Origin of the sequence: Sphingomonas sp. PR090111-T3T-6A (assembly GCF_000383095.1) — a bacterium.
Lineage (GTDB): Bacteria > Pseudomonadota > Alphaproteobacteria > Sphingomonadales > Sphingomonadaceae > Solisphingomonas.
The window spans coordinates 565,086-788,198 of record NZ_AORL01000021.1 but is presented as its reverse complement, the minus strand read 5'-3'; the positions used below and the strand labels follow the sequence as shown (position 1 = coordinate 788,198).

At 66.9% G+C, this 223,113-nt stretch carries 203 protein-coding genes and 7 tRNA genes (2 of these 210 running past the window's edge); 121 read left to right on the top strand and 89 right to left on the bottom strand.

All coding sequences use genetic code 11. From position 1 onward, the window contains the following. Positions 1-731: the 3' portion of a DUF5694 domain-containing protein gene (locus ST3T6A_RS0113845; RefSeq protein ID WP_328285290.1), read on the top strand. Its footprint begins 7 nt before the window's first position; 731 of the gene's 738 nt are visible here — the last part of the coding sequence; its start codon lies off the left edge, out of view; the stop codon is at positions 729-731. 75 nt (positions 732-806) lie between these two features. Continuing rightward, positions 807-1,745, top strand: coding sequence for an SDR family oxidoreductase (locus ST3T6A_RS0113840; RefSeq protein ID WP_235785800.1), 939 nt, complete (start codon positions 807-809; stop codon positions 1,743-1,745). A 279-nt stretch (positions 1,746-2,024) separates the two neighbouring features. On the opposite strand, the gene ST3T6A_RS0113835 is transcribed toward ST3T6A_RS0113840, so the two are convergent. The 3 genes from ST3T6A_RS0113835 to folE form a co-directional block, all read right to left on the bottom strand. Next, on the bottom strand, positions 2,025-2,240 hold the full coding sequence (locus tag ST3T6A_RS0113835; RefSeq protein ID WP_019833533.1) for a DUF2945 domain-containing protein: 216 nt from the start codon (positions 2,238-2,240) through the stop codon (positions 2,025-2,027). 83 nt (positions 2,241-2,323) lie between these two features. After that, positions 2,324-3,016 (bottom strand): RNA polymerase sigma factor, encoded by a 693-nt coding sequence (locus tag ST3T6A_RS0113830; protein WP_019833532.1) that lies wholly within the window; start codon positions 3,014-3,016, stop codon positions 2,324-2,326. Positions 3,017-3,025: 9 nt separating this feature from the next. Then, the gene (folE, locus tag ST3T6A_RS0113825; RefSeq protein WP_019833531.1) at positions 3,026-3,676 is read right to left on the bottom strand and encodes a GTP cyclohydrolase I FolE; all 651 of its coding nucleotides are present in this window, start codon (positions 3,674-3,676) and stop codon (positions 3,026-3,028) included. 34 nt (positions 3,677-3,710) lie between these two features. Between folE and ST3T6A_RS0113820 the strand changes: the two genes are divergently transcribed. Both ST3T6A_RS0113820 and ST3T6A_RS0113815 read left to right on the top strand, forming a co-directional pair. Further along, on the top strand, positions 3,711-4,349 hold the full coding sequence (locus ST3T6A_RS0113820; RefSeq protein WP_235785799.1) for a DUF4142 domain-containing protein: 639 nt from the start codon (positions 3,711-3,713) through the stop codon (positions 4,347-4,349). After that, positions 4,349-4,690 (top strand): hypothetical protein, encoded by a 342-nt coding sequence (locus ST3T6A_RS0113815; RefSeq protein WP_026359711.1) that lies wholly within the window; start codon positions 4,349-4,351, stop codon positions 4,688-4,690. Before ST3T6A_RS0113820 ends, ST3T6A_RS0113815 begins: the two co-directional genes overlap by 1 nt. Positions 4,691-4,695: 5 nt before the next feature. On the opposite strand, the gene ST3T6A_RS0113810 is transcribed toward ST3T6A_RS0113815, so the two are convergent. Next, on the bottom strand, positions 4,696-5,535 hold the full coding sequence (locus ST3T6A_RS0113810; RefSeq protein WP_026359710.1) for a hydroxypyruvate isomerase family protein: 840 nt from the start codon (positions 5,533-5,535) through the stop codon (positions 4,696-4,698). A 116-nt stretch (positions 5,536-5,651) separates the two neighbouring features. On the opposite strand from ST3T6A_RS0113810, the gene ST3T6A_RS0113805 reads away from it, so the two are divergent. After that, the gene (locus ST3T6A_RS0113805) at positions 5,652-6,572 is read left to right on the top strand and encodes a bifunctional helix-turn-helix transcriptional regulator/GNAT family N-acetyltransferase (RefSeq protein WP_019833527.1); all 921 of its coding nucleotides are present in this window, start codon (positions 5,652-5,654) and stop codon (positions 6,570-6,572) included. A 33-nt stretch (positions 6,573-6,605) separates the two neighbouring features. Here ST3T6A_RS0113805 and ST3T6A_RS0113800 read toward each other — a convergent pair whose 3' ends face one another. The 6 genes from ST3T6A_RS0113800 to ST3T6A_RS0113775 all read right to left on the bottom strand — a co-directional run bounded on the left by ST3T6A_RS0113800 (position 6,606) and on the right by ST3T6A_RS0113775 (position 12,367). Then, the gene (locus ST3T6A_RS0113800; RefSeq protein ID WP_019833526.1) at positions 6,606-7,877 is read right to left on the bottom strand and encodes a Xaa-Pro dipeptidase; all 1,272 of its coding nucleotides are present in this window, start codon (positions 7,875-7,877) and stop codon (positions 6,606-6,608) included. Positions 7,878-7,967: 90 nt separating this feature from the next. After that, on the bottom strand, positions 7,968-9,041 hold the full coding sequence (locus ST3T6A_RS0113795; protein WP_019833525.1) for an NAD(P)/FAD-dependent oxidoreductase: 1,074 nt from the start codon (positions 9,039-9,041) through the stop codon (positions 7,968-7,970). A 140-nt stretch (positions 9,042-9,181) separates the two neighbouring features. Beyond that, positions 9,182-9,859, bottom strand: a complete 678-nt coding sequence (locus ST3T6A_RS0113790; protein WP_019833524.1) for a TorF family putative porin — start codon at positions 9,857-9,859, stop codon at positions 9,182-9,184. Between the two features lie 22 nt (positions 9,860-9,881). Further along, positions 9,882-11,135 carry a S8 family peptidase gene (locus ST3T6A_RS0113785; protein WP_019833523.1) on the bottom strand — a complete coding sequence of 418 codons (1,254 nt, stop codon included), beginning with the start codon at positions 11,133-11,135 and terminating at the stop codon, positions 9,882-9,884. Then, positions 11,132-11,779 carry a zf-HC2 domain-containing protein gene (locus tag ST3T6A_RS20215; protein WP_019833522.1) on the bottom strand — a complete coding sequence of 216 codons (648 nt, stop codon included), beginning with the start codon at positions 11,777-11,779 and terminating at the stop codon, positions 11,132-11,134. Before ST3T6A_RS20215 ends, ST3T6A_RS0113785 begins: the two co-directional genes overlap by 4 nt. 9 nt (positions 11,780-11,788) lie before the next feature. Continuing rightward, positions 11,789-12,367, bottom strand: a complete 579-nt coding sequence (locus ST3T6A_RS0113775; RefSeq protein ID WP_019833521.1) for an RNA polymerase sigma factor — start codon at positions 12,365-12,367, stop codon at positions 11,789-11,791. Between the two features lie 259 nt (positions 12,368-12,626). Here ST3T6A_RS0113775 and ST3T6A_RS0113770 point away from each other — a divergent pair, with 259 nt between their 5' ends. Continuing rightward, on the top strand, positions 12,627-13,028 hold the full coding sequence (locus tag ST3T6A_RS0113770) for a cupredoxin domain-containing protein (protein ID WP_019833520.1): 402 nt from the start codon (positions 12,627-12,629) through the stop codon (positions 13,026-13,028). Here ST3T6A_RS0113770 and ST3T6A_RS0113765 read toward each other — a convergent pair whose 3' ends face one another. Both ST3T6A_RS0113765 and ST3T6A_RS0113760 read right to left on the bottom strand, forming a co-directional pair. Beyond that, the gene (locus tag ST3T6A_RS0113765; protein WP_019833519.1) at positions 13,029-14,207 is read right to left on the bottom strand and encodes a hypothetical protein; all 1,179 of its coding nucleotides are present in this window, start codon (positions 14,205-14,207) and stop codon (positions 13,029-13,031) included. It abuts the gene before it with no gap. After that, positions 14,207-15,040: a methyltransferase domain-containing protein gene (locus tag ST3T6A_RS0113760; protein ID WP_019833518.1), complete on the bottom strand. Its 834-nt coding sequence runs from the start codon at positions 15,038-15,040 to the stop codon at positions 14,207-14,209. The genes ST3T6A_RS0113765 and ST3T6A_RS0113760 overlap by 1 nt, the downstream gene beginning before the upstream one ends. Positions 15,041-15,080: 40 nt before the next feature. On the opposite strand from ST3T6A_RS0113760, the gene ST3T6A_RS0113755 reads away from it, so the two are divergent. Beyond that, the gene (locus ST3T6A_RS0113755) at positions 15,081-15,776 is read left to right on the top strand and encodes a methyltransferase domain-containing protein (RefSeq protein ID WP_026359707.1); all 696 of its coding nucleotides are present in this window, start codon (positions 15,081-15,083) and stop codon (positions 15,774-15,776) included. A gap of 14 nt (positions 15,777-15,790) precedes the next feature. On the opposite strand, the gene ST3T6A_RS0113750 is transcribed toward ST3T6A_RS0113755, so the two are convergent. Further along, positions 15,791-16,861, bottom strand: a complete 1,071-nt coding sequence (locus ST3T6A_RS0113750; protein ID WP_443024278.1) for a type III polyketide synthase — start codon at positions 16,859-16,861, stop codon at positions 15,791-15,793. Between the two features lie 213 nt (positions 16,862-17,074). On the opposite strand from ST3T6A_RS0113750, the gene ST3T6A_RS0113745 reads away from it, so the two are divergent. From ST3T6A_RS0113745 to ST3T6A_RS0113730, 4 genes are read left to right on the top strand one after another with little or no spacing between them, the layout of a single operon-like run. Next, positions 17,075-17,851, top strand: coding sequence for a hypothetical protein (locus tag ST3T6A_RS0113745; RefSeq protein ID WP_019833515.1), 777 nt, complete (start codon positions 17,075-17,077; stop codon positions 17,849-17,851). Next, positions 17,848-19,617: a carbamoyltransferase family protein gene (locus tag ST3T6A_RS0113740; protein WP_019833514.1), complete on the top strand. Its 1,770-nt coding sequence runs from the start codon at positions 17,848-17,850 to the stop codon at positions 19,615-19,617. The genes ST3T6A_RS0113745 and ST3T6A_RS0113740 overlap by 4 nt, the downstream gene beginning before the upstream one ends. Then, positions 19,614-19,826 carry a DUF5989 family protein gene (locus ST3T6A_RS0113735; RefSeq protein ID WP_037538438.1) on the top strand — a complete coding sequence of 71 codons (213 nt, stop codon included), beginning with the start codon at positions 19,614-19,616 and terminating at the stop codon, positions 19,824-19,826. Before ST3T6A_RS0113740 ends, ST3T6A_RS0113735 begins: the two co-directional genes overlap by 4 nt. Beyond that, positions 19,827-20,816, top strand: a complete 990-nt coding sequence (locus tag ST3T6A_RS0113730) for a methyltransferase domain-containing protein (protein WP_019833512.1) — start codon at positions 19,827-19,829, stop codon at positions 20,814-20,816. A gap of 24 nt (positions 20,817-20,840) precedes the next feature. Here ST3T6A_RS0113730 and ST3T6A_RS0113725 read toward each other — a convergent pair whose 3' ends face one another. The 4 genes from ST3T6A_RS0113725 to ST3T6A_RS0113710 all read right to left on the bottom strand — a co-directional run bounded on the left by ST3T6A_RS0113725 (position 20,841) and on the right by ST3T6A_RS0113710 (position 25,441). Beyond that, positions 20,841-22,436 (bottom strand): winged helix-turn-helix domain-containing protein, encoded by a 1,596-nt coding sequence (locus ST3T6A_RS0113725; protein ID WP_019833511.1) that lies wholly within the window; start codon positions 22,434-22,436, stop codon positions 20,841-20,843. Positions 22,437-22,516: 80 nt separating this feature from the next. After that, positions 22,517-23,041 (bottom strand): hypothetical protein, encoded by a 525-nt coding sequence (locus ST3T6A_RS20210; RefSeq protein ID WP_019833510.1) that lies wholly within the window; start codon positions 23,039-23,041, stop codon positions 22,517-22,519. A 67-nt stretch (positions 23,042-23,108) separates the two neighbouring features. Beyond that, complete coding sequence (locus ST3T6A_RS0113715) at positions 23,109-24,131, bottom strand: acetamidase/formamidase family protein (protein ID WP_019833509.1); 1,023 nt, start codon at positions 24,129-24,131, stop codon at positions 23,109-23,111. Further along, the gene (locus ST3T6A_RS0113710) at positions 24,128-25,441 is read right to left on the bottom strand and encodes a M20/M25/M40 family metallo-hydrolase (RefSeq protein WP_019833508.1); all 1,314 of its coding nucleotides are present in this window, start codon (positions 25,439-25,441) and stop codon (positions 24,128-24,130) included. Before ST3T6A_RS0113710 ends, ST3T6A_RS0113715 begins: the two co-directional genes overlap by 4 nt. Before the next feature lie 141 nt (positions 25,442-25,582). On the opposite strand from ST3T6A_RS0113710, the gene ST3T6A_RS0113705 reads away from it, so the two are divergent. After that, positions 25,583-26,794, top strand: a complete 1,212-nt coding sequence (locus tag ST3T6A_RS0113705) for an FAD-dependent oxidoreductase (protein WP_019833507.1) — start codon at positions 25,583-25,585, stop codon at positions 26,792-26,794. Positions 26,795-27,248: 454 nt separating this feature from the next. On the opposite strand, the gene ST3T6A_RS0113700 is transcribed toward ST3T6A_RS0113705, so the two are convergent. Then, positions 27,249-27,665 (bottom strand): CBS domain-containing protein, encoded by a 417-nt coding sequence (locus tag ST3T6A_RS0113700; RefSeq protein WP_202804594.1) that lies wholly within the window; start codon positions 27,663-27,665, stop codon positions 27,249-27,251. Between the two features lie 285 nt (positions 27,666-27,950). On the opposite strand from ST3T6A_RS0113700, the gene ST3T6A_RS0113695 reads away from it, so the two are divergent. From ST3T6A_RS0113695 to ST3T6A_RS0113670, 6 genes are all read left to right on the top strand, one after another. After that, a complete protein-coding gene (locus ST3T6A_RS0113695) occupies positions 27,951-28,562 on the top strand; it encodes a DUF4142 domain-containing protein (protein WP_202804593.1) in 612 nt (203 codons plus the stop codon). A 604-nt stretch (positions 28,563-29,166) separates the two neighbouring features. Next, positions 29,167-31,191 carry a RiPP maturation radical SAM C-methyltransferase gene (locus ST3T6A_RS20205; RefSeq protein ID WP_328285288.1) on the top strand — a complete coding sequence of 675 codons (2,025 nt, stop codon included), beginning with the start codon at positions 29,167-29,169 and terminating at the stop codon, positions 31,189-31,191. Between the two features lie 75 nt (positions 31,192-31,266). Next, positions 31,267-31,608, top strand: coding sequence for a hypothetical protein (locus ST3T6A_RS0113685; protein WP_019833503.1), 342 nt, complete (start codon positions 31,267-31,269; stop codon positions 31,606-31,608). A gap of 48 nt (positions 31,609-31,656) precedes the next feature. Beyond that, positions 31,657-31,905 carry a hypothetical protein gene (locus ST3T6A_RS0113680; protein WP_019833502.1) on the top strand — a complete coding sequence of 83 codons (249 nt, stop codon included), beginning with the start codon at positions 31,657-31,659 and terminating at the stop codon, positions 31,903-31,905. A 21-nt stretch (positions 31,906-31,926) separates the two neighbouring features. Beyond that, positions 31,927-32,463: a DUF6817 domain-containing protein gene (locus ST3T6A_RS21720; protein ID WP_019833501.1), complete on the top strand. Its 537-nt coding sequence runs from the start codon at positions 31,927-31,929 to the stop codon at positions 32,461-32,463. Next, entirely contained in the window at positions 32,460-33,524 is a 1,065-nt protein-coding gene (locus tag ST3T6A_RS0113670; RefSeq protein WP_019833500.1) for an HEXXH motif-containing putative peptide modification protein, read from the top strand. Before ST3T6A_RS21720 ends, ST3T6A_RS0113670 begins: the two co-directional genes overlap by 4 nt. A 130-nt stretch (positions 33,525-33,654) precedes the next feature. On the opposite strand, the gene ST3T6A_RS0113665 is transcribed toward ST3T6A_RS0113670, so the two are convergent. The 6 genes from ST3T6A_RS0113665 to ST3T6A_RS0113640 all read right to left on the bottom strand — a co-directional run bounded on the left by ST3T6A_RS0113665 (position 33,655) and on the right by ST3T6A_RS0113640 (position 39,413). Continuing rightward, positions 33,655-33,730, bottom strand: a tRNA-Glu gene (locus ST3T6A_RS0113665). A gap of 63 nt (positions 33,731-33,793) precedes the next feature. Continuing rightward, a complete protein-coding gene (locus ST3T6A_RS0113660; RefSeq protein WP_019833499.1) occupies positions 33,794-35,167 on the bottom strand; it encodes a class II 3-deoxy-7-phosphoheptulonate synthase in 1,374 nt (457 codons plus the stop codon). 2 nt (positions 35,168-35,169) lie between these two features. After that, positions 35,170-36,360, bottom strand: coding sequence for a non-hydrolyzing UDP-N-acetylglucosamine 2-epimerase (wecB, locus tag ST3T6A_RS0113655; protein ID WP_037538435.1), 1,191 nt, complete (start codon positions 36,358-36,360; stop codon positions 35,170-35,172). A gap of 65 nt (positions 36,361-36,425) precedes the next feature. Beyond that, positions 36,426-37,958, bottom strand: a complete 1,533-nt coding sequence (gene cysS, locus ST3T6A_RS0113650) for a cysteine--tRNA ligase (protein ID WP_235785797.1) — start codon at positions 37,956-37,958, stop codon at positions 36,426-36,428. A gap of 50 nt (positions 37,959-38,008) precedes the next feature. Next, entirely contained in the window at positions 38,009-38,926 is a 918-nt protein-coding gene (locus ST3T6A_RS0113645) for an XdhC family protein (protein ID WP_026359706.1), read from the bottom strand. Between the two features lie 40 nt (positions 38,927-38,966). Then, positions 38,967-39,413 carry a hypothetical protein gene (locus tag ST3T6A_RS0113640; protein ID WP_019833495.1) on the bottom strand — a complete coding sequence of 149 codons (447 nt, stop codon included), beginning with the start codon at positions 39,411-39,413 and terminating at the stop codon, positions 38,967-38,969. 206 nt (positions 39,414-39,619) lie between these two features. Between ST3T6A_RS0113640 and ST3T6A_RS0113635 the strand changes: the two genes are divergently transcribed. Together ST3T6A_RS0113635 and ST3T6A_RS0113630 are read left to right on the top strand one after the other, a co-directional pair. Then, positions 39,620-40,264, top strand: a complete 645-nt coding sequence (locus ST3T6A_RS0113635) for an RBBP9/YdeN family alpha/beta hydrolase (RefSeq protein ID WP_019833494.1) — start codon at positions 39,620-39,622, stop codon at positions 40,262-40,264. Between the two features lie 79 nt (positions 40,265-40,343). Continuing rightward, the gene (locus tag ST3T6A_RS0113630; protein WP_019833493.1) at positions 40,344-41,153 is read left to right on the top strand and encodes a transporter; all 810 of its coding nucleotides are present in this window, start codon (positions 40,344-40,346) and stop codon (positions 41,151-41,153) included. A gap of 74 nt (positions 41,154-41,227) precedes the next feature. Here ST3T6A_RS0113630 and ST3T6A_RS0113625 read toward each other — a convergent pair. After that, a tRNA-Cys gene (locus tag ST3T6A_RS0113625) sits at positions 41,228-41,301 on the bottom strand. Between the two features lie 212 nt (positions 41,302-41,513). On the opposite strand from ST3T6A_RS0113625, the gene ST3T6A_RS0113620 reads away from it, so the two are divergent. From ST3T6A_RS0113620 to ST3T6A_RS0113580, 9 genes are all read left to right on the top strand, one after another. After that, positions 41,514-42,167, top strand: a complete 654-nt coding sequence (locus tag ST3T6A_RS0113620; protein WP_019833492.1) for a protein-L-isoaspartate O-methyltransferase family protein — start codon at positions 41,514-41,516, stop codon at positions 42,165-42,167. Positions 42,168-42,187: 20 nt separating this feature from the next. After that, positions 42,188-43,657, top strand: coding sequence for a TolC family outer membrane protein (locus tag ST3T6A_RS0113615; protein ID WP_019833491.1), 1,470 nt, complete (start codon positions 42,188-42,190; stop codon positions 43,655-43,657). A 43-nt stretch (positions 43,658-43,700) separates the two neighbouring features. Next, entirely contained in the window at positions 43,701-44,264 is a 564-nt protein-coding gene (locus ST3T6A_RS0113610) for a DUF2497 domain-containing protein (RefSeq protein ID WP_019833490.1), read from the top strand. Between the two features lie 43 nt (positions 44,265-44,307). Then, positions 44,308-46,932 (top strand): valine--tRNA ligase, encoded by a 2,625-nt coding sequence (locus ST3T6A_RS0113605; RefSeq protein ID WP_019833489.1) that lies wholly within the window; start codon positions 44,308-44,310, stop codon positions 46,930-46,932. Next, positions 46,929-47,336 (top strand): GNAT family acetyltransferase, encoded by a 408-nt coding sequence (locus ST3T6A_RS0113600; RefSeq protein WP_019833488.1) that lies wholly within the window; start codon positions 46,929-46,931, stop codon positions 47,334-47,336. The genes ST3T6A_RS0113605 and ST3T6A_RS0113600 overlap by 4 nt, the downstream gene beginning before the upstream one ends. Positions 47,337-47,490: 154 nt before the next feature. Further along, a complete protein-coding gene (locus ST3T6A_RS0113595) occupies positions 47,491-48,954 on the top strand; it encodes an MATE family efflux transporter (RefSeq protein ID WP_019833487.1) in 1,464 nt (487 codons plus the stop codon). Positions 48,955-48,959: 5 nt separating this feature from the next. Then, positions 48,960-49,751: a formate dehydrogenase accessory sulfurtransferase FdhD gene (gene fdhD, locus ST3T6A_RS0113590; protein WP_019833486.1), complete on the top strand. Its 792-nt coding sequence runs from the start codon at positions 48,960-48,962 to the stop codon at positions 49,749-49,751. Between the two features lie 9 nt (positions 49,752-49,760). Next, a complete protein-coding gene (gene hemB / locus ST3T6A_RS0113585) occupies positions 49,761-50,753 on the top strand; it encodes a porphobilinogen synthase (protein WP_026359704.1) in 993 nt (330 codons plus the stop codon). Continuing rightward, the gene (locus tag ST3T6A_RS0113580; RefSeq protein ID WP_019833484.1) at positions 50,750-51,280 is read left to right on the top strand and encodes a GNAT family N-acetyltransferase; all 531 of its coding nucleotides are present in this window, start codon (positions 50,750-50,752) and stop codon (positions 51,278-51,280) included. The genes hemB and ST3T6A_RS0113580 overlap by 4 nt, the downstream gene beginning before the upstream one ends. On the opposite strand, the gene ST3T6A_RS0113575 is transcribed toward ST3T6A_RS0113580, so the two are convergent. From ST3T6A_RS0113575 to ST3T6A_RS0113555, 5 genes are all read right to left on the bottom strand, one after another. Further along, positions 51,277-51,696, bottom strand: a complete 420-nt coding sequence (locus tag ST3T6A_RS0113575) for a secondary thiamine-phosphate synthase enzyme YjbQ (protein ID WP_019833483.1) — start codon at positions 51,694-51,696, stop codon at positions 51,277-51,279. The two genes, ST3T6A_RS0113580 and ST3T6A_RS0113575, sit on opposite strands and share 4 nt — an antisense overlap. After that, positions 51,693-53,552 (bottom strand): DUF885 domain-containing protein, encoded by a 1,860-nt coding sequence (locus ST3T6A_RS0113570; RefSeq protein ID WP_019833482.1) that lies wholly within the window; start codon positions 53,550-53,552, stop codon positions 51,693-51,695. Before ST3T6A_RS0113570 ends, ST3T6A_RS0113575 begins: the two co-directional genes overlap by 4 nt. Positions 53,553-53,578: 26 nt before the next feature. Further along, positions 53,579-55,396, bottom strand: coding sequence for a DUF885 domain-containing protein (locus ST3T6A_RS0113565; protein WP_019833481.1), 1,818 nt, complete (start codon positions 55,394-55,396; stop codon positions 53,579-53,581). A 582-nt stretch (positions 55,397-55,978) separates the two neighbouring features. Then, positions 55,979-56,055 (bottom strand) — tRNA-Pro (locus ST3T6A_RS0113560). A gap of 135 nt (positions 56,056-56,190) precedes the next feature. Beyond that, entirely contained in the window at positions 56,191-56,469 is a 279-nt protein-coding gene (locus tag ST3T6A_RS0113555; RefSeq protein WP_019833480.1) for a hypothetical protein, read from the bottom strand. Between the two features lie 262 nt (positions 56,470-56,731). Here ST3T6A_RS0113555 and ST3T6A_RS0113550 point away from each other — a divergent pair, with 262 nt between their 5' ends. The 3 genes from ST3T6A_RS0113550 to ettA all read left to right on the top strand — a co-directional run bounded on the left by ST3T6A_RS0113550 (position 56,732) and on the right by ettA (position 62,097). Then, entirely contained in the window at positions 56,732-59,005 is a 2,274-nt protein-coding gene (locus ST3T6A_RS0113550) for a glycosyltransferase family 4 protein (protein ID WP_026359702.1), read from the top strand. Between the two features lie 30 nt (positions 59,006-59,035). Next, the gene (locus tag ST3T6A_RS0113545) at positions 59,036-60,313 is read left to right on the top strand and encodes a hypothetical protein (RefSeq protein ID WP_019833478.1); all 1,278 of its coding nucleotides are present in this window, start codon (positions 59,036-59,038) and stop codon (positions 60,311-60,313) included. A gap of 104 nt (positions 60,314-60,417) precedes the next feature. Further along, a complete protein-coding gene (gene ettA, locus ST3T6A_RS0113540; protein ID WP_019833477.1) occupies positions 60,418-62,097 on the top strand; it encodes an energy-dependent translational throttle protein EttA in 1,680 nt (559 codons plus the stop codon). A gap of 39 nt (positions 62,098-62,136) precedes the next feature. On the opposite strand, the gene ST3T6A_RS20890 is transcribed toward ettA, so the two are convergent. Beyond that, entirely contained in the window at positions 62,137-62,586 is a 450-nt protein-coding gene (locus ST3T6A_RS20890; RefSeq protein ID WP_157602845.1) for a hypothetical protein, read from the bottom strand. A gap of 87 nt (positions 62,587-62,673) precedes the next feature. Further along, positions 62,674-62,982, bottom strand: a complete 309-nt coding sequence (locus ST3T6A_RS0113530; RefSeq protein ID WP_019833475.1) for a zinc ribbon domain-containing protein YjdM — start codon at positions 62,980-62,982, stop codon at positions 62,674-62,676. 195 nt (positions 62,983-63,177) lie between these two features. Here ST3T6A_RS0113530 and ST3T6A_RS0113525 point away from each other — a divergent pair, with 195 nt between their 5' ends. Continuing rightward, entirely contained in the window at positions 63,178-63,495 is a 318-nt protein-coding gene (locus ST3T6A_RS0113525; RefSeq protein WP_019833474.1) for a glycine zipper 2TM domain-containing protein, read from the top strand. A 94-nt stretch (positions 63,496-63,589) separates the two neighbouring features. Here ST3T6A_RS0113525 and ST3T6A_RS0113520 read toward each other — a convergent pair whose 3' ends face one another. From ST3T6A_RS0113520 to miaA, 7 genes are all read right to left on the bottom strand, one after another. Further along, on the bottom strand, positions 63,590-65,128 hold the full coding sequence (locus tag ST3T6A_RS0113520; RefSeq protein ID WP_019833473.1) for a 2-isopropylmalate synthase: 1,539 nt from the start codon (positions 65,126-65,128) through the stop codon (positions 63,590-63,592). Between the two features lie 284 nt (positions 65,129-65,412). Continuing rightward, positions 65,413-66,039, bottom strand: coding sequence for a YceI family protein (locus ST3T6A_RS0113515; protein WP_019833472.1), 627 nt, complete (start codon positions 66,037-66,039; stop codon positions 65,413-65,415). An 80-nt stretch (positions 66,040-66,119) separates the two neighbouring features. Next, positions 66,120-67,139: a ketol-acid reductoisomerase gene (gene ilvC, locus ST3T6A_RS0113510; protein WP_019833471.1), complete on the bottom strand. Its 1,020-nt coding sequence runs from the start codon at positions 67,137-67,139 to the stop codon at positions 66,120-66,122. 112 nt (positions 67,140-67,251) lie between these two features. Further along, on the bottom strand, positions 67,252-67,767 hold the full coding sequence (gene ilvN, locus ST3T6A_RS0113505; protein ID WP_019833470.1) for an acetolactate synthase small subunit: 516 nt from the start codon (positions 67,765-67,767) through the stop codon (positions 67,252-67,254). A gap of 5 nt (positions 67,768-67,772) precedes the next feature. After that, complete coding sequence (locus tag ST3T6A_RS20190; RefSeq protein WP_019833469.1) at positions 67,773-68,108, bottom strand: hypothetical protein; 336 nt, start codon at positions 68,106-68,108, stop codon at positions 67,773-67,775. Next, positions 68,108-69,859, bottom strand: a complete 1,752-nt coding sequence (locus ST3T6A_RS0113495; RefSeq protein WP_019833468.1) for an acetolactate synthase 3 large subunit — start codon at positions 69,857-69,859, stop codon at positions 68,108-68,110. The genes ST3T6A_RS20190 and ST3T6A_RS0113495 overlap by 1 nt, the downstream gene beginning before the upstream one ends. A gap of 66 nt (positions 69,860-69,925) precedes the next feature. Beyond that, positions 69,926-70,867 (bottom strand): tRNA (adenosine(37)-N6)-dimethylallyltransferase MiaA, encoded by a 942-nt coding sequence (gene miaA / locus ST3T6A_RS0113490; RefSeq protein WP_019833467.1) that lies wholly within the window; start codon positions 70,865-70,867, stop codon positions 69,926-69,928. Between miaA and serB the strand changes: the two genes are divergently transcribed. Continuing rightward, positions 70,866-71,741, top strand: coding sequence for a phosphoserine phosphatase SerB (serB, locus tag ST3T6A_RS0113485; protein WP_019833466.1), 876 nt, complete (start codon positions 70,866-70,868; stop codon positions 71,739-71,741). The genes miaA and serB overlap by 2 nt on opposite strands. Here the strand turns inward: serB and ST3T6A_RS0113480 are convergent. Further along, on the bottom strand, positions 71,738-72,709 hold the full coding sequence (locus ST3T6A_RS0113480; protein WP_019833465.1) for an SPOR domain-containing protein: 972 nt from the start codon (positions 72,707-72,709) through the stop codon (positions 71,738-71,740). The genes serB and ST3T6A_RS0113480 overlap by 4 nt on opposite strands. A gap of 150 nt (positions 72,710-72,859) precedes the next feature. Between ST3T6A_RS0113480 and ST3T6A_RS0113475 the strand changes: the two genes are divergently transcribed. From ST3T6A_RS0113475 to ST3T6A_RS0113465, 3 genes are read left to right on the top strand one after another with little or no spacing between them, the layout of a single operon-like run. Beyond that, a complete protein-coding gene (locus ST3T6A_RS0113475) occupies positions 72,860-73,576 on the top strand; it encodes a ParA family protein (RefSeq protein ID WP_019833464.1) in 717 nt (238 codons plus the stop codon). 11 nt (positions 73,577-73,587) lie between these two features. Next, on the top strand, positions 73,588-74,154 hold the full coding sequence (locus ST3T6A_RS0113470; RefSeq protein WP_019833463.1) for a hypothetical protein: 567 nt from the start codon (positions 73,588-73,590) through the stop codon (positions 74,152-74,154). 15 nt (positions 74,155-74,169) lie between these two features. Beyond that, positions 74,170-75,549, top strand: coding sequence for an SPOR domain-containing protein (locus tag ST3T6A_RS0113465; RefSeq protein WP_019833462.1), 1,380 nt, complete (start codon positions 74,170-74,172; stop codon positions 75,547-75,549). Between the two features lie 25 nt (positions 75,550-75,574). Here ST3T6A_RS0113465 and ST3T6A_RS0113460 read toward each other — a convergent pair whose 3' ends face one another. The 3 genes from ST3T6A_RS0113460 to ruvX are packed head-to-tail and all read right to left on the bottom strand — an operon-like array spanning position 75,575 to position 78,308. Then, entirely contained in the window at positions 75,575-76,825 is a 1,251-nt protein-coding gene (locus ST3T6A_RS0113460; RefSeq protein WP_019833461.1) for a dihydroorotase, read from the bottom strand. Continuing rightward, positions 76,822-77,814, bottom strand: a complete 993-nt coding sequence (locus tag ST3T6A_RS0113455) for an aspartate carbamoyltransferase catalytic subunit (RefSeq protein ID WP_019833460.1) — start codon at positions 77,812-77,814, stop codon at positions 76,822-76,824. Before ST3T6A_RS0113455 ends, ST3T6A_RS0113460 begins: the two co-directional genes overlap by 4 nt. A 32-nt stretch (positions 77,815-77,846) precedes the next feature. Then, positions 77,847-78,308, bottom strand: a complete 462-nt coding sequence (gene ruvX / locus ST3T6A_RS0113450; protein WP_019833459.1) for a Holliday junction resolvase RuvX — start codon at positions 78,306-78,308, stop codon at positions 77,847-77,849. A gap of 122 nt (positions 78,309-78,430) precedes the next feature. On the opposite strand from ruvX, the gene gatC reads away from it, so the two are divergent. From gatC to gatB, 3 genes are read left to right on the top strand one after another with little or no spacing between them, the layout of a single operon-like run. Beyond that, positions 78,431-78,718: an Asp-tRNA(Asn)/Glu-tRNA(Gln) amidotransferase subunit GatC gene (gene gatC, locus ST3T6A_RS0113445; RefSeq protein ID WP_019833458.1), complete on the top strand. Its 288-nt coding sequence runs from the start codon at positions 78,431-78,433 to the stop codon at positions 78,716-78,718. Continuing rightward, the gene (gene gatA / locus ST3T6A_RS0113440; protein ID WP_019833457.1) at positions 78,718-80,199 is read left to right on the top strand and encodes an Asp-tRNA(Asn)/Glu-tRNA(Gln) amidotransferase subunit GatA; all 1,482 of its coding nucleotides are present in this window, start codon (positions 78,718-78,720) and stop codon (positions 80,197-80,199) included. The genes gatC and gatA overlap by 1 nt, the downstream gene beginning before the upstream one ends. A 1-nt stretch (position 80,200) precedes the next feature. Then, positions 80,201-81,661, top strand: a complete 1,461-nt coding sequence (gene gatB / locus ST3T6A_RS0113435; protein ID WP_019833456.1) for an Asp-tRNA(Asn)/Glu-tRNA(Gln) amidotransferase subunit GatB — start codon at positions 80,201-80,203, stop codon at positions 81,659-81,661. 46 nt (positions 81,662-81,707) lie between these two features. Here the strand turns inward: gatB and ST3T6A_RS0113430 are convergent, their stop codons facing one another. Beyond that, complete coding sequence (locus tag ST3T6A_RS0113430) at positions 81,708-82,604, bottom strand: aldose 1-epimerase family protein (RefSeq protein WP_019833455.1); 897 nt, start codon at positions 82,602-82,604, stop codon at positions 81,708-81,710. Positions 82,605-82,743: 139 nt separating this feature from the next. Here ST3T6A_RS0113430 and ST3T6A_RS0113425 point away from each other — a divergent pair. From ST3T6A_RS0113425 to ST3T6A_RS0113345, 17 genes are all read left to right on the top strand, one after another. After that, positions 82,744-82,828, top strand: a tRNA-Leu gene (locus ST3T6A_RS0113425). A gap of 56 nt (positions 82,829-82,884) precedes the next feature. After that, positions 82,885-84,531, top strand: a complete 1,647-nt coding sequence (gene tig, locus ST3T6A_RS0113420; RefSeq protein ID WP_019833454.1) for a trigger factor — start codon at positions 82,885-82,887, stop codon at positions 84,529-84,531. Positions 84,532-84,744: 213 nt separating this feature from the next. Then, positions 84,745-85,686 (top strand): glycosyltransferase family 2 protein, encoded by a 942-nt coding sequence (locus ST3T6A_RS0113415; protein WP_019833453.1) that lies wholly within the window; start codon positions 84,745-84,747, stop codon positions 85,684-85,686. A 71-nt stretch (positions 85,687-85,757) separates the two neighbouring features. Beyond that, complete coding sequence (locus tag ST3T6A_RS0113410; protein WP_019833452.1) at positions 85,758-86,414, top strand: ATP-dependent Clp protease proteolytic subunit; 657 nt, start codon at positions 85,758-85,760, stop codon at positions 86,412-86,414. 108 nt (positions 86,415-86,522) lie between these two features. Then, entirely contained in the window at positions 86,523-87,791 is a 1,269-nt protein-coding gene (clpX, locus tag ST3T6A_RS0113405) for an ATP-dependent Clp protease ATP-binding subunit ClpX (RefSeq protein ID WP_019833451.1), read from the top strand. Positions 87,792-87,997: 206 nt separating this feature from the next. Next, complete coding sequence (lon, locus tag ST3T6A_RS0113400; RefSeq protein WP_019833450.1) at positions 87,998-90,406, top strand: endopeptidase La; 2,409 nt, start codon at positions 87,998-88,000, stop codon at positions 90,404-90,406. Between the two features lie 153 nt (positions 90,407-90,559). Next, positions 90,560-90,832 carry an HU family DNA-binding protein gene (locus ST3T6A_RS0113395; protein ID WP_019833449.1) on the top strand — a complete coding sequence of 91 codons (273 nt, stop codon included), beginning with the start codon at positions 90,560-90,562 and terminating at the stop codon, positions 90,830-90,832. A 190-nt stretch (positions 90,833-91,022) separates the two neighbouring features. Then, positions 91,023-91,097: transfer RNA gene (locus tag ST3T6A_RS0113390), tRNA-Val, on the top strand. 239 nt (positions 91,098-91,336) lie between these two features. Continuing rightward, a tRNA-His gene (locus ST3T6A_RS0113385) sits at positions 91,337-91,413 on the top strand. 91 nt (positions 91,414-91,504) lie between these two features. Beyond that, positions 91,505-92,554, top strand: coding sequence for a Glu/Leu/Phe/Val family dehydrogenase (locus ST3T6A_RS0113380; RefSeq protein ID WP_019833448.1), 1,050 nt, complete (start codon positions 91,505-91,507; stop codon positions 92,552-92,554). A gap of 66 nt (positions 92,555-92,620) precedes the next feature. Continuing rightward, positions 92,621-93,340 (top strand): heme ABC transporter permease CcmC, encoded by a 720-nt coding sequence (gene ccmC / locus ST3T6A_RS0113375; protein WP_019833447.1) that lies wholly within the window; start codon positions 92,621-92,623, stop codon positions 93,338-93,340. Beyond that, a complete protein-coding gene (locus ST3T6A_RS22155) occupies positions 93,337-93,465 on the top strand; it encodes a hypothetical protein (RefSeq protein WP_019833446.1) in 129 nt (42 codons plus the stop codon). The genes ccmC and ST3T6A_RS22155 overlap by 4 nt, the downstream gene beginning before the upstream one ends. After that, the gene (gene ccmE, locus ST3T6A_RS0113365) at positions 93,462-93,896 is read left to right on the top strand and encodes a cytochrome c maturation protein CcmE (protein WP_019833445.1); all 435 of its coding nucleotides are present in this window, start codon (positions 93,462-93,464) and stop codon (positions 93,894-93,896) included. Before ST3T6A_RS22155 ends, ccmE begins: the two co-directional genes overlap by 4 nt. Continuing rightward, on the top strand, positions 93,893-95,830 hold the full coding sequence (locus ST3T6A_RS0113360) for a heme lyase CcmF/NrfE family subunit (protein WP_019833444.1): 1,938 nt from the start codon (positions 93,893-93,895) through the stop codon (positions 95,828-95,830). The genes ccmE and ST3T6A_RS0113360 overlap by 4 nt, the downstream gene beginning before the upstream one ends. After that, complete coding sequence (locus tag ST3T6A_RS0113355; RefSeq protein ID WP_019833443.1) at positions 95,830-96,363, top strand: redoxin family protein; 534 nt, start codon at positions 95,830-95,832, stop codon at positions 96,361-96,363. The genes ST3T6A_RS0113360 and ST3T6A_RS0113355 overlap by 1 nt, the downstream gene beginning before the upstream one ends. After that, positions 96,360-96,773 (top strand): cytochrome c-type biogenesis protein, encoded by a 414-nt coding sequence (locus ST3T6A_RS0113350; protein WP_019833442.1) that lies wholly within the window; start codon positions 96,360-96,362, stop codon positions 96,771-96,773. The genes ST3T6A_RS0113355 and ST3T6A_RS0113350 overlap by 4 nt, the downstream gene beginning before the upstream one ends. Continuing rightward, entirely contained in the window at positions 96,770-97,417 is a 648-nt protein-coding gene (locus ST3T6A_RS0113345; protein ID WP_019833441.1) for a tetratricopeptide repeat protein, read from the top strand. Before ST3T6A_RS0113350 ends, ST3T6A_RS0113345 begins: the two co-directional genes overlap by 4 nt. A gap of 41 nt (positions 97,418-97,458) precedes the next feature. Here the strand turns inward: ST3T6A_RS0113345 and ald are convergent, their stop codons facing one another. Next, a complete protein-coding gene (ald, locus tag ST3T6A_RS0113340; RefSeq protein WP_019833440.1) occupies positions 97,459-98,553 on the bottom strand; it encodes an alanine dehydrogenase in 1,095 nt (364 codons plus the stop codon). Positions 98,554-98,690: 137 nt separating this feature from the next. Between ald and ST3T6A_RS0113335 the strand changes: the two genes are divergently transcribed. From ST3T6A_RS0113335 to ST3T6A_RS0113320, 4 genes are all read left to right on the top strand, one after another. Continuing rightward, the gene (locus tag ST3T6A_RS0113335; RefSeq protein WP_019833439.1) at positions 98,691-99,134 is read left to right on the top strand and encodes an Lrp/AsnC family transcriptional regulator; all 444 of its coding nucleotides are present in this window, start codon (positions 98,691-98,693) and stop codon (positions 99,132-99,134) included. Between the two features lie 195 nt (positions 99,135-99,329). Next, on the top strand, positions 99,330-101,288 hold the full coding sequence (locus tag ST3T6A_RS0113330; RefSeq protein WP_019833438.1) for a potassium transporter Kup: 1,959 nt from the start codon (positions 99,330-99,332) through the stop codon (positions 101,286-101,288). A 7-nt stretch (positions 101,289-101,295) separates the two neighbouring features. Next, on the top strand, positions 101,296-101,877 hold the full coding sequence (locus ST3T6A_RS20185; RefSeq protein WP_019833437.1) for a nucleotidyltransferase family protein: 582 nt from the start codon (positions 101,296-101,298) through the stop codon (positions 101,875-101,877). Further along, a complete protein-coding gene (locus ST3T6A_RS0113320; RefSeq protein ID WP_019833436.1) occupies positions 101,877-102,392 on the top strand; it encodes a 2'-5' RNA ligase family protein in 516 nt (171 codons plus the stop codon). The genes ST3T6A_RS20185 and ST3T6A_RS0113320 overlap by 1 nt, the downstream gene beginning before the upstream one ends. A gap of 4 nt (positions 102,393-102,396) precedes the next feature. On the opposite strand, the gene ST3T6A_RS0113315 is transcribed toward ST3T6A_RS0113320, so the two are convergent. After that, positions 102,397-102,807, bottom strand: coding sequence for a DUF3775 domain-containing protein (locus tag ST3T6A_RS0113315; RefSeq protein WP_019833435.1), 411 nt, complete (start codon positions 102,805-102,807; stop codon positions 102,397-102,399). A 148-nt stretch (positions 102,808-102,955) separates the two neighbouring features. Here ST3T6A_RS0113315 and ST3T6A_RS0113310 point away from each other — a divergent pair. The 3 genes from ST3T6A_RS0113310 (at position 102,956) to ST3T6A_RS0113295 (ending at position 106,780) form a co-directional block, all read left to right on the top strand. After that, positions 102,956-103,032: transfer RNA gene (locus ST3T6A_RS0113310), tRNA-Met, on the top strand. A 137-nt stretch (positions 103,033-103,169) separates the two neighbouring features. Next, positions 103,170-104,057, top strand: a complete 888-nt coding sequence (locus ST3T6A_RS20180; protein ID WP_202804592.1) for a phytanoyl-CoA dioxygenase family protein — start codon at positions 103,170-103,172, stop codon at positions 104,055-104,057. 74 nt (positions 104,058-104,131) lie between these two features. Further along, positions 104,132-106,780: a glycosyl hydrolase 115 family protein gene (locus ST3T6A_RS0113295; protein ID WP_019833432.1), complete on the top strand. Its 2,649-nt coding sequence runs from the start codon at positions 104,132-104,134 to the stop codon at positions 106,778-106,780. A 6-nt stretch (positions 106,781-106,786) separates the two neighbouring features. Here the strand turns inward: ST3T6A_RS0113295 and ST3T6A_RS0113290 are convergent, their stop codons facing one another. After that, the gene (locus ST3T6A_RS0113290) at positions 106,787-108,262 is read right to left on the bottom strand and encodes an MFS transporter (RefSeq protein ID WP_019833431.1); all 1,476 of its coding nucleotides are present in this window, start codon (positions 108,260-108,262) and stop codon (positions 106,787-106,789) included. Beyond that, entirely contained in the window at positions 108,263-109,288 is a 1,026-nt protein-coding gene (locus tag ST3T6A_RS0113285) for a LacI family DNA-binding transcriptional regulator (protein WP_019833430.1), read from the bottom strand. A 225-nt stretch (positions 109,289-109,513) separates the two neighbouring features. Here ST3T6A_RS0113285 and ST3T6A_RS0113280 point away from each other — a divergent pair, with 225 nt between their 5' ends. From ST3T6A_RS0113280 to ST3T6A_RS0113245, 8 genes are all read left to right on the top strand, one after another. Next, a complete protein-coding gene (locus ST3T6A_RS0113280; protein ID WP_019833429.1) occupies positions 109,514-112,381 on the top strand; it encodes a TonB-dependent receptor in 2,868 nt (955 codons plus the stop codon). Between the two features lie 103 nt (positions 112,382-112,484). Next, positions 112,485-114,284, top strand: a complete 1,800-nt coding sequence (locus ST3T6A_RS0113275; protein WP_019833428.1) for an alpha-amylase family glycosyl hydrolase — start codon at positions 112,485-112,487, stop codon at positions 114,282-114,284. Then, complete coding sequence (locus tag ST3T6A_RS0113270) at positions 114,284-115,921, top strand: alpha-glucosidase (RefSeq protein ID WP_019833427.1); 1,638 nt, start codon at positions 114,284-114,286, stop codon at positions 115,919-115,921. Before ST3T6A_RS0113275 ends, ST3T6A_RS0113270 begins: the two co-directional genes overlap by 1 nt. Before the next feature lie 68 nt (positions 115,922-115,989). Next, positions 115,990-117,720 carry a glycoside hydrolase family 13 protein gene (locus ST3T6A_RS0113265; protein ID WP_026359697.1) on the top strand — a complete coding sequence of 577 codons (1,731 nt, stop codon included), beginning with the start codon at positions 115,990-115,992 and terminating at the stop codon, positions 117,718-117,720. A gap of 115 nt (positions 117,721-117,835) precedes the next feature. Next, a complete protein-coding gene (locus ST3T6A_RS0113260) occupies positions 117,836-118,300 on the top strand; it encodes a helix-turn-helix domain-containing protein (protein ID WP_202804591.1) in 465 nt (154 codons plus the stop codon). Further along, entirely contained in the window at positions 118,297-118,701 is a 405-nt protein-coding gene (locus ST3T6A_RS0113255) for a VOC family protein (RefSeq protein ID WP_019833424.1), read from the top strand. The genes ST3T6A_RS0113260 and ST3T6A_RS0113255 overlap by 4 nt, the downstream gene beginning before the upstream one ends. 51 nt (positions 118,702-118,752) lie before the next feature. Next, complete coding sequence (locus ST3T6A_RS0113250) at positions 118,753-118,959, top strand: hypothetical protein (protein WP_019833423.1); 207 nt, start codon at positions 118,753-118,755, stop codon at positions 118,957-118,959. A gap of 103 nt (positions 118,960-119,062) precedes the next feature. Continuing rightward, on the top strand, positions 119,063-120,463 hold the full coding sequence (locus tag ST3T6A_RS0113245) for a sugar porter family MFS transporter (protein WP_019833422.1): 1,401 nt from the start codon (positions 119,063-119,065) through the stop codon (positions 120,461-120,463). A gap of 7 nt (positions 120,464-120,470) precedes the next feature. Here the strand turns inward: ST3T6A_RS0113245 and ST3T6A_RS0113240 are convergent, their stop codons facing one another. Genes ST3T6A_RS0113240 through ST3T6A_RS0113230 form a run of 3 tightly spaced genes read right to left on the bottom strand, consistent with a single transcriptional unit; the run spans position 120,471 to position 123,321 of the window. After that, positions 120,471-121,214 carry a dienelactone hydrolase family protein gene (locus ST3T6A_RS0113240; protein ID WP_019833421.1) on the bottom strand — a complete coding sequence of 248 codons (744 nt, stop codon included), beginning with the start codon at positions 121,212-121,214 and terminating at the stop codon, positions 120,471-120,473. Between the two features lie 19 nt (positions 121,215-121,233). Beyond that, positions 121,234-122,526: an MFS transporter gene (locus ST3T6A_RS0113235; protein WP_019833420.1), complete on the bottom strand. Its 1,293-nt coding sequence runs from the start codon at positions 122,524-122,526 to the stop codon at positions 121,234-121,236. Positions 122,527-122,586: 60 nt separating this feature from the next. Beyond that, the gene (locus tag ST3T6A_RS0113230) at positions 122,587-123,321 is read right to left on the bottom strand and encodes a copper homeostasis protein CutC (RefSeq protein ID WP_019833419.1); all 735 of its coding nucleotides are present in this window, start codon (positions 123,319-123,321) and stop codon (positions 122,587-122,589) included. Positions 123,322-123,494: 173 nt separating this feature from the next. Between ST3T6A_RS0113230 and ST3T6A_RS0113225 the strand changes: the two genes are divergently transcribed. The 3 genes from ST3T6A_RS0113225 to epsC all read left to right on the top strand — a co-directional run bounded on the left by ST3T6A_RS0113225 (position 123,495) and on the right by epsC (position 127,855). Next, positions 123,495-125,630, top strand: coding sequence for a hypothetical protein (locus ST3T6A_RS0113225; RefSeq protein ID WP_019833418.1), 2,136 nt, complete (start codon positions 123,495-123,497; stop codon positions 125,628-125,630). A gap of 160 nt (positions 125,631-125,790) precedes the next feature. Then, entirely contained in the window at positions 125,791-126,741 is a 951-nt protein-coding gene (locus ST3T6A_RS0113220) for a cation diffusion facilitator family transporter (protein ID WP_019833417.1), read from the top strand. A 133-nt stretch (positions 126,742-126,874) separates the two neighbouring features. Next, complete coding sequence (epsC, locus tag ST3T6A_RS0113215) at positions 126,875-127,855, top strand: serine O-acetyltransferase EpsC (protein WP_019833416.1); 981 nt, start codon at positions 126,875-126,877, stop codon at positions 127,853-127,855. 321 nt (positions 127,856-128,176) lie between these two features. Here the strand turns inward: epsC and ST3T6A_RS20175 are convergent, their stop codons facing one another. Beyond that, a complete protein-coding gene (locus ST3T6A_RS20175) occupies positions 128,177-128,842 on the bottom strand; it encodes an RBBP9/YdeN family alpha/beta hydrolase (RefSeq protein WP_019833414.1) in 666 nt (221 codons plus the stop codon). Positions 128,843-128,974: 132 nt separating this feature from the next. After that, a complete protein-coding gene (locus ST3T6A_RS0113200) occupies positions 128,975-129,253 on the bottom strand; it encodes a hypothetical protein (RefSeq protein WP_019833413.1) in 279 nt (92 codons plus the stop codon). Positions 129,254-129,538: 285 nt separating this feature from the next. Between ST3T6A_RS0113200 and ST3T6A_RS20170 the strand changes: the two genes are divergently transcribed. After that, positions 129,539-132,274, top strand: a complete 2,736-nt coding sequence (locus tag ST3T6A_RS20170) for a TonB-dependent receptor plug domain-containing protein (protein WP_162140538.1) — start codon at positions 129,539-129,541, stop codon at positions 132,272-132,274. 72 nt (positions 132,275-132,346) lie between these two features. On the opposite strand, the gene ST3T6A_RS0113185 is transcribed toward ST3T6A_RS20170, so the two are convergent. From ST3T6A_RS0113185 to ST3T6A_RS0113160, 6 genes are all read right to left on the bottom strand, one after another. Beyond that, complete coding sequence (locus ST3T6A_RS0113185) at positions 132,347-134,704, bottom strand: GH92 family glycosyl hydrolase (RefSeq protein WP_202804590.1); 2,358 nt, start codon at positions 134,702-134,704, stop codon at positions 132,347-132,349. A 41-nt stretch (positions 134,705-134,745) separates the two neighbouring features. Continuing rightward, a complete protein-coding gene (locus ST3T6A_RS0113180) occupies positions 134,746-137,070 on the bottom strand; it encodes a GH92 family glycosyl hydrolase (protein ID WP_019833410.1) in 2,325 nt (774 codons plus the stop codon). A 20-nt stretch (positions 137,071-137,090) separates the two neighbouring features. Continuing rightward, positions 137,091-138,524 (bottom strand): glycoside hydrolase family 125 protein, encoded by a 1,434-nt coding sequence (locus ST3T6A_RS0113175; RefSeq protein WP_037538688.1) that lies wholly within the window; start codon positions 138,522-138,524, stop codon positions 137,091-137,093. Continuing rightward, complete coding sequence (locus tag ST3T6A_RS0113170) at positions 138,521-140,803, bottom strand: GH92 family glycosyl hydrolase (protein ID WP_019833408.1); 2,283 nt, start codon at positions 140,801-140,803, stop codon at positions 138,521-138,523. Before ST3T6A_RS0113170 ends, ST3T6A_RS0113175 begins: the two co-directional genes overlap by 4 nt. A gap of 59 nt (positions 140,804-140,862) precedes the next feature. Next, positions 140,863-141,945 (bottom strand): glycoside hydrolase family 43 protein, encoded by a 1,083-nt coding sequence (locus ST3T6A_RS20165; RefSeq protein ID WP_019833407.1) that lies wholly within the window; start codon positions 141,943-141,945, stop codon positions 140,863-140,865. A gap of 108 nt (positions 141,946-142,053) precedes the next feature. Beyond that, entirely contained in the window at positions 142,054-145,086 is a 3,033-nt protein-coding gene (locus tag ST3T6A_RS0113160) for a TonB-dependent receptor (RefSeq protein WP_051103455.1), read from the bottom strand. A gap of 342 nt (positions 145,087-145,428) precedes the next feature. On the opposite strand from ST3T6A_RS0113160, the gene ST3T6A_RS21550 reads away from it, so the two are divergent. After that, on the top strand, positions 145,429-145,749 hold the full coding sequence (locus ST3T6A_RS21550) for a hypothetical protein (protein ID WP_157602837.1): 321 nt from the start codon (positions 145,429-145,431) through the stop codon (positions 145,747-145,749). After that, positions 145,746-146,978 (top strand): ROK family transcriptional regulator, encoded by a 1,233-nt coding sequence (locus ST3T6A_RS0113150; protein WP_019833404.1) that lies wholly within the window; start codon positions 145,746-145,748, stop codon positions 146,976-146,978. The genes ST3T6A_RS21550 and ST3T6A_RS0113150 overlap by 4 nt, the downstream gene beginning before the upstream one ends. Positions 146,979-146,987: 9 nt before the next feature. On the opposite strand, the gene ST3T6A_RS0113145 is transcribed toward ST3T6A_RS0113150, so the two are convergent. Further along, positions 146,988-148,127 (bottom strand): Gfo/Idh/MocA family protein, encoded by a 1,140-nt coding sequence (locus ST3T6A_RS0113145; RefSeq protein ID WP_019833403.1) that lies wholly within the window; start codon positions 148,125-148,127, stop codon positions 146,988-146,990. On the opposite strand from ST3T6A_RS0113145, the gene ST3T6A_RS22040 reads away from it, so the two are divergent. The 9 genes from ST3T6A_RS22040 (at position 148,053) to trxB (ending at position 157,614) form a co-directional block, all read left to right on the top strand. Beyond that, the gene (locus tag ST3T6A_RS22040) at positions 148,053-148,640 is read left to right on the top strand and encodes a c-type cytochrome (RefSeq protein ID WP_235785796.1); all 588 of its coding nucleotides are present in this window, start codon (positions 148,053-148,055) and stop codon (positions 148,638-148,640) included. The two genes, ST3T6A_RS0113145 and ST3T6A_RS22040, sit on opposite strands and share 75 nt — an antisense overlap. Positions 148,641-148,651: 11 nt before the next feature. Further along, positions 148,652-149,701 (top strand): TIM barrel protein, encoded by a 1,050-nt coding sequence (locus ST3T6A_RS0113135; protein ID WP_019833401.1) that lies wholly within the window; start codon positions 148,652-148,654, stop codon positions 149,699-149,701. A 26-nt stretch (positions 149,702-149,727) separates the two neighbouring features. Then, a complete protein-coding gene (locus ST3T6A_RS0113130) occupies positions 149,728-151,032 on the top strand; it encodes an MFS transporter (protein ID WP_019833400.1) in 1,305 nt (434 codons plus the stop codon). A gap of 109 nt (positions 151,033-151,141) precedes the next feature. Next, the gene (locus ST3T6A_RS0113120; RefSeq protein WP_019833398.1) at positions 151,142-151,729 is read left to right on the top strand and encodes a gluconate 2-dehydrogenase subunit 3 family protein; all 588 of its coding nucleotides are present in this window, start codon (positions 151,142-151,144) and stop codon (positions 151,727-151,729) included. Further along, a complete protein-coding gene (locus tag ST3T6A_RS0113115) occupies positions 151,726-152,559 on the top strand; it encodes a sugar phosphate isomerase/epimerase family protein (RefSeq protein ID WP_019833397.1) in 834 nt (277 codons plus the stop codon). Before ST3T6A_RS0113120 ends, ST3T6A_RS0113115 begins: the two co-directional genes overlap by 4 nt. A gap of 8 nt (positions 152,560-152,567) precedes the next feature. Beyond that, entirely contained in the window at positions 152,568-154,253 is a 1,686-nt protein-coding gene (locus ST3T6A_RS0113110) for a GMC oxidoreductase (RefSeq protein WP_019833396.1), read from the top strand. Then, positions 154,253-155,671, top strand: coding sequence for a Gfo/Idh/MocA family protein (locus ST3T6A_RS0113105; protein WP_019833395.1), 1,419 nt, complete (start codon positions 154,253-154,255; stop codon positions 155,669-155,671). Before ST3T6A_RS0113110 ends, ST3T6A_RS0113105 begins: the two co-directional genes overlap by 1 nt. Next, the gene (locus tag ST3T6A_RS0113100) at positions 155,671-156,426 is read left to right on the top strand and encodes a 3-keto-disaccharide hydrolase (protein WP_019833394.1); all 756 of its coding nucleotides are present in this window, start codon (positions 155,671-155,673) and stop codon (positions 156,424-156,426) included. Before ST3T6A_RS0113105 ends, ST3T6A_RS0113100 begins: the two co-directional genes overlap by 1 nt. A gap of 240 nt (positions 156,427-156,666) precedes the next feature. Next, positions 156,667-157,614 (top strand): thioredoxin-disulfide reductase, encoded by a 948-nt coding sequence (trxB, locus tag ST3T6A_RS0113095; protein ID WP_019833393.1) that lies wholly within the window; start codon positions 156,667-156,669, stop codon positions 157,612-157,614. On the opposite strand, the gene ST3T6A_RS21210 is transcribed toward trxB, so the two are convergent. From ST3T6A_RS21210 to ST3T6A_RS20160, 4 genes are read right to left on the bottom strand one after another with little or no spacing between them, the layout of a single operon-like run. After that, positions 157,598-158,395, bottom strand: coding sequence for a hydrolase 1, exosortase A system-associated (locus tag ST3T6A_RS21210; RefSeq protein ID WP_162140537.1), 798 nt, complete (start codon positions 158,393-158,395; stop codon positions 157,598-157,600). The two genes, trxB and ST3T6A_RS21210, sit on opposite strands and share 17 nt — an antisense overlap. Continuing rightward, positions 158,380-159,051, bottom strand: coding sequence for a hypothetical protein (locus ST3T6A_RS21545; RefSeq protein WP_157602831.1), 672 nt, complete (start codon positions 159,049-159,051; stop codon positions 158,380-158,382). Before ST3T6A_RS21545 ends, ST3T6A_RS21210 begins: the two co-directional genes overlap by 16 nt. Next, on the bottom strand, positions 159,048-159,317 hold the full coding sequence (locus tag ST3T6A_RS0113085; protein ID WP_019833390.1) for an acyl carrier protein: 270 nt from the start codon (positions 159,315-159,317) through the stop codon (positions 159,048-159,050). The genes ST3T6A_RS21545 and ST3T6A_RS0113085 overlap by 4 nt, the downstream gene beginning before the upstream one ends. A 24-nt stretch (positions 159,318-159,341) precedes the next feature. Continuing rightward, positions 159,342-160,349 carry a GNAT family N-acetyltransferase gene (locus ST3T6A_RS20160; protein ID WP_019833389.1) on the bottom strand — a complete coding sequence of 336 codons (1,008 nt, stop codon included), beginning with the start codon at positions 160,347-160,349 and terminating at the stop codon, positions 159,342-159,344. Between the two features lie 55 nt (positions 160,350-160,404). On the opposite strand from ST3T6A_RS20160, the gene ST3T6A_RS0113075 reads away from it, so the two are divergent. From ST3T6A_RS0113075 to ST3T6A_RS0113020, 12 genes are all read left to right on the top strand, one after another. After that, on the top strand, positions 160,405-161,922 hold the full coding sequence (locus ST3T6A_RS0113075) for an acyl-CoA ligase (AMP-forming), exosortase A system-associated (RefSeq protein ID WP_019833388.1): 1,518 nt from the start codon (positions 160,405-160,407) through the stop codon (positions 161,920-161,922). Then, complete coding sequence (locus ST3T6A_RS0113070) at positions 161,919-163,160, top strand: pyridoxal-dependent decarboxylase, exosortase A system-associated (protein ID WP_019833387.1); 1,242 nt, start codon at positions 161,919-161,921, stop codon at positions 163,158-163,160. Before ST3T6A_RS0113075 ends, ST3T6A_RS0113070 begins: the two co-directional genes overlap by 4 nt. A 93-nt stretch (positions 163,161-163,253) precedes the next feature. Then, positions 163,254-163,898: an XrtA/PEP-CTERM system exopolysaccharide export protein gene (locus ST3T6A_RS0113065; RefSeq protein WP_019833386.1), complete on the top strand. Its 645-nt coding sequence runs from the start codon at positions 163,254-163,256 to the stop codon at positions 163,896-163,898. A gap of 32 nt (positions 163,899-163,930) precedes the next feature. After that, complete coding sequence (locus ST3T6A_RS0113060; protein ID WP_019833385.1) at positions 163,931-165,466, top strand: XrtA system polysaccharide chain length determinant; 1,536 nt, start codon at positions 163,931-163,933, stop codon at positions 165,464-165,466. Between the two features lie 10 nt (positions 165,467-165,476). After that, positions 165,477-166,406 (top strand): AAA family ATPase, encoded by a 930-nt coding sequence (locus ST3T6A_RS0113055; RefSeq protein WP_019833384.1) that lies wholly within the window; start codon positions 165,477-165,479, stop codon positions 166,404-166,406. Further along, entirely contained in the window at positions 166,403-168,022 is a 1,620-nt protein-coding gene (locus ST3T6A_RS0113050) for a hypothetical protein (RefSeq protein WP_019833383.1), read from the top strand. Before ST3T6A_RS0113055 ends, ST3T6A_RS0113050 begins: the two co-directional genes overlap by 4 nt. Positions 168,023-168,063: 41 nt before the next feature. Beyond that, positions 168,064-169,125, top strand: coding sequence for an XrtA/PEP-CTERM system-associated ATPase (locus ST3T6A_RS0113045; RefSeq protein ID WP_019833382.1), 1,062 nt, complete (start codon positions 168,064-168,066; stop codon positions 169,123-169,125). Positions 169,126-169,138: 13 nt separating this feature from the next. Beyond that, positions 169,139-169,978, top strand: coding sequence for an XrtA system polysaccharide deacetylase (locus tag ST3T6A_RS0113040; protein ID WP_019833381.1), 840 nt, complete (start codon positions 169,139-169,141; stop codon positions 169,976-169,978). Beyond that, entirely contained in the window at positions 169,975-171,036 is a 1,062-nt protein-coding gene (locus ST3T6A_RS0113035; protein ID WP_019833380.1) for a FemAB family XrtA/PEP-CTERM system-associated protein, read from the top strand. The genes ST3T6A_RS0113040 and ST3T6A_RS0113035 overlap by 4 nt, the downstream gene beginning before the upstream one ends. 3 nt (positions 171,037-171,039) lie before the next feature. Then, positions 171,040-172,218, top strand: a complete 1,179-nt coding sequence (locus ST3T6A_RS0113030) for a TIGR03087 family PEP-CTERM/XrtA system glycosyltransferase (protein ID WP_019833379.1) — start codon at positions 171,040-171,042, stop codon at positions 172,216-172,218. 2 nt (positions 172,219-172,220) lie between these two features. Beyond that, a complete protein-coding gene (gene xrtA / locus ST3T6A_RS0113025) occupies positions 172,221-173,750 on the top strand; it encodes an exosortase A (RefSeq protein ID WP_037538419.1) in 1,530 nt (509 codons plus the stop codon). A 6-nt stretch (positions 173,751-173,756) separates the two neighbouring features. Next, positions 173,757-175,652 (top strand): XrtA/PEP-CTERM system amidotransferase, encoded by a 1,896-nt coding sequence (locus ST3T6A_RS0113020; protein WP_019833377.1) that lies wholly within the window; start codon positions 173,757-173,759, stop codon positions 175,650-175,652. On the opposite strand, the gene ST3T6A_RS0113015 is transcribed toward ST3T6A_RS0113020, so the two are convergent. From ST3T6A_RS0113015 to fmt, 3 genes are read right to left on the bottom strand one after another with little or no spacing between them, the layout of a single operon-like run. Continuing rightward, the gene (locus ST3T6A_RS0113015) at positions 175,649-176,131 is read right to left on the bottom strand and encodes a DoxX family protein (RefSeq protein ID WP_019833376.1); all 483 of its coding nucleotides are present in this window, start codon (positions 176,129-176,131) and stop codon (positions 175,649-175,651) included. The genes ST3T6A_RS0113020 and ST3T6A_RS0113015 overlap by 4 nt on opposite strands. Before the next feature lie 44 nt (positions 176,132-176,175). Next, positions 176,176-176,916: a tRNA pseudouridine(38-40) synthase TruA gene (gene truA, locus ST3T6A_RS0113010; RefSeq protein ID WP_019833375.1), complete on the bottom strand. Its 741-nt coding sequence runs from the start codon at positions 176,914-176,916 to the stop codon at positions 176,176-176,178. Continuing rightward, positions 176,913-177,818, bottom strand: a complete 906-nt coding sequence (fmt, locus tag ST3T6A_RS0113005) for a methionyl-tRNA formyltransferase (protein ID WP_019833374.1) — start codon at positions 177,816-177,818, stop codon at positions 176,913-176,915. The genes truA and fmt overlap by 4 nt, the downstream gene beginning before the upstream one ends. Before the next feature lie 54 nt (positions 177,819-177,872). Between fmt and recR the strand changes: the two genes are divergently transcribed. The 3 genes from recR (at position 177,873) to ST3T6A_RS0112990 (ending at position 180,528) form a co-directional block, all read left to right on the top strand. Then, positions 177,873-178,469 (top strand): recombination mediator RecR, encoded by a 597-nt coding sequence (recR, locus tag ST3T6A_RS0113000; protein WP_026359685.1) that lies wholly within the window; start codon positions 177,873-177,875, stop codon positions 178,467-178,469. Between the two features lie 54 nt (positions 178,470-178,523). Continuing rightward, a complete protein-coding gene (gene def / locus ST3T6A_RS0112995) occupies positions 178,524-179,045 on the top strand; it encodes a peptide deformylase (protein WP_019833372.1) in 522 nt (173 codons plus the stop codon). A gap of 106 nt (positions 179,046-179,151) precedes the next feature. Beyond that, positions 179,152-180,528: a DNA recombination protein RmuC gene (locus tag ST3T6A_RS0112990; RefSeq protein WP_037538415.1), complete on the top strand. Its 1,377-nt coding sequence runs from the start codon at positions 179,152-179,154 to the stop codon at positions 180,526-180,528. Positions 180,529-180,901: 373 nt separating this feature from the next. Here ST3T6A_RS0112990 and ST3T6A_RS0112985 read toward each other — a convergent pair whose 3' ends face one another. The 7 genes from ST3T6A_RS0112985 to ST3T6A_RS0112955 all read right to left on the bottom strand — a co-directional run bounded on the left by ST3T6A_RS0112985 (position 180,902) and on the right by ST3T6A_RS0112955 (position 186,058). Further along, positions 180,902-181,699, bottom strand: coding sequence for a TrmH family RNA methyltransferase (locus tag ST3T6A_RS0112985; RefSeq protein ID WP_019833370.1), 798 nt, complete (start codon positions 181,697-181,699; stop codon positions 180,902-180,904). Positions 181,700-181,759: 60 nt separating this feature from the next. Then, the gene (locus ST3T6A_RS0112980) at positions 181,760-182,032 is read right to left on the bottom strand and encodes an HPr family phosphocarrier protein (RefSeq protein ID WP_019833369.1); all 273 of its coding nucleotides are present in this window, start codon (positions 182,030-182,032) and stop codon (positions 181,760-181,762) included. Then, complete coding sequence (locus tag ST3T6A_RS0112975) at positions 182,029-182,436, bottom strand: PTS sugar transporter subunit IIA (protein WP_019833368.1); 408 nt, start codon at positions 182,434-182,436, stop codon at positions 182,029-182,031. Before ST3T6A_RS0112975 ends, ST3T6A_RS0112980 begins: the two co-directional genes overlap by 4 nt. A gap of 65 nt (positions 182,437-182,501) precedes the next feature. Next, positions 182,502-183,383 carry an RNase adapter RapZ gene (rapZ, locus tag ST3T6A_RS0112970; RefSeq protein WP_019833367.1) on the bottom strand — a complete coding sequence of 294 codons (882 nt, stop codon included), beginning with the start codon at positions 183,381-183,383 and terminating at the stop codon, positions 182,502-182,504. Beyond that, the gene (locus ST3T6A_RS0112965; RefSeq protein ID WP_019833366.1) at positions 183,380-183,799 is read right to left on the bottom strand and encodes an HPr kinase/phosphorylase; all 420 of its coding nucleotides are present in this window, start codon (positions 183,797-183,799) and stop codon (positions 183,380-183,382) included. The genes rapZ and ST3T6A_RS0112965 overlap by 4 nt, the downstream gene beginning before the upstream one ends. After that, positions 183,796-185,364 (bottom strand): HAMP domain-containing histidine kinase, encoded by a 1,569-nt coding sequence (locus ST3T6A_RS0112960; RefSeq protein ID WP_019833365.1) that lies wholly within the window; start codon positions 185,362-185,364, stop codon positions 183,796-183,798. Before ST3T6A_RS0112960 ends, ST3T6A_RS0112965 begins: the two co-directional genes overlap by 4 nt. Continuing rightward, on the bottom strand, positions 185,354-186,058 hold the full coding sequence (locus ST3T6A_RS0112955) for a response regulator transcription factor (protein ID WP_019833364.1): 705 nt from the start codon (positions 186,056-186,058) through the stop codon (positions 185,354-185,356). Before ST3T6A_RS0112955 ends, ST3T6A_RS0112960 begins: the two co-directional genes overlap by 11 nt. Positions 186,059-186,174: 116 nt before the next feature. Between ST3T6A_RS0112955 and ST3T6A_RS0112950 the strand changes: the two genes are divergently transcribed. Further along, the gene (locus ST3T6A_RS0112950; protein WP_019833363.1) at positions 186,175-186,534 is read left to right on the top strand and encodes a hypothetical protein; all 360 of its coding nucleotides are present in this window, start codon (positions 186,175-186,177) and stop codon (positions 186,532-186,534) included. Positions 186,535-186,551: 17 nt separating this feature from the next. Here ST3T6A_RS0112950 and ST3T6A_RS0112945 read toward each other — a convergent pair whose 3' ends face one another. Further along, entirely contained in the window at positions 186,552-187,544 is a 993-nt protein-coding gene (locus ST3T6A_RS0112945; RefSeq protein WP_019833362.1) for an alpha/beta hydrolase, read from the bottom strand. A gap of 195 nt (positions 187,545-187,739) precedes the next feature. Between ST3T6A_RS0112945 and guaB the strand changes: the two genes are divergently transcribed. The 3 genes from guaB to ST3T6A_RS0112930 are packed head-to-tail and all read left to right on the top strand — an operon-like array spanning position 187,740 to position 190,933. Further along, positions 187,740-189,197 (top strand): IMP dehydrogenase, encoded by a 1,458-nt coding sequence (gene guaB / locus ST3T6A_RS0112940; RefSeq protein ID WP_019833361.1) that lies wholly within the window; start codon positions 187,740-187,742, stop codon positions 189,195-189,197. Between the two features lie 6 nt (positions 189,198-189,203). Beyond that, on the top strand, positions 189,204-190,361 hold the full coding sequence (locus ST3T6A_RS0112935) for an RsmB/NOP family class I SAM-dependent RNA methyltransferase (protein WP_019833360.1): 1,158 nt from the start codon (positions 189,204-189,206) through the stop codon (positions 190,359-190,361). A gap of 32 nt (positions 190,362-190,393) precedes the next feature. After that, complete coding sequence (locus tag ST3T6A_RS0112930) at positions 190,394-190,933, top strand: tetratricopeptide repeat protein (RefSeq protein ID WP_019833359.1); 540 nt, start codon at positions 190,394-190,396, stop codon at positions 190,931-190,933. A gap of 40 nt (positions 190,934-190,973) precedes the next feature. Here ST3T6A_RS0112930 and rsmA read toward each other — a convergent pair whose 3' ends face one another. From rsmA to ST3T6A_RS0112910, 4 genes are all read right to left on the bottom strand, one after another. After that, positions 190,974-191,801, bottom strand: a complete 828-nt coding sequence (gene rsmA, locus ST3T6A_RS0112925; protein ID WP_019833358.1) for a 16S rRNA (adenine(1518)-N(6)/adenine(1519)-N(6))-dimethyltransferase RsmA — start codon at positions 191,799-191,801, stop codon at positions 190,974-190,976. Then, positions 191,798-192,799, bottom strand: a complete 1,002-nt coding sequence (gene pdxA / locus ST3T6A_RS0112920; protein WP_019833357.1) for a 4-hydroxythreonine-4-phosphate dehydrogenase PdxA — start codon at positions 192,797-192,799, stop codon at positions 191,798-191,800. The genes rsmA and pdxA overlap by 4 nt, the downstream gene beginning before the upstream one ends. Continuing rightward, complete coding sequence (locus ST3T6A_RS0112915; RefSeq protein WP_019833356.1) at positions 192,796-194,148, bottom strand: peptidylprolyl isomerase; 1,353 nt, start codon at positions 194,146-194,148, stop codon at positions 192,796-192,798. Before ST3T6A_RS0112915 ends, pdxA begins: the two co-directional genes overlap by 4 nt. Before the next feature lie 113 nt (positions 194,149-194,261). Beyond that, complete coding sequence (locus ST3T6A_RS0112910; RefSeq protein WP_019833355.1) at positions 194,262-196,652, bottom strand: LPS assembly protein LptD; 2,391 nt, start codon at positions 196,650-196,652, stop codon at positions 194,262-194,264. 179 nt (positions 196,653-196,831) lie between these two features. On the opposite strand from ST3T6A_RS0112910, the gene ST3T6A_RS0112905 reads away from it, so the two are divergent. Next, positions 196,832-198,298, top strand: a complete 1,467-nt coding sequence (locus tag ST3T6A_RS0112905; protein WP_019833354.1) for a leucyl aminopeptidase — start codon at positions 196,832-196,834, stop codon at positions 198,296-198,298. A gap of 19 nt (positions 198,299-198,317) precedes the next feature. Further along, complete coding sequence (locus ST3T6A_RS0112900) at positions 198,318-198,746, top strand: DNA polymerase III subunit chi (RefSeq protein WP_019833353.1); 429 nt, start codon at positions 198,318-198,320, stop codon at positions 198,744-198,746. Here the strand turns inward: ST3T6A_RS0112900 and ST3T6A_RS0112895 are convergent. Continuing rightward, a complete protein-coding gene (locus tag ST3T6A_RS0112895) occupies positions 198,743-199,063 on the bottom strand; it encodes a hypothetical protein (protein ID WP_019833352.1) in 321 nt (106 codons plus the stop codon). The two genes, ST3T6A_RS0112900 and ST3T6A_RS0112895, sit on opposite strands and share 4 nt — an antisense overlap. An 84-nt stretch (positions 199,064-199,147) precedes the next feature. Beyond that, positions 199,148-200,317 carry an aspartyl protease family protein gene (locus ST3T6A_RS0112890; RefSeq protein WP_083937493.1) on the bottom strand — a complete coding sequence of 390 codons (1,170 nt, stop codon included), beginning with the start codon at positions 200,315-200,317 and terminating at the stop codon, positions 199,148-199,150. Positions 200,318-200,461: 144 nt separating this feature from the next. Between ST3T6A_RS0112890 and ndk the strand changes: the two genes are divergently transcribed. Further along, positions 200,462-200,884 (top strand): nucleoside-diphosphate kinase, encoded by a 423-nt coding sequence (gene ndk, locus ST3T6A_RS0112885; protein WP_019833350.1) that lies wholly within the window; start codon positions 200,462-200,464, stop codon positions 200,882-200,884. Between the two features lie 40 nt (positions 200,885-200,924). Here ndk and ST3T6A_RS0112880 read toward each other — a convergent pair whose 3' ends face one another. From ST3T6A_RS0112880 to purM, 4 genes are read right to left on the bottom strand one after another with little or no spacing between them, the layout of a single operon-like run. Then, positions 200,925-201,548, bottom strand: a complete 624-nt coding sequence (locus ST3T6A_RS0112880; protein ID WP_019833349.1) for a hypothetical protein — start codon at positions 201,546-201,548, stop codon at positions 200,925-200,927. Next, the gene (locus ST3T6A_RS22035) at positions 201,545-201,922 is read right to left on the bottom strand and encodes an MmcQ/YjbR family DNA-binding protein (RefSeq protein WP_019833348.1); all 378 of its coding nucleotides are present in this window, start codon (positions 201,920-201,922) and stop codon (positions 201,545-201,547) included. Before ST3T6A_RS22035 ends, ST3T6A_RS0112880 begins: the two co-directional genes overlap by 4 nt. After that, positions 201,919-202,494 (bottom strand): phosphoribosylglycinamide formyltransferase, encoded by a 576-nt coding sequence (gene purN / locus ST3T6A_RS22030; protein ID WP_019833347.1) that lies wholly within the window; start codon positions 202,492-202,494, stop codon positions 201,919-201,921. Before purN ends, ST3T6A_RS22035 begins: the two co-directional genes overlap by 4 nt. Then, entirely contained in the window at positions 202,487-203,593 is a 1,107-nt protein-coding gene (gene purM / locus ST3T6A_RS0112865; RefSeq protein ID WP_019833346.1) for a phosphoribosylformylglycinamidine cyclo-ligase, read from the bottom strand. Before purM ends, purN begins: the two co-directional genes overlap by 8 nt. 61 nt (positions 203,594-203,654) lie before the next feature. Between purM and ST3T6A_RS0112860 the strand changes: the two genes are divergently transcribed. From ST3T6A_RS0112860 to ST3T6A_RS0112845, 4 genes are all read left to right on the top strand, one after another. Next, positions 203,655-204,947 (top strand): hypothetical protein, encoded by a 1,293-nt coding sequence (locus ST3T6A_RS0112860; RefSeq protein WP_019833345.1) that lies wholly within the window; start codon positions 203,655-203,657, stop codon positions 204,945-204,947. Beyond that, the gene (locus tag ST3T6A_RS0112855; RefSeq protein ID WP_019833344.1) at positions 204,944-205,552 is read left to right on the top strand and encodes an HdaA/DnaA family protein; all 609 of its coding nucleotides are present in this window, start codon (positions 204,944-204,946) and stop codon (positions 205,550-205,552) included. The genes ST3T6A_RS0112860 and ST3T6A_RS0112855 overlap by 4 nt, the downstream gene beginning before the upstream one ends. A 22-nt stretch (positions 205,553-205,574) precedes the next feature. Next, the gene (locus ST3T6A_RS0112850; RefSeq protein ID WP_019833343.1) at positions 205,575-207,827 is read left to right on the top strand and encodes an RNA degradosome polyphosphate kinase; all 2,253 of its coding nucleotides are present in this window, start codon (positions 205,575-205,577) and stop codon (positions 207,825-207,827) included. A gap of 87 nt (positions 207,828-207,914) precedes the next feature. After that, positions 207,915-209,420, top strand: coding sequence for a Ppx/GppA family phosphatase (locus ST3T6A_RS0112845; protein ID WP_019833342.1), 1,506 nt, complete (start codon positions 207,915-207,917; stop codon positions 209,418-209,420). A 6-nt stretch (positions 209,421-209,426) separates the two neighbouring features. Here the strand turns inward: ST3T6A_RS0112845 and ST3T6A_RS0112840 are convergent, their stop codons facing one another. Together ST3T6A_RS0112840 and rnd are read right to left on the bottom strand one after the other, a co-directional pair. Beyond that, positions 209,427-209,726, bottom strand: coding sequence for an I78 family peptidase inhibitor (locus tag ST3T6A_RS0112840; protein WP_019833341.1), 300 nt, complete (start codon positions 209,724-209,726; stop codon positions 209,427-209,429). Next, entirely contained in the window at positions 209,716-210,891 is a 1,176-nt protein-coding gene (gene rnd, locus ST3T6A_RS0112835; protein WP_019833340.1) for a ribonuclease D, read from the bottom strand. Before rnd ends, ST3T6A_RS0112840 begins: the two co-directional genes overlap by 11 nt. A 99-nt stretch (positions 210,892-210,990) precedes the next feature. Between rnd and aspS the strand changes: the two genes are divergently transcribed. Further along, on the top strand, positions 210,991-212,772 hold the full coding sequence (gene aspS, locus ST3T6A_RS0112830) for an aspartate--tRNA ligase (protein ID WP_019833339.1): 1,782 nt from the start codon (positions 210,991-210,993) through the stop codon (positions 212,770-212,772). Positions 212,773-212,854: 82 nt separating this feature from the next. Continuing rightward, entirely contained in the window at positions 212,855-213,742 is an 888-nt protein-coding gene (locus ST3T6A_RS0112825) for a polyphosphate kinase 2 family protein (protein ID WP_019833338.1), read from the top strand. On the opposite strand, the gene greB is transcribed toward ST3T6A_RS0112825, so the two are convergent. Next, positions 213,743-214,225 (bottom strand): transcription elongation factor GreB, encoded by a 483-nt coding sequence (gene greB, locus ST3T6A_RS0112820; protein WP_019833337.1) that lies wholly within the window; start codon positions 214,223-214,225, stop codon positions 213,743-213,745. Positions 214,226-214,230: 5 nt separating this feature from the next. After that, entirely contained in the window at positions 214,231-216,279 is a 2,049-nt protein-coding gene (locus ST3T6A_RS0112815) for a lytic transglycosylase domain-containing protein (RefSeq protein WP_235785795.1), read from the bottom strand. 124 nt (positions 216,280-216,403) lie between these two features. Here ST3T6A_RS0112815 and dapA point away from each other — a divergent pair, with 124 nt between their 5' ends. The 6 genes from dapA to recA form a co-directional block, all read left to right on the top strand. Then, entirely contained in the window at positions 216,404-217,279 is an 876-nt protein-coding gene (gene dapA / locus ST3T6A_RS0112810; protein WP_019833335.1) for a 4-hydroxy-tetrahydrodipicolinate synthase, read from the top strand. Next, on the top strand, positions 217,279-217,761 hold the full coding sequence (gene smpB / locus ST3T6A_RS0112805; RefSeq protein WP_019833334.1) for an SsrA-binding protein SmpB: 483 nt from the start codon (positions 217,279-217,281) through the stop codon (positions 217,759-217,761). Before dapA ends, smpB begins: the two co-directional genes overlap by 1 nt. Before the next feature lie 83 nt (positions 217,762-217,844). Then, on the top strand, positions 217,845-219,905 hold the full coding sequence (locus ST3T6A_RS0112800) for a M13 family metallopeptidase (protein ID WP_037538407.1): 2,061 nt from the start codon (positions 217,845-217,847) through the stop codon (positions 219,903-219,905). A gap of 42 nt (positions 219,906-219,947) precedes the next feature. Continuing rightward, positions 219,948-222,428, top strand: a complete 2,481-nt coding sequence (locus ST3T6A_RS0112795) for an ATP-binding protein (protein WP_019833332.1) — start codon at positions 219,948-219,950, stop codon at positions 222,426-222,428. Between the two features lie 39 nt (positions 222,429-222,467). Then, on the top strand, positions 222,468-222,827 hold the full coding sequence (locus tag ST3T6A_RS0112790) for a response regulator (RefSeq protein ID WP_019833331.1): 360 nt from the start codon (positions 222,468-222,470) through the stop codon (positions 222,825-222,827). 105 nt (positions 222,828-222,932) lie between these two features. Next, positions 222,933-223,113: the 5' portion of a recombinase RecA gene (gene recA / locus ST3T6A_RS0112785; protein ID WP_019833330.1), read on the top strand. 905 nt of this gene lie beyond the right edge of the window; the window shows 181 of its 1,086 coding nt (coding positions 1-181); it begins with the start codon at positions 222,933-222,935; its stop codon lies off the right edge, out of view.

The following is a 223,113-nucleotide window of genomic DNA, read 5'->3' as shown; positions in this document are numbered from 1 at the left end:
TGCTGGCCGCCAATGCCGAAGCCGATCGGCTGCTCGCCACGTGGCCGGTCTCGCCGACGCCCGGGCAGCGGCGGCACCTGGCGGCGATTTTCATGGCGGCTGGAGAGCGCGGCTCTGCATTGGTGCAATGGCTCAGGCTCCCGCCGGATCAACGGCGAGCGGGCGACGGCCTGAACGACGAGCTCGCGGCCGCGCTCGAAAAGTTCAAGAACCGGCGCAACGAGACCTGCCTCGTGTCGGCCGTGCTGGCCGCGCGGCTGGGGCTGGAACGTCTCTGGAGCATGGACGATCATTCGGCGGACACGCCCGACAGCAGCGATCCAGCCGAGCGCAAGGCCGCTGCCGATGCGATCGCGCGCGCATGGGACAATCCGGCGACGCATGCCCGGCAGGCCGAGGATGCGAGATTGCAGAAAGGCCTGTCGGAGCCTGGCGGCATTCTGGAGATGTACCGCGCGGAAAATGCTCCGGGCGTACCCGATCTGACATATCGCTCAGACTTCGGTGCGGCGCTTGTCGAGCCGTCCCCGCAACAATTCGGGCGGGGTTATGTTGGCTATTGGGAAACGCGCAATCTGCGCATGGCGGCGAATATCCGCGACGTGCTCGGCCGCTATCCCGGCATGCGGATGCTGGTGATCGTGGGCTCTTCCCACAAAGGATATCTCGAAGCGTATCTCAACCAGATGCATGATGTCCGGCTGGTGGATGCCAAGCGGGTGCTTCGTTAAAGAGGCCGCCTGCAGCGCTCTGTCGAGCCCTCTCGACATTGGCCGCAAGGATCGCTCGGGGGCTACGGCGCGGCGTTGCTTGCGGCCGACTTGCCGAAGATTTATAAGTCTCGGGACACGCATATTCACCGTGTCCAGGGCCATGCTCTCGTACCAGTCGGCGTTCATCGGGGCTTGGCGGCCCGGTCATCGCGGGTGGATTTTTCGCATCCTTCCACCGTCTGCGGTGTGCCGGCACGAACGAGGCGAGGTCGCGCTATGAAGATCGTGGTGATCGGTGGCACCGGCTTGATCGGATCGAAGACTGTCCCCCTCCTGCGCCAAAGCGGCCACGACGTGGTCGTCGGTTCGCCCAGCAGCGGCGTCAACAGCCTGACCGGTGAAGGTCTCGACGACGCCCTGGCGGGAGCGAAGGTGGTGATCGATCTCACCAACTCGCCATCATTCGAAGATAATGCGGTCCTGAATTTCTTCGAGACATCGGGCCGAAACCTTCTGGCGGCGGAGAAGGCGGCGGGGGTGGGGCATCATGTGGCGCTGTCGATCGTCGGCACCGACCGGACGCCCGAAAACGGCTATTTCCGCGCCAAGGTGGCGCAGGAAAAGCTGATCGAAGCCTCGGGCGTTCCCTACACCATCATCCGCGCCACCCAGTTTCTGGAGTTCCTCGGCGGCATCGCGGATTCCAGCATGGGTGGAGACAAGGTCCGGCTCTCGCCCGGATTGTTCCAGCCGATCGCGGCAGACGACGTCGCGGCGGTTGTCGCCGACGTGGCGCAGGCGGAGCCGCGGTGCGGCATCGTCGAGATCGCGGGGCCGGAACGTGCCCCGTTCGATACCTTCATCGCGCGCTATCTGAAGGCTGTCGGCGATCCGCGGGACGTGGTGAGCGATCCCGAGGCCCTATATTTCGGAGGCCGGGTCGAGGAACTTTCGCTCGTGCCGCTGGGCGAAGCGCGGCTTGGCCGGATCGGCCTCGACGAATGGATTGCCCGCCCGCGCATGGGCAACTGATCCCGCGCGTCGATCACGGGAGGGAGAGCATGAAGCGCATCCTCTGCCCGCCGCTTCTTGCGGCCTTGCCGCTCGGCGGCGTGCTTGCGGACGCCCAAATCAACAACGGACCGGCAACGTCCACACTGCCGGCCAGAGCTTCTCCGAGATGCCCGGCGACCGTCATGGGGTGAGCACCAACGCCAGCACCTACTGGCGGTGTTCGTCGTCGATACCAATGAGAAGGAGCTGACAATCTCCTTCGCCAAATGAGGCGATGCTGCTTCGGGAGGCGGACCATCAGCCGTCGATGAGCCGCAACGCCGATCCCTTGTGCAAGGCGACATGGTCGGTCTTGTCGCTCTTGATCTCATATTGCGGCTCATCGGGGCTCGCGTGGTGCGTATAGCCCTTGTAGTTCGTGTCCTGCGTATGGACTCCGATGATCCGGCCGCTGACCTGCCCGGCCTCGGAGTTCCAGCCGACATGGTCGCCGACCTTGAAATGCGTGCTCATCGATCACTCTCCCGGAAAGGCGGTGCTCGACTTACCAACGATCCGGAACATCGATCGTTTGCGCGGCGATGCGGGGCCGTCCGTCAACCTGACTGTTCGCCGCACAAGGCGTGCACGACGCGCTCCGTCAGCGCCGCGCAGTCGACACCGGCGAAGGGGAAGACGCCGATCAGGCTCGCCTGAAACTCGGGGGCCAGAGCCTCGCGCAGCCGCCGGCGGGCGCGAAGCAGCCTGGTTTTCACCGTGGCGGGCAATATCCCCAGCGCCTCGGCGACTTCCTCGACCGAGAGCCCCTCGATCTCGCGCATCACGAACACCAGCCGGAATTCGGATGGCAGGGTCACGATCGCCTTTTCGAGCATCATGCGCATTTGTTTTCGTGCCAGTGCTGCTTCGGCCCCCTGTTCGATCGATCCCCGCATCAGCTTGTCCCGATAATCATCCAGATCGGTCACCGATTCCGCGTCGAGCCGGGCGCGGCGGCGGCTGGCCGCGCGTCCCCGTCCGAGCGCTTCGTTGATGACGATCCGAGTCAGCCAGGTCGACAGGGACGACCGGCCGGCAAAACTGTGGATCGCCGCGAACGCCTGGCAATAGGCGCTCTGCACGGCATCCTCCGCCTCGCTACGGTCGCCGAGGATGCTCCACGCCGCGCGGAACAGCCGCTGGTTGTTGCGTTCGGTCATCAATCGCACGGCGGCAGGGTCGCGCTGGCCGATCCGGCGCGCCAGCGCGATGTCGTCGATCCCGGTGATATCCTCGGCGTGCAGCCCCATGATGACGTCCTAGCGCTCGCGCCGCGCGAGCGGCAACGTATCGAGCAGTTCACGGCGCAGCATCGGATCGTCACGGAAATCACCGAGCCAGCATTGCGTGACCATCGACACGCCATGCTGGTTGACTCCGCGCGTCGTCATGCAGCCATGGCTGGCCTCGATCACCACGGCCACGCCCCGCGGTTCGAGAGCGCTGTTCAGCGTTTCGGCGATCTGGTTGGTCAGCCGTTCCTGCAATTGCAGGCGCCGCGCATAGGCATCGACCAGACGCGACAGCTTGGAGATGCCGACGACACGATCCCGCGGCCGGTAGGCGACGTGCGCAACGCCGGTGATCCGCGCCAGATGATGCTCGCAGGTCGATATGACCGGGATCGAGCGGAGCACGATCGTGTCCTGATAGCCATCGGCCTCGCCAAAGGTTCGCGTCAGCAGCATGGCCGGGTCGATGGCATAGCCGGCGAACCATTCCCGCCAGGCACGCGCCACGCGGGCCGGTGTGTCGGCGAGGCCTTCACGGTCGGGATCTTCGCCGATCGCGGCGATCAGCGTCCGAACGGCCTCGGCGACCGCCATCTCTCCCGGCCGATCGATGCGCGCGGCGAGTCCGCCTTCATGGCCGCCATGCTGATCGGCGATATCGCCTTCGTAGAAATCCACCCGGCACCTCTCCTGAACCGATGACGCCGATTGGATGCTGGCGACGCAGCAAGGTTCCCGGGTTTCGATCCTGCGACGGGAACCTCCCCGACAGGCTGGCATCCAATGGCGCGACAGGCCGGCATCCCGTCGGCCGAATGGGGAGAAGATGATGTTCCGGAAAATCGCATTGGCAGCGACGGCCGGGCTTCTGGCCTGGAGCGGATTGGCCGCGCAGGCCGACGCAATCAACGACGCGCAGATCGCGCACATCGCCTACACCGCAGGATCGATCGACGTCGCGGCGGGCAAGCAGGCGCTGGCCAAGTCGACGAACAAGGATGTGCGCGCGTTCGCGGAAGAGATGGTCCGCGATCATGCCTCGGTGAACGATCAGGCGCTGGCTCTGGTCAAGAAACTGGGCGTCGCTCCGCAGGACAATCCCACCAGCGTGGCCCTGAGCAAAGGTGCTGCGGACGAGCTGAAGAAGCTGGCGCAGCTCAACGGTGCGGCATTCGACCGGGCGTATGTCGCGAACGAGGTTGCCTATCACCGCACGGTGAATGGGGCGTTGAAGGACACCTTGATCCCGAGCGCGCAGAATCCCGAACTGAAGGCGCTGCTGGAAACCGGTCTTCGGCTGTTCAGCGAGCACCAGACCCATGCCGAGCATCTTGCGATGAAGATCGGCTGATGGCGAAGCCCGGCCTTTCATGGTTGGCCGCTGGTATGATCGTTCTGGGCTCGGTCGCCGCGACGGAGGCCGACGCCCGGCAACGCTCTCCCGCGACCTATACGATCGTTATCGACAAGATGGCGTTCGGCGCCCCGCCGTCCGGTCTCCATGTGGGGGACACGATCCTCTGGGTGAATCGCGATCTGTTCCGGCATACCGCAACGGCTGCCGATCACAGTTTCAACGTCGATCTTGCTCCCGGCAAAAGCGCGCCGGTCACGCTGACGCGCGCGGGGAGGGTGGCGTTCACCTGCACCTTCCATCCCGGCATGAAGGGCGTGCTGAACATCTCGCCCTGAGCGGCTCAGACGGTGCAGATGCGCACCGCCCGCTCCAGCGCCGGCAGGGGATCGCCCCGCGGTACGAATTCGTGGGCCAGATAGCCCTGAAAGCCCAGATCGGCGATCCCGCTGGCGACGGCGTGCCAGTTGACCTCCTGCGTGTCGTCAAGCTCGTGGCGGCCGGGCACGCCGCCGGTATGGAAGTGGCCGATCCACCGGATATTCTTGCCGATCGTGTCGATCAGATCGCCTTCCATGATCTGCATATGGTAGATGTCGTACAGCAGCTTGACCCTCGGCGAGTTGACCTCCTCCATCACCCGCGCGCCCCAGGCGGTATGGTCCGCCATATAATCGGGATGGTCGATCCTGCTGTTGAGCAGCTCCACGCAGATGGTGACGCCATTGTCCTCGGCGATGCGCTTGACGCGGTTGAGGCCGGCGACGGTGTTGGCCACGCCCTCCTCGTCGGACATGCCGCGACGATTGCCCGAGAAGGCGATCACGTTGGGCACGTCCGATCGGGCGGCCTGCGGGATGCCTGTGCGGAAGGCCTGTTCGATGGCGGCGTGGTTCTCCCGCCGGTTCAGCCCGTTCGCGATCGTCATATTGTCGGCCGCATAGCCCATCGTGCAGCGCAGCCCATGCCGGCGAGGCGCCTCGTAATCGGCCGGGTGCAGCAGGTCGATGCCCTGCAAGCCGATCTTCGCAGCGAAGGCGCAAAGATCGTCGAGCGGGATTTTCTCGTAGCACCAGCGGCTTACCGACTGTTTGAGCCGGCCGGCCGCCACCGGTGGCGCGGCAAACGCCGTCGTAGCAGCCAAGGAGAGGGAGGAGCCGATGAACTGACGCCGTGTGAACATGCCTCGATGATATCGGAGACGTTGGCTGGAGCAAGGCACTCCGTGACTCCGGATATTATGTTGACAGAATCAACATAATATTGTTGCCTTAATCAATATGGAAGCTGGGATCGGACATGGATCAGGACGAGCTGGATATCGCGACGCTGCGCGCCTTCAACCGCGCCTATACCATCAGGCTGGGGTTGCTGAACGCCCGGCTCGACAAGAGCCCTTTCACCCTCAGCGAGGCGCGGGTCCTTTATGAACTCGCGCATCGAACCGATCCGACGGCCGCGGAACTCGGGCGCGCGCTTCATCTGGACAGGGCTCAGGTCAGCCGGACGCTGAAGCGGTTTTCGGATCGCGGGCTGCTGGACAGCCGCAACGATCCCTCCCACGGGCGCAACCAGCTTCTGTCGCTTACGGCGGAGGGCAGGGAGGCGTTCGATGGCCTCGACGGCAACACCCGCGCCGCGATCGGAAGCCTGCTGGACGAACTGCCGCCTCTTCGGCGCCACCGCCTGCTCTCGGCGGCCGGGGCGATCACCCGTATCTTCACCGACGAAGGCGCGCCGACGGTGTCACTGCGCGGTCTGAGGCCCGGCGATCTCGGCCTCGTCGCCGCCCGGCAGGGCATCCTCTACGCGGACGAATATGGCTGGAACTCGGACTACGAGGCTCTGGTCGCCCGCATCCTCGCCGATATTCATCAATCGTTCGATCCGGCGAAGGACGCGGCCTGGATCGCCGAGATGGACGATCGCATGGTCGGTTCGATCTTCCTCGTGCATGGCGATGCACCCGAGGTCGCGAAGCTCCGCCTGCTCTATGTCGAGCCGGATGCGCGAGGCGCGGGCGTAGGCAAGAGGCTGGTCGCAACCTGCATCGAGCGAGCGCGGACGGTCGGTTACAAGCGCCTCGACCTGTGGACGACGAACATGCAGGCCGTCGCCCGATCGATCTACAAGCGCGCGGGCTTCGTGCTGATGGAGGAAAGGCCGGGCCGCATGTTCGGGCATGACCTGATCGGCCAGACCTGGTCGCTTGCCCTCTAGTGGCTCAGCGACCCGGCATTCCGCGCTGTTCGCCTAAGGCCTTTTGACGACATCGCCGCCCTTCATGACGAAGGAAGGATGTTCGAGCAGGCGGACGTCGCGCAGCGGATCGCCGTCCACCGCCACGATATCGCCATACCGGCCGACAGCAATCGCGCCGACATCGGCGGTCTTGTCGAGCGCCTCGGCCGCGCTCTTCGTGGACGCCTGGATCGCTTCGAGAGGCGTCATTCCCCACTCGACCATCTTGGCGAACTGCCTGGCGTTGTCGCCGTTCGGATAGACGCCCCCATCGGTCCCGAACAGCATCTTCACGCCTGCCGCATGGGCCGCGCGAAACGTCTGGCGCTGCTTGAGGCCGACCATCTTTTCCTTGGCGAGGCTTTCCGCGAACATGCCGTTCTTGGCGCCCTCGGCGAGGATGTAATCGTCGTTGTAGATGTCCATGTCGAACCAGGCGCCATGCGATTTCGCGAGTTTGAAGCTCTCCTCGTCGGCGAGACTGGCATGTTCGACCGTATCCACGCCGGCGCGCAGCGCATCGTTGATGCCGGCCGTGCCATGGGCATGAACCGCGACCCGGAGGCCAAGCATATGCGCCTCGTCGACGATGGCCTTGATCTCCTCATAGGAGAGCTGCTGGGCGCCGACGGAATCCCCCTTCGAGAGCACGCCGCCGGTCATGCAGACCTTGATGACCTCGGCGCCATATTTGTGGACCTTGCGGACGAGCGCCCGGTATTCGTCGGGCGAATTGGCGATGTTGACCGTCGAGGTCGTGATCGAGGGCGGGAACTCGGTCGCGTCGCAATGCCCGCCGGTCGAGCCGAGCGCGTAGGTCGCGGGCACGATCCGTGGGCCAGCGATATACCCGCGCTCGATACCCTGCTTGAGAGCTACATCGTCATAGTTGGCCGAGCCGACGTTGCGCACCGTGGTGAACCCGGCTTCCAGCGTGCGTTTCGCATTCGCGACGCCCACCACCGTCCAGAAATTGTCGGTGAATTCGAGGCCGGTATAGCCGCTGAAATGCGGATCGCCGGTCAGGTGGACGTGCATGTCGATGAGACCGGGCAGCATGGTGCGCTCGCCAAGATCGATGCGCTTCGCCCCTTCGGGTATCGCGTCCCCCTGATGGCCGACCGCGGTGATCCGGCCATTGACGATCGTTATCTGGGGCTTGGCGACCTCCCGGCCGGCCAGGACGTCGACCATTTGCGCGGCCGTGACCACCACCGTCTCGGCACCGGAAGGCGATGCCAGCATGACGCACGCGGCCAAGGCGGCCGTCCACTTCAGATTCATGATTGTTCCAACCCCTAGCCCCTGTCCCCCATCTGCCCTTCTCACTGTGCCCGATGGGTGGCGTCAATGCTGATTATCGTACCGGCAGGATCAGGCTTGCCGCACCCGAGCCAGCCGTGCGGCGAGGTTGGGGATCGCTGGCGACAGGTTGGCGAGGGCGACGATCATCCGCGCACCGTCGGGCCGGCAGGCGAGGTCCGTAACGGCTCCGGCGACGCGAAAAGGGCGGCGAAGGCGATGAGCGAGGTCGGGCTGGAAGGCATCGGTCGCTCGGCCTTGCAATATGGCCCGCGCGGCGAGCCCGCCGCTCACCAGCGCGATCGCGAGCCCTTCGCCCGCCAGTGATGGAATGACGCCCGCCTGATCGCCGACCCGATAGACATGGGGCAGGCTCGATCGCGCCCGCCATCCATAGGGCATGTTGGCGATCGCCTGCCGCTCACCCAGGCCGGAGCAAGCCGACAATCGCGCCTCCAGCGCCGGGCATTCGCGCGACAATGCCAGCAAAAGGGCTTCGGCGGAGCTTTCCTCGGCGAGCCGGTGCCGGCTGACGGCAAGGCAGAGATTGGCGGTTTCCTCCTGCATCACCAGACCCGCATAGCCGCCGCGGAAACAATGTATCTCGATGGTATTGGCCAATATCTCGTGCAACCGACGCGACGCTCCCAGCCGCCAGCGCAGCCCCACCATCCGCTCGCCTTCGGGAGCAGGGCGGGCGAGGCCGCGCAGTTCGTGCTTCCCGGTGGCCAGCACCATCGTATCAAACCGCAGCGCGGCGCCGTCGGTCGTGGCGATTTCCCCGTCGTCGAAATGGGACGCGGCCACGCCCCGCTCCACGGCGGCCCCTTCCAGCTCCGCGCGAGCGAGCAGGCTGGCATCGAGCCGTCGCCGTGAGATGCCCACCGCCGGGGCGGGCAGGCGTGCGCTTGCCGAGCGGTTGCCGGCAAACATCTTCATCCGATCGATGCGATGGCCACCCAGATCGTCCACATGCACGCCCAGCCGCTCCAGCGCGGCGATCGTCGTCCAGCTCAGAAATCCCCCGCAGAGCGGATCGGCGCCCTCACGTTGCCGTTCGAGGATCAGTGGCGAGCGCCCGCCTCGGGCCAGCCCGATCGCGGCGGCAGCGCCGGCCGGCCCGCCGCCGACGATCAGCGTATCCATGTGACGCACAGGCCGAACGGAAGGGCTCGATATTGGGGGATGATGCAATCCCCTTCTCCTTCGGGGCTGGTGTTCATTCGTCCGGCGACCTTGGCGGATGATTGGTTGGTTCCCCGTTCCGTCCGGATCGTTCAACGGCTCTAGAATGCGTAGCTCATGCCGAAGACCAGGGTTCCTCTATGACGGGGTTCTCCCGCATAATAATCCGGCCCTGGCGAGCCGTCCGTCCATGCGAGTTGCAGGTCGAGCGGGCCGAGCCGGCGGCCGGCCCCCAGCTTCCAGTCATAATGGGTGTGCGGCTCGCCGGGCGCGCGCGGGCCGTCGAGCTGCGTCAGCACACCGAAATGACCGGTCAGCCGCCAGAAGGGGAAGGGGCGCAGCACGCCATCCGTGTCGACATAGAGCGTCGAGACGCCGCCCCGGAAATAGTGCGGCGAGTAGTGGACGTGCGCCGCGAGGTGATCGGTGATGAGCCCCGCATAGACTTCGCGATAGTCCGCCGTGGTGCCGCCGCTGTAATATTCTTCATAGTTGGTGTTGGTGAAGCCGACGTCGATCACCGGACCGGTGCCGATCTTGCGCGCGAAGCCGATATTCTCGCTGAAACCAAGCAGCTTCACGCCGGAATGTCGCGTTGCGACACCGGTCGCGGCGCCTGCCAGATAGAGGCCGGAGGCATCGTCATAGGCAAGATCGAGCGTCGCGACCGGCCGCCCCTCGCTCAGCGAATAACCGCGGAAATAATCGTCGGTCTGGAAGGAGATGGTCCCGCCGAGCTGCGCGGCGGCCGGCGTTGCGGCGCCTGCGGCCAGCAGCATGCCGAGGAGGAGGCGGATCGACCTAGCGGTGGGCGTCCGCCGCGAGTTCCGCTGCGGCCGGGCAGGCGCAGTCACAGGGCCGCGCGGCACGCAGCAGAGAAGCGCAGGCATCGATGACACCGCCGCCCGGCTTCGCCGACACCAGCGTCGCCATGCTGCCGGCGGCCATGTGCTTCTCGCGAAGCAGCGCAGCCAGCCCGCTGACATGCGCCGCCGCGTAGGAACTGCCGTTTACCAGATACCATCGGTCCCCCGGCTGCGTGGTCGGGATATCGCGCCCGGGTGCAAGATAGCCCTTCGCCGGAGGCGGAACCATGCTTTCCTCCGCCACGGCGACGACGCCCGGATGGGAAGCGGGAAAGCCGCCATCGGGCTGGTTCGGGTCGATCGCGGCGACCAGCGTCGCGCCGCGCGCAAGGCCCACGTCGATCAGGCGACCGAGCAGCGGATCGGGCGGCCCGCTCAGGCTCATGTTGATGATCTGTGCGCGATGATCGATCGCGAAGTGCAGCGCCTTGGCGAGGCTGAGGCTGTTGCACAGCGTATCCGGGGCGGCAGGCGTCTTCCCGGCCGTCTGCCAGCAGGCGCGCAGGCCCATCAACTTCGCGCGGGGCGCCACGCCCGCGATGCCGATGCCGTTGCCCGCGATGGCGGCGATGATCCCGGCGACGCCGGTGCCGTGCTGCTCGGGCGCGGCGTTGCCGTCCCCGACAAAATCCTGCTGGACCGAAACCTGTCCCACGAGGTCGGGATGGTTGCTCTCGATCCGGCTGTCGATCACCGCGACGGTGACGCCGCGGCCCGTGGCGATCTTGTGGAGATCGGCCAGCCGCCATTCGTGCGCGGCGGGCTCGGCGCGGAACAGCGGGTCGTCTTTCCACGCGGCATTTCCCTGCGCGCGATAGACATGCATCGGCTCGGACCAGGCGACGCCGGCATCATGCGACACTTCGGCAGCGGCGGCGTCGGTCGACTGCCCCTCGGGCACGGCCATGATGTAACAGTCGAGGCCGAGCAGCGGCATGGGCCAGTCGGTCACGAGCGTCAGGCCATGGGCCTTGGCGATGTGCCGGGCGAGGCGGTCCCGCGCGCCGCTGGCGGGCGAACTGCCATAGCTGCCGCCATAATCGCTGCCCGGCCGGTAATGCTCGGGCGCGAGGCGCAGCAGAACGAGGATCTGTTGTCCGGACGAAGGCGTATCGGCGCTCCAGGCCGGCGAGGCGATGCCGATGAGTCCGGCCAGCAGCAGCCCAATCCCCCAGACGAGACGGTTCATGGTGTCGCGCCCGCATTGATCGGCTCCGCGAGCACGATGTCGTGGTCGGCGCGCAGCCGGGCGATCACGGCGTCGCGGCGTTCGGCGGGCAGGTGGAGCACATAGGCGTCGGCCGCTGTCGGTCCGTCCACCAGCCGCGCGCCATTGGCATTGAGCGTCTCGCGGAGAGCCTGTTCGCTGGTGTCGGGCCGGAAGATCACGATGGCGTTGCCGTTGGCGGGCGTCGGCGCGGCGCCGAGGGCGTGATAGGGGGCGGGGGCCGGGCGGAGGACCGGTACGATCAGCACCGCCAATGCCGCGATGAAGGCTGCCTGAGCCGAAAGGAACCAGCCGGTCCGTCCCGGCCGGGCCAGTGCGCGTCGGATCATCGGAAGGACCCTGCCTTCAGGCGCGGCCGGCGGCGGCGCGGGATCGAGGTGGCGGCTGAACGCCTCCCAATCGAGCCCGGCCCCGATCGGAAGCCGGGCGACCTCGCCGCCGAGCTTGCGCTCCAGCATCAGCTCGGCGCGGCATTCCTCGCATTCCGCGAGATGCGCCTCGACCTGGAGGCGGTCTTCCGGATCAAGCTGCCCGGTGACGTACCACGGGAGGAGCCGCTCGGTTTCCAGATGCGGGTTGCCGTTGAAGCGAAGGATGTTGCCCATCGTCTGCTCCTACAGCCAGTCCGCGAACTCGCCGGCGAGCATCCGCTTGAGATGGCGGCGCGCGTGGAACATGCGCGTCTTCACCGTATCGACCGGGCAATCCATGATCTCGGCGATCTCCCGATAGCCGGCGCCGTGGAAATAGGTGAGGTCCACCACCGCGCGATGGTTGGGCGAGAGCTGGCCGATCGCGCGGAGCAAGGCCTGCTGCACGCGGAGCTGGCCGACCTGCTGGTCGGGCCCGGCATCGGGGCTGACGCGCTCATGCGCGTGGGCATCCTCGATCGGCTCGTCTTCCCGCCGGCTCGCCTTCAGCGCCTTGCGGTAGGCGATGGCGAAGATCCAGGTGGAGAGCTTGCTGGCGCCGTTGAAGCTGTCCGGTCGGTTCCAGACGACCATCATCGTGTCGTTGAACACCTCCTCGATCAGTTGCGGCCGGCGCAGCAGGTGCGTGAGGAAGCGGGCGAGGCGCGGGCGGTAGCGGCGATAGAGTTCCTCGAAGGCGGAGAGATCATGCACGCGGATCCGCGCCATCAGGCGGGCTTCGTCCTGCGGCATCGCAGGCTCCCGCTGCTTCTCATTCGCCATGCCGTATCCAGACAAGACCCCAGCTCCCTTGCGCCACGGCCGTCAGTGGCTGGCAGCGCGGGAAAGGTTCAAATCCTTATCCTCCCGCAGGTGCGTGGCTGTCGAGGGCGAAACGGCGCTCTTCGCTTTGTCGATAAAAAGCAACGTTTCGTCGTCGTTTCATGAACCGATACGCGCTTCCGCCGAACAGAATAAAGCCATTAGCTAATGGCCCGGCCCCTTTCCCCCTCGGGGCCGGTTATCAACACTGGAGGAACAGATGCGCCGTTTGATGGCTCCGGCCTTGCTTGCCGTTGCTCTGCTGGCTCCGATGAGCAATGCCCAGCCGCCCGAATGGACCGGCGCGCAGACCGTCTCGGTGGAGCTTTCCAACTTCAAGTTCACCCCGGCGACGCTGACGCTGCAACATGGTGTGGTCTATCGCCTCCGCTTGTCCAACACCTCGTCCGGCGGGCATGATTTCGTCGCCAAGGAGTTCTTCGCCGGGGCCAGCATCGCACCGGAGGATCGCGCCAAGATCAGGAATGGCGGGATCGACGTGGATGGGAAGGAGACGGTCGAGGTGCGGCTCGTGGCCGGGCAGCCGGGCACCTACAAGAGCCACTGCTCCCACTTCATGCACAGCAGCTTCGGCATGACCGGAACGATCGTCGTCCGGTAATCAGCGCCGGAACAGGTCGGGTCGCTGCTCGGCGAGCCCGGCCATCACCGCGCGCGCCATCGCGAGATCGGCGCGCGCGTCGGGGTGTCCATCGTCGGCAATCCGCCATGCTGGATCAATCCGCACGCGGACATAGGGAATCCCCGCTTCATCCAGCACGCGATGGGTGATGGCGCGTTCGGCCGGCAGCTCCGGTCCGAAGCCCGGCACGAGGATCAGCGCGGCCGCCCCGCGCATCCGCGCTGCCCGCACCGTCGCTTCCAGTACCGCGCGCGTCATGGCGATGCCGTCGTCGATGCGCTGCGTGGCGTGATAGAGCACGACATTCTTCGCGAGCCGCTGCAAGCGCCACGTATGTTGTGCCGGGTGCCAGCGGAGCGCGGCATCGAGATGCGGGCGATCTTCATCGAGATTGCGCTCCATCAGCGTCGGCGCGAACAGCGCGACCACGGCTCTGGGCTGCTGGAAGCGCGGCAACTCCCGTGCGAGCTTGAGATAGGATTGATCGCTGCCATAGCCGTTGACGGCGAGATTGGCGCTCTGGAAGCCGGTGGCGGCCTCGATCCGTCCGGCGAGCGTTTCGTCCCAGTTCAGCCGGAAGCCGAGCATGATCGACTCGCCGGTGAAGAGGATCGTCGGCCGCGCTGGATCGAGCCGCCGGTCCGGCGCGGCGATCCGGCGGCCATCGGCATCGACGGCATAGGCGATGCGTTGTCCGTTGAACGGATCGATCCCCACGCGGCCCGGCATATTGTCCCAGCCGAGGCGGGCATCGGCGACGCGCCGGGGCTCCTCGGTGGCGGCCCAGCGGTCGATGCCCTGCCATGCGGCGGTCCGCAGCGCCGCTTCGCACGCAAGGCCGCTCAGCAGGATCGCGATCAGGACCAGTATGGACCGGATCGCGAGTTCCCGTCCGAAGCCGCGCCGTATCCGGCTGGCCGCCCACGGCCGGGCGATCAGGATCAATGCGACACCGAGCAGCAGCGCGCCGATGCGCTCCACCCGCCACCACAGGAGCTGCTGGCCCTGCGACAGGAACATGTGGGGCAGCACATGGCGATCCAGCCAGTGCCGGTCGGTCCGTGCGGCGATCAGGATCACGCCGAGCCCGGCGGATGTCAGCAAGGCTTCGGCGATCCGCGCGCCGGGATGGGCTGATTGCTGTTGCAGCCCGCGCATCACTGCGCGACGAAGGTGAAGACGCCGTAGCGCATCGCTCCCGTCCGATAGGCGAGGATCAGGCGCGGCAGGCTCAGGGCGAAGCGGCGGTTGCGGGCACGCACCACCTGTGACCGGATCGCGGGATCGGCCAGCAGCGCGCGCAGGAAACGGGCGGCGCAGATCGTCCATGTGCGGGCCACCGCTGCACTGATGTCACGATAATCAGCGCAGAGGAATCCGGCCTGTCCGGCCATCGCGCGATAGTCGCTTGCGCGGCCGAGCGAGGGCAGGCGGCCTTCCTCGCAGATGGGCTCCAGAAGATGGCGGATTTCCCAGCGGCGCGGCGCTTCGGTGGCGAGCCACGCGCAGACGACGAGCCGCGTGCCGGGCTTCAGCACGCGACGCGCCTCGGCGAAGAAGCGCTGCTTGTCGGCCATGTGTTCCGAACTCTCGATGGCATAGGCGCCGTCGAAGGCCGCATCGGGCAGGCCGTTCGCCATCCAGTCGCGGCGGAGCAGCGTGACGTTTGCAGCCGGGGACGCAGCCACGATCTGCGCGGCGGAAAGGGTGAGGCCCGTCACCGTCGCGCCACGCTTCGCGAAATGCCGCGCGGTCGCGCCATAGCCGCAGCCGATGTCGACAAGGCGATCGCCCGCCCCGAAACCCAGCCGCTCGCCCACGAGATCGCTCAGCGCCACCACCGCTTCGGCGGGGCTTTCGCGGCTCGTTGCCCAGTAGCCGTGATGGACGTGCTCGCCCCACAGCGCGCTATAGATCAGGTCCAGTTCGTCATAATGATCGGCCACGGCGGCGGGCGTCTGAGGCTCGGGGGGCCGGATCAGGCCGCGCATTCCCCTTTCCATGTCCCTAGAAGAAACGTCAGGAGGAGCCATGACCACGCTCGCAATTCGATGCCGCACGGAAGAGCAGATGGACGCGCTGGATCTCGATCCCGAGACCTATGCCGAGGTTCTGCGCGACCTGTCGCGCGTCAATCGCTGGACATTCACCGCCCATCCGACGCTCGCCTATCTCGAACGGGCGACGAAGGGGTTAACCCGCTTCCGCCTGCTGGACGTGGGCTTCGGCGCGGGCGACATGCTGCGTGCGATCGCCGGTTGGGCGAAGAAGCGCGGCATCGTGGCCGATCTGGTGGGCGTCGATCTCAATCCGCGCAGCGAAGGGATCGCCCGTGCCGCGACGCCTGCCGATCTCGCCATCGACTACCGGACGGGTGATTATCACGACGTCGAAGGACCGATCGACTTCATCATCAGCAGCCAGGTCACGCATCACATGACCGACGCGCAGCTCCATGAATTCATCCGCCATATGGAGGCACGGTCGGCTCGCGGCTGGCTGATCTCCGATCTGCACCGCCACTGGTTCGCCCATGGCGGCTTTCCCCTGCTGGCGCGGCTGATGCGGGTTCACCGGATCGTCCGCGAGGATGGCACGCTTTCCATCGCGCGGAGCTTCCGTCCGGACGAGTGGCGGTCGATCCTCGAAGAGGTGGGCGTCTCGCCGAGCTGGGTGACGATTGCACGGCGTTTCCCGTTCCGCCTCACCGTCGAGCGCATTCGCTGAGGCGGCGGGGCGCATCACGCCCCCCGGAAAGCGAAACCTTCGGCGGCCAGGCCGGGGCCGAAGGCCAGCGCCACGCCGTCCGAGGGCGCGGGGCGTTCCATCAGGTCGGCCAGCACGAACATCAGCGTCGCCGAAGACATGTTGCCGAAGCGCCGAAGCACCGAGCGCGAAGGCGCCAGCGCATCCTCGGGGAGCCCGAGTGCCGTCTCCACCGCATCGAGGATCGACCGGCCACCGGCATGGACCGCCCATGTCAGCTCGTCGGCGCGCCGGCCATCGAGGATACGCTGGCGGGTGTCCGGATCGTGGAGAGCGCCGGCGATCCGGCCGGGGACTTCGCCGGACAGGTGCATCTCGAAACCCTCGTCGCCGATCGTCCAGCGGATGAGGTCGCGGCTGTCGGGCAGGGCGACGGCGAAGAAGCGCTCGATGGCAAGCGCCGAGGGCTCCGCGCTGACGATCGCGGCGGCTGCGCCGTCGGCGAACTGGAGCATGGCCAGCAGCGGCTCAATCTCGCCCGTTTCGATCAGGTGGAGCGTCGACAGCTCGACGGTGACGACCAGCACGCGCGCCCGCGGTTCGGATCGCGCGATATGATGCGCCACGCGCAGCGCCGAGACCGCCGCGTAGCAGCCCATGAAGCCCACCAGCGTCCGCTCGATACCGGGATCGAGGCCGAGCCTGTCCGTGATGATCTGGTCGACGCCGGGGGCGACGAAGCCGGTGCAACTCGCCACCACAAGGTGAGTGACGCCCTCGATCGACACCTTCTCCTTCAGCGCCTCGACGGCATCGAGCGCCAGCGCCGGTGCAGCCTCGGCGTAGAAGGCCATGCGCCGTCCCGTGGAGGGCAGGCGGTTGCCCGCGTAGAAGCCGCCCGGCTCCACGGGCGAGCCTCCACCCGACGCACGCGGCAGGACGGACCAGCGATGCTCGATGCCGGACCGCGCCGCCATTCGCCGGAACAGCGCCTGTCCGCGCGGGTCCGCGATCCTGGATGATGCCCATGCGATGAAGGGCGCATGGACGTCATGCGTGGGCACGGCGGTGCCGATGGCGTGGATGTGGGCGGTGGGTTGCACGATACTCTACCTCACGCGTTGCGGGCCGTTCCGGTCATAAGATGCGCGCAACGCCCTGCCAGCCCGCGCGCATATTCTTTGTTACCGGCGGAAGGTTTTTGGTTCATTCCGCCGGCTGTCAGCTTGCTGGACGGCGCATTGAACCTCCACGCGGCCACCCGCCACTAAGGGGATAACGCCCTGAAGCGGCGTCCGATGCGGTGGGGTAAGGCGTTGATGTCGTCCACGCGATCATATGGCGAGCAGCATGGCGTTGGCGGACTGAATCTGTCCGCCCTGCTTCGTCCCCTTTACTGGGCCGTCTGGCTCGACCCCCGGCGCCGGGCGCGCAAGCTGCTCCAGTTCGCCCGGGTGGAAGGCGACGGCGGCCGCGATCTGGTGCGCGCGGCGGAATTGACGGGCGACCCCATGCTCCGTCGCAAGCTCTTCGCCCATGCCCGCGACGAGGCTCGCCACGCTGCGCTGTTTCGCGCGCGGGGGCTGGCCTTGCGGAAGACCGTCGCTGGTGGCGCTGGCGATCCGGGCATGGCCGACTGGATGGCGCCCGGCGAGCGCGGCCTCGACGATCTGCGCGTGGATCGGGAGAGCGATGCTTCGCTGCTCGCCTTCATCCACCTGTCGGAAGCCACCGCTGCGCGGGACTTCGCACATTATCGCAGCGTGCTCGGCCATGACCCGGCGACCCGCGCGCTGTTCGACCGTATCCTGCGCGACGAGGAATCCCACATGCGCTATTCGCTCGCGGAGCTGGACCGTGTGGCGCCGGGGCAGCGCCGGTGGCTGCTGTGGAAGGCACGGCTCAGGCGGTTGTGGAAGGCCTATCTCCGGCTGGCGACGGCGATTGCGGGCGTGATGGCGGCGATCATCCTCACCGCGCAATATTTCCTGCTGTTACCGCCCTTCGCGCTCCTCGCCCGCCGCGCCGCCCGTCGTGAGGCGCCGGGTTGGATCATGCGTGGCCCCGCTCCCGCAAAAGAGGCAGGCCAGCGATGAATATCCTCGGCATTTCGGCCCATTATCATGACTCGGCAGCCGCGCTGCTGATCGGCGGCCAGCCGGTCGCCGCGGTGCAGGAGGAGCGGCTCTCCCGCCGCAAGAATGACGCGGCCTTTCCGATCGGCGCGATTGAATGGTGCCTCGATCATGCCGGTCTGGAGCCCGACGACCTCGACGCCGTGATCTTCTACGAGCGGCCGACGCTCAAGTTCGATCGCATCCTGACGACCATGCTGCGCAGCTTCCCCCATTCGTGGCGGGCCTTTCCCAAGGCGATGAAGAACATGCTCGGCGAAAAGCTCTGGGTGCGCGGATTGATCGCCTCGGAACTGGGCGTGCCGGTACGGAAGGTGCAGTGCATCGAGCATCACCAGTCCCACGCCGCCGCCGCCTTCCTCACAGCGCCGACGCGCGAGGCGGCGATCCTGACGGCCGATGGCGTCGGCGAATGGGCGACGCTGACCGTGGGGCGGGGCGTGAAGAATGGCGACGGATCGGCCTCCATCTCCCTGCTGCGCGAGCTGCGTTTTCCCCATTCGCTGGGGCTGCTCTATTCGGCCTTCACTGCCTTCCTCGGCTTCGCGGTGAACGAGGGCGAGTATAAGGTGATGGGGCTGGCCTCCTACGGCACGCCCAGCCGCGTCGACGACGTACGGCGCGTGATCCGGCGAACGGCGGACGGCGCGTTCGCGCTCGATCTCGATTATTTCGAATTTCACAGCAGCGTCGAAAGCGCCTTCTCGCGCCGCTTCGTCGATCTTTTCGGCCCTCCGCGCAGCCCTTACGACCCGATCGACCTCTCCAGCGCCGAAGGCCGCCGTTTCGCGGACATCGCCGCCAGCGTGCAACGCGTGCTGGAGGACATACTCGTCGATATCGCCCGTGCGCTCCATCGCGAGACGGGGTTGCCGGACCTCTGTCTCGGGGGAGGCGTGGCGTTGAACGGCGTGGCAAACGCACGCCTCCTTCGGGACTCCGGGTTCGAGCGTCTGTTCGTGCCCCCTGCGCCGGGGGATGCCGGCTGCGCGCTCGGTGCCGCGCTCTATGCCGATCGCATCCTGTTCGGGCGGCCGCATCGCGAGATCCCGGATCATCCCTATTGGGGCCCCGCTGTCGATCCGGCCACACTGGCCAGACTGGCGCGCGAGGACGGTTTCCCGGTGGAGACCGTCGGCGGCGGGCAGATGCTGAAGGATGTCGCCGACGAGATCGTGGAGGGCGCCGTCGTCGGCTGGATGGACGGCGCGATGGAGTTCGGGCCGCGGGCGCTCGGCAACCGCAGCATCCTGGCCGCGCCGCATGACGGGCGGATGCGTGACCGGCTGAACCGCGACATCAAGTTCCGCGAGGAATTCCGCCCCTTCGCGCCGGTGGTGACGGTGGAGGAGGCCGATCGCTTCTTCATCCTGCCGCCCGGCGGGGTGCGGCTGGCGCGCTTCATGTCGGGGGTCTTCCCGGTGCGGCCCGAATGGCGCGATCGGCTTGCGGCGGTGACGCATGTCGACGGGACGGCGCGGGTGCAGGCGGTCGATATCGGCATGGCGCCCCGGCTCCACGCCCTGCTCCAGGCTTATGGCCGGCGGAGCGGCATGCCCGTGCTGCTCAACACCTCGTTCAACCTCGCAGGCGAGCCGATCGTGAACAGCGCGGCCGAGGGCTATTCCACCTTCCGCCGCAGTCGCATCGATCTGCTCGTGGCCGGGGATGTTCGTGTCCGCAAGCAACGGCAATCGCAGGATATGAGCCTGGAGGAGGTCGCATGATCAGGAAAAGTGGCCGTATCAGGCGGCAGTTGATCGTCTTCGGCAGCAGCTTCGGCACCACTGCCGATCTCGCGCAGGGGCTGTGGCGAGGCGGGAGCGGCCGGCGCTGGATGATCCCGCTGGTCGTCTTTCTCTGCCTGACCGGCGTCGTGCTGACATTGGCCGCGAGTGTCGAGGCGCTGGCTCCCTTCGTCTATTCGATCTTCTAAATGGACGATCGATTCCGGGCGCTGCTCGCATGCCCGGTCTGCGGCGGGCCATTGTCGGCTGGCTGGCGTTGCGGGCGCTGCGGCGCGGCCTTCGATGCGCCCAACGGGGTGCCGGCGCTCCGCCTTCCGGGAGACGCGCGGACGGAGGCTGTCCGCCAATTCTATGCGGAGGCGCCTTTCCCCGGTTATCCGCCGCATGCCACGCTCGACTGGTTAAGGGCGCGGGCCAGCCGGAGCCCGTTCGCGCGGATGCTCGATGCCGCCATCCCCGGCGATGCGCGCATCGTCGAAGTCGGCTGCGGGACGGGGCAGATGAGCCTCTATCTCGCCCGGGCCGACCGCGTCGTGATCGGTGCCGATCTCACCCGTGCCTCGCTGCTGCTGGGCGCGGATGCGGCGCGGCGCTTCGGGATCGAGGACGTGCTGTTCGTCGAGAGCGATCTAGTGCGGCCGGGCTTGAGAGAAGAGGCATTCGACGTCGTCTATTGCTCGGGCGTGCTCCACCATACGCGGGACCCGCGCGGTGCCTTCTCACGCGTGGCGCGGCTGGCACGGCCGGGCGGGATGATCGTGATCGGCCTCTACAATGCCGCCGCGCGCCTGCCGTTGCGCCTACGCCGCGTCGTCGCCCGGCTGAGCCGAGAGCGCTGGATACCAGGCGATCCGGTGCTGGCCGATCGCGCCGCCGAACCCGAGCGGCGCGAGGCATGGCTGCGCGATCAATATCGCCACCCGGAGGAGCACCGTCATACGCTCGGAGAGGTGCGGCGCTGGTTCCGCGCCAATGCGGTCGAATATGTCCGCGCCTTTCCCAGCGCATTGTTGCACGAGGACGAGGAAGACGGCCTCTTCTCGTCCCAGCCCGGCGGCTGGTGGCTGGAAGAATGGCTGGTGCAGATCGGCTGGGCGCGTGTTCTTGCAGGAGAAGGGGGGCTGTTTCTCGTCATCGGGCGCCGCTCGGAAAACGGGGTATCGCCGCAAGGGGAATGATCGATCCGGCCGTCGGCGAGCGGATCAGGTCGCGGTGAAGCCGGCGATCGGGAAATCGGGCCGGTTGCCCGATTTGCGCCAATAATCGGTCAGCCCGATTTCCCGGATGATCGATGCCGTCCGCGGATCGGCGCGCAGGCCAGCCATGGACGGCAACCAGAGCATCCAGGTGGGCCGGTTACGCCGTTCCGAATAGAGGCCCTGCTCCTTGCCGAAGGATCGATTCCCCACATCGAATCCGCGGTTGAAATAGAGCGCGTTCAAAATCGCCAGTGCATCATCCAGCCGCCCCACCGCCGAGAAGAAACGGACGGCGTTCTCCGCTACGCCCACCGCCTGGTGCGCCCAGTTCCAATAGAGCGCGGCCGCAGCATCGATATCCGCTTTCGACCGCGTCATGAGCGCGCGGGCCTCGGCGGCAGACAGATTGAAGTCCCAGTCCGGCAGGCCGGTCGGCCGATGCTCCTCGTCCTCCACCATCGCGAGCGCGGCGGCTGCGCGGCCCGAATAGGTTAGCAGGAGCAGCCGCGTGAACCATGTGCCGACATGGCGCGGCCATTGCTGGAAGGCGTAATCGCTGGCGGCATCGGCGTCATCAAGCCGGCCGAGGCACAAGTTGCTGCACACGAGGCAGCTATAGAGCCAGGGCCAGGACCGGTCTCTGCTCACCAGCCGCCGGGTGACGGCGTTAAGCTCATGGATGCGGCCGACGTTCGACATCAGATCGATATGGAGCAGGCCGATGCCCACCTGATCGGGATGGCGCGCGAAGACGGTTTTGCTGGCAGCGTCATAAGCCAGCCAGTTGCGGAACTGGGGTTGCAGCGTCGCCAGCGTGGCCTGAGCGTCGCCATTGTCGGGATCAAGGCGAAGCGCTTTCCCGGCGGCATCCCGCGCGCGCTGGGCATTGAGGCTGGCCTCCTGCCCATGGGTGAACCAGTAAAGCCAGCGATAGGCCAGCGCGAGGCTGCCCCAGGGCCCGGCTGCACGAGGCGCCAGTTCGGTCGCCTGATGGAAGGCGGCGACCGCGGTGCTGAGATCGTCAAGCGTCAGGAGCCTGAACGCATGCATGCCGCGCTCCATCGCTTCGCGGGCGGAGGCGGGGAGGGGCCATCGGCCATAGCCCCACCACGCGCCGCCCGCGAGCATCAGGCTGCCAGCGGCCGCGCCCGCCAGCACGGCCCGGCGTGTCGGACGGGCGATCGAGATCGCTTCGTCTCTACCGAAGCGCGGTCCCGTCAGCCCGAGGATCGAGCGTCTGGTGGCCGTCTCCTCGATGGTAGGCCCCAGTTCGACAAGCCGGTAGCCGATCCGCGTGATCGTCTCGATCCGGAAGGAGCCTCGGCCGATACCCTCGGCCACCCGCCGCAGCCGGGAAAGCACGCGATTGATCGCGTCCTCGCCGACTATCCGGCCTTCCCAGCAACATTCGGTGAGGTCCTCACGGCGAACGATCTCTCCGCGTGCGTCGGCCAGCGCCAGCAGTACCTGCATCACGCGCGGCTCGATCACCTCCTGCGCGCCGTCGTCCCGCCGGATGGCGCGCGTGGCCGGGGTCAGGGTCAACCCGCCGAGACGGATTGACGGAGCCAGCCCAAGATCGATGCGCGTCGCGGCCATGCGATCCCCCGTGGAAGGACGCTTCTTACCATAGTCGCCATCGGCCGAGTATCAGGTGATTATATTCTCTCCGCCCGCGCCTAGTCCTGACCGCCGGAAGGCAGAGCGGCCCCAACGCCGCGCAAGGCACGAGACATGATGAGCGCGATGGGCAGGCCGACGAGAATGCAGTGCGAGAACAGCGCGTTGCCGATGCCATAGGCCGTGTGCGGGAGCGGCATGTCCGGCCAGCGGAGCGGCCTCACGATCCAGTACATCACGATCCACAGGAGGACGCCGTAGCCGAGGCCCGCGAACACTGGGTGACGCACGAGCACAGGCGCTCGCCGCGCGTACATCGCATAGGCGGTCACCATGCACGCCATGATCGCATAGTGGACGGCTATCCCCATGATGGCCCAGCCACCGCCCTGGAGCGCCTTGTCGCCGAAGGGGCCGCTTGCGACGAAATGCAGGACGGCGAGCGGACCCATGCCCGCCAGGCCTGCGAACCCGAAGGCCGAGAGGATATCCAGCGTGCCGGCCGCGATCGTGGCTTCCACGATCGCGTTGCGGAGCGAACCGCGTCGCGGCGCGGGCCGCGTGGCTTCGGATGTCGGACCCATACCTCCTCCTCCTCCTCGATGGCTCAAACCGAAGCCTCGCACGACGCTGTGCGAGGCTTGCCGGATGTCATGGGCGGCGCGTGAAGAGATTTTTCGCGAGCATCACATGCACGCCCTTGTTGCGATCGACCAGCTCGGTGACTTCGACATCGCCCGCCACGCTGATCAGCATATAGGCGTCGTCGCGGGTCATGCCCTTGGTGGCGACGAGGAAGTCGATCATGTTCCGCAGCGCCTTGCGGGTGGCGTTGCTGAGATCGTCGTCGAAGCCCATCGCGATATAGTGGGTGGGCGTCTCCGCGCGCGGATAGGTCGATTTTTCGCCCTTGTGCAGGATGAACTGGAAGGTCCCGGTCAGCGAGGTTTCGAGCGCGGTGATGTCCACTTCGCCATTGCCCTGGCCGGCATGGCCGTCGCCGACCTGGAACAGCGCACCCGGCGCATGGACGGGCAGGAACAGGGTCGTTCCGGCGACGAGCGCCTTGTCGTCCATGTTGCCGCCGTTGATCGTGGGCGGGGCGCTGTCGTAGCGGCCGAAGGCGGCGGGCGGGGCGACGCCCATGCTGCCGAAGAAGGGGTGGAGCGGTATGTCGATGCCCGGCCCGAACCGCGCCATCATCGCCTGCCGGTCGAGCGGTATGATCTTCATCCGCGCATAGGGAAAATCGTCGGTCAGGAAGCCCGCGCCGTAGCGGAAGGCATTGTAGGCATAGGGGATCGCCAGATCGATCTTGAGGATGCGGACCTCCAGCGTATCCCCGATCTCGGCGCCCTCGATCGCGATCGGGCCGGTGAGGATATGGCCGCCCGGTCCGCGCTCCGATTGCGGCACGCCGTCGAACACGGCCTTGAGCGCAGGCTCGATGTCGGAGGGGGCCACGCCCGCCTTGGCGAGCCCGGCCGGGCTGTTGGTGAGCAGCGTGTGGACCACCACCGTGTCGCCGGACCTGACGGTGAGCACCGGCTTCGAGCTGGCGTCATAATGCCCCCAGGCGACCGTCTGCGGCGTCGGGGCCAGCTCATAGGTCGCGGCGGTCGCCGGCATCGGCGCGAGCGCGAGGAGGGCCGTTGCCAGAAGGGCTTTCTTCATTTGCTGCTCCCCGGCGCCGGGCGCGGAGGCACGCCGGCGAAGGTGACGAGACTCTCCGTGCCGGTCACGCCGAGCGCCGACACGCCGAAGAAGTGATCGTCGATATTGACGTGCGCGAGATCGAGCGACGTGGCGGAGGCCGGCACGTCGCGCTGGTCGGTCCAGGCGAAGCCGTCCGCGCGCCGCCAGCGCACTCTATAGCCGGCGGCGCCGGGCACGGGGCGCCAGTTGACATGGGTATCATCGCTGAGCGCGCCTGCGATCGACACGCCGGCCGGGGCAGCCGGCGCGCTGGCCAGCTCGCGGATGACCGCGACATTGAGCGCCGTCACGCGCGCCAGATAGGGGAAGTCGACGAACTCGATCGTATCGCCATAGCGGCGACCATTCTCGGTGCGGATCGTCTGGTGCTGCCGGTCATAATCCTCGGTCGCTTCGCTGAAGCGCACCGCCGGATAGCCAGCCTCCAGGAAGGGGATATGATCGCCGCCGCGCTGGAAACGATCGGGGCGGCGCACGGCCACCACGTCGAGCCCGATGGCCTTGTTCGCGCCGGCGACGCGCACGATCGCCTTCGCCAGCGCGCGGGAAGGCGAGTCATCCTCGCCGCCGATCGCCCGTTGCTGCTTCACGCCCGCGGCATCCGCGGCCGTCTCGATGCCCTCGCTGAACACGCGCACCCGATCGTCGACATGCTCGCCGCCGATGCCATGGGTGTTGCCGACGATGTCGTTGTTGAGCACCGCCGCGACCTTCCAGCCGCGCGCCTTGGCGGTATCCGCCAGCAGCTTGCCGCCCCAGAGACCCTGCTCTTCGCCCGAAAGCGCGGCGTAGACGATCGTCGCGGGGAATTTCTCGCGGGAGAGCAGCCGGGCGGCCTCCATCACCAGCGCCACACCGGAGGCGTCGTCATTCGCGCCGGGCGCATCGGTGGTGGCGTCCATCACGTCGTTGACGCGGCTGTCGATATGGCCCTGCACGATGATGACCCGATCCGGATCGCCCGTGCCTTTCTGTATCGCGATCACATCTTCCACGCGGACGCCGTTGGGTGCGCGGGGTCCGGAGGTGGTCGTGCCGATGGTCTCGACCGCGAGGCAATCGCCGCAGGTGCGGCCGATTTCCGTGAACCGTCCCGCAGCCCAGCGGCGGGCTGCGCCGATTCCCCGTGCCGGGTCCGTCGTCGTGGAGAGCGTATGGCGCGTGCCGAAGCTCACCAGCTTGGCGATCGTGGCGTGGAGAGCCGCGGGGTCCGGCGCGGGGGCAGGCGCGGCGGCGACGAGGAGCAGGGCGAGCAGGGGCTGTTTCATTACGCTTGTGTGTTTCACGCGCGCCGTATCCGCAACCCCATCGGCTTATGATTTGGGAACGGGCCGTGTCGCGCGATTTCCGCTAATATGGCTCGAACCGGTAAGCCGCGACGTTGTCATATGGCAGCGAAGGGGAGCGCAATGAGCGACACGAACACCGACGTGGTCATCATCGGCGGAGGACCGGCCGGCATGATGGCAGGCCTGCTGTTCGCGCGGGCTGGCGTGCGGACGACGGTTCTGGAGAAACATGCCGACTTTCTCCGCGACTTCCGGGGAGACACGGTGCATCCGTCGACGCTGACCGTCTTCCATGAACTCGGGCTGCTCGAAGGCCTGCTCGCCCGTCCTCATCAGCGGATCGATGAACTGGGCGGGCGGATATTCGGACGTGACATCAGGATCGCCGACTTCCGGCACCTGCCTGTCCCCGCGCCCTTCATCGCGTTGATGCCGCAATGGGATTTTCTCGACTTCGTGGCGGATGCGGCGCGGCGTCATCCCACGTTCACGCTGCGCCAGTCATGCGCCGGGCGAGAACTGGTCGAGGAGGACGGGCGCGTCGTCGGCGTCAGGACCAGCGACGGAGCAGGCATCCGTGCACGGCTCGTCATCGCCGCCGACGGCCGGGATTCGACACATCGCACGAACCTCCCTGCGACTGAGATCGGCGCTCCCATGGATGTGTTCTGGTTCCGCATCGCGAAGGCGCGGGGAGAGGCCAATCACAGCATGGGCGTATTCGATCGGGGGCGCATCTGCGTGTTGATCGATCGGGGCGATTACTATCAGGTGGGGTTCGTGTTCCCAAAGGGACGGGGAGCGCAAATCCAGGCCGAAGGGCTCGACCGCTTCCTCGAGCGAGTCCGGGCCGTCGGGCCCGAGACGCAGCGCGTTGCCGATAGCGTTGGAAGCTGGGACGACGTGAAGCTCCTCACGGTCACGGTGGACCGGCTTGAACGGTGGCATCGGCCGGGGCTTCTCGTGATCGGCGATGCCGCCCATGCGATGTCGCCGATCGGTGGCGTGGGCATCAACCTCGCCATCCAGGATGCCGTCGCGGCCGCCAATCTGCTCGCCGGGCCGATGGCGAAAGGCGAGGACGTCGAACCGTTGCTCCATCTCGTGCGCGATCGCCGTGCGTGGGCCGTGCGCTTCACTCAGGCGATGCAGAAATTCGCGCAGGATCATATCATCGAGCCGACGCTTCGGCGTCAGGATGGCAACGGCGAGCCGCCGCTTGCGCTCCGGGCCTTCGACCGCATCGAACTCCTCCGCCGGATTCCCGCCCGGGTCATCGGTCTGGGTGTGCGGCCTGAGCATGTGCGATCCCCCTCGGCCGATCCCGCCTGAAACCTCGTGGAGTGAGCCGAACGGCGGTCGTTTCCTGCGCGTTCGGGGGACAATCCGTCATTTCTTATCCATTTGCACTTTTAGATAGAACGATTTCATCAGGAGCGATTCCATGTTTGGTTAGTATTCTGGATATGAGCATGTCTTCTTGCTGGTAACAGCGAATGGTGTGGAGATTTATTGCGCGAGGGGTAACGGATTCGTCTGATATGGTCGAGCCGAATGCCGTCCGGCTTGTTCCGGCCTGAGGAGGGGGCCGCTTTCAAGGCTCGGCGGATGCCATGCGCTCGCCCGACCGACGACATGATCGCCCTGCGGTTCGATCAGGGCCGCGGTGGCTTCGTCGCGCCACGCCGTGGAGCGGGAGTTTTCCATAAATCCTAAGGATTTTCAGATGATTAGGGCGAAGGGCGATGGCGTCCTTCCACATGGTCAACTCCTCATTCGGCGGGCGCTATACGGATTGAGAGTGATATTCGCTCGGCCGGGCGATCTGTGTGAGGGCCTCGCCCGCGAGCGAGCTTTCGCCGTTGGTGGCAAGATCCGTGATCGACACGATACCCACCAGCCGCTTGTCCCGATCGACGACGGGCAGGCGCCGCACCTGAAGGTCGGCCATGTTGTAGAGGATGTCGACGCAGCTATCGTCGGCGTAGCAATAACGGACGTCGGGGCTCATCACCTCGCGGACGGTGGTATCCGAGGCCCGGCCATTGGCGACGCCTCGTATGACGATGTCGCGGTCGGTGATGACACCGATCAGCCGGTCGCCCTCGCCCACGGGCAGAAAGCCCGCGTCCAGCTCGGCCATCGCCCGTGCTGCTTCCTGTAGCGTCTCGGCCGGATCGGCGATCCGGACGTCCCTCGTCATGCATGCACTGATCTTCATGGCATCCTCCAAAGTCTGGAGGCCTTCTTGCGGGCCTTCGGAATTCCGTCCCGGTGCTTCGCCATGGCCGAAGCGCGGCAGATGCGCCGGGGTTCCTGCGGATGGGATCAGCGGACGGCTTTATCGGTCTGATCGTTCGGGCGTGCTTTGGGACGAGCCGCCGCGCTGATGTGATGGAGCGAGGGACACGCCGCCCGATCGAGACGTTCCCCCCGCAAGGATTGCGCGGACGCCGGAAGGCTCGGCCAAATTCAACGGGAGAATGTGATGCGTGGAACCATGGCGACGGTGGCCCTTGCGGCGCTTGCGTGCACGCTGGCCGGATGCGGCCCCAAGGCGAACGAGCAGGCGTCGGCAGCCGGCAATAGCGTGACGAACGTCTCGGAGGCGACCGGAAGCATGATCGCCAACGCCGCCGGCAGCGTGAAGGAAACGGTGACACCTGCGCCCAGCGGGCAGGAGTTCGCGGACAAGGCGGCGAAGAGCGACGCGTTCGAGATTGCCTCGGCGAAGCTCGCGCGGAGCAGGGCCACCTCCACCGATCTCAAGAGCTTCGCTTCGATGATGATCGAGGATCACACAGCCTCAACGGCGAAGATCAAGAAAGCCGCCGCAGAGGCGCAGCCGGCGATCACGCCGGACCCGACACTGACCGACGATCAGGCCGGGAAACTCGACGATCTTCGCAAGAAGGCGGGCGCGGATTTCGACAAGGAATATACGAGCCAGCAGGTGGACGCGCATGAGAAGGCGCTGTCGCTGATGACGCTCTACGCGGACAAGGGGGACGTGGCCTCGCTGAAGACCGCTGCCGCCGAGATCAAGCCGAAGGTGCAGGCCCATCTGGACCGGATCAAGGCTATCGAGAGCCAGCAATAGCACGGCCCGCCTATCCGATGGACGCATCGCCTGAAGAGTCGCATGTCGCATAACTGACATCGCGCTCTCTATCCGGACCGCTCGTTCACTGGCTGCTGCCACCAATCCGGTTGACGACTTTGATCTCGTTTTCCGTTTTTGAGCCAGTCCATCGCCACCCGCTAGGCGTGCTGACGTGAACTTCCTTGCGATCGTCCGACTTGCTTCAAATGCGACCGCGGCACCGCACTTGCGATTTTGCAGTCTGCTCCCCGGATCGTCCGCATCATGATTGCTATGTGACGATAATGGGTCGAAATGTATGAAATTACCGAAATAAATATCGATCAATGGGGAGGTTTTATCGATCGAGATAATTCGACCTTTGTCTAGTAAAATTGTCGGTGGAATAATGTCATCAATACTATCGACTATATGAATCTTTCGACTCGACTCAAATCCTATCGATTAGTTTGATTTAAATATCTAATATCGAAAGGATTTTTCTCATGTCTGATTTTTACAAATATTTTGGTTTCGTGGATTTGGGCGGCGGGCTGAATGCGGCGTCCCTCCATCGGAACCGATACCCGGCACAGGGAACCGCGCAGCAGTAGAGGCGCCCGTGCCGGCCGCGACACAATTTTCACATGCTCACCCATCGTCGGGCGGCGAGTCCAGCCGGGTTGCCGGTGTCGGCGATATCGCGCTGGTGAGCATGCCGTTCGGTCCCCTCTTCACTCCCTCGATCGCGCTCGGCCTGCTCGCCGGCGAATTGCGCCGCGCGGGCCATGAGCCGCGGACCCATTATTGCACCATCGCTTTTGCCGAGCGCATCGGCATGCATCTCTATGAGCGCATCTCCACGGGTTCGCCCGAAGGAACGCTGCTGCTCGGCGACTGGCTGTTCCGTGACGCCCTGCACGGGCCCGCCGATCCGGCGCGCGACGCTGCCTATCTCGCGTTGGTCGATATTTCGCTTCAGCGTCGCGCAAAGGCCCAGGAGGTGGGGGATTCCCCCTGGCGGACGCTCGCCGACGTCGAGGCCGATATCGCTCGTGTCCGCCCGGTGATCGACCCGTTCCTCGATGCCTGCGTCGATCGCGTGCTAGCGGGCGATCCGGCACTGGTCGGCTTCACGACTGTCTTCCAGCAGAATGCGGCCTCGCTTGCTCTGGCGAAGCGGATAAAGGCCCGGCGTCCTGCGGTGCAGATCGCCTTCGGCGGCGCGAACTGCGAATCCGTGATGGGGCAGCAGCTCCTCGAATCCTTCCCCTTCGTGGATCATGTCGTCTCCGGCGAGGGTGAGCGTGCCATCCTTGATATCGCTGCGCTCGCCTGTGCCGGGGCGGCTCCCGCTGCCCGCAAGGTGCGGATCGCCTCGGCGCCGGTCGACCTCAACAGCCTCGCCTATCCCGACTATTCCGCCTATTTCGAGCAGGTACGCGCCATGCCCGATGTCGAGCGGCGCGCCCGGCTGCTCTTCGAGACGTCGCGCGGGTGCTGGTGGGGCGAGCGCAGCCATTGCACCTTCTGCGGCCTGAATGGCACGGCCATGGCGTTCCGCAGCAAGCAGGCGGATCGCGCGCTCGACGAACTCGACTGGCTCATCACCCGTTTTCCAGGTCATGCGGTTTCGGTCGTCGACAACATCCTGGACCTCAAATATTTCGACAGCTTCGTTCCCAGGCTCCAGGCGAGCGGGATCGACGAGAAGCTGTTCTACGAGGTCAAGGCAAACCTGAAGAAGCAGCAGCTTCGGGAACTCCGCGCCGCCAACATTACGATGATCCAGCCGGGCATCGAGAGCTTGCATGACGGCGTGCTGCACCTGATGCGCAAGGGCGTCAGTGCGATCCAGAATATTCAGTTGCTCAAATGGTCGGCGGAACTCGGGATCAAGGTGCTGTGGAATTTCCTCTGGGGTTTCCCGGGCGAGCAGCCCGAATGGTATGCCAAGATGGCCGGGATCATTCCGCTCATCCGCCATCTCGAGGCGCCCGACGGCGGGGCGGGCATCCGGCTCGACCGCTTCAGCCCATTGTTCAATGAAGCCGCGCTCGGCGCGCGCAACGTGAAGCCCTATCCGGCCTATGACTTCGTCTATGCCGAGCAGCCCGGCGCGGCGCGTGCCAACCTCGCCTACCACTTCACCTTCGACTATCCCGACGAGCGCGACGTGCCGGCCTATACCGCCGATCTCCACGCCGCGATCCTCGACTGGAACGCGCATTCCGCAAAATGCGCCTTCTTCTCCATCCCGCTCGGCGACCAGTTGCTGCTGTGTGACCTGCGGGACCCGGTGAAGGTGGAACTGTCGGTGCTGTCTCCGCTCGACGCCCGGCTCCATGCGATCTGCGACGAGGCGAGCACGCTCGGCATCATCCACCAGGCACTCGCTGACCAGGCCGTATCGCGTGAGCAATGCGCGAAACGTCTCGACGCGCTCGTCAGGAGCGGCGCGATCCTGGAGATCAACGGCAAATATCTGAGCCTCGCCAGCCCGATGGGTGCCGAGGTGCCGAGTCTGGCCGCGCTGCAACGCTTCCACGTCCATCTGCGCGACATCGACATCTCGATCGACCCTCAGGTCGTGCGCGTGCCGGTCATGACGATCCCTGATGACGAGGGAGCGGCGGTCTATGCCTGAGCGGAAGATTCCGATGTCGGGCCTGCGGGCATGCCGGGGCGCTACGGCCTCGATCCGGCTTGTCCGACACCCTCCATGACGGGGGCCATCATCGAAACGCTGCGCTCGCTCAAGGGAGCGCTCACGCTGAACCACCTGAGGAAAGGACTGGTTATCATGCCTGATCTCACCACGACGAAAGTCGCCGCGACGGCGCTGAAGCGCCTCAATACCCGTTCGGAGAGCGGCACCGTCGAACTCGCCGCGAGCGACCTCACCAAGCCGGGCGCCGTATCCGTCAAGGGCGGCGTTCTGTCGATCCAGAACGAGAAGCTCGCGAACCTCATCCACACCAAGCTGGCGGATGCCTCGCGGCTCGTGCCCGGCGGGCTCGCCGCAGCCGATGTCGACGTCAGTGTCGGCGTCAAGGTGAAGTGACACGCGCTGCGTTTTGCAGTGCCGGACCACAATTGAGGAAGAACCGACATGCCTGACAAACTCGATCTGGCGAAAACCGCCTTCCGAACCCATGCAGAAACCAGCAGCGTCGCGATGGAACCGTCCGCGGTGCTCAAGGCCGACGCCGTCTCCGTGCATGGCGGCGTGCTGACCGTGAAGAACGAGGAGCTTGCGCATCTTATCCAATCCAAGCTGGCGGCTGCTTCACAACTCGCTGCCGGCCGGGCTGCCGCCGCCGACACCGATGTGAGCGTTGGCGTGAAGGTCCACTTCTGACGCATGGCCAAGCCGTAAATCATGCCATCGTTCGATCCGCTTGACGGGCCGGACCCCGGGGAGGCGATCCTGCGCTATCTGATCGAACTTCCCGGGGCTTTCGCGTCGCATTCCGGTACGACATTGTTCCACCATCTGCTCGGCACCTATCGGCTCCTCCGGGCCTGGGGCTGCGGCGAGACGGTTGGCGTTGTCGGGCTGTACCACTCGGTCTACGGCACCCCGGCATTCAAGACCGGCCCGCTCGATGCGCGCAGCCGGGACGCGGTGGCGGCGGTGATCGGCTCGGAGACCGAGGCGCTCGTCCACGCCTTCTCGCTGCTCGACTGGCGTGAGGCGCTGGCGGCCGATGAACCATGGTTCGCGGCGATTCCAGCCGAACTCAAGCTGGTCGCAGCCGCCAATTTCGTGGAGCAGCGGGAGCGTGTCTTCGGTCGGGGGCCTTTGCCGGAGGTCACGATGGCAGCGTATCGCCGGCTGCTTCCATATCTGTCGCCGCCGGCGGACACGCAGCTCGCCGCCGCACTCGACGGCCGGATGGACGCGGACGCTGCATGAAGGACCTGTTCCGCCTCGTCTTCGGCCGGGTCTCCCGCTTTTCCTATGGCGAATATCACACGGACTTCGCGGTCAACGCGCCCTTCTGGCTGCTCGACGCGGCCGCGCGGGCGCATGCCGATCTGAGCGGGGTTCCGGGCTTTGCCGATCTTCACGCCTATCTGCGTGATCGTTCAGAGGCTCATTGGAACGACCCCGAACTCTACCCCCATCTCCATGCGCTGCTCGCCGCACGCACCGCCGGAAGCGATCCCGAGCGCCATGTCCGCTGCCTGCGCGGACGGCTCGGCCTGTCTCCGGTCGAGCCCGCCATGCTCGTCCACCGCTATTTCCGCACCCATGGTGCCAAGCCGGCGACCTGGGAGATGTCGGAGGACAGCGTCCGCCCGGTTGAGGGTGCGATCCTCGATTGCGTGACCGGCGGCCCGATCGTCTATCGCCCGCTACCCGGCCTGTTCGACGACGTCGTCCATGACGGGATGCGTTACAACGGCGCCCGGCTCCCCGTTTCGGAGGCCGGGATGCGCGATGCGATCCTCGCCGGCCTGGTCACGGTACGGCGTTACGCAGCCGACCTGCACGAAGGCATCCTCGATGCAATCGGGGTGATCGCGATCACCGGCGACTGGAGTCCGGGCGACCGGAGCAGCTACAGCATGGGTGCGCACTATACCGGCGGCATCTTCACCTCGCTTTGCCCTGGCAGCCCGGAGTTGCAGGCGGAAAGCCTGATCCACGAATATTATCACCAGAGGCTCTGGCTCTGGTGGCTGATAGAGGGACCTGCGGATTTGCCCGACCGCGAGGTCAAGATGATCTCCCCGGTGAGCGGGCTCGAACGGCCGGTCGTGGTGATGATGCAGGCGTTGCTCATCTATGCGAGCCTCGCCGATTATTATCGCTGGCTGCTTCATGGCGACATATCGGGAGCGGATTGGATCGAGCGGCGCTGGCAGGCGCTTGACCGCGGTCGCGACACGCTCGCGGACATATTGCGCGACCGGCTGGAGGAACGGCCGCAAAGCCGGCACTTCGTCGATGCGGTGATGCTTGCCGCCTGATCTGCTCAAGCAATCGGTGTGCGATACCGCATGGAGCAGCAACCTGGCTAGGCCAGATGGCGTCCGTCGGAGAGGACAGCTTGGGAAGCGGTCGCTGGACCTGCGGCTTCTGCTAAGCCGTTGAAATCACTGGTGACCCCTACGGGACTCGAACCCGTGTTTTCGCCGTGAGAGGGCGACGTCCTAGACCGCTAGACGAAGGGGCCGTTCAGCAGAGGCCGGTCCTCTATGGGGAGGCCGGCCTCGCGTCAACAGGTAAATTACATTTTTTAGGCTGCGTGCCGTTCCCGCTCGCGCAGCTCCTGATTCACCATGTCGGCGAGCAGGAAAGCAAGCTCCAGCGACTGGCCCGCATTGAGGCGCGGATCGCAGTGCGTGTGGTAGCGGGCGGCCAGACCTTCGTCGGTGATCGCCACGGCGCCGCCGGTGCATTCGGTGACGTTCTGGCCGGTCATCTCGATGTGGATGCCGCCGCCATGCGTGCCTTCCGCGCGGTGCACCGCGAAGAAGCCGCGCACTTCGCCGAGGATGCGCTCGAACGGACGCGTCTTGTAGCCGTTGGCGGCCTTCACGACGTTGCCGTGCATCGGATCGCACGACCACACCACCGGACGCCCCTCGCGCTTCACGGCGCGGACGAGGGCGGGCAGGCCCTTCTCGATCTTGTCGTGCCCATAGCGCGTGATGAGCGTCACCCGGCCCGGCGTGCGCTTCGGATCGAGCGTGTCGAGCAGGCGCAGCAGCACGTCCGGCTCGAGGCTCGGGCCGCACTTGATGCCGATCGGGTTGTTGATGCCGCGCAGGAACTCGACATGCGCCGAGCCCTCGAAGCGGGTCCGGTCGCCGATCCAGATCATGTGGGCCGACGTGTCGTACCATTCGCCGGTGAGCGAATCCTGGCGCGTCATCGCCTGCTCGTAGGGGAGCAGGAGGCCCTCATGACTGGTGTAGAAATGCGTGCCCTGGAGTTGGGGAACCGTCTCCGGGTTGACGCCGCACGCCGCCATGAAGTCGAGCGCGTCGCCGATGCGATCGGCCAGCGCCTGATAACGATCGGCCCACGGACTACGGCCCATGAACTCGAGCGTCCAGCGGTGGACCTGCAACAGGTTCGCATAGCCACCCTGCGCGAAGGCGCGCAGCAGGTTCAGCGTCGAGGCCGACTGGTTGTAGCCGCGGATCATCCGCTCCGGATCGGGGCGACGCGATTCCGGCGTGAAGGCGATGTCGTTGACGTTATCGCCGCGATAGCTCGGCAGCGAGACGCCGTCGATCTCCTCCATCGGGGCGGAGCGCGGCTTGGCGAACTGGCCCGCCATGCGGCCGACCTTCACCACCGGCATCTTCGACGCGAAGGTGAGCACCACCGCCATCTGGAGAAGCACGCGGAAGGTGTCGCGGATGTTGTTCGGATGGAACTCCGCAAAGCTCTCCGCGCAATCGCCGCCCTGAAGCAGAAAAGCCTTGCCGGCGGCCACTTCGGCCAGCTCAGCCGTCAGCGCGCGCGCCTCGCCGGCAAAGACGAGCGGCGGAAAGCGCGAGATCTGATCTTCGGCGGCCGCGAGCGCGGCAGGATCGGGATAGTCGGGCAACTGTCGCGCTTCGAATTCGCGCCAGCTTTCGGGGGCCCATGCGGTGGCCATTTTCATGCTCCTTTCGGGCCGCCGTCCTTGGTCCAAACGGGGCTGAAAGGCAATGGATGTTCGTGACCGGAGCTGGACGAGAAATATTGTTCAACCCTATCGAGTATCTTCTCCGCCGCATCCCCCTGGCCGAAAGGGAAGGCGGGACGGGCCATTGCGGCATGGGCGGCAGGGTCGTCGAGAAGACGCGCGGCGGTCTCCACAATCTGGTCCGGATCGGTGCCGACCAGCGCGAGATTGCCGGTGGCGAGGCCCTCCGGCCGCTCGGTGACGTCGCGTAGCACCAGGGTAGGGATGCCGAGTGCAGGAGCCTCTTCCTGAATGCCGCCGCTGTCGGTGAGGATCAGCCGCGCCGCGCTCATCGCGGCCACCGTGTCGCGATAGGGAAGGGCGCCCAGCAGGCGGATGGCGGGATGCCCGCCCAGCCGCGCGCGGATCGTGCCGCCCACCGCCGGATTGGGGTGGACGGGGCAGAGGACGATGACGTCGCCCCGCGCCGCGAGGCGGAGCACGGCATCGCAGATGCGCTCCATCCCTTCGCCGATGCTCTCCCGCCGGTGGCAGGTGAGCAGGATCAGCGAAGGCAGGCTGGGCGATGGCGCGGTGTGGCGGCCGATGCCGGCGCGGGTGAGGAGGAGCGCGTCGATACCGGTGTTGCCCGTGACATGGATGGCGCCCATGACATCGGGATCGGCTTCGAGATTGGCGGCCGCCTGTCGGGTCGGCGCGAAGAGCAGGGTGGCCATGCGGTCGATCCGCACGCGGTTGCGTTCTTCCGGCCAGGGATGTTGCAGATCGAACGATCGCAACCCTGCCTCGACATGCCCCACGGGAATGCCGAGCCCCTGCGCGGCCACGGCACCGGCGAGGGCGCTGTTGGTATCGCCCTGCACGAGAACGAGATCAGGCGAGGCCGCGCGGAGAACGGGCTCGATCGCGCCGGAGAGGCGCTCGACCACGACATCCGGATCGCTGTCCCGGAGGAGCGGGCCGAGGCGCAGGTCGGGCGCGAGGTGAAAGCCGGCCAGCGCTTCGTCGAACAGCACATCGTGCTGCCCGGTGGCGAGGATGCGATGCCGGAGCTGCCGGCGCCGACAGGCCGCGAGCGCGACGGGAGCGATCTTGATCGCTTCCGGGCGCGTGCCCACGATGCTCAACAGGTGAACGCTGCGCTCGCCCCCGAACGAAACCATCGCCACTGCCCCCCAGCATGCGCCGGGGGACAGAGTGATTCATTCCGATGACGAAACAAGAGGGATCAGGCGTCTTCGAGCAGCGGGCGCCATTCCCAGCGCAATGCATCGCCGTCCATGATATCGACGCCGGCAGCCTTGAGGCGGTCGCGGGCGGCGTCGGCAGCGGCGAAGTTCTTGGCGGCGCGGGCCTGCTGGCGCTCATCGAGCAGGGCGTCTACCTCCGCGTCGGTCAGCGTCGCGTCTTCCGGGCGTACCGAGAGCGCGCGGCGGTCGAGATCGAGCAGGCCGAGGCCGAGCGCGAGATCGAAGTCCGCGATCAGGCGGAGCTTCTCGTCGGCCGGAAGGGTGGAGGCGATCACAGCGTCCAACACGGGGAGCGCCTGCGGGGTCATGAGGTCCGCCGACAGCGCCTCGTCGAAACGAGCGACGAAGGTGAGGGCCTCGTCGCTCAGGCCGCTCTCCAGCGTGCGCCGCTGCCAGTCGAACGGTGCGCCCTTGCCGTAGCCGGCCTCCTGCGATGGTCGCAGCGCGGCCGGATCGAGCGTCGCCTCGGCCTTGAGCGCGGCGATGGCGATGGCGAGGCGCTTGAGGCGGGTCAGCGCGGCGGAGATCGCTTCGAGGGAGAATTCCAGCTCCGAGCGATAATGCGCGCCGAGGCAGAGCAGGCGATAGGCGAGCGGATGCACGCCCCGCGCGGTGAGCGCCCCCAGCGTCGCGACGCCGCCCTTGGACTTCGACATCTTCCCCGTCCTGTCGACGAGGAAATTGTTGTGCATCCAGATGTTGGCGCCCGTCTTTGCGGTGCCGTTATAGGCCTGGTTCTGCGCGATCTCGTTGCAGTGATGGATCTCGCGATGATCGATGCCGCCCGTATGGATGTCGAACTGCTCGCCGAGATATTTGAGGCTCATCACCGAGCATTCGAGATGCCAGCCCGGCGCGCCCGGACCCCAGGGGGAGAGCCACTCCATCTGCCGCTGCTCGCCCTCCGGCGACCGGCGCCAGATCGCGAAGTCGGCCGGGTGGCGCTTGCCTTCCACCGCGTCGATGCGCGCGACCTCGGGCCCGTCCATCGCGCTCCGGGCGAGGCGGCCATAGTCGGGCACCTTGGTCACGTCGAAATAGAGACCGCCGTCGATCTCATAGGCCGCGCCCTGCTTTTCCAGTGCGTCGGCGAAGGCGATCATGTCCTGGATATGATCGGTCGCCACGCTCCAGATCGATGGATCGAGAATGCCGAGCGCCTTGAGATCGGCCTTGAAGAGCCGGGTGTAACGTGCCGCGATATCCCAGATCGTCGTACCGGCCTTCTGGGCTGCCAGCTCCATCTTGTCGTCGCCGGCATCGGCGTCCGAAGTCAGGTGTCCGACGTCGGTGATGTTGATGACGTGCGTGGTGGCGTAGCCCTTCCAGTTCAGCGTGCGGCGCAGCGTGTCGGTGAAGACATAGGCGCGCAGATTGCCGAGATGCGCGGTCGAATAGACCGTCGGGCCGCAGGAATAGAGCCGCACCATCTTCGGGTCGATCGGCTGGAACGGCTCGATCGCGCGGCTGAGGCTGTTGAACAGGGTGAGGGGAGCGCCGGCTGTCGTCATGCTCGCGGCCATAATGCGATTTCGGGGCCGAGGGAAACCTCCCGCGTGGATCAGCCCTGCTCCGAGAAGGCACGGACGGCGCCTGCCGCGATCGAGAGGGCGATCTCGGCCGGGCCGATGCCGCCGATGTCGATGCCGGCAGGGCCGTCGATACGGGCCAGCGCCGCTTCGTCGAAACCCATCGTCGCGAGCCTCTCCAGCCGCCGGGCGTGGCTGCGGCGCGAGCCGAGCGCGGCGATGTAACCCGCCGGAGACCGGAGCGCGGCGGCCAGCGCCGGGTCGTCGATCTTGATGTCGTGCGAGAGGGTGACGATCGCCGTCGCCCGATCCGGCTTCGCGGCGGCAACCGCCTCGTCGGGCCAGCGATCGTCGAGGATCGTGTCGGGGAAGCGATCTTGGGTGAGGAAGCGCTCGCGGGGGTCGATCACCGTGACGGCCATGCCGAGTTCCCGCGCCAGGCGGACGAGCGACTGGCCGATCTGCACCGCCCCGACGATGAGCATGCGCCGAGGAGGGCCATAACTGTTGAGAAATGCCCCATCATGAGCCTGCTCGCTCGTCCGACCCGTATCGAGGTCGGTCGCGAGCAGCAGGGTGTCGCCGGCAAGGCGGGCCGTGGCGATCCTGTCGAAAAGATGCGCGGGGAAGCCGGTTTCGGAAACGGGCTGCACGAGCAACTCTATCTCTCCGCCGCAGGGGAGGCCGGTCTCCCACGCGGTCGGGTCGGTCACCCCATATCGCAGGCGTCGCGGGCTTCCCTGGGCGATGACGTCCGCCCCGGCGACGAGAACTTCCCCTTCGACGCAGCCCCCGGACACCGATCCCTCGAAGCGGCCGTCCGCCGCGATCAGCATATGGCTCCCGCGGGGCCGTGGAGCGGAACCCCAGGTCGAAACGACCGTCGCCAGGGCCAGAGGCAGGCCCCTCCATTCGAGGGCACGCGCGAGAAGCTGGTCGATATCCGCCACGCAGCAGATTTAAGCACGCACATTGGCGCGCGCAAATGTGTCAGTGGCGGGGAACGGCCGGATCGGTCGAGAGGCTGATATGTCCGAGCCCGCCATCATTCAGCCGCGCGACGCCCGACAGGAGCGCGCTGAAGCCGGAGCCGACCGCCTCCTCCTCCAGAAGCAGCGCCAGCGTAGCGCGGGCGCGCGGCGGGTCCTCGCCGGCGTCGCGGCAGAGTTGGAGCAGCACGGCCTCGTCGTCGCCGATCCTGTCATGGGCGAGCGGAGAGAAGGATATCTTCCGAGTCGCGCGACGGTTCAGCTCGGCCAGAAAGGTGTGGAGGTGGGGGAGCGCCGGCAACACGCCATGTCGCGCAAAGGCCGGCGCGATCGCACCCGGCGGGCATTGGCCGCCCGTGGCCGCGTGGATCCAGCCCCGCATCGCCCAGAGGAGGAAGCGTCCGCCCGCACCCAGCCGGGATACCGGGCGATCGACGAAATCATACATCGGACACTCTCCTTTTGAGAATTGATCTCAATAAACCTCAGCTTGCTCACCGGGTCAAGATTATTGAGATCGGTTCTCAATACGCTTCGGCGCATCCGTCGCGGGCTTGGTCGCAGAATCGGTCGAACCTTGCGCTCAGATGAATAACCTACAATTGCACTAGGGAATTATCGGCGGCATATTCGATCGGAATAGGAGAGCCCGCCATGTTCCAGGATCGCCTGAGCCGGACGCCGCTTTGCCTGACCCTGCCGGGTCTCGACGGCAGCGGGCCGAATCATTGGCAGACGCTGTGGGAAGAGCAGCGGCCCAATGTCGAGCGGGTGGATCTCGGCTGCTGGTCGCGGCCTTCGCGCAATCTGTGGATCGCCCGTCTGGAACGCAGGATCGCCGAGGCACGGGGGCCTGTGGTGCTGGTGGCGCACAGCCTCTCCTGCCATCTGGTGGCATGGTGGGCGGCGTTGGCAGGCGAAGGCGCGTCGCGGCCCGTCGTGGGGGCGATGCTGGTCGCGCCGCCTGATCTCGATCGGGTGAGCGTCGATCCCCGCATCGCGGAGTTCGCGCCGTCTCCGCGCTCCGTGCTGCCGTTCCCGACGGTGGTCGTCGCGAGCCAGGACGATCCCTGGTGCACGGCCGCCCGTGCACGGGAAATGGCCGGAAACTGGCTGGCGGCCTTTTGCGACATGGGCGAGGCAGGGCACATCAACGATCTGTCCGGCCTTGCCCACTGGCCGGCCGGGCAGCGCGTGCTGGATCATCTGCTGGATCATGTCTGCGCCCGCGGCGCGCGGCGGATTGACGATGAGACAGTGCGTTTCCAGCCGGAGCAGATCGTCCCCGTTCCGGCCTGAGGCCACGCATCGCCGCGAATATCCGCTTCCTCCCCGTCTTGCCGCTACAATAGAAGCGAAGGCGAAGGGGATTTGCGTGATGAGGCGGCGTTGGGGGCTGGCGGTGCTGGCCATGTGCGGAGCGGCGGGCTTCGCGGGGCAGGCGAGGGCGGACGAGCGGGATTTCTGCGCCGACCGGCCGGGCAAGGCGACGCCGAGTTGCACGCTCGATCCCGGCCGCTTCCAGATCGAGGCAGGGCTGTTCGATTATGCACACAGTCGCGACCGTGACACGATCGAGGACGACGAATCGACCGGCGATCTGCTCCTGCGCTACGGTGTGGACGATCATACGGAAGCGCGCATCGGCTGGGACGGCTATGGCTGGACCCGCAGCCGGGACCGGATGACCGGTCTGGTCGAACATGGCCGGGGCGCGGGCGATCTCACCCTCTCGCTCCGGCGCAATCTCCGGCATCCCGATGACAGCGGCACGGCCTTCGCGGTCATGCCGAGCGTGACGCTGCCGGTCGGGCGCAATCCCGTCGGCGCCGGAACGTGGAGCGCAGGCATCGTCACGCCTTTCGGCGCGGATCTGGCGAAGAACTGGCGCCTCACGCTCGATCCGGAGGTGGATGCCGCGGCCGATGCGGATCGGCACGGGCGGCATCTCGCTTATGCCATGGCGGCGGCGGTGACCCGCTCCGTCGGAGAGGACTGGCAGTTCACCATGGAAGGCTGGGCGATGCGGGACGATGATCCGTCGGGCCATGTCACGCAGTCGTCGGTGGATTTCAGCACCGCGTGGCAGCGCACCAAAAACCAGCAGGTCGATCTGTCCGCTTATGTGGGAACATCGCGGGCCACGCCGCGGATAGAGCTGGTGCTCGGCGTATCGGAGCGCTTCTAGCGCGACGGCTGACAATGAGCACGGCCGACGAGGGGCCGCGTCATCGATATGCCATTGATTTTCAGGAAGAAGAGTGGAGGCCCGAGCCGGAATCGAACCGGCGTGCAAGGATTTGCAGTCCTCTGCGTAACCACTCCGCCATCGGGCCGAGAGCGGCGCAGATGCTCGGGTTTCGCTTCTGCGTCAAGACCGGGTTCGCACTAATTTCCGAAGAGCCCACGAGCGCTGCCTGCTCCGGGACGAACGGGATAGTCCGCCTTCGGCTTGCATCCCGTTGCGGCCAGAGCGGTGAACGCCTAGAGATCGCTCGCGTGAGATAGTGTATTGTCAAGCTAATACAGTTGTGCGAGGTCAGGACTCATGAGCGAACGGGATTTCGATCAGCTTCGGCGTGCGATGGTGTCGAACCAGCTGCGCACCAACAAGGTGACCGACGCGGCGGTGCTGGCGGCGTTCGGCGCCGTGGCGCGCGAGAATTTTGTGGCTGAGGATCAGGGCGGCCTCGCCTATCGCGATACGATCGTGTCGCTGGGCGAAGGGCGCGGCCTCAATCCGCCGATCGCAACCGGTCGATTGCTGGACGCCGCGGCGCCCCAGCCGGACGAGCGTGCGCTCGTGGTCGGCGCGGGCACGGGCTATGTCGCGGCGCTGCTCGCGTCGATGGGCTGCTCGGTGACGGCTCTGGAACAGTCGGCGATGCTGGCTGCACGTGCGCGCAGCTCGCTGGCGGGCGTGACCGGCGTGACGCTGGTCGAGGGTTTGCTGACGGAGGGCTGGCTTGCCGGTGCTCCCTATGATCTCGTCTATGTCGATGGCGGGGTAGAGCAGCTGCCCGAGCCGCTCGTCGCGCAGGTGGCGGAAGGCGGCCGGCTGGTCGGCGCGCTCGTGGAGCGTGGCGTGAGCCGGCTGATCATGGGTCGCCGCACGGGCGGGACCTTCGCTTACAAGGCATTCGCGGATGTCGAGACGGCGCCGCTGCCCGGCTTCGCACCGGCACCGGCCTTCACTTTTTAGGAAGAGGCAGAGGGGGGAACATGAAGAGGGTGGGTGTGGTGAAGACGGGCGCGGCGCTGACGGCGCTCGCGGCCGTGCTGGCTGGTGAGGGCGGAGCGCAGGCGACGACCCTCACCGACGCCTTGCTTGCCACTTATGCCAGCAATCCTACCCTGACCGAGCAACGCGCTCAGTTGCAGGCGACCGACGAGCAGGCGGCGATCGCCCGTGCCGGCGGTCGGCCGACGCTGGGCGGGCGGGTCGATTATACGCATGGCATCCGGGGCCTCAGGGTGCTCCAGGGCTTGAATGAATCGGTGACGGCGAGCGCGCAGGTGAGTGTACCGCTCTATCAGGGCGGCCGTGTGCGCAACGCGGTCCACGCGGCCGACAGCCGGGTCGATGCGGGGCGCCAGACGCTCAGGGCAACCGAGGGCGACGTGCTGGTCCAGGCGGTCTCGGCCTATATGGACGTGGTGCGCGACCGCGCGATCGTCGAGCTGAACACCAACAATGTGAAGGTGCTCCAGACCAATCTGGATGCCACCAACGATCGCTTTCAGGCGGGCGACCTGACCCGCACCGACGTCGCCCAGTCACAGGCGCGTCTGGAGGACGGCCGCAGCCAGCTGACCACGGCGCGCAGCAATCTGACCAGCAGCGAAGAGAATTACCGGCGCGTGATCGGGCAGGCTGCCGCGTCGCTCGACCAGCCGCCGCCGCTTCCGACGCTTCCCGATACCGGAGACAAGGCCGAGGATACGGCGGTCAACAACAATCCCGACATCGCCGCCTCCAAGGAATCCGTGAAGGCAGCGCGCTATGATGTTTCCACGGCCAGAGCGAGCCGGATGCCGAGCATCTCGGCATCAGCGAGCAACCAATATTATCGCTATTCGGGTTTCGCAGGAAACGGCCTTGGCGTTCCGACTGGCAACATTTCCGGCAATGCCTCGCAGGCGGGTGTGACGCTGACCCTCCCGCTCTATCAGGGCGGCTTGCCGAGCGCGCAGATCCGTCAGGCGCAGGCGTTCGAATCGGCCGCGCTGGAGCATGAGGTTGCCACCGAGCGGCAGGTGATCGCGAATGCGCGCTCCGCCTTCTCCACCTATCAGGCGGCTCTGGAGGTGATCCGGTCGAGTCAGGAGGCGCTCAAGGCCAACACGCTGGCGCTGGAGGGCGTGCGCGCCGAACAGGGCGTCGGCGAGCGGCAGGTGCTCGACGTGCTGAACGCGGAGCAGGAACTGCTGGGCAGCCAGGTGACGCTCGTGTCGGCGCAACGAGACGCCTATGTCGCGGGCTTCGCGCTGCTCAATTCGATGGGCCTCGTCGACTACAAGCATCTGGGGCTTCAGGGCGGCGCGCTCTATGATCCGACCGTCAATTATCGCCATGCCGTGCACGTCGTGGGCGATTGGTCCGAAAATCCGACGCCGCAGCCGATCGCGAAGGTGAGCTACGGCCCGCAGGTCGTCCCTGAAAATCCCCCCGTGACTCCGCCCTCAAACTAGGAATAGACTAGGGTTTATGGGGCAGATTAACCATGAACCGTCGATGGAGGACATCCTTGCCTCCATCAAGCGAATCATCGCCGAGGACAGCGAGGCTGCCGGGGCGAGGCCGCCACGGCTTCGCCGCGAGGCCATGGAAGCGGTTTCGGCGAGCCCCGTGCTCGCGACCAAGCGCCCCAAATCCGCGCTGCCGGTGAGCGAGGTGACGGAGGAGCCGGTCGAGCCGGCGGCCGAAGTCGAGGCCGCGCCTGCCGAGCCGGAAGGCGAGTCCGCCGAAGTTTCCGACGCCGGCGAGGCGTCCAACGACATATTGGAGCTGACCAGCCCCATGCCCGAAGCTGCCGCCGAACCCGCTCCGTCCGCTTCGGCCTCCAAGCCCGGCGTCGACGGGCTGACGTCCACGACGGCCGCCGTCGCCAGCCGCAACGCCTTCGCCGCGCTCAGCCAGCTTCAGGTGCGCGCCGAGACGGGGCAGGAGAACACGCTGGAAGGCCTTGTGACGGATATGCTCCGCCCGATGCTGCGCGAATGGCTGGACCGCGAGTTGCCCACGCTGGTCGAGCGTCTGGTGTCGGCGGAGGTCGCGCGTCTCAGCGGGCGCGGCTGAACGCTTGGCAGGGGGCGCGCACGCCTGCTAGGCGGGGCGCGCCATGACCGAACTTTCCAAGACCTTCGATCCCGCCGCCATCGAATCCCGCTGGTATCCCCATTGGGAGGAGCAGGGCCGCTTCCGCCCCGAGCGCCCGGACGCCGAGCCCTTCACGATCGTGATCCCGCCGCCGAACGTGACGGGTTCGCTCCATATCGGGCACGCGCTCGACAACACGTTGCAGGACATCCTCGTCCGTCACGCGCGCCTGAAGGGCAAGGATTCGCTCTGGGTGGTCGGCACCGATCATGCCGGTATCGCGACCCAGATGGTCGTCGAGCGCCAGATGAACGCCAAGGGCGAGAAGCGCACCGATTTCTCGCGTGACGCCTTCATTGAGAAGGTCTGGGAGTGGAAGGCCGAGAGCGGCGGCACGATCACCCGCCAGCTCCGCCGTCTGGGCGCGTCCTGCGACTGGGTGAACGAGCGCTTCACCATGGACGAGGGTTTCTCCAAGGCCGTCGTCCATGTCTTCGTGAAGCTCTATGAGCAGGGCCTGCTCTATCGCGACAAGCGGCTGGTGAACTGGGACCCCGGCCTCAAGACCGCGATCTCGGACCTTGAGGTCGAGACGAAGGAAGTCGCCGGCAAATTCTGGCACCTGCGCTATCCGCTCGAGGACGGCTCGGGCTTCATCTCTGTCGCGACCACGCGCCCCGAGACTATGCTCGCCGACATGGCCGTGGCGGTGAACGCCGAGGACGAGCGTTATAAGGCGCTGATCGGGAAGAGGGTCCGCCTGCCGATCACCGGCCGCCTGATCCCGATCGTCGCCGATGAGCATGCCGATCCGGAGTTGGGCTCGGGCGCGGTGAAGATCACACCGGGCCATGACTTCAACGACTTCGAGGTGGGCAAGCGCGCCGGCATCGTGCCGTCCGAGATGCTCAACATGCTCGACGCCGAGGCGCGCGTCATCCAGACGAGCGACGGGCTGATCCCGGCCGAGCTGCTCGGTCTCGACCGCTTCGAAGCGCGCCGCGTCATCGTCGAGCGGCTGGAGGCGGACGGCACGCTCACCAACGTCGAGGACCGCACGATCCAGACGCCGTTCGGCGATCGCTCGGGCGCGGTGATCGAGCCGTGGCTGACCGATCAGTGGTATGTCGACGCCCACACGCTTGCCCAGCCCGCGATCCAGGCGGTGCGCGACGGCCGCATCAAGATCGTCCCCGAGACCTGGGCGAAGACCTGGTTCAACTGGCTGGAGAACATCCAGCCCTGGTGCGTCTCGCGTCAGCTCTGGTGGGGCCATCGCATCCCGGCCTGGTATGATGAGGACGGCAATGTCTTCGTCGCCGCGACCGAGGAAGAGGCCGCGATCAAGGCCGGCCCCGGCCGCTCGCTCACCCGCGACGAGGATGTGCTGGATACGTGGTTCTCGTCCGCGCTCTGGCCGTTCGGCACGCTCGGCTGGCCGGACGTCGATCCGCGCGAGCTGAAGCGCTATCCGAACGATGTCCTCATCTCCGGCTTCGACATCCTGTTCTTCTGGGATGCGCGCATGGCGATGCAGGGGATGCATTTCCTCAACGACGTGCCGTTCCGCACGCTCTACCTGCACGGCCTCGTCCGCGACGCGACCGGCGCGAAGATGTCGAAGTCGAAGGGCAACACGGTCGATCCGCTGGGCCTGATCGAGAAGTACGGCGCCGACGCGCTGCGCTTCACGCTCGCCGCGATGGAGAGCCAGGGCCGCGACATCAAGCTCAACGAGAGCCGCGTCGAGGGCTATCGCAACTTCGCGACGAAGCTGTGGAACGCCGCGCGCTTCCTCCAGGCGAACGGCGTGGGCGCTTCGAAGACGCTGGACGCACCGGAGGCGACGCTTCCGGTCAACCGCTGGATCATCGCCGAGACGGTCGCGACCATGCAGGCGCTCGACCTCGCGTTGGCGGACCTGCGCTTCGACGAGGCGGCGAACACCATCTACCAGTTCGTCTGGTCGCGCTTCTGCGACTGGTACATCGAGCTGACCAAGGGGCAGGTGGACGAGGAGACCAAGGCGGTCGCCGGCTGGGCGTTCGACCAGATCCTGGTGATGCTGCACCCGTTCATGCCCTTCATCACCGAAGAGCTTTGGCACGCGATGGGCGAGCGCTCGGGCGATCTGATCGTCGCGCGCTGGCCGCAGGCGGACGCCCGGGCGCTCGACCCGGAGGCGGCGAAGGAGATCGACTGGCTGATCCGCCTCGTCAGCGAGATCCGCGCCGCCCGCGCTGAACTCAACGTGCCGCCGGGCGCGCGCCTGCCGCTCCACGTCCGCGATGCGGGGGAGGCGACGGGGGCGCGTCTGGTCCGTCAGCAGCCGGTGATCGCGCGTCTGGCGCGCGTCGATACGGCTGAGGGCGATGCGCCTGCGGGCGCGGCCGCGCAGATCGTCGTCGACGAGGCGACCTTCGTGCTCCCGCTCGAAGGCGTGATCGACATCGAGGCCGAGCGTTCGCGTCTCGCCAAGGGCAAGGCCGCGGCCGAGAAGGAGCGGGACGGGCTTGCGGGCCGTCTCTCCAACCCGAGCTTCGTCGAGCGCGCCAAGCCGGAGGCGGTCGAGAAGGCCCGCGCCGACCATGCCGAGAAGGCGGCCGAAGCCGAGCGTCTCGGCGCGGCGCTGGCGCGTCTCGGGTGATCGAGCGGCTCCGCGAGGAGGAGATCCCCGCCGCCATCTCCCTGTGGGAGGCGGCGGGGCTCGCCCATCCGTGGAACGATTCCACGCGCGACATCCGTCTCGCGCTGGATTGCCCGACGGCTACCATCCTCGCCGCGCATGACGAGGCGGGGGTGCTGGTCGGCACGGTGATGGCCGGGTTCGACGGCCATCGCGGCTGGCTCTATTCGCTGGCGGTGGCGGACAGCCAGCGCGGCAAGGGCATCGGCGGCAAGCTGGTCGCGGCGGCGGAGGATTTCCTGCGCGCGCAGGGTGCTCCGGTGATCCGCCTGATGGTCCGCGCCGACAATGAAGCGGTGAGCGCGTTCTACGAATCGGCCGGCTATGAGCGGGGCGAGTTCCTCGTGTTCGGCAAGCGTTTCTGACGGCACCGCCGGCCGCCCTTCATATGTTGGATTTCCTGTGTCATGACCCCCATCCGGCAGCAGGGGACTGACTGGGGAATGTGACGGAAACCGGGCGGGCGCGAAACGCTCCGCTCGTGTCAATTCCGTGGCGGATCGGGGAGGAAACGAGCTTATGGCCGACAGCGAAACGCAGGCCATGCCGGCCGAGCCGCCAGCCGGAGGCGCGGCGCGTCGTCCCCATGGCGGGCGCGACCTGACCAAGGGTGCGATCGCCTCGACCCTGCTGATCTTCGCGCTACCGACGCTCGGCACCAACATCCTCCAGTCGCTGAATGGATCGATCAACGCGATCTGGGTGGGGCGCTTCCTCGGCGAGAATGCGTTGGCGGCGACCTCCAACGCCAATCTCGTGCTGTTCCTGATGCTGGCGGCGGTGTTCGGCTTCGGCCTCGCCGCCACGATCATGATCGGCCAGAATATGGGCCGGCGCGATATCGAGGCCGCGCGCCGGGCGATGGGCACAGCGGTAGGGCTGTTCGCCATCGCATCCATCGTCATTTCGATCGCCGGCTACTGGGCTTCGCCTGCGATCCTCCACCTGCTCGCCACGCCCGCCGACGCGGCGGCGCTGGCGCAGGCCTATCTGCGGGTGATCTTCATCGCGCTGCCGCCGCTGTTCGTGATGACCGTCATCACCATGGGGATGCGCGGCACCGGCGATTCGATGACGCCCTTCCTCATCATGATCCTCAACGTGCTGCTGGATAGCGGGCTGAATCCCGTCTTTATCCGAGGCCTGGCAGGCGCACCCCGGCTCGGCATCGGCGGCGCCGCCACCGCGACCGCCATCGCCGCCTATGTCAGCCTCTTCGTGCTGATCGTGGTGATCTATGCACGCGACCTCACCGTCCGCCTGCGTGGGCGGGAGCTGCGCTGGCTGATCCCCGATCCGGCGCTGCTCAAGGTGATCCTCGTCAAGGGCATCCCCATCGGGCTGCAGATGTTCGTGATCTCCTTCGCGGGCCTCGCGCTGATGGGCCTCATCAACCATGCCGGCGTGGACGTGGTGGCGGCCTATGGCGTTACGCTCCAGCTCTGGACCTATATCCAGATGCCGGCGCTCGCGATCGGGGCGGCGGTGTCGGCGATGGCGGCGCAGAATATCGGCGCGCAGCTCTGGGATCGGGTGGACGCCGTCACGCGCTGGGGAATCATCGTCAACCTGCTCATCACCGCCGCGCTGATCCTGCTGGTGACGCTGGTGGATCGGCCGGTGCTGGCGCTCTTCCTTGGCGGGGACAGCCTTGCCCTGCCGATCGCACGGCATATCCATCTGGTGGCGAGCTGGTCCTTCCTGATGTTCGGCATCACGATGGTGATCTTCGGCACGGTGCGCGCCAACGGATCGGTGATCGCGCCGCTGGTGATCCTGTTCATCGCCATGTTCCCGGTGCGGCTGGGCGCGGTGTTCGCTCTCCGGCCCTTCATCGGCACCGAAGCCTTCTGGTGGACGATGCCGCTGAGTTCGCTCGCCTCCATGCTCATGTCGCTCGGCTATTATCGCGCGGGCGGCTGGCGGACGCTTCATATGCGGACGGTGAGCCCCCGCGAGGCAGCGAAGCAGGCCGCGGCCTGAACGCCATGGAGGCCGTCCGCCCCGCCGCATTCCTGCGTCGCACGCCGGAGGGCGGGGCGCAGCCGATCGAACGCCCGCTGGCCGTGGAGAGGCCCGTCGCCATCGAGATCGACGGCGTCGGCTATGCCGTGATGATGGCGACGCCCGAGGCGCTCGACGATTTCGCAACCGGCTTCTGCCTCTCCGAACGCCTGATCGATCGGGCGGATCAACTTCTTGCCATCGAGCCGCACGAGGCGGAGCGCGGCGTACTGCTGCGCCTCGCATTGGCGAAGGGCGTGCGCGAGCGGGTGTTCGAGCGCGTGCGCCATCGCGTGTCCGAATCCTCCTGCGGCCTGTGCGGCATCGAGAATCTGGAGCAGGCGCTTCGGCCTCTGCCGCGCGTCACGCCACCGGCCGAGCCGGTCGCGTCTGAGGCCATCTTCCGCGCGCTCGGTGCGATCCGCGAGCATCAGCCCATCGGCCGGGAGACGGGCGCGGTTCATGCCGCCGCCTTCTGTGATGCGAGCGGCGCGATCCGGCTGGCTCGCGAGGACATCGGCCGCCACAACGCCTTCGACAAGCTGGTCGGAGCGATGGCGCGGGCTGGCGAAGGCTGGGGCGAGGGCTTCGCGCTTACCACCGCGCGGCTTTCCTATGAGCTGGTCGAGAAGGCGGCGCTCAGCCTTTGCCACACGCTCGTCGCCATCTCCGCGCCGACCAGCCTCGCGGTGGAGCGGGCGGCGGAGGCGGGCGTTCGCATCATTGCGCTCGCAAGGCCCGATGCGGCTCTGGAAGCGCTCACACCAAGCGACTAGATGGGGGCCATGACCGCTTCCTACCCCGCGCTCCGCCTGCGCCGCACCCGCGTCGCCCCCTGGTCCCGCCGCATGGTCGCCGAGAATGTGCTGACCCCGGCCGATCTGATCTGGCCGCTCTTCATCACCGAGGGGCAGGGTGTCGAGGAACCGATTTCGACGCTGCCGGGCGTGTCGCGCTGGTCGCTGGACGGGATCGCCGCGCGGGCGCGCGAGGCGCGCGATCTGGGCATCCCCTGCATCGCGCTCTTCCCCAACACGCCGCAGCATCTGCGCACGCCGGATGGGCGCGAGGCGCTCAACCCGGACAACCTGATCTGCCGCGCGGTGAAGGCGATCAAGGATGCCGCGCCCGAAGTCGGCGTGCTGACCGACGTCGCGCTCGATCCCTATACCGAGCATGGCCATGACGGTCTGGTCGACGAGCGCGGCTATGTCCTGAACGACGCGACGAGCGAGTTGCTCGTCCAGCAGGCGCTGGTGCAGGCCGAGGCGGGCGCGGACATCATCGCGCCGTCCGACATGATGGACGGCCGCGTCGGCGCGATCCGCACGGCGTTGGAGGCGACCGGCCATCACAACGTCCAGATCATGGCCTATGCCGCCAAATATGCCTCCGCCTTCTACGGCCCGTTCCGCGATGCGGTCGGCTCGCGCGGGCGGCTCAAGGGCGACAAGCGCGGCTATCAGATGGATCATGCCAATGCCGAGGAGGCGCTGCGCGAGGTGGCGCTCGATCTCGCCGAGGGCGCGGATACGGTGATGGTGAAGCCGGGCCTGCCCTATCTCGACATCATCCGCCGCGTGAAGGAGCGGTTCGAGGTGCCGGTGTTCGCCTATCAGGTGTCCGGCGAATATGCGATGATCGAGGCGGCCGCGGCGGCCGGCATGGGCGATCGCGATGCTCTGGTGATGGAAACGCTGCTTTCCTTCAAGCGGGCGGGCTGTTCGGGCGTGCTCACCTATCATGCGGCCCATGCGGCGCGGCTGATGGGCGCATGATCGAGACCGAACGCCTGATCCTGAGGGATTGGCGGGACGAGGATCGCGATCCGTTCCTGGCCATGGGGCAGTCGCCGAACGTCATGAAGCATCTCGGCGGCCTCCAGTCGCCGGAGCAGGTGGACGAGGCGATCGCGCGCGTCCGGGCTTGTCAGGCGGCGCATGGCCATTGCTTCTGGGCGGTGGAACGCAAGGGCGATGGGGCGTTCCTCGGCTTCTGCGGGCTGAAGGTCGGCAATGTCGGGCCGATCGACGGTGAGATCGAGATCGGCTGGCGGCTGCGCGAGGATGCGTGGGGTCAGGGCTTCGCCAAGGAAGCGGCACTCGCCAGCCTCGCCTGGGGCTGGGCGAACCTCGATGCCACGCGGATCGTGGCGATCACCGTGCCGGGGAACACATCGAGCTGGGGGCTGATGGAGCGGCTGGGCATGACGCGGCGGCCGGACATGGATTTCGGCCATCCCCATTTCGCGGAAGACCACCCGCTTCACCGGCACATCACCTATGTGATGGAGCGCCCCGCCTAATCGCCCAGCAGATGGGCCGCCACCTCGCGGCGGTGGGGCACGCGACGGTGCTCGAACAGGTAGATTCCCTGCCATGTGCCGAGGGAGAGCCTGCCGTCGATCAGGGGCACGCCGAGCTGCACCTGCGTCAGCGCGGCGCGCAGATGGGCGGGCATGTCGTCCGGCCCTTCGTCGTCATGGCGATAGCGCGTCGGGTCCTCGGGCGCGATCGTGGCGAAGAAGTCCTGCAGGTCCGCGCGCACCTCGCGCGCCGCATTCTCCTGGATGAGAAGCGACGCGGAGGTGTGCCGGCAGAACAGGGTGAGCAGCCCCTCGCGCATCTCCTGCGCCTCCACCCACTGGACGACCTTGTCGGTGAACTCGACGAGGCCTTGCCCGTGGGTGGCGATGCGGAAGATGTGCGAGGCCTGTCTCATGCCTTCTTCGCGGTCTCGATATAGCGGTCGATCACGCCGGGCAGCAGTTCGAGCGGCACGCCGCCCGTCTTCACCACGGTATCGTTATAACCGGCGAGGTCGAACTTCGGCCCCAGCGCCTGCTTGGCATGGTCGCGCAGGCGGGTGATCTCATTATGCCCGGTCTTGTAGCCGCAGGCCTGCCCCGGCGAGGCGCAATAGCGATCGGTCTCGCTGGTCATCGCGTCGGCGCCCTTGCCGCTCTCGCCGGAAAGGAAGGCGACCGTCTTCTCGCGGCTCCAGCCCATGGAATGGAGGCCGGTGTCCGCAACGAGGCGGCAGGCGCGGAACTGCTGCGCCTGAAGATAGCCGATCCGGCTCCAGGGATCGTCGTCATAGAGGCCGCTCTCGTCGATGAGCTGCTCGGCATAGAGCGCCCAGCCCTCGACGAAGGCGTTGAAGCCCATCAGCGAGCTGATTGTCGGGATCTCGTTGTGATGCTCGGCGAGATAGGCGCCCTGCCATGTGTGGCCGGGGATGCCCTCATGCGCGGTCAGCGTCGAAAGCTGGTAGCGCGGCCAGAGCGACGTCGACTTCAGGTTGACGTAGTAGATCGCCGGGCGCGACCCATCGAGCGAGGCGAAGTTCATATAGCCGAGCGCCGCGCCATCCTGAATGTCCGGCGGCACGCGCTTCACGATCACGTCGGCCTTGAGGCCGAGATGGCTGAGCTTCGGCATCAGCGGGCGCACCGCCGCGATGCGGCCGTTGAGATAGGCGATGAGCTGCGCGCGGCCCTCGTCGGTATCCGGATAGAGGAAGCGCGGGTCCTTGTTGAGCGCCGTCACACGCTCGCCGACGGTGCCCTGCGTCATGCCCTGCGCCTTGAGCAGCGTGTCCATCCGCGCCTTGATCTCCTCGTTCTGGGCGAGGCCGATGCGGTGGACTTCCTCCGGCGACTGGGTGGTCGTGGTGCCGAGACGCAGCGCCCAGCGATAATAGGCCTCGCCATCGGGCAGGCGCTGGACGCCGGCGGTGGAGGGCGCGTTGGCGGTCACCTTGGCGAAGGTCTCGATCTGGCGGTCGAGCGCCAGATAGATCGCGGTCTGGACGAGCTTCGCCGCCTGCTGCTCGTAAGAGGCAGGCAGGCCGAGCGCCCTGGCGCGCTCCGCGAGATTGGTGACCAGACGCTGCTTGTCGGGCGCGATGGCGCGGAAATCCTTGAGGATGCCGATCGCGTTGCTGGCGATGAAGCTCGGCGGAACGACGCCGATCGCCGCATCGGCGCGGATGCGGGCCGTCTCCTCGTTGATCTGGCGCGCGAAGGCGGCGACACGGGCGACATAGGCCTCGGCATCCGCCTTGGTGTCGATCTTGTGCTGCGAGACGAGGAATTCGGGGACGCCGGTGACGGCGCCGCTCTGCTGGGTCACCACATAGGGGCCCGTGCCGCCCGCGAAGCCGGACGCCGCGCCGCCGCCATAGCGGAAGGCGGTGCCGTCGATGCCGCGCTCCGTGGCGTAACGGACGGTGTCGTAGTGGATCTGCCCCATCGGCGAGAGCGAGGCGCGGTTGAGCTTGAGCAGGCGCGTATGCATCGAGCGGATGGCCGCATCCGACTTGGCGATGCCCGCCGCCGACAGGTCCGAGAGCTGGCCCCGCAGCGCCGCATGTGCGCCCTTGTCGAGGCCGAGCGAGGTGGCGGTCTCGGGCGAGAGCATCAGCAGCTCGTCCGCGAAGCCCGCCAGCAGCGTCGACAGCGGATCGCCGGCCTTCGCCGCGGCCCATGCCGCACCCGGCAGCGCCGCGAACGTGCCTCCCAGAGCCGCCGCGCCCAACAGGTCGCGCCGATGGAGGCGTTGCAGATCGAACATCATGATCCCCTTCTTCTTGTCGTTATCGTTCAGGCGAGCGTCGCGACCCAGCGGTCGCCGATCTGCTGGAGGATTTCGAGCGGCACGCGGCCATGCGCCAGCACGGCGTCATGATAGGCCTTGATGTCGAAGCGGTTGCCGAGCTTCGCCTTCGCCTTCTCGCGGATGCCGACGAAGGTGGAGTGGCCGATCTTGTAGCTCGCCGCCTGTCCGGGCGTGGCGCAATAGCGCTCCACCTCGCGCGTGGCGAAGCCGGGGGCCTCGCCGTCCTGCTCGACGAAATAGGCGATCGCCTGCTCGCGGCCCCAGCGCAGATGATGGATGCCGGTGTCCACCACGCAGCGATTGGCGCGGAAGAGCTGGAACTTCAGATAGCCCAGACGCCCGAGCGGATCGTCGTCATACATGCCGATCTCGTCGGCGAGCTGCTCGGCATAGAGCGCCCAGCCTTCGCCATAGCCCGAAAAGCCGCCCGTCTTGCGGATCAGGGGCAGCGCCTTGTTCGAGAGGGCGAGCCCGCCCTCCATCTGATGCCCCGGCAGGCCCTCATGATAGACGGTCGTGGCGAGGCAAAATTTCGGCCACTCGGCGCTGTCGTGCAGGTTGAAATAGACGAGGCCGGGGCGCGATCCGTCGATGGCGGGCGCCTGCGAGAAGGCCGAGGCCGCGCCGGCTTCGGTCTGCGGCGGCACGCGGCGTACCTCGAAGCTGTAGGCGGGCAGGCGGCTGAACACGCCCGGCAGCCTGGTGCGGATCGCATCGAGGCGGGCGTTGCAATAGGCGATCGCCTGCACCTTGCCCTCGTCGGTGTTCGGATAGAGCTGGCGCGGGTCCTTGTAGAGCGCGGCCATGCGCTCGCCGATCGTGCCCTTGGTGAAGCCTTGCGCCTTCAGCAGCCCGTCCAGCCGCGAGGAGATTGCCTTGGCCTGATCGAGGCCGAAGCGGTGCACCTCGTCGGGGCTCATCGCGGCCGTCGTCGTGGTGCGGAGCGCGGTGGCGTAATAGGCCTCGCCGTCGCGGAACTTCCAGACACCGGCGTCGTGGGTCGCCTTCGCGCGCATCTCCCGGGCAAGCGCGATCTGGCGATCCAGCGCGGGGCCGACCTTCTCGTCGTAGATCGCGGCAGCCTTCTTGCCATAGCCGTCGCCCAGCCCCTTGGCGGCGGCGCGGCGGGCGATCGAGGTGACCACCAGCGCTTCCGACGCCGGCACGCGGGTGCGCGTCATCTGGGTGAGCGTGGTGTCGAGCAGGAAGTCCGGCGCGACCACGCCGAGCCCGGCGTCGTGACGCATCCGGGCGCTGTTGTCGTCGAGCTGGCCGGCAAAGGCCTCGAGGCGCGACAGATAGGCGTCGGCGTCCTCGCGGGTCTCGATCTTGTGCTTGGTGTCGAGGAAATCGGGCACCGACTGATAGGCGCCGGTGAGCTGGCTGACGGCGTAAGGCGAGGGGCCGAAGGAGGAACCGCCGAAATCGAAGGCCTGCACAGCCGCCGCCGACTTCCGGGTGTAGAGCACGGTGTCATAGTCGATCTGGTCGGCTTCGGAGAGGGAGGCTCGGTCAATCCGCGCAAGCGCGGCCAGATCGGCCTGCGTCGCGGCACGGGCGGCGGCGCGGCCGGCATCGCCCTCGTCGGAGAGCTTGGCGCGCAGGTCCGCATCCGCGCCCTTGTCGAGGCCGAGCTGGGTCGCAGCCTCAGGGCGAAGGCGCAGATTGTCGTGGAACATGCGATCGAACAGCGTGCGAAGCTCGGGCGACGGCGAGCTGCCCGCGGCCTTCGCCCAGTCGGGCAGGCTGACGGTCGCGCCAAGAGCTGTCGCGGAAAGTATGAATGCACGACGATCGAGCATGATGGTCCCCTGTCTCCCCCCGGGGGGACATGCACGCTAGGCCGGACCCGCATTCAGGAGCAAGGGCTTTGACCGTGCCGATGAGGAAAGGGGGCGGTCGCCCCCCGCGGGCTTGGGGGCGGGGGCAGGGGGCGACCAGTGGGCCGGCGGGGCGGGGGAGGAGCGGTGCCGGCCACAAACGATGGGATACGCGATGGCTGAGACTCTATCTTGAATATTTCGGGATTCAATTGTTCAAAAAGGAGAAGATGCCGTCCGGCGGGAGATTATTCCGCAATTTATGCGGAGATCGGGAAGTCCTCGATCGGCGCCGGAACTATGATCTACGGGCACGGATTCTATCGCGTCCGATCGTAACGCTTTGGAATGGCAGATTCTTATTCGGAAGAGGTTTGTAATTCTCGAAACCGCTGAAAGGTGATTGCCGAAGCCCCTAGTCCGAAAGGATTAGCGATCCCGTGCCGCAGGGAAAAAGGCGTAGGCGGGATGACGGCGCTCTGGCTGTGCGACCGGACACCCGTGAGCCATGGCTCACGATCCGCTGCAAATTGCGTCAGGCGCAATCCTGGAATTGTCGAAAGGTGGTCGGGGAGACAGGATTCGAACCTGCGACCCTCTGCTCCCAAAGCAGATGCGCTACCAGGCTGCGCTACTCCCCGACGGGGTCGCCTTATCCCGGTCGGCGGGGCGAATGCAACGATACTCTATGAATGCCCATGCAAAAACGGACGCTCCCCCCGGGAACGTCCGCTCTTGTCCATCCGATGCGCGCCTCCGAAGAGGCGCTGGACGAATTACTTGGCCGCGTTGTTGAGCGCGTCGGCCTTGTTGTCGGCCATCGACGAGACGTTGTCGGCGGCGTTGTGAGCGGCGTCGGCCGCGTTGTCGAGCGAGTTCGCAACCGCAGTGTTCGACGCGTTATCGGCAGCCGCCGAAAGCATGTCGCCCTGGTTGTCGAGCGCGGCGGAGGCGTTCTCGCCGGCATTTTCCACCGCAGCGGCCTGATCGGTCTTGTGGCATGCAGCGACGCTCATCAGTCCGGCGGCGGCAAGGACAAAGGCAAGCTTCTTCATTCGGGCTGCTCCCCAAAATACAGATAGATAACACATCTCGCGGGCCCGGCCGCTGCCGTCCCCGGCATGACGGCATAACGCGCCCATATCTCCGGTCAACGGTAAAAATAGATTTGCGCGTTCCAGTCGTCGCATATCTTCGCGTTTGCACAAAGGGTTACGCAACTTTGGCAAGCGTCGTGCATTGGTAAGGCTGACGGGGTTTCTGCGCGCGTTACCGTCTCGCCTTATTTGGCCATTACGCGCGGTTGGGGTGCTTGCGATGCGCACAGGACAAGGTCTTAAAAGAGTTGCTTTGATTGGTAATTGCCCACCCCGACTTTGTGGCATCGCAACATTTACGGCGGATGTTCACGCCGGCCTCAGGGCGACATTTCCGGATATCGACGTCGGCATCTACGCCATGAACGATGGCGGCAAGCGTTATGATTATCCGCCCAAGGTGGTCTTCTCCATCGATCAGGACGACCTCAGGGACTATGGACGCGCCGCCCACCGCATCAACGCCAGCGGCGCCGACGTGGTCTGCGTCCAGCATGAATATGGCATCTATGGCGGAGCGGCCGGAACCTACCTGCTGAAGCTGCTCGATCGCGTGAAGGCGCCTGTCGTGGTGACGCTGCATACCGTGCTGGAGCAGCCGTCGCCCGAACAGCGCAGCGTGATCGAAGGTCTCGTCCGGCGGGCGTCCAGGCTGGTGGTGATGGCCGAGAAGGGGCGCCAGATCCTGCGTGATGTCCATGGCGTGTCGGACGATCGCATCGCCGTGGTGCTGCACGGCGTTCCCGACCGGCCGCTGGGCGATGGGGCGGCGGAGAAGGCGCAATTCGGGCTTTCGGGCCATCGCGTCCTGCTGACCTTCGGGCTGCTCTCGCCGAACAAGGGCATCGAGACGATGATCCGTGCGATGCCGGCGATCGTCGCGGCGCATCCGGACACGCTCTATGTCGTGCTGGGCGCGACCCATCCGCATCTCGTCGCGCGGGAGGGCGAGGCCTATCGCGAGCGGCTGATGGCGCTGGCCGAGGAACTGGACGTCAGCGATCATGTCCGTTTCGTCGACGGCTTCGTCGAGCAGGAGCGGCTGCTCGATTATATTGCGGCGGCCGATATCTATGTGACGCCCTATCTGAACGAGGCGCAGATCGTCTCGGGGACGCTGAGCTATGCCGTCGCGCTGGGGCGGCCGGTGGTGTCGACGCCCTATTGGCACGCCGTGGAACTGCTGGCCGAGGGTCGCGGCCTGCTTGTCGGCTTCGGCGACAGCGCGGGGTTCGCGGAGCGGATCACCGGCCTGCTCGACGATCCGGAGGCGCGCGAGGCCATGTCGCGCCGCTGCTGGGCCAAGGGGCGGACGATGGTCTGGTCCGAATTCGCCCGCGCCTATGTGGCGATCTTCGAGGAGGCCGTCCGGAGCGGTTCTCCGCTGCTGTTCCGTGGCGGTGAGCGCAGCATGGAGCCGGTTCCCCCGCAACTCGGCGCGATCGAGCGGTTGAGCGACGCCTGCGGCATCGTGCAGCATTCGATCTTCTCCGTGCCCGATCGCTCGCACGGCTATTGCGTGGACGACAATTGCCGCGCGCTCATGCTGATGCACCGGTTCGACGGCGAGGACGCTGCGAGGGCCGACAGGCTGGCGCGCATCTACGCGGCCTTCGTGCAACATGCGTGGAATGGCGGCCTGGGGCGGTTCCGCAACTTCATGTCCTTCGATCGGAGCTGGCTGGAGGAGGAGGGGTCCGAGGACAGTTTCGGCCGCACGCTCTGGTCGCTGGGCGTGACCGCCTCCATCGCACGCGGGCACGAGCTGAGGCTGTGGGCGGCGCGGCTGTTCGATCAGGTCGCGCCCCATGCCCGTGCGTTGGGCAGCCCGCGTGCCTGGGCCTTCTCGATGCTGGCGGCGGATGCGATGCTGGAGGCGCATTCCGGCCACGAACTGGCGCTGTCCCTGCTGCGCGATCTGGGGAAGCGGTTGCAAGCATTGCTCGCAACCTATCGGCGGCCGGGCTGGGACTGGTTCGAGCCGGTGCTCGCCTATGACAATGCCCGCGTGCCCGAGGCGCTGATGCGCGCCGGCCGGCGGCTCGGCGACGAGGGGATGAAGGGCGACGGCCTCACCACCCTGGCATGGCTCGACCATATCCAGACCAGCGAGGAAGGGCGGTTCCGCGCGGTCGGCACGGACAGCTTCGGCCGCCGCTACGCATTGCCGCTGATGTTCGACCAGCAGCCTCTCGAAGCCTGGGCGACGATCGACGCGGCGCGGGTCGCGGCCGAGCTTAGCGGGTTCGATCGCTGGCTGGAGACCGCGCGGCGGGCCTATGCCTGGTATCTCGGCGCGAACGATCTGGGTTTGCCGCTCGGGTCAAGTGTCGACGGCGGATGTTTCGACGGACTGATGAGTGATCGCGTCAACCTGAACCAGGGCGCGGAATCCGTCCTGTCCTTTCAATTTGCCTGTTGCGCGATGCGTGAAATGACGGAAAAGGCCGAGCAGGACGGATCTACCTTGAGGACCGGCACCGTGGCTTCCTGATCGGGCAGTCGCCGCCGGGTGGGAGGCAGTTTGCTCGATTTCGTCATGCACTGGCCGTTGCGTCTTCAGGCAGATGCGTCGCGTGTGGTGGTTCGTCCCTTCCACATCCCGATCGACTCCAAGCGCGGCCAGATCAGCCGCCCGAGGCGCATCGCGGAAGGGGTGCTGGCCATGGACGAGGCCTGCGCCGCGCGCGAGCTTGCCACGGTCTTCAAGGATTTCGAGGCGCGGCACTGGCAGACCCGCAACGTCTTCCTGACGCGCTACGCGCAGATGGCCGGCGCCCTGCAACTGGACGACGACGCCATCCCCGAGGTGAAGCGGCAGCTCATCGGGGCCTTCTTCTGCCACGAATACAGCTATGCTGCAGCGGCGATCATGAACCCGTCGATCGTGCGCCACCCGGATCAGAGCGGCCTGTCGCCCGGATCGTCGCGGATCATCATGTCGCTGCGCACGGTGGGCGAGGGGCATATCAGCTCGATCGCCTTCCGCGAGGGCATCCTCTCGCCCGGCACGCGTTTCGAGCTGGCGCCGGAGCCGCCCTTCGCCACCGCCGCCGACAGCGCGCTGGAGCTGGAGAATGGCGCGATCGAGGTGCACCGGCACAAGGATTCGACGCTCTCGGGGACGGTGATCTTCCCGATGACGGCGGCGCAGTCCAAGGGGCTGGAAGATCTCCGCCTCGTCGAGTTCACCCATGAGGACGGCTCGACCGAATGGCTCGGCACCTACACCGCCTATAACGGCGAGAGCATCCGTTCCGAGCTTATCCGCACCCGCGACTTCCGCACCTTCCAGCTCAGCCCCATGGGCGGCCCCGCCGCGCGCAACAAGGGCATGGCGCTATTCCCCCGCAAGATCGGCGGCTGGTACGTCATGGCCGGGCGGCAGGATGGCGAGAATCTCTATCTCATCCGCTCGCGCTCGCTCACCCACTGGGGCGAGGGGGAACTGTTGATGGCGCCGAAATTTCCTTGGGAGATGGTGCAGATCGGCAATTGCGGTTCGCCGATCGAGCTGGACGAAGGCTGGCTGCTGCTCACCCATGGCGTCGGCGCGATGCGGAAATATTCGCTGGGCGCGGTGCTGCTCGACAAGGAGAACCCGCAGAAGATCATCGGCCGCACACCCGAGCCGCTGATCTCCGCCGCCGCCGAGGATCGCGAGGGCTATGTGCCCAATGTGGTCTACACCTGCGGGGCGCTGCGCCATGGCGATCTGCTCTTCATGCCCTATGGCGTGGCGGACAGCGCGGTGGGCTTCGCCTTCGTGCCGATCAGGGAACTGGTCGCCGCGATGGTGTGAGGCATGGGCGCGCCGCCCGACCGTTGCTTTTCGGGCATACGACGTTAGATAAGCCCGGCAAATTCCGAACACTTTGAACCCCCCTCAGACGAGCGAGCATCCGCATGGCCGGCCAGTACGCCTATGTCATGAAGAACATGACGAAGTCCTTCCCCGGCGCCGCGAAGCCGGTGCTGAGCAACATCAACCTGCAATTCTACCACGGCGCCAAGATCGGCATCGTCGGCCCCAACGGCGCCGGCAAGTCGACGCTCATCAAGATCATGGCCGGCATCGACACCGAATTTTCGGGCGAGGCCTGGCCGGGTGAGAATGTCACGGTCGGCTATCTCGCGCAGGAGCCGCAGCTCGATCCTTCGAAGAACGTGCTCGAGAACGTCAAGGACGGCGCGCGCGACGTTGCCGACATGATCGATCGCTTCAACGCGATCTCGGCCGAGATGGGCGATCCCAAGGACGACACCGATTTCGACGCGCTGATGGAGGAGATGGGCCACCTCCAGGAGAAGATCGACGCGGTCGATGGCTGGACGCTCGACAACCAGCTCGAGATCGCCATGGAGGCGCTGTGCTGCCCGCCGGGTGACTGGTCGGTGGAGAGCCTTTCGGGCGGTGAGAAGCGCCGCATCGCGCTCACCCGCCTGCTGATCCAGAAGCCGTCCATCCTGCTGCTCGACGAGCCTACCAACCACCTCGACGCCGAGAGCGTCCAGTGGCTGGAAAACCACCTCAAGGAATATGCGGGCGCGGTGCTGATGATCACCCACGACCGCTATTTCCTCGATAACGTGGTCGACTGGATCCTCGAGCTCGATCGCGGCAAGTATTTCCCGTACGAGGGCAATTACTCCACCTATCTCGACAAGAAGGCCAAGCGCCTCGAGCAGGAGGATCGCGAGGAGAGCGGTCGCCAGAAGGCGATCAAGGACGAGCTCGAATGGATCCGTCAGGGTCCGAAGGGCCGCCAGACCAAGTCGAAGGCGCGTATCGCCAAGTTCGACCAGCTCGTTGAGGCGCAGCAGAACCGCGCGCCCGGCAAGGCCCAGATCGTTATCCAGGTGCCCGAGCGTCTCGGCGGCAAGGTGATCGAGGTCGCCGGCATCTCGAAGAGCTTCGGCGAGAAGAAGCTGTTCGAGGACCTGACCTTCACGCTCCCGGCCGGCGGCATCGTCGGCGTGATCGGCCCCAACGGCGCCGGCAAGTCGACCCTGTTCAAGATCATCACCGGTCAGGAAACGCCCGACACCGGCACGATCGAGATGGGCTCGACCGTCCGCCTCGGCTATGTCGACCAGAGCCGCGATCATCTCGATCCCAAGCACAATGTCTGGGAGGAAATCTCGGACGGGCTCGATTATGTGAAGGTCAACGGCCACGACATGTCGACGCGCGCTTATGTCGGCGCGTTTAACTTCAAGGGCCAGGACCAGCAGAAGAATGTCGGCAAGCTCTCGGGCGGTGAACGCAATCGCGTCCACATGGCCAAGATGCTGAAGCGCGGCGGCAACGTCCTGCTGCTCGACGAGCCGACCAACGACCTCGACGTCGAAACGCTCGGCGCACTCGAAGAGGCGATCGAGAATTTCGCGGGCTGCGCCGTGGTCATCAGCCACGATCGCTTCTTCCTCGATCGTCTCGCGACCCACATCCTCGCTTTCGAGGGCGAGGGCCATGTGGAGTGGTTCGAGGGCAACTTCGAGAGCTACGAGGAAGACAAGCGCCGCCGCCTCGGCGATGCGGCCGATCGTCCGGGCGCGGGCGCCTACAAGAAGCTCACCCGCTGATTGTATGAGGGGCGGCCCGGCGCCGCCCCTCCGCCATCCTTAGTAATAATCGGCCGGATCGGGCGCGGGCGCCTTGCAGGCCTTGGTCTTGCCGCGACGGCAGGCCGCATCCTGGATGCGCCAGGCCTCCATCGCATCGGCATAAGCGCGCTGCTGGTGCGCATAATGCGCATCCTGACGCGCGACCGCGCGGCCATGCGCCCGCATCGCGGCGTCATAGGCGTTCATATCGGCATCATAAGCCGCCCGGTTCGCGGCATTCTGGGCATGGACCGACTGGATGCTGGCGTTGACGCCGGCATTGGCCGTGGTGGTGCCGGGATCGACCCCCGGTGCGACGGAGCCCGGCGGCACCGTCTGCGAGGCAGCGGCGGAGCCGTCATTGGCCGGCTGGTGAGGATCGGTCTGGGCGAGGGCAGGAGCCATCAGGCTCGCCGCGGCAGCGAACAGCGCGCCGCCGGAGAGCAATGCAAGTGGAACGCGGGTCATCGGATCATCTCCGCTATGGCAGGGCCTCAAGGGCCACGTCCGCCTATCGAACGAAATGCACCCGGCCGCGTTCCATTCCAGTGAAGCTCAGCGTTTGCGGACAAATTCCGCGCGCAGCACCAGACCCTTGATCCCCTCGAAGCGGCAATCGATTTCCTGCTCGTCGCCGGTCAGCCGGATCGACTTGATGAGCGTGCCCCGCTTCAGCGTCTGGCTCGTGCCCTTGACCTTGAGATCCTTGATGAGCGTCACCTGATCGCCGTCGGCGAGCAGATTGCCCACCGCGTCGCGAACCTCGACACCTTCCGGCGCCGTGGAAGTCGCCATTTCGGCGCGGCTGACCCATTCGCCGCTGGCCTCGTCGTAGATATAGTCGTCGTCACCCTGATCGGTCATCGAAAGATCCCGGAATTGGAGGAATGGTCTGTCCCGGCGCTATAGGCGCTCGCGGCCGGTGGCGCCACGAGATACCGAATCCTTGCCACGATCCTTCCTCGCCGCGACCCTGAACCGGGGCTGACGGATCGGTTCAGGATCATGCCAAGCAGGAGCCGCCATAGGACGGCTCGTCCAGATACAAGGGAGGTTCCGATGTTCAGGAAGTCCGTACTCGCCGTCGCGCTCGCGGCCGTCGGCGCCATCGCCGCGATGCCGGCGGACGCGCATTATCACGATCATGGCCGCTACGATCATCGTGGCTATGGCCGCCACGGCCATCATGGCGGTTATTATGATCGCCGTTGCCGCAACGACGGCACGGGCGGCGCGATCATCGGCGGCGTCGCGGGTGGCCTGCTGGGCAATGCCGTCGCCGGCCGTGGCGACAAGACGCTGGGCACCGTGCTGGGCGCCGGTGGCGGCGCGCTGGTCGGCAATTCGATCGCGCGCAACGGCTCGCATCGCTGCTGAGCGTGCGGGGAGATTGCGGCCACTCCTCCGGCCGCGATCTTCCTGAGCGGGGAGACGCCGGCGTCGCCCAGGAGGCGGCGCCGGCGTTTTCACATCAGCCGGCGACGGCGTCCGGCGCGTGCTTGCCGCGCTTCACCATCAGCTTGTTGAGCGCGTTCACATAGGCGCGCACGCTCGCCACCATCGTGTCGTGATGCGCGCCGGTGCCGCGCGTGGTGCGGCCATCCTCCGCGAGCACGACCGAGACTTCGGCCTGCGCGTCCGTACCTCCGGTGACGGCGTGGACCTCATAGCGGTCCATCACCGACTTCTCATGCGGCACCAGTTCGCGGATCGCGTTGAAGAGCGCGTCGACCGGGCCGTTGCCGCGGGTCGCGGCGGTCCTGTCGATGCCGTCGATCTCCAGCGTGATGATCGCGCGCGCCGGGCCGGTGCCGCAATGGATCTCCACATCCTTCACCTGGATATGGTCGTGCCCGCGCAGCACCTCGTCGTCGACGAGCGCGATGATGTCCTCGTCGAACACCGCCTTCTTGGCATCGGCCAGCGCCTTGAAGCGGATGAAGGCGTCCTGGAAGCCGTTGTCGCCCAGTTCATAGCCGAGCTGCTCCAGCTTCGAGCGGAACGCCGCGCGGCCGGAGTGCTTGCCCATCACGAGGTTGGACGTCGCGACGCCGACACTCTCCGGCGTCATGATCTCGTAGGTGGACGAATCCTTCAGCATCCCGTCCTGATGGATGCCGCTCTCGTGCGCGAAGGCGTTGGCGCCGACGATCGCCTTGTTGGGCTGGACCTGAAAGCCCGTCACCGCCGAGACAAGGCGGCTCGACCGGGTGATCTCAGTCGAGACGACGTTGGTGCGGAAGGGCATCACGTCGTGGCGGACCTTGATGGCCATCGCGATCTCTTCGACCGCGGCGTTGCCGGCGCGCTCGCCGATGCCGTTGATGGTCGATTCCACCTGACGCGCGCCGCCCATCACCGCCGCCAGCGTGTTGGCGACGGCGAGGCCGAGATCGTTGTGGCAGTGCGTCGAGAAGATCGCCTTGTCCGCGTTCGGCACGCGCTCGATCATGTCGCGGAACATCGCGCCGTACGTCTCGGGCGTGGCGTAACCCACCGTGTCGGGCAGGTTGATCGTGGTGGCGCCGGCCTTGATCGCGATCTCGATGGCGTGGGCCAGAAAGTCCGGGTCGGAGCGGGTGGCGTCCTCCGCCGACCATTCGACATCCTCGCAGAGATTGCGCGCGCGGCTGACCGAACGCTCGATCGCGGCGAGCACTTCCTCGGGCGACTTGTTGAGCTTCACCTTCATGTGCAGCGGCGAGGTCGCGATGAAGGTGTGGATGCGCGGGCGGCGGGCGTGCCGCACGGCCTCGCCGGCGCGATCGATGTCGGCGTCCGCCGCGCGGGCGAGGCTGGCGATCACGGCGCGGTCGGCGTGCTTGGCGACCTCGCGGACGGCCTCGAAATCGCCTTCCGAGGCGATGGCGAAGCCGGCCTCGATGATGTCGACGCCCATCGCTTCGAGCTGGGATGCTACCTTCAGCTTCTCTTCGAGGTTCATCGAGCAGCCGGGCGATTGTTCGCCGTCGCGCAGGGTGGTGTCGAAAATCAGGATCGTATCGGTCATGTCTGCCACTCCGGACGCCTCGCTGGAGGCGTTGCCTTCTTCGTCTGCCCGTTCTGCCGGGCGGCGATGATCCCCTTAGGCGGCGGCGCGGGCAGCTTCGGCCCACGCGGAAACGACGCGCCTAAGGGCGCGTAAGTCGAAGCAGAAGGAGGCGGGTGGCCGCGATCATGCGCCCCAACTGACCTATGAGGCCGGGGCTGTCCAGCAATTTCTCGGTGGAAATGTCGACCGATCGGCTTTTTCCTGTCGCGATGGCGCGCCACCGCGACAGGAAATAACATCTGTTACTGCTGCTCGAAGGCGGCGGCGATGGTCAGCTCGACATGATCGGACACCAGCGGCACGCCCTTGCCCAGCCCGTAGGAGCTGCGGCTGAGCGCAAGGCGGCCGTCGAAGCCGATCGCCGTGCCCTTGCCCATCATGCTCTTGCCGGCCCCATGGAAGCGCGCCTGGATGGTGGCGGGGTGGGTCTGTCCGTGGAGCGTGAGGTTGCCATCGATCAGCGCCATGTTGTTCGGGCCGGGCGTGATCTTGGTCGAGACGAAGGTGGCGGTCGGGAACTGCGCGGCGTCGAACCAGTCGGGTTCGACGAGTTCCTTGTTGAGCGCCGGGCTGGTCGTGAAGATCGAGGCGATCGGCACGGTGACGGAGAGCTTGGCGTCGGTCACCCGCGCGGGATTGAGGCTGAGCGTCCCCGAGACGCCCGAGAAGAAGCCCCGGAACACCGAGAAGCCGAGGTGATCGAGTGCGAACATCACCTGCGTGTGGTTCGGTTCGATCGCATAATTGCCCGCGACGATGCGGGCGGTATCGGGCGAGCCCGGAGGTGCCTTGGGCATCTGGGCGGGGGCTTGGGCTGCGGCCGGTGCGGCGGCGATCAGCAGGGAGAGGAGAACGGGCGAGACACGCATGATGCAACTCCGAAAGACGGAACGGGCGCGACGCTGGCGCGCCGGCCCGTTCCTGTCAAACCGGAGGCGGGAAAGGGGGCTTAGTTGCGCTCCTTGTCCACCAGCTTGCCCGCGCCGATCCACGGCATCATCGCGCGCAGCTTGGTGCCGACCTGCTCGATCGGATGCTCGGCGGCGAGCTTGCGGCTGGCCTTCAGCTCCGGCTGGCCGGCGCGGTTGTCGAGCACGAAGTTCTTCACGAAGCGGCCGCCCTGGATGTCGGCGAGGACGCGCTTCATCTCGGCCTTGGTCTCATCGGTGATGATGCGCGGGCCAGTGGTGATGTCGCCATATTCGGCGGTGTTGCTGATCGAATAGCGCATGTTGGCGATGCCGCCCTCATACATCAGGTCGACGATCAGCTTCACCTCGTGAAGACACTCGAAATAGGCCATTTCCGGCGCGTAGCCGGCCTCGACCAGCGTCTCGAAGCCGGCCTGGATCAGATGGGTCAGGCCGCCGCAGAGCACCGCCTGCTCGCCGAACAGATCGGTTTCGCACTCTTCCTTGAAGGTCGTCTCGATGATGCCCGAGCGACCGCCGCCGACCGCGCTCGCATAGGAGAGCGCGACGTCATGCGCGTTGCCCGACGCGTCCTGCGCCACCGCGATGAGGCAGGGAACGCCGCCGCCGCGCACATATTCGGAGCGCACGGTGTGGCCGGGGCCCTTGGGCGCGATCATGAACACGTCGATGCCGGGCTTGGCCTCGATCAGGTTGAAGTGGATGTTGAGGCCGTGCGCGAAGGCGAGCGCGGCGCCGTCGCGGATATGATCCTTGATGTCGGCGTCCCAGATCGCGGCCTGATGCTCGTCGGGGGCGAGGATCATGACGATGTCGGCCCAGGCGGCGGCATCCTTGGTCGCCATCACGCGGAAGCCCGCACCTTCCGCCTTCTTGGCCGAGGCCGAGCCGGGACGAAGCGCGATCACGACTTCGCCGACGCCCGAATCCCGGAGGTTCTGGGCATGGGCATGGCCCTGGCTGCCATAGCCGACGATGGCGACCTTCTTGGTCTTGATCAGGCCGGTGTCAGCATCGGAATCGTAATAGACGCGCATCAATCTTCCCTTTCGTGATCAGGGCCATGGCAGCGTTTGCTGACATCCGGTGAGGCATCCGATGCCTTCACCAAATCCCGGTCCGGGATGGCGAAATAGGTGGCTTAAGCTGTCAGGCGGCCTCTCGTCCGCGGGCGATGGCGGCGACGCCGGTGCGGGCTACCTCTACGAGGCCCACTTCCCGCATCAGCTCGCAGAATTTGTCGATTTTATCCGGGTTTCCCGTGACTTCGAAGACGAAGCTCGAAATCGTCGAGTCTACCACGCGGGCGCGATAGACCTCGGCCAGCCGCAGCGCCTCGATGCGATGATCCCCCGTGCCGGCGACCTTCACCAGCGCCAGCTCGCGCTCGACATGGGGGCCGAGATCGGTGAGGTCGGTCACGCGGTGGACGGGCACAAGGCGGTCGAGCTGCGCCATGATCTGGTCGATCACCTCCGGAGGACCGTAAGTGACGATCGTGATCCGGCTGACCTTATGGTCCTCGGTGATGTCCGCGACGGTGAGGCTGGCGATGTTGTAGCCGCGCGCGGTGAACATGCCCGCGATCCGCGCGAGGATGCCCGCCTCATTGTCGACGACGATCGACAGCGTGTGCCGCTCGGCGGCTTCTTCCTTGATATGCATGGAATTCACTGTCCTTCGGGGGCCAGCAGGACGTTGCCCACCATGCCGAAATGCCAATAGGTCCGCCCATCCTCGTCGCGACGCGGGTAGCAGATGTTGATCGCGGTGAATCCGAACCCTTCCAGCAGCTTGGAGACGGTTTCTCCGGCGTAGCGGGAGGATATCTTCACCTTGTCGAACTCCTCCTCGCCGACCACGGCGGGGCGATCGAGATGGACCACCCAGTCCGAGAAGGCCGGGCTCGCCTGTGCGGTCCATCCGAGCAGGTCGCTCCCGCCGCCGTTCAGGCGCGCGAAGTCGAAGGGCTCGGCGACATGGATCATCAGGCGCGTGCGCGGCATCAGACGAGGGCCTTCGCCTCGTCGCTCGCTTCGCCGGTCACTTCCTCCGAATGGAGGAGCATGTCGGTATGTGCTGCGCCGCTCGGGATCATCGGGAAGCAGTTCACCAATTGCGCCACGCGGCAGTCGACCATCACGGGGCCGTTGGTGTCAAGCATCCGGGCGATGCCGTCATCCAGGTCGCCGGGCTTCTCGATGCGCAGGCCCGTCCAGCCATAGGCTTCGGCCAGCTTCACGAAATCGGGCAGCGCCTCCGAATAGCTCTCCGAATAGCGGGACGAGTAGGTCAGCTCCTGCCACTGGCGGACCATGCCCATATACTGGTTGTTGAGGATGAAGATCTTGACCGGCAGGCGATACTGCGCCGCCGTCGACATCTCCTGGATGTTCATCAGGATCGAGGCTTCGCCCGCGATGTCGATCACCAGCCGGTCCGGCGCGCCGAGTTGCGCCCCGATCGCGGCGGGCAGACCGTAGCCCATCGTGCCGAGGCCACCCGAGGTCAGCCAGCGGTTCGGCCGCTCGAAGTGGAAATGCTGGGCTGCCCACATCTGATGCTGGCCGACTTCGGTGGTGATGATCGGGTCGCGATGGTGCGACAGCTCCCACAGGCGGCGGATCGCCTGTTGCGGCATGATCTCATGGTCGGATGCCGGGAAGGCCAGCGACTTGCGCGCGCGCCAGCCGTCGATCCGCGACCACCATTCGGTGAGATCGACGCGCTGATGGCCGCGGGCGTTCCACACCGCGATCATGTCGGCCATGGCCTGGCCGACGTCGCCCACGATCGGGAGGTCGACCCGGACATTCTTGTTGATCGACGAGCGATCGATATCGACGTGGATTTTCTTGGATTCAGGCGAGAAGGCATCCAGCCGCCCGGTGACGCGATCGTCGAAGCGGGCGCCGAGGCAGACGATCAGGTCGGCCTTGTTCATCGCCATATTGGCTTCGTAGGTGCCGTGCATGCCCAGCATCCCAAGCCACGCCCCGTCGCTTGCCGGGAAGGCGCCGAGGCCCATCAGCGTCGAGGTGACGGGCGCGCCGGTCATCGCCTGCAAGGTGCGCAGCGCTTGGGAGGCCTCCGGGCCGGCATTGATGATGCCGCCGCCGGTGTAGAGGATCGGCCGCTCGGCCGCCGCCAGCATCTCGACCGCCGTTTCGATCGCCGTCGGCTCGGGCTTCACCTGCGGACGATAGGTCTGGTGCTGGAGCGGGGCGGTCGGCGCCGTGTAGGTCGCGCTGGCGATCTGGACGTCCTTGGGGAGGTCGATCACGACCGGGCCGGGGCGGCCCGAGGTCGCGATATGGAACGCCTCATGGACGACCGCGCCGAGCTTGGCCGGGTCCTTCACCAGATAATTATGCTTGGTGCAGTGGCGCGTGATGCCGACCGTGTCCGCTTCCTGGAAGGCGTCCGTGCCGATCAGATGCGTCGGGACCTGTCCGGTGATGACGACGATCGGGATCGAATCCAGCAGCGCATCGGCCAGCCCGGTGACCACGTTGGTCGCGCCCGGACCGGACGTGACCAGAACGACGCCCGGCTTGCCGGTGGAGCGGGCATAGCCCTCCGCCGCATGCGCTGCGCCGCCTTCCTGACGGACGAGCACATGGCGAATCTTCTTCTGCTTGAAGATCGCGTCATAGATCGGAAGCACCGCGCCGCCCGGATAGCCGAACACGACCTCGACCCCGAGGTCGGTCAGTGCCTCAACCAGGATGTCCGCGCCGCTCTTCTCACTCGCCATCACACTAGCCCTTCAACGTCCCATGCTCTGAGGGTGGCCGGGAGCGGCGGAGCTAAAGGTAACAAACTAGCGTGTCAACCCATCAACAAGAAATGATGTTGCTATATTGATGCCTGAAGAGTCATAAAATTGTCGTTCTCGCTTCCATTCTGCCGGAGGCTGGTGCCGGAACCAGGTGCGCTGGCGCTTGGCATACTGGCGGCTGGCGGCCTGCGCGCGGCCGATCATGGCGTTCCGGTCCATTCCGCCTGCCAGCCATGCGGCGATCTCGGGCACGCCGATGGCGCGCATCGCGGGGAGGGCGGGATCGAGATGGCGGGCGATGAGCGCCTCCACTTCCTCGACCGCGCCGTCCTCCAGCATCGCGACGAAGCGCGCGTTGATGCGGGCGGCGAGCCAGTCGCTGTCCGGCACGAGGAGCAGGGGCGAGAGACGGACCGTATCGCCGATGCCGCCGCTCTTCTCCTGCTGCCAGTCGGCGAGCGGCCGGCCGGTCGAACGCACCACCTCCAGCGCGCGGGCGACGCGGGTGGTGTCGCTGGGGCGCAGGCGTTCGGCGGCGGATGCGTCCTCGCGGGAGAGGGCGACATGGGCGTCGGCCACGTCGAGCGCGCGAACCTCGGCGCGGACGGTCGGATCGATGTCGGGCACCGGTGCGATGCCGTCGAGCAGCGTGCGGATGTAGAGCCCCGTTCCGCCGACGAGGATCGGCGTGCCCCCGCTGGCATGGACTTCCGCGATGGCGGCCTTCGCTTCCTCGGCCCAGAGCGCGACATTGTGGGCCACGCCCGCATCGACATGGCCGAACAGGCGGTGCGGCGCACGGGCTTCCTCCTCGGCGGGGGGGCGGGCGGTGACGACGCGCAGGTCGCGATAGACCTGGCTGGCGTCGGCGTTGACGATGGTGCCGCCGATCCGTTCGGCGAGCGCGAGCGCGAGCGCGCTCTTGCCGCTCGCGGTCGGCCCTGCGATGAGCGCCAGCGGCGGCAGGTCAGAAGGAGACTTCATGTTCACGGCGACGCTGATAGCAGCGGGCGCGCTTCAGCGCGGCGATATTTCGAAGGCGCGTGATGCGCTGGACGGCGCAGGCGTCGTTCCGGGCGACTGGGCATGGCTCGACGAGGGCGACGCGGCGGACATCGCCTTCACCGGTGATCCGGTCGCGGCGCGGGCGGCGCTGGAGGGGCTCGGCCCCGACGTCGTGGTCCAGCCGAGCCAGGCGCGCGCCAAGAAGCTGCTCGTCGCCGACATGGATTCGACGATGATCACCATCGAGTGCATCGACGAACTGGCCGACTATGCCGGCATCAAGGCCGAGATCGCGGCCGTCACCGAAGCGGCGATGCGGGGCGAGCTGGACTTCGGCGAGGCACTCGACGCCCGCGTGGCGCTACTCAAGAATCTCGACGCAGCGGCGATCGATCGCTGTCGTCTGGAGCGGGTGAAGATCATGCCGGGCGCTGTGGCGCTCATCCGCACGATGAAGGCGCATGGCGCGCGCAGCGTGCTCGTCTCGGGCGGCTTCACGGTGTTCGCGGAGCCGGTGGCGGCGGAGATCGGCTTCGACGTGGCGATCGCCAACCGGCTGGGCATCCTCGACGGCCGGCTGGATGGACTCGTCGCGCGCCCGATCGTCGATGCGGCGACCAAGCTCGCCACGATCGAGGCGGAGCGCGCGGCGCTCGGCCTCGATGTCGCCGCGACCATGGCGGTGGGCGATGGCGCGAACGACATTCCCATGATCCGGGCGGCAGGCCTCGGCGTCGCCTATCATGCCAAGCCGAAGACAGCCGCCGCCGCCGCCGCGCGGATCGACAAGGGAGACCTGACGGCGCTGCTCTGGGCGCAAGGCTATCCCCGCGCCCGCTGGGTGGAAGCCTAGGGAGCGATCGCGAAGCAGGCGGCTCCGGCGGCGCGCGCGGCGGCGCACGCCTGCTCGGTGGCCGCGCGATCGGCCAGCGGGCCGACGCGGAGGCGCGTGAGGGCGCCTGCCTTCTCGTAGCTGGGAGAAAGCCTGCGCAGGCTGGCCGCCTTGTCGTGAAGGCCGGCCCATGCCGCTTTCGCGCCGGCTTCCGAACCATAAGCGCCGAGTTGCACCTGCCAGCGGCCCCCGATGGATGCGGGCAGTGCCGGAACGGCGGGTCTCGGCGCGGGATGCGGCGGTGGACTCGGCCGGGCAAGCGTCGGTGTGGAGCGCGCTACGAGAGCGGGCGTCGGCGGCGTGTCGAGGCTCGAAGAGGCCAGCCCTTGTGTCGGCAGGCTCGTGATGAGGCTCCGATTGATCGGCGGGAGCGGCAGGCTGGCGATCTGCTGCGCCATGCCGATGCCCTTGCGGCGCTCGTCCTCGCTGATCGTCTCGTCGATGATGGCGAGGTTGGTGGTCGCCTGCGGGAGCCCGGCCGCCGCCGCGCGGGACATCAGCGCATAGGCCTTGGGCCAGTTGCGCGGCACGAAGTCGCCGTTGAAGAGCGCGGTCGCGTAGACATATTGCGCGCGCGGATCGCCCGCCTCGCTGGCCTGCATGATCCACGGCATGGCGGCGGCGCACTGGTTGTTCTGGAAGAGGAGCAGCCCGTAATTGGCCGCGCTCTCGGCATGGCCCGCCTTCGCACCCTGCCGGAACAGCTCCCGCGCCTTGGCCAGATCGGCCGGCACGCCGCGCCCGAGCTTATAGGCCTGCCCGAGGTCGAATGCCGCATCCGCGTCTCCGGCCTTCGCCAGCGGCTGCCAGACCGCCACGGCATCGGTGAACCGCCCATGCTGCCAGGCGTCCACGCCGTCCTTGACGCTCGCTGCTGCTGCCGGCGTGCCGATCGAGAGGGCCAGCATCACGGCCGCCGGGGTTCGCATGATCTTCGGTCTCCAGCCGGTCTGCCTTGCCCCAACGCTGTGGATCACGGGGCGTTAAGGATGGGTATGCGGCCTCATACCGGGCGTTAACCCCTTTTTAGCAGCCGGCGTGGGACTTTAGAGCATTATCCCATCGTCGAAGGGCTGAGCATGCGCGTTCTCGCATTGGCATCGCAAAAGGGCGGATCGGGCAAGACCACGCTCTCCGGCCATCTCGCCGTCCAGGCGCAGCTTGCCGGCGCCGGCCCCGTCGTCCTCATCGACATCGATCCGCAGGGTTCGCTCGCCGACTGGTGGAACGAGCGAGAAGCCGAGATGCCCGCCTTCGCCCAGACGACGGTGGCGCGCCTCTCGGCCGATCTCGAAGTGCTGCGCCAGCAGGGCTTCAAGCTCGCGATCATCGATACGCCCCCCGCGATCACCATGGCGATCCAGAGCGTCATCCAGGTCGCCGAGCTGATCGTCATCCCCACGCGCCCCAGCCCGCACGATCTGCGTGCCGTCGGCGCCACGGTCGATCTCTGCGAGCGTTCGGGCAAGCCGCTCCTGTTCATCGTCAACGCCGCCACGCCCAAGGCGCGGATCACGCAGGAGGCCGCGATCGCGCTCTCCCAGCATGGCACTGTCGCACCGATCACCGTGCACCACCGCACCGATTTCGCCGCTTCGATGATCGACGGCCGCACCGTGATGGAGGTCGACCCCAAGGGGCGTTCGGCCGCCGAGATCGTGCAGCTCTGGGCCTATGTCTCCGATCGTCTCGAAAAGAATTTCCGTCGGACGGTGTTCGCCACGCCCGGCGTCGGCATGGCCGCTGTCGCGCCGCGTTCCACCGGTGGCTTCGGCCGCCGCGTGATTGGCCAGTAAGGATTATCGGGATGCGCGAGAACAAAGCTTTCGCTTCGCTCACTTCGGGCCTTCTGGCGCGCAAGGGGCAGGCTCGCCCGGCGATGCGCCCGCAGGGCTTCGGTCAGGGTGTCTCGACCGAGGATCTCGGCTGGAACGACATGGGCTATGATGCGCCGCGCAACACTGGCCCGCGTCTGCCGGTGAGCCTCTCAGGCCCGTCGGCTACGCCGCGCGCGGCCAATGTCGAGGTGCCCGAGGTGGTTCGCCAGCAGGAGGAGATCGCGCGCGAGTTCGCCGAGCCCGCTCCGGAGCCGCTGGCGAAGACGCCGCCGGCCCGCCGCGCGCCGCGTGCCGTCAAGATGGCTCCCGTTGCGAAGATCGATCGGGCGACCGGTCGCAAGGCGGCTTTCACGTTGCGTCTCGATGCCGAACGTCATCTCCGGCTGCGTCTTGCCTGCGCGGTCGAGAACCGGTCGGCGCAGCAGCTCGTCACCGCCGCGCTGGATCGGCTGCTCGACGATCTGCCGGAGGTCGCGCGGATGGCGGCGAGCCTTCCCCACACCGGCGCTGACGCCACCGCGGCGCGACAGGACTGAGCGGACGAGGATTTGATGAACCGCAAGATGCTCAGCCGGATCGCGGCGACGTCGCTGATGCTCGGCATCGCCACCGTCGGCTGCGCGCCGACCGCGCAGATGGCCCACCCGACCGCGCTGGCTGATGCCGGCGGGGCGGACACTGCCTCGCGCGCGGCGGCGAAGGCGCGTGCCGCGCTGGCCGCGCATAAGGGGTCGGCCGCCGTCGATGCCGCCGAGAAGGCCGTGGCCGCACAGCCCGGCGATGCGTCTTACCGGATGCTGCTCGGCCAGTCCTATCTGGCGGCTGGCCGCTTCGCCTCGGCGGCGACGAGCTTCCGCGATTCGCTCTCGCTGTCGCCCGATCAGCCCAAGGCGCGCTTCGATCTCGCGCTGGCGATGATCGCGCAGGGCAATGGTCCGGAGGCGCTCGCCATGCTGCGCGGGCTCGATGGCGGTGTGTCGGGCACCGATCTTGGCCTCGCGCTCGCCATGGCCGGAGATCGGGAGAGCGGCATCCGCGTGCTGACCGACGTGGTGCGCGGCGGCAAGTCCGACGCGCGGACGCGGCAGAACCTCGCGCTGGCGCTGGCGCTGGCCGGGCGCTGGGCGGAATCGCGCGCCATGGCGATGCAGGATACCTCGCCCGATCGCCTCAGCGCGCAGATCGCCGGCTGGGCGGAGCTGGCGAAGCCGCAGACCGGCGCGCCGCAGCAGGTCGCCGCGATGCTGGGCGTCGAGCCCGCGTCGGACCCCGGCCTGCCGACCGAGCTGGCGCTCGCCACGCCCGCGCCGGCCGAGAAGCCCGTCGCGCTGGCGGTCGCCGCACCCGCTCCGGAGGCCGCGCCGGCGCCGACCCCCGTGGCCATGGCGGGTTCCGCCGGGATCACGATGCCGGCCGTTTCCCATCTCGCGCCGAATCCGGTGACGGTGCCGTTTGTCGACCTGACCCCGGCCAATCTCCACGCCGATGCCCCGGCCGCGACCGCCGTGCTGGTGGCGCAGCAGTCCACCAAGGAGGCGATGCCCGCACCGCCGCCGTTGCTGCGCGCGCGCCCGATGCTGGTCCGACAGGTCGTCTCCGTGCCGGCGCCGGCCCGCGCTCTTCGGAGCGGCGGCTATGTCGTGCAGCTCGGCGCCTATTCCAAGGCGGCGACGATGCAGGCGGCGTGGGAGCGGGCATCGCGCCTGATGCCCAAGCTCGCCGGTTATGAGCCGACCCGCGCCGAGTTCAGCTTCGCGGGCGGATCGCTGGTTCGCCTCTCCGTCTCGGGCTTCGCCAACCGTGGCGACGCAGTGCAGCTCTGCGAGCATATCCATGCGCGCGGCGGCCAGTGCTTCGTGCGCCAGGTGGCGGGGGATTCGCCGCTCCAGTGGACGCGACGCGACCAGCGCGTGCAGATCGCCTCGCGCTGATCCGACAAGGAAGCGTCGAGGGCGGTCAGCCTAGCGGCTGGCCGCCCTTGATCGTCTTCAGCACCCGGCCCTGCACGGGGAGACCGTCGAATGGGGTGTTGCCGGCCCGGCCCGCCAGCGCCTCCGCCGAGATCTTCCAAGGCATGTCCTCATCGACGAGGATGAGGTCGGCGGGAGCGCCGGGCGTGATCCGGCCGGCGTCGAGCCCGAACAGACGCGCCGGTGCGGTCGAGACCAGCTCGAACAGGCGGGGCAGGCTGACCACCCCGTCCTTCACCAGCGTCAGCGAGAGGGTGAGCAGCGTCTCCGCGCCCGCCATGCCCGGTTCGGCCGAGGCATAGGGGAGGCGCTTCGCCTCCGGTCCGCGCGGATCGTGGGCGGAGCAGAGTAGGTCCACCGTCCCGTCGCGCACGGCTTCGATCGACGCCTTGCGGTCGTCCTCCGAGCGAAGCGGGGGGGACAGGCGCGCGAAGGTGCGGAACGGACCGATCCCCTGATCCGAGAGCAGCAGATGCGCGGGCGTGACCCCGCACGTCACCCTGACGCCGCGCCGCTTGGCCGCGCGGACGAGATCGAACGCCCGCGCCGTCGAGAGCTGGCGGAAGTGGAGACGGGCGCCCGTCTCTTCGGCGAGCGCGATGTCGCGAGCGACCGCCATGGCTTCCGCGATCGCCGGGGCAGAGGGGAGGCCGAGGCGGCTCGCCATCTCGCCGTCGGTGGCGGCCGCGCCCTTGGTGAGGCCATCATCCTCGGCGTGGGTCATGACGATCAGATCGAAAGCCGAAGCATAGGCGAGAAGGCGATACATCAGCCCGGAATCGGCGATCCAGCCCCGCCCGGTCGACACCGCAACGGCGCCGGCGCGCTGCATCAGGCCGATCTCGGCCATCTCGCGCCCTTCGAGCCCGCGCGTCGCGGCGGCGATGGGCACGATCGAGACGGCATCGCTCGGGAAGGAGGCTGCCTGTCGGATCAGCGCCGGATTGTCGAGCGGGGGCGACTGGTCGGGCATCAGCAGGCTGGTCGTGATGCCACCCGCCGTCGCCGCCGCCGGATCGATCGCGAACGCGCCGACGTCGATAATGCCCGGCGCGATCAGCGCGCCCTTGGCGTCCGCCACCACGTCCGATCGGCGGAAGAGGCCATGCTCGATGTCGCCATAGGCCTCGATCACGCCGTTGCGGATCAGCATCCCGCCTTCGGTGATCGTGCCCGCGACCGGATCGACGATCCGGCCGTTGCGGATCGCGAGCGTGCCCTTTTCGGTCTGGCTCATGCCCAGCCCTCCACGCCGCGTCGCGCGCGGGTCAGCACGTCGAGGCAGGCCATGCGGACGGCGACGCCCATCTCGACCTGCTCGGTGATGGCCGAGCGCTCGAAGTCGTCGGCGATGTCGCTGGTGATTTCGATGCCGCGGTTCATGGGCCCCGGATGCATGACAAGGGCGCCCGGTGCCGCGCGGCCGAGCCGCTCGCGGGTGAGCCCGTAGAAATGATGATATTCGCGGGGCGAGGGGACGAACGCCCCGTCCATCCGCTCGAGCTGGAGGCGGAGCATCATCACCACCTCGGCGCCCTCAAGAGCGGCATCGAAATCGGTGTAGGGGATCGCGCCCATCCGCTCGATCGCGGAGGGCAGCAGCGTCGGCGGCGCGACCACGCGGACTTCCGCGCCGAGCGTGCCGAGCAGGATGATGTTCGAGCGCGCAACCCGGCTGTGCAGCACATCACCGCAGATCACCACGACCGTGCCGTTGATCCGCCCCACGCGGCGGCGGATGGTGAGCGCGTCGAGCAGCGCCTGCGTCGGATGCTCGTGGCGGCCGTCACCGGCGTTGAGGACGGGGCAGTCCACCTTGTCGGCGATCAGGCCGACAGCGCCGCTGGCGTCATGGCGGATCACGATCACGTCCGGCCGCATCGCGTTCAGCGTCACGGCGGTGTCGATCAGCGTCTCGCCCTTCTTCACGCTCGATTGCGCGGCGTGCATGTTGACCACGTCGGCGCCGAGGCGCTTGCCGGCGATCTCGAAGCTCAGCAGCGTGCGCGTCGAGTTCTCGAAGAAAGCGTTGATCTGGGTGAGGCCCGCCAGCCGGCTGTCATGCTTGCTGGTGTTGCGGTTGAGCGCGATCCACTGCTCGGCCTCGTCGAGGAGGAAGCCGATTTCCCAAGGCTGGAGTCCGGCGATGCCGGTCAGATGGCGATGGGGAAAGGGATGCACGCCGTCGGGAAGAGCGAATTCGGTGGGCGCGTCGGACATGAACATGCGCTCTAGTCGCGCCGTCCGAACGTGACAAGCTAGACCCCGGCCATGGCGTCGATCGCGCCTTGGAGGATGTAGGCGGCGGCCATCTTGTCGACCACCTCGGCGCGGCGCGCGCGGGAGGTGTCGGCGTCGAGCAGCGTGCGCGTGACGGCGGCGGTGGACCAGCGCTCGTCCCAGAGCAGGATCGGCAGCTCCAGCGGAGCGAGATTGCGGGCGAAGGCGCGGACGGCCTGCGTGCGGGGGCTGTCGGTGCCGTCCATGTTGAGCGGCAGGCCGAGCACGAGGCCGCGAATCGTCTGCGTCTGGACGTGCTGGCGCAGCACCGCGAGGTCGACGCTGAACTTCACGCGGCGGATCGTCTCGGCGGGGGTGGCGATGGTCCACATCGCGTCGCAGAAGGCGAGGCCGATCGTCTTGGTGCCGACGTCGAGGCCGGCGAGCCGTCCGCCTTCGGGAAGTTGGTCGCGATAGTCGAGGGCGGAGGCGGTGATCATCGAGCGGGATTAGGGGCGGGAGGCCGTATTCGCAAGGACGGGTGCTTGATGCCGGGCGGGGTGGGTGCTAGCCGCCAAGTGTGTAGGAAATACACACTCTCATCACCGCCACAAAGGTTCCCATGTCCGTCGACCTGGCCACAGTCCGAAAGATCGCCGGCCTCGCCCGCATCGCCACGAGCGAGGCGGAAGCCGAGGCGCTGGTGCCCGAGCTCAACAATATCCTCGGCTGGATCGAGCAACTCGGCGAGGTCGATACCGACGGCGTCGAGCCGCTCGCCGCCGTCATCCCCAACCATCTGCGCCTGCGCGACGACGTCGTGACCGACGGCGGCATCCGCGATGCCGTCCTCAAGAACGCGCCCCAGGCCGAACACGGCTTCTTCGCCGTGCCGAAGGTGATCGAATAATGACTGACCTCACTGATCTCGGCATCGCCGCCATCCGCGACGGCGTGGCCGCCGGCACTTTCTCCGCGCGCGAAGTGGCGGACAGCTTCATCGCCTCCGTCGAGCAGGGCCGTGCGCTGAACGCCTGGCTCGTCGAGACGCCCGAGCACGCCATCGCCGCCGCCGAGGCCGCCGACCGCGCCCGCACGCAGGGCGAGCTGCTGCCGCTCTCGGGCGTGCCGCTCGGCATCAAGGATCTGTTCGCGACCAAGGGCGTCGAGACGACGGCCGCGAGCGCCATCCTCAAGGGCTTCAAGCCGGAATATGAGTCGACGATCACGTCGAAGCTGTTCGGTGCGGGCGCGGGCATGCTGGGCAAGCTCAACATGGACCAGTTCGCCATGGGTTCGTCCAACGAGACCTCTGCGTTCGGCAACGTGATCTCGCCGTGGCGACGCAACGACGGCGGCAATGCCGCGCTTGCGCCGGGTGGTTCATCGGGTGGTTCGTCGACGGCGGTGGCCGCGCGGATGGCTCCGGGCGTCACCGGCACCGACACCGGCGGCTCGATCCGCCAGCCGGCCGCTTTCACCGGCATCTCGGGCATCAAGCCGACCTATGGCCGCTGCTCGCGCTGGGGCGTGGTGGCGTTCGCTTCCTCGCTCGATCAGGCCGGGCCGATGGCGCGCGACGTGCGCGACTGCGCGATCATGCTCGAAGCGATGTCGGGCTTCGATCCCAAGGATGCCACCTCGCTCGATCTCGACGTCCCTCAGTGGGAAAAGGGATTATCGGGCGATCTCAAGGGCAAGCGGATCGGCATTCCCAAGGAGTATCGGGTCGACAACATGCCCCCCGAGATCGAGGCGCTGTGGCAGCAGGGCATCCAGTTCGTGAAGGACGCGGGCGCCGAGATCGTCGAGGTCTCGCTGCCGCACACCAAGTACGCGCTGCCGACCTACTACATCATCGCGCCGGCGGAGGCCTCCTCCAACCTCGCGCGCTATGACGGCGTGCGCTACGGCCTGCGCGATCTGCCCGAGGGTGCGAACCTTCAGGAGATGTACGCCGCCACCCGCGCCGACGGCTTCGGTGCCGAGGTGAAGCGCCGCATCATGATCGGCACCTATGTGCTCTCGGCGGGCTTCTACGACGCCTATTACACCAAGGCGCAGAAGGTCCGCGCGCTGATCGCCCGCGACTTCGACCAGGCCTGGGAGAAGTGCGACCTGCTGCTCACCCCGACGGCGCCGTCCGCGGCGTTTGCGCTGGGCGAGAAGTCGGCCGATCCGATCGCCATGTATCTGAACGACGTCTTCACCGTGCCGTCGTCGCTCGCGGGTCTGCCCGCGATGTCGGTCCCGGCCGGGCTCGACGCGCAGGGGTTGCCGCTGGGTCTCCAGATCATCGGCAAGGCTTTGGACGAACAGGGCGTTTTGAACGCCAGCCTCGCGATCGAGGAACGGGCCGGCTTCACCGCTCGCCCGGGAAAGTGGTGGTAAGATGAGCAGCTATCGCATCCAGGGCGGCACCGGCGAGTGGGAGGTCGTGATCGGCCTCGAAGTACACGCGCAGGTCACGTCGGAATCCAAGCTCTTCTCCGGCGCGGCGACCGCGTTCGGGGCCGAGCCCAACACGCAGGTCAGCCTCATCGACGCGGCCATGCCCGGCATGTTGCCCGTGCCGAATAAGGAGTGCATCCGCCAGGCGGTGCGCACCGGCATGGCGATCAATGCCGAGATCAACAAATGGTCGCGGTTCGATCGCAAGAATTATTTCTACGCCGATCTGCCGCAGGGCTATCAGATTTCGCAGCTTTATCATCCGCTTGTGGGTGAAGGTTCGATCGAGATCGAGCCCGAGGGTGCCGAACCCAAGGTGATCGGCATCGAGCGCATCCATGTCGAGCAGGACGCCGGCAAGCTGATGCACGATCAGCACCCGACGCGCTCCTATGTCGACCTCAATCGCTCGGGCGTGGCGCTGATGGAGATCGTGTCGCGGCCGGACATGCGTTCGCCCGCGGAAGCAGGGGCTTACGTCAAGAAGCTGCGATCGATCCTACGCTATGTCGGCTCGTGCGACGGCAATATGGAGCAGGGCTCCATGCGCGCCGACGTCAACGTGTCGGTCCGCAAGCCCGGCGAGCCTTTCGGCACGCGCACCGAGACGAAGAACGTCAACTCGATCCGCTTCGTGATGGCGGCCATCGAGTTCGAGGCGCGCCGTCAGGTCGATCTGATCGAGGATGGCGGCACCGTCGTGCAGGAAACCCGCCTGTTCGATCCGGACAAGGGCGTCACCCGCTCGATGCGCTCGAAGGAAGACGCGCACGATTACCGCTACTTCCCGGACCCGGACCTGCTCCCGCTGGAGCTGGACGATGCGTTCCTCGAGGAAGCGCGCGCCTCGCTGCCGGAACTGCCGGACGCCAAGCGCAAGCGCTACGAGGAGGTGCTCGGCATCTCGGCCTACAACGCCGACGTGCTGACCGCCGACGTCGAGACGGCGCGCTGGTTCGAGGCGATGCTGGCCGAGGGTGCGCAGCCCAAGGCGGCGTCCAACTGGGTGATGTCCGAGCTGTTCGGCGCGCTCAACCGTCTCGGGAAGACGATCACCGAGAGCCCGGTCAGCCCGAAGCAGGCGGCCGAGCTGGTTGGCCTCGTTCAGGACGGCACGCTGTCGGGCAGCCTCGCCAAGCAGGTGTTCGAGGTGATGCTCGAAACCGGGCAGGATGCCGGCGTGATCGTCGAGGAGCGTGGCCTCAAGCAGACCAGCGACACCGGCGCGATCGAGGCGGAAATCGCCAAGGTGATGGAGGCCAACCCCGACAAGGTGGCCGAATATCGCAGCGGCAAGGACAAGCTGTTCGGCTTCTTCGTCGGCCAGACGATGCGCGCGATGGCGGGCAAGGCCAATCCGGCGGTCGTCAACGATCTGCTGAAGAAGGCGCTCGACGCCTGACGGATGCTCCGCTCCCCGGCCATCATCGCCGGGGAGCGGATGTTCCTTAGAAGCTGACCCCGAAGGTCAGCGCCATCGCGAAATCGTGACTTTCTCCCGGCGCGAGCGTCACGACGCCTGGCTTGTCCGCGAACTCTCCGGTGAAACTCTCGTCATCGGCATGGCCATGCCACGGCTCGACGCAGAGATAGCCGGCGCCCGGCTTGGTCCAGAGCCCCAGCATCGGCATCGCCGCGAAATCGACCCGCACGCCGGGCTTGTCCGGCACACCGAACCACAGGCCACGGCTGTTCGGCCGGTCGAGCACCAGCGCATCCGCGTCGAACAGCGAATCCCGGAGCGGGAGTTCGTCCGCATGGATCGGCGTCGGCGCGGCTGGGCCGAGCAGGCCGCCCGCCACCACCGTACGGATCGGTTCGGGCTCTTCCGCATCGAACCGGATGATATGCTCGCCGCGCGACAGCGACCCCGTGCCGGGAAGCGGCCAGCGCAGTGCCGGATGGAAGCCGACCCCCACCGGCATCGGCGCACCGCCCCGATTGGTGACGCTCACCACGGTTTCCAGCGTCGCCCCATCGAGCCGATGCGCGATGTCGAGGCGGAAGGCGAAGGGATAATGCTCTCGGCTCTCGGCGTCGTCGTCCAGCCGGAACGTCGCGGCATGGGCTAACTGTTCGACGAGCGCGAACGTCCTCCGCCGCGCGAAACCGTGCTGCGCCATCGGATATTCGCGTCCCGAGAAGCGCGCCATCCCGCCGGTCAGCGCCCCGACGGTAGGGAAAAGGATCGGCGCCCGGCCTGTCCACCAGCGCTCGTCGCCGTCCCACAACCACTCGCCGCCCTGTTGGTCGGTGACCGATTGCAGCTCGGCGCCGAGCGGCGAGACGGTCACGGTGAGGTCAGGCGAGGCGAGGGTGACGAGATCGCTCATATCGGCCTTCATGCCATTCTCGCGATGTGGTTCCTAGATTGCGATGGGGCTTCTTTCGCGCCATCAACGCGCTAAGAGGGGCTTGTGCGCGCCGTACGCCTTGCCCTTGGCGGCACGGCTGTTATAGACGCGCGCCGACCAGCGACTGCACGCGGGCGTGGCGGAATTGGTAGACGCGCTGGATTTAGGTTCCAGTATCGCAAGATGTGGGGGTTCGAGTCCCTTCGCCCGCACCAGCTCCCGCCCGCGGACTGGCGCAGTTGAAACGAGATTCCTGAAAAGAAGGCTGACCATGCAGACTGTCGAGACGTTGAACGAGGGGCTGAAGCGCGCTTACAAGCTCACGATCCCGGCCAAGGACATCGCCGCCCGCGTCGACGAGCAGGTGAAGCTGGCCGCCCCGCAGATGCGTATGCCCGGCTTCCGTCCCGGCAAGGTGCCGGCCAACATCGTCAAGAAGATGCATGGCCCCGCGCTGCACCAGGACGCGCTGAACAGCGCCGTGCAGGAAGGCATCCAGCAGCTCCTCGTCGAGCAGAAGCTCCGCCCGGCGACGCAGCCGGCCGTCGAGCTGGGCGAAGGCTATGAAGAGGGCAAGGACGCAGAGCTCGGCATCAGCCTCGAAGTGCTGCCGGACGTGCCGGCCCCCGCGATCGACGCCCTGAAGCTGGAGCGCCTGACGGTCGCCGCGGTCGCCGCCGAGATCGACGAGCAGGTGTCGCGTATCGCCGCCCAGTCCAAGCGCCATGACGCCGCCCCGGAAGGCCACCCGGCCGTCGAGGGCGATCTGGTCGTCATGGACTATAAGGGCACCGTCGACGGCGTCGCCTTCGAGGGCGGCACCGGCGAGGGCATGTCGGTCGAGCTGGGCTCGGGCCGCCTGATCCCGGGTTTCGAGGAGCAGCTCGAGGGCGTGAAGGTCGGCGAGAGCCGTGAGTTGAACGTGACCTTCCCGAAGGACTATCCGGCCAAGAACCTCGCCGGCAAGGACGCCGTGTTCGCCGTCACCGTCACCGAAGTGAAGGTTCCGGCCGAAACCGTGATCGACGACGAGTTCGCCAAGCAGCTCGGCCTTCAGGGCCTCGACCAGCTCAAGGAGCTGATCAAGGGCCAGATCGATCAGGAGCTGAACGGCCTGACCCGCACCCACATGAAGCGCAAGCTGCTCGACCAGCTCGCCGAGGGTCATGACTTCCCGGTTCCGCCGTCGATGGTCGAGGCCGAGTTCTCGCAGATCTGGGCGCAGCTCGAGCATGAGGCGACGCACGAGGCCGACGTCGAGGCCGCCAAGGCCGAGCTGGAGAAGGATCGCGACGACTATAAGGCGATCGCGGAGCGTCGCGTCCGTCTCGGCCTGCTCCTGTCGGAGATCGGCCAGGCGAACGGCATCGAGGTCACCCAGGCCGAGATGCAGCGCCTGATCGCGCAGGCCGCCGCCCAGTATCAGCCGAAGGACCGCGAGCGCTTCGCCCAGTACGTCCAGCAGGATGCGATGGCCGCTGCCCAGCTCCGCGCGCCACTCTATGAGGACAAGGTCGTCGACTTCCTGTTCTCGAAGGCCGAGATCAGCGATCGTGAAGTGACCCGCGAGGAGCTGGAAGCCGCGATCGAGGCCGACGACGGCTTCGTGTCGGGCACGCACGTCCACAACCACGATCACGACCATGATCACCACCATCATGACCACGACCATGGCCATGACCACGACCACGATCATGAGGCTCCCAAACCGAAGGCGAAGAAGCCGGCCGCCAAGAAGGCCGCCGCTCCGGCCGAGGAAGAGGTGAAGGCCGAGGAACCCGCCAAGAAGCCGGCCGCGAAGAAGGCTCCGGCCAAGAAGGCCGCTGCCGCCGCCGACGAGGGCGCGGCCGCCGAGCCCGCCAGGAAGCCGGCTGCCAAGAAGGCTCCGGCCAAGAAGAAGGCGGCCGACGCCGAGTAAGGAGATCGGCTCCGTCCGGCCAGCCCGGGCGGAGCGGTTCTTCCCTGCGGGCATGATCCGCAGCGCATGGCTCCCTGCATATCAGGGGGCCATGTCTGTTTTCGGGGTATCGGGCTTGTTGCGCAGCCGATGCCTTGGCTATGGACACAAAACCGACATCGGGCGGGTGAGGGGGCTCATCCTTCCGTCCACGATCCCCGCCAGGTGCACGCTTTGTCCCAATCGCAGCTTCCCCCGCGCGTTGCCGTCATCCTGCCGTGCTACAACGAGGAGGCGGCGATCGGACAGACCGTCGCGGCCTTCCGCGCGGCGCTCCCGGGCGCCACGGTCTATGTCTATGACAACAACAGCCGCGACCGGACGGTGGACTATGCCCGCGCTGCCGGCGCTGTCGTCCGCACCGAGAGGATGCAGGGCAAGGGTCATGTCGTCCGCCGGATGTTCGCGGACATCGAGGCCGACATCTATGTGATGGCCGACGGCGACGCGACCTACGACGCCGCCGCGGCGCCTGCGCTGATCGATCGGCTGGTCGAGGAGCGCCTCGACATGGTGGTCGGCGCCCGCCGCTCGGAGATCGAGCTGGCGTATCGCCGCGGGCACCGACTCGGCAACAAGCTGCTGACGGGGATGCTGGCCCAGCTTTTCGGGCGGAGCTTCTCGGATATTCTTTCGGGCTATCGCGTCTTTTCCCGCCGCTTCGTGAAGAGCTTCCCGATCCTCTCGGAGGGATTCGAGATCGAGACGGAGATCAGCGTGCACGCGCTCGAACTCAGGATGCCCTGCGCCGAGATCGAGACGGATTATGCCGCGCGGCCGGAAGGCTCGGTCTCCAAGCTCTCCACCTATCGCGACGGCTGGCGCATCCTGCGCACGATCCTCAACCTGTATCGCGTCGAGCGCCCGGTGCTGTTCTTCGGTCTCGCGGGGGCGCTGCTGCTGCTGGTGGCCCTGGTGCTGGCGGAGCCGCTCGCGGAAACCTATTTCGCGACGGGGCTGGTCCCGCGGCTGCCGACGGCGATCCTGTCGACCGGCCTGACGCTGCTGGCCTTCCTCAGCTTCTTTTCCGGCGTGATCCTCGATACGGTCACGCGGGGGCGTCGCGAGATGCGGCGGCTTGCCTATCTGGCCCTGCCGGCTGTCGGCGAAGGCTGAAACGCCCCTTGAAGTCCCCCCGCGAAGCGCCGATGTTGGCGTAACAGAGGGCAGAAGGAACCCGAATTCCCATGAACCGTCCCATTCCTGAAGGCATCTTCCACAACGACGCGGCCGCGGGGCTCGTGCCGATCGTCATCGAGCAGTCGAGCCGCGGCGAGCGCAGCTTCGACATCTACTCGCGCCTGCTCCGCGAGCGGATCGTGTTCGTGAACGGGCCGGTCGAGGACCATATGGCGGCGCTGATCGTGGCGCAGCTTCTCTTCCTCGAGTCCGAGAACCCGAAGAAGGACATCTTCCTCTACATCAACTCGCCGGGCGGCGTGGTAACCGCCGGCATGGCGATCCACGACACCATGCAGTATATCCGTCCGCGCGTCGGCACGATCTGCGTGGGTCAGGCGGCGTCGATGGGCAGCTTCCTGCTGGCCTCGGGCGAGCCGGGCATGCGCTATGCCACCACCAACGCCCGCGTGATGATCCACCAGCCGTCGGGCGGCGCGCAGGGCATGGCGTCGGACATCGAGATCCAGGCCAAGGAAATCCTGCGCATCCGGCATCGGATGAACACGCTGTACGCCAAGTACACGGGTCAGCCGATCGACGTGATCGAGCGCGCGATGGATCGCGACAAGTTCCTCGAGGCGGATGAGGCCAAGGAATTCGGCCTGATCGACGAGGTGTTCGACAAGCGCCCGGCTCCGACGGAGGAGAAGGCGGCGGCGTAATGGGACATTGTGCCGGTGAAATGGGTTACAACCCCATTGCCCGGCACGCCCAAGCGTCTAGACTGACCGATTGAGGATGGCCGGAGTTCCGGCGTCAAGGAAGCGAATATGCCAAATTTGAGCGGCGGCGATAGCAAGAGCACCCTCTACTGCTCCTTCTGCGGAAAGAGCCAGCATGAGGTGCGGAAGCTGATTGCTGGACCGACCGTGTTCATCTGCGACGAGTGCGTGGAACTGTGCAACGACATCATCCGTGAGGAGACCAAGTCCTCGCTGGTGAGCAAGCGGGACGGCGGCGTCCCCACGCCGCAGGAAATCTGCGATGTTCTCGACGATTATGTCATCGGCCAGAAGCAGGCGAAGCGCGTGCTCTCGGTGGCCGTGCATAACCACTACAAGCGCCTCAATCATGGCGCGAAGGGTGCGGACGTCGAGCTTGCGAAGTCGAACATCCTGCTCGTCGGCCCGACGGGTTGCGGCAAGACGCTGCTCGCCCAGACGCTGGCGCGCATCCTTGATGTGCCGTTCACCATGGCGGACGCGACGACGCTCACCGAAGCCGGTTATGTCGGCGAGGATGTCGAGAACATCATCCTGAAGCTGCTTCAGGCCTCCGACTATAACGTCGAGCGGGCGCAGCGCGGCATCGTCTACATCGACGAGATCGACAAGATCAGCCGCAAGGCCGACAATCCCTCGATCACGCGCGACGTGTCGGGCGAGGGCGTGCAGCAGGCGCTTCTGAAGCTGATGGAAGGCACCACCGCGAGCGTTCCGCCGCAGGGTGGCCGCAAGCATCCGCAGCAGGAGTTCCTCCAGGTCGACACGACGAACATCCTGTTCATCTGCGGCGGCGCCTTCGCGGGTCTGGAAAAGATCATCGCGGATCGCCTGCAGGGCAAGTCGATCGGTTTCGGCGCGTTTGTGTCGACGCCGGAAGAGCGCCGCGTCGGCGAGACGCTGCGCCAGTGCGAGCCCGAGGATCTGCTGAAGTTTGGCCTGATCCCGGAGTTCGTCGGCCGTCTTCCGGTCATTGCGACGCTGGAGGATCTGGACGAGAGCGCTCTGGTCAAGATCCTGTCCGAGCCGAAGAACGCGCTGGTGAAGCAGTATCAGAAGCTCTTCGACATGGAGGGCGTGAAGCTCTCCTTCACCGACGAGGCGCTGGTGGCCGTCGCCCGCCGGGCGATCGATCGCAAGACCGGCGCGCGCGGGCTTCGCTCGATCCTCGAAGGCATCCTGCTCGACACCATGTTCGAGCTGCCCTCGATGGAAGGCGTCGACGAGGTGATGATCGACAAGGACGTGGTCGAGGGCCGCAAGGAGCCGATCCGCGTCTTCTCGAAAAAGGTGAAGGAAGCGCCCGGCGCGGCCTGAGAGCTTCTATGAGGTAGGGATGGGGCGTTCGGGGAAACCCGGGCGCCCTTTCTCATTCGGGGTGCTGGCCGGCTCTTCGGAGTGTCGTTCACGGTTCATGCACCCTGGCGGAGCCAAAGGTTGAGCGCTGCATTGATGCGGGTCGCGTGCGTCGCCATATTGCTATCCGAACGGGGCGGCACCGTACGCCGCCCGCTGGAGATTTCATGACCGAGACTCTTCCTGTCCTGCCCCTGCGCGACATCGTCGTGTTTCCGCACATGATCGTGCCGCTGTTCGTCGGCCGCGAGAAGTCGGTGGCGGCGCTGGAAACCGCGATGGCGGCGGACAAGTCCATTTTCCTCGTGGCGCAGCTCGACCCGGCCGAGGACGATCCCGATCGCGCGGCGCTCTACGACCTCGGCGTCGTGGCGACGGTGCTGCAGCTCCTGAAGCTGCCCGACGGCACGGTGCGCGTGCTGGTCGAGGGGCGCCAGCGCGCCACGCTCGAAAAGCTGGAGGCCGACGGCAAGCAGCTCACCGCCACGGTGGCGCTGGTCGAGGAGCAGGAGGGCGAGGGTGCCGAGACGCAGGCGCTGATGCGCTCCGTCGTCGACCAGTTCGACTCCTATGCCCGCCTCAACAAGAAGCTGCCGTCCGAGACGTCGACCCAGCTCAGCCAGGTCGAGGAGCCGTCGAAGCTTGCCGACATGGTCGCCGCCAATCTCGGCGTGAAGGTGTCCGACAAGCAGGCGCTGCTGGTCGAGGCCGATCCCGCCAAGCGGCTGGAGATGGCGTTCGCCTTCATGGAGGGCGAGCTTGGCGTGCTGAAGGTCGAGAAGAAGATCCGCTCGCGCGTGAAGCGCCAGATGGAGAAGACCCAGCGCGAATATTACCTCAACGAGCAGCTCAAGGCGATCCAGCGCGAGCTGGGTTCGGAGAGCGAGGAGGACGGCAACGAGGTCGCCGAACTCACGCAGAAGATCGCCAAGCTCAAGCTCAGCAAGGAAGCGCGCGCCAAGGCGACCGCCGAGCTGAAGAAGCTCAAGACGATGGCACCGATGTCCGCCGAGGCGACGGTCGTGCGCAATTATCTCGACGTGCTGCTCGGCCTGCCGTGGGGCAAGAAGAGCAAGGTCAAGCACGACATCCCCGCCGCCGAGCGCATCCTCGACGAGGATCACTACGCGCTGGAGAAGGTGAAGGAGCGCATCGTCGAATATCTCGCGGTGCAGGCGCGCACCAACAAGGTGAAGGGCCCGATCCTCTGCCTCGTCGGCCCGCCGGGTGTCGGCAAGACGTCGCTCGGCCGCTCGATCGCCAAGGCGACGGGCCGCGAGTTCGTGCGCCACTCGCTGGGCGGCGTGCGCGACGAGGCCGAGATCCGTGGCCATCGCCGGACATATATCGGCTCGATGCCGGGCAAGATCGTCAACAATCTCAAGCGCGCCGGCACGAGCAATCCGCTCTTCCTGCTCGATGAGATCGACAAGCTCGGCCAGGATTTCCGGGGCGATCCGGCCTCCGCGCTGCTCGAGGTGCTCGACCCGGAGCAGAACGCCAAGTTCCAGGATCATTATCTGGAGATCGACATCGATCTTTCGGACGTGATGTTCGTCTGCACGGCGAACAGCCTGAACCTGCCGCAGCCGCTGCTCGACCGCATGGAGATCATCCGGCTCGAAGGCTATACCGAGCAGGAGAAGCTGGAGATCGCCAAGGCGCATCTGATCGAGAAGCAGATCGAGGCGCATGGCCTGAAGGCGGGAGAGTTCACGCTCACCGACGACGGCCTGCTCGCGCTGATCCGCTATTACACGCGTGAAGCCGGCGTCCGCACGCTGGAGCGCGAGATTGCGCGTCTCGCCCGCAAGGCGTTGCGCCGCATCCTCGAGAAGAAGGCCGAGACGGTCGTCATCGACGAGAAGAACCTCGCCGAGTTCGCGGGCGTGCAGAAGTATCGCTACGGCGTGTCGGAGGAAGAGGACCAGATCGGCGCCGTCACCGGCCTCGCCTGGACCGAGGTGGGCGGCGAGCTGCTGACCATCGAGGCCGTCACCGTGCCGGGCAAGGGTCTGATCCAGACCACCGGCAAGCTCGGCGACGTGATGAAGGAAAGTGTGCAGGCGGCCTACAGCTTCGTGAAGGCGCGCTCGCCGGCCTATGGCGTGCGGCCGAACCTGTTCGCCCGCAAGGACGTGCACATCCACCTGCCCGAAGGCGCGGTGCCGAAGGATGGTCCGTCGGCGGGCATCGGTCTGGCGACGGCGATCATCTCGACGCTGACCGGCGTGGCGGTGCGTCGCGACGTCGCGATGACGGGCGAGGTGACGCTGCGTGGCCGCGTGCTGCCGATCGGCGGCTTGAAGGAGAAGCTGCTGGCGGCGTTGCGCGGTGGCATCCGCACGGTGCTCATCCCGGCCGAGAACGAGAAGGACCTCGCCGAGATTCCCGCGTCGATCAAGGACGGTCTGGAGATCGTTCCGGTGAAGCATCTCGACGAGGTGCTGGCCCGTGCGCTTGTCTCGCCGATCGCGCCGATCGAGTGGACCGAGGCGGACGAACTCGCCGCCGAGCCGCCCGCAGCGCTCGGTCAGCGGGGGGAATCGGGTGGCGATCCCGCGATTCGTCACTGATTTTGTCATTTGAGCGCATGGAAAGGGCGAGTCTGCTTGACTCGCCCTAAATAGTCATCGTTTCCTCTGCCCGGCTGTGATTCCGGCGGCATGGCCCGCCGGGATATGCACGTCAGTCCGATCCCGGACATAGAAGCAGGGGGTCCTTGAAGGATGAATAAGCAAGAGCTTATCAGTGCGGTTGCGGAGTCCGCCGGCCTCACCCGGAGCGATGCCGGCAAGGCTGTCGAGAGCGTCTTCGACAGCATCAGCGGCGCCCTGAAAAAGGGGGACGAGGTGCGTCTGGTCGGTTTCGGCACCTTCTCCGTCAGCAAGCGCAAGGCGTCCACGGGGCGCAATCCCCGGACGGGCGAGCCCATGTCCATCTCCGCTTCCACCCAGCCCAAGTTCAAGGCGGGCAAGGGCCTCAAGGACGCGGTCAACTGAACGCATAAAAGAGCGGCTGGCACAGGGGGCCAGCCGCTCTTTTTTATTTTTTGTGACAAAGAGGCGCTGGACAGCCGCGATGAGGCGCGCTAACCGCCCCTTCACCGACGGGGCAGTGGCCCGGTCGCTCCCCGGCGGGGCATCGGATTTCCGATCGCGGAACATCCAATCACAGCCGGATCCAGGACGTGGGCGCGTAGCTCAGCGGTAGAGCACACCCTTCACACGGGTGGGGTCACAGGTTCAATCCCTGTCGCGCCCACCACGTCCCCATCCCTCATCATCGATGATATCACGGGATAGGCGGACGACCTTCGCGGCCGGCCGTCGCCATGTTGCATGGTTCCTCCTCCCGCTTTGCAGGAGGGAAGGCGTCTCCGGCCCGGCGTGCGCGGATCGCCACGGGCGCCGTGAAAGATAATTGCAAACAAGTGCCAACATGGCCTTGACGGCGGCCCTGAAGCCCTCCTAAGGGGGCGCCACGCTGCCAACGACGGCGTCGTGGCGATCGTAGCTCAATTGGTTAGAGCGCCGGTTTGTGGTACCGGAGGTTGCGGGTTCAATCCCCGTCGATCGCCCCATCGTCTCCCCTTCAGCGGACAGCGCGACTAGGGGATATGTGAGCCGGGCTCCCATGGTCATCCTGAAAGGACCGGCCAAAGGTTGAGCGCAATGGCCCCCTGGGAATATCCCGATTTCGACGAGCATGAAGGTGTCCACTTCTTCCGGGACGCTGCCTCGGGCCTTTCGGCGATCATCGCCGTTCACTCGACCGCTCTTGGCGCGGCGGCCGGCGGATGCCGTTACTGGACCTACGCCCGCTCGGACGAGGCGATCACCGATGCGCTGCGCCTGTCGCGCGGCATGAGCTACAAGAATGCCATGGCTGGCCTCCCCATGGGCGGCGGCAAGGCGGTGATCCTTGCGGACCCGGCGCGCGGCAAGACTCCGGAGCTGCTGGCGGCGTTCGGCAAGGCCGTGGACAGCCTCGGCGGCCGTTACATCACGGCGGAGGACGTCGGCATCTCGGACGCCGACATGGTCCAGATATCCAAGTTCACCAAGCATGTCTCCGGCCTCCCGGTGGCGGGCGCAGGCGATGCGGGCGGCGATCCCGGCCCGTTCACCGCGATGGGCGTCTATCTGGGCGTCAAGGCGGCGGTGCGCCGCGCGCTGAAGCGGGATGACATGGCGGGCGTGCATGTCGCGATCCAGGGCGTCGGCAGCGTCGGCGGCGGCCTGGCCCGTCTGCTGGCGAAGGACGGTGCCAAGCTCACCCTCGCGGACGTCAACGCCGATCGCGCCAAGGCGCTGGCAGCGGATCTGGGCGGCGAGGCCGTGCCGGCGGACGCGATCCTGACCGTCGAGGCCGATGTCGTCAGCCCCTGCGCGCTGGGCGCGATCCTGACCGCCGAGAGCATCGCGGCGCTCAAGGCTCCAATCGTGGCAGGCGGGGCCAACAACCAGCTCGCGACGCCGGAGGACGGCTGGCGCCTCCATGCGCGAGGCATCACCTATGCGCCGGATTATGTCATCAACGCGGGCGGCATCATCAATGTCGGCCTCGAATATCTGGGCCATGGCGACCGCGCCGAGGTCGAGAAGCGGATCGCGGAAATCCCCGGCCGCCTCGACAAGGTGTGGGAGGAGAGCGCCTCGATCAGCGAACCGTCGTCGATCGTCGCCGATCGCATGGCGCAGCGCCTGATCGGCCGCGGCTGATCTCGAAGCTGGGGAAGTCGACGGCTTCCCCAGCGGCCCGCCTCCGCGTAAGGCTAGGGGCGAGCCATGCATGTTTTCGCGAATCCCGTCCGTTTTCTTTCGATCGCGCGCCCGCTGACCGGCTGGTTTGGCTGGTCCGGCGCGGTGCTGATCGTCGTGGGATTGAGCGCGGGCCTGTTCCTGACGCCGGTCGATTATCTCCAGGGCCAGACGGTCCGCATCATGTATATCCACGTTCCGGCCGCTTGGCTCGGCATGGCGGGCTGGAGCGGCATCGCGGGGGCGAGCCTTGCCGAGCTGGTCTGGCGGCATCCGCTGGCGGGTCTGGCGGCGCGTGCGGTGGCGCTACCGGGGGCTGTGTTCACCGCTATCTGCCTTGCGAGCGGCTCGATCTGGGGGCGCCCGACCTGGGGGACCTGGTGGGAGTGGGACGGGCGGCTGACCTCGATGCTCGTGCTGCTGTTCCTCTACATTGCCTATATCGCGCTGGCCGAGGCGGTCGCCGAGCGTGGCGGGCAGGCGCGGGCGGCGGCGATTTTCGGTCTGGTGGGGGCCGTGAACCTGCCGATCATCCATTTCTCGGTGCTGTGGTGGCGCACGCTCCATCAGGGGCAGAGCATCAGCTTCACCGGCTCTACCATCGATCCCGCGATCCTCTGGCCGTTGCCGATCGCGCTGATGGGCTTCACCTTGCTGTTCGGCGCGATCGTGCTGATGCGGATGCGGGCGGCCTTGGCGCGCGGCAAGGTCGAGGCGCGGCTGCGCCGGTTGGGGAGTGCCGCATGAGCCAGTGGCCCTTCGTGATCGCGGCCTATGCGGTCGCCATCGGCGGCACGCTGACGCTTGCGCTCGCGAGCTTCGTGGCGATGCGGAAGGCCGAGCGGGCGGCGGAGGCCTTGAAGCGTCGATGAAGGCGAAGAACCAGCGGCTCACGCTCGTGCTGGCGGCGACGGGCGCGCTCGTCGCGGCGGCGCTGCTCGCGATGTCGGCACTGAAGGACCAGGCTTCCTATTTCTACACGCCGGGCGACGCGGCGCGCGATCATGTCGCGCTCGGCCAGCAGGTCCGGCTGGGCGGAATGGTGGAGAAGGGCTCGCTCCACCGTGAGGCCGACGGCGTGACCATCTCTTTCCGCGTCACCGACGGCGCGGCCAGCGTCGCCGCGCGCTACACCGGCATCGTGCCGGACCTGTTCCGCGAAGGCTCGGGCGTGGTGGCGGAAGGGCGCTTCACCGCGCCGGGCCAGTTCGTCGCCGACACCATCCTCGCCAAGCATGACGAGCGTTACATGCCGCCGCAGGTCGCGGGCTCGATGCATGAAGCCAAGAGCCTGAAGCCATGATCGCCGAAACCGGGCTTGCCGCCCTCTGGATTGCCGCCGCGCTGGCACTGTTGCAGGCCTGTCTCGGGCTGGGCGCGCTGGGGCGCGAAGGCGCGTCGCTGATGCGAGCGGTACGGCCGGTGGCGGTGGTGCAGGCGCTGGTGACGCTGACGGCGTTCGGCGCGCTGTTGCTCGTCTTCTGGCGGACCGATCTGTCGGTGAAGCTGGTAGCCGAGGAGAGCGCCACCACGCTGCCGGCAATGTATCGGATCGCGGGCGCGTGGGGAAACCATGAAGGCTCGATGCTGCTCTGGGTGACGATCCTCGCATTGTCGGGCGCGGCGGTGGCGCTGCTCGAACGCAGGCTGCCGGAGCGGACGCTGGCCGCCACCATCGCCGCGCAGGCTGTGATCGCGCTGGGCTTCTTCGCCTTCCTGCTCTTCTCGTCCGACCCCTTCGCGCGGTTGCCCGTGCCGCCGGCCGAGGGCAACGGCTTCAATCCGCTGCTGCAAGACCCCGGCCTGGCCTTCCATCCGCCGACGCTCTACGTCGGCTATGTCGGGCTGTCGGTGGCCTTTTCCTTCGCGGTGGGGGCGCTGCTGACCCGCGACGTCGGCCCGGCGTTTGCGCGCGCGATGCGGCCCTGGGTGCTGGGGGCGTGGATCTTCCTGACTGTCGGGATCACGGCGGGCAGCTACTGGGCCTATTATGAGCTGGGCTGGGGCGGCTGGTGGTTCTGGGACCCGACCGAGAACGCGTCGCTGATGCCGTGGCTCGCGGCGACAGCATTGCTCCATTCGGTGACGGTGCTGGCGACGCGCGACGGTCTGCGCGCGTGGACGGTGATGCTGGCGGTGGTCGCCTTCTCGATGAGCATGGTGGGGACGTTCCTCGTCCGCTCGGGCATCCTGACGAGCGTCCACGCCTTCGCGCTGGACCCCAAGCGGGGCGCGTTCATCCTCGTGCTGCTGGCGCTTTATATCGGTGGCGCGCTGGCGCTGTTCGGCGCGCGGATTGCGACCGTGAAGGAGGGCAACCGCTTCGATCCGGTGAGCCGTGAAGGCGCGCTGGTGGTGAACAACCTGCTGCTCTCGGCGATCCTCGGCATCGTGCTGATCGGCACGCTCTATCCGCTCGCGGTGGAGAGCATGACGGGCGAGAAGCTCTCGGTCGGCCCGCCTTATTTCAACGCGGCGGCGGGGCCGCTGGCGCTGGTGCTGGTGGCGTTGGTCGCGGCCGGCCCGGTGATGCGCTGGCGGCGCGAGGAATTGGCGGCCGTGGCGCGCCGGGTGGCTGTTCCTGCGGCGATCACGGCGGTGACGCTCGTGGCCGTGTTGTTGCTGGCGCCGGGGATACGGCTGCTGCCGCTGCTCGGCCTCGTGCTGGCGGCGGGGACGGGCGCGGCGAGCATCGCCCCGCTCTGGAAACGCAATCTGCGGCGGACACCGCTCTTCACCTGGGGCATGGTGGTGGCGCATCTCGGCGTGTCGGTGAGCCTCGCCGGCATGGCGTCGGAGAGTGCCTTCACGCGCGAGACGCTGGTCGCGGCGCGGCCGGGGGAGACAGTGCGGGTCGGCCCCTATGCCGTCCGGTTCGTGGGAATCGAGCCGGTGGCGGCGGAGAATTACACGGCGGTGCAGGCGACGCTGGTGGCGACGCGCGGCACGGCCGAGCCGATCACGCTAAGCCCGGAACAGCGTACCTTCGACAATCCGCCGCAGCAGACCAGCGAGAGCGCCATCGCGACGCGCCTCGACGGGCAGCTCTATACGGTGGTGGGCGAGGCCGTGCCCGGCGGGCGCTGGCAGCTCCGCCTGTGGTGGAAGCCGTTCGTGACGCTGATCTGGACGGGCGGGGCGTTGATCGCGCTCGGTGGAGCGCTGTCGCTGCTCGGCCGGACGCTGCCGCGCCGCCGGCCGAAGGTCGAGCAAGACGGCTATGCGAGGGCCTATTGATGAAGACGGTGCGCATCCTCCTCTGGCTGCCGCTGGTCGCCTTCCTCATCATTCTCGGGTTCGTCTCGTCGGGGCTGCTCAAGCCGCACGACACCACCGTCGTGTCGCAGATGGTGGGCAAGCCGCTGCCGGCCTTCACGCTGGCCTCCGCGCGGGCGGGCGAGGGGGCGGTGACGGCCAGGGGCTTCGCCGATGGCAAGCCGCGGCTGCTCAATATCTTCGGGAGCTGGTGCGTGCCCTGCATCGCAGAGGCGCCGCAGCTCATGGCGCTGAAGCAGGCGGGCGTGACGATCGAGGGCATTGCCGTGCGCGACCGGCCGGGCGATGTCGGCGAGTTCCTCCAGCGCAACGGCGATCCTTATGACCATATCGGTCTCGACGATCAGGCCGTGTTGCAGATTGCGCTCGGTTCGTCGGGCGTGCCGGAGAGCTTCCTGATCGACGGCAAGGGCATCATCCGCGCGCAGCATATCGGCGAGATCCGACCCGAGGACGTGCCTGCGCTGATCGATACCCTGAAGGCTGCGCGATGAGGCGCCAGCTCGCGCTCACGGCGTTGCTGATGGCTCCGGCGGCACTTCGGGCCGACCCGGTGCTGGCGCCCGAGCCGCTCGCCTACACGCAGCTTCCCGACGCCAAGCAGGAAGCCAAGGCGCAGGCGCTGATGCAGACGCTGCGCTGCGTCGTCTGCCAGGGCCAGTCGATCGCCGACAGCGACGCCGATCTTGCCGGGGACATGCGCGCGATCGTCCGCGAGCGGATCGCGGCGGGCGAGAGCCCGGAGACGGTCCGTGCGTGGATGGTGGCGCGCTATGGCCGCTGGGTGAGCTACAAGCCGACGGTCGAGCCGGTGACATGGCCGCTCTGGGGCGCGCCGCTGGTGTTACTCGTGGTCGGTGGCTTCCTCGCCCGGCAGGCCTTCCGACGGCGGGGGCGCCGATGAGCGGCTGGATCGCCTTCATCCTGCTGGCGGCGCTCGTGCCGCTGCTCCTGTGGCGGCCGGGGCGGCTCGACCGGCCGGCGCTGATGCTGGTAGGCGCCGCGCTGTTCGTCGCGGCGGCCGGCTATGTCTGGCAGGGCAGCCCCGGAGAGGCCGGCGCCCCTGCGGCCGGGCGCGAGAAGCCGATGCGGGGAGACACGTTGTTCGCGGCCGAACGACAGCTCTTCCTGAGCAAATTCGGCGAGACGGGCGCGGTCCTTGCCACCGCCGACGCCTTCAATCGGATGAACGAGGATGAGGCCGCCGCGGGCCTGCTCCGCAACGCGATCCGCAAGCGACCCAAGGATGTGGACCTGCGCATCGGCTACGCCCATGCTCTCTTTGTGGTGGCGCAGGGTAATGAGACGCCTGCCGTCAATCTCGCCTTCGATCGTGCCGAAGCTGTCGCGCCGCAGAGTCCGGCACCGCGTTATTTTCGCGGGCTGATGCAGGTAGAGGCGGGCGATCTTGCCGGTGCCGAGCGTACATGGCTGTCGCTGTACGGCAGTCTGCCTGTCGATTCGCAGTGGCGGGCGCCGCTGGCCAGGCGGCTGATGGCATTTGAAGCAGTCCGCGCCGCCGAGGCCCGGCCGGTCGCGCACCCATAAACGGACCGGCCGGGAGCGAACCCCCGGCCGGCCTGTTCCGCTCAGTTCAGCGGAAGATCCAGCGCCTCGGCCACGGCAGCGTGGCGGATCTTGCCGCCCGAGACGTTGAGGCCGTTGGCGAGGTGCTTGTCGGCCGCCATCGCCGCTTCCGCGCCCATGTTGGCGAGGCGCAGCGCGAAGGGCAGCGTCGCGTTGTTGAGCGCGAACGCCGAGGTGCGCGCCACCGCGCCCGGCATGTTGGCGACGCAATAGTGGATCACGCCGTCCACCTCGAACACCGGATTGTCATGCGTGGTGGCATGGCTGGTCTCGAAGCAGCCGCCCTGATCGATGGCGATGTCGACCAGCACAGAGCCGCGCTTCATCGTCTTCAGCATGTCGCGGGTGACGAGCTTGGGAGCCGCCGCGCCGGGGATCAGCACCGCGCCGATGACGAGATGCGCCTGCTTCACCGCCGCCGCGATCGCTGCCTTGGAGGCATAGGCCGTCTTGATCTGGCTGGAGAAGAACATGTCCAGCTCGGCCAGACGGTCGTTGTTGATGTCGTAGATGGTGACGTCGGCGCGCATACCGACCGCCATCTGCGCCGCGTTCACGCCGGCGATGCCGCCGCCGAGGATCGCGACCTTCGCAGGCGCCACGCCCGGAACGCCGCCGAGCAGGACGCCACGGCCGCCCTGTTCCTTCTCCAGATAATGCGCGCCGACCTGCACGGACATGCGGCCCGCGACCTCGGACATCGGCTTGAGGAGCGGCAGGCCGCCGCGATCGGAGGTCACCGTCTCATAGGCGATGCAGGTCGCGCCGGACTTCATCAGGCCTTCCGCCTGCGCCTTGTCGGCGGCGAGGTGGAGATAGGTGAAGAGCAGGTGGTGCGGCTTCAGCATGGCGATCTCGCCCGGCTGCGGCTCCTTCACCTTGACGATCATCTCGGCCTTGTCGAACACCGAGGCGGCGTCGGGCAGGATGGTGGCGCCGGCGGCGACATAATCCTGATCTTCGAAATCGATGCCCGAACCGGCCTTCGTTTCGACGAAAACCTCATGGCCGGCAGCCACCAGCTCGGCGACCGAGCCCGGCGTCAGGCCGACGCGATATTCGTGATTCTTGATTTCCTTGGGAACACCGACACGCATGGAATCCGCTCCTTTGTTCTGACAGACCGTCATTTTAGCGCACATCGATGCAACGAATTTCCCGTCTTTCGGCGCTTTTGGAGCCTCGATCGGGAAAATCTTGTGCATATGGTGCCCAGAGGGCAAAAATATCCCGCATGAGCGACATCGACCGAAAAATCCTCCGTCTGCTCGCCCGAGATTCGGCGCTGACGAGCGAGGCGTTGGGAAACCATGTCGGCCTGTCCGCCTCGGCGGCGCATCGGCGGGTCAAGGCGCTGGAGCAGGCGGGCATGATCCTCGGCTATCGTGCCCGTCTTTCGCGACAGGCGGAAGGCAATCCTTCCACCGTCTTCGTGCAGGTGACCTTGGTGGATCAGAGGCGCGCGACGATGGAAGCGTTCGAGGTCGCGCTCGCCCGCACCGCGCATGTCCGCGAAGCCCATCTGATGAGCGGGGAATCGGATTATCTGCTGAAGGTTCTGGTGCCCGAGCAGGACAGCTATGAGCGCATCCATCGTGAAATCCTCGCGGCCTTGCCGGGTGTCCACCGGCTCGTCACGCAATTCACGATCCGCACGCTGGCTTCCGCGGAAGGGTAGGGAACAGGGCGTTTTCGGGCATGCCGGGCCTTTCGCCATGCCTGGATCGGGAACGCCCTGATGCGCGTGGCGTTGCAGGGGGGAGAGAGGGCGTGCTAGGGCCTCGGCCCAGGGAAGCCGGAGGGGGTACCGGCAAGTGGCGGGAACAGGCTGAGTGACCTTTCGACGTCATCGTATTCTTCCGATGATCTTCCGATGAACGACACGCTGGAGGAGAAGGCCGTCCCGGCCGCGCCCGCCGCCGAGTCGCTCCTCGCGCAGGACGGCCGTGACTCCCATGCGGGCGAAAGCCTGCTGAAGCTGTCGGTCGGCGCCATCGGCGTCGTCTTCGGCGATATCGGCACGAGCCCGATCTACGCCTTCCGCGAGACGTTCGCCGGACACCATCCGCTGACGCCGGACGCGATGCACATCCATGGCGTGCTGAGCCTCATCTTCTGGTCGATGATGGTCGTGGTGACGTTGAAATACGTCACGATCATCATGCGCGCCGACAACAAGGGCGAGGGCGGCAGCCTTGCGCTGCTGGCGCTGGTGTCGCGCTCGGTGCAGGGCGAGAAGCGCTGGACGCGGGGCCTCGTGCTGCTGGGCGTTTTCGCGACGGCGCTGTTCTTCGGCGACAGCATGATCACGCCGGCCATTTCGGTTCTGTCGGCGGTCGAAGGCCTCTCCGTCGTCGAGAGCGGCATGGCGCCGCTGGTCATCCCGATCGCGGTCGGCATCCTGATCGGGCTGTTCGCGCTCCAGGCGCGGGGCACGGCGCGGATGGGCGCGCTGTTCGGGCCGATCATGATGCTCTACTTCGCCGCGCTGGGCGTGCTGGGCGCGATCAACCTGGTCGCGAAGCCGGGCGTGCTGGTGGCGCTGAACCCGATCCACGCGCTCCATTTCTTCGCGGTCGAGCCGGTGCACGCCTTCCTCGCCATGGGCTCGGTCGTGCTGGCGGTGACTGGCGCGGAGGCGCTCTACGCCGACATGGGCCATTTCGGCCGCAAGCCGATCCGCGTGTCGTGGCTGGCCTTCGCGCTGCCGGCGCTGATGCTCAACTATCTGGGGCAGGGGGCGCTGATCCTCTCGGCGTCGCCGGCCGATGCGATGGAGATGATCCGCTCGCCCTTCTTCCTGCTCGCGCCGGACGAGCTGCGCCTGCCGCTGGTGATCCTCGCGACGATGGCGACGGTGATCGCCAGCCAGGCGGTGATCTCGGGCGCCTTCTCGGTGACGCAACAGGCGATCCAGCTCGGCTTCATCCCGCGTCTCAAGATCACGCACACCTCGGCCAGCGCGGCGGGGCAGATCTACATCCCCGTCATCAACTGGACGCTGATGGTGATGGTGATCCTGCTGGTGTTCGGCTTCCGTACCTCGACCAACCTCGCGGCGGCCTATGGCATCGCGGTGACAGGGGCGATGCTGATCGACACTTTCCTGCTGGCGGTGCTGCTCGTCTCGCTATGGAAGTGGAACAAGCTCGGCGCGGGCGCGCTGATCGCGGTCTTCCTCGCGGTGGATCTCGCTTATTTCTCCGCCAATCTCACCAAGGTGCCCGATGGCGGCTGGTTCCCGCTGCTGATCGGCCTGATCGCCTTCACGCTGCTCACCACCTGGGCGAAGGGGCGCCAGTTGATGATCAAGCGGCTGAGCGAGGTGGCGATGCCGGTCACCGTGTTCGTGAAGTCTGCTGCCAATTCGGCCGAGCGCGTGCCGGGCACGGCGGTGTTTATGACGACCGCGCGGGACGGCGTACCCCACGCGCTGCTCCACAACCTCAAGCACAACAAGGTGCTGCACGATCGCGTGATCCTGCTGACCGTGAAGATCGAGGACGTGCCTTATGTCGGCCAGTCCCATCGCGCGGAGGTGAAGGAGTTCGGGCAGGGCTTCTATCGCATGGTCGTCCATTACGGCTTCATGCAGGAGCCGGACGTGCCCGCCGCACTCGCTTGCGTGCAGGGGATCGGCGCGCCGCTGCGCATGATGGATACGAGCTTCTTCCTCGCGCGGCAGACGCTGATCGCCTCGTCGCGACCGGGCATGGCGGTGTGGCGGGAGAAGCTGTTCGCCTGGATGCTGCGCAACGCGGAAAGCGCGATGGAGTTCTTCAAGCTGCCGTCCAACCGGGTGGTGGAACTCGGCAGCCAGGTCGAGATTTAGGCCGGCGATGCGCGTCGCGATCCTGCTCGCGGCAGGGGCGTCGCGGCGGTTCGGGGCGCCCAACAAGCTGTTCGCGAGGATCGGGGGAGAGACGCTGCTCGCGCGCGCCATCCGTATCGCGAGGGCGACGCCGGCGCGGCGGCTGATCGTGGTGACAGGCGCGCAGAATCTGCGGGTTTCGGCGGAAGTGCGCCGCGCGGATCGCCGGGCAATCATCCTGCATGCGGCCGGATATCGGGAAGGGCTGGGGGCGAGCCTCAGGGCCGCTTCGGGGGCGCTGCGTCCGATCGATCGTGAGGCGTTGGTGTTCCTGGCCGACATGCCGTGGCTGGCCGAAGATCAGGCGCGACATCTGCTGAGACGGGCGGCGCAGGGCGACGACATTGTCCGGCCAGCGTATCGCGGACGTCCGGGCCACCCGGTGCTGCTCCGCGGGGCGGCTCTGGCTTCGCTGGAGACCGCGCGCGGGGATCAGGGGCCGGGGAGGGCGCTAGGGCTCCGTGCCAGGATGGTCCCCGCCGACCGCCGCTGCGTCGCCGATGTTGATCGACCGGGCGCGCTGACCCGGCGCGTCCCCCGGCTCCGCTGATGTCGGAGGCCGCCCCCGTCATCGTCGCTGCCGAGCTGGGCGCGGCGGACTTCGCATGGCTCGATCGATTGCGTCGCGAGCATTTCCCGTCGGAGCGCAACGTCCTGCCCGCGCATCTGACGCTGTTCCATCATCTGCCGCCCAGCCTGCTCCCCGAACTGGACGCGCGTCTGCGGAGCGAGATGCGCTTAAGAGCCCGGCCGGCGGCGACGATCGGTGAGGCGATGCTCTTCGGCCGGGGCGTCGCGCTGCGGGTCAGGAGCACGGCGCTGGAGGCGCTGAGGGAGGAACTGGCCGAAGCCTTCGCCGGATCGCTGATCCCACAGGACGCAATCCCGTGGCGGCCTCACGTCACCATCCAGAACAAGGCGGACCCCGATGCCGCCCGACAGCTTCACAATGCGCTCAAGCGGGATTTCTCCTGGCCGCGTCCGCTCGCGGTGACCGGCATCGCCACCCATTATTATCGCGATGGGCCATGGGAGCCCATCCGGCGATATCGATTCGGAGGCTAAGGGATCAGTCGACCTGTCCCGTGCCTTCGCAGCTCAGGTCGAATGCGGATAGGCCCGCATCGAGATATTCGGCGAGCGTCGGCATATCGAGAAGCTGGTCGACGGGCGATTCGCCGCTTGGGTCGCTGGCGGCTTCCAGCGCGTCTTCCCATTCGGAAGCGTCATAGGTGCCCCGGCCGACCATCGCGAGCGCGAGAAGCTCGATCTGTTGATCGTCCGCCAGATCCTCGATCGCGGTGCGGAGTTCGTCCTCGACCGTCTCGTCCGTCTCCGATTCGAGCGCATCGAACTCGTCCTCGTCCGAATCATCCAGATCATCGACGTCATCGGGGGCGATGTTCGGCTTCGGAGCCTCCAGCTCGCGAGCGCGGATGATGATGCGGCAGATCAGGTCGAGAGGTGTTTCGAGATCCATCGGACTTCCCTGAACGGTGGACGGATATGTCCGGCGAAACGATAGGGGCGCGTGGCGGTTCCGATGAATCCGACAGGCTGTTGACGCTGCCGTTACACCTGCCTATAGGCCCCGCCACAGCCGGTGACACACCGGCCGGCCCGATCGGGGCGGAGTAGCTCAGCTGGTTAGAGCAGCGGAATCATAATCCGCGTGTCGGGGGTTCAAGTCCCTCCTCCGCTACCATCGTCAATCTTTCCGAGCCTCGAAAAATTGGTGTTTTTCGCCATTTTCGAGGTGGCGATTCGATGTCGGTCGACATTTCCTTATGATGCCAACGGGCCAAGTCGGTCTCCGTCGCGGAGAGTCTGCGCCGGCTTTCTATGTGCGATTTGCTTGGAGCAGGCCGCACGGAGGCAAGCTCACTACAGCCGTTCTGGGTCTACAATCGCTTTCCGGAAGCTGTCGCTGCCATACTCTTCTCGAAGAAGGCGGTGATGCGGCCGGGGTCTCAAAATGAGCATGTCGTCGACGTGATGACCGGGGAGGTTGCCGCACTGGAGGCGGAGCAGGCCGCTGCTCTGGATCGCGACGGTTATCTCCTGCTCCGGGGGGCTGTGCCCGAGCCCTGGTGCGCTAACCTGCGCGCCGCCTTTGACGCTGGCGTGGGGACCGGGGACCAATGGCCCACCCCTCGAAGTGCCGACTGGCGTCATTCTCTGGTCGATCTCGACCTGACTGTGCAACGGACCTGTCGCCTGCCGTCCCTGTTGGCCGCGGTGGGTCAGATACTGGGCGATCCCTTCTTCCTCAGCCAGGTGGAGGGCCGTGAACCGTTGCCGGACGGTGGCCATCAGGCTCTGCATCGTGATGGCGCCGGCCTGGACGCCGTCGCGGCGCTGATCTTCCTCGATCCATATGGGCCGGGCAACGGCGCCACCCGTGTGGTTCCGCGTGCGCTCGATGGAGGTGAGGCGGACGAGACCCTGTCTCTGATCGTGAAGGGTGGGGCGGGGGATATTCTCGTGTTCGATGCAGACCTGCTGCATGGCGCGACCCGCAATCGCTCCGGCGCACGGCGGCGCTCGCTCCTGTTGAGTTTCGTGCCGGAATGCGACCGGTCGATCAACGATGCCTGCCGCGCTCTCCGCAATGTGCGCATGGACACCAGCGAAGTGTTCGTCCCCTTCGGCTGCATGCCGTCAGTTGTAGGTGCCCCGTTTGCGGACGTTCAGCGCGAGGTGCCGCCGGGCTTTGCTGAGGAGGGCTGACCGGCTCCCCCGGCAGACGCTTGCTCTTTCGTGTCCAGCCTCCGATGGTAGCGCTAGCATAAATAGGAGAGGCGATGGTGGCCGAGGCGAGCAAGCGCGCGATCACGCGCAGGGTGCTGCTGTGCAGTGCAGCGTGCGCCAGTGCGGCATTCTCGTTGGGAGCGCCGCTGATCGCGTCGTCGAGGCCGTCTTCCAGGCAGGGAAGCGCAAAGGCCTTCCCCCTGATCGAGAACGCCGTACCCGCCGCCATCCTGATCGACCGCAACGCGGATACCGCCGTCGTGCATGTCGCCGACAGCTTCTCCGGCGACCTCGAACGGGTGAGCGGGCGGCGTCCACAGCGGGTCGCCAGCCCCGATGCGCTTCGCGGGCCTGTCGTGGTGATCGGTGTCATCGGTCAAAGCCCGACGATCGACCGGCTCGTCCAGACCGGAAAAATCGATGCGGCCGGCCTTCACGGTGAGTGGGAGGCGTTCCTTCAGATCGTCGTCGACGATCCCTTTCCCGGCGTGCCGCAGGCGCTGGTGATCGTCGGTTCCGATCGGCGCGGCGCGGTATTCGGCACCTATGACATCTCCGAGCGGATCGGAGTGTCGCCCTGGTACTGGTTCGCCGATGTGCCGGTGACGCGGCGGCGCGACGTCCTGATCCCGGCTGGGGCGCGGCGCGATCAGCCCAGGGTCCGCTATCGCGGCTTCTTCATCAACGACGAGGACCCCAGCTTCAGCGGCTGGGCCAGAAAGAAGTTCGGCGGGATCAACGCGGCGCTCTACGCGCATGTGTTCGAGCTGCTGTTGCGGATGAAGGGCAATTATCTGTGGCCCGCTATGTGGGCGCCCAAGGCCTTCGCCGCCGACGATCCCGACAACCAGCGCCTCGCGGACGCGATGGGCGTCGTCATGGGCAGCTCGCATCATGAGGTGATGATGCGCGCGCAGGACGAATGGCATCGCCACACGGATCAGGGCGTCACCGGCGGCGCGTGGGATTATACGAGGAATGCCGGGAACCTCCGCACCTTCTGGCGCGGCGGGATCGAGCGGATGATGTCGAAGGGCGACGGCAAGGGCTATGAGTCGGTCGTCACCATCGGGATGCGCGGCGACGGCGACGAGGCCATGACCGAGGGCGCGGCGGTTCCCTTGCTGGAACAGATCGTGGCGGGCCAGCGCAAGATCATCGCCGATGTCACGGGCAAGCCGGCGAGCGAAACGCCGCAGATATGGGCGCTCTACAAAGAGGTGCAGGATTATTACGATCACGGCATGAAGGTGCCGGACGACGTCACCCTGCTCTTTTCGGATGATAACTGGGGCCAGATCAGGCGCTTGCCTGCCCCCGGCACACCGGCTCGGCGGGGCGGCTACGGCATCTATTACCACTTCGATTATGTCGGTGGGCCGCGCAACTACAAGTGGATCAACACCAACCAGATCGAGAAGGTCTGGCAGCAGATGGACCTCGCCTATGCGCGCGGCGCGCGGGCGATGTGGATCGTCAATGTCGGCGATATCAAGCCGATGGAATATCCGCTGAGCTTCTTCCTCGCGATGGCGTGGAACCCGGAGGCGATGACCCCGGCGGCGCTCGCGGCCTATCCGGCGGCCTGGGCCGAGGCCGTTTTCGGCCGGGAACAGGCCGGGCGCATCGGCGAGATGATCACCGCCTACAGCCGATATACGGCGCGTCGGAAGCCGGAACTGATCGATCAGGACAGCTTCCCGCTGGGCGGCATCACGCCCGGCGGGCTGGACGGTGGCGAGTTCGGCGCGATGGTGGCCGAATGGGACGCCCTGGAAGCCCATATGCTCGATGCGCGCGCCAGGCTGCGCCCCGATCAGCTCGACAGCTATTATCAACTGGTCGAGTTCCCGATTGCCGCCATGGCGAACCTCTATCGCCTCTATTATGCGGCCGCGTGGAACAAGCTGCTGGCGGGGCGCAACGATGCCCGCGCCAACTTCTTTGCCGACGAGGTGGAGACCGGCTTCGCGCGCGATGGCGAGCTGACCCGGCGCTATCACACGATCCACGACGGGAAGTGGGACGGCATGATGGCGCAGGTTCATATGAGCTATGTCATCTGGAACGATCCTACCCAGCAGACGATGCCGAGCATCATGCGCGTCGGAGCGGATACGCCGAGCGACCGCAGGGACCAGAAGCCGAAATTCGTCGAACGCGCGCCCGTGCTCGAGGGCGTGATCGCCATCGAAGCGACGGCATTCCGCCGTGCAAGGGGCGGAAGGGGGCTGCATTGGGCGCGTATTCCCAATTTGAGCCGCACCGGCGGTGCCGTGCTGGCGCTTCCTCAGGGACGGCCCGCGACGTCGCCGGGAGATGGCATTTGCCTCGAATATGATGTGGCCGTCGAGAAAGCGGGGCCGGCGACGCTGACGCTCGATCTGGCGCCGACGCTGGACACCATGGGCGCGGGCGGTCTGCGCTTGGGCGTGTCGATCGATGATGGTCCGATCCAGACGCTGAAGATGGACCTCGAGCCCACCGGCGGCGCATCCGATAATCCGGCCGGGAAACGGTGGACCCAAGCCGTATGCGACAACGTCTGGCGGCTCTCCGCGACAATGGGGAATTTGGCCGCCGGACATCATGTGGTGAAGTTCTGGCGGATCGACGACAATGTCGTGCTCCAGAAGCTCGTCCTGAGCACCGTGCCGCTGTCCCCGTCCTATCTCGGCCCCGAACCGCGCGCCGTGGGGTGATGAGGCTCAGTCCTTCGCTGCGACCCTCGTCATCGCGAGGGCGGCCGTCACCAGTGCGCCCGCCGCGAAGAACAGCGTCCAGCGTGGGTCGCCCGGAAAAAGATGCGCGCCGATCGCTCCCATCACGCTCGATACCAGCAGCTGGGGCAGCACGACGAAGATGTTGAAAAGCCCCATATAGACGCCGAGCTTCCGTTGCGGCAGCAGCCCGGCGAGGATCGCATAGGGCATGGTGAGCAGCGACGCCCATGCGATGCCGATCAGCAGCATCGGCGCGAGGAGCGCGGTCGCGCTATGGATCTGCGGAATGAGGGCGAAGCCGATCGCACCGGCCAGCAGGCAGAGGATGTGCGTGGAACGCCGCCCGATCCGCTTCGCCAGCAGAGGCAGCAGAAAGGCCATGATGGCCGCGACGCCGTTATAGGTGGCGAACAGCACGCCCACCCAGTCCGCTCCGTCGGCATAGGCTTGGCTCGCCGGGTCGCGCGTGCCGAAGGCGACCATGGCGACGACGGGCGTGGTGAACACCCAGAGAATGAACAGCGCCGACCATGTGCAGAATTGCACCAGCGCGAGCCGGCGCATCCCGTCCGGCATGGTGGCGAGATCGGAGATGATCCGGCCGAGCGCGTTGTCGCCATGTCCGGCCGAGAGCGCGCGGCGGTGGATCATCTGCGCCAGCCCGAAGGCGGTGAGCCCGCCGGCGAGGATATAGAGCGGCTTGTCGAGCCCGAGCAGGCTCACGCCCACGCCGATCAGTACCCCGAGAGCGAGCCAGGCAGGCCCGGATCGCGGCGCGACCAGTGGCGTGTCGTCCGGTCCCGCCTCTGCGGCGGTGTCGAAGGAAGCGAGTTCGGCCGGCGAATATTCGCGCGTCGTCAGGATCGTCCACAGCACCGCGACGAGCAGAACCGCCGCACCGATCTGGAAGGCGAGGCGCACCGATGGCGGCACGACGCCGGGCGGCGCGGTGCTGGCGACGCCGAAGCCATGGCTCAATATCTCGGGGGCGAGCGAGGCCGCGACGGCGCCCGCGCCGATGAAGGCGGTCTGCATCGCATAGCCCGCAGTCCGCTGCTCCGGCGCGAGCATGTCACCCACGAAGGCACGGAAGGGCTCCATCGTCACGTTGAGCGAGCCGTCGAGCAACCATAGCAGCACGGCCGCGACCGCGATGCCGGGGGCCGAAGGCATGGCCAGCAGCGCGAAGGTCGCCAGCAACGCGCCGATGAGGAAATAGGGGCGTCGCCGGCCCAGCCTTCCCCATGTCCGGTCGCTGAAATGCCCGATCAGCGGCTGGACGAGCAGGCCCGTCACCGGCGCGGCGATCCACAGCAGCGGCAGCGCGTCGATCGAGGTGCCGAGCGTCTGGAAGATGCGTGTGACATTGGCGTTCTGGAGCGCGAACCCCGTCTGGATTCCGAAGAAACCGAAGGAGATGTTCCAGAGCCCGCGGAAGCCCTGCCGGGGTTTCTCCGCCACTCAGTGCACGCCCGTCGAACGTCGCACGACGAGGCGGGCGGGAAGGGTGGCGCCCTCGATCGTTTCGCCGCGAAGCTGGGCGAGCAGCGCATCGACCAGCATCTCGCCCGCGCGTCGCGCATCCTGCGCCACGGTGGTGAGCGGCGGGTTGGCGAGGCTGGCGGCGGTGATGTCGTCGAAGCCGACCACCGCGACGTCGCCCGGCACCGACAGGCCGGCTTCGGCCAGCGCGTGCATCGCGCCGATCGCGATCAGGTCGCTCGCCGCGAACACGGCATCGGGCGGATCGCCGCGCAGCAGGATGCGGCGCATCGCATCCTGTCCCGATTGCTCGGTGGTGATCGCGTCGGCCTGCAAGGTGAGCGGCGGCGGCGCGAGGCCGGCGTCGTGATGGGCCAGGCAATAGCCGCGATAGCGATCGAGGAACTCGGGATAGCGGCTGTTGGCCTCGCCGAGGAAAGCGATGCGCCGCCGTCCGAGCGCGATCAGATGGCGCGCGGCTTCCCGTCCGCCCTGCACATTGTCGCAGCCGATGGTGATGCCGGGCTGATCGGGCTGCACCGAGCCCCAGCGCACGAAATGCGTGCCCTGCTCGACAAGCTGGTCGATCCGCGCGCGATAGGCCTCATAGTCGCCATAGCCGAGCAGGATCAGGCCATCGGCCTTGCGGCTGTCCTCATAATCGACATGCCAGTTAGCGGACATCTGCTGGAACGAGATGAGCAGGTCATAGCCGCGCTTGGCGCAGGTGCGCGTGATCGATCCCAGCATCGAGAGGAAGAAGGGGTTGATCATGGACTCGTCCGAGGTCGGGTCCTCGAACAGCAGCAGGGCCAGCGTCTCGGAATGGCGGCGGCGCAGGTTGGAGGCGTTCTTGTCCACCTTGTAGTTGAGCTGGCGCGCGATCGCCTCGATGCGTTTGCGCGTCGCTTCGCTCACCGTTCCGCTGCCGCTCAGCGCGCGCGAGACGGTCGGCTGCGAGACGCCCGCCAGTTCCGCAATATCGAACGATGTCGCCTTAGTCATGCCGGCCCTTGCCCCTCACCATGCGGGTGTGTCTCGCCCTGCCAACGGGCGGCCCCCTTCATGACGTTGCATATAGCGTCCGCAGGCGGGAACGCACTGAATACGTATGTGGGCTGCTTAACGGTGCCGCCCGATTGTCGCACAGGACAACCGACGGCAGGGCTGGTGCCCGCCGCGAAATCAAAAAAGCGGCCCCTGCCAAGGCCGCCTCCGAGGGGGAGGATCATGACCTATTCCGCACAGCGCCTTTCGGCGCCCGCCTTCGCTCGCCCTGCGCTGACCCGTCTCGGGCTTGGCGTCAGCCTGATCGGCCTTCTGGCCGGCACCGCGCAGGCGCAACAGATCGCTCTCAACGGCAGCGCGGCGGCGTCCGCAACGGCCGCGACCGACAGCACCGACGGCAGCGCGGCCAACGTCATCACCGTGACCGGCATCCGCGCCTCGCTCGACAGCGCCGCGAAGATCAAGCGCCTGTCGACCACGATCGTCGACTCCGTCTCGGCCGAGGATATCGGCAAGCTGCCCGATGTCTCGATCGCGGACTCGCTCGCCCGTCTCCCCGGCGTCACCGCCCAGCGCCTCGAAGGGCGCGACCAGCGCCTCTCGATCCGCGGCCTCGGCCCGGATTTCGGCACCACGCTGCTCAACGGCCGCGAGCAGGTCACCGTCGGCGACAATCGCGGCGTGGAATATGACCAGTATCCGTCCGAATTCTTCAAGACGGTCAACGTCTACAAGAGCGCCGACGCCGGCCTGATCGCTGCGGGCATTTCCGGCACCGTGGACCTTCGGATGCTGCGCCCGCTGGCTCAGGCGGAGCGGATCGTCTCGATCCAGGCACGAGGCGAGATGAACGACTACAAGTCGCTCAACCCGGACCAGACGCGCTACGGCTATCGCGTGTCGGGCGCCTATGTCGACAAGTTCGCCGACGACACGTTCGGCGTCGCGCTGGGCATCTCGGCCACCTCCGCGCCCTCGCAGGATGAGCGCTACAATGCATGGGGCTATGCCAACGACGCGGCGGGCAACCTCGTGCTCGGCGGCGCCAAACCCTATGTCCAGTCCAACCTGCTGAACCGCATCGGCGGCGTCGCCACGCTGGAGTGGCAGCCGAGCGACAAGTTCCACTCGACCTTCGATGCGCTCTATTCGCACTTCAAGGAAACGCAGCATCTGCGCGGCATCGAGTTCCCGCTCGCGTACGGCGCGCAGGCGGACGGCTCGCCGCTCCCCTATACCGCGAACACCGTCGTCGACGGGCTCGAGACGTCGACCACCTTCAGCAATGTCCACGGCGTCCAGCGCAACGACTATAACCGCCGCACCGCGAACAACATCTCGCTCGGCTGGAACAACGTCTACAGCTTCAACGACACGACGCATTTCGTGGTGGATGCGAGCTGGTCGCACGCCAAGCGCACCGACTTCCTGCTCGAGACCTATACCGGCGCCGGCTACAACAAGACCGGGCCGGGCGATACGGTGACGGTCACCCAGAACAAGGACGGCACCTTCGGCTTCCAGACCGGCCTCGATTATGCCGACGACGGTGTGTTCCAGCTCACCGATCCGCAGGGCTGGGGCTATAACGGCACGCAGACCGTGGTGCAGGCGGGCTTCCTCAACAAGCCGGTCTTCACCGACGACCTGAAGGCGCTCCGGGCCAGCCTCGACGGCGAGTTCGGCGGCGGGCTGCTCCATGGCTGGGAAGTCGGCGTCAATTACAGCCGCCGCGAGAAGGACAGCGCCTACAAGTCCTACTTCCTCTGCCCGAAGGGCGGCGACGGAAGCTGCACCATCACGCCGGCGGCCGGCACGCCGACCTCGGCACCGGTGCCTGCGGGCGCGCTGACCGGGGATTCGGTGTCGCTGGGCTATCTGGGCATCCCGCAGATCCTCGCGCTCAACCCGATCTATCTCTACAACAACGCCTACGACGCCTTTTACGATAATCGCCCCGGCTCGCTGGTGCGCGACAACAAGGTCTATGAGAATGTCTGGACCGGCTATGCGAAGCTGAAGATCGACGGGCGCGTGGCCGACATGCCGCTGCGCGGCTCGATCGGCGCGCAGGTCGTCCACACCGGGCAAAGCTCCTCGGGCACGACCTCCAGCTTCACCAACGGCGTCGTCACGATCGACCCGATCCACGAGAAGACCAACTACACCAACTTCCTGCCGAGCCTCGCGCTGGCGCTGGAGGTGAAGCCCGGTGCCTTCGTGAAGGTCGGCGCATCGCAGACGATGGTGCGCCCGCGCCTCGATCAGGAGCGCGCCAACCGCGAGCTGGACGTCAACGCGACCAATGCCGGCGCCGGTGGCGGGCCGATCAACAGCCCGTTCAGCTTCCAGGCGGGCAACACCTATCTGAAGCCCTACAAGTCGACCAATCTCGACATCAGCCTCGAGAAATATTTCACCAACTCGGGCTATGTCTCGGTGGCGGGCTACTACAAGCACCTCACCCAATTCGTCGATCCGAACAACAGCGTCGCGTTCGACTTCACCGACTATCTGGGCCAGCTTTCCCCGGCGCAGCAGGCGGCGACGCTGGCGACCGGCGGGCAGATCGGCCTGTCGCACATCCCCGCCAATGCGGGCCACGGCAACCTCAAGGGCTTCGAGGCGACGCTGTCGCTGCCGTTCAAGGACATCACCCACTATCTCGACGGCTTCGGCTTCTACGGCAGCACGTCCTACAGCAAGAGCCGCATCATCTACGACAGCAACCCGACCCAGCCGATCACGCTGCCGGGCCTGTCCAAGTGGGTGGCGAGCGCGGAGGTTTATTTCGAGAAGTCGGGCTTCCAGGCGCGGGTGAGCTATCGCTATCGCTCGAAGTTCCTGGGCGAGGTGGCCGGTCTCTCGGCTGCGCCGACCTATCGCGAGGCGAAGGCCGAGGGCATCCTCGACGCCCAGATCGGCTATGACTTCAACTCGGGACCGCTCAAGGGCTTCTCGATCCTGGCCCAGGCGAAGAACCTCACCGATCGTCCGTTCGTCACCTACCAGAACAACGATCCGCGTCAGGTCATCGACTATCAGCGCTACGGCCGCGATTACTATCTCGGCATTGCCTACAAGTTCTGATCCGGCATCCGGCGGTGCGGTCTTCGGGCCGTCCGCCGGGCCAATACGGGATACCGGTCGTGCAGGATGATCCGATCAGCATCGTGACAGCGGATGGTGCGGCATGAAGTGCCGTTCGCTCCTCGCGCTTGCATCGCTGTTGTTGTCGACGGCCCCGCTGGCGGCGGCCGATTATCGCCAGCGGCTGCCCGAAGACGAGACCATCTATTTCCTGCTGCCCGACCGGTTCGACAACGCCGATCCTTCCAACGATCGCGGCGGCCTCGCCGGCGACCGGCTGCACACCGGTTTCGATCCCGCCGACAAGGGCTTCTACCATGGCGGCGACCTGAAGGGCGTGCTCCGCCGTCTGGACTATATCCAGGGCATGGGCGTGACCGCGCTGTGGGTGGCGCCGATCTTCCGCAACAAGCCGGTGCAGGGGCCGGCGGGGCATGAATCCGCCGGCTATCACGGCTACTGGATCACCGACTTCACCCATGTCGATCCGCATTTCGGCAGCGATGCCGATTTCAAGGCGCTGGTCGACGCTGCCCATGCGCGGGGGATGAAGGTCTATATGGATATCGTCGTGAACCACACGGCGGACGTGATCCAGTATCGCGAATGCGCTGACGGGCAGGCGTGCCCCTATCGTTCGCGTGCCGATTATCCCTATTCCCGTCGCGGTGGCGTCACCGGAGCGCCGATCAACGCCGGCTTCACGGGCGACGCCGATCACAGCCCCGCCAACTTCGCGCACCTCACCCGGCCGGACTATGCCTACACGCCCTTCGTGCCGGCGGCCGAGGCGCATGAGAAGGTGCCCGACTGGCTCAACGACCCGATCTATTATCACAATCGCGGCAACTCGACCTTCGCGGGCGAAAGCTCGACGATGGGCGACTTCTCCGGTCTCGACGATGTGATGACCGAGAGTCCGCGCGTCGTCTCGGGCTTCATCGACATCTATGGCGGCTGGATCGATCGCTTCCATGTCGACGGCTTCCGCATCGACACCGCGCGGCATGTGAACCCGGAATTCTGGCAGGCCTTCGTGCCCGCCATGGAGCAGCGCGCCCGTGCCGCCGGCATCCCCCACTTCCACATCTTCGGCGAGGTGGCGGTGCCCGATGCCGGTACGCTGGCCGAGCATACGCGCGTCGACAAGCTGCCGGCCGTGCTGGACTTCGCCTTTGCCAAGGCTGCGGCAGAGACCGTCGCTGGCAAGGCGGGCACCGATCTGTTCGAGCGCACCTTCGCTGCCGATCCGCTCTACGAGCATGGCTTCGCGACGGCCAATGAGCTGCCCACCTTCGTCTCCAACCACGACAATGGCCGCTTCGCCTGGTTCGTGAAGCAGGGCTTCCCGCAGGCCAGCGACGAGGAGGTGATGCGGCGCGTCATCCTCGCACACGCGATGCTGCTCACCCTGCGCGGGGTTCCGACCATCTATGCCGGCGACGAGCAGGGCTTCGTCGGGACGGGCAACGATCAGGATGCGCGCGAGGATCAGTTCGCCAGCCGCACGCCGCTCTATCTGGGGCAGAAGCTGCTCGGCACCGACGCGACCCATGCGACCGCGCGCTTCGACGCGGCGCACCCGATCTACCGCGCGATCGCCGAACTCGCCCGCATCCGCGCCGCGACGTCCGCGCTCCGCCGGGGCACGCAGATCGTCCGTGCGGCGGGGGACAAGCCGGGGCTGCTCGCCGTCTCGCGCTTCGATCCGGAGACGCATCGCGAGGTGCTGATCGCCTTCAACACCTCCACCGCGCCGATCGAGGCGCAGGTGGAGGTGGATACCGCTTCATCCCGTTTCGTCAGCCTGCATGGCGGCTGCGCACCCGTCGCTTCGGCGCCGGGCAGCGTTCGCGTCACGCTCGCCCCCCTCGATTATGTGATCTGCAACAGAGCCCCATGATGATCGAAACCCAATCGGCCCCCGGGATCGCGCACCCCCTCCGTGCATCCCGGCCCTGGTGGCGCGGCGCCGCCATCTACCAGATCTATCCGCGCAGCTTCGCGGACTCCAACGGCGACGGCATCGGCGACCTGCCGGGCATCACCGCGCGGCTCGATCATGTCGCGTCGCTCGGCGTGGATGCGATCTGGCTGTCGCCCTTCTTCACCTCGCCGATGCGCGATTTCGGCTATGACGTGGCGGATTATTGCGATGTCGATCCGATCTTCGGCACGCTTGGCGATTTCGATGCGCTGATCGCCCGCGCCCATGCGCTGGGGCTGAAGGTCATCATCGATCAGGTCTATTCGCATACCTCGGATCAGCATGCCTGGTTCCGCGAGAGCCGGCAGGATCGCACCAATGCGCGCGCCGACTGGTATGTCTGGGCTGATCCCAAGCCGGACGGCTCGCCGCCCAACAACTGGGCCTCGGTGTTCGGCGGCCCGGCCTGGTCGTGGGACGCGCGGCGGCGCCAATATTATCTGCACAATTTCCTGACCGAGCAGCCCGATCTCAACGTCCATAATCCGGATGTGCAGCAGGCGCTGATCGATACGGCGCGCTTCTGGCTGGATCGCGGGGTGGACGGCTTCCGGCTCGACGCGCTCAACTTTGCGATGCACGACCCGGAGCTGCGCGACAATCCGCCCGCGCCCGACAATGGCAGCCCGCGCACCCGCCCGTTCGATTACCAGCTCCACCTGTTCAACCAGAGCCATGCCGACATCGCCGGCTTCATCGAGCGGCTTCGGGGCGTGCTCGACAGCTATGGCGACCGTTTCACCGTCGCGGAGATCGGCGGCCCCGATCCCGATGCCGAGATGAAGGCCTTCACGCGCGGCGACCGGCGGCTGAACAGCGCCTACAGCTTCGACTTCCTCTATGCGCCGCGCCTCACGCCTGCGCTCGTGCAGGCCTCGCTCGATCGCTGGCCGGCGGGCGAGGGGATCGGCTGGCCGAGCTGGGCTTTCTCCAACCATGACGCCCCTCGCGCCATCTCGCGCTGGGCGGCGCCTGAGCAGGCGGATCGCATCGCTCGCATGGCGATGCTGCTGCTCGTCACGCTGCGGGGCAACATCTTCCTCTATCAGGGCGACGAGCTGGGCCTGACGCAGGTGGACGTCCCCTTCGAGGCCCTTCAGGACCCGGAGGCAATCGCCAACTGGCCGCTGACGCTGAGCCGTGATGGCGCGCGGACGCCCATGCCGTGGCGGCATTCGTGGCCGCATGGCGGCTTCTCGACTGTCCAGCCCTGGCTACCGCTGGGCGCTGACCATGATGCGCTCGCCGTGGACCGGCAGGAGGCGCGCGCCGATTCCATGCTGGCCCTCACGCGCGATCTTCTTGCCATGCGCAACGCCAGCGATGTGCTGCTGATCGGCGATATGCGGATCGTCGAAGCAAACGAGGCGCTTCTGGTGTTCGAGCGATCGAACGGGGAGGGGCTGCTTCTCTGCGCCTTCAATCTGGGCGATGTGCCGCTCGACTGGCAACCGACCGAAGCCGCCCGGTGGCGGATGATGGCCGAAGTGGGCGGTGCGGCGATCGGCCGGCTGCCGGCTGTCTCGGGCATGGTGCTCGAACGGCTCGGTTGAGCATTATCGGTCCTCGTAGGGGCCAGCCGCGCGATCTTGTGTCGCTTCGGCGTGAAGGAGTGGATGGAATGTTCAGGTCTCGTCGGGTTCGCCAGCGCTGGATGGCGACGGCTTCCGCAGTCTTGCTGGCGGGCGCCGCGCCGGCCGTGGCGGCGACGCCTCCCGCGATGCCGTCCAACCCCGCCGTGGATCAACTCGACTGGTGGAAACATGCCGTCGTCTACGAGGTCTATCCGCGCAGCTTCGCGGACAGCAACAATGACGGCATCGGCGACATCGCCGGCATCGATCGCCACATGGATTATATCCAGGCACTCGGCATCGACGCGGTCTGGATGACGCCGATGTTCCCGAGCCCGCAGGCGGACTTCGGCTATGACGTCGCGGATTATAACGGCGTCGATCCGCAGTTCGGCACGGTCGCCGACGTCGATCACCTGATCGCCGACGGCAAGACCCGTGGCGTCAAGCTGATCCTTGATTTCGTGGTGAACCACACGTCGGATACGCACCCCTGGTTCGTCCAGTCGCGCAGCAGCCGTACCAACCCCTATCGCGATTTCTATATCTGGCGCGACGCCAAGGCGGACGGCAGCCCGCCCAACAACTGGACGTCGATCTTCGGCGGCTCCGCCTGGACGGCCGATGCGAAGACCGGCCAGTCCTATTATCATTATTTCTACCCGCAGCAGCCCGATCTCAACTGGCGCAACCCCAAGGTCGAGCAGGCGATGTTCGATGCGGCCGCGTGGTGGCTGAAGCGCGGCGTGTACGGCTATCGCCTCGATGCGGTGGACGCGATGTTCGAGCGGCCGGATCTCAAGGACAATCCGATCACCAGCGGCACCGACGCCTTCGGGATGCCCAACCAAAGCCGCCCCAACAACGACAACCAGCCCGAAGTCCATACCGAGCTTCAGAAGCTGCGCCGCGAGGTGATCGATCGCTATCCGGGCCGCGTGCTGATCGGCGAGACGTGGACGGACAATGCCGCCGATCTGGTCCGCTACTACGGGCCGAAGAACGACGAACTTCAGTTGCCCATGTTCCTCAACCTGATGACGCTGAAGACGCTGACCGCGCCGGATCTGCGCGCGCGGATTCAGGCGGTCGAGAGCAATCCGGTGGGCGGCTGGCCCTGTTTCGCCCTCTCCAACCACGACAATCGTCGCGTGGCCGGTCGCCTGCCGCTGCCGCCGGGCGCGTCCACCGACGACATGGCCAAGCTCACCGGCGCCCTGCTGCTGACGCTGCGGGGCACGCCCATCCTCTATTACGGGGAGGAACTGGGCATGGTGAACAACGATCCCACCCGCGTCGAGGATGTGCAGGACGTCATCGGCAAGAAGGGCTGGCCGCTGGAGAAAGGCCGCGACGGCGAGCGCTCGCCGATGCACTGGGATGCGAGCGTCAACGCCGGCTTCAACGGCGGGGCGAAGCCGTGGCTGCCGGTCGGCCCCGATTATGCGACGCGCAATGTCGCCGTCCAGATGGACGATCCCCATTCGGTGCTGTCGCTGTACCGTACGCTGATCGCCGCCCGCCGGACCAATCCGGCGCTGTCGGGCGATTATGTGCAGGTCGCGCCAAACGACCCGCAGGTGCTTGCTTTCCAGCGCAGCGGTGGAGGTCGTAAGGTGCTGGTACTGCTCAATTTCGACGACAAGCCGGCCGAGATCGCCCTATCCGGCGTCAGCGCGGCGAAGATCGATCATGTCATCGCCAGCAACCGTGCTCTTCCGTCCACGGATGGGGTTCACCTCGATCCTCTGGGCGTGTTCGTGGCCGAAATCGAATAGGACAGGCGCGGACCATTGCGAACGGTGGGTGGACTGGGCATCACAGGCCGACGATCCACCAGCTTGATCGGGAACCGTGACGTCCAAGATCGCCACAGCGTCCGCCGACCGGGACTTGAAGCTGCTCCGCCGCCTGTTGCGCGCGAAGGACCGGATGGATGCCGCCCCGCAGGAGGAATGGCCGGTGTCGCGGCTGGCCCGCGTCAGCGGCGCCTCGGAGGCGCATTTCGCGCGCTCGTTCCGGGATGCCTTCGGTGTCCCGCCGCATCGCTATCTGCTGACCCGCCGCGTCGAGCGTGCCACGGCCCTGCTGCGCGATACCGATCTGCCGGTCACGGAGATCGCCTTCCAGACAGGCTGGAACAGCCTGGGGACCTTCGGCCGCACTTTTCGTGACGTGACCGGCGAGAGTCCGGGCGAATGGCGGCGGCGGATGCAGGCTGCGGCGCATGATCTGGAGCAGGTGCCGCACTGCTTCGTCAGCGCGGCGCAACGGCCCGATCTCACAATGGCAGTTTCGGAGAAGCGGCGGCGGGAGAGCGGCGATAGGACCGGGGCCATCGAAACGGAGGTCTTATGACGCAAGGTGTCCAAGTCGCCGGCCTGTACGTCCACGATCAGGACGAGGCGCTTCAGTTCTATGTCGAGAGGCTCGGATTTCGCGTCCATACCGACGCGCGCAACGGGGATTATCGCTGGTTGACAGTGCAGCATCCCGATCAGCCGGACTTCCAGCTTGGCCTGTTCCGGCCGCAGGCGCCGACGGTCGATGAGGAGACCGCGCGGGGGCTGCTGGAGGCGGTCGCCAAGGGAGCGATGCCGCCGCTGGTGCTGGTCGTCGAGGATTGCCACGCCACCTATGAGGCGATGCGGGGGCGCGGCGTCGAGTTCACGCAGGAGCCGATCGCGCGGTATGGCTCGGTCGACGCGAGCTTCCGCGATCCGTCGGGCAATGGCTGGAAGCTGATCCAGGCCCGCTGAGGCACCCCATGTGCTTCATTCCATCCTGCCTGCTCCTGAGGGGAGGCTGCTATGATCTTGCGAAGCTGGGTCCGCCAGAGCCATCGCTGGCTGGGCATCATCCTGACCCTGACTGTCCTTGCGAACTTCCTGATGATGCCCTTCGGCCCGCCACCGCCGCCCATTGTCTATGCGCCGCTGGCACCGCTGGCGCTGCTGCTGGCCAGTGGGTTGTACATGTTCTTCCTGCCTTATGTCCGGACGACGGAGCGGTCGTGATCGACAGACGTGCCGACGTCCTTGAGCATGGTCCGCTCGTGCCTTACGCCACGTCTCCAACAAGTTGCGCCCGAGCGCGACGACCAGTGGAGGAGGCGGTGTCATGAGTCAGGCGGCATTCCGATCGGGGGCGGGCGCGGAGCCGTCGCTGCTCCATCCCGGCTTGCTGGCCTGCATTGCCACCGCCGCGCTGGCCGGGCTTCTGTTCGGGTTCGACACCGCCGTGATCTCCGGCACGACCCATGCCTTGTCGAAGCAATATGATCTCGACCCGACGTGGCTGGGCGTCACCGTATCCTCCGCGCTCTGGGGCACGTTGATCGGAGCGTTGTTCGCCGGCGTTCCCGGTGATCGTTTCGGCAGCCGCGATACGCTGCGGGTGCTCGCCATTTTCTACGTCATTGCCGGTTTCGGCTGTGCCTTCGCGTGGAGCTGGGGCTCGCTCGTCCTGTTCCGCGTCTTTGCCGGCCTTGCGGTCGGAGGCTCCTCGGTGCTGGCGCCGGTCTATATCTCGGAAATCGCGCCGCCGTCGAAGCGTGGGGCACTGGTCGCGACATTCCAGTTCAACATCATCCTCGGCATCCTGCTGGCCTATGTATCCAATGCGATCATCGGCTCGTTCGGGCTGGGCGCGACCGAATGGCGGTGGAAGTTCGGCGTGGCCGCGGTGCCGGCACTGGTCTTCATGCTGCTCCTGATCCGTATTCCGAACAGTCCGCGCTGGCTGGTCGGGAAAGGCCGGGAGGACGAAGCCCGCCGCTCGCTCGCCCGTATCGGCATGGAGGGCGATCAGGCCGATGCCGCCATCGATGCATTCCGGCGAGGCCTGGCGAAGACGGGAGCGAGCGAAAGGCTGTCCTGGACCCGGCACCGGAAGCCCATCCTGCTGGCGGTCGCGATCGCGGCGTTCAACCAGCTCTCGGGGATCAACGCGCTGCTCTATTATCTGAACGACATCTTCGCGGTGTCGGGCGGCGCTTTCTCGGCGGACATGCAGGCCGTCATCATCGGCCTGGTCAACGCGGTGTTCACCTGCGTCGGCATGTTGCTGATCGACAGGCTGGGGCGGACGACGCTTCTCCTGATCGGTTCCGCCGGCATGGCTGTCTGCCTCGCCGTGGCGGGGGCGGCGATGGGCGGCGTGCTGCCGAAGCCGATGGTCCTCTATGCGCTGATCGGGTTCATAGCCTTCTTCGCCCCCAGCACCGGGGCGGTGATCTGGGTCTATATCAGCGAGGTCTTTCCGACGCCGGTGCGCGGGCGCGGCAGCGCGGTCGGCGCCTCGACCCATTGGGGGCTGAACGCGATGATCGCGGCCGTCTTCCCCACTGTGGCGGCGATGTCCGCCAGCCTGCCCTTCTATTTCTTCGCGGTGATGATGGTCGTGCAGTTCGCGATCGTGTGGGTCTATTTCCCGGAGACGAAGGGCATCTCGCTGGAGGGGATGGAAGAGCAGCTCGAAGGGGAGCCGGCGCGCCAGCCGGCCACGGCGTCTCTCCTCTAAGGCTTCCTCAGCAGAGAGTGCGGTGGAACAGGCGGAGCGTCCAGTCGACCGCCTGGAGGAAGAGCGCCGGATCATAACGCGGCCCCTCGTCGCGCAGGAAGGCGTGGGCGGCGTTCACCTCATGCCATTCGTAGCGCGCGCCGACCTCCTCCAGCCGCGCCCGGATCGCGAGCCGCCCTTCGAAGGGGACGTGCGGGTCCTGTCGGCCCCAGACGAACATCGTCTCGGCCTTCAGCTCGTCCATGCGGGCGAGGCTGTCGTCGGACTTGCCGGCGCCGAGCGTCCCGGAATGGATGTCCGTCGCGTAGAAGCAGGCCGCCGCCGATACGATCGGGTTGAGCGCCGCGCGATAGGCGAGGTGCCCGCCGAGGCAGACGCCCATCGTCGCGAGCTTGCCCGTGCAGGCCTCATGCCCGGCGAGATAGTCGAGCCCGATCCGGGCGTCCTCGTCATAGGCGGCGAACGGCTTGTGGAATTTCAGGAAATTGCCCCGATCGGTCCCGGCCTGATCGTAGTGCAGCACCGTGCCGGCAGGCTCATATTCGTGATAGACCTCGGGGACGCCTACGACATAGCCCTGTCCCGCGATCATCGCGGCGAGGCGGCGGATTGGATCCGTCACCTGATAGATTTCCGAGAAGAACAGGACACCCGGATAGCGCCCCGGAACGGCCGGCCGGAACAGATGCATCCGCATCGAGCCGCCGCCCGATGTCGGCAGGTCCACCGTCTCGTCCGACCGGATAATCATCCTGTTCCCTTTCGAATGTTCAGAGGCCGGGCCGGGCCAGGGCCTCGCCCGAGATAGCGAAGCGGCCGGCCAGCAGCAGCCCGATCAGGCTGAGCACCGCCGCGCCGGCCAGATACACGCCGACGGACGTCAGCCCGCCATGCTCGGCGAGCATCTGCGCGATGGCTGGTGTCAGCCCCCCGCCGATGATGCCACCGACGTTGAAGGCGAGCGAGGTGCTCGTATAGCGGACCTGCGGCGGGAACAGGCCCGGCAGCCATGCGCCGAGCGGCCCGTATACGAAGCCCATGGTAAGCAGCGCCAGCGCCAGGAACAGGAAGACGCCGCTGATCTGCCCGCTGCCGACGAGGGGCGCCAGCAGCGCGCCGGCAGCGATCGTCCCGAGGCAGCCCCAGATCAGCACGCGCCGTGGGTCCAGCAGGCGATCCGACAGCCAGCCGGCGAGGAGGATGCCCGCCGCCATGAACAGGATCGCGCCGAGCTGTGCCTCCAGGAAGGACTGGCGCGGATAGCCGAGCTGGGTGGTGCCGTAGCCGAGCGTGAAGGCGGTCGCGATGTAATAGAGCGCGAAGCAGGCGACGACGCCCAGTGTGGCGGCCACCACCGGCCCGAAATGGCTCCGCAGCACTTCCACGATCGGCACGCGGGGCGGGGCCTCCTCTTCGATCGCCGCGGCGAAGGCGGCGGTTTCGGTCAGCTTGAGCCGTACCCACAGGCCGAGGCCGACCAGCAATGCGCTCGCCAGGAAGGGGATGCGCCAGCCCCAGTCACGGAACTGATCCGGGCTGAGGCCAAGCCCCAGCAACAGGAAGAAGCCATTGGCCGCGAGGAAGCCGACCGGCGCGCCGAGCTGCGGCATCATGCCGTACCGCGCGCGCCATCCCGGTGGCGCGTTCTCCACCGCCAGCAGTGCCGCGCCGCTCCATTCGCCACCGAGGCCGATGCCCTGTCCGAACCGCAGCAGGCAGAGCAGGGCGGGCGCCAGCCACCCGACCATCGCGTAGGTCGGCAGGAAGGCGATGGCCGCGGTGGAGATGCCCATCAGCAGCAGCGAGGCGACCAGCGTCGACTTGCGGCCGATCCGATCGCCGAAATGGCCGAACAGCGCGCCGCCCAGCGGACGGGCGAGGAAGGCGAGGCCGAAGCTCGCATAGGATGAGAGGAGCTGCGCGGACGCGGAGCCGGCCGGAAAGAAGAGCGGCCCGAACACGAGGCTGGTCGCCGTGGCGTAGATGTAGAAATCGTAGAACTCGACCGACGTGCCGACCAGGCTCGCCAGCAGGATTCGCGTCGTCTGCCTTGCCTCTCGCATATTCCTCACTCTTGCATCATCCAGCCGGATCACGGCCCCGCGGGGTGGCTCCGATCCGGGTTATGCTCTCGTTTCTGCCTGCCGGATCGCGCCGGCTATTCCCGCCACGATCCGGCGATCGGTGATCCGGCGCGGACCGTGGGCAAAGCCGAGGCGTATCGTCTTCCCGTCAGGCGGAGGGCCGATCCGGCTGGCCGATCCGTGCACCTCGCGCACGCCCGTGGCCGCGACGAGTGCCGCGGCATTGTCGGGACGCACACCCGCCCCGGCCATGATCGACAGATGCTTCCCTGCGACTTCGACCATGCGCGCCAGCGTGGCGGCCCCCTCGGGGGCGCTCGTCGCTCCTCCCGAACTCAGTACCTTGTCATAGCCGAGGGTGCGGGCCTCCTCCACGGCCGCCACCGGATCGATGGAGAGATCGATCGCCCGGTGCAGCACGATCGTCGCGTCGCGGGCGGCATCCCGGAAGCGGGCCATCGCCTCGCGATCAAGCCGGCCATCGGGCAGCAGCGCCCCCACCACCACGCCGGCAGCCCCCCGCGCGAGCGCAAGGCGGATCTCGTCGATCATCACCGGCACGTCGCCGTCTTCCAGAACATAGCCGCCGGCACGCAGGCGGATCATCGGGTGGACCGGCAATCCGGAGGCGACCGCCTGCTCGATCAGGGCAGCCGATGGGGTAAGCCCGCCGAGTTCGAGCGCCGAGCAAAGTTCGAGCCGATCGGCCCCGCCGGCGACGGCTTCACGGATGCCCGCCGGATCATCGACGCAGATTTCGAGGAGAATGCCCATCCGCCGCACCCTAGGGCGCTTTGCGGCGATGCCAAGCGCGACATTCCGTTGGGAACCGCTGCCGGGCTGAAGGGTCTCTATCCCGAACATCTGTCCCCGTTCATTCTGTATCTTGCCGGACGCTGGCAGGCAGGGGGCACAACCGAGACCCTTTCCAGTGTATGAGCCCGCCCATGCATCGTCGCCTTCTTCTGTCCGCCTCCCTTCTCGCCGGCCTGCTGGGTAGCCGCGCCGTCGCCGCCGATCCGGCTCCGTTCGATCTGACGGGGCCGACGCTTCGCGTCACCGTCACGCATCAGGGAAAGAGCCTGCCCATCGCGCAGGTGCCGCAGCTTTCGGCGGGCGACCGGCTCGATATCCGCGCCGACCTGCCGGAGGATCAGTCGGCGCATTATCTGTTGATCGCCGCTTTCCTGCGCGGATCGACCAATCCGCCGCCGGACAAGTGGTTCTACCAGTCCGAAACATGGAGGAAGAACAAGAAGGCGAAGGCCGGTCTTTCGCTCACCGTGCCGGACGGCGCGCAGCAGGTCGTGCTGTTCCTGGCGCCCGAAACCGGCGGCGACTTCTCGACGCTGCGCAATTCCGTGCAGGGCCGGCCGGGTGCCTTCGTACGCGCGGCGCAGGATCTGGCGCAGGCCTCGCTCGACCATGGGCGGCTCGATACCTATCTCGGCGAGGTCCGCAAGGTCGTGCCCGATGACCCGGATCGGCTCCAGCGGATCACGCCGCTGTTGGCGCGCAGCCTTCAGGTGAAGGTCAATGAAGACTGCCTGACCAAGATACCGTCGCTGCAATCCGCCTGCCTGCTCCAGAACCAGGAGACGCTGGTGCTGAACGACGGGCACAGCAATGCGATCACCGAGGCGGTGGCCGGGCCGGGGGCGGATCTGGCGCTTCAGCTCAGCGCCACGCCGCAGGGCGGGCTTGGCTATTACAGCCCCTATATCGCGGCGATCCGCGATATCATCGGCATCTTCAGCTCGATCCACACGGCGAAATATCAATATATCCCCGCGCTCGCGACGATGGACGGGGATCAGATGCGGCTGCTGCTGAACGCGCCGCCGTCCTTCCACAACCCGAAGTCGGTGCTGGTGGCCCCTCTGCCGGTGGTGGCGCCGGTGCATGTGCCGCCGCTTCAGGTGCCGGAGGCTTCTCCCTCGCTCTGCATCCAGTCGGCCGAGCCGCTGCTGCCGATGAGCGGTGCGCCGCTGATCTATTCGACGCATTATGCCCATGATCTCAGCCTGCGCGTGAAGCTGCGCGATGGCCGCGAGGTCGATCTGCCGGCGACACCCGACGTGGAGCAGGGCGGGTTGCGCATCGCGATGGCGGGCAAGCTGCCGGCAGATGTGTCCGGTCCGCTGGAAGGACGTATCCATGGTGTGTGGGGCTTCCAGCCGTTCGACGGCCCGACGGTGCGTTTGCAGGCCATGCAAACCGGCCAGTGGCGGCCGGGTTCGGACGGCCCTCCCTCGGCCGGGGGCACGACCACGCTTGTCGGCGGTGTGGCCGCCTGCGTCACCGGCGTGACGCTTCAGGCCGGCAACGCGCCGCCGGTCAGGACGACGTGGAAGAAGCAAGGGCCGGATCGGATCGGCGTCGCGCTTCCCGCAGGCGACGGGAAGGGAGCGCTGGCGGTGCAGATTGCAGGCCCGGCTGGGGCGTCGCCGGACAAGGTGGTGCTGGCCGCCCCGCGCACGCCGACACGGCTCGCGGCGAGCATGATCGCGCATAATGTGCAGCGCGGACCGGCGAGCGGGCCGGTCGCGATCACGCTCGGCAACGACAGCGAGATCCCCGGCAACGCCACCTTCACCTTCTCGCTGCGGACCGACAAGGACGCCCGGCTGACCGGCCAGGAGACGATCGAGATCGCGGCCGCATCCGGAGGGGAGGGGGCGCGGCTCACCGTTTCGAACGGCCTCACTTTCGTCGACGATCATGTCCTGATCGCCACCTTCCAGCCCGGCCGGTTGCTCGGCCCGTCGGCCTTCGGGTCGCTCAAGGCGCGCATCGTGCGTGATGGCGCGGAAAGCGACTGGCTGCCCATCGGCACATTGGTGCGCTTGCCGACGCTGACCCAGCTTCAATGCGCCGCTGCACCGGCGGATGGCTGCACGCTCACGGGAAGCGGCCTGTTCCTGATCGACAGCCTGTCCGCGACGCCCGGTTTCGAGCATCCGCAAGTCGTGCCGGCGGGCTATGCCTCCGACACGCTGTCCGTGCCGCGACCGGCGGACAACGGAGCGCTCTATTTCCGCCTCCATGATGCTCCCGATGTCGCCAACAGGATCGGGGGCTGACGGCATTCGGCCCACCGTCCTTTGGCGGTGGGCATCGAGGCTTGCGACGGAACCGAGGCACCGCGATCGAACTTACCTTCGAGGGAGAAGACGCCGATCTCCCTGCCGCCTGTTCGGGGGCAGCATGGAGTGCGTCGGATAAGCCGAGGAGCCGGGTTTCATGGCAGAGACGAAGCGGATCGAAGGCGGCAGGTTCGTGATCTTCGCGGCGCTGACCGGCAATCTCGCCATCGCGGTCGTGAAGTTCGTGGCGGCGTTCTTCACCGGCAGTTCCGCCATGATGACCGAGGGCATCCACTCGCTGGTCGATACGGGGAACCAGTGGCTGCTGCTCTATGGCCTCAAACGGTCCCGCCGGCCTGCCGATGCGGAGCATCCCCTCGGCTATGGCCGCGAACTCTATTTCTGGAGCTTCGTCGTCGCGTTGCTGATCTTCGCGGGGGGCGCGCTGGTCTCGATCTACGAGGGCGTCCTCCACATCCGCCATCCCGAGCCCATTCGCCACGCGTTCGTCAATTTCCTGGTCCTCGGACTGTCCTTCCTGTTCGAGGGGGGCTCGTGGCTAGTCGCGCTCCGCGAGTTCGATCGCTCGCGCGGAAATCTCGGCCGGTGGCGCGCCATCCGCCGGAGCAAGGACCCGTCGACCTTCGCCGTGCTGTTCGAGGATACCGCCGCGCTGATCGGCATCACCATCGCCGCGATCTTTATCGGCCTGACCCTCTGGACGGGCGATCCCCGTTTCGACGGCATGGGATCGATCCTGATCGGCTTCGTCCTGGCGATCGTCGCCCTGCTGCTGGGGCAGGAATGCAAGGGGCTGCTCATCGGGGAGCGTGCGGCGCCGGAGATCACGGCCACCATTGCCGACATGGCGCGCAGGGAGCCCGGCGTGTGCACCGTCAACGAGGTGCTCAGCATCCATCTCGCGCCGGATCAGGTGGTCGCGACGGTCAGCCTCGATTTCGACGATGACCTCAGGACCGGGCAGATCGAGCGTGCCGTTGCCGGCATCGAGCGACGCGTGCAATCGCTCTATCCCGAGATCAGGAGCCTGTTCATACGTCCGCAGGCGCGTGGAACGGGGAGAGATCCGTCCATAGCCTCCGTCTGACCCGGCGCTACAGGAAACGGCACGAGAGACCATTCTGCCCATTGAAGCTCTTTAATATCGGCCACAATTTCGGGAGTGGCGGCGTCCTCGAAAAGATCGGGTACAAGCGCACGACAGGGACAGGGAATGGACGATGACCGACGACGATCAGTTCCCGCAAACGGAAGGCCGATACTGGGATGTCGAAGCGCTGGCCCGCGAGCTGAAGGCTGCGCGGGAGGATTGGCGTGTGGCGCATCGCGATCATCGCGCGGGTGAAGAGACGGGCTTCCCGTCGCGCCTGAGCCTGGAGCAGATCGTCACCCAGCTTTGCGGCGCGCTGTTCCCGCTCCGGCTGGGGCCTGGCTTCGTGCGCAGCGAGACGGAACAGGGCTTCGTCGTCGAGACGCTTCAAAGCGCTCTCACCGGGCTCCTCGGCCAGATCCGGCTGGAGCTGGGCTATGACCGGCCGGGAGCCTCCGTGACGGAGATCGAGCAGGAGGCGGCACGGATCATCAGCGGTTTCGCGGCCGCCTTGCCATCGCTACGGCGCGTGCTCGACCATGACGTGGAGGCTGCCTACAGCGGCGATCCGGCCGCGCGCAGCGTCGATGAGGTGCTGCTCTGCTATCCCGGCGTGCTGGCGATCATCCATCATCGGCTCAGCCATTGCCTGTATGGACTAGGGGTGCCGCTGGTTGCGCGGATCATCTCCGAGATCGCCCATAGCGGGACGGCCATCGATATCCATCCCGGCGCGCAGATCGGCTCCAGCTTCTTCATCGATCACGGCAGCGGCGTGGTGATCGGGGAGACGGCGGTCATCGGCGATCGGGTGCGGATATATCAGGCGGTCACGCTCGGCGCCCGGAGCTTCCCGACCGACGCCTCGGGGGCGTTGACCAAGGGGCTCGCCCGTCACCCCATCGTGGAGGACGACGTGGTCATCTATGCCGGCGCGACCATCCTTGGCCGGGTGACGATCGGTCGTGGCGCGATCATCGGCGGCAATGTCTGGCTCACCGAAGACGTGCCGCCGGGCAGCGTGATCCACCAGGCCTTTGCGGAGCGGGAGCACGTTTCCGGAACGCAATTGCCGGCGGGGCATATCAATCTCGAAGCGGCCCAAATCTAGCGCGCGAGATGGGGCCGGGAGGTCGATCGCAGATGATAAGGATCGTGTATATCGTCGTCGCTGCCTTGCTGTCGGCGAGCTGCAACAGGGCAGATCCCTTGTCCTATGTGCTCTATCAGGGCTCCCGAGCCCAGAATAGCCGTACGGAATGGGCGACCTTCCAATCCTCGACCACGAAGATTGCGGACGTCAATCGGCGGCGCTGTACGGAGGCTGCCTCGGCGTTGCGTGCCGCGCTGACGGAACGCGATGGCGAGTTCTGGTGCGAGGCGGCGGCATCTCACAGGTGAGATGGTCCCGATTATCGGGCTGCTAAACCGCTCAAAGCCCGACGCGATGCAATCCCTGATTTTTCGCGGTACGGCGCCGCGGGTTGGCGCGGATGGGAGGCTCGGGCCGATAGGTATAGCGCGAAAGGCCGGGGCCGCCGCTTATGAGGATGTCGAGCATCCGTTCGCCGAGAGGCCAGTGCCCGAGCTTCGCGTCCGTCCCGAAATGGCCAACGCTGCCGGCATTGACGAAATCGCTGGTCCATTCGCCTGCGATCTCCCGTGCCCGATCGAGATCGACATAAGGGTCGTTCTCGCTCGCCACGACAATGGAGGGGAAGGGCAGCATGGCCGTGGGGATGGGGCCGAACCGCCGGACGGACTCCTCGGCATCGGCCCGCTCCGCATCGACCGGCCCGACGAGCAGCGCGCCCTGAATCCGCCGTGCCGCCCGCTTGCCCAGCAATGCGGCCCACCAGGCCACCGCGAGCGCGCCGAGGCCATGGGCGACGAGAATGACGGGAGCGCTCGCCCGCCGAACATTCTCGTCGATATGGCTGAGCGCGCTGTTGCGAAGGGGGGCATCCCACGCGCCCATGTCGATCCGATGGAAATGGTCGTACCGGCGCTGCCACAGGGCAAGCCAGTGGCGCGGGGTCACGCCGCCCAGATCCGGAACGGCAAGACAGATCGGCGTATGGCATGCCGTCGCGACCATGGCGGTTCCCTCCGCGGAGCCTTCCGGATTAAGGCGAAAATAAGGCGGAAGCATCCTGAGTCGCAATCAGCGGTCGGCGTGACTTCCGGGCATTTCGGCGCAATGTCCTTGGGATGCGAGCAACGCGCCGGGTCAGATCCGGTCCGTCATGACGACGCGCACGAGCCTCGAGCTGGGCACGGCGTCCAGTTCGATCGAACGGAGGAAACCTTCGATCTGGCTGAGCGCAAATTCATGCGCATCCCCACCCTCGCGCGCGCTGGCGGGGCGGCTGCTCAGATAGCTCCAGTCGGCGAGCGGGAGGGTGACCGACAGGGGTTCACCCTTGTCGTCCGCGGCGTTCAGCCAGACGACGCCATTGTCGATGTGAGAGAGGGGAAGGTCTCGATCAAAGCGGACGGAAAGGCTCATCCTGGGTCTCCCGTTCAGTTCTGAAAAATGAATGTGGGTGTAACGAGCCCGGCTGGCAACACGGCTCGCCGCTTGTGGATATCGTCCGGGCGCATGGAAATTATGTCGCATGCGGCGGAATGGATTTCGCGCGTTTCGCCCTCAACCCGGAGATCGACGGTCAATCGAGCGGGGAGGATGAAGCCCGCCTTGAGGGGCTCCAATGAAAAATGTCTACTTATAGAGTAGGGAATTGCGTCGGGCTTCGTTATGGCGGCGCCAGACCAGTTCAAGGGGGCGTTGCTCATGATTTCCCGCCGTTTTCTTTTCTGCCTGACGGCATCGACGCTGGGCCTGATGCAGGCATCAGCGGTGCAGGCGCAGGCCGCAGACGGGCAGACGGACGCTTCGACCACCACTGCCGCGCAGCCGGAATCGATTGTCGTCACCGGCTCGCGCATCGCGCGGCGGCAAACGGAGGGCGCTGCCCCGGTCACGATCCTGACCGGCGACGCGATCGACAAGAGCGGCTTCCGCAGTGTGTTCGACGCATTGACGGCGCTGCCGCAGAACACCGGTTATGTGCAGGGTGAGGATTTCGGCAGCACCTTCACGCCCGCCGCCAACTTCGTGAACCTGCGCGGCCTGGGGCCCAATCATAGCCTCGTGCTGGTCAACGGACGTCGGATCGCCGACTATCCGGTCGCTTATGACGGCGCGGTCAACGCGGTGAACCTCGCCAACATCCCCAACGCTTTCGTGGACTCGCTCGAGGTGCTGAGTGGCAGCGCGGGCGCGGTCTATGGCTCGGATGCGATCGCGGGCGTCGTCAATCTCAAGCTCAAGGAGAAGATGGACGGGCTCGACGTCAATTTGCGCGTCGGCAACACCAAGCAGGGCGGCGGCCAGAATATCCGCGGCCAGTTCATCGGCGGCACCAGCATCGGCCGGCTCGATGTCGTGGTGGGCGGCGAGATCAGCTCGCGCGATCCGATCTTCTGGGGCGACCGCAAGATCGCCAGTTCCTATTCGCGCTATTCAACGCCCGATCTGCCGCAGATCCCGTCGTCGATGTTCTCGATCAGCAATCCCTCGACACGCGCCTATTACGATCCACCCGCCGGCGCCTGCGACGTGCTCTCCGGCCTTCAGGGCGGCACCGTCCGCCAGGTGTCGAGCCCGCGCGGCGGCAGCTATTGCGGCAGCGATGCCTATTATAACGGCCGCACGATCCAGACGAAGAAGGACTCCCAGAGCTTCTACGGCCACGCCACCTATCATCTGACCGACGACATCGATTTCTATGCCGGCGGTCTCTACACGCAGAGCGACATCGCCAATGTCGTCCGCTCGCTGACTTGGTCGTCCACCTTCTACAATCTCGCGAACAACCGGCTGGAAAGCTGGTCCCACACGCTGACGTCGGAGGAGACGGGCGGCCGCATGGGCACGGCCAGCCGCTATGACGAGCAGGCGTGGAACATCACCACCGGCCTGCGCGGCCGGCTCGGCAGCAGCTGGCATTGGGACCTGTCCTACAACCGTTCCCAATATCGCAGCGACCAGACGCGCGTGCGCCTGCTGAGCGGGATAGACGCCTTCTATCTCGGCCCGCAGCAAGGCAGCGTCGATGGCTTCGCCGCTTATGATGCGCCGGACTCCCGCCTGTTCACCGCGCTGACGCCGGGCCAGTTCGGCCAGCTCAGCCGCGCCTCGCTCACGCGGACCAAGACCGAATTGCAGGATGGCAGCCTCTCGGTGAACGGCACGCTGCTGCACCTGCCGGCCGGCCCGCTCGAAGTGGCCGGCGCGATCGAGGTGGGCGACAACAGCTTCTCCAACGATCCCGATCCGCAGATCAATGACGGGGTCTACTGGAACACGGCCGCGTCGCTGCCGAGCTATGGCAAGCGCCAGCGGCAGGCGATCGCGGGCGAGGTGCGCGTGCCGGTCCTGCGTTCGCTGACGGTGACCGGGGCCGGGCGCTACGATCGCTACGAATATGGCGGAAACCACATCGGGGCCGCCACCTATGGCAGCGGCATCGAGTTCCGTCCTGTGCGGTCGTTGCTGGTTCGCGGCTCGCTGTCGTCGAGCTTCCGCGCGCCGGACATGAACTATGTCTTCGAGCAGCAGACGCAGGGCTATTATCCGAGCCAGACGGACTATTATCAGTGCCGTCTCGACGGGCAGGCCTATTCGAGCTGCACCGACTTCTACAACATGAACTATGTCGAGAACGGCAATAAGAAGCTCAAGCCCGAGCGTGGCCAGTCGCTGACGGCGGGCTTCGTGTGGACGCCCAACCGTCATTTCGACATCTCGTTCGATTATTATCGCATCCGTATCAAGAATGAGGTCACGTCGCTCGATGTCGACCAGCTTCTGCGGCAGGAGGCGGATTGCCGCCTCGGCCAGTCGGTTTCAGGCTCGCCGGTCGATGCCGGCTCCTCGATCTGTCAGGATTATACGGCGCGCGTGACGCGCAATCCGGCGGGCGCCACGGTCAATCCCAATCAGGTGACGCTGATCCGCAACAGCCCGATCAACGCGGCGAGCGAGCGGACGCAGGGCATCGACGTCAATGCGAACGTCCGCTGGTCGATCGAGAAGGTGGGCAAGTTCACGCTCAACGGGCAATATACCCGCGTGCTGAGCCACAGCTACACCCAGTTCCCCGGCGATCCGGCGTTCGATTATCTGAACGATCCGGCCTACCAGACCGACTGGAAGGATCGCGCTAACGCGACGCTGACCTATCAGCGCGGAGCGCTGACGCTGACGGCTTATGCGGAGCGCTACGGCCGCGTGCCGAAGAACGACTATAGCGGCGAGCGCTCGCCTTATACGGTGGTCAATCTGAGCGCATCCTACGACATCACCAAGCAGGCGACCCTGTCCGTGATCGTCAACAATGTGGCGGACAACTATCCGGTCGATAAGAGCGGCGGCTGGCCTTACTATTCGATCGGCTATTACGACATCTATGGCCGCCAGCTCTGGATTCAGGCGAATTATCGCTTCGGACGCCATAGTTCGTGAATGGGCGCCTTGTGAGGCCGTAGTTCACGTCCGGAACGCCCACTGCTCCATAAGCAGCGGGCGTTCCTCCCGTCACTTCGACATGGAAGGCGGGGCGTCGCCCGGTGCGCTTCCCCACGAGGGATTGGGGCGCGGCCCCATCACCAGTTCCAGCTTCGCGCCGTCCTTGATGTCGGCGTGGCTGAACCAGGGTTTGGTCCACGGCTTGCCGTTCAGCGTCGCCGACTGGATATAGATGTTGGTGGTCGAGTTGTTACGCGCAGCGATCTCCAGCGTCTTGCCGTTACCCATGCGCAGCTTCACATCGTCGAACAGCGGCGAGCCGAGAACATAGGCGTCGCTCGACGGATCGACCGGATAGAAGCCCATCGCGCTCAGAGCATACCAGGACGATGTCGCGCCCTGGTCGTCCATGCCGGGATAGCCGTAACCGCTCTTGTCGCTGCCATACATGGTGTCGAGGATGCGCCGGGTGAGAGCCTGCGTCTTCCACGGCTGGCCGCCCCACGCGTAATAGTAGGCGGCCTGCTGGTCGGGCTGGTTGCCTTGCACATATTGGCCGATCAGGCCGGTGCAGTCCCGGCAGATGCCTTTCGCGGTGTAAGGCGTGCTGAAGAACCGGTCGAGCTTGGCGTCGAACTTCTCCCGCCCGCCGAGCAGGTTCATCAGCCCCTGCACGTCATGCGGCACCAGCCACAAGGTCGACCAGCCCGACGCCTCCTTCATCATGAAGTTGTAATAGGGTTCCTGCGGATCGAAGGGGTTGATCCACTTGCCGTCCTCGGTCCGCCCACGGACGAAGCCGATCGAGGGGTCGAACACGTTGCGGTAATTGTGGGCGCGAGCAAGGAAGGCCTTGGCGTCGTCTGCCTTGCCCAGCTTCTTCGCATATTCGGCGAGCGCATGATCGTCCCACGCATATTCGAGCGTGGTCGCCGCCCCGGCATTGCCACCGGCATAAGGCGGGCTCGGATTGTTGTTCGGGATGAAGTCCGAAATCCAACCCTGCTTCATATATTCGGCGAGATGGCCGCGCGGGCCGGCCGGATCGGTGGCGTTCTTGCGCAGATATTCCCATACCGACGCATAGTCGAACGGAATGCCCCGCCGCCACGCGCCGAGATAGAGGAACACCGCATTGTCGCCGTGGAAAGAGGTGTTCATGAAGCCGCGCTCGCGGGCCATGTCCAGCTCCGAGGCCATGATGTCCTGCACCACCTCGGGTTCCATCAGTTCGAGCAGCACGATCTGGTTGCGGCCCGTATCCCAGAAGGGCACCGGGCTGTAGCGATCGTGACTGGCGATCTTCGTCTCGCCCTTGTGATCGGTGAAGGGCTCGCCCTTGCGGGCCTCCAGGCGCGGGCTGGCGAAGGATTGGAACAGCGTGGAATAGAAGAGCTGGCGCTGCTTCTCGGTGCCGCCGGTCACCTGCACGCGGTCGAGCAGCGACGCCCATGTCGCGCGCGCCTGCTGGTGGACGCGCTCGAAGTTCCAGTCGGGCAGCTCGGCACGGAGCCGCTGCTCGGCCTGCTCGTAGCTGCTGCCATGCGCCATGCGCACCAGCACCTGCTCGCCGGCGGTGGTGTGAAAGGCCAGATAGCTGCCCGCATAGCTCCCGCTGATGCTGCGCTGGCCGGGCTCGACATCCTTGTCGCCGATGCCCCAGCCCTTGTCGTCGCCCGGCGCCTTGCGGAAGCTGCCCATCTCGGCAAAGGGCCTGGAGAATTCGGCGACGAAATAATTGCCGTCCGCCCCGCCGCGCCCGTTCGCGCCACCTGCGTTCGACTTGCCGCGCACGGTATGATCGCCGACGATCTCGACGTCCCCGCCATGGGCAAGCAGGTTGAGCAGCACGTTTGCGCGCTCGCTCGCCGGGAAGGTGAAGCGCATCAGGCTGGCCCAGCGCGTCGCCGTCAGCTCCACCTTCGTCTGGAGGCTGTTGAGGGTGACCGAATAATAGCCCGGCGAGGCCACTTCTCCCGCCTTGTCGTACCACGCCTGATTATAGGCCGGGGCCGCCGACCAGTCGCCCACCACCGGCATGATGATCGGCTCGGCGTTGCCGCCATAGGTGCCGCCGCCGCCACCCGTGAAGCCGATCATCGTCGGGTTGGTGTAATAGTAGGGCGTGGGGACGCCGTTCGGATAGCTGAGCGCGATGTTGTTGTTGACCGGCGCCACCTCGACCGAACTATGCGGCAGGCGCGCGCCCGGCGAGGTCTGGCCCGTATAGACCGGCTCGCCGGGCGGCGGCGCGTTGCCGATCAGCTCCGGCTTGTCGAGCGCCGCCGTGCCGACGAGCGGATTGGCCAGATCGACCGGACTGGCCGAGGGCTTCTGCGCCATGCCGATCCCGCCGGCCATGCCCAACACCAGCGCCGCCCCGCACATCATGGAGCGGCGAATGCTCCTTGCCTTCATCGCGCTCATTGCAAGCCCTCACTGCTCGATGGTTGACGATCTGATCCGGATCAGGAGGAGAGCCGGCCGAAGGACGGCGGGCGATCCTGCGGGGCCGAGCCGAATTTCGAGGGCTGCGCACCCATCTCGAAGACCAGCTCGCCGCCCTTGGCGAGATCGGCATGCGCGATCCAGTTGCGCGTCCAGGGCTGGCCGTTCCAGCGGACGGACTGGATGTAGGGCTTGTCCGGGCCGTTGTTGACGGCGCGGACCTTGAGCGTCTTGCCGCCGCCCAGATCCATCTCCGCCTCGTCGAACAGCGGTGAGCCGAAGACATAGAGCGCGCTGACCGGATCGACCGGATAGAAGCCCAGCGCTGACAGGATGAACCAGGCGCTCATCTGGCCGCAATCGTCATTGCCGATGATGCCGTCGGGCGCGGCCTTGTACATCTCGGTCAGCAGGCGGCGGACCATCGCCTGCGTCTTCCACGGCGCGCCGGCATAGGCATAGAGATAGGCGACGTGCTGATCCGGCTCGTTGCCGTGGGCATATTGGCCGACGAGGCCGGAGATGTCCGGCGGCGCGTTCTTGGGCAGCGTGGAGGGGGCGGTGAAGAGCGCGTCGAGCTTCTTCTCGAAGGACTTGTCGCCGCCGAACAGAGCGATCAAGCCATAGATGTCGTGCTGGTTGAGGAAGGTCGCCTGCCAGCCGTTGGCCTCCGTGTAATCGCGATATTTCTCGGGCGCATGGCCGAGCTGGATCGGATCGTAGGGCGTCCACCAGCTTCCGTCCGAGAAGCGGGGCCGTGCGAAGCCGATGCCCGGATCGATGACGTTGCGATAGTTGAGGCTGCGCTTGCGGAGCGCCGCCGCATCCTCATGCTGGCCGATGCCCTCGGCGAGCTTCGCCATGGCCCAGTCGTCATAGGAATATTCCTGCGTGCGGCTGACCGACTCCCACACCTGATCCGCCGGGATATAGCCGAGCTTCTGGTAGAAGTTGCGGCCCAGCGTGCTGTCGATGTCCGGGAAGGAGAGGTCGAAGGCGCGGCGGCGGACATTGGGCCAGGCGGCGGCATAGTCCGCCTTGATCCCCTTGGCCTGCGCCTCGGCGAGCACCGAAACGGCGTGCCAGCCGATCATGCAGGCTGTCTCATAGCCCTGAAGCGGCCAGACGGGCGGGCCATAGGGGCTCTGCTGCGTCTGGCGGATGAGATCGCGCACGAACAGGGCCGCCTGATCGGGCATCACCAGCGTCAGCAGCGGATGCAGCGCGCGATAGGTATCCCACAGCGAATAGGTGGAATAGGCGGCTTCGCCCGCCGGCGCCTGATACACCTGATGGTCGAGGCCCATGTAGCGGCCGTCGCGATCGGTGAAGAGGGTGGGCGAGAGGAAGGCGTGGTAGAGCGCGCTCGCCATGACCGTGCGCTGCGCCTCGGTGCCGCCCGAGACACGCACGCGGTTGAGTTCCTTCGCCCAGCGGCGCTGCGCGGCGATGCGCGCCTTGTCGAAGCCCCAGCCCGGCGCCTCGGCCGCAAGCGCCGCCTTCGCGCCCGCGATGTCGACGCCGGAGAGGCCGGTCTTGATCTCGATGGGAGCACCACCGGCATCATCGAAGAAGAGCGCCACCTTCAGGCGATGACCCTTCACGTCGCTCGTGCCCGCCGGTGATGCGGTGTCGCTGTCGGCGAAGAACTCGACGCGGCTGGGCTTGCGCGAGAGCTGCATCGCGAAGTGGATGGTGCGCCCCGCCGCCCAGCGGAATACCTGACGGGTGCCGGTGAGCGTGCCGTCCTTCTCCAGCCGCAGCATCGCATTGTCGATGCGGATCGGCTCGTCGGGCTTCTCCTGCTTGCAATGCGCGAAGTCGATCAGGATGTGCGCCGGCCCCTTGGGGAAGCTGTAGCGGTGAAGGCCCGTGCGCTCGGTGACGGTCAGCTCGGCGAGGACGCCGCTCTCCAGCCGCACGCGGTAATAGCCGGGCTCGGCATGTTCGTCGGAGTAGCGCTGGCGATAACCCTGCTCGGGATGCTCGACCGGGCCGGGCTCCAGCTTGAGCGGCCCACGCGTCGGAACGACCAGCACGTCCATCATGTCGCCGATGCCCGTGCCGGACAGATGCGTGTGCGAGAAGCCCATGATCGAGCCGTCATCCTGGTGATAGCCCGAACAGGCGTCCCATCCCGCATTGTTCGTGTCCGGCCCGAGCTGTGCCATGCCGAAGGGCAGCGATGGGCCGGGGAAGGTGTGGCCATGTCCGCCGGTGCCGACGAACAGGTCCGGCTTGCCGGGTAGCGGTGCTGCCGCCCACGCGCTGGAGGGAAGGAGCGCCGTGCCGAGGGCGGCGAGCCCGGTTCCGGCGAGGATCTGGCGACGATTGGCTGTCATCATGGCGAGGTTTCCTGTGGAAATCAGATATGGCCGGCGATGAGCGCGGGCTTGCGGGCGGCGAGATCGACGATCAACTGGCCGAACAGCGCATTGGCCCAGGCGAACCAGGGCCGCGTGAACTTCGACGGATCGTCCTTGTGGAAGCTCTCGTGCATGAAGCCCGTGCCGGCGTGCGTGGTCTTGAGCCAGCGGAGGCACTGGCGGATCGTCGCGTCGTCGTCGCTGTTCATGGCGTGGGTGATGATCGACATCGGCCAGATCATGTCCTGCCCGACATGCGGGCCGCCGATGCCCTCGGCCGCCGTCCCCTTGAAGAAATAAGGGTTGCGATCGCTCCACGCGAGCGCGGCGGTGCGGCGGAAGAGAGGATCGTCGCGGCCGGCGGCCTCGATCAGCGCGAGGCCGGAGAGGCTCGGCACATTGGCGTCGTCCATGAAGATCCAGTTGCCGAAGCCGTCGATCTCATAGGCCCAGACCTGACCGCCCTTGCCGTCGGGGATCAGCGCATGCTCCTTCAGCACGGCCTCGACTTCCGCCGCCAGCGCCTCGGCCTCGGCGGCCGCCTGCGTATCGCCGCGCGCCTCGCGGTGGACCTCAGCTATCTTGCGCAGCACCGAGACGGCGAAGAGGTTGGACGGGATCAGGAAGGGATAGAGGCACGCATCGTCTGACGGGCGGAACATCGAGTGGATCAGGCCGATCTTCCTGGTCGGCGCGCCATAGCCCCCCATGGGGAGGCTGTCGGTCGGCGCGGCGGCCTTGCGCTGGAAATGATAGGGGCCGGGGCCATCCTTGCGCTGCTGCACGCGAAAGGTCGCGACCGCGAGCTTCATCGCCTGCGACCACGTATCGTCGAACGGCGCCTTGTCCCGCGTGCGCGTCCAATAGGCGTGCGAGAGGCGCATCGGGTAGCAGAGGGAGTCGATCTCCCACTTCCGCTCGGCGACGCCGGGCTTCATGTCGGTATCGTCCACCTGCGACCAGTCGAGGTTTGACCTGGCGGTGGGGTCCTTCATGAAGGCGTTGGCATAGGGATCGATCAGGATGCAGCGCGCCTGTCGCTGGATCAGCCCCTGGAACATGTGCTTGAGGTCCGCATCCTCGGCGGCGAGATGCACATAGGGTTGCACCTGCGCCGAGCTGTCGCGGAGCCACATCGCGGTGATGTCGCCGGTGATGATGAAAGTGTCCGGCTTGCCGTCGACCGCGCCCGTCTCGACCGTGGTGTCGAGCGTGTTCGGGTAGCAATTCTCGAACATCCACGCGAGTTCGGGATCGCCGATCTTGCGCTTCACCCGTGCGATCTCGGCTTCCACCGCCGCGCTGACGAAGCGGCGCTGCTCCTTCGCCGGGCGCTTGCTGGCGAAGGGGACGGCGGCGAGGACGGACGAGGGGAGGGCGGCGGCCATCGCCAGCACGCCCGCTCCGGCGAGTATATCGCGACGGTCCATCATTTCGGCGCGCTCATCGAGAAGGGCGCTGCCGCCTTGGTGGAGGCCCACGCCTTGTTCGGGGTCGGCCCCATCACGAAGAGCAGCGTGCCGCCCTGCTCCAGCGTGGCGTGTGCCAGCCACGCCTTGTCATACGGCTTGCCGTTCAGCGTGACCGACTGGATATAGACATTGTTCGCGCTGTTGTTCACCGCCTCGATGGTGAGGAGCTTGCCGGTCGGCATGGTGAGCTGGACATTGCGGAACAGCGGGCTGCCGATCGCATACTGCCCGACCGCCGGCGTCACCGGATAGAAGCCCAGTGCCGAGAAGACGTACCAGGCGGACGTCTGGCCGTTATCCTCGTCGCCGGGATAGCCGTCCGGTGTCGCCGAATAGAGGCGCTTCATCACGTCGCGGACATGATATTGCGCCTTCCACGGCTGGCCGGCCCAGTCATAGAGATAGATCATATGTTGGATCGGCTGGTTGCCATGGGCGTACTGGCCCATGTTGACCACCTGCATCTCGCGGATCTCGTGGATCGTCTCGCCATAATAGCTGTTGTCGAACACCGGCGGCGTGGTGAAGACGGAGTCCAGTCGATTGAGGAAGGGCTTGTCGCCGCCCATCAGGTCGATCAGGCCCTGAACGTCCTGCATCACCGCCCAGCTATACTGGAAGGCATTGCCCTCGGTGAAAGCATCGCCCCATTTGAAGGGGTTGAAGGGCGTCTCCCAGGAGCCATCCTTGTTGCGCCCGCGCATCCAGCCGGTCTGAGGGTCGTAGAGCTTGCGGAAGTTCTGCGCGTGCTCCTGATAATGAGCGACGTCGCCGGTCTTGCCGAGCGCCTTGGCGAAGCGCGAGATCGAGAAGTCGGCCGTCGCATATTCCAGCGTGCGCGCAGCATTCTCGTGGATGCCCACATCATAGGGCACATAGCCGAGCTGGTTGTAGTAATCGACGCCCTCGCGTCCGACGGCGCTGAGCGTGCGGCCCTTCTTGTCGGTCGGGCGGCCCTTGTCGGTCGTCGCGTTCTTGACGACCGCCTGATAGAGCGTCTCGGCATCGAAGCCGCGCACGCCGTTCACATAGGCGTCGGCGATGATGTTGGCGGAGTTGGAGCCGATCATCACGCTGCGGTGGCCCGGGCTCGCCCATTCCGGGAGCCAGCCGGATTCCTTGTAGGTGTTCACCAGACCCTGCATGATCTGGCTGTCCTGTTCCGGATACATCATCACGAAATAGGGGAAGACGGCGCGCCAGGTGTCCCAGAAGCCATTGTCGGTGTACATGTAACCGTCGTGCACCTGCCCGTCATACGGGCTGTAGTGGACGACCTTTCCGGCGGCATCGATTTCGAAGAACATGCGCGGGAATTGCAGCATTCGGTACAGGGCCGAGTAGAAGGTGCGGCGGTTGTCGAGGTTCGGATCGGTCACGCGGACGCGGCCGAGTTCCTTCTCCCACTCGGCCTTCGCCTTGGCCTCGGTCTGGTCGAAGCTGTCATGGCCGATCTCGGTGTCGAGATTGCGCTCGGCCTGCTCGGGGCTGATGAAGGAGGACGCGATCTTGACGTGGACCTTCTCGCCCGCCGCCGTCTGGAAGCTGATCACCGCGCCGACATGATCGCCTTCGCGCGACTGGTCGTTGGTGAGGTCGCCCTTGTCGCCCCATGTCCGGCCAACGGTGAAGGGCTTGTCGAACTCGGCGACGAAATAATTGTGGAAGTTCGCCGGCACGCCGCCCGAATTGTTGCGGACATAGCCGATGATACGGCGGTGCGCCGCGTCGATCTTCACCATCGAGCCGCCGGCATAGCCGTCGAGGATGATGTGCGACTGGTCGCTCTTGGGGAAGGTGAACTGGAACTGCGCCGCGCGGTTGGTGGGCGCGACCTCGGCCGTCACATCATAGTCGGCGAGATAGACCTTGTAGGAATAGGGGTGGCTCTCTTCGGCCTTGTGGCTGAACCAGGAGGCGCGGTCTTCCTGCTTGATCTTCACGTCGCCCGTCTCTGCGAAAAGCGAGAAGGCGGCGTAATCGTTCATCCAGGGGCTGGGCTGGTGGGTCTGCTTGATGCCGTTGATCTTGTGGGTTTCGTAGGTGTAGCCCCAACCGTCGCCCATCTTGCCCGTGACCGGCGACCAGAAGTTCATGCCCCACGGCACGGCCACCGCCGGATAGACGTTCCCGTAGGACAGCTCGTAATTCGAGTCCGTGCCCATCAGGGGATTGATCAGCTCGGCGAGGCTTTCGTGCGCGGGCGCCGGGGCCGGCGTAGCCGCGACCGCCGCGGTCATGGCGCTTCCTGCCAGAAGAGCGGCGATCGTGCCGCGAAGCGCGCTGCTAATCACTTTCCTCAACGTCCCCGTCCTTCCCTGTACTCGGTACTCAGATGTTGTGCTGTCATCGCGCGGGATGCGCGAGGGGGGCGAGGCGTCACCCCTTCGTTGGTCATCACCACCGGCTTGATGGTGCCGTCCGCGTTGAATTCCATGTGATCGATGGCGAGCTGGCGGTGCTCGCCGATGTCGTCGCCGAGCGGGCGGCGGTGATAGACGATGTACCAGTCGTCGGTGCCCGGCACGTTGACCACCGAGTGATGGCCGGCACCGCGCGCGATGCTGAAATCCTGCTGGAGAATCTTGCCCATCGGCTTGAACGGCCCGGTCGGGCTCGGGCCCATCGCATAGGCGACGCTGTAGTCGGGGCCGGTCCAGCCGCCTTCGGACCACATCAGGTAATAGACGCCCTTGCGCTTGATGAGGAAGGAACCCTCGACATAGCCGGGCGGGGTGATCTCCTTCCAGGTCGAGCCGTCGGCATAGGGCAGGACGGTCTTCAGGTCGTGGCTGAGCCGCACGACGTTGCAGTGGCCCCAGCCGCCGTAAAAGAGATAGGTCTGCCCATCGTCGTCGCGATAGACGAACGGATCGATCGGCTGCGCGCCATTGTGGAAGTCGGCGATCAGCGGATGGCCGAGCGCATCCTTGAACGGCCCGCCGGGCTTATCGCTCATGGCTAGGCCGATGCCGCCTGTTTCCTTGTCGCTCTGGATGTCGTTGGCGGCAAAGAACAGGTAATATTTGCCATCCACCTCGATCGCGGAGGGCGCCCAGACCGCATAGGCCGCCCACGACACGTTCGCGACGTCGAGCACATGCTCATGCTTCGTCCAGTGGACGAGATCGGGCGAGGAGAAGGCGTTGAAGAAGGTCTGCTTGTTGTAGGACGGGCGGACATGCTTGCCCTCCCGCGCGGCCGCCTGCGTGGCGGAGAAATGGGGAGAGACATCGGGCTTGCCGAAGTCGTCCGAATAGGTGGGGTAGATCCAGTACTGGTGGTCGAAAATGCGGATTTCGGGATCGGCATACCAGCCGGGAACGATCGGGTTCCGGGCAGGCGCCGCGGTGGGCAATGCCAGCACGGCCAGGGCCGCCATCCACCATCCAGGCCTGCGCATCGAGTCTTGCCCCCTGTTGCAGGAAAGCGCGGCCTCCGGAGAGAGGAGGCCGCGCCCTACTGACGCCTCTACACAGGCGTAACTAGATCAGAAGTTCCACTGGACGCCGGCATAGAAACGGCGGCCGGTATACTGGCTCGAATAGAAGCGCGCCTTGGTGTCGTTGCCGAGATGCGACTTCTGGGTTTCCTTGGTCAGGTTGATGACCGAGGCGGTCAGCGAAACGCCCTTGGTGATGTTGTACTGGGCGTTGAGATCGACCTGCTGATACGGGTCGTTGTAGACGTTCAGACCCGAGACGAGGCCTTCGACCTGTTCGCCGCGACGGTTGTACGAGGCGCGCACGAGGATGCCGTGCTTCTCGTAGAAGACCGAGGCGTTCCACTGGGTCTTGGCGCTGCCCACCAGCGGCGAGGTGCCGATCTTCTTGCCATCGACCGAAACGTCGGCCGTCGAGGTGTGGTTGTAGGTGAAGTTCACCTGCGCACCCAGGCCCATGTCCAGCGTGTGCTGGGCATAGAGTTCGATGCCTTCCGACACCGCGCTCGCGCCGTTGGTGTTGGTCGAATACTGCTGGACCACCACATTCTCGCCCGCCACGTTCTGAGCGAGATCGACAACGACGGGCACGATGAAGTTCTTCACGTCCTTGCGGAACAGCGCCGCGCCGAGCACCGAGCCGCGGTGGAAGTACCATTCGACGCCGAGGTCATAGTCCCATGCGGAGAAGGGCTTCAGGTTGAAGTTGCCGCCATTGCCGAACCAGCCGGGTCGCGCGCCGAACTGGGAACGGTCGAACACGAACGCGTCCGAATTGAAGGTCAGCGAGCGGGCGGAGGCCAGATCGTTGAAGTTCGGCCGTGCGACCACCTTCGAAACAGCACCACGGACCAGCAGGTTGTTCGTCACATCCCAAGAGATATTGAAACTCGGCAGGACGTCCGTGTAGCTCTTGCTGTCGCTGTGCGGCGAATAGACGCGTACTTCGCGGTCCTGCTGCTTGATGACGAGGCAGTTGCCGTCGGCACCGAGTTGCTTGTTCGGATCGAACGGGCCGCCGGGACCATCTACGCAATAGTCATTTTCATAATAAAGCGTGTCGGTCGACGTGCCGGACTGTCGGGTATTCACGACACGAACGCCGATATTGCCGCGCACCGGACCGGTTTTGAAGTTCGCCTGAGCGTAACCGGCCCAGATTCGCTCGTTGATATGATAGAGATCCTGCGGATGCGGGACCACGACGGCCTTGCCGTAGGTCTTGTTCAGATAGTCGATATATTTCTGAACATCGATGGCTGGGAACGCATTCGTATTGAAACCGCTGGTGATATTGTGGATCGGGTAGAAGAAATCGCCCTCGGCATAAGCGCCGTTCGACGTATCCTGGAAACGTGTCTGCGTCGCCGCGTCGGCATACCAGTCCAGCTCGCCGGTCTTGCGATCAATATCTCCATCGCGCCACTTGGCGCCAATTTGGATCGAGTTCAGGAAGCTGTCGAAATGGCGGGTCACGTCGATCTGGGCATATTTCTGCTGGATCTTCGCGTTGGTATAGCCTGAGCCGGTGGAACCCTGGTCGACCTGCGCGACGCCGTTCTGCAGATTCTGAATGAGGTCCGGCGAGAACTGCATATTCAGGCCGCCGTTGCTGAAATCCCACATGCTCAGGTGATTGCCGTTCTGAGTCACGTTGCCGGTCAGGCGTGGCTTGGCAGCGACATAGAACTGCTCGGAGGGGCCGCCGGTCGCGCGCGTGTAACCGCCGACGACCGAGACATCGAGCCGGTCCTTGTTCCAGTTGAGGTGGGCATCGAAGGTGTTCGAGACATCCTTCTCGCGCGAGAAGGTGTTCTGCATCTGTGGCGTTTCCATAGTGCAGGGGTTGGGATTCGTTGGCGAGATCACAAGGCAACCGGTGCCATCCGGCGGGACCTGGAAAGTCGCCGACTGCATGATCGTGCCGCTCTTATCGAACTTCGCGTCAGTGAAGAAGTTGCCGTAGCCCCACTCGGGGATCTTGATATTATTATAGGTGCCGGTGCGGTTGAGCTGGAAGCGGAAATAGTTGGCGACAATATGCAGATTGTCGGTCGGTTTCAGTTCCAGGGTCGCCTGCACGCCGATGCGCTCGCGCTTGTCGATCTTGACCGCTTCGTCGACCGATTGCGGCGCCCAATAGCCGTTATAGTGCGTGCCCCCTTGCGTGGTTTCGCCCTTGTTTTCCGACCAGTAGGTGACGGCATCGTCGTTGGCGAAGGTGTTGCCGTTGACGTCGGTGGCGGGAGTGCCGCCGCCGCGGCCACCGTCGGCCCACCACTGCCAGCTCTCGGTGCTGCCGTCCATCTCGCGGTCGGTGCGCTTCTGGTAGGTGCCGCCGACCAGGAAGCCGACCGTGCCGGCTTCATTGTGCCAGGAGAGCTGGCCGGAGAATTGCGGCTCCCCCTTGTGCGTCACGTCCGCATAGGTGCCTTCGCCAGACACGAAGCCGGACCAGGGCTTGAGATCGAGCGGATTGCGGGTGTGGAGGATGATGGTGCCGCCGACGCCGCCTTCATCGAGCCGGGCTTCGGGCGACTTGAACACCTCGACGCTGCCGATCATGTTCGACGGCAGCAGCAGATAGTTGAACGAGCGCGAGGGATCGCCGGTGTCCGCCGTCGCGATATAGTTGCCGTTGAGTTCGGTCAGCGTGAGGTCGGACGAGAGGCCGCGGATGCTGACGTTCTTGCCCTCGCCACCGTCGCGGTCGATGACGACGCCCGGCACGCGCTGGAGCGAGTCGGCGACGTTCTTGTCGGGGAACTTGCCGATATCCTGCGAGGTGATGACGTCGACGAAGGCGTTGGCCATGCGCTTCTCGCGCAGGCTCTGCTCGATCGACTGGCGATAGCCGGTGACGACGATGGAACTGGTGGCAGAGCTGTCATCCGCCGCCGATCCCGACTGGGTCGAACCGGTGACCGCCTGAGCGGTGATGGCCGGGTTGGGCTGGTCAGGCTGGGCCTGCGCCTGTGCGGCGGCGGCAACGCTCGCCACCATGCTCGCCGAGAACATCAGGCGGTGGATGATCCTGTCGCGAGTCGACGCGTCGGGACCAAATATACGATATACCTTCATCAGACTTCCTCCCCTCCGGCGAGGACCACTTGGCCCCCGGATTCTTTTTTGCCGATGCAGGTGCCACGGAAGGGTGCTCCAGCGCGGAGCCCGTTCCGTTGCCCTGTGGCTGTTGACGCTCATTTCAGAATACAAAAAGCAATTTGTCAATTGTAATGGATGAAATAAGATTCCTCGATCAATAGGCTGATATATTTAGAGTTATTGTCCGTTCGGCCGGGCGCTGAACCCGCGGAAGCGGATCGTTTCTCCGGCGTTATCGAAAGGCGTCAGCCCGCACAGGCGATGACCAGATCGCTTGTGCTGATCTTGGTCGGAAGCGGTCGACGCACGGTCCGGTGAATGGAAGCCGTTGCCGCTGCGGACATGGAACAGGATGAACCTTTCCACTTGCCTCTGATCTCCCCTCCGATCTCCTTTCCCTCGGCTGTCTTGCGAGCCGTCGGCGCTGCACTCCGAAAGATGAACAGGGCGAAGGAGCGTCGGCGCCAGCCACAGCCGGGCGGCGCATCGATCATCTCCTTCATCAAGCCGGTCTGGACGATATTCCTCTCTCTGGCGGAAGGTCAATTTAAATATTTTGTTTTTCTATATGACGGGTCGCATGTCATGACGCTAGGAAAGCGGCGAAAAGGGTACCGAAAGATCGGAGGGGCAGCATGATGCACGGCGCGCAGGGCACGATCAGCAGCGCCGCAGGAACGCGTGAGACCCGGCTGGCCGTCTCACTTTCGGGCACGAACCTCGCCCGTGCGGGCGATTACAACCAACGCATCGTCCTCCAGGCGATCCGCCTCAGTGGCGAAACGACGCGGGTGGCGCTCGCGCGACAGACCGGACTGACCGCGCCGACGATCGCGAACATTACCGGACGTCTCATGGAACTCGGTTTCGTGCGGCTTGCGGGGCGGCGTTTCGGTGCACGCGGACAGCCGGCGCTGCGCTTGACGGTCGATCCGGATGGGGCATTTGCACTGGGTCTCAACATCGATCGCGATCATGTGACCATGGTGGCGCTCGATCTGGCGGGCGAGGTCCGCAGCCGCGTCTCGCGGGAGATGACCTTCGCCTTGCCTGAGGACGTGCTTGCCTATGTTCACGATGAAATCGACGGGCTGATCGCGGTGGGGGGGATCAAGCGCGATCGGGTGTTGGGGGTGGGGGTGGCCTTGCCTGACGACCTCGGCATGATCGCGCTGCCCCACAGGCCGGCCGGCTACGAGCGCTGGAGCGGACTCAATGTCTCGGACCTGCTCGGCGAGGTGTTGCCCTGGCCGGTCTACGCAGACAACGATGCGGCGGCGGCGGCATTGGGCGAGGCGCAATGCGCCACGGGATTTGAGCATCCCAGCTTCTTCTATCTGCTCATCAGCGCGGGCCTTGGCGGCGGGCTGGTGATCGACGGGAGCTATTATCGCGGCGCCACGCTCCGCAGCGGGGAGATCGGGTTGATGCCCGATCCTGCGTCGAGCGTTCCGGGGGCCCGAGTTCAGGATACCGTGTCGTTGTCCGCGCTGGGCGCGCGGCTGGAGGCCGCCGGCCAGTCCTTTTCAGGTCGCGAGGATCTCCTTTCGGAGACGCCTCTCGCGATGGCGGTGATCGACCGGTGGATCGAGGACGCGGCGCGTTCGCTGCTCTCGCCACTGATGGCGGTGAACTGCCTCATCAACCCCAATGCGGTGCTGATCGGCGGCCGTCTGCCGGCGCCGCTGCTCGGGCGACTGGCCGCCAGCCTCAACGAACGGCTGGAAGGCATGGCGCTCCCCTCCCGTGCAGCCGTGATCCCTGCCACCATGGCGGGTGACGCGCCGGCGATCGGGGCCGCCATCCTCCCTTTCCTCGACCGTCTCCTTCCCTCCGACGCGATCCTCATCCAGGCCGGGCGGGATTAGGCACGCCGCTCAGCATAGGGGCGTCCACTTCTCGGTTCCGGTGGAGTTGCGCACGGCCGCATCGATGAACCGCATTGTGCGCAGGCCGTCGGAAAGGCCCGGAGCATCGAGATCCGCATTGCTCCTCACGGCGCGGCCGAAGGCACGATACAGGTTGGCGAACGCCTCGATATACCCCTCGGGGTGCCCGGCCGGAATGCGCAGCAGGGATGCCATGGCGGGCGTCAGGCCGGGGCCAGCGGCACGGAGAAGCTCGGTCGGGCGATCAAGCCAGCGGAGGGTCAGCGTGTTGGGCTCCATCTGCGCCCAGTCGAGCCCGCCTTCCGTGCCGTGGATGCGCAGGCGCAGGCCATTCTCCTCGCCCGCCGCGACCTGGCTGGCGCGAACCGTGCCGCGTGCGCCGCCATGGAAGCGCAGCAGCACCGCCACGTCGTCATCGAGCTGACGGCCGGCGACATGGGTCGTCAGGTCCGCGCTGATCGCCTCGACGCTCAGGCCGGAGACATGCTCGGCGAGATGGAAGGCGTGCGAGCCGATGTCGCCCAGGCAGCCGCCGAGGCCGGCCCGCGCCGGATCGGTGCGCCACTCGGCCTGCTTGTTGCCGTCCGCGTCGATCGGCCGGCTGAGCCAACCTTGCAGATATTCCACCTCGACTCGCCGGATCGTCCCGAAATCCCCACGGAGGACACGTTGGCGAGCCTCTTCGACCATCGGGTAGCCGGCGTAGGTGAAGGCGAGGGCATAATGGCGCCCGCTGCGGCGGACGGCATCGGCGATGGCATTCGCTTCGGCGAGCGTGGCGGCCATCGGCTTTTCCGAGAAGACGTCGAAGCCCGAATCGAGCGCGGCGATCGCCATCGGTGCGTGGAGATGATTCGGCGTGACGATCGCGAGTGCCTGCATCCGTTCGGTTTTGGGAAGCGCGCGTTCGCCGCTCAGAAGCGATTCGATATCCGCGTAGACCCGGGCGGGCGGGAGGCCGAGCGCCTCGCCGGTCCGGCTGTTGCGATCGCCGTCGGTGCTGAAAGCTCCGCAGACCAGCGTCGCCTCGCCGTCGAGGGCGGCGGCCATGCGATGGACAGCGCCGATGAAGGCCCCTTCGCCCCCGCCGGCCATGCCGTAACGCATTTTTCGTTCCGCCTTGTTCATTCCGGCTTTTCCTCTCAATTTATGGAACGCGACGATACGATACAAAATTGCCTAGCCAACATAAGAAAAGATGATTTAGGTAAGTGGCGACAGAGCGGACAAAACCGCCGGGAGAGGTGCCTCATGAAGGTTATGCTTCGTCTTATACCGGTTGCGCTTGCGATGGCGGCGGCAGCGACGTCGGTGCGGTTGCCTGCACAGGACAGTGCGTCGCCTGCGGGTGCGCAAGCCTTCGCGGCCTGCCGATCCTGCCACACGCTGGGAGCCGGCGAGCGCAACGGCATCGGACCGAATCTCCACGGGCTGTTCGGCCGGCAAGCGGGGGGCGCTCCCGATTACAATTACAGCGCTGCGTTGAAGGCCTCTGGGATCCGCTGGGATGAGAAGAGCCTCGACAATTTCCTTGCCGCTCCGTCCAAGCTCGTGCCCGGTACGCGCATGGTGATGCGGGTGGACGATCCTGCCCGCCGTGCGGCGTTGATCGCCTATCTGAAGGCCCAGACGGCGAAATGACGGGTGGGGCGATGAAGGGGCCGGGTGTCTTCCTTGCCCAGTTCATGGGCGACTCCGCACCGTTCGACACGCTCGCCAGCGCGGCGAAATGGATGGCGGACGCAGGCTATCGCGGCGTGCAGATCCCGACCTCGGATGCGCGCTGCATCGACCTCAGGCGGGCCGCCGAAAGCCAGGATTATTGCGATGAGCTGGCCGGCGTCTGCCGCGAGGCGGGCGTCGAGATCACCGAACTATCGACCCATCTCCAGGGCCAGCTCGTGGCGGTGCATCCTGCTTATGACACCGCTTTCGATGCCTTTGCGCCACCGGAGCTGCGGGGCAAGCCGGACGAGCGGCAGGGCTGGGCGGTGGAGCAGGTGAAGCTGGGCGCGATCGCCAGCCGGCGGCTTGGCCTGAAGGCGCAGGCGGCCTTTCCGGGCGCGCTCGCATGGCCCTTCCTCTATCCGTGGCCGCAGCGGCCGGCCGGGCTGGTCGAAGAGGCGTTCGCCGAGCTGGGGCGTCGCTGGCGGCCCATCCTCGATCATTTCGAGGAGCAGGGCGTCGATGTCTGCTTCGAGCTGCATCCGGGCGAGGATCTGCACGACGGCATCACCTTCGAGCGCTTTCTCGACGCGGTCGATGGGCATCCCCGCGCGAACATCCTCTATGATCCGAGCCATTTCGTGTTGCAGGCGATGGACTATCTCCAGTTCATCGACATCTATCGCGACCGTATCCGCATGTTCCACGTCAAGGATGCGGAGTTCAATCCGACGGGGCGTTCGGGCGTCTATGGTGGCTTTCAGAGCTGGGTCGACCGGCCGGGCCGCTTCCGTTCGCTGGGCGACGGGCAGGTCGATTTCGGCGCGATTTTCTCGAAGCTGACCCAATATGGCTATGACGGCTGGGCGGTGCTCGAATGGGAGTGCTGCCTCAAGCACCCTGAGGACGGCGCCCGGGAGGGCGCGCCCTTCATCGCCGCGCACATGATCCGCCGCGCCGAACGCGCCTTCGACGATTTCGCGGGCGGAGACAGCGACGCGCAGACAAACCGGAAGCTCCTGGGACTGACACGATAAGCGGAGCGCCAAAGGGAGGGCACAGGGTGGACGAAGGGACGATCAACCGGGGGCGGTTGTTCTGGCTGGGCGTGCTGGCGTTGTTTACCGCCGCTTCGAGCGCGTCGATCCGCGCGGCGATCGCGGGCGGGCTCAAGGCGCAGTGGATCGATCCGATCGCGCCTGTGCAGGCAGGCGAACTGATCGGCTCGGCGCTCGGATCGGCCTTTCTGGGCTTTGCCATCACCGTGTTCGTGACGAGCGCCGTGCTCGATCAGATCGGGATGCGCCGGATGCTGCTCGGCTGCGGCTCCTGCTTCGTGGTCGGCACGCTGCTGATCGTAAGCGCGGGCACCGTTGCGAGCGGCATGGGCGTCTATCACTGCGTTTGGGCGGGGATGCTGGTGAGTGGCATCGGCTGGGGCCTCGCCGAGGCGACGATCAACCCGCTGACAGCGCGGCTCTATCCCGAGGACACGACGCACCGGCTGAACGTGCTCCATGCCTGGTATCCGGGTGGACTGATCGTCGGCGGGCTGCTTGGCTTCGCGCTGGCGGACGTGGTGCACTGGCAGGTGATCATGGCGCTGGTGCTACTGCCGGCGCTCGGCGTGATCGGCATCGCGGCGACCACGCGCTTCCCGGAGGCGAGCCATGCCGCGGGCCGCGGGCCGAGCTTCCGCGACACGATCGTCGAGGTGTTCCGCCGGCCGAGCTTCTTCATCTGGTTCGGCGCGATGTTCCTCACCGCCTCGTCCGAGCTGGCGCCGGGCCAGTGGATCGACGTGGCGCTCTCCAACCGGGTGGGCATGCGCGGCATCCTGTTGCTGGTCTATGTGAGCGCGCTGATGTTCGTGTTCCGCCACTTCGCCGGGCGGCTGGCGGCGCGCTTCTCCAATCCGGGGCTGTTGTGGATCTCCAGCCTCCTCGCAGGCATCGGGCTGTTCATGCTGTCGCGCGCGCAGTCGCCGGCGGCGGCGATCCTCGCGTCGACCGTCTGGGGGCTGGGCGTCTGCGCGATGTGGCCGACGATGCTGGCGTCGGTCGCGGAACGCTATCCGCGTGGCGGGGCGTGGGCGATGGGGCTGGTCGGCTCGGCAGGTGCGCTCGCAAGCTTCTTCGTGCTGCCGCGCCTCGGGGCGATGTTCGATTCCGCCAAGGTGGAGATCGCCGGGGGCGCCGCGGCCTATGAGCATCTGACGGGCGCCGCTCTGCGTGCCGTGGAGGATGCGGCGGCGTCGGTGTCCTTCGCGCGGCTGGTGGCCTTCCCGGCGATCCTGTTGCTGGTCTTCGGCGGCATCTGGCTGGCGGATCGCCGCGCGGGGGCCGCCGCCGCGGAAGGGCGCGCGTAATGGGCGTGATCGGCATGAAGCATGGCAATTCGGTGCGGGGCCGACCCGGCGAGGGGCGGCTGGCCGCCGCCTGTCGCATGATCCACCGCACCGCCAATGGGGAGGGACTATGATCGACCGCAGAGACGCGGTGGCCAGCATCGTCGCGATGTTCGGTGCGACGCTCATCGCGCCGCTCGCCCGTGCGGCGGGTGTCGCGGACGGAGGAGGGGGCGGCATCGGAGCAGGCATGCCTCCCATCGATACCGGCGCGCCGAGCACGGCCGTCTTCACCGACGCCCAGCGCGCGCTGATGACAGCGCTCTCCGAGCGCGTGTTGCCGACGACCGACACGCCCGGCGCCATCGCCGCCGGGGTGCCGGCGTTCATCGAGAAGCTGCTCGCCGATTGGTCTTATCCGGCGGATCGTGTGCCGATCCTTGCCGGGCTCGACCAGATCGATGCGCACAGCCGTGCCGATTTCGGCGTGCCCGCGGTTTCCGCCACGGCTGAGCAGCAGGACAGGCTGCTTACCCTCGCCATGGAGGACCGCATGACCGGCGGTGCCGCCTTCTTCAACGCATTCCGGCAGCTGGTGATCGCGGGCTACTACACGTCCGAGATCGGCATGACGAAGGAGCGCGAATATCTCCCCGTGCCGGGCAGCTATGACGGCGCCTATCCCTATTCCAAGGTCAACAAGGTCTTCTCATCATGATGGATCGTCGTACCTTTCTCGCGGCGACCGCCGCGCTTGCCGCCGCTCCAGCCTTCGCCAAGACGGCCGCCAAGGGCGGAAAGCCCGTCGGCCTTCAGCTCTACACGCTGCGCACGCTGTTCCAGGCGGACCCGGTGAACACGCTGACCCAGGTGGCGCGTGTCGGCTACCAGGAGATCGAATATGGCGGCGGCGGCTACGACGCCATGGACCACGCCATGCTGCGCCGCACGACCGACCGGCTCGGGCTGAAGGCACCGTCCGCGCACATTCCCTATGACTCGCTCGCCAACCATTTCGACCAGTCGGTGAAGATGGCGCGGACGCTGGGCGCGGACACGGTGGTGATGCCCTATATCGACCAGAGCCTCCGCAACGAGGAGGGCTGGCGCCAGGTGGTGGCGACGATGAACCGCATCGCGCCGCAGCTTCATTCGGAAGGCTTCACCTTCGCCTATCACAACCATGATTTCGAGTTCACCACGCAGGTGGCCGGCAGCGATCTCTACGAGCGGCTGATCCACGATACCGATCCCGCGCTCGTGAAGTTCGAGATCGATCTCTACTGGGCAGTGAAGGCTGGGCAGGACCCGAAGGCGCTGATCCGCCGCCTCGCCGGGCGCGTCCACGCCTATCACGTCAAGGACATGAAGCCGGACGGTTCGATGACCAGCGTCGGCTCGGGCACGATCGACTTCGCCGACATCTTCCGCCTGAACGGCATCTCCGGCGTGAAGCATTTCTTCGTCGAGAATGACGAATGCCCGGCGCCCTACATCCCGGACATCACCACCAGCTTCAACAATCTCAGCCGACTGCTCGGCCGCTAGGAGGATATATGGCAGCCACCGACCGCTTCGACGCGATCGTCATCGGCTCCGGCATCTCGGGCGGCTTCGCGGCCAAGGAGTTGACGGAAAAAGGCCTGCGCGTGCTGATGCTCGATCGCGGGCGCATGGTCGAGCATGGCGAAGATTATCCCTATGACGGGAAACCCGCCTTCGAGGTGCCCGCGCGCGACATGATGCCGGCGCCGCTGGTCGACAGCGACTATTTCATCGCGACCCATGGTTATATCGGGCCGGGCAATCGGATGTTCTACAACAACGACCGGTTGAACCCCTACGCCTACGACGATGGCGAGAAGTTCTACTGGATTCGTCCGGGTGCGGTCGGCGGCAAGTCGCTGATCTGGGGGCGCTGGTCCTTCCGCTGGAGCCCGGCCGACTTCGAGGCGAACAAGCGCGAAGGTGTCGGTGGCGACTGGCCGATCCGTTATGAGGACGTCGCGCCCTGGTACAGCTATGTCGAGAAATATATCGGCGTGTCGGGATCGCGCGAGGGTTTGCCCCAGTTGCCCGACAGCGAGTTCATGCCGCCGATGCCGATGAACATCGCCGAAAAATGGGTGAAGGAACGGCTCGAAAGCGCCTGTCCGGGCCGCAAGCTGATCCACACCCGCCTCAGCAACATCACCGAGGACAAGCCCGATCAGGGTGCGGGGCGGTCCAAATGCCAGCTTCGCAACCAGTGCAGCCGGGGCTGCTCCTTCGGCGCCTATTTCTCGACGCAGGCGGTGACGCTCCCCGCCGCGCGCGCGACCGGACGTCTGACGCTGCGTTCCGACGCGGTGGTGACCAACCTCGAATATGACGGCAAGCGCCGTCGGGTGACGGGCGTTCGCGTGGTCGACGCCAAGACGGGGCAGGCCGAGGTGATCCCGGCGCGGCTGGTCTTCCTCTGCGCGTCCGCGATGGCCTCGACGCAGATCCTGATGAACTCGCGCGACAGGACCGGACGCAGTCATTTCGATAGCAGCGGTACGCTCGGCCGCTACGTCATGGACCATATCTTCCGGGTCAACATCAGCGGCGACATCCCCGGCATGACCGAGTTCATCGAATATGGGCGGCGGCCGGGCGGGGTCTATATCCCCCGTTTCCGCAATGTCGGTCGTGATGACGAGCTCGGCTTCCACCGTGGCTATGGCTATCAGGGAGGCGCCTATCGCAGCCCCGCGCCGCCGGTGGGCTTCGGCGCCTCGATGAAGCACGGGATGCGGCGCTATGCCGGTTGGCGCTTCGGCATCGGCGCATTCGGCGAATGCCTGCCCTATGAGGACAATCGCGTCTCGCTTCACCCGGACAAGGTGGATCGCTTCGGGGTGCCTCTGATGCGCTTCGACGTGAGGTTCCGCGACAACGAGTTGCGCATGATGGATGACGCCCGGACGCAGGGCGAGGCGATGCTGCGCGCGGCCGGCCTCACCAATGTGCAGAGCGAGCAGAAGGAGCATGTGCCCGGCGACGCCATCCACGAGATGGGTGGCGCGCGCATGGGCGTGGACCCGCGCTCGTCGGTGCTGAACGGGTGGAGCCAGGCGCACGACGCGGCCAACCTCTTCGTCACGGACGGTGCGCAGATGGCGTCGGTCTCCTGCGTCAATCCGTCGCTGACCTTCATGGCGATGACCGCCCGCGCGGCGGATCATGCGGTCAAGCAGGTTCAGGCGGGCACGATCTGATGGGGGAGGCCTGGGACAAGGGCATCACCCGGCGGGCATGGCTGGGTGGGGCGACGGCCGCGCTGGCGATCCCCGGTGCTGCGAGGGCAGCGCGACACCGCCGCTGGAAGCCCGGCGACCGGGTCAACCTGGCGGTGATCGGCGCGGGCGGCATGGGCGCCAGCAACATGTCGCGGCTCACCAGCCAGAATATCGTCGCCGTGACGGACGTCGATTTCGATCATGTCGCGAAGTCCCTCGTCGACAAGCAGGGCGTGATCATTCCCGAGCGCGTGGCGCTGCGTGTCGCCTATGACAAGGCGACGCGTCATGCCGACTATCGGCGGATGTTTGACGCTCATCGCGATCTCGACGCGGTGCTGATCGCGACGCCCGATCATCATCACGCGGTCGCGGCGAAGATGGCGATGGAGCGCGGGCTTCATGTCTATGTCCAGAAGCCGCTCACCTATACCGTCGCCGAGAGCCGGACTTTGGCCGAGATCGCCCGGAGTAATCCCAAGCTCGTGACGCAGATGGGCAATCAGGGCCATTCCGGCGACGACGGGCGGCGTGTGATCGAGCTGATCCGGGGCGGCGTCATCGGCAATGTCCGCGAGGTCCATGCCTGGACCAACCGGCCGGTCTGGCCGCAGGGCATTGCTCGACCCGCCGCGGTGCCGGCGCCCGCCAGTCTCGACTGGGATATCTGGATGGGCCCCGCGACGGTCGGCTGGGGCTACAATCCCGCTTACGCCCATTTCAACTGGCGCGGCTGGACACCATTCGGAACCGGCGCGCTCGGCGACATGGGCGCGCATTTGCTCGACTTCCCGATCTGGGCGCTGTCGCCCGGCTTGCCGACACGGATCGAGACGCGTCATTCCGCCTGGGGCGGCGACGATAATCTGTGGGACGACAAGCCGCCCGCCGAACTCGGCAGCTATCCGCTCGCCGCCATCACCCATTTCGAGTTCGGTCATGCGCCGGGCGGGCCGCTGCGGCTGACCTGGTATGACGGTGGGCTGATGCCGCCGACGCCGGAAAACCTTCCTCCGGGCGTCACCATGAATCCGGGTGGCGGTGTGCTGTATATGGGCGACAAGGGGATGCTGATGCACGAAACCTATGGCGAGAAGCCGGTGCTGATCGGAGATGGCACGGCCGAGCGTGCGGCGGCTGTCCCGCAGTCGCTGCCGCGCATTCCGGGAAGCCGCGATGGGCACGAGATGAACTGGATCGCTGCCATCCGCGGCGAGACCAAGGCGTCGTCGCCTTTCGCCGATGCAACGCTGCTCAACGAGACGATGCTGCTCGGCATGGTGGCCCTGCGCGCCGGCCAGCCGATCCACTATGACGGCGCGGCAGGCCGGATCACGAACCTGCCCGACGCCAATCGCTTCCTTCAGCGCGAATATCGTGCGGGGTGGACACTGTGATGATCCTTGCTCTCACCACCGCGCTGCTTGCAGCGCAGAACCCCGCCGGGCCGCGCCCTGAGGACACCGAGGTCTGGTCGCCCAAACCGCCTGTCGTGACGCCGGGCGCCTACACGCCCGCTCCGCCACCGTCGGATGCGATCGTGCTGTTCGACGGGAAGGATTTGTCGCAATGGGTCACCGTCCATGACGGATCGCCCGCGCGTTGGAAGGTGCATGACGGCATCGTCACGGTCGACAAGAGCAGCGGCAACATCCAGACGCGCCGCAGCTTCGGCAGCTATCAGCTTCATCTCGAATGGCGCATCCCCGCCGATATCACGGGCGAGGGGCAGGGGCGCGGCAATAGCGGATTGTTCCTCGCCTCCACCGGTGACGGGGACGCGGGTTACGAACTCCAGATCATGGACAGCTACCACAACGAGACCTACGTCAACGGGCAGGTCGGTGCCGTTTACAAGCAGACGGCGCCGCTCGCCAATCCGGCCCGCAAGCCGGGTGAGTGGCAGAGCTACGATGTGGTCTGGAACGCGCCGGCCTTCGGGGCCGATGGAGCGGTCACCCGGCCGGCCTCGGTGACGGTGCTGATGAACGGCGTGCTCGTGCAGGATCATACGGTGCTGAAGGGACCGACCCTGTATATCGGCCAGCCGCATTATGCGCCGCATGGGCCGGAGCCGATCAAGCTCCAGGCGCATGGCGACAAGAGCGCTCCGATCAGTTTCCGCAATATCTGGGTGCGGGAACTGCCTTAACCGGGCGGCGAGCCAGACGGTGCGTGGGGGTATCGGGTTCCCGCGCATCGAGGCATATTCCGCATGGTTGATCTGCCCGCGAGGGGGTTCATGGCCCTCCCATGCTACCATCGCGTCAGGAAAATCTATGCCGCCCGCCCTTTGCGAGGCAGTTGCGCAAGGGGGAGGGCGCATCCTATCTGGTGCATCAAGATTATATCCTGAAAGCATCTTTCCATGACCGCTACCCATTCCACTCGTATGCTCATCCTCGGGTCCGGGCCGGCAGGCCTGTCTGCCGCGATCTATGGCGCGCGCGCGGGGCTTGCGCCGATCGTGGTGCAGGGCATCCAGCCGGGCGGCCAGCTCACCACCACCACCGATGTCGAGAATTATCCCGGTTTCCGCGAGGTCATCCAGGGCCCGTGGCTGATGGAGGAGATGCAGGCACAGGCCGAGCATGTCGGCGCCCAGATGATGTGGGACACGATCGTCGAGGTCGATCTCTCGCAGCGTCCCTTCCGTCTCGTCGGCGATGGAGGCCATGTCTATCTCGGCGACACGCTGGTGATCGCGACCGGCGCACAGGCGAAGTGGCTGGGCCTCGACAGCGAGCAGAAGCTGCGCGGGCAGGGCGTCTCGGCCTGCGCGACCTGCGACGGCTTCTTCTTCCGCGGCAAGAAGGTGGCGGTGATCGGCGGCGGCAACACTGCAGTCGAAGAGGCGCTTTACCTCACCAACCATAGCCATGACGTGACGCTGATCCATCGCCGCGATTCGCTTCGCGCCGAGAAGATTCTTCAGGAGCGGCTGTTCAAGCATCACGGCATCAAGGTGCTGTGGAACACCGAAGTGGCCGAGTTCGTGGGCGGCGAGGGCCATCAGGGCCTCTGCGCACTGGAACTGCGCGACACGCGGACGGGGGAACTCAGCCGGCTCGACGTCGACGGCGGTTTCGTGGCGATCGGCCACCACCCGGCGACCGAGCTGTTCAAGGGCCATGTCGATCTCGATGAGGATCACTACATCAAGGTCGAGCCCGGCACGACGCGGACCTCGGTTCCGGGTGTGTTCGCGTGCGGTGACGTGATGGACAAGATCTATCGTCAGGCGATCACGGCGGCGGGCACGGGCTGCATGGCGGCGCTCGATGCCGAGCGCTTCCTTGCGGAGGCGGACTTCGAGGCCGAGGCTATCGCGGCGGAATAACCGCTCCGAGCAAGGCATCCGCCAGCGCCTCGAACGCCGCCGGATCGGCGAAGCTGTGCGAGGTGGTGGGGATGCGCACCATATCGGCGGCCGGGCGCTCCCCGGCCGCCAGATTTTTCCAGGCGGACGCAAAGGCCTGTGCCGTGCCGTCCCCTTCGGCGAGCACGATCCGGGAGCGGGGCGGCAGCCCCGCGGTAAAGCGGCGGATGAGGTGATCGTCGGCGCGCTTGCCGCTGTTGGCGATGCCGCGCGCCAGTTTGTGGAAGTTCACGCCGCCGCTCAGCAGGCGCCACCAGGCACGCGGATCGAGGATGCGCCGCCGATAATGCCCCCTGATCGCGGCAGCCGGCGGAAGGTCGCCCTGCGGCTCCACCACCCATGGATTGGCGAGAACGGCCCCGGTCAATGCAAGGGGCTCGCCATGCAACGCTATGGCTGAAGCTCCGTCACAGAGACCGAAGGCAAAGAGTTGGTCTAATTTGGTAAAATTGTTCCTGAGCGCCTTCGCCGCTGCATTAATATCGCGAGCGCTGCCCAGATAGCCTTGATCCTGGCCCTCGCTGTCCCCGATCCCGCGCCGATCGAAGCGGAGCACCGCATGGCCGGCTTCAGCCAGTCGATACGCCAGCCGCTCGTAGAGACGATGCGGCCCGACCCGTGTCTGGCTTCCGCCGACAACGAACAACCAGCCGATACGCGCATCGGCTGGGCCGTCGATGGTGGCGAGTAGTTCATCGCCCTCGCATGGGATGGTGATAATGGACCTCAAGCTCTTGCCCACGAAGCGATATCTTCGATCAGGCATTGCGCCAATACGTCGTCCGAAGTGGGTTCGGGACGGCGCCAGAGGGGACTTCCTTCGATGTGCCGATCCGCCGGACGATCGTCTGAGGTGAGACGGAGCGTTCGGATGTTTGGTTCGGTAAGGCTGTCCGCCAACTGGAGGTTCTCGACGAGTCCTGCGCTCAGGCGATAGCCGGAAGGCATGGAGGGATCACTCCCGCTCATGAGCGCGCTCCGCCTCAGGTCGCTGAGCAACGAACGGCCGGATGTCGGAGAAAGGCGCCAGCGGGGGTTTGGGCGTTGTCCCTCCAACAGGCTTCCGCCGCGGATCGAGACAGTGGCCGGCGCGCGGCTGGTTTCCGTCCGTATCAGTTGCTCAACGGTGTCGACGGAAGCGAGCCAGTCGCTCCAGCTTACGTCATCGAGCGCGCGCGGACTTTCACCGGTGCCGGGCAGATCGGGAAGCCAGCAGCCGAAACCCCGCTGGGCAAGCCCGCGGCACAGCGATGAGACGAGCGCGCGGCATCGGTTCATCTCTTCGAAAAGAGGTTGTAGAACAAGTATCTGCGGGCCGTCTTTCGGTCCACGGCAGAGAGTGAATTCGGGCGAGCCCGAGAGGCTGTATGTCAGGACGCGTAGGGCGTCCTCGCTCATGCGCCGCGCTTGGCCCGGATAAAGTCTGCGAGACTGCCGAACGTTTCCAGCATCGCGCCGTCCACCTCGTCATCCTCGATCAGGACGTGAAGGCGATCCTCGATTTCGGTCAGCAGGCCCGCGACGGCCATGGAGTCGAGTTCGGGCATCGCGCCGAACAGCGGCGTATCGGCATCGATCGCCGCCGCGCGGGCCGGATCGAGACCCAGCACGTCACGCAGGATCGCGCGCAGCAGGTCATCTGTCGTGTCGGCCGTCCGGTCCATCGCATATCTCCGTGGACGCGTCGCCTAGTCGACCGCGCGGCGGCGGGCAAGACGGCTTGCGACCTCCCGGCCGATCCCCGCCATCCCGCGCAGGCTCGTGGGGCGGTAGGCGTCGATGCGGTATATGGGGCGCGGCATGTCCATCCAGTCCGCCTTGTAGGGTTCGTCTCCGAGGCCGAAATCGATGCGATGCACGCGGTCGTCTTCGATCGCGGCGTGGAACATCGCGTGGCTGAGCAGCGATCCGGGTGAGCCGGCGCGCGCATCCTCGCGATGGGCGAGCTTGTGGATCGTGGCAATGCCGTTTTCCACCAGCCAGAACTGCGATGCGACGGCACGGCCCTCGGCGTCGTGAGCGATGCCGAGTCGCAGCGTGCCAGCACTGCCTTCCTGTTCGGCGAGAGCCCGGAGGAAGGCGGGAGAGCCCTCCGTCGGCTTCCAGCTCGCTCGATAGACATTCTCATAGTCCGTCCAGGCCGAGGGCTCGAAGCAGCGATGGATCGAAATGTGGACGGGGTGACTGCGAGTCCGCCGTGCGATCGTGTTGCGCAGCTTCGCGGGCCGGGCCGCCCAATAGCTCTCGAAGCCTGCATCAGGGATATCCACGATCCAGTTGGTGGAGACACGGCTTGTGAAGGGGCGGAGAGTTGCGGCGCGCAACGGGGCGGGTTCCGCGTTCCGCAACGGATGAAGCGCCACCCGATCGAAACGGCGGCTGACTGCCCGGTAGAGGCATTCGATCAGGGCCTCGTCGCGGGGCTCCGAGAGGATCGGGCCGAAGCGCAGGCTGTACCAGCTCGACAGCGGTGCAGCGGCGCGGGAGCCGGCATCGATCAGGAACAGCCAGGCGCGTGCGTCGCCGCTCGCCACGCGGACGACGGCGATCCCGGCATCCGGCAGGATATGCATACGGGTCAGGCGAAACCAGTCGAGCCGGTCGAACAGGCAGGGCTGAGCGGTGCGGTCGAGCGCGCCCGCCGCGTCGGCGGCGACCGCGTCCAGGTCGTCAAACCATTCCACCAACGCCGTCATCGCGCTATCCCCCGAGCGCCAAGCATAAGCGTGCACGGGGTCTGATTTGCAAGCGATGAAGGAATGGGATGGGCTGGAGCCCTTTGCGGAGCGGCTGGACCGGCTGACGCTGCGCGGTGTTCCTCAGGATATCGCGCTGGCCGACAAGGCGGGAACGCTCGACTTTGCGGAGCTGGAGACGGCCGTCGGCGCGCTGGCTGCCGCGTTGGCCCGGCAGGCGGAGCGTGGCGATCGCATCGCGAGCTGGCTCCCCAAGACGCGGCTTGCCTGCCTGATGGCGCTCGCCTGCGCACGGGCGGGGCTGGTGCATGTTCCCGTCAATCCTCTGCTGCGCCGTGCGCAGGTGGCGCATATCCTGGCGGATAGCGGCGCACGACTGTTCGTGACCCAGCCTGCCCGCGCCGTCCTGCTGGAAGAGGGCGATGTCCCGGCCGGTTGCAGGGTGGTGCACGAAGCCGATCTGGCGTCCCTTCCCGACATGCCGCTGCCGCCTTCTGAGGGGGCGACCGACGAGCTGGCCGTGCTGCTCTACACCTCGGGGTCCACCGGCAAGCCGAAGGGCGTGATGCTGAGCCACGCCAATCTGTGGCTCGGGGCGATTTCGGTCGCGCATTATCTCCGCCTCGCGCCCGACGACCGGACGCTGGCCGTGTTGCCGCTGAGCTTCGATGCAGGGCTGAATCAATTGCTGTCGACATGGGCTGCGGGTGGGTCGGTCGTGCCGCTCGATTATCTGGCCGCGGCGGACGTGGTGCGCGCGGTGGAGCGTCATAGCGTCACGACGCTCGCGGGCGTGCCGCCGCTCTGGATACAGCTTGCCGAGGCGAACTGGCCGGCCGAGACCGCCGCCCGGCTCAGGCGACTGTCCGCGACAGGTGGGCGGATGCCGGCGCCCGTCGTGCGGCGCCTCCGGGCGATCTTCCCGCAGGCGGACCTCTATCTGATGTACGGGCTGACGGAGGCCTTTCGTTCAACCTATCTCGATCCGGCGCTGGTGGATCTGCACCCAGAGTCGGTTGGTCGAGCCATACCTTTAGCGGAAATTCTGGTCGCGCGGCCGGACGGCAGCATCGCGGCCGATGGGGAACCCGGCGAACTCGTCCATGCCGGGCCGCTGGTGGCGCAGGGCTATTGGCGGGATGCCGAAAGGACGGCGCAGCGCTTCCGGCCGGCGCCCGCGGCGTCCCGGCTGGGCGGCATTGCCGTCTGGTCGGGCGATGCGGTGGTGCGGGGCGCGGACGGGCTGCTGCGGTTCGTGGGGCGCGATGACGAGATGATCAAGGTCTCCGGCAATCGCATCAGCCCCACCGAGATAGAGGAGGCCGCGATCGCCAGCGGCGCCGTGGCAGAGGCGGTCGCATTAGGCGTGCCGGACGAGCGGATGGGGCAGGCGATCCGTCTCGTTGTGCGCAGCATCGGCGGGGAGGACGCGAAGGCGCGGCTGCTCGCCTATTTCAAGGCTGAGCTGCCCAATTTCCAGCAACCGCGGGAAGTCGTCTGGGTCGACACTCTTCCCTACAATCCCAATGGCAAGCTGGACCGTGTGCGTGTTCGCGAGGAGCATGGCGCATGAAGCCGTCCGGCCCCATTCCGCCCGGTTACGAGGCCGGTGCCGACGGCCGCCTCCTGATCGCGGGGCATGATGTCGTGAGCCTGATTGAGCGGGCGGGCGACACGCCGCTCTTCGTCTACGATCACGATATGGTGGCGGGGCGGGTGGCCCGCCTGCGCACAGCCATGCCGGTGGGGCTTGAGATCCATTATGCGATCAAGGCCAATCCCTTCGCGCCGCTGGTGGCGATGATGGCGGGGATCGTCGACGGGTTCGACGTCGCGTCCGAAGGCGAGCTGGAGCGGGCGATCGGGGCGGGCATGTCCGCTCGCCACATCAGCTTTGCGGGTCCGGGCAAGCGCACGCGTGAGCTGGAGGCTGCAATCCGCGCCGGCGCTACGCTCCATCTGGAATCCGAACGGGAAGCGGAACGCGCGCTCGACGTGGCTGGGGCGTTGGGCGTCCAGCCGCGCCTCGCGGTCCGGGTGAACCCCGAGTTCGATCTGCGCGGGTCCGGAATGCGGATGGGAGGCGGGGCCAAGCCTTTCGGCGTGGACCAGCAGCGCGTGGCGCCGCTGGTGCGTCGGATCGTCGAGGCGGGCGCGGACTATCGCGGATTGCACATCTTCGCGGGTTCGCAGTCTTTGGACGCAGCCGCCATCATCGAGACGCAGGCGAACACCGTCGCGCTGGCGCGCCGTATCGCCGGGGAGAGCAGTGCAGAGGCTCCGCTGGTCAACCTCGGCGGAGGCTTCGGCGTCCCTTATTTCGCGGGCGATGTCGCGCTCGACGTGGAACGGATCGGAGATGCGCTGGCCGAACAGGTCGGCGGCGAGGCGGATCGCTATGCGATCGAACTGGGGCGCTGGCTGGTGGCGGAAGCGGGGGTCTATCTCACGCGTGTCGTCGACCGGAAGGAGAGCCACGGCAAGATATTCCTCGTGACGGATGGCGGGATGCACCATCAACTCGCGGCATCAGGGAATTTCGGAACGGTTGTCCGCCGTAATTATCCGGTCGCCGTGGCCACCCGCTTCGGGGCTAACCCGGAAGAAGAGGCGAGCGTCGTCGGATGTCTCTGTACCCCTCTCGACAGATTGGCCGACGATGTGGCGCTTCCGGCCGCCGGGGAGGGGGATGTGATGGCGGTCTTTCTGGCGGGCGCTTATGGCGTGAGCGCTTCACCGGCAGCGTTTCTCGGGCATCCGGCAGCCATCGAGATGTCCGTCTCCGCGGGACGCGAGCCTGCCCTAACGTAAAATTCACCTCTTCCGGCTTAGGGCGAGGATCAAGAAACCTTGGGAGGGCGTCGTTTTCGCGCGGCGCCTCACAGGGGCGGCAAGGAGTGTGACATGCGGTTCGACGGCGCTTCGAAGGTTGTTCTCGGCGTGGCGCTCGCCAGCCTGCTGGCCACGGGCAGCGCGGCGTTCGCGGAGGAACCGACCCTGCCGCCCGCCAATTTCGTCTCTCCGCAGGACAAGCCGAGCGAGCAATATGTCATTGGCCCGCTCGACCAGCTCACTATCTTCGTGTGGCGAAATCCGGAGCTGGGCGCGAAGGTGCAGGTCCGCCCTGACGGGCGCATCACCACGCCGCTGATCCAGGACCTGCCGGCGGTCGGCCGCACGCCGTCGCAGCTCGCCGACGACATCAAGGCGCGTCTCGCGGCCTATGTCACCGATCCGCTGGTGTCGGTGATCGTCGAGAATTTCTCGGGCACCTATTCGCAGCAGATCCGCATCGTGGGCGCGACGGAGAAGCCGGCCAGCCTGCCTTATCGCGCCAACATGACGCTGCTCGACGCGATGATCGCGGTGGGCGGCCTGTCCCAATACGCGGCAGGTAACCGCGCCAAACTGGTGCGCTTCGACAAGGCCACCGGTAAGCAGACGGAATACCCGCTTCAGATCTCCAAGCTGCTGAAGCACGGCGACACGAAGGCCAATGTGAAGCTCGAACCGGGCGATGTGATCATCATCCCGGAGAGCCTGTTCTGATTGCTTGAGGCGAGGGCGTAGGGGCGGACGCGATGAATGCCATTCTGGAAGAGGTGCGGATCGGCATTCATGTCGTGTGGCGCAGGCGCTGGCTGGCGCTGGCGGTGGCGTGGGGCATCGCGCTGGTGGGCTGGCTGGGCGTTTCGCTGATCCCCAACACCTATGAGAGCACGGCGCGGATCTTCCTGGAGCCGCAGTCGATCCTGCCGCAGGCGGTGGGCATCACCAGCAACGACCAGCAGCAGGGCATCGATTCCGTCCGTCAGACCTTGCTCTCCAGCGACAATCTGGCGAGCGTCGTGAAGGGCACCGACCTTGCGCGTCAGGCGACGACGCCCAAGGATCTGGCTGCGATGGTCACCCGGCTCCAGACGGCGATCTCGATCAAAAGCACGCAGGACAATCTCTTCCAGATCAGCGCCGATCTTTCGGGCGGCGGCTTCTCGGATGCGCAGAACGCCAAGAATGCGCAGGCGGTGGTCGCCAAGCTGCTTGACCAGTTCGCGGCCGCGAGCGCGGTGGGAGACGCCGCCGAGGCGCATCGCTCGCTCACCTTCCTCGACGCGCAGCTCGCCCAGCGTGGGCAGCAGCTTCAGGAGGCCGAGCAGAAGCAGCAGGCGTTCGACCAGAAATATCTCGGGATGCTGCCCGGCACCGGATCGATCGACCAGCGCATGGAAACCGCGCGATCGCAGCTTTCGGACGTCGAGACGAACCTCGCCGCCGCCCAAAGCTCGCTGGCGGCGGTCAACGGCCAGCTCGCGGCAACGCCAGCCTCCATTCCGGGGCCGCCCTCGGCGACAGGCGGCGGCGGCCCGCGCGAGCGGCTCGCCCAGCTCCAGGCGCAGCTCGCGCAGGATCAGGCGCAGGGTTGGACCGACAAGCATCCCGACGTGATCGCGGTGCGGCGCGAGATCGCCCACATTTCGGGCGCGGCGGCGTCCGAGCCGGCGTCCGGTGCCAATTCCCAGCCGAACCCGGCCTATATCTCCCTGCGGTCGATGATGGCGGAGAAGCAGGCGACCTATGCCGCGCTCGCCACACGCCGCGCGCAGCTTCAGGCCGATATGGCGAACTTCGCCGCCAAGCAGGCCAACCAGCCCGAGATCACCGCGCAACAGGCCAAGCTGTCGCGCGATCATGACGTGCTTCAGGCGCAATATGACAAGCTGCTGTCGGATCGCGAGCAGGTGAAGCTCCGCGCCGACGCGCAGACGCAGGCCGGCAGCGTGCAGTTCCGCGTGATCGACCCGCCGACGCTCTCGAAGGTGCCGGCCAAGCCCAAGCGTCCGCTGCTGCTGACCGGCGTGCTGCTGGTGGCGATTGTGGGCGGCGCTGCGGCGGCGTTCCTGCGCGCCAAGTTGCAGACCAGCTATTCGACCCCCAACGCGCTGGCGGCGGCGAGCGGCCTGCCGGTGCTGGGCTCGATCAGTTATGTGCGTGGCGTTCGCCAGAAGGCGCAGGAAGCGCAGCAGCTCAAATGGTTCGCGGGAGCGGGCGGCGCGTTGGTGGGGGCCTATGTGCTTCTGCTCGCGGTCGAATTCGTTCAGCGCGGGCTGATGGCGTAGGACGAGAGGCATGAGCAAGCACAGCCCGATCAGCCCCGATCCGAAGGGCCCCGGCCGTCCGAAGGGGCCGCGTGGCCCCTCGCTCGTGGAGCGAGCCGCGAACGTCTACGACTTCACCGCCGGCCTGCGGGGCGGGGGCGTGAGCACCGGCGCGCCGACGGTTCCGGGCGCGCAGCCGGCGCCGACCGCCTTCCATGCGAACTGGGAAAGCACGTCGCCGATCGGCCGCTTCGGCCAGGTCGCGATGGATGAGCTGCGAGAGGGTGGCTTCGTCCTGCCCGATGCCAGCCCCAGCGCGATCTCCGAGGAGTTCCGCATCGTCAAGCGCCAGCTTCTGCGCGGCGCCGACGAGGTGGAGAATGGGCGGACGATACTGGTCTGCTCGGCGCATCCGGATGACGGCAAGACCTTCTGCGCGGTCAACCTCGCGCTCAGCCTCGCGGCGGAGAAGGACATCGAGGTCGTGCTGATCGACGCGGACGTCGCCAAGCCGGAAATCCTCTCCACGCTCGGGCTGGAGGCGGGGCCAGGCCTGATCGATGCGATCGCGGACGAAGCCGTCGATGTCGAGGCTTGCCTGATCCGCACGGACATTCCGGGCCTGATCGTGCTTCCCACCGGCCGGCAGACCAATGAGGCGACCGAGCTGCTGGCGTCGGACCGCACCAGGCAGGTGCTGGAACAGCTACGGGGTCGCGATCCGCGCCGCATCATCATCTTCGACTCCCCGCCTGCACTGGCGGCTTCTCCGGCCTCGGTGCTGGCGATGCATTGCGGTCAGCTCCTCTTCGTGGTCCGCGCCGAGCGGACGGGCGAGGCGGACCTCCGCGAGGCGCTGGGGCTCCTTTCCGCCTGCCCGCGTGCGCAATTGCTGCTGAACGGCGTCGAGTTCGGTGGCTCGCATCGCCGCTTCGGCCGATATTACGGGATCGACGGGTGACGAAATTCGCTTGGCTCACATGGTCGTTCCTGTCCACGGCGCTGATCGCGCTGCCGGCGGGTGCACGCACCACGATCAGCCCCTATGTCGAGGGCCAGCAGGTCATTTCGACCGATCTGAGCGGCCGTCCGGGGCCGGATACGGTGACCTATACGGGCATCGCCGCGGGCGTCGACGCGACGATCGAGAGCGCCAAGCTCCAGGGCCAGATCGACTATCGCTACGATCATTATTTCGCCTGGTCGAACCGCTATCGCGATACGGACCTGCACAACGGGCTCGCCTCGCTGAAATACCAGCCCAATTCAGACCTGTCGTTGCAGGCGGCCGGCATCGCGACCCGCGCGCGCGGGTCGCTCGCGACCGGCACGTCCGGCCTGCTGTTCGGCGATCTCGACAATACGCAGCAGATCTACGCCATCCAGGCGGGGCCGAGCTACGACCACCATTTCGGCGACATCAACCTGAACGCCGACTATCGCTTCGGCTGGACGCGTTCGGACAATGGCTTTGGCAGTACCGATCTCGGCCCCGGCCAGCCGGTGCTCGAGAATAATTTCGACACGTTCAGCCACACCGGCGATATCGCGATCGGCACGCGACCCGGCGGGCTCGGGCTGCCCTTCGGCTGGACCGCCTCGGGCGGGATCGAGCGGGACGACATCCACTTTCTCGACGCGCGCTATACGAGCAAGTTCGGCCGGGTCGACGTCGTGCAGCCGGTGAGCCACTCGCTCGCGCTGGAGGCGGGCATCGGATACGAGGCGGATCGGGCCACCCAGTCGGCGATCCTGACGGATGCGGACGGCAACGCCATCCTCGACAAGCATCGCCATCTTCAGGCGGATCATTCCAAGCGCCGTCTGCTGTCCTACGATCAGGACGGTCTGGTCTGGGACGTGGGCGTGCTGTGGCGGCCGAGCGTGCGCACCACGCTGGAGGTGCGCGGCGGGCAGCGTTACGGGCAGACGGTCGTGACCGGCCATTTCACCCACCAGATCACGCCGAAATCGACCATCGAGGTCGTCGCCTATGACGACATCACCAGCTTCGGGCGGCAGCTCACCACGGGCATCGGTTCTCTGCCGACGTCCTTCTCGGGCTCGAACCTGCCGATCCAGACGCCGCTCGCGAACTGCGTGTTCGGCGCCAACGGCGCGCAGGGCGGCTGCCTGACCGCTCTCAATTCGGTCAATTCCAACTTCTATCGCTCGCGCGGCGTCTATGTGCTGCTCGCGGGGCAGAAGGGGCTGTGGAACTACGGCCTCGGCGTCGGCTACGACCATCGCCATTATCTGGCGCCGAACCTTGGGGCCAACATCTTCTCCTTCGCCGGCGTGAACGAGCAGAGCGTGACTGTCGACGCCACCATCGGCCGCCGCCTGTCGCGCGTGTCGACGCTGACGCTGACCGGCCTCGCCGCATGGTATGACGACAATGCCAGCGTGCTGAGCGGCACGTCCTACACCGCCTATGGCGGCATCCTGACCTACAACCGCGAATTCTCCCGCAGGCTGCTCGGCACCGCTTCGGTGGGCGTCTCGTCGGGCGGCGGCGGCAATATCGACGACGATGTGATCGGAACGGCGCTGGTTGCGCTGCGCTATCAACTCTAACGGAATGTGAGGCGGCCTTCGGGCCGCGGGTGGAGGCCCAGATGTACGACAGCCATTACGGGTTCAGCGACCGACCCTTCCAGCTCACGCCGGACGCGCGCTTCTGGTTCGAGAGCAAGACGCACCGCACCGCCATGGCCTATCTCGGCTATGGTCTGGCGCAGGGCGAGGGCTTCATCGTCATCACCGGCGATGTCGGCGCGGGCAAGACCACGCTCGTGGGCCATCTGATGGCCTCGATCGATCCGCAGCGGCTTCAGGTCGTGCGGCTCGTCTCCACGCAGGTGGAGGACGAGGACATGCTGCGCCTCACCGCGCATCAGCTCGGCCTCGCGACCGAGGGGCTCGCCAAGGCGCAGCTTCTCGAGCGGATCGAGCGGACGCTGCGCCTTCACGCCAATGAGGGCCGCCAGACGCTCCTGATCGTCGACGAGGCGCAGAACCTGCCGCTCTCGGCGCTGGAGGAGCTGCGGATGCTTTCCAACTTCCAGAATGGCGGGCAGTCGCTGCTCCAGATCTTCCTGCTCGGCCAGCCCGAGTTCCGCGATCGCTTCCAGAAGTCGGAGCGGCTAGAGCAGCTCCGCCAGCGCGTGATCGCCACCCACCATCTGACGCCGATGGAGGCCGAGGAGGTCGCCCCCTATATCCAGCATCGCCTGAAGCTGGTCGGCTGGGATGGCCGCCCCGAGTTCACCGACGATGCGTGGGAAGCCTTCTATCGTCACAGTCATGGCGTGCCGCGCAAGCTCAACGTGCTGGCGGGCCGCGTGCTGCTGCACGGCGCGGTCGAGGGGCTGGAGCGCATCGACGGCGCGACCGTGAGCCTTGTCGCCGCGGACATGGATGACGAGCGCGGCTCGCACGGCCCAGCGATCGAGGACGAGGATCATCATCGCCGCGCCTCCGACGCGGCGCCACCCACCGAGGTCGGCCCCGTCCGCATCCTCCGCACGTCGGACCCGGAAGCGCTCGACCGTATCGCCGCGCTGGAAGAGCGCCTCGACGAGCAGGAGGCGGCGATCCGTCGCGTGCTCGGCCTGCTGATCGACTGGGTCGAGAAGGAGGAGCCGGTCGGCGGCCCCCACTTCGGGACCGCGCACTGAGGGCTTTCCCGTGATGCGTAACGCGCTGTCCGTGGATGTGGAGGACTGGTTCCAGGTCGGCGCCTTCGAGAAGGTGATCGACAAGGCCGACTGGTCGCGTCTGGAAAGCCGTGTCGCGCGCAATACGGATGCGGTGCTCGACCTGTTCGCGCGGGCGGGCGTGAAGGCGACCTTCTTCACGCTCGGCTGGGTGGCGGAGCGCGCGCCCGCTCAGATGCGCCGCATCGTCGCGGAGGGGCATGAGATCGCCAGCCATGGCTGGGATCATGATCGCGTCTTCACGCTGACGCCGGAGGAGTTCCGCGACGACCTGCGCCGCGCCCGCGCCGCGATCGAGGATGCCTCGGGGATGCCCGTCTTCGGCTATCGCGCGCCGAGCTTCTCGATCGACACGCGGACGCCGTGGGCGCATCCGATCCTCGCGGAGGAGGGCTACAGTTATTCCTCCAGCGTCGCGCCGGTGGCGCACGACCATTATGGCTGGCCGGACAGCCCGCGCTTCGCGTGGCGGCCTGTCTCGCAGAGCACGATGATCGAACTGCCGGTGACCACCGCCAAGCTCGGCGCGAGGACGCTTGCGGCAGGGGGCGGTGGCTTTTTCCGCCTGCTGCCCTATGGCTTCACGCGCTGGGCGATCCGGCAGGTGAACGACGAGGCGAAGCGCCCGGCGATCTTCTATTTCCACCCGTGGGAAATCGACCCCGGCCAGCCGCGCGTCGCCGATGCGCCGCTTCGCTCGAAGCTCCGTCACTATAGCCGGTTGTCCGCGATGGAGGGCAAGCTGGAGCGGCTGCTCGGCGAGTTCGCCTGGGGCCGGGTCGACGAAATCGCTGCCGCTCAGGCATCGCTATGAACCTTGCCGACGCGGTGCGCCCGCTTCGCATCGAGGAGGGGGGCAACGACGCGGCCGTCGACGCCTTCGTGCGCGCGCATCCCGAGGGGAGCCCTTTCCATCGCCCGGCATGGATCGCGGGGGTGGAGGCCGGCACCGGCCAGCGCGCGCATCGCCTGATCGCCGAGCGCGACGGGCGGATCGAAGGCGTGCTGCCGCTGACGGCGATGCGGTCGATGCTGTTCGGCAAGGCTTTGGTTTCGTCGGGCTTCGCGGTCGGCGGTGGCGTGCTGGCGACGAGCGACGAGGCGAGCGCAATGCTGCTGGCGGAAGGCTGGCGGCTGGCGGAGCGGCTCGGCTGCCCGAGCCTCGAGTTGCGCGGTGGCGCGCTGCCGGAGGCGGGCGACGGCTGGCAGGTGAAGGAAGACGCCTATGCCGGCTTCTCCCGGCCACTCGCGGCCGACGACGAGGCGGAACTGAAGGCCATCCCCCGCAAGCAGCGCGCCGAGGTCCGCAAGGCGCTTGGTGCCGGCATGACGGTGACGGTAGGGCGTGATCCGGCGGATCGGGCGGCGCATTACGCGGTCTATTCCGAGAGCGTCCGTAATCTCGGCACGCCGGTCTTCCCGAAGCGGCTGTTCGCGGCGGTGCTCGATCGGTTCGGCGAGGACGCGGACATCCTGACGATCGCGCAGGAGGGGCGGCCCGTGGCGTCGGTGCTGAGCCTCTATCATGGCGGCGTGGTGATGCCCTATTGGGGCGGCGGCACCTGGGAAGCGCGGGCACTCCGGGCCAATGAGCTGCTCTATTTCGCGCTGATGCGCCATGCCCGCGAGCGCGGCTGCACGGCGTTCGATTTCGGCCGCTCGAAGTTTGGGACCGGGGCTTTCGCTTACAAGAAGAACTGGGGCTTCGAGCCGCGCCCACTGGCCTATGCCACTCGCACCGCCGATGGCGCCGAGCCGCGCGAAGTCAATCCGCTGAGCCCGCGCTACCGGATGCAGATCGCGGTATGGAAGAAGCTGCCTCTATGGGTCGCAAACCGCCTCGGGCCGCCACTGGCGCGCGGGTTGGGCTGAGCGATGAGCGACCTGCTGTTCCTTGCGCACCGCGTTCCGTTTCCGCCCGATCGGGGCGACAAGATTCGCTCCTACAACATCCTCAAGCATCTGACCGAGAGGCATCGCGTCCATCTCGCCACCTTTGCGGACGACGAGGCGGATGTTGCGGCAGCCGAGGCGCTTCGGCCGATGATCGGTCGTCTCCATGTCGAGCGGCGCCAGCGATCGAGAGCGGCTGCGGCTGCGGTCGGGTTCGTGAAGGGGCAGGCAATCTCGGTCGCAGCCTTTGCAAGCCCGGCGATGATGCGCTTCGTCGGGACCGTGACGGCGGAAGAGCCCATCGACGGTGCCTACATCTTCTCCGGCCAGATGGCTCAATATGCGCCGGCGGGGCGGCCCTTCGCGATGGACTTCGTCGACATGGATTCGGAGAAGTTCGCGGCCTACGCCGCCGCTGCACAAGGACCGATGCGCTGGGTGTGGAAGCGCGAGGCCGAGCGCCTGTTCGCCTTCGAGCGGGAGGTGGCGGCGCGGGCGGCCGTCTCTCTGTTCGTGAGCGACGCCGAGGCCGCGCTCTTCCGCGATCGGACCGGTCTGCCGGACACGCGCGTGCTGGCGCTGGAGAATGGCATCGACCTCGATCGCTACCAGCCCGCGCCGCATCAGGCTGGGAAGGCGCCGCTCATCGTCTTCACCGGGCAGATGGATTATCCGCCCAATATCGAGGCGGCGGCGGGCTTCGCGCGGGATGCCATGCCGTCGATCCGTGCCCGCCACCCGGACGCGCGCTTTGCCATCGTCGGGCGCAAGCCGGATGCGCGACTGTCGGCGCTTGGTGGCAGGGACGGCGTCGAGGTGACGGGCGAAGTTCCCGATGTGCGGCCGTGGTTGACACAGGCGGATGTCGTCGTCGCGCCGTTGCGGATCGCGCGAGGCGTGCAGAACAAGGTGCTGGAGGCGATGGCGATGGGCCGCCCGATCGTCGCGAGCCCGCAGGCGTTCGAAGGGATCGACGCCATGCCCGGTCGTGATCTCATTGTGGCGGACGGCCCGCGCGCGGAGGTGGAGGCGGTGCTCGCGCTGCTGGGCGATCCGGCGCGGGCGGAAGCGCTTGGCGCGGCGGCCCGCGCGCGTGTCGAGGCACGTTATGCGTGGCAGGCGCGTCTTGCGCCACTCGACGATCTTCTGGAGCGGGTGTGACCATGGAGGCGACGATCACGCCCGGCGTCCGCGCGTCTGTCGGCGGATGGCGGAGCCATGCAGCCGGACTGTGCGTCGTCGTGGCAGCGCTGCTGGCCCTGTTCGCCCGCGACGCAAGGGATGTCGCCGCGATCTGGTGGACCAGCAGCACCTATGAGCATTGCCTCGTCATCCTGCCGATCGTCGGCTGGCTGGTATGGCAGCGTCTCCCGGTGCTGGCGGAGGTTCGGCCGAGGTCATGGGCTTTGCCTCTGCTCTGGGTGGCGGCGGGAGCGTTCGGCTGGCTGCTGGGTGAAGCGGCGGGCGTCGCGGTCGTGCGGCATCTCGCGCTGGTGGTGATGATACAGGGCGCGGTGGCGACGTTGCTCGGGCGGGGGGCCGTCGCGGCCCTGCTGTTTCCGCTTTTCTACGCGCTCTTCCTCGTGCCGGCCGGCGACATGCTGGTTCCTCCGCTTCAGACGCTGACGGCGCGGATTTGCATGGTGCTGCTCGACGTGGTGCATGTGCGGGCCCATCTGGACGGCGTGTTCATCACGACGCCTGGCGGCTGGTTCAAGGTGGCGGAGGCCTGTTCGGGCGCCAAGTTCCTGATCGCGATGATGGCGCTGGGCGTGCTGGTCGCCCACCTCGGTTTCCGGAGCTGGCGTCGGCGTGCGGTGTTCCTGCTGCTCGCGGCCGTCGCTCCGGTGCTCGCGAACGGCATCCGGGCGTTCGGGACGATCTGGGTCGCCCAATATAAAGGCGCGGCGGCGGCGGGCAGCTTCGACCATATCGTCTATGGCTGGATATTCTTCGCCATCGTGATCCTGATCGTGCTGGCCATTGGCTGGCGCTTCTTCGACAAGCCGGCCGACGCGCCGCCCGTCGACAGGTCCACTGTCCTCGCCCAGGCGGAGAAGCAGCGCTCGGCGCTGCCGCTTCTGGTCGCGGCGCTGGCGGTGCTCGCGGCGGCGGCGGTGGCTCCGCTCTGGAGTGCGGCGGCGATCCGCTCCGGTGCCCGGCCGATCCCGGCGTCTGCCCATCTTCCGGAGGTGGCGGGCTGGACGCGGATCGCCGCCACGGATGGAACCCCATGGAAGCCGCGTTTCGACGGCGCGGATCGCCTCCTCCTCGCCCGCTATCGCGATGCGATGGGGGCGGAGGTCGATCTCGCGGTCGCGCTCTATGCCACGCAGGAGCGTGGGCGATCGCTGGTCGGCTATGGGCACGGGGCGGTCGACCCGGACGGCGTGTGGTCCTGGGCCGCGAACCTGCCGGCGCCTCCAGGTGCGCAGGCGGAGCGGATCGTTGCGCCCGGAGCCGTATCGCGGACCGTCCTCAGCTTCTATACGGTCGGCGCCATGGAGACGGGGAGTGCCGCGCGGGTGAAGCTGGAGACGTTGCGTCATCATCTGCTGGGCGGCAGCCAGCGGGCCGCGGCCTTGCTCGTTTCGTCGGAGGACCGGCGCGGCGGGCGCGCGGCGATCGAGCGTTTCCTGAGCGCGCTCGGCCCGGCAGACAAGGCGATCGACCAGATCGCGGCGGGGCGCTGAACCTCCATGTGCGGTATTGCCGGCATCTTCCATCTCGATACGCCCAAGCCGGTGGACCCGGCGCGCGTCCGCACCATGATCGACGCGATCGCGCATCGCGGGCCGGACGGGGAGGGCATCTGGACCGCGCCCGGCGTGGGGCTGGGCCATCGGCGTCTGTCGATCATCGACCTGGCCGGTGGCGACCAGCCGATGATGTCGGCGGACGGCCGGCTGGTCGTCGTCTTCAACGGCGAGATTTATAATTACCGCGAACTGCGCGTCGATTTGGAGCGGTGGGGTGCGGAGTTCCGCACGCACAGCGACACCGAGGTGATCCTCCACGGCTGGCGCCGCTGGGGAGCGGACTGCCTCGATCGTTTCACGGGCATGTTCGCCTTCGCGCTATTCGACGCCGAGCAGCAGAGCCTCTTCCTCGCGCGTGACCGGCTGGGCGTGAAGCCGCTCTTCTACACGGAGCTTTCGGACGGCGCGGTGCTGTTCGGATCGGAGCTGAAGGCGCTGCTGGCCCACCCTCGTCTGCGCCGGGCGCCGGACCTCTCGGCGGTCGAGGATTTTCTCGGGCTTGGCTATGTGCCGGACGACGCCTGCATGGTCGCGGGCGTGAAGAAACTGCCGGCGGGCCATCACCTGACTCTGCGGCGGCGGCATCCGCTGCCTCAGCCTCGCCGCTGGTGGGATGTCGTTTTCACCGCCGACGCCAAAGGTTCGGTGCGCGATCTGGAGGTGCAGCTCGCCGACCATATGCGCCGCGCAGTGCGCTCGCGGATGGTGGCGGACGTGCCGCTCGGCGCTTTCCTCTCGGGTGGCGTGGACAGTTCCAGCGTCGTCGCGCTGATGGCGGAGGCGAGCCGGACGGCGGTCGAGACCTGTTCGATCGGCTTCGACGTGCCCGATCTGGACGAGACCGCCCATGCGCGGCTGGTGGCGGAGCGCTTCGCCACCCATCATCGCGAATGGATCGTGTCGCCCGACGATTTCGGACTGATCGATACGCTGGTCGGAGCCTTCGACGAGCCTTTCGCCGATGCCTCCGCGCTGCCGACTTACCGGGTCTGCGAGCTGGCGCGCGAGAAGGTGACGGTCGCGCTTTCGGGCGATGGCGCGGACGAGGCGCTGGCCGGATATCGCCGCCATCGCTTCTTCGTGGCGGAGAACCGGGCACGGGCGCTCTTCTCGACACAGATGCGCGAGCGTGTGTTCGGGGCGCTTGGTCGAGCCTATCCCAAGGCGGACTGGGCGCCGCGCCCGCTCCGCGCCAAGACGACCTTCCAGGCGCTCGCGCGCTCGCCCGAGGAGGCCTACGCGCGGGCGATGGGCTTCACCTCACCCGAGATGCGCGCGCGGCTGTTCACGCCGGAGGCGATGCAGGCGCTGGGCGGCCATCGTGCCGAGGCGCGGATCGAGCAGGCGATGCGCGAGGCGCCCGCTGCGGACTGGCTGGGCCGGGCGCAATATGCCGATCTCAAGATATGGCTGCCGGGCGACATCCTCACCAAGGTGGACCGGACCAGCATGGCGGTCGGACTGGAGGCGCGAGAGCCGCTGCTCGATCACGGGCTCGTGCAGTTCCAGGCCTCGTTGCCGATGGCGATGCGGCTGCGCGGCGGGCAGGGCAAATGGCTGATGAAGCACGCCATGCGCTCCTATCTGCCGGAGGAGATCCTGCATCGCACCAAGATGGGCTTCGTCACCCCGATTGCGCAGTGGTTCCGTGGGCCGCTGGCGGGCGAGGCGGAGCGGATCGCCCGTGGTGCCGCGCTGGCGGCGACCGGCTGGTTCCGCCCGGACGAACTCGCCCGCGTCGCGCATGAGCATCGCTCCGGTCGCAGCGATCATGGCCGGCTGCTGTGGCAGCTCCTGATGCTCGACAAGTCTTTGACGCGACTGTTCGGCGTCTAGCGGCGACGGCGAAGAAGCAGGCTGTCCACGGACCATCGGCCGGGCCCGCTCATCACCAGTGACGCCAGCGCTGCCAGATAGAGAAGATCGGTTTCATAGCCCGGCTGCCCGAAATGGGCGCCGCGTGCATCCACCGACATCAGCTTGATGGAGCTGAAACCGTTGGGGATGTGGACGGTGACGATCGCAACCAGCAGCACGGCCGCCATCGGAATGCTCGCGACGGGCATGAGCGCGCCGACAAGGATCGCGAACCCGCCGAACAGCTCGATCAGGATCGTTCCCCACCCGAGCAGAGGAGCGAAGGGCATGCCCAGCGCATGGAGAATGCCCGTGAAGGCATCCGGGCCACGGGCGAGCTTGGCATAGCCATGTTCCATGAAGCCATAGCCGACGATCAGCCGCAATGGCAGCGCGGCCCATGTGGCGTCGGTTCGAAAATAAAGGCGGCCGAGAAGGACGGAAAGGCTCTGTATCATGCCTTTCCTACGTGAGGGCCGGGGCGTTGGTTACGCCGCGCCCGTCATGGGTAGACCGCTTCCACGAAATAAAGGCCGTCGGGCGGCGCATTGAGGCCGAGTTCGCCGCGATCCTTCGCCTCCAGCGCGGCGCTCACATCGTCGGGCGTCCACTTGCCCTGACCGACCAGCGCGAGGCAGCCGACCATCGAGCGCACCTGATGGTGGAGGAAGGACCGTGCCGCCGCCTCGATCTCGATCCCGCCGCTCACCCGCCGAACGTCGAGCCGGTCGAGCGTCTTGACCGGGCTCGCCGACTGGCAGTGGGCGGAGCGGAAGGTTGTGAAGTCGTGCAGGCCGACCAGCCGCTGCGCCGCCTCGTGCATCGCCTCGACATCGAGCGGCGGCGCGACCCGCCAGGCCTTCCCTTCGTCTAAGGCCAGCGGCGCGCGGCGATCCACGATCCGGTAGATGTAGCGCCGGCCGATGCACGAGAAGCGCGCGTGCCAATCGTCCGGCACCGCCTCGCAGGCGAGGATCGCGACCGGAGCCGGTCGCATCCGGGCATTGAGCGCCTCCATCAGGCGGAAAGGGGTGAGAGTCTTCTCGATCTCGATATGGGCGACCATTCCCATCGCGTGGACGCCCGCGTCGGTACGGCCGGCGGCGTGGACGGCTGCCTCCTCGCCGGTGATGAGATGGGCGGCGCGCTCGATGGTCTCCTGCACGCTCGGGCCATGCGCTTGCCGCTGCCAGCCCATGAAGGGGCGGCCGTCATACTCCACCGTCAGCCGGAAACGCGTCACGAGAGGACAGTCCCCGCCGGGATGGAAAAACCGCGCAGCAGTTCGGCTGTCGCCATCGCGCCGCGCCCCGCGCGCTTGACGATATCCGGCCGGATCGAGCCCATGCCGCAGGCGATGGCGAGGCTGTCATCCAGCACCGTCGCCGGCGCGCCGCTGCCCTCTTCGATCGTGGCCGAAAGGATCTGGATGCGCTCCCCGCCATGCTCGAAGAAGGCGCCCGGCGCCGGATTGAACGCGCGGACCTGCCGCTCGACCTGCGCCGCGTCGTGCGAGAAGTCGAGGCGGGCTTCGGCCTTCTCGATCTTGGCGGCGTAGGTGACGCCATCCTCCGGCTGCGGGCGGGGCGGGTAGGCGGACGGATCTGCCAGCACGCGCACCATCAGCCCTGCGCCGAGATCGGCCAGCTCCGCGAACAGATCGCCGGCGGTCTTGCCGTCGATGGGCGTGCGGCCCTCCAGCAGCATCGGGCCGGTATCGAGGCCCTTCTCCATCTGCATGATGATGACGCCCGTCTCCGCATCGCCCGCGAGGATCGAGCGCTGCACCGGTGCCGCCCCCCGCCAGCGGGGCAGGAGCGAGCCGTGCACGTTCATGCACCCCAGCCGCGGCGCCTCCAGGATCGGCACCGGGAGCAGCAGCCCATAGGCCGCCGCCACCGCCACATCGAGGCCGAGCGCCGCGAACGCCGCCTGCTCGCCCGCATCGCGCAGCGTCAGCGGATGCCGCACCTCCAGCCCGAGCGCGTCGGCCCGGCGATGGACCGGCGAGGGCTGCAACGTCTTTCCCCGGCCGGCCCGACGTGGCGGCTGGGTGTAGACGGCGGCGATGTCGTGCCCGGCAGCGGCCAGCGCTTCGAGCGTCGGCACGGCGAAATCGGGCGTTCCCATGAAGGCAATGCGCATGAGCCCTCACAAGCGCTTGGCAAGGCGGAGTGCAAGCCCATATCCATGCTTCCCATGGCATCTCCCGAAATCGACGCGCTGACACAGGCGCTTGCGCGGCTCCCCGGCCTCGGCCCCCGTTCGGCCCGTCGCGCCGTCCTCCACCTCCTCAAGAAGCGCGAAACCGCGCTGACGCCGCTGCTCCGCGCGCTGGAGCTGGTCGACGAGCGGCTGTCCACCTGTCATGTCTGCGGCAATGTCGACACGTCGGACCCATGCTCGATCTGCGCCGATCCGCGCCGCGACGAGCGCTCGCTCTGCGTGGTGGAGGAGGTGGCCGATCTCTGGGCGCTGGAGCGCTCGCGACTGTTTCCGGGGCGATTCCATGTCCTTGGCGGGCGGCTCTCGGCGCTCGACGGGGTGCGGCCGGAGGATCTAAGTATCGATCGCCTCGTCGCGCGGATCAGCGCCGGGGGCATCGACGAGGTCGTCCTCGCCACCAACGCCACGCTCGAAGGGCAGACCACTGCCCATTACATCGCCGAGCGGCTGGAAGGCCTGCCAGTACGCCTGACGCGCCTCGCCCATGGCCTGCCTGTCGGGGGCGAACTGGACTATCTCGACGAGGGCACGCTGGCGCAGGCGCTGCGTGCCCGTCGGCCGATCGATTAGCCTGATCGAAAGGCTCGCCTTGACGGACGGGCGCGTCGATCATAGCTCGTCGCCATGGCCATTCTTCCCATCATCGAGATCCCGGACGCGCGCCTGCGCAAGATTTCGGAACCGGTCGAGACGTTCGACGCGGAGCTTCAGCAGCTTATCGACGACATGTTCGAGACCATGTACGACGCGCCCGGCATAGGTTTGGCTGCGATCCAGGTGGGCGTGGCCAAGCGGCTTCTGGTGATCGATCTCCAGGAAGAAGGCGAGGGCGTGAAAAACCCGCGCGTCTTCATCAACCCGGAATTCTCCGAGCCATCGGAGGAGAAGACCGTCTACACCGAAGGTTGCCTCTCGATCCCGGACCAGTTCGCCGACGTCGAGCGCCCCTCGACGATCCGCGCCAAATGGCAGGATCGTGAGGGCAAGCAGCATGACGAGGTTCTCGATGGGCTGCTGGCCACCTGCCTCCAGCACGAGGTGGACCATCTGAACGGCATCGTCTTCACCGACCATCTGTCACGCATGAAGCGCGACATGGTCCTGAAGAAGCTGGAAAAGCTCCGCCGCCAGCAGCGCGCCGCCTGAAGACGCCCCGCCGCGCGCTTGCGGCGTAGGAAAACCACTGCTACGTTCGCGCTTCGTTCCGGTGGAGGGAAGCGTGAACCCAGTCGTCGCCATTCTGGTCGCTTGCATGGCATTGATCATCGGGCTGGGGATAGGCTGGTTCCTGGGTTCGCGCACCGGCGCGGGCCTCAAGGCGGAGCGGGATCGACTCGACGCACGCTCCCGCGAGGCGGAGACGGCCCGCGCAGCAGCCGAGGAACGCGCAAAAACGGCTGGGCTTCTCCGCACTACGTTGGACGAGGTAACGCGCGAGCGTGACGCCGCGCAGCGTTCTCTCGCTGCGGAGCGCGCTGCCGCGAGCGAGCGGGCCGAGGCCTTCGAGGCGCGGCTGGTCGAGTTGCGCGAGGCGAAGGAGATGCTCTCCGCGCAGTTCAGCGAAGTGGGCCAGAAGATGCTCGGCGAGGCGCAGAAGGCGTTTCTGGAGCGTGCCGACCAGCGCTTCGCCCAGTCCGAGGAGAAGTCCGGCGAACGGCTGAAGGCCCTGCTTCACCCGGTCGAGGCGACGCTCAAGCGTTATGAGGAAGGCGTATCCCGCGTCGAGAAGGAGCGGACCGAGGCCTATGGCAACCTCACCGGTCTGATCAGTTCGATGCGGGACGGGCAGGAGGCCGTGCGCAGCGAAGCGGCGAAGCTGGTCAATGCGCTCCGTGCCGCGCCCAAGGCGCGCGGCCGCTGGGGTGAGCAGCAGCTTCGCAACGTGCTGGAAACCTGCGGCCTCGTCGAACATACCGATTTCACGACCGAGGTGTCGGTCGATACCGAAGATGGGCGGATGCGTCCCGACGCGATCATCCGCGTGCCCGGCGGGCGGGCGCTGGTGATCGATGCGAAGGTGTCGCTCAACGCCTATCAGGACGCGTTCGGCGCGATCGAGGAGACGGAGCGCGCGCGGCATCTAGCGGCGCATTCGGCGGCGATGAAGGCGCATGTCACGACGCTCGCCGCCAAGGCCTATTGGAACCAGTTCGAGGACGCGCCGGACTACGTGATCATGTTCGTGCCGGGCGAGCATTTCCTTGCCGCCGCGCTCGAAAATGATCCGACGCTCTGGGATTATGCGTTCGAACGACGCGTGCTGCTGGCGACGCCGACCAACCTCGTGGCGATCGCGCGCACGGTGGCGGCGGTTTGGCGGCAGGAGAAACTGGCGCTGGAGGCGCGGCAGATCGGCGCGCTGGGCAAGGAGATGTACGATCGTCTCTCGGCCGCTGCCGGGCATCTCCGCAAGGTCGGCACGGGTCTGTCGACCGCGGTGAACAACTACAACAGCTTCGTGTCCTCCTTTGAGTCGCGCGTGCTGGTGACGGGGCGGAAGTTCCGGGATCTCAACATCGAAACGGGCGGACGCGAGATCGAGACGGCACCGCCGGTCGAGACTTTGGCCCGCGTGCCCGCAGCAACGGAATTGCTCGGCGGGCCAGCCGAAGCGGAGGCGGCAGAGTAGGAGCATCGGGCTGGCGCGTCAGATCGCGACCGTCTCGAGGGGCCGGTAGCGAGAGCACGGCCTTGATTATCGCTGTGGGGGTGAGGTGTCTTCCCCGCATCCAGCGCTGGCGTTTCGTTCTGCTTTTGAAGGGCGGACGAAGGCTAAGAGATAGATCGGCGAAAGAGGCCGCGTCGTTGCGCCGACGAAAGAACAGGGCGTCGCCCTCTGCGTTCGACAGCATCGAATGGGTTTCGGATGAGAGCGGTGACGATGGCGTGACAGGTCGGGTCGAGAGGAGGCCGGTCAGGTCGGGTGATCTGTAAGGCGGCCCCTATATGAGTCCCGGAAACTTCCCGACCCATCTCTGATCCGCGGCCTAGCGCCTATTTCGTCAAAGGCGCTGACCGAGCACCTCGTAGGCCATCACCGCCGTTGCAACCGCCGCGTTGAGGCTGTCGGCCTTGCCGCGCATCGGGAGCTTCACGCGGATATCGCACTCGTCCTCATAGTCGGCAGGCAGGCCGCGCGCCTCGTTGCCGACGAGGATGAAGGTCGGCGCCGCATAGCGAGGCTCGCGATAATAGGCGTCGGTCCGCAGGCTGAGGGCCACGAGCTGGCCGGGGCCGGAACGCAGCCAGGGCACGAAATCCGTCCATGCCGCCCGCGCGATCCGCTGGGTGAACAAGGCCCCCATCGAGGCGCGCACCGCCTCGACCGAGAAGGGGTCCACGCAATCGTCGATCAGGATCAGCCCACCCGCGCCGACGGCGTCGCCCGTGCGCAGGATCGTGCCGAGATTGCCCGGATCGCGCAGCGACTGGGCGACGATCCAGATATCCGATGCGCTGCGATCGATGCGGTCGAGCGCGGTGTCGAACTCGGCATAGACGCCGAGCACGGTCTGCGGATTGTCCTTGCCCGAGAGCTTGTGGAGGATGTCCACGTTCGTCTCGATCGCCTCGCCGCCGTCCGCCTCGCACGCGGCCGTGAGGCGTCGCACCAGCGGATGGTCGCGCATCTCGCGGGTGTGGAAGATCCAGCGCGGCAGGTGGCCGGCTTCCTCCGCCTCGGTCAGGATGCGCAGGCCTTCCGCCAGGAACAGACCTTCCTCGCGGCGATGACGCTTCTCGCGCAGGTTGCGGATGCGCTTGACGAGGGGGTTGGAAAAGGCAGTGATTTCGCGAGGCATGGCGCTCGTTACACCAGTTCCCGCCGGGATCAAGCAGCGCGGCGGCGCTTGAGGGAGGCGCTATTCCTCGCCGAACTTGCTTTCGACCAGATCGACCAGCAGCGCCAGCGCCTCCTCCGCCCCGTCGCCGGCGGCGCGGATCGTGACATGGTCGCCCTTGGCGGCGCCCAGCATCATCAGCCCCATGATCGAGGTGCCCGCCACGCTCGACCCGTCCTTCTCCACTTCCACCGCCGCGCTCTGCCCGGAGGCCAGCGTCACGAACTTGGCGCTGGCGCGGGCATGAAGGCCGCGCTTGTTCGTGATCTGCACGGTGCGGCTGTGTTGGGTCATGCGGCGGCCTCTCCCAGCAGGTCGGACGCGACGGAAATATATTTGCGGCCCGCATCGCGCGCGGCGGCGACGGCGGCCTTGATCTTCATGGTGCGCCGCGCGCTCGCGAGGCGGATCAGCATGGGCAGGTTGATGCCCGCGATCACCTCCACGCGATCCGTCTTCATCAGCGAGATAGCGAGGTTGGAGGGCGTGCCCCCGAACAGATCGGTGAGCAGGATCGCGCCGTCGCCGACATCCACCTTCGCGATTGCCGCGGCGATATCGTTGCGGCGGCCCTCCATATCGTCTTCCGGCCCGATGCAGATCGGGACGACCGCCTCCTGTGGCCCAACGACATGTTCCATCGCCGTCACGAATTCCGCCGCCAGGCGTCCGTGCGTCACCAGCACCAAACCGATCATCTATTCACCCGAGTTTGGCCTCTCTCCGATGACATCCATTCCTCCAGCGTCCGGCTCTCTTTTTCTTACGGGGTCAGATCGCGATGGAGGATCGTGGGCGAAAATCCTTGCGCACGCAACCGGTCGCCTATCGTCCGGGCGACATGGACGGAGCGATGACGCCCTCCGGTGCAGCCGAATGCCACGGTGACGTAGCTTTTTCCCTCCGCCGCGTAGCGCGGAAGCAACAGTGCGAGCAGCCCTTCGATGCGCTCCATCGCCTCGAAATAGGCTGGATCTTCCGCGACATAGGCGGAAACGGGCGCGTCGAGCCCGGTCATCGGACGCAGCACGGCGTCCCAGTGCGGATTGCGCAGGAAGCGCATGTCGAGAACGAGGTCCGCATTGCGGGGCACGCCGCGCGCGAAGCCGAAGGACATGATGGTGAGTGTAACGCCGACGCCTTCCGCGGTCGCGAATCGGTTGCGCAGCATCTGCTGGAGCGTGTTGGTGCTGCTGTCGGTGGTATCGATCAGGTGATCAGCGGCGCGGCGGAGCGGCTCGAGCAGCTCGCGCTCGCGGGCGATGCCGTCCTCGGCCGGGCGGTCGAGCGCCAGCGGATGACGGCGACGCGTCTCGGAGAAACGGCGGACCAGCTCGCTCCCCGCGCAATCGAGGAAGAGCATCCCGACATCGTCGCCGCGGCCCCGTAGCTGGCCGAGCCGGTCGACGATGCGTTGCGCGCTGAAACCACGCGTGCGGCTGTCGATCACGACCGCGAGCGGACGATCCTCGCCGCCATTGTCGACGGGGCTCGGCGCATCGAGCAGCCGGTCGAGCAGCATGAGAGGGAGGTTGTCGACCACCTCCCAGCCGAGATCCTCCAGCGTGCGGACCGCGGTGCTCTTGCCCGCGCCCGACATGCCGGTGACGAGCAGCAGGCGGCGCGTGTGGCTGTCCTCGCTCATCGGCCGATCTCGCGCAGCAGCAACTCGGCCTTGATTGGTGCGGAGGGCTCCAGCCCGGCCAGTGTGGCGGCGGGCACGTCCACGCCGGCGAGGCGGCGGGTGGTGAATGCGGGCATGCGATCCACGGGTTCGTCGAGGATGATGATGAGGGCCACGTCCGTCTCTGTCTTGTGAGGCATGTCGACGATGCCGATACCGCGCACCTCGATCTTCCCGGCCAGCCGTTCGGGCGGAGAGGCGATCAGCCGCCCGTCGCGTTCGCTGAGCTGGCTATAGTCGTCGGACACCAGCTCGGCGCCCCGATCGATCAGCCGCAGCGCGAGATCGGATTTCCCCGCGCCGGAGCCCCCCGCCAGCAATACGCCCCGCCCGCCGATCGCGACGCAGGTGGCGTGGATCAGCTCAGGCGCCGTCACGGCTGGGGCGCTCGGGGGAGGGTGATGAGGAAATGCGCGCCGCTGCGGCCGTCGCTGCGGTCGCGGACCTCGATGGTGCCGTCGTGGCCGTCGGCGATCGCCTTGGCGATGGCGAGGCCGAGGCCGCTGTGGCGCTGGGTTTCGTCGGCGTCGGCGCGATCGGTGTGGAAGCGGCGGAAGATCGCGTCGCGCATGTCAGGGGGCACGCCGGGGCCTTCATCCTCGATCGCGACGAGCACGATGTCGCCGATGCCCACGGCGCTCACTTCGACGAGGCCGGCGGGCGGCGAGAAGGAGACGGCGTTGTCGATCAGGCTCTCGATCATGCGGGCGAGGCGGGCGCCGTCGCCGATCACCATCGTCGTCTCGACATAGGGGCGCGCGAAGGCGACGCGGACGTCGCCGTTGCGGCCGCGCTCCTCGCGGGCGGCGAGCAGGCCCTCGATCAGCAGGCCGAGGTCTACCGGCTCCAGCCGTGCGCGGGACAGCTCGCCGTCCAGCCGCGAGATTTCGGCGACATCTGTGATGAGACGATCCAGCCGGATCACATCGTCGCGCACGATGTCGAGCAGGCGCGCCTGAAGTGCCGGGTCCTTCACCACCGCCATGCTGTCCACGGCGGAACGGAGCGAGGCGAGGGGGTTCTTGAGTTCGTGGCTCACATCCGCGGCGAAGGCCTCCACGGCGTCGATGCGGCGGCGCAGCGCCTGGCTCATGTCCGAGAGCGCGCGAGCGAGCAGGCCGATTTCGTCGCGGCGGGAGGGCAGGCGCGGCACCACCACCTCGCGCGCGCGCCCGAGGCGCACGCGATGCGCCGCGATGGCGAGCCGGCGCAACGGCCGCGCGATCGTCCGCGCGAGGAAGAGCGACAGCAGCACCGAGACGATCAGAACGCCGATGATCACCATCCCGATCGCGAAACGCTCGGCGCGGACGATGCGGGTGATGTCGCGGACATTGTTGGTGGTGAGCAGCGTGCCCACGCCCGGCAAGGTCAGCGCGGCCGAGAGCACCGGCGTGCGATCCGGCGCGCTGCGATGGCGCGAGACGACGGTGCCGGGCTTGGCCGCTGCGGCGCTCGCTTCGGGCCAGGACTGGAGCCGGTCCTCGGCGGGCTCGATGAAATGCTCCACGCTGTCGGCGCCGACGATATGGTCGAAGGTGCGGTCCATGAAGCGGGCGGCGTGCTTCTGCCACGGCTCGCTGGAGGGGTCGCGCAATTCGTAGGTGGCGGGCGCGATCTGCCAGGTATCGAGGATGCGTGCGCCGGTCGGCCCGTAGATGCGCAGCCGCTCGCCATCGACCTGCGCCATCTTCGCGGCGAGCGCCGGGCGGGCCTCCGGCGCGACGACGGCGAGCGCGCCGCCGATCATCTGCACGTCGCTCTCGGCCTGCTCGGTGCGCTCCTCGGACACGCGGGTGCGATAGCTGTCGAGATAGAAGAAGCTGCCCGCCAGCATCGCGACGGCGAAGATGTTGACGGCGAGGATGCGGCTGGTCAGCGACCAGCGGGCGGACCAGGAGAGGGGCTGCTCGTCGGGCTGCGCCGTCCGCTCATTCTTCACCAAAGCGATACCCCACCCCGTACAGCGTTTCGATCGCCTTGAATTCCGGATCTACCTGCCGGAACTTGCGGCGCAGGCGCTTGATATGACTGTCGATCGTGCGGTCGTCGACATAAACGTCATCCTGATAGGCGGCGTCCATGAGCTGGTCGCGCGATTTCACGAAGCCGGGCCGCTGGGCGAGCGCCTCCAGGATCATGAACTCGGTGACGGTGAGCACCACCTCCTCGCCGCCCCAGCGGACCTTGTGGCGCGCCGGGTCCATGTCGAGCCGTCCGCGGACGATGCGCTCGGCAGGCGGCTGCTCTTCCGTGGCGGAGGAAAGGGCCGCGTCGGTGCGGCGCAGGATGGCGCGGATGCGGGCCGTCAGCAGGCGGAGCGAGAAGGGCTTGGCGATATAGTCGTCCGCCCCCATGGCGAGGCCCAGCGCCTCGTCCAGCTCGTCATCCTTGCTGGTGAGGAAGATCACCGGCACCTGGCTCTTCTCGCGCAGGCGGCGCAGCACCTCCATCCCGTCGATCTTCGGCATCTTGATATCGAGCACCACGAGGTCCGGCGCATTCTCGGCAAAGGCCTTCAGCGCTGCCTCCCCGTCCGAATAGATGCGCACCACGAAACCCTCCGCCTGAAGGGCCATGGACACCGAGGTCAGGATGTTACGGTCGTCGTCGACGAGGGCAATCGATGCGGACATGGCCGGACAGGTAGCAGAGGGAAAGGCGGCGGGGGAAGGGGCGCACATCCGCAACTTGTGCTATGGCGGGCCGGCGGGCGGCAGGTACTCGCTCCGCTTGATCGGGAGGCAAGGACATGAGCTTGTTCGATACGCTGATGGGCAAGGCCGGGAACATCGATCTGGGGGCGCTTGCGCAGCAGGTGGGGCTGAACGAGGACGAACTGCGCAACGGCGGAGAGTCGCTCCTCTCCAAGCTCGCGTCCGGCGAGCATGATGCGGACAGCGCGACGGCTGCCGCATCCAGCGAGACGGGGATTTCGGCCGACAAGCTCCAGGCGCTTCTGCCGGCCCTGTCGTCCGCCTTCGGCGGCGAAGGCGAGGGCGGTCTTTCGGGCATCGGGGCGAAGCTGAGCGGGCTGCTCGACCGCGATGGCGACGGCAACCCGCTCAACGACCTCACCGGCTTCGCGAAGGGGCTCTTCGGCAAAAGCTGACCCTCCGCCCGGCGCGCTCAGCCCTGATGATGGGTGGCCCAGCGCAGGAACTGCTCGGGCCAGAGCGCGCCGGGATTGTCGTCCGGCAGGTGCAGGCCGAAGCCGTGGCCGCCCTGCTCCAGCAGGTGCGCCTCGACCGGCACCTTCGCGGTGCGGCAGGCCATCATCCAGTCGATGCTGCACGCCACCGGCACGGTATCGTCGTCCAGCGCGTGGACGAGGAAGCAGGGCGGCGTCTTCGCATCGATATGGCGCAGCGGCGAGCGCGCCGCGACCAGCTTGGGAGACGGGTTTGGCCCGAGCAGATGATCGCGCGAGCCGGCGTGCGTCTCGGGCGCTTCCAGCGTCGTCACCGGATAGATCAGGCCCGCGAAATCCGGACGGGCCGAGAGACGGTCCGCCTCGTCGACGGGGGCGTAGACCGGCTCGTCATGCGCGGTGACCAGGCTGGCGGCGAGATGGCCGCCAGCCGAGAAGCCGACGATGCCCACCCGGCGCGGATCGACGCCGAAGCGCGCGGCGTTCGCCCGGATCAGGCGCATCGCGCGCTGCGCGTCCTGAAGTGGCACGTTCGAGCGATTGGCCCAGCCTTCCGCCGGCAGGCGATAGCTCAGCACGAACACGGTGTAGCCGCGCGCGGTGTAGAAATGAGCGACGTCCAGCCCCTCGTTCTGGACCGACAGGAACTCATAGCCGCCGCCGGGGATCGAGAGCAGCGCCACGCCATTGGGGCGGCTCGGGCGGAAGACGTGGATGGCCGGCGTGGCGACGCCGCGCACCCACAGCTCGCGATGGCCGGCCGAGCCGTTCATGGTCGGCTTGAGCACCGGCGGCGTGGCGGGCATCCCCGGCGGGTTGCCGGGCCAGAGCGCGATGCTGTGCTCCGGCGGCCAGATCGGCGCGGAAGGGTCGCCGGCGGCCGGTGTGGGAGCCGGATTCTGGGCGCGCGCCGCGCCGGCGAGCGCAAGCGTGGCAACGGAAGCGATCAACGCACGACGATCGACGGTCATGAAAGCAACATCCTCCAATGGACGGCGAGGGGGACGCGAGGACCGACTGGCCGCGCCGGGCGCAGACCATGCCGCCTGTGGGCGGGGCTGCCAAGTCCGCTCCCCAATTCGCCTCTGCCGTCTGGAAAGCTGGCGGATGCCGCCCTATAGGAGCGCGACGACTCCCGCCCTCCCGCCAGCGAAAGACGTCACACCATGGAAATCCGCCTCGGCCTTACCTTCGACGACGTGCTCCTCCAGCCCGCCGAATCGGAAGTGCTGCCCAGCATGGCCGACACGCGGACCTTCGTGACGAAGGAGATCGGCCTCAACATCCCGATCCTCTCGGCGGCGATGGACACGGTGACCGAGGCCGACATGGCGATCGTCATGGCGCAGCTCGGCGGCCTTGGCGTGCTTCACCGCAACCTGACGGTCGAGGAGCAGGCCGCCGCCGTCCGCGCCGTGAAGCGCTATGAGAGCGGCATGGTGGTGAACCCCATCACCATCGCCCCCACCGCCACGCTCGCGCAGGCGCAGGAGCTGATGGCGCGCAATCGCATCTCGGGCATCCCGGTCACCGAGGCTTCGGGCAAGCTGGTCGGCATCCTCACCAACCGCGACGTCCGTTTCGCCGAGAACCCGAACCAGCCGGTCGCTGAGCTGATGACGGCGCAGAACCTCGCGACCGTTCCGCTCGGCACCAGCCAGGACGAGGCGCGCCGCCTGCTCCATGCCCGCCGCATCGAGAAGCTGCTGGTGGTGGACGGCGATTATCGCTGCGTCGGCCTCATCACGGTGAAGGACATGGAGAAGGCCGTCACCTATCCGTCGGCCACCAAGGATGCCGCCGGCCGCCTGCGCGTCGCGGCCGCCACCACGGTCGGCGACAAGGGCTTCGAGCGCACCGAGGCACTGATCGACGCCGAGTGCGACCTGATCGTCATCGACACCGCGCACGGCCATAACCGCGATGTCGCCAAGGCGGTGGACCGGGTGAAGCGCCTCTCCAACACCGTGCAGGTGATCGCGGGCAACATCGCTACGGCCGAAGCCGCCAAGGCGTTGATCGACGCGGGCGCGGACGGCCTCAAGGTCGGCATCGGGCCGGGCTCGATCTGCACCACGCGCGTCGTGGCGGGCATCGGCGTGCCGCAGCTCACCGCGATCATGGACGCGGCGGCCGAGGCGAAGAAGCATGGCGTGCCGGTGATCGGCGACGGCGGTCTGCGCACCTCCGGCGACATCGCCAAGGCGCTCGCGGCGGGCGCGTCGACCGTGATGGTCGGTTCGCTGCTGGCCGGCACGGAAGAGGCTCCGGGCGAGACCTTCATCTATCAGGGCCGCGCCTTTAAGTCCTATCGCGGCATGGGCTCGGTCGGCGCGATGGCGCGCGGCTCGGCCGATCGCTATTTCCAGCAGGACATCAAGGATCAGCTGAAGCTCGTGCCGGAAGGCATCGAGGGTCAGGTGCCGTTCAAGGGCCCGGCGCGCGACGTCATCCACCAGCTCGTCGGCGGCGTGAAGGCGGCGATGGGCTATACCGGTTCGCACACCATCCCTGAGCTTCAGGAGCGCGCGCGCTTCGTGCGGATCACCAATGCGGGCCTCAAGGAGAGCCACGTCCATGACGTCGCGATCACCCGCGAGGCGCCCAACTATCCGACGCGCTGAGGCCGCATGACCCCGCAGGCGCGCGCACAGGCGGCGATCGAGATCCTCGACGAGGTGGTCGCCGCCGCCCGCGACGCCGGGGCGGCCGCGGACACGATCGTCCAGCGTTACTTCAAGACGCGCCGCTATGCCGGGTCGAAGGATCGGCGGGCGGTGCGCGAGCTGGTCTATGCGGCGATCCGCCGCGCGGGCGATCTGCCGGTGACGGGCCGTGCAGCGATGGTCGCGCTGGCGGACGAGCGGGCGGAGGTCGCGGAGCTGTTCGACGGCTCGCCGCGCGGGCCTGCGCCGATTTCGGTGGAGGAGCCGCGCGCTGCGGCGGGTGTTGCACCGGCATGGCTGGGTGGGCGGCTCGACAACCTCGGGCTGGAGGCGCGCGCACCGCTCGATCTCCGGGTGAACCGCCTCAAGGCCCGGCGCGAGGACATCGCGATCGAGGGCGCGGTCCCGACGCCGCATGCGCCCGACGGCCTGCGCCTGCCCGAAGGCGTGCAGGTCGAGCAGCTGCCCGAGTGGGCGGACGGGCGGATCGAGGTGCAGGACGAGGGCAGCCAGCTCGTCACGCTGGCCTGCGCCGCGAAGCCCGGCATGACCGCCATAGACTTCTGCGCGGGCGCAGGCGGCAAGACGCTCGGCCTCGCTGCGGCGATGGAGGATCGCGGGCGGCTGATCGCCTCGGACGCAGATCGATCGCGTCTCTCGCGTCTCGCGCCGCGGGCCGAGCGGGCGGGCGTCACCATCGCGGAGATGCGCCTGCTCGACGGCGGGCGCGAGGGCGATGCACTGGAGGATTTCCGGGAGGCTGCCGATCTCGTCGTCGTCGATGCGCCCTGCTCGGGCACCGGCACATGGCGGCGCAACCCGGAGGCGCGCTGGCGGCTGACGCAGGCGCGGCTCGATCGCGTCGTGGCGCTTCAGTCGCGGCTGCTCGACGTCGCGGCGGGTCTGGTGAAGCCCGGCGGCACGCTGGTCCACATCGTCTGCTCGCTGCTCGACGAGGAGGGGGCGGGGCAGGCGGAGGCCTTCCTCGCGCGCCATCCGGGCTGGATCGCGCGGCCGGTTTCGCTGCCCACCGGCGAGGCGCGAGGGCCGGGCATCCGCCTTACGCCGGCGGCGAGCGGCACCGACGGCTTTTTCGTCGCGACACTCGTGCGGCCGTGCTAAACCCCGCGACAAGTCCTTTATCGGAGAAGCTGATGCGTTTCCTGCCCGTTGCCGCTGCCGCCTCGCTGGGTCTTCTTGCGGTATCGAGCGGCAGCTATGGCCAGAAGCCGGATGACCAGATCAACCCTCGCTCGCTGTCCTTCCAGAAGCAGGGCGAGGCGGCGCTGGCGGCGGGCAACTATGCCGCCGCGAACGATGCGCTGGAAGCGTCGGTCGTCGCCGATCCGCGCAACCGGGGCGCCTTCGTGGCGCTCGGCCGGGTCGCGCAGGCGCAGCAGCTTCCGGGCAAGGCGATCCGTTACTACAAGGATGCGCTGCTGCTGGAGCCGAACGACGTCGGCGCGCTGGCGGGTGAGGGCGATGCGCTCGTGCAGCGCGGCGCCGTCGATCGCGCCAAGGACAATCTCGCGCGCATCAAGACGCTCTGCAAGGGCGACTGTCCCGCCGCGACGACGCTCGCCGCCGCGATCGCCAAGGGCCCGCCGCCGCTGGTGCAGACTGCGGCCACCGACAAGGTGCCGCCTGCGACCAAGGGCCAGGCCGCGACCACGCCGCCGTCCGGCAAGAACTGAGCTTCGGGAGGCCCGGCCGCCAAAGCCGGGCCTTTCCGTTTCAGGAGAGCGCGCGCGCCAGCGCGACGAACTCGTCGACCGAGAGCGTCTCGGGCCGGCGCTCGGCCGCGATGCCCAGCGTCGCCAGCGCGTCGAGCGCATCGGGTGTGCCCTTGAGGCTCTGGCGCAGCATCTTGCGGCGCTGGCCGAAGGCGGCGGCGGTGAGCTGCGAGAGCTTCGCCGGATTGACGCCCTCCGGCATCTCCCGCGGCTCGATATGGACGACCGCCGACATCACCTTGGGCGGCGGCACGAAGGCCGAGCGATGGACGTTGAGCGCGATCACCGCCGAGCTGCGCCACTGGGCGAGGACGGCGAGGCGGCCATAGGCGTCGCTGCCGGGCTTGGCGACGATGCGCTCGGCCACTTCCTTCTGGAACATCAGCGAGAGCGACGCCCACCACGGCGCCCACGTCTCGCTCTCCAGCCAGCGGACCAGCAGCACCGTGCCTACGTTATAGGGAAGGTTGGCGACGATATGCGCGCCGTCGCCGGCCTCGGCGCGTTCGTCTACCTCCAGCGCGTCGCCCTCGATCACACGCAGGCGGCCATCCGCTGCCTCGCCCAGCTCGGCGAGCGCGGGGAGGCAGCGGCGATCGCGCTCCACCGCCGTCACCTGCGCGCCGGCGCGGAGCAGGGCGCGGGTCAGGCCGCCGGGGCCGGGGCCGACCTCATAGACGCGCTGCCCCTCCAGATTGCCCGCCACGCGCGCGATCCGGTCGAGAAGCTGCGGATCGAGCAGGAAGTTCTGCCCCAGCGCCTTGGACGCGGAAAGGCCATGCTGCGCGATCACCTCGCGCAGCGGCGGAAGCCCGGCGAGGCCGCTCATGCCGCCTGGGCGCGCCGTGCGGCTGCTTCGCCGGCCATGCGGATGGCGGCGATGGTGGCGCCGGGCTCGGCCTTGTCCTGACCCGCGATGCCGAAGGCGGTGCCATGATCGGGCGCGACGCGGACGATCGGAAGCCCAAGTGTCATGTTCACGCCTTCGTCGAAATGCAGCGTCTTGAGCGGGATCAGCGCCTGATCGTGATAGGTGCAGAGCGCCGCGTCATAGAGCGCCCGCGCGCGCGGATGGAACATGGTGTCGCCCGCGAGCGGCCCGACGATGTCGATGCCCTCCTCGCGGAGCTGCTCCACGGCAGGGACGAGGATATCCAACTCCTCGCGACCCAGCGCGCCGCCTTCGCCGGCATGGGGGTTGAAGCCCGCCAGCGCGATGCGCGGCGATTCGATGCCGAAATCCCGCTGCAATCCGCGAGCCGTCACCCGCACGCGGGCGGTGACGAGATCCACGGTCAGCAGATCGGGCACCTTCGCCAGCGGCACATGGGTGGTGATGCAGACGGTGCGGAGCGACGGCCCGGCGAGCATCATCGCGACATTGGCCGGCGATACGCCGCAACGCTCGGCGACGAACTCGGTCTGGCCCGAATGGGTGAAGCCGATCGCGTACAGCTCGGCCTTGGAGACCGGCCCGGTGACGATCGCCGAGGCCGCGCCCGATCGCGCAAGGCCGACCGCAATCTCCAGGCTGGCGATGGCGCAGCGCGCGCCCGGCATGTTGGGCTGGCCGGGGATGATCTCGCCCGCATCCTCCACTTCCATGATGGGGAGCGCCTCGTCGAAGCAACCCATCGCATCGGCGGGCGTCTCGATCTTGCGGAGCGGGCCGTCCCACACGATGGCGATCGAGCGGGGGTCGCCGATGGCGAAGAAGGGCTGCAACCCCTCTTCGCGCCGGCGCATCCAGGCCTTGGCGAGAACCTCAGGCCCGATCCCGGCCGGATCGCCGATGGAAACGGCGATCGGCTGGAGCGTATCGCTCATCGGTATTCAATCACCGCATCACGGCGCAGGTCGCGCAGATAGCGACGGGCGCGCAGATCGACGCGCTCCTGCTCCATCTGGTTGTAGATCTGGTCGAACGACGGCTTGCCCGCCACCTCCGGATCGTCGCGGCCGCAGAGCACCAGCACGCGGACGCCCTCCGTGACTGAGCCGAACGGCGTCGTCGCCTGGCCGATCGACATCGCGGTCATCTGGTTCTGGAGCACTGGCGGGAGATCGCGGATGCGGATATTGTCGTTCTCGACGACATCCGCATCGAGCTTCGCAGCGATATCCTTGGCGCCGCCGCAACCGCCCATCTTCTGGGTGGCTTCCGCGAAGGCGGCCACGCGCGGGCTGGCCTGATCCTGCGTGGTGCCCTTGGGGAAGCTGATCGTCATCTGCTTCAGGCTGAGCACGGCGTCGCGTGGATCGGACATCAGCACCTGCCGCGTGTCCTGCACCGCGATGATCGAATAGCCGCCGGGCACCGCGATCGGCGGGCTGACCGTGCCGGGCTGCATCTCCGGGAGGATCTGGGCGATGGCGTCGGGCAGCTGCTCGGCGCGAACCCAGCCGAGATCGCCGCCGACGGCCGCGGTCGACGCTTCCGAATATTGGCGCGCATAGGCGACGAAGCTGCCGCCCTTGCGGATCTGGTCCATCACGCGATCCGCATTGGCGTGGACCTGCGCGTCGTTCTGCGGCGTGGCGGAGAGAAAGATCTCGCCGACATGATATTCCTTGGTGCCCTTGGAGGCATTGAGGCGCGCGATCACCTGCTTCACCTCGTCGTCGCCGACGTTGACGAAGGGCTGCACCTTGCGATCGAGCAGGCGCTGCCAGGCGAGTTCGCCCTCGATCTGGCGCTTGATCGAGTTGGCCGACGAGCCCTTCGACTTCAGGAAGGCGGCGAACTGGTCGGGCGTGTTCTTGAACTGCCCGGCGACGCGCTGGAAGGTCTGGTCGATGTCGCCCGACGGCACGGTGACGTCGTTGGACTTCGCTTCCTGGATCTGGAGCGTCTCGTCGATCAGGTTGCGCAGCACCTGGAGGCGCAGCCGGTCGCGCTCCTCCGCGCTCACCTGCTGTCCGTTGGCGGCGAGCACCAGATTGAGGCGCTGGTCGACGTCGGTGTCGGTGATGATGAAGCCGTTGACGATCGCGGTCGCCTTGCGGATCGTCGGGTCGAACTTGCCGAAGACGGCGACGTCGTTGGGCAGGTTCAGCGGCGTATTCTCGCCGCCCACGCTGTCATCGTCAGCCTGCTGCTGTGCGAAGGCGTAGCCACCACCAACCGCTATCAGGCCGGCGGCCAGGCAAAGCGCCGCCAGGCGCGGCTTGAGCATCCTTGTCTGGAAAATCACGCTGTCCTCAGTGTCCCGCCCGTTGCATCACGCCCGGCCACTGCCTCTGATGCGGCATAGCGCGAGCATGTCGCATCTCCTCGATGAATGCAGGCTTAGCGTCCGAGGTTCTTGAACGCCAGCCGGAACTGGATCGTGTTGCCCCGCCGGGCGTCGCCGACCGCGGTATAGTCGCGCCGCCAGTTCACGCTGAACTCGAAGCAGTCGTCCTCATAGGCGAGGCCGACGCGCGAGCGGACCGGATCGATATTGGCATCGAGCGTCGGATCGAGCACCGGATCGCTGCTCTTGCCGGTGAGATCGAGCGTGGTCGACCCGAACAGCGACCAGCGCTTGAGGAGCTGAAGGCGCGCGCCCAGCCGCAATTCCTCGTGATCGCGCAGATCTTCGATGGTGTTGCTGATGTGCCGATTGAGCTTCAGATAGCCGATCTGGAGATAGGTCTGCTGGTTGCCCAGCGTCGCGTCGATCTCGTTGCGGCGGATCGCAAAGCTCTTCCTGTCCACGCGGAAGCGGTGGCTGAGGCTGATGAAGCTGCCGTAGCGCAGCGTCGTGCTGCCCACGATATCGGACGTCCTGCCCGAAAGGCCGGTGCCGTCGGGCAGGATGCCCATGCCCGCGATGCCCGAACCCTGCGTGATGTCGGACGGCGTGTAGAAGCGATAGCTCTCGCCGACCTGCGAGCGCAGCGAGAAATGCGGCAGGTCGAGCGCATATTCCACGCCATAGGTGACGCGCGCTCCATCCTCCCAGCGATCGTATCCGGGGAAGCGATTGAGCGCGAAGAGGTTGGAATCCTCCAGGTCGATCGCGCGGGCATCCTCGTTGGGGATGGCGAGGTTGCGGGTCGGCGGCGAGCCCACCACCTGCACGCGCGGCGTGATGCGCTGCGTGCCCGACAGGAACTCCCCGATGAAGGGCCAGCGCACGTCGACCGCGAGCGCGCCGATGCCGCGGCCCTTCCAGCCCGGCTCGCCCTGATAGATGACCGTCGAGGTCGCGAGATTGTCGTCGCTGTGATAGACGTCGCCGCGGCCATAGGCGGTGAAGGTCACCTGCTGGCCGAGCGGGGTCAGCAGCCACTTCTCCCACTGCGCGCTGACGAAGGCGCGCTGCGTGTCTTGCCCCTCGAGGCGGGTGATGGCGAGCGTGTTCGCCTGGAAGGTGAAGGTGCCACCCAGCACGGTTTCGGGCACGCGCAGGCGATAGTCGAGCGCGGGGAGCGCGATCGGCTGCGTCTTCTGGCGCACGCCCGGCACCATCGTCTCGAACTCCCAGCCGGCGATCGAGAGATAGCTGTCCGAATCGATCCGCTCGGCCTTGAGCGTCGAGCGCAGGCGGTCGTCGTAGTTGATGTCGTAGCGGCGCAGGAAGGTCTTGTCGGTGACGGCCCGGATCGAGCCGCTCAGCGTCCAGTTCGGCCCGAGCTGATAGGTGCCGTTCGCCTCGATATAGCCGCGGAAATCGCGAGAACCGGGCGCCGTGTCGCTGGCCGATCGCGTGCTGTCGGTCGCATAGGCCTGCACCCGCCACGCGCCGTTGCTGTCGAGCGAGCGATATTCCGCCTCCAGCATCGGGAGCACCGACGTGAAGATGTAGGGCGTGATCGTCAGATCGCGGTTGGGCGCGAACTGGATGTAATAGGGCGTCGCGACCTGGAGGCCGTTGCGGCCGTTATAGCTGATGTCCGGCACCAGCAGGCCCGAGGAGCCGCCTTGTCCCGATCCGTCGGGGTGCGAGAAGGCGGGCAGCCACAGGATCGGCACGCTGAGGAAGGTCAGCCGCGCATCGCGATAGGAAATGCGGTGCTTGGTGGGATCATAGACCACGCGCGCGGCGGTGATCTTCCAGATCGGGTCCTTGGGGCAGCCCTTGCTGTCCGTGACGTCGCAGGGCGTGTAGGCTGCATGGGTGAGCGTGTAGATGCCGTTCGCCCGGCCGCCCGTGGTGGCCGCCATGCGCCCGCCATTCTCCAGCACGAGCAGCAGATCCTCGATCACGCCGTCCTTCAGCGTATCGGTGAGCTGGAGGTCCCGCCCATAGGTGATGTCGCCCTGCGGATTGGCGATGGCGACATTGCCCATGGCGTGGACTTCGCCGGTATCGCGGTTCCACTCGACCTTGTCGGCGCGCAGGCGGTTGCCCTGCCGTATCATCCGGACGTCGCCCGACGCGGTCACGACATGGGACTTGTAGTCATAGTCGAGCGTGTCGGCGGTGAACGCGACCTCATTGTCGCCGAGCGGCGTATTCCCGCCCGCGATTCCGAAGCTCGAGGTCGTCGATGGGCGCACCAGCGCGGGCCGTCCGTCCGGCTGCGCGCCGAACGCGCCACCGGCAACGCTGGGCTCCGGCGCGGCTGGGGCAGGCTCGGGTGACGCCACGGTCTGCGCATGGGCGGTGGCCGAGGCGAACGCGAGAACGAGCGGGAGCGCGGTGGCGAGCCCTTGGCGGGAAATCGATCTGGTCGGGCTTAGAAAATTCACTGGTCCCCCGGTGCCCGGACGGCAACGCTTTTTCGCGCCTATCGCATTGCCACAGCCGCTCCGCAATGTCCGCAACGTAACGATGCGGTGGTCCGCAGGGGTGGCGCGGGACGGGGAGGCTTGCCATATGCGCCGTCAAGGCGCCCATTGGTGCCGCATATGGAGGTTTCATAAGAACGATGAACGTGCGCTTCGCAGATCGTCGCCCCGAGGGAGCCTATGCGCTCGCCTTTCCGCAGCAGGCCGGTCAGGCCGACAGCGATCGACTCACGTCGCTTCTGGGCGACGGTGCCGGTCTGGTCCGGCAGGCCGCGACGGCGGCTCGCTTCGAGGGCGAGGCTGGCTCGGTGGCCGAGGTCTTCGCGCCGGAGGGTGCGGGCGTGCGGCGCGTGCTTCTGGCCGGGCTCGGCGACGGCGATCAGGATGCGCAGTATGAGCGCGCCGGTGGCGCCCTCGTCGCCAAGGTCCAGATGTCGGGCGAGAAGACGCTCGTGATCGACTTCACCGGCCACAAGGGCACGGCCGAGCGCGCGGCGCGCCTCGCTTATGGCGCGCTGCTGCGGAGCTGGCGCTACGATGTCTATCGCACCAAGCTGAAGCCGAGCCAGAAGCCGAGCCTCGACGAGATCGTGATCGTCGGTGCGGGCGAGGGCGCTGAGGCGGCCTGGACCTCGCTCAAGGCGATCGCGGACGGCGTGGCCTTCACCCGCGAACTGGTCACCGAGCCGGCCAACATCATCTATCCCGAGAGCTTCGTTGAGCGCTGCCAGAAGCTCAAGGAGCTGGGCGTCGAGATCACCGTGCTCGGCCCGGAGGAGATGACGAAGCTCGGCATGGGCGCGCTGCTCGGCGTGGCGCAGGGTTCGCGCCGCCCGGCTCGCCTGCTGGCGATGCGCTGGAAGGGTTCGGACGCCGAGCCCGTCGCCTTCGTCGGCAAGGGCGTGACCTTCGACACCGGCGGCATCTCGATCAAGCCGGCCGCCGGCATGGAAGACATGAAGTGGGACATGGGCGGCGCGGGTGCCGTCGCGGGCGCGATGCTGGCGCTGGCGGGCCGCAAGGCCAAGGCGCATGTCATCGGCGTCTGCGGCCTCGTCGAGAACATGCCCGACGGCAATGCACAGCGTCCGGGTGACGTCGTGACGTCGATGTCGGGCCAGACGATCGAGGTGATCAACACCGACGCCGAAGGCCGCCTCGTGCTGTGCGACGCGATCACCTGGGTGCAGAAGACCTATGGCGTGAAGACCGTCATCGATCTCGCCACGCTGACCGGCGCGATGATCATCTCGCTCGGCCATGAGCATGGCGGCCTGTTCTCGAACGACGATGGCCTTGCCGACAAGATTCTGTCTTCGGCCAAGGCGTCGGGCGACACGCTGTGGCGCTTCCCGATGGGCGACGCTTACGACAAGCTGATCGACAGCCCGATCGCGGACATGAAGAATGTCGGCCCGCGCTACGGCGGCTCGATCACGGCGGCGCAGTTCATCAAGCGCTTCGTCGAGGACGGCGTGAAGTGGGCGCATCTCGACATCGCGGGCATGGTCTGGGCGGCCAAGCCGGGCGCGACGTGGGACAAGGGCGCGACCGGCTTCGGCGTGCGCCTGATCGACCGCTTCGTCGCCGATCACCTCGAGGGCTGATCGGGGCGGATCGCGGCCGATGCAGGTCGATTTCTATCATCTCGGCCGCGATCCGCTGCCTCCGATCCTCGCCAGCATCGCGACGCGCGTGCTAGCGGGCGGCGGCCGCCTCCTCGTCGTCGCCGGCGAGGAGGAACAGGCCGATACGATCGACCGCGCCCTGTGGGAAGGATCGGCCGACAGCTTCCTTCCCCATGGCCGAGAAGGAGCGGATCAGCCGCTGCTGATCGCCGCCAATTGCGAGGCGGCGAACGGCGCTCGCCATATCGCGCTGATCGACGGCATCTGGCGGGACGAGGCGCTGGATTTCGACCGGGCCTTCCATTTCTTCGATGATGAGTCGATCGATGCCGCGCGAACGGCGTGGCGCGCGATCAAGGGCCGCGAGGACGTCGAACCCCGCTACTGGAAGCAGGACGAGGACGGCCGCTGGGCCCAGATGGCCTAGAAGGGCATTTTGATCGTCACCATCGCGGCGGGGACGGAGGCACCCTGCGGCAGGCTGCGCTGCGAGGCGTGGACGTTCATCTTCGTGTTGCCGAACAGGCGCCACTCCGCCTGCGGCAGGGTCGTCGCCGGATCGGTGGATGGGCCGCCTTTGGGTAGCCGATAGGTGTCGGGGCTTTTCGCGCAGACGGTGATTTCATTCGCAGATGGCCGGCAGGCCGCCTCTGGAACCGGGTGGAGCAAAATCTCTCCCGCGTTGGCTGGCGGTGACGCCATGGACGTCGAGACCTGAAGCAACAACAGCGCGACTTCACTCATGATTGTCTCCGTAACAACCGGTGACGGCGGGACGATCCCGTAGGTTTGTGGCAGAAGAAGGACTGGCCTGTGGCCGGCATTCCCTCAGAGATAGGGATGAACGGTGAAATCTTTGGTCGATGTCTCGCCGTTGCGGCGGATGCCGAAGGAGATGGCCTGTCCCGGCGTTGCTCCTGCCAGCGTCAGCGCCTCATGGAAGTCTGCCGGCGAGACGATCTCGTCGCCTTCCCGGATGCCCGCTTGCTCCGCGGGGCTGCCGGTGCCGACTGCGGCAACCCGGATGCCGTTCCCATCCCGATCCAGCCACAGGCCGGAGGCGCGATAGCGCTGCGGCAGGCTGGGGCGGTTGTTGCGCTGGATGTAGAGCTTCCCCAGCCGAACATCGGTCGACAGATTGAGAAGCTGGAGGAAGGAAAGGCCGAGCAGGCCGTCATGATCGGCGGAACGGCGGGAGGTTGCCGGGTCCATGATGCCGATGATCGGCCTCTGCATGGTGATGGGGCCAAGCTGGAACTGCTCGGCCCGGACCATGCGGCCCAGCTTGCCCGCCGCGCCGCCGACACCCGTCGGCATGAACGGCGAGAAGGGGCGGTCGTCCTTGAACAGGCCCGACTTGCGCGCCGCATCGCTGAACAGCAGGACGTTGCCGGGCGCCCCGGTGTCCACCATCAGCCGGTAGGCGATCCCGTCGATGAAAGCCGTCACCACGATGCGGTGTGCCGAGGTCGGCTGATCCAACCCGTCGAAGCTGGACGGAACGAGCGTATAGTCGTGCCGATCCGGCCGGCCGTGCGGCCAGACGCGCCATTCGCCGCGATCGAAATCGAGGTCGCTGTCCCGTGCGGTCACCAGACCGGCACAGAGCAGGCCGATCGCATCGCTCGGTATCAGATCGGACATCTGACGGACCTGGAAGTCCACGATCGGTTGGCGCAAACTCCCGCCCAGCACGACATTGCGTGCGCCGACCACGGCCGCCGTTTCGACCTTCCTGCCGATACCCTGAATACGTTGGCGGCCGGCGACGATGAGGTGGAGCTTGTCCGCGATATCGGGGCGCAGGAGATTGATCGCCGCGCCCGTGTCGATGACGAACAGGCCGGGCTCGCTGCCGTTGATCGATCCGGCGATCCACAGCCGCTGCTGGTCGATCGCGATGTGGCTGACGATAGGCTCGGAGATGGAAGCGCGAGCGGCGCCAGCCATCAGCAGGCCGAGACTTCCACTGGCGAGAAAAGTCCTGCGATTCAACATGCTGGCGCCCCCTCGATACGCCCCCGTAGCGATGCTAGCGCGCTTGCTGTGACGGCTGCAAGTCCGCGCCCCTTGCCTCTGGCAGCCCACAAGCCTAGAGGGGCGCCACTTTCCACCCTGTAAATTTATGGAGCCCGCTCGGCCATGTCGACCGAACGCACCTTCTCGATCATCAAGCCCGATGCCACCCGTCGCAACCTGACCGGCGGCGTCACCAAGATGCTGGAGGATGCCGGCCTGCGCGTCGTCGCGTCCAAGCGCATCCACATGACCAAGGAGCAGGCCGAGGGCTTCTACGCGGTCCACAAGGAGCGTCCGTTCTTCAACGACCTCGTGTCCTTCATGATCTCCGGCCCGGTGGTCGTGCAGGTTCTCGAAGGCGAGAACGCGATGGCCAAGAACCGCGAAGTGATGGGCGCCACGAACCCGGCGAACGCTGACGAGGGCACCATCCGCAAGGTCTATGCGGAGTCGATCGAGGCCAACACGGTCCACGGTTCGGACAGCCTGGAGAACGCCGCGATCGAGATCGCCTACTTCTTCAAGCCGGAAGAGATCGTCGGCTGATTTTTCGGAGGGCTCTCCTGTCGGATCGGCGGGAGGGCCCTTACTTCTTCGGCTTGCCGGCCCGCGCTTCCCACAGTGCCGCCAGCCGCTGATCCGCGGCCGCATCCGATGCCGGCGCCTTCCCGATCAGCGAGAGCCCGCGCAGCTTCACCGAAGCGCCGCGCAGGAAATGCCCCTCCAGAGCATAGCCGATGTCGTAGAAGGCACGCGCCTTGAGCGCCTTGTCGCCGGCCAGATAATCCGTCTCGATCATCACGGGCACGCGCTCGTCACCCTGCGTCTCCTCAGGGAGCTGGCGCGTGTGGCGGTCACTCTTGAGGGCTCCGGCAAACCAGTCCGCCTCGATTCGCGTGTCGCTCGTCGTCGTGACCGGCGAGAGCTTGAACGCGGGCGGGAAGCGCAGCGTCTGACCCTGGATGACATGATCGGTGACGACCGGGCTCAGCGCGAGCGTCGATCCGTCGCCGGATGTGCCGGCGCGAAGATAGAAGGGCGCGGGGGATGTTGCACGGCTCGCCTCGGCGGCCTTGTCGGCGCGGGCCTCGCGGCGATCCTGATAATTGTTCCAGAGCCCCAGCCCCGAGATGATGACCGCCGCGACGGCCACCGCCTCGCCGAGCGTCACCCAGCGCAGGCGGCTGCGGCGGGTCGTATCGTTGCTCATCGTCCGAATTGCTCCCTGAGGCGGGGTGTGGCGGCCAGCACCCAGCTTTGCTCGATGCGCGCCTCGATCTGGTCCCAGTCGGTCTCGGGAGCGTCGAGCCGGAGCCCGATCCAGCCCGAAGGTGCGAGATAGGCGGGGCGGTAGAAGAGTTCCGGCTCGGCCTCGACGAGCATCGCCTGCTCTTCCGGCCCGCTGGTCTTGAGTGCGATAGCCGTGATGCCGTTGCCGTGATGGTTGTGGATGAACCAGACGAAGGTCTTGCCCTTCTCGATGAAGAAGACGGGCATCCCGTGCGACAGCTTCTCTTGCGCGCGCGGCTGGCTCATGCAGAGCGAGCGGATGCGGGCGAGATCGGCGTCGGGGTCGGGGCTCACAAAGTCCTCACAAGCTCCGCCAGAGCGAGCGGATAGAGGCGATGTTCCTCCACCAGCACGCGCGCCGCAAGGGTGTCCGGCGTGTCGCCCGGCAGGATCGGCACTTCGGCCTGTGCGATGATCGGGCCGTCGTCCAGCTCTGCCGTGACGAGATGGACCGAGCAGCCGTGCTTGGCATCGCCCGCCTCGATGGCGCGCTGATGCGTGTCGAGGCCCTTGTAGAGCGGCAGGAGCGAGGGGTGAATGTTGATCATCCGCCCGGCCCAGCCTTCGACGAAGCCCGGCGAGAGCAGGCGCATATAGCCTGCCAGCGCCACCGCCTCGATGTTATGGGCGCGCAGTTCGGCGTCGACGAGGGCGTCGAACTCGGCGCGCTTCATGCCCTTGTGGGCCTTGGCGAAGGTCGCGATGCCGAGGGCGCGGGCGAAGTCCAGACCGGGCGCGTCCTCGACGTTCGAGACGACGAGCGCGATCTCATAGGGGCAATCCGCCGACGCCTGAGCATCGAGCAGCGCCTTCAAATTCGATCCGCGCCCGGAGATCAGGACGCCGACGCGCGTGCGGTCAGCCATGGTGCGTGGCGGACCAGGCTTCGCGCTTTGCCCAGGTCTCGTCCTTGCCCGAGACGGTGCAGCCCTTCTCGCCGGCCTCGATGCGGCCGATGCGGTGGACGGTCTCGCCTGCTGCTTCGAGAGTGGCGGTGACAGCGTCCACATCCGCCGCAGCCACGACGACGGCCATGCCGATGCCGCAGTTGAAGGTGCGCGCCATCTCTTCCGGCTCGATCCGGCCCTGCGCCTGGAGGAAGCCCATCAGCGGGCTCTGCGGCCACGCATCAGCGTCGATATGCGCGTGCAGGCCCTGCGGCAGGACGCGCGGGATGTTCTCGAGCAGACCGCCGCCGGTGATGTGGGCGAGCGCGTGGATCTTGCCCTCGCGGATCACCGGGAGCAGCGACTTCACATAGATGCGCGTCGGCGCCATCAGCGCGTCGATCAGCAGCGTCTCGATGTCGAACGGCGCGGGGCGGTCAAGCTTCCAGCCCTTATCGGCCGCGAGGCGGCGGACCAGCGAATAGCCGTTGGAATGCACACCCGTCGACGCGAGGCCGAGGATCACGTCGCCCGCCGCCACCTTGTCGCCGGTGAGTTGCTCGCCACGCTCGACCGCGCCGACGCAGAAGCCTGCGAGGTCATAGTCGCCGTCGGCATACATGCCCGGCATCTCGGCCGTCTCGCCACCGATCAGCGCGCAGCCGGCCTGCTTGCAGCCCTCCGCGATCGAGGCGACGACGCGGACGGCGACATCGCCCTCCAGCTTGCCGGTCGCGAAATAGTCGAGGAAGAAGAGCGGCTCGGCGCCCTGCACGACCAGATCATTGGCGCACATCGCGACGAGATCGATGCCGACGCCGTCATGATGGCCGCTGTCGATCGCGAGCTTGAGCTTGGTGCCGACGCCGTCGTTCGCGGCGACCAGAAGCGGGTCCTTGAACCCCGCCGCCTTGGGATCGAAGAAACCGCCGAAGCCGCCCAGCTCCGCATCCGCGCCCGGCCGGCGCGTGGACTTCGCCAGCGGCCCGATGGCCTTCACGAGCGCGTTGCCCGCTGCGATGGAAACGCCCGCTTGGGCGTAGGTATAGCTCTCGGTCTGATCGGGCGTGTCGGTCATGCGGCGTGCGGTAGCGACATCGCGCTTGGATTTCCATGCCCAACCCGCCAGAAGGACCAGCGTGACGTCGCTTGTACTCCCTTCGCTTCGCCGCCACCCCTGGCCGCCGATCCTTCTCGCCGCCCTGATGGCGGGCGGGGCAGGCTGGTATGCCTATGCCCAGCTTGCACCCGGAGATCGCGGCGTGCCGCCGATCGACAGCTCTTCGAGCTATGAGGTGACGGGCGTGCAGGTGGATGTCGCCGGCCGCACCGCCGACGAGGCGCGCACCGCCGCATGGCGCGAGGCGCAGCGCAAGGGCTGGAAGATTCTCTGGGCCCGGATGCACGGCGCGAGCCCGGATCAGGCACCCGGCGTTCCCGATTCGACGCTCGATTCGATCGTCGCCGGCATCGAGGTGGAAAGCGAGCAGGTCGGCCCGCACCGCTATATCGCGACGCTCGGCCTGCTGTTCGATCGCGGTCGCACCGGCGAGTTGATCGGCGGGGGAACCTCGACCCCACGTTCGGCGCCGATGCTGATGATCCCGATCCAATATGGCGGCGGCGCGGAGCAGAGCTTCGAATCGCGCACGTCGTGGCAGAAGGCATGGGCGCGCTTCCGCACGGGATCGAGCGCGGTGGATTATGTGCGGCCGGTCGGCACGGGCGCGGACCCCGTGCTGCTCAACCTCGGCCAGAGCCGCCGGCCAGGCCGCATCTGGTGGCGGATGCTGCTCGATCAATATGGCGCGTCGGACGTGGTGGTGCCGGAGGTCTATCTGGAGCGCCGTTATCCGGGCGGCCCGATCGCGGCGCGCTTCGTCGCGCGGCACGGGCCGGACGGCGAGGTGCTCGGCACCTTCACGCTGGTTGCATCGAGCACGGGGGGGCTTGACCATATGCTGGACGAGGGCGTGAAGCAGGTCGACGCGCTCTATGTGAACGCGCTGGGCCACGGGCAGCTCAAGCCCGATCCCTCACTCTCGATCGAGGAGCCGGAAGCGCCCGCCGCCGATCTCATCCCCGACGATGCGGCCGATCCGCTCGCCGCGATCGTGGAGGACGTCAGCACCGCGCAGTCGGCCCAGTTCACCGTGCAGGTCGAGACGGCCGACGCGGCGATGCTGGATCAGGCGCAGGCCGCGCTGCGCGCGGTGGCGGGCGTGCGACAGGCGACGGTGGCGAGCCTCGCGCTTGGGGGCACGTCTCTGCTGTCGGTGGGCTATGCGGGCGACGTCGGGGCGCTGAAGACGGCGCTGGCCGCGCGCGGCTGGAAGCTGGAGGGCGAGGGGGCGACGCTGCACATGCGGAAGGGAGGGGCGTCCCCGACGCCGGCTTCCGCCACGTCACCGCCCGCCCAGCCGAAACAATGAACCAGATCGCGCTCCCGCTGGACTGGCCGGAGGACGAGCGCGACGACGAGTTCATCCTGTCCGACGCCAATGCGGCGGTCGCGCGGCATCTTGAGCATTGGGCGCTGTGGCCCGTGCCGGTGACGATCCTGACCGGGCCGCGCAAATCCGGGCGGAGCCTCGTCGGCCGGCTGTTCGCACGCAAGACAGGGGGACGGCTGCTCGACGATGCGTGGCGCGTCGATGAGGAAACCCTGTTCCACGCCTGGAATGCCGCGATGGAGACGCACCGCCCGCTGCTGATCGTCGCGGATGCACCGCCGCCGGAGTGGTCCGTTTCGCTGCCCGATCTCGCCTCGCGACTCACGGCGACGCCGCGCGTGGCGATCCAGCCGCCGGACGACGCGCTGATGACCGCGCTGCTCGAACGCGGGCTGGCGCGGCGCGGCCTGCCGGTGCCGCCGACGCTCACCGCATGGCTCTCGGCCCGCATCGAGCGGACTTATGTGGGGATCATCGGCGCGATCGGCGCCCTCGACCGGGCCGCTCTCTCTCGCCAGCACCGACTGACCGTGCCGCTCGCACGGGATGCGCTGATGCAGGCCGGCGTTATCGACGCCCGGTGAAGGCTGGGCTAATCTGCGGCACATGAGCGCGATGAACGACCTGCCCGAAACCCAGACCGATTCTCCGATCCCGGAGGTGGAGCCGATGATGACCGCCGACATCGCGCGGGCCGTGGCCGATGCTCAGAGCCTTCATGAGGAGGCCTCGCTTGCCGATCCGGTGGCGCCGCGCGAGCGTTACTTCAACCGCGAGATTTCGTGGCTGGCCTTCAACGAGCGGGTGCTGGACGAGGCATGCAACCCCGCTCACCCGCTGTTGGAGCGGCTGCGCTTCCTCTCCATCTCGGGCAACAATCTCGATGAGTTCTTCATGGTCCGGGTTGCGGGCCTGCGCGGGCAGCAGCTCAACAGCGTCGAGCAATTGTCCGCCGACGGGCTCACCCCGACGCAGCAGCTCAACGCCATCGAGGCGAGCGCCGATGCGCTGATGCGGCGTCAGCAGGTGGTGTGGCGCACGCTTCGGCAGGAGTTGGCTGAGCAGGACTTCCATGTCCTCTCCAACGATGGCGTGCCTGCCGAGGACGCGCCCTGGCTGGAGACGCATTTCCGCGAGCAGGTGTTGCCGGTTCTGACGCCGCAGGCGCTCGATCCTGCGCATCCTTTCCCGTTCATTCCGAACAAGGGCTTCAGCCTCATCTTCGATCTCAAGCGGCTGTCGGATGGGGAGCCGATTCGCGAGCTGCTGATGATTCCGCCGACACTGCCGCGCTTCGTGCGCCTGCCGGGCGAGACGGCACGCTATATCGCGGTCGAGACGCTGATCCGTCGTTTCACCGCGTTGCTCTTCCCCGGCTATGAGGTTCATGGCGACGGCGCGTTCCGCATCATCCGCGACAGCGATATCGAGATCGAGGAAGAAGCCGAGGATCTGGTTCGCTTTTTCCACTCCGCCATCAAGCGGCGCCGCCGCGGCCGGGTGATCCGCCTGCGCCTTCAGGCGGGGATGCCGCAGGAGCTGGAGGACCTTGTTTCCGACGCGGTCGGGCAGGGCGCGCTCGTCTCCGAAGCCTCCGGTTTCCTCGGCGTTGCCGATCTCGACATGCTGGTCGAGGAGAACCGGCCGGATTTGAAATGGTCGCCGTTCACGCCGCGTTTTCCTGAGCGAATCCGGGAACATGGCGGCGATTGCTTCGCCGCGATCCGAGATAAGGACATCGTCGTCCACCACCCCTATGAGAGCTTCGAGGTGGTGATCGCTTTCCTGACACAGGCAGCGCACGACCCGGACGTGGTGGCGATCAAGCAGACGCTCTATCGCGCCGGCAAGCAATCCGCGATCATCCGCGCGCTGATCGACGCGGCGGAGGCGGGCAAGTCGGTCACGGCCGTCGTGGAGCTGAAAGCCCGCTTCGACGAGGAGCAGAATATCCTCTGGGCAGCCCAGCTCGAGCGGGCGGGCGTGCAGGTGGTCTACGGCTTCATCGACTGGAAGACGCACGCCAAGATCTCGATGGTGGTTCGCCGGGAGAACGGCACCTTCCGCACCTACTGCCACTTCGGGACCGGCAACTATCATCCGGTGACGGCGAGAATTTACACGGATCTCAGCTTCTTCACGGCCGATCCTCGCGTGGGACGTGATGCGGCGCAGGTGTTCAACTACATCACCGGCTATGTCGAGCCGCATGATCTGGAGCTGGTAACGATCTCGCCGCACGGCCTGCGCGAGCGTCTTGCCGACCTGATCGATGCGGAGATCGATCATGCCCGTGCGGGCCGCCCGGCGACGATCTGGGCGAAGATGAACTCGCTGGTGGACCCGGCGATCATCGAGAAGCTCTATCGCGCGAGCGCCGCCGGCGTGCAGATCGACCTGATCGTGCGCGGCATCTGCTGCCTCAGGCCGGGCGTTCCGGGGCTGTCGGAGAATATCCGCGTGAAATCCGTGGTCGGCCGCTTCCTGGAACACAGCCGCATCATGTGCTTCGGTAATGGCGAGCCGATGCCGAACCGCAAAGCGAAGGTGTTCATCTCCTCGGCCGACTGGATGCCGCGCAACTTCGATCGCCGCGTCGAATATATGCTGCCGATCGAGAACCCGACGGTCCATGCACAGGTGCTCGATCAGGTGATGGTGGCCAACCTCATCGACACCGAGCAGAGCTGGGTCCTGCGGCCCGATGGCGGCTATGACCGGATCACGAAATCCGATGGCAAGCCCTTTAATCTCCACCGTTATTTCATGACAAACCCCTCGCTTTCGGGGCGCGGTGCGGCATTGCGGAAATCGGACAGCGTGCCGCGGCTCAAGCTGCGACGGGGCGGCGTCTATTGATAGCGCTATGATTCGTCGGCGAAACGAAGCGAAACCGGGGCGGGCGGCCTTTGCGGCCGGCCCGTTTCCCGCTAACGCCGGCGCGCCATGAAGCCCGGCTATCTTTTTCGCTCCACCGCCAGCAAGGGCGCCGATCAGAGCGGCGGCCGCGTCGGCATCATCGACATCGGTTCCAACTCGATTCGCCTCGTCGTCTATGACGGGCCGATCCGCATTCCCTCGATCCTCTTCAACGAGAAGGTGATGGCGGGGCTGGGCAAGGGCCTGGCCTCCACCGGGGTGCTCGATCCGGCGAGCGTGGAGCGAGCCTTTGTCGCGCTCGATCGTTTCCGTCTGGTGGCCGAGAAGATCGGCGTGTCGAGCCTCCACACGGTGGCCACCGCCGCCGTGCGCGACGCCGCGAACGGCATGGACTTCCTCGCGCGCGCGGCCGGCATCGGCCTTGATGTCAGCGTGCTGACGGGCGAGGAAGAGGCCGAGATGGCCGGCGAAGGCGTGATCGCGGCCTTCCCCGATGCGGACGGCATCGTCGGCGATCTGGGCGGCGGAAGCCTCGAACTCGCGCGTGTCTCGGGCGGGAAGGTGCATGAGCGCGCCTCCTTCCCGCTCGGCGTGCTGCGGGTGGCGGAAATCCGCGGTCGCGGCCCGCGCGCGCTCCGCACGGTGGTCGAGCATCGCTTGCAGGAGACGGGCTGGAGCGGTCGCGGCAAGGGATTGCCCTTCTATCTGGTCGGCGGGTCGTGGCGCGCCCTGGCGCGGTTGCTGATGCACACCACCGGCTATCCGTTGCCGATCGTCCACGGCTACACCATGCCGGTGGCCACGGCGCAGCGGGCGGTGCGCGCGCTGGCGCATTTCGACAAGGCGAAGCTCAAGGAAATTCCGCAGCTCTCCTCCTCGCGGACGGGCTCGCTGCCGGATGCGGCGGCGCTGCTGGCGCTGGTTTCGCGCGAGCTGGGATCGAGCCATCTGGTGGCATCCGCTTATGGCCTGCGCGAGGGCGTGCTGCACCGGAACCTGCCCGCCGACGTGCGCGACATGGACCCGCTGATCTGCGCGACTCGCGAGGAGGGGCGTCGCCTCGGCCGTTTCCCGGAACATGGCGATCTGCTCGACCGCTGGATCGCGCCGCTTTTCGCAGGCGAGAGCGCGTCGGATGCACGGCTGCGCCATGCGAGCTGCCTTCTGGCTGACGTGGGTTGGCGCGCCCATCCCGAGTTCCGCGCCGAGCGCGGGCTGGAGACGGCGCTGCACGGAAATTGGGTCGGCGTCGATGCGCGGGGGCGCGCAATGATGGCGCAGGCGCTGTTCAGCAGCTTCGGCGCAGACGGCGAGCCGCCGGTGGTGCCCCAACTCGTCTCGCAGGAGGATCGGGAGATGGCGGTCCGCTGGGGCCTCGCCATGCGTCTGGGGCAGAGGCTGTCGGGTGGCGTGGCTGCGCCGCTCCAGACCAGCGCCTTGCAGATGAAGGGTTCGACGCTGAGCCTTCGCCTCGCTGCCGGCGACGGCGCGCTTTATGGCGAAGCAGTGGAGCGGCGGCACAAGACGCTGGCCGCCGCCTTCGGCCTCCGTGCGGAGATGGTGGAAGGCTGAGGCCGGTCAGCCGCAGTTGAGGCGGCTGATGACCTGATGCTTGTCGACCGTCACGGTGAGGCGATCGGGGCGGAAGTCCATGGTCACGGCTTCGCCGGGCCGTACCACCCGCACGGTCTTCGCGCCCGAAGCGCGGCGGGCGCCCTCGATCGCGCCGGTGCCGCTCCCATGGCCGAGATAGCGCTGCGCCGGCTCGTTCCGGCACACGCGCTCGCCAGCAGCGGGATGATGCTCGCCGCGCATCTCGACCGGTGTGCAGCCGGCGAGCGCGAGCGTCGCGAGAAGGAGGGCGGGTTTATTCCGCATCGTTCATCCGCATCATGCGCAGCTTGCCGTTCTTCACCGCGAAGCCCATCCGGCCCTCGACCAGATCGAGCGCATCGCGGCCGAACTGCTCGAAGCGCCAGCCATCGAGAATGGCGAGCCCGTCGCGCCTGCCAGCGGCGAGCAACTCCAGCTCGTCCGAGCGGGCGATGAGGCGCGGCGCCACGTCGGTTTCCTTCGAGCGGATCTTGAGCAGCAGTTTGAGCAGGTCTGCCACCAGCGCCCCGTCCTTGCCGAGGCCGGGCTTGCGATCCTCGCGCACGGGCATCTCGTCCTCGGACATCGGCAGGGCGGCTTCCAAAGCGCCCATCAGGCGGCCGCCGATATCGTTGGACGCCCAACTCGCTGAAAGGCCGCGCACGCGGGCTAGGTCCTTCTGCTCGCGCGGCGGGTGGCTGGCGATGTCGGCCAGCGTTTCGTCCTTCATGATGCGGCCGCGCGGAAGGTCCTTGCCCTGCGCCTCGCGCTCGCGCCAGGCGGCCAGTGCCTTGAGGCGCCCCAGCACCTCGGGCTTGCGGCTCGGCACCTTCACGCGCTGCCAGGCGTGTTCGGGATCGTTGACGTAGCTGGAGGGGTCGCCCAGCCGCTCCATCTCCTGATCGAGCCAGTCACCGCGGCCGGTCTTCTTGAGCTTCTCCAGCAGGCGCGGGAATATCTGGATGAGATAGGTGACGTCGCCGATCGCATAGTCGATCTGGCGCTTGTCGAGCGGGCGGCGCGCCCAGTCGGTGAAGCGGGCGCCCTTGTCGAGCTTCACGCCTGTCCAGCTCTCGACAAGGTTGGAGTAGCCGACCTGCTCGCCCATGCCGAGCGCCATGGCGGCGATCTGGGTGTCGAACAGCGGATGCGGCGTCTTGCCGGTGAGATTGTGGATGATCTCCAGATCCTGCCCGCCGGCATGGAAGACCTTCAGCACGTCCTCGTTGTTGACCATCAGGTCGAGGAGCGGGGTCATGTCGAGGTCCGGCGCCATCGGATCGATCGCGGCGGCCTCGTTGCTGTCGGCGATCTGGATCAGACAGAGTTCCGGCCAGTAGCTGTTCTCGCGCATGAACTCGGTGTCGATCGCCACATAGGGGCTTTTCGCGAGGCGGGCGCAGAGAGCGGCGAGAGTCTGGCTGTCGGTGATAAGCGGGTGAATAACCATGATGCTTCCATAAACAGACCGTCGCGCCTTGACAAAGAGGGTACGGACACGGAAGCGCTCGCCCTCAATCTTTTCACGCCGAATACGGATAGCACGATCATGCACGCCTATCGCACCCACACCTGCGCCCAGCTTCGCGCCAGCGACGTCGGGCAGACCGTCCGGCTCTCCGGCTGGGTGCATCGCAAGCGCGACCATGGCGGCGTGCTGTTCGTCGATCTGCGCGACCATTACGGCCTCGTCCAGATCGTCGCGGATTCGGACAGCGAGGCGCTGAAGGCGCTGGAGACGGTTCGCACCGAGAGCGTCATCACCATCGACGGCGTCGTCGAGGCCCGCGCCAAGGAGGCTCAGAACCCCAACCTTGCCACCGGCGAGATCGAGGTGCGCGCCAGGGGCGTGATCGTCCAGTCGGCCGCTGCCGAGCTGCCGCTCCCGGTCGCGGGCGAGGCGGACTATCCCGAGGATGTGCGCCTGCGTTACCGCTTCCTCGATCTGCGCCGCGAGACGCTGCACGCCAATATCGTGAAGCGCACGCAGATCATCTCCGACATGCGCCGCCGCATGGAAGGCGAGGGCTTCACCGAATATTCGACGCCGATCCTGACGGCCTCGTCGCCCGAGGGCGCGCGCGACTTCCTCGTGCCGAGCCGCATTCACGCCGGCAAGTTCTACGCGCTGCCGCAGGCGCCGCAGCAGTATAAGCAGCTGCTGATGGTCGCGGGCTTCGACCGCTATTTCCAGATCGCGCCCTGCTTCCGCGACGAAGACCCGCGCGCCGACCGTCTGCCGGGCGAGTTCTACCAGCTCGATCTGGAGATGAGCTTCGTCACGCAGGAAGACGTGTGGAACACGATGGAGCCGGTGATCGCCGGCGTGTTCGAGAAGTTCGCCGACGGCAAGCCGGTGACGCCGGCGGGCAGCTTCCCGCGCATTCCTTACAGCGAGGCGATGCTGAAGTACGGCTCGGACAAGCCGGACCTGCGCAACCCGATCACCATCACCGACGTCACCGATCATTTCCACGAATCGGGCTTCGGCATCTTCGCGGGCATCGTGGCCGGCGGCGGGCGCATCCGCGCGATCCCGGCTCCGGGCGCGGGCGCCGGCAGCCGCAAGTTCTTCGACGACATGAACGTCTGGGCGCGCGGCGAGGGCTATTCGGGCCTCGGCTACATCAACATCAAGGATGGCGAGCCGGGTGGCCCGATCGCCAAGAACCATGGGCCGGAAGCGACCGCCAAGCTGATCGAGGCGCTCGGCCTCGGCCCGAACGACGGCGTGTTCTTCGCGGCGGGCGCCGAGAATGTGGCGGCGAAGCTCGCCGGCCTCGCGCGCACCCGTGCGGGCGAGCAGCTCAACCTGATCGACAAGGACCGCTTCGAGCTATGCTGGATCGTCGACTTCCCCTTCTACGAGTGGGATGAGGACGAGAAGAAGGTCGAGTTCGCGCACAACCCCTTCTCGATGCCGCAGGGCGGGCTCGAGGCGCTCAACTCGCAGGATCCGCTGTCGCTCAAGGCGTTCCAGTACGACATGGTCTGCAACGGCTATGAGATCGCCTCGGGCTCGATCCGTAACCAGTCGCCGGAAACCATGGTGAAGGCGTTCGAGCTGGTCGGCCTCAGCCAGGCCGACGTGGAGGAGCGCTTCGGCGGCCTCTACCGCGCGTTCCAGTATGGCGCTCCGCCGCACGGCGGTATGGCGGCCGGCGTCGATCGTATCGTGATGCTGCTCTGCGGCGCGCAGAACCTGCGCGAGATCACGCTGTTCCCGATGAACCAGCGCGCCGAGGATCTTCTGATGGGTGCGCCGTCGCCCGCGATGATCAAGCAGCTCCGCGAACTGCACATCCGTGTGGTGGAGCCGGTGAAAGTCTGACGAATCAGGCTGTATCGTGGTGGGACGTTAACCGTAACGGCCTGTCTCGCCTAAACAGGCGCGGTCGCTTAGCCCGGTGGGCATGGCGATCGCCTTGTCCAATTTCGAGAGCGGCCCGGCGCTGACCGACGACTATGGCGGAGCCCTGGCCGCCGTGCAGCGGCGCCTCGCCCGCGCACAGGTGGCGCACGTCGCCCAGCGCCGGCGCGCGATCGTGATGTTCGAAGGCTGGGACTGCGGCGGCAAGGCCGAGACGATCCGCGAGCTTGTCTCAGGCTGGGACGCGCGCCACTACGCCGTCTGGCCGATCGGCGCGCCGACGACCGAGGAGAGGGCGCGGCATTTCCTGTGGCGCTTCTGGTCGCGCCTGCCGGCGGACGGCGAGATCGGCGTATTCGACCGGAGCTGGTACGGCCGCGTGCTCGTGGAGCGGGTGGAGGGTCTTGCCACCGACAAGGAATGGCGCCGCGCCTATGATGAGATCAACGAGTTCGAGGCGCAGCAGCGCGACAGCGGCACGACGCTGATCAAGCTGTTCCTCCATATCTCCGAGGATGAGCAGGACCGGCGGATGCGGGCGCGGCTGGCCGATCCGTGGACGGCCTGGAAGGTCAGCGGCGACGATTTCCACGTTCGTGAACAGCGCCCCGCCTATGTCGCGGCGATGGAGGACATGTTCGACCTCACCGACACGCGCTGGGCGCCGTGGAAGGTGATCGACGGCGTGAATACCGAGTTCGCCCACATCACGGCGCTGACGCATGTGGCCGAGGTGCTGGAGAAGGCGGTCTCGATGACGCCGCCCCAGATCGCGCCCGAGATCGAGGCGCTGGCGAAGGTGCATTTCGGGCCGGACTGGCAGAATGAGGGGCGCTCCCAGCCCGTGTCGCTCGACGCGGCCCGCGAACGCCACGCCCGCGATGACAGCGACGAGCCCGACTCGCCGCCTTATGAGCCGCTCTCCGCCTGATCAGGCGTCGGGATAGCGGATCGCCACCACCTCATATTCCTTCTCGCCGGCCGGCAGCACCACGCGGCGCAGATCGCCGAGTGCGGCCCCTCTCAGCGCGCGAGCCAGGGGAGAGTGCCAACTGATCCGTCCCGAGGAGGCGTCGGCCTCGTCCACGCCGACCAGCGTGACGGTGCGCTCCTCGTCGTCCTCGTCCGCGACGGTGACGGTCGCGCCGAAGAAGACGCGGCCGCGATCCGGCTGTTTGGCGGGGTCCACGACATGCGCCTTGGACATCTTCTTGGAGAGGCGATCCAGCGTCCGGTCGATCTCGCGCAGCTTCTTGCGGCCGTAGATGTAATCGCCATTCTCGGAGCGATCACCATTGCCGGCGGCCCAGCTGATCGTCTCGACCAGCGCCGGGCGCTCGATCTCGAAGAGCTGCTGATATTCGGCGCGCAGCCGGGCGAAGCCGTCGGGCGTGATGTAGTTGGGGCGATCCATGCGGCTTAACCCGGCGTCTGCTTGTTGAGGTAGTAGGAGAGGCGGTTGGTGTTGGGCTGGCCGGCCCTCAGCGGGTTGATCGTGTCGTAGACGACGACATTCTCCAGCACGTTTTGCACATAGCCGCGCGTCTCGGAGAAGGGGATCGCCTCGATCCAGTCCACCGGATCGACCCCGCCCGAGCGCGGGTCCCCATAAGTGGCGATCCAGCGGCGGACATTGCCGGGCCCGGCGTTGTAGGCCGCAAGCGCCAGCACGTAGTTGCCGCTGAACATGTCCATGATGCGCCCGAAATAGGCGGTGCCGAGTTCCATATTGTAGCCCGGATCGCTGGTCAGCCGCATATAGTCGTAAGGCAGGCCGAGCTTCTCGGACTGCTCGCGCGCGGTGACGGGCATGAGCTGCATCATGCCGCGCGCGCCGGTGCGTGAGATGGCCTCGCGGTCGAACTGGCTCTCCTGCCGCATGATGCCGTGGATGAAGGAGAAGCTGTTGGCGATCTCCGGCGGCACGGGCAGCACGGGGAAGCCCGAGCGGACATAGTCGCTGGCGCTCTCCGGCTTGGCGGCGCGCTCGGCCATCACGCCGAGGTCCGGCCGTCCGAGATCGCGGGCGAGCCTCGCGATCAGGACGTGCTCGCTGTCGCTGAGCTGACTGTCGGCGGCGATGGTGCGCAGGAACAGGCTCTGGTCCTGCCAGTCGCCGAGCTGGCCGAGGATACGCGCGGCGCGGACCACCTCGCGGGCTTCGAAAGCCTTGCCGTCGGCTTCGGGCACCTGGACGCCACTGGCGTCGAGCGGCGCTGGGACGGGCTTGCCGAGCCGTTCGAGCGCGAGCTGCCCGTAAAACTGATCCGGGAAGGCGGCGGCGTTCGCGAAATAGCCCTGCGCGCCCGTCTGGTCCCCTGCGGCAAGCGCCGCCCTGCCGGCCCAGTAATAACCCTTCGAGCGCGAACCGGGGCTCTGGGAGGCGTCGGCATAGGCGCGGAACATCGCCACCGCGTCCGATGCCCGGCTGAGGTGCTGGAGGGCGGTGGTGCCGGCCAGCCAGGAGAGGCTGGTGAACACGTCGCGCGGGGCGAAGGGCAGGGCGCGGACGCTGGTGCCGACCGGATAGATGTCGGTGAGCTGGCTCGCGATCCCATAGGCCTGCGCCCATTGCTGGTCCGCGGCGGCCGAGCGGGCGACAGAGAGCAGGGTCTCCATGGTGCGCGTCGGGTTGAAGGCCGGCACCGTCAGCCGATGCGGCTGGGCCAGCTCGAAGCGGGCGACCGGTTCCTGGCCCGTCTGACGCAGCCAGTTGATGCGGTCGATCAGATAGCCGGCATCGCCGTTCGCTGAAGTGCCGAGCGCCGCGGCCTGCGTCGCGGCATCCGGTGATTTGAGCTGATAGGCGAGCCGCGCAGAGAAAATCGCGCGCCGCGCGGGGCTTGTGAGCGGAAGCTGGCGCTGCGCGGCAACGAAGGCGCGGTTCCAGAGCAGCGCTTCCATCCGCTGGTCCTGATCGGCTTGCGTCAGCGCGCTGGAGAAGGTCGCCATGATGCGCGCTTCGTCGGTGGTGTTGATCGCGCCCGACGTCCAGGCGGCACGCGCCGCCGCCTGCGCCTCGGCGGCGCGGCCGCGCGCGTAGAGGGCTTCCGCGAGGCGGAGCTGGCCCGCGCCGGTCTGCGGCGGGAAGCGGGTGAGGAAGGCGATCACCGATTCGGGTGGCGTCACGTCCGGCTGGATGGCGTTCTCGGCGAGGCGACGCATCTGCGCTTCGCCTGGCCAGCCGGGATGCGCGAGCAGGAAGCTGCTATAATCCTGGAACAACAGGCTGTTGCTCTGGCGGAGGCGCTTCCAGTTCACCAGCCCCTCGGCGACGGGATCGCTTTGCAGTCCCGTACTGGCGGCTTGCGCCGGCGCATAGGCATAGGCGCCGGCAGACGGGCTCGGCGGCGTGACCGCCGACGCACTGGAAAGACCGAGCTGCGCCCGATACCAGGCGACCTGCTGAGGGGTGAGGACGGAGGCCGCTGCGGTGGCGGCCAGGAGGAGCGCTGGAACGCTGAGCATGGCCCTGCGATGGAGCATGCTGGACAGGATGCCAACCCGCTCCTTATCAGGCGCTGAATGTTTCAGGCCCCCCGACATGGGGCGGAGTATGCCGCGTCGCAGCGCCGGCGTGAAGGAGAACAGGATGTTTTCGGGTTCGATCCCCGCTTTGGTGACGCCTTTTCGCGACGGTCGTTTCGACGAGCAGGCGTTTCGTTCTTTCGTCGAATGGCAGATCGAGCAGGGTTCGTCGGCGCTCGTGCCGTGCGGAACGACCGGCGAATCGGCCACCATGTCGATCGCCGAGCATGACCGCGTCGTCGCCATCTGCATCGAGCAGGCGGCGGGCCGCGTGCCGGTGATCGCGGGCTGCGGATCGAACGACACGCTGGTCGCGCTCGATCATATGCGCTCGGCCAAGAGCGCGGGGGCGGACGCGGCGCTGGTGGTGCTGCCCTATTACAACAGGCCCAATCAGGAGGGCCTCTACGCCCATTTCGCCTATCTGGCCGAGCATTGTGACCTGCCGATCGTCGTCTACAACGTGCCGACCCGTACGGTGACCGACATCACCACGCCGACGCTGGCCCGCATCGCCGAGATCCCGACCGTCGTGGGCATCAAGGATGCGTCGGGCAACCTTGCCCGCGTTTCTGCGCAGCGACTCGCGTGCGGCGAGGATTTCTGCCAGCTCTCCGGCAATGACGACATGACGCTGGGCTTCATGGCGATGGGCGGACGGGGGGCCATCTCGGTGACCGCCAATGTCGCGCCGCGTCTGTGCGCCGATTTCCAGCATGCCTGCCTGAACGGCGACTGGGCGGCGGCGCTGGCGCTTCAGGACCGGCTCTTCCCCCTGCACACCGCGTTGTTCACGGATGCCTCGCCCGGCCCGATCAAATATGCGTTGTCGAAGGTGCGTCCGTCCTTCCCGGCCGAGCTGCGCCTGCCGATGACCCCGGCCGGCGAGGCGAGCCGCCATGCGGTGGACGAAGCCCTGAAGGTCGCGGGGCTGATCTGATGGCGCGTCCCCGTCCGCAGGAATTCAACAAGAAGAAGGTCGTCGCTGAAAACCGGCGGGCGCGGTACGAATATTTCCTGGAGCAGTTCTTCGAGGCGGGCATCGCGCTCACCGGCACCGAGGTGAAGTCGCTGCGCTTCGGCGAGGGCTCGATCGCGGAGAGCTATGCGGAGATCAAGGACGATCAGGTCAACCTGATCAACGCCAACATCCCCGAGTTCAGCCACGGCAACCGCTTCAACCATGAGCCCAAGCGGCCGCGCAAGCTGCTCCTCCACGTCAAGGAGATCGACAAGCTGCGCAACGGCGTCTCCCGCGAGGGCATGACGCTGATCCCGCTCTCGATCTATTTCAACGAGCGCGGGCGGGCCAAGGTCGAGCTGGCTCTTGCGAAGGGCAAGAAGCTCCATGACAAGCGCGAGACCTCGAAGGAGCGCGACTGGAAGCGCGAGCAGGCGCGCCTGCTGCGCGATCGCGGCTAGGACGCGTCTGCCACGAGCCGTGCCCTTGCGTGGGTGAGCCGAGGTGCTATGCCTCTCTCATACACTAAAATGAGGGTGCTCGGATGCGTCTTACCATCGTCGCTTTGTTGGCTTCCACCATGTTTGCGGGCCCGGCCGTCGCTGCCCAGCCCGCCTCCTTCTTGACGCCGGTCGCCTCCGGCTCGAAGGCCGCGGTGGCCGGCAAGCCCACTTATGGCAGCTTCGGTTTCGACGAAACCGGCATGAACAAGACCCTGAAGGCCGGCGACGACTTCTACGGCTACGCCAATGGCGGCTGGGATACGGCGACGCAGATCCCGCAGGATCGCTCCAGCTACGGCATGTTCCACAAGCTCCAGGACCTGTCGCTGGAGCGCACGCGCACGATCCTCGAAGCGGCCGAGAAGCAGCCGAACAGCAAGATCGGCATGTTCTACGCGAGCTTCATGGACGAGGCGGCGGTGAACGCGAAGGGCGCGGCGCCGATCAAGCCCTGGCTCGACCAGATCAAGGCGATCAACGACAAGGACGCGCTCGCCACCGAGATCGCGACGCTCACCCGCATGGGCGTGCGCACCCCGTTCGACACCGGCGTCGGCCCGGACGACAAGAACCCGACCGCCTATATCGCGCAGTTCGGCCAGTCCGGCCTCGGCCTCCCCGATCGCGACTATTACCTCAAGGACGATGCGGCGCTGGCGAAAGTCCGCCCGCTCTACGTCGCCTATCTCGCCAAGCTGCTGACGCTGGCCGGCGAGCCGGACGCGGACGCGCGCGCGGCGGCGATCATGGCGTTCGAGACGAAGATGGCGCAGGTCCACTGGTCGCGGATCGATTCGCGCGATGCGGACAAGGTCTACAACAAATGGTCGCGCGCCGATTTCGACGCCAAGGCGCCGGGCTTCCCGTGGGGCGCCTATCTGAACACGCTCGGCTATGGCACGCAGCCCGACTTCCTCGTCGCGCAGCCGAGCGCCTTCACCGGCGAGGCGAAGCTCTATGCCGACACGCCGCTGCCGGTGCTCAAGGACTATCTGCTCGTCCGCACGCTCAGCAGCTATGCGCGCTATCTCTCGGCGCCGTTCGTGGATGCGAGCTTCGCCTTCAACGGCACGGTGCTCTCGGGCACGCCGCAGAACCAGCCGCGCTGGAAGCGGGGCGTGAACCTCGTCTCCAACCAGATGGGCGAGGCGGTCGGCCAGGACTATGTCGCGCGCTACTTCCCGCCGGAAGCCAAGGCGGCGGCGGATGCGCTGGTCCACAACATCATCGCCGCTTTCGGCCAGCGCCTCCAGAACCTCGCCTGGATGGACCCGGCGACCAAGCAGAAGGCGCTCCAGAAGCTCGCCGCCTTCACGCCCAAGATCGGCTATCCGACCAAGTGGCGCGACTATTCGACGCTGGAGATCAAGGCCGGCGATCTGGTCGGCAACGTCGCCCGCGCCGAGGCCTTCGAGTATCAGCGCAATCTCAACAAGCTCGGCCAGCCGATCGACCGGACCGAGTGGGGCATGACGCCCATGGAGATCAACGCCTACGCCAACCCGGTGATGAACGAGATCGTCTTCCCGGCGGCGATCCTCCAGCCGCCCTTCTTCGATCCGAAGGCGGACCCGGCGGTGAACTATGGCGGCATCGGCGCCGTGATCGGCCACGAGCTCAGCCACCATTTCGACGATCAGGGCCGCAAGTACGACCTGACCGGCAAGCTCACCGACTGGTGGACCCAGCAGGACGTGACGCGCTTCACCGCGCTCACCGACAAGCTGGTGAAGCAGTATGACGCCTATGAGCCGCTCCCCGGCCAGCATGTGCAGGGCGAACTGACGCTGGGCGAGAACATGGCGGATCTGGCGGGCCTGACGGTCAGCCACGACGCCTATGTCCTGTCGCTCGGCGGCAAGGCGGCGCCGGTGCTCGACGGTTTCACCGGCGACCAGCGCTTCTATCTCGGCTGGGCGCAGGTGTGGCGCACCAAGTATCGCGAGCCGCAGCTTCGCCAGCAGCTCCTCACCGATCCGCACTCGCCGGGTCCGCAGCGCGTCGACGAGGTGCGCAACATGAACCCGTGGTACAAGGCGTTCGACGTGACGCAGGGCGAGAAGCTCTATCTCACGCCCACCGAGCGCGTGCAGGTCTGGTAAGCGCGGATTGACGGGAGGACGTCCGGCGGCGGAAGAAGGGGCATGCGTTCCTTCGTCCCCCGTATCGATGCCCTCCCGCTACGCGCCGCGGCGCCGGCCCGGCCGGGGCGCTCCGCAGACCGGCTGATCGCGATCGGAGTGATGGGCCTCGGCGTCGCCTCGTCGGTGATGCTGGCCCGCGCGGCGGGGGACTGGCGTTTCGCCATCGGCTTCGTCGTCGGCTTCGCGGCGATCGCGACCGCGGCCATCATCGTCGCACGCAGCCGCTTGGGCTTCTCGGTCGAGCGCACGGCACCCCGGCCGGATCGCGCTCTGCTGCGCGCAGCATTGGACGCGACCGAAGACCCGGCCGCGATCACCGATCGCGCGGGCAAGCTCGTCGCGGCCAACCTCGCTTATACGGATCGCTTCGGGCCCGGCTCGACGCCGCCGATGCTGCCGGGGCTCGATCTCTATGCCGAGACGATCGCCGGCGCCGGCCGCTCCGCCTGGCGCGACGGCGAGGCGGAGACGCAGCTCGGCGCGACCCGCATCCATCTCCGCGTCGTCCGTACGGGCGTCGGCGAGGATCATCTGATGTGGCGGATCGGCGACGGACGCGGCGAGGGGCGGGCCGATGCGCTGCGCCTCGTCGGCGGCGGCTTCGGCGAGCGGCTGGGCCGCGCCGGACTGATGGCGGCGCTGATCGACGAGCGTGGCCGTATCCTCGTGGCCAACAAGGTGTTCACCGTCCGCGCGACGGGCAGCCAGTCGGGGAATTGCACCGGCCGGGATTTCGCCGCCTGCCTCGTGCAGGACGCGCAGGGCACGCTCCGCTTCGCCCGCGAGGAGGAGGGGGGCGATCCGCTCCGCCTGCTCCACATCCCGCTCGACGATGGCGAGCTGGCGGCAGGCGCGGCCGCGATGCTGCTGTTCGACGAGCCCGCCGCGCAGCAGGCCGAATCGAACTCGACCAATCCGGCGGACATCTATGGCCTCCTCGGGATGCTTCCGCTGGGCCTCGCGCTGATCGATCGGGACGGGCGCTTCCTCTACCAGAATGAGCCCTTCCTCCAGGCGGCTGGCCATGGCGAGGCGGAACGCGCGGTCTATCCGGGCGATCTCGTGGTCAAGGAGGACAAGACCGCCGTCTCCGACGCGGTGCGGCGTTTCGCAGCGTCAAAGCCGGCGCCGGGGCCGTTCGGTCATGGTCCGATCCTGTCCGGCGATATCGCGGTGCGCCTGCGCACGCGGCCGGACGAGCCGATCTCGCTCACCGTCGCTTCGGCGCGGGGGCTGGGGGAGGCGTCGGTGCTGCTCAGCCTCAAGGACAGCGCGGAGGAAGGGCGGCTCCAGCGGCAGGTCGCACAGGCCACCAAGATGCAGGCGGTGGGGCAGCTCGCCGGCGGCGTCGCCCACGATTTCAACAATATCCTCACCGCCGTGCTGGGCCATTGCGACCTGATCCTGATGCGCCACACGCCCGGCGACAGCGACTATGACGACATCCAGCAGATCCGCCACAACGCCAACCGGGCGGCGGGCCTGACGCGCCAGCTCCTCGCCTTCTCGCGCCAGCAGACGCTGCGCCCGCAGGTGCTTCAGCTTCCGGACGTCATTTCGGAAGTCTCGAACCTGCTGCGCCGCCTGATGGGCGAGAGCATGCAGCTCGTCATCAACCATGGCCGTGCGTTGGGGCCTGTGCGGGCCGATCCGGGACAGCTCGAGCAGGTCATCGTCAACCTCGCCGTGAACGCGCGCGATGCGATGCCGCATGGCGGCACGCTCACGATCCGCACCTATGCCGTCACGGCGGCGGAAGTCCGCCGGCTGGGCGCCGACATCCTGCCGATCGGCGATTACAGCGCGATCAGCGTCACCGATACCGGCACCGGCATCCCGCCGGACGTGCTGCCCAAGATCTTCGAGCCCTTCTTCACCACCAAGGACGTCGGCAAGGGCACGGGCCTCGGCCTCTCGACGGTCTACGGCATCGTCAAGCAGTCGGGCGGGTTCATCTTCGCCGATTCGGAGATGGGGCAAGGCACGAGCTTCGTGATCTACTTCCCCGTCTTCCACGGCGAGGCGGCCGAGGCGCAGCCGGTTGCGCCGAAACAGGCGCCGCAGGAACTGTGGGGCACCGGCTCGATCCTCGTCGTCGAGGATGAGGACATGGTGCGCTCGGTGGCCGAGCGCGCGCTGACCCGGCAGGGCTATCAGGTCCGCACCGCGTCGAACGGCGAGGAAGCGCTGGAGATATTGGAGCAGGTCGCCGCCGATGAGGAAGGGGGCGGCTTCGACCTGCTCATCTCCGACGTGATGATGCCGACGATGGACGGCCCCACGATGGTCGGCCATGCCCGTCGCCGCTTCCCCGATCTGCCGATCCTGTTCATGTCGGGCTATGCGGAGGAGCAGCTCCGCCGCTCGATCGACATCGAGAATGTGTCCTTCCTCGCCAAGCCCTTCTCGGTCCAGCAGCTCGCCGAAGCGGCGCGCGACGCGCTCACCCGCCATGCACGGGTCGCTACGGAGCGGAAATAAATCTTGTCTTGCAACGGTTTCGACGGTTACTCGGGGGTTATGACAAGCAGCAGTCACTCGATCCTGATCGTGGAGGATGAATCGCTGATCGCGATGATGCTCGAGGATTTTCTCGACGTCCTCGGCCATGCGATCGCCGGGACCGAGGATAGCGTCTCCGGCGCGCTGGCGCGGGTGGAGCAGGGCGGTTTCGACATGGCGATCGTCGACGTGCATCTGCGCGACGAGGTCTGCTGGCCGGTCGCCGACGCGCTTGCCGATCGCGGTATTCCCTTCATGCTGGCGACGGGAGGCCATACCGAGCCGCCGCCCGCGCGCCACGCCTCGGCGCCCGTTCTCGCCAAGCCGTTCACTTTGTCCGGCGTGGAGCAGGCCATCGGGGCGATTGCTCCAGCCTGAGGATTGTTCCCCTCTTGTTCTGTTGGAACGAAGGTGGTACGCGCATCTTCGTTGACGCCGCGCATTGATGCCCGCGCAGGCTCGCTCTAACGAGGGGACAGGCAGATGGCCGCATCACTCAAAGTCATCGGGACAAACGCGGATATGATCGACAAGCTGGCGATCTCGGACAGGCAGAAGGCGCTCGACGCCGCCCTGGCGCAGATCGATCGCGCCTTCGGCAAGGGCTCGGCCATGCGGCTGGGCTCCAAGGAAACCATGCAGGTCGAGGCGATCTCGACCGGCT

Excerpts from the sequence above, each read along its gene's own strand:
- ST3T6A_RS0113110 (WP_019833396.1), top strand. The coding sequence starts at position 152,568 with ATGGCAGCCACCGACCGCTTCGACGCGATCGTCATCGGCTCCGGCATC.
- ST3T6A_RS0112890 (WP_083937493.1), bottom strand. The coding sequence starts at position 200,317 with ATGTTGAATCGCAGGACTTTTCTCGCCAGTGGAAGTCTCGGCCTGCTG.
- wecB (WP_037538435.1), bottom strand. The coding sequence starts at position 36,360 with ATGGTTTCGTTCGGGGGCGAGCGCAGCGTTCACCTGTTGAGCATCGTG.
- ST3T6A_RS0113105 (WP_019833395.1), top strand. The coding sequence starts at position 154,253 with ATGGGGGAGGCCTGGGACAAGGGCATCACCCGGCGGGCATGGCTGGGT.
- ST3T6A_RS0112850 (WP_019833343.1), top strand. The coding sequence starts at position 205,575 with ATGAGCGCGATGAACGACCTGCCCGAAACCCAGACCGATTCTCCGATC.
- ST3T6A_RS0113660 (WP_019833499.1), bottom strand. The coding sequence starts at position 35,167 with ATGGCCACCGCATGGGCCCCCGAAAGCTGGCGCGAATTCGAAGCGCGA.
- ST3T6A_RS0113410 (WP_019833452.1), top strand. The coding sequence starts at position 85,758 with ATGAACCGTCCCATTCCTGAAGGCATCTTCCACAACGACGCGGCCGCG.
- ST3T6A_RS0112915 (WP_019833356.1), bottom strand. The coding sequence starts at position 194,148 with ATGCTCAAGCCGCGCCTGGCGGCGCTTTGCCTGGCCGCCGGCCTGATA.
- ST3T6A_RS0113220 (WP_019833417.1), top strand. The coding sequence starts at position 125,791 with ATGGCAGAGACGAAGCGGATCGAAGGCGGCAGGTTCGTGATCTTCGCG.
- ST3T6A_RS0113520 (WP_019833473.1), bottom strand. The coding sequence starts at position 65,128 with ATGACCGATACGATCCTGATTTTCGACACCACCCTGCGCGACGGCGAA.
- greB (WP_019833337.1), bottom strand. The coding sequence starts at position 214,225 with ATGGATCGCCCCAACTACATCACGCCCGACGGCTTCGCCCGGCTGCGC.
- ST3T6A_RS0113605 (WP_019833489.1), top strand. The coding sequence starts at position 44,308 with ATGACCGAACTTTCCAAGACCTTCGATCCCGCCGCCATCGAATCCCGC.
- ST3T6A_RS0113810 (WP_026359710.1), bottom strand. The coding sequence starts at position 5,535 with ATGTTCACACGGCGTCAGTTCATCGGCTCCTCCCTCTCCTTGGCTGCT.
- ST3T6A_RS0113580 (WP_019833484.1), top strand. The coding sequence starts at position 50,750 with ATGATCGAGACCGAACGCCTGATCCTGAGGGATTGGCGGGACGAGGAT.
- guaB (WP_019833361.1), top strand. The coding sequence starts at position 187,740 with ATGGAAATCCGCCTCGGCCTTACCTTCGACGACGTGCTCCTCCAGCCC.
- ST3T6A_RS0113280 (WP_019833429.1), top strand. The coding sequence starts at position 109,514 with ATGACCTATTCCGCACAGCGCCTTTCGGCGCCCGCCTTCGCTCGCCCT.
- ST3T6A_RS20890 (WP_157602845.1), bottom strand. The coding sequence starts at position 62,586 with ATGACCCGCGTTCCACTTGCATTGCTCTCCGGCGGCGCGCTGTTCGCT.
- ST3T6A_RS0113430 (WP_019833455.1), bottom strand. The coding sequence starts at position 82,604 with ATGAAGGCCGATATGAGCGATCTCGTCACCCTCGCCTCGCCTGACCTC.
- ST3T6A_RS0113265 (WP_026359697.1), top strand. The coding sequence starts at position 115,990 with ATGTTCAGGTCTCGTCGGGTTCGCCAGCGCTGGATGGCGACGGCTTCC.
- ST3T6A_RS0112855 (WP_019833344.1), top strand. The coding sequence starts at position 204,944 with ATGAACCAGATCGCGCTCCCGCTGGACTGGCCGGAGGACGAGCGCGAC.
- ilvC (WP_019833471.1), bottom strand. The coding sequence starts at position 67,139 with ATGCGCGTCTATTACGATTCCGATGCTGACACCGGCCTGATCAAGACC.
- ST3T6A_RS20175 (WP_019833414.1), bottom strand. The coding sequence starts at position 128,842 with ATGGTCGCGACGGCATGCCATACGCCGATCTGTCTTGCCGTTCCGGAT.
- fdhD (WP_019833486.1), top strand. The coding sequence starts at position 48,960 with ATGGAGGCCGTCCGCCCCGCCGCATTCCTGCGTCGCACGCCGGAGGGC.
- ST3T6A_RS0113830 (WP_019833532.1), bottom strand. The coding sequence starts at position 3,016 with ATGGGGCTGCACGCCGAGGATATCACCGGGATCGACGACATCGCGCTG.
- ald (WP_019833440.1), bottom strand. The coding sequence starts at position 98,553 with ATGCGTGTCGGTGTTCCCAAGGAAATCAAGAATCACGAATATCGCGTC.
- ST3T6A_RS0113270 (WP_019833427.1), top strand. The coding sequence starts at position 114,284 with ATGATCGAAACCCAATCGGCCCCCGGGATCGCGCACCCCCTCCGTGCA.
- lon (WP_019833450.1), top strand. The coding sequence starts at position 87,998 with ATGACCGAGACTCTTCCTGTCCTGCCCCTGCGCGACATCGTCGTGTTT.
- ST3T6A_RS0113785 (WP_019833523.1), bottom strand. The coding sequence starts at position 11,135 with ATGAACCGTCTCGTCTGGGGGATTGGGCTGCTGCTGGCCGGACTCATC.
- ccmC (WP_019833447.1), top strand. The coding sequence starts at position 92,621 with ATGCATGTTTTCGCGAATCCCGTCCGTTTTCTTTCGATCGCGCGCCCG.
- ST3T6A_RS0113530 (WP_019833475.1), bottom strand. The coding sequence starts at position 62,982 with ATGACCGATCAGGGTGACGACGACTATATCTACGACGAGGCCAGCGGC.
- ST3T6A_RS0112880 (WP_019833349.1), bottom strand. The coding sequence starts at position 201,548 with ATGAGCAACGATACGACCCGCCGCAGCCGCCTGCGCTGGGTGACGCTC.
- ST3T6A_RS0112900 (WP_019833353.1), top strand. The coding sequence starts at position 198,318 with ATGCAGGTCGATTTCTATCATCTCGGCCGCGATCCGCTGCCTCCGATC.
- ST3T6A_RS0112840 (WP_019833341.1), bottom strand. The coding sequence starts at position 209,726 with ATGCGGAATAAACCCGCCCTCCTTCTCGCGACGCTCGCGCTCGCCGGC.
- ST3T6A_RS0113525 (WP_019833474.1), top strand. The coding sequence starts at position 63,178 with ATGTTCAGGAAGTCCGTACTCGCCGTCGCGCTCGCGGCCGTCGGCGCC.
- ST3T6A_RS20190 (WP_019833469.1), bottom strand. The coding sequence starts at position 68,108 with ATGCCGCGCACGCGCCTGATGATCCATGTCGCCGAGCCCTTCGACTTC.
- purN (WP_019833347.1), bottom strand. The coding sequence starts at position 202,494 with ATGGCTGACCGCACGCGCGTCGGCGTCCTGATCTCCGGGCGCGGATCG.
- ST3T6A_RS0113240 (WP_019833421.1), bottom strand. The coding sequence starts at position 121,214 with ATGATTATCCGGTCGGACGAGACGGTGGACCTGCCGACATCGGGCGGC.
- ST3T6A_RS0113815 (WP_026359711.1), top strand. The coding sequence starts at position 4,349 with ATGGCGAAGCCCGGCCTTTCATGGTTGGCCGCTGGTATGATCGTTCTG.
- ST3T6A_RS0113285 (WP_019833430.1), bottom strand. The coding sequence starts at position 109,288 with ATGACTAAGGCGACATCGTTCGATATTGCGGAACTGGCGGGCGTCTCG.
- ST3T6A_RS0113765 (WP_019833519.1), bottom strand. The coding sequence starts at position 14,207 with ATGCGCGGGCTGCAACAGCAATCAGCCCATCCCGGCGCGCGGATCGCC.
- ST3T6A_RS0113060 (WP_019833385.1), top strand. The coding sequence starts at position 163,931 with ATGAATGCCATTCTGGAAGAGGTGCGGATCGGCATTCATGTCGTGTGG.
- ST3T6A_RS0113030 (WP_019833379.1), top strand. The coding sequence starts at position 171,040 with ATGAGCGACCTGCTGTTCCTTGCGCACCGCGTTCCGTTTCCGCCCGAT.
- ST3T6A_RS0113330 (WP_019833438.1), top strand. The coding sequence starts at position 99,330 with ATGAACGACACGCTGGAGGAGAAGGCCGTCCCGGCCGCGCCCGCCGCC.
- ST3T6A_RS0113070 (WP_019833387.1), top strand. The coding sequence starts at position 161,919 with ATGAAGCCGTCCGGCCCCATTCCGCCCGGTTACGAGGCCGGTGCCGAC.
- ccmE (WP_019833445.1), top strand. The coding sequence starts at position 93,462 with ATGAAGGCGAAGAACCAGCGGCTCACGCTCGTGCTGGCGGCGACGGGC.
- smpB (WP_019833334.1), top strand. The coding sequence starts at position 217,279 with ATGGCGCGTCCCCGTCCGCAGGAATTCAACAAGAAGAAGGTCGTCGCT.
- ST3T6A_RS0113100 (WP_019833394.1), top strand. The coding sequence starts at position 155,671 with ATGATCCTTGCTCTCACCACCGCGCTGCTTGCAGCGCAGAACCCCGCC.
- ST3T6A_RS0113315 (WP_019833435.1), bottom strand. The coding sequence starts at position 102,807 with ATGGATCTCGAAACACCTCTCGACCTGATCTGCCGCATCATCATCCGC.
- gatB (WP_019833456.1), top strand. The coding sequence starts at position 80,201 with ATGAGCAGCTATCGCATCCAGGGCGGCACCGGCGAGTGGGAGGTCGTG.
- ST3T6A_RS0113710 (WP_019833508.1), bottom strand. The coding sequence starts at position 25,441 with ATGAAACAGCCCCTGCTCGCCCTGCTCCTCGTCGCCGCCGCGCCTGCC.
- rsmA (WP_019833358.1), bottom strand. The coding sequence starts at position 191,801 with ATGAGCGGCCTCGCCGGGCTTCCGCCGCTGCGCGAGGTGATCGCGCAG.
- ST3T6A_RS0112905 (WP_019833354.1), top strand. The coding sequence starts at position 196,832 with ATGAACGTGCGCTTCGCAGATCGTCGCCCCGAGGGAGCCTATGCGCTC.
- rapZ (WP_019833367.1), bottom strand. The coding sequence starts at position 183,383 with ATGAGCGAGGACAGCCACACGCGCCGCCTGCTGCTCGTCACCGGCATG.
- ST3T6A_RS0113055 (WP_019833384.1), top strand. The coding sequence starts at position 165,477 with ATGAGCAAGCACAGCCCGATCAGCCCCGATCCGAAGGGCCCCGGCCGT.
- ST3T6A_RS0113695 (WP_202804593.1), top strand. The coding sequence starts at position 27,951 with ATGCGTGGAACCATGGCGACGGTGGCCCTTGCGGCGCTTGCGTGCACG.
- ST3T6A_RS0113320 (WP_019833436.1), top strand. The coding sequence starts at position 101,877 with ATGTCGGAGGCCGCCCCCGTCATCGTCGCTGCCGAGCTGGGCGCGGCG.
- ST3T6A_RS21550 (WP_157602837.1), top strand. The coding sequence starts at position 145,429 with ATGGAAGCCGTTGCCGCTGCGGACATGGAACAGGATGAACCTTTCCAC.
- ST3T6A_RS0113740 (WP_019833514.1), top strand. The coding sequence starts at position 17,848 with ATGAATATCCTCGGCATTTCGGCCCATTATCATGACTCGGCAGCCGCG.
- ST3T6A_RS0113145 (WP_019833403.1), bottom strand. The coding sequence starts at position 148,127 with ATGAACAAGGCGGAACGAAAAATGCGTTACGGCATGGCCGGCGGGGGC.
- ST3T6A_RS0113295 (WP_019833432.1), top strand. The coding sequence starts at position 104,132 with ATGGTGGCCGAGGCGAGCAAGCGCGCGATCACGCGCAGGGTGCTGCTG.
- ST3T6A_RS0112985 (WP_019833370.1), bottom strand. The coding sequence starts at position 181,699 with ATGCCTCGCGAAATCACTGCCTTTTCCAACCCCCTCGTCAAGCGCATC.
- ST3T6A_RS0113120 (WP_019833398.1), top strand. The coding sequence starts at position 151,142 with ATGATCGACCGCAGAGACGCGGTGGCCAGCATCGTCGCGATGTTCGGT.
- ST3T6A_RS0112990 (WP_037538415.1), top strand. The coding sequence starts at position 179,152 with ATGGCATTGATCATCGGGCTGGGGATAGGCTGGTTCCTGGGTTCGCGC.
- ST3T6A_RS0113160 (WP_051103455.1), bottom strand. The coding sequence starts at position 145,086 with ATGAAGGTATATCGTATATTTGGTCCCGACGCGTCGACTCGCGACAGG.
- ST3T6A_RS0113595 (WP_019833487.1), top strand. The coding sequence starts at position 47,491 with ATGGCCGACAGCGAAACGCAGGCCATGCCGGCCGAGCCGCCAGCCGGA.
- ST3T6A_RS0112980 (WP_019833369.1), bottom strand. The coding sequence starts at position 182,032 with ATGACCCAACACAGCCGCACCGTGCAGATCACGAACAAGCGCGGCCTT.
- ettA (WP_019833477.1), top strand. The coding sequence starts at position 60,418 with ATGGCCGGCCAGTACGCCTATGTCATGAAGAACATGACGAAGTCCTTC.
- ST3T6A_RS0113725 (WP_019833511.1), bottom strand. The coding sequence starts at position 22,436 with ATGGCCGCGACGCGCATCGATCTTGGGCTGGCTCCGTCAATCCGTCTC.
- pdxA (WP_019833357.1), bottom strand. The coding sequence starts at position 192,799 with ATGAGCGATACGCTCCAGCCGATCGCCGTTTCCATCGGCGATCCGGCC.
- ST3T6A_RS0112930 (WP_019833359.1), top strand. The coding sequence starts at position 190,394 with ATGCGTTTCCTGCCCGTTGCCGCTGCCGCCTCGCTGGGTCTTCTTGCG.
- ST3T6A_RS0112950 (WP_019833363.1), top strand. The coding sequence starts at position 186,175 with ATGAGCTTGTTCGATACGCTGATGGGCAAGGCCGGGAACATCGATCTG.
- ndk (WP_019833350.1), top strand. The coding sequence starts at position 200,462 with ATGTCGACCGAACGCACCTTCTCGATCATCAAGCCCGATGCCACCCGT.
- ST3T6A_RS0113635 (WP_019833494.1), top strand. The coding sequence starts at position 39,620 with ATGTTCCAGGATCGCCTGAGCCGGACGCCGCTTTGCCTGACCCTGCCG.
- ST3T6A_RS0113170 (WP_019833408.1), bottom strand. The coding sequence starts at position 140,803 with ATGACCGCGGCGGTCGCGGCTACGCCGGCCCCGGCGCCCGCGCACGAA.
- ST3T6A_RS0113150 (WP_019833404.1), top strand. The coding sequence starts at position 145,746 with ATGATGCACGGCGCGCAGGGCACGATCAGCAGCGCCGCAGGAACGCGT.
- ST3T6A_RS0113355 (WP_019833443.1), top strand. The coding sequence starts at position 95,830 with ATGAAGACGGTGCGCATCCTCCTCTGGCTGCCGCTGGTCGCCTTCCTC.
- hemB (WP_026359704.1), top strand. The coding sequence starts at position 49,761 with ATGACCGCTTCCTACCCCGCGCTCCGCCTGCGCCGCACCCGCGTCGCC.
- ST3T6A_RS20170 (WP_162140538.1), top strand. The coding sequence starts at position 129,539 with ATGATTTCCCGCCGTTTTCTTTTCTGCCTGACGGCATCGACGCTGGGC.
- ST3T6A_RS0113770 (WP_019833520.1), top strand. The coding sequence starts at position 12,627 with ATGCGCCGTTTGATGGCTCCGGCCTTGCTTGCCGTTGCTCTGCTGGCT.
- ST3T6A_RS0113250 (WP_019833423.1), top strand. The coding sequence starts at position 118,753 with ATGATCTTGCGAAGCTGGGTCCGCCAGAGCCATCGCTGGCTGGGCATC.
- ST3T6A_RS0113565 (WP_019833481.1), bottom strand. The coding sequence starts at position 55,396 with ATGCTCGATCGTCGTGCATTCATACTTTCCGCGACAGCTCTTGGCGCG.
- ST3T6A_RS0112935 (WP_019833360.1), top strand. The coding sequence starts at position 189,204 with ATGACCCCGCAGGCGCGCGCACAGGCGGCGATCGAGATCCTCGACGAG.
- ST3T6A_RS0112955 (WP_019833364.1), bottom strand. The coding sequence starts at position 186,058 with ATGTCCGCATCGATTGCCCTCGTCGACGACGACCGTAACATCCTGACC.
- ST3T6A_RS0113455 (WP_019833460.1), bottom strand. The coding sequence starts at position 77,814 with ATGTTCATGTCCGACGCGCCCACCGAATTCGCTCTTCCCGACGGCGTG.
- ST3T6A_RS0113835 (WP_019833533.1), bottom strand. The coding sequence starts at position 2,240 with ATGAGCACGCATTTCAAGGTCGGCGACCATGTCGGCTGGAACTCCGAG.
- ST3T6A_RS0113085 (WP_019833390.1), bottom strand. The coding sequence starts at position 159,317 with ATGGACCGGACGGCCGACACGACAGATGACCTGCTGCGCGCGATCCTG.
- ST3T6A_RS0113380 (WP_019833448.1), top strand. The coding sequence starts at position 91,505 with ATGGCCCCCTGGGAATATCCCGATTTCGACGAGCATGAAGGTGTCCAC.
- ST3T6A_RS0113735 (WP_037538438.1), top strand. The coding sequence starts at position 19,614 with ATGATCAGGAAAAGTGGCCGTATCAGGCGGCAGTTGATCGTCTTCGGC.
- ST3T6A_RS0112845 (WP_019833342.1), top strand. The coding sequence starts at position 207,915 with ATGAAGCCCGGCTATCTTTTTCGCTCCACCGCCAGCAAGGGCGCCGAT.
- serB (WP_019833466.1), top strand. The coding sequence starts at position 70,866 with ATGTTCACGGCGACGCTGATAGCAGCGGGCGCGCTTCAGCGCGGCGAT.
- ST3T6A_RS0113235 (WP_019833420.1), bottom strand. The coding sequence starts at position 122,526 with ATGCGAGAGGCAAGGCAGACGACGCGAATCCTGCTGGCGAGCCTGGTC.
- ST3T6A_RS0112975 (WP_019833368.1), bottom strand. The coding sequence starts at position 182,436 with ATGATCGGTTTGGTGCTGGTGACGCACGGACGCCTGGCGGCGGAATTC.
- ST3T6A_RS20180 (WP_202804592.1), top strand. The coding sequence starts at position 103,170 with ATGTGCGATTTGCTTGGAGCAGGCCGCACGGAGGCAAGCTCACTACAG.
- aspS (WP_019833339.1), top strand. The coding sequence starts at position 210,991 with ATGCACGCCTATCGCACCCACACCTGCGCCCAGCTTCGCGCCAGCGAC.
- ST3T6A_RS0113255 (WP_019833424.1), top strand. The coding sequence starts at position 118,297 with ATGACGCAAGGTGTCCAAGTCGCCGGCCTGTACGTCCACGATCAGGAC.
- xrtA (WP_037538419.1), top strand. The coding sequence starts at position 172,221 with ATGGAGGCGACGATCACGCCCGGCGTCCGCGCGTCTGTCGGCGGATGG.
- ST3T6A_RS0113805 (WP_019833527.1), top strand. The coding sequence starts at position 5,652 with ATGGATCAGGACGAGCTGGATATCGCGACGCTGCGCGCCTTCAACCGC.
- ST3T6A_RS20215 (WP_019833522.1), bottom strand. The coding sequence starts at position 11,779 with ATGGGCAACATCCTTCGCTTCAACGGCAACCCGCATCTGGAAACCGAG.
- ST3T6A_RS0113245 (WP_019833422.1), top strand. The coding sequence starts at position 119,063 with ATGAGTCAGGCGGCATTCCGATCGGGGGCGGGCGCGGAGCCGTCGCTG.
- ST3T6A_RS0113570 (WP_019833482.1), bottom strand. The coding sequence starts at position 53,552 with ATGATGTTCGATCTGCAACGCCTCCATCGGCGCGACCTGTTGGGCGCG.
- ST3T6A_RS0113700 (WP_202804594.1), bottom strand. The coding sequence starts at position 27,665 with ATGACGAGGGACGTCCGGATCGCCGATCCGGCCGAGACGCTACAGGAA.
- ST3T6A_RS0113745 (WP_019833515.1), top strand. The coding sequence starts at position 17,075 with ATGTCGTCCACGCGATCATATGGCGAGCAGCATGGCGTTGGCGGACTG.
- ST3T6A_RS0113630 (WP_019833493.1), top strand. The coding sequence starts at position 40,344 with ATGAGGCGGCGTTGGGGGCTGGCGGTGCTGGCCATGTGCGGAGCGGCG.
- ST3T6A_RS0113550 (WP_026359702.1), top strand. The coding sequence starts at position 56,732 with ATGCGCACAGGACAAGGTCTTAAAAGAGTTGCTTTGATTGGTAATTGC.
- ST3T6A_RS0113395 (WP_019833449.1), top strand. The coding sequence starts at position 90,560 with ATGAATAAGCAAGAGCTTATCAGTGCGGTTGCGGAGTCCGCCGGCCTC.
- ST3T6A_RS0113350 (WP_019833442.1), top strand. The coding sequence starts at position 96,360 with ATGAGGCGCCAGCTCGCGCTCACGGCGTTGCTGATGGCTCCGGCGGCA.
- ST3T6A_RS0113755 (WP_026359707.1), top strand. The coding sequence starts at position 15,081 with ATGACCACGCTCGCAATTCGATGCCGCACGGAAGAGCAGATGGACGCG.
- ST3T6A_RS21545 (WP_157602831.1), bottom strand. The coding sequence starts at position 159,051 with ATGAGCGAGGACGCCCTACGCGTCCTGACATACAGCCTCTCGGGCTCG.
- cysS (WP_235785797.1), bottom strand. The coding sequence starts at position 37,958 with ATGACGACAGCCGGCGCTCCCCTCACCCTGTTCAACAGCCTCAGCCGC.
- fmt (WP_019833374.1), bottom strand. The coding sequence starts at position 177,818 with ATGCGCATTGCCTTCATGGGAACGCCCGATTTCGCCGTGCCGACGCTC.
- ST3T6A_RS0113335 (WP_019833439.1), top strand. The coding sequence starts at position 98,691 with ATGAGCGACATCGACCGAAAAATCCTCCGTCTGCTCGCCCGAGATTCG.
- ST3T6A_RS0113180 (WP_019833410.1), bottom strand. The coding sequence starts at position 137,070 with ATGATGACAGCCAATCGTCGCCAGATCCTCGCCGGAACCGGGCTCGCC.
- ST3T6A_RS0113575 (WP_019833483.1), bottom strand. The coding sequence starts at position 51,696 with ATGAGACAGGCCTCGCACATCTTCCGCATCGCCACCCACGGGCAAGGC.
- ST3T6A_RS0113480 (WP_019833465.1), bottom strand. The coding sequence starts at position 72,709 with ATGCGAACCCCGGCGGCCGTGATGCTGGCCCTCTCGATCGGCACGCCG.
- ST3T6A_RS22155 (WP_019833446.1), top strand. The coding sequence starts at position 93,337 with ATGAGCCAGTGGCCCTTCGTGATCGCGGCCTATGCGGTCGCCATCGGC.
- ST3T6A_RS0113620 (WP_019833492.1), top strand. The coding sequence starts at position 41,514 with ATGAGCGAACGGGATTTCGATCAGCTTCGGCGTGCGATGGTGTCGAAC.
- ST3T6A_RS0113705 (WP_019833507.1), top strand. The coding sequence starts at position 25,583 with ATGAGCGACACGAACACCGACGTGGTCATCATCGGCGGAGGACCGGCC.
- ST3T6A_RS0113225 (WP_019833418.1), top strand. The coding sequence starts at position 123,495 with ATGCATCGTCGCCTTCTTCTGTCCGCCTCCCTTCTCGCCGGCCTGCTG.
- ST3T6A_RS0113495 (WP_019833468.1), bottom strand. The coding sequence starts at position 69,859 with ATGGCGAGTGAGAAGAGCGGCGCGGACATCCTGGTTGAGGCACTGACC.
- ST3T6A_RS0113820 (WP_235785799.1), top strand. The coding sequence starts at position 3,711 with ATGCTGGCGACGCAGCAAGGTTCCCGGGTTTCGATCCTGCGACGGGAA.
- miaA (WP_019833467.1), bottom strand. The coding sequence starts at position 70,867 with ATGAAGTCTCCTTCTGACCTGCCGCCGCTGGCGCTCATCGCAGGGCCG.
- ST3T6A_RS0113045 (WP_019833382.1), top strand. The coding sequence starts at position 168,064 with ATGTACGACAGCCATTACGGGTTCAGCGACCGACCCTTCCAGCTCACG.
- ST3T6A_RS0113610 (WP_019833490.1), top strand. The coding sequence starts at position 43,701 with ATGGAGGACATCCTTGCCTCCATCAAGCGAATCATCGCCGAGGACAGC.
- clpX (WP_019833451.1), top strand. The coding sequence starts at position 86,523 with ATGCCAAATTTGAGCGGCGGCGATAGCAAGAGCACCCTCTACTGCTCC.
- ST3T6A_RS0113075 (WP_019833388.1), top strand. The coding sequence starts at position 160,405 with ATGAAGGAATGGGATGGGCTGGAGCCCTTTGCGGAGCGGCTGGACCGG.
- ilvN (WP_019833470.1), bottom strand. The coding sequence starts at position 67,767 with ATGCATATCAAGGAAGAAGCCGCCGAGCGGCACACGCTGTCGATCGTC.
- ST3T6A_RS20160 (WP_019833389.1), bottom strand. The coding sequence starts at position 160,349 with ATGACGGCGTTGGTGGAATGGTTTGACGACCTGGACGCGGTCGCCGCC.
- ST3T6A_RS0113475 (WP_019833464.1), top strand. The coding sequence starts at position 72,860 with ATGCGCGTTCTCGCATTGGCATCGCAAAAGGGCGGATCGGGCAAGACC.
- ST3T6A_RS0113345 (WP_019833441.1), top strand. The coding sequence starts at position 96,770 with ATGAGCGGCTGGATCGCCTTCATCCTGCTGGCGGCGCTCGTGCCGCTG.
- ST3T6A_RS0112795 (WP_019833332.1), top strand. The coding sequence starts at position 219,948 with ATGCGTTCCTTCGTCCCCCGTATCGATGCCCTCCCGCTACGCGCCGCG.
- rnd (WP_019833340.1), bottom strand. The coding sequence starts at position 210,891 with ATGGTTATTCACCCGCTTATCACCGACAGCCAGACTCTCGCCGCTCTC.
- ST3T6A_RS0113795 (WP_019833525.1), bottom strand. The coding sequence starts at position 9,041 with ATGGATACGCTGATCGTCGGCGGCGGGCCGGCCGGCGCTGCCGCCGCG.
- ST3T6A_RS0113015 (WP_019833376.1), bottom strand. The coding sequence starts at position 176,131 with ATGATACAGAGCCTTTCCGTCCTTCTCGGCCGCCTTTATTTTCGAACC.
- ST3T6A_RS0113670 (WP_019833500.1), top strand. The coding sequence starts at position 32,460 with ATGAAGGACCTGTTCCGCCTCGTCTTCGGCCGGGTCTCCCGCTTTTCC.
- ST3T6A_RS22040 (WP_235785796.1), top strand. The coding sequence starts at position 148,053 with ATGGACAGCGCCGATGAAGGCCCCTTCGCCCCCGCCGGCCATGCCGTA.
- ST3T6A_RS0113460 (WP_019833461.1), bottom strand. The coding sequence starts at position 76,825 with ATGAGCCAGACCGAAAAGGGCACGCTCGCGATCCGCAACGGCCGGATC.
- ST3T6A_RS20165 (WP_019833407.1), bottom strand. The coding sequence starts at position 141,945 with ATGGCGGCCCTGGCCGTGCTGGCATTGCCCACCGCGGCGCCTGCCCGG.
- ST3T6A_RS0112825 (WP_019833338.1), top strand. The coding sequence starts at position 212,855 with ATGGCGATCGCCTTGTCCAATTTCGAGAGCGGCCCGGCGCTGACCGAC.
- gatC (WP_019833458.1), top strand. The coding sequence starts at position 78,431 with ATGTCCGTCGACCTGGCCACAGTCCGAAAGATCGCCGGCCTCGCCCGC.
- gatA (WP_019833457.1), top strand. The coding sequence starts at position 78,718 with ATGACTGACCTCACTGATCTCGGCATCGCCGCCATCCGCGACGGCGTG.
- epsC (WP_019833416.1), top strand. The coding sequence starts at position 126,875 with ATGACCGACGACGATCAGTTCCCGCAAACGGAAGGCCGATACTGGGAT.
- recR (WP_026359685.1), top strand. The coding sequence starts at position 177,873 with ATGGCATCTCCCGAAATCGACGCGCTGACACAGGCGCTTGCGCGGCTC.
- ST3T6A_RS0113035 (WP_019833380.1), top strand. The coding sequence starts at position 169,975 with ATGAACCTTGCCGACGCGGTGCGCCCGCTTCGCATCGAGGAGGGGGGC.
- ST3T6A_RS0112790 (WP_019833331.1), top strand. The coding sequence starts at position 222,468 with ATGACAAGCAGCAGTCACTCGATCCTGATCGTGGAGGATGAATCGCTG.
- ST3T6A_RS0113470 (WP_019833463.1), top strand. The coding sequence starts at position 73,588 with ATGCGCGAGAACAAAGCTTTCGCTTCGCTCACTTCGGGCCTTCTGGCG.
- ST3T6A_RS0113775 (WP_019833521.1), bottom strand. The coding sequence starts at position 12,367 with ATGGCGAATGAGAAGCAGCGGGAGCCTGCGATGCCGCAGGACGAAGCC.
- ST3T6A_RS0113515 (WP_019833472.1), bottom strand. The coding sequence starts at position 66,039 with ATGCGTGTCTCGCCCGTTCTCCTCTCCCTGCTGATCGCCGCCGCACCG.
- ST3T6A_RS0112945 (WP_019833362.1), bottom strand. The coding sequence starts at position 187,544 with ATGACCGTCGATCGTCGTGCGTTGATCGCTTCCGTTGCCACGCTTGCG.
- ST3T6A_RS0113185 (WP_202804590.1), bottom strand. The coding sequence starts at position 134,704 with ATGAGCGCGATGAAGGCAAGGAGCATTCGCCGCTCCATGATGTGCGGG.
- ST3T6A_RS0113360 (WP_019833444.1), top strand. The coding sequence starts at position 93,893 with ATGATCGCCGAAACCGGGCTTGCCGCCCTCTGGATTGCCGCCGCGCTG.
- ST3T6A_RS0113115 (WP_019833397.1), top strand. The coding sequence starts at position 151,726 with ATGATGGATCGTCGTACCTTTCTCGCGGCGACCGCCGCGCTTGCCGCC.
- ST3T6A_RS20210 (WP_019833510.1), bottom strand. The coding sequence starts at position 23,041 with ATGGGTCCGACATCCGAAGCCACGCGGCCCGCGCCGCGACGCGGTTCG.
- ST3T6A_RS0113790 (WP_019833524.1), bottom strand. The coding sequence starts at position 9,859 with ATGCTGCTGGCCGCAGGCGCCGCAACGCCGGCCGCCGCGCAGCTCGGC.
- ST3T6A_RS21720 (WP_019833501.1), top strand. The coding sequence starts at position 31,927 with ATGCCATCGTTCGATCCGCTTGACGGGCCGGACCCCGGGGAGGCGATC.
- ST3T6A_RS20185 (WP_019833437.1), top strand. The coding sequence starts at position 101,296 with ATGCGCGTCGCGATCCTGCTCGCGGCAGGGGCGTCGCGGCGGTTCGGG.
- ST3T6A_RS0113555 (WP_019833480.1), bottom strand. The coding sequence starts at position 56,469 with ATGAAGAAGCTTGCCTTTGTCCTTGCCGCCGCCGGACTGATGAGCGTC.
- ST3T6A_RS0113040 (WP_019833381.1), top strand. The coding sequence starts at position 169,139 with ATGCGTAACGCGCTGTCCGTGGATGTGGAGGACTGGTTCCAGGTCGGC.
- purM (WP_019833346.1), bottom strand. The coding sequence starts at position 203,593 with ATGACCGACACGCCCGATCAGACCGAGAGCTATACCTACGCCCAAGCG.
- ST3T6A_RS0113680 (WP_019833502.1), top strand. The coding sequence starts at position 31,657 with ATGCCTGACAAACTCGATCTGGCGAAAACCGCCTTCCGAACCCATGCA.
- ST3T6A_RS0113615 (WP_019833491.1), top strand. The coding sequence starts at position 42,188 with ATGAAGAGGGTGGGTGTGGTGAAGACGGGCGCGGCGCTGACGGCGCTC.
- ST3T6A_RS0113640 (WP_019833495.1), bottom strand. The coding sequence starts at position 39,413 with ATGTATGATTTCGTCGATCGCCCGGTATCCCGGCTGGGTGCGGGCGGA.
- ST3T6A_RS0112815 (WP_235785795.1), bottom strand. The coding sequence starts at position 216,279 with ATGCTCAGCGTTCCAGCGCTCCTCCTGGCCGCCACCGCAGCGGCCTCC.
- ST3T6A_RS0113230 (WP_019833419.1), bottom strand. The coding sequence starts at position 123,321 with ATGGGCATTCTCCTCGAAATCTGCGTCGATGATCCGGCGGGCATCCGT.
- tig (WP_019833454.1), top strand. The coding sequence starts at position 82,885 with ATGCAGACTGTCGAGACGTTGAACGAGGGGCTGAAGCGCGCTTACAAG.
- ST3T6A_RS0113275 (WP_019833428.1), top strand. The coding sequence starts at position 112,485 with ATGAAGTGCCGTTCGCTCCTCGCGCTTGCATCGCTGTTGTTGTCGACG.
- dapA (WP_019833335.1), top strand. The coding sequence starts at position 216,404 with ATGTTTTCGGGTTCGATCCCCGCTTTGGTGACGCCTTTTCGCGACGGT.
- ST3T6A_RS0113175 (WP_037538688.1), bottom strand. The coding sequence starts at position 138,524 with ATGATGGACCGTCGCGATATACTCGCCGGAGCGGGCGTGCTGGCGATG.
- ST3T6A_RS0113200 (WP_019833413.1), bottom strand. The coding sequence starts at position 129,253 with ATGAGCCTTTCCGTCCGCTTTGATCGAGACCTTCCCCTCTCTCACATC.
- ST3T6A_RS0113800 (WP_019833526.1), bottom strand. The coding sequence starts at position 7,877 with ATGAATCTGAAGTGGACGGCCGCCTTGGCCGCGTGCGTCATGCTGGCA.
- ruvX (WP_019833459.1), bottom strand. The coding sequence starts at position 78,308 with ATGATCACCGCCTCCGCCCTCGACTATCGCGACCAACTTCCCGAAGGC.
- ST3T6A_RS0113685 (WP_019833503.1), top strand. The coding sequence starts at position 31,267 with ATGACGGGGGCCATCATCGAAACGCTGCGCTCGCTCAAGGGAGCGCTC.
- ST3T6A_RS0113715 (WP_019833509.1), bottom strand. The coding sequence starts at position 24,131 with ATGAAGAAAGCCCTTCTGGCAACGGCCCTCCTCGCGCTCGCGCCGATG.
- ST3T6A_RS0113065 (WP_019833386.1), top strand. The coding sequence starts at position 163,254 with ATGCGGTTCGACGGCGCTTCGAAGGTTGTTCTCGGCGTGGCGCTCGCC.
- trxB (WP_019833393.1), top strand. The coding sequence starts at position 156,667 with ATGCTCATCCTCGGGTCCGGGCCGGCAGGCCTGTCTGCCGCGATCTAT.
- def (WP_019833372.1), top strand. The coding sequence starts at position 178,524 with ATGGCCATTCTTCCCATCATCGAGATCCCGGACGCGCGCCTGCGCAAG.
- ST3T6A_RS0112895 (WP_019833352.1), bottom strand. The coding sequence starts at position 199,063 with ATGAGTGAAGTCGCGCTGTTGTTGCTTCAGGTCTCGACGTCCATGGCG.
- ST3T6A_RS0113465 (WP_019833462.1), top strand. The coding sequence starts at position 74,170 with ATGAACCGCAAGATGCTCAGCCGGATCGCGGCGACGTCGCTGATGCTC.
- ST3T6A_RS0113730 (WP_019833512.1), top strand. The coding sequence starts at position 19,827 with ATGGACGATCGATTCCGGGCGCTGCTCGCATGCCCGGTCTGCGGCGGG.
- ST3T6A_RS0113760 (WP_019833518.1), bottom strand. The coding sequence starts at position 15,040 with ATGCGCGGCCTGATCCGGCCCCCCGAGCCTCAGACGCCCGCCGCCGTG.
- ST3T6A_RS0113135 (WP_019833401.1), top strand. The coding sequence starts at position 148,652 with ATGAAGGGGCCGGGTGTCTTCCTTGCCCAGTTCATGGGCGACTCCGCA.
- ST3T6A_RS0113020 (WP_019833377.1), top strand. The coding sequence starts at position 173,757 with ATGTGCGGTATTGCCGGCATCTTCCATCTCGATACGCCCAAGCCGGTG.
- ST3T6A_RS0112800 (WP_037538407.1), top strand. The coding sequence starts at position 217,845 with ATGCGTCTTACCATCGTCGCTTTGTTGGCTTCCACCATGTTTGCGGGC.